At 59.5% G+C, this 224134-nt stretch carries 228 protein-coding genes, 8 tRNA genes, 1 other RNA gene and 1 pseudogene (2 of these 238 running past the window's edge); 107 read left to right on the forward strand and 131 right to left on the reverse strand.

All coding sequences use genetic code 11. The features are described 5' to 3' along the window. A protein-coding gene (locus ACMGF7_RS22190; protein ID WP_049240222.1) for an ADP-ribosylglycohydrolase family protein crosses the window boundary here: on the reverse strand, positions 1-445 show its 5' end (the start). Its footprint begins 575 nt before the window's first position; only the first 445 of its 1020 coding nucleotides appear in the window; the start codon lies at positions 443-445; its stop codon lies beyond the left edge, outside the window. Positions 446-824: 379 nt separating this feature from the next. Here ACMGF7_RS22190 and phoP point away from each other — a divergent pair, with 379 nt between their 5' ends. From phoP to ACMGF7_RS22205, 3 genes are all read left to right on the forward strand, one after another. Beyond that, positions 825-1496, forward strand: coding sequence for a two-component system response regulator PhoP (phoP, locus tag ACMGF7_RS22195; RefSeq protein WP_004941169.1), 672 nt, complete (start codon positions 825-827; stop codon positions 1494-1496). Between the two features lie 5 nt (positions 1497-1501). After that, positions 1502-2959, forward strand: a complete 1458-nt coding sequence (phoQ, locus tag ACMGF7_RS22200) for a two-component system sensor histidine kinase PhoQ (protein WP_049240262.1) — start codon at positions 1502-1504, stop codon at positions 2957-2959. Between the two features lie 84 nt (positions 2960-3043). After that, a complete protein-coding gene (locus ACMGF7_RS22205; protein WP_044031419.1) occupies positions 3044-4165 on the forward strand; it encodes a cupin domain-containing protein in 1122 nt (373 codons plus the stop codon). Positions 4166-4207: 42 nt separating this feature from the next. Here ACMGF7_RS22205 and ACMGF7_RS22210 read toward each other — a convergent pair whose 3' ends face one another. From ACMGF7_RS22210 to pepT, 6 genes are all read right to left on the reverse strand, one after another. Further along, positions 4208-5296 (reverse strand): malate/lactate/ureidoglycolate dehydrogenase, encoded by a 1089-nt coding sequence (locus ACMGF7_RS22210; RefSeq protein ID WP_049240223.1) that lies wholly within the window; start codon positions 5294-5296, stop codon positions 4208-4210. 263 nt (positions 5297-5559) lie between these two features. After that, a complete protein-coding gene (locus ACMGF7_RS22215; RefSeq protein WP_015377598.1) occupies positions 5560-5832 on the reverse strand; it encodes a hypothetical protein in 273 nt (90 codons plus the stop codon). Beyond that, positions 5829-7655 (reverse strand): S-type pyocin domain-containing protein, encoded by a 1827-nt coding sequence (locus ACMGF7_RS22220; protein WP_239504279.1) that lies wholly within the window; start codon positions 7653-7655, stop codon positions 5829-5831. Before ACMGF7_RS22220 ends, ACMGF7_RS22215 begins: the two co-directional genes overlap by 4 nt. Before the next feature lie 28 nt (positions 7656-7683). Further along, on the reverse strand, positions 7684-7953 hold the full coding sequence (locus tag ACMGF7_RS22225; RefSeq protein ID WP_152903400.1) for a hypothetical protein: 270 nt from the start codon (positions 7951-7953) through the stop codon (positions 7684-7686). 157 nt (positions 7954-8110) lie between these two features. Beyond that, positions 8111-9241, reverse strand: a complete 1131-nt coding sequence (locus ACMGF7_RS22230; protein ID WP_164095008.1) for a tail fiber domain-containing protein — start codon at positions 9239-9241, stop codon at positions 8111-8113. A gap of 313 nt (positions 9242-9554) precedes the next feature. Next, positions 9555-10784 (reverse strand): peptidase T, encoded by a 1230-nt coding sequence (gene pepT, locus ACMGF7_RS22235; RefSeq protein ID WP_004941154.1) that lies wholly within the window; start codon positions 10782-10784, stop codon positions 9555-9557. Positions 10785-10841: 57 nt separating this feature from the next. On the opposite strand from pepT, the gene ACMGF7_RS22240 reads away from it, so the two are divergent. The 7 genes and pseudogenes from ACMGF7_RS22240 to ACMGF7_RS22270 all read left to right on the forward strand — a co-directional run bounded on the left by ACMGF7_RS22240 (position 10842) and on the right by ACMGF7_RS22270 (position 17452). Then, positions 10842-11132: a hypothetical protein gene (locus ACMGF7_RS22240; protein WP_130054910.1), complete on the forward strand. Its 291-nt coding sequence runs from the start codon at positions 10842-10844 to the stop codon at positions 11130-11132. A gap of 8 nt (positions 11133-11140) precedes the next feature. Beyond that, the gene (gene potA / locus ACMGF7_RS22245; protein ID WP_004941151.1) at positions 11141-12256 is read left to right on the forward strand and encodes a spermidine/putrescine ABC transporter ATP-binding protein PotA; all 1116 of its coding nucleotides are present in this window, start codon (positions 11141-11143) and stop codon (positions 12254-12256) included. Then, positions 12240-13100, forward strand: coding sequence for a spermidine/putrescine ABC transporter permease PotB (gene potB / locus ACMGF7_RS22250; protein WP_004941149.1), 861 nt, complete (start codon positions 12240-12242; stop codon positions 13098-13100). The genes potA and potB overlap by 17 nt, the downstream gene beginning before the upstream one ends. Beyond that, a complete protein-coding gene (potC, locus tag ACMGF7_RS22255) occupies positions 13097-13879 on the forward strand; it encodes a spermidine/putrescine ABC transporter permease PotC (protein WP_004941147.1) in 783 nt (260 codons plus the stop codon). The genes potB and potC overlap by 4 nt, the downstream gene beginning before the upstream one ends. Beyond that, positions 13880-14263: pseudogene (locus tag ACMGF7_RS22260) on the forward strand (ABC transporter permease subunit); the annotation flags it as partial. 219 nt (positions 14264-14482) lie between these two features. Then, positions 14483-16042, forward strand: coding sequence for a PTS transporter subunit EIIC (locus ACMGF7_RS22265; protein WP_164095007.1), 1560 nt, complete (start codon positions 14483-14485; stop codon positions 16040-16042). Between the two features lie 24 nt (positions 16043-16066). After that, positions 16067-17452, forward strand: coding sequence for a glycoside hydrolase (locus tag ACMGF7_RS22270; RefSeq protein WP_420286713.1), 1386 nt, complete (start codon positions 16067-16069; stop codon positions 17450-17452). A 12-nt stretch (positions 17453-17464) separates the two neighbouring features. On the opposite strand, the gene ACMGF7_RS22275 is transcribed toward ACMGF7_RS22270, so the two are convergent. Beyond that, positions 17465-18175 carry a MurR/RpiR family transcriptional regulator gene (locus ACMGF7_RS22275; RefSeq protein WP_420286714.1) on the reverse strand — a complete coding sequence of 237 codons (711 nt, stop codon included), beginning with the start codon at positions 18173-18175 and terminating at the stop codon, positions 17465-17467. Here ACMGF7_RS22275 and ACMGF7_RS22280 point away from each other — a divergent pair. From ACMGF7_RS22280 to ACMGF7_RS22290, 3 genes are all read left to right on the forward strand, one after another. Beyond that, entirely contained in the window at positions 18165-18482 is a 318-nt protein-coding gene (locus tag ACMGF7_RS22280) for a hypothetical protein (protein WP_152903402.1), read from the forward strand. The genes ACMGF7_RS22275 and ACMGF7_RS22280 overlap by 11 nt on opposite strands. Beyond that, complete coding sequence (gene potD, locus ACMGF7_RS22285; protein WP_015377584.1) at positions 18412-19455, forward strand: spermidine/putrescine ABC transporter substrate-binding protein PotD; 1044 nt, start codon at positions 18412-18414, stop codon at positions 19453-19455. The genes ACMGF7_RS22280 and potD overlap by 71 nt, the downstream gene beginning before the upstream one ends. 199 nt (positions 19456-19654) lie before the next feature. Continuing rightward, positions 19655-20833 carry a glycosyltransferase gene (locus tag ACMGF7_RS22290; protein ID WP_049240228.1) on the forward strand — a complete coding sequence of 393 codons (1179 nt, stop codon included), beginning with the start codon at positions 19655-19657 and terminating at the stop codon, positions 20831-20833. A gap of 111 nt (positions 20834-20944) precedes the next feature. Here the strand turns inward: ACMGF7_RS22290 and cobB are convergent, their stop codons facing one another. The 5 genes from cobB to lolC form a co-directional block, all read right to left on the reverse strand. Continuing rightward, positions 20945-21781 carry a Sir2 family NAD+-dependent deacetylase gene (gene cobB, locus ACMGF7_RS22295; protein ID WP_049240229.1) on the reverse strand — a complete coding sequence of 279 codons (837 nt, stop codon included), beginning with the start codon at positions 21779-21781 and terminating at the stop codon, positions 20945-20947. 91 nt (positions 21782-21872) lie between these two features. Further along, complete coding sequence (gene nagK / locus ACMGF7_RS22300) at positions 21873-22790, reverse strand: N-acetylglucosamine kinase (protein WP_049240230.1); 918 nt, start codon at positions 22788-22790, stop codon at positions 21873-21875. A gap of 53 nt (positions 22791-22843) precedes the next feature. Then, positions 22844-24091 carry a lipoprotein-releasing ABC transporter permease subunit LolE gene (gene lolE, locus ACMGF7_RS22305; protein WP_049240231.1) on the reverse strand — a complete coding sequence of 416 codons (1248 nt, stop codon included), beginning with the start codon at positions 24089-24091 and terminating at the stop codon, positions 22844-22846. Beyond that, a complete protein-coding gene (gene lolD / locus ACMGF7_RS22310) occupies positions 24091-24795 on the reverse strand; it encodes a lipoprotein-releasing ABC transporter ATP-binding protein LolD (RefSeq protein WP_004941120.1) in 705 nt (234 codons plus the stop codon). The genes lolE and lolD overlap by 1 nt, the downstream gene beginning before the upstream one ends. Then, positions 24788-25990 (reverse strand): lipoprotein-releasing ABC transporter permease subunit LolC, encoded by a 1203-nt coding sequence (lolC, locus tag ACMGF7_RS22315; protein ID WP_004941116.1) that lies wholly within the window; start codon positions 25988-25990, stop codon positions 24788-24790. Before lolC ends, lolD begins: the two co-directional genes overlap by 8 nt. A 309-nt stretch (positions 25991-26299) precedes the next feature. On the opposite strand from lolC, the gene mfd reads away from it, so the two are divergent. The 3 genes from mfd (at position 26300) to dauA (ending at position 32437) form a co-directional block, all read left to right on the forward strand. Continuing rightward, positions 26300-29773, forward strand: a complete 3474-nt coding sequence (gene mfd, locus ACMGF7_RS22320) for a transcription-repair coupling factor (protein WP_197799835.1) — start codon at positions 26300-26302, stop codon at positions 29771-29773. Between the two features lie 257 nt (positions 29774-30030). After that, positions 30031-30516 (forward strand): heme-degrading domain-containing protein, encoded by a 486-nt coding sequence (locus ACMGF7_RS22325; RefSeq protein WP_004941092.1) that lies wholly within the window; start codon positions 30031-30033, stop codon positions 30514-30516. Between the two features lie 232 nt (positions 30517-30748). Next, on the forward strand, positions 30749-32437 hold the full coding sequence (gene dauA, locus ACMGF7_RS22330) for a C4-dicarboxylic acid transporter DauA (RefSeq protein WP_049240233.1): 1689 nt from the start codon (positions 30749-30751) through the stop codon (positions 32435-32437). 46 nt (positions 32438-32483) lie between these two features. Here dauA and kdsA read toward each other — a convergent pair whose 3' ends face one another. The 6 genes from kdsA to hemA (ACMGF7_RS22360) are packed head-to-tail and all read right to left on the reverse strand — an operon-like array spanning position 32484 to position 37857. Beyond that, the gene (gene kdsA, locus ACMGF7_RS22335; RefSeq protein ID WP_004941087.1) at positions 32484-33338 is read right to left on the reverse strand and encodes a 3-deoxy-8-phosphooctulonate synthase; all 855 of its coding nucleotides are present in this window, start codon (positions 33336-33338) and stop codon (positions 32484-32486) included. A gap of 58 nt (positions 33339-33396) precedes the next feature. Further along, a complete protein-coding gene (sirB1, locus tag ACMGF7_RS22340) occupies positions 33397-34206 on the reverse strand; it encodes an invasion regulator SirB1 (RefSeq protein WP_015377575.1) in 810 nt (269 codons plus the stop codon). Continuing rightward, positions 34203-34604: a SirB2 family protein gene (locus ACMGF7_RS22345; RefSeq protein ID WP_170310327.1), complete on the reverse strand. Its 402-nt coding sequence runs from the start codon at positions 34602-34604 to the stop codon at positions 34203-34205. The genes sirB1 and ACMGF7_RS22345 overlap by 4 nt, the downstream gene beginning before the upstream one ends. Before the next feature lie 40 nt (positions 34605-34644). Beyond that, on the reverse strand, positions 34645-35478 hold the full coding sequence (gene prmC / locus ACMGF7_RS22350) for a peptide chain release factor N(5)-glutamine methyltransferase (protein ID WP_049188211.1): 834 nt from the start codon (positions 35476-35478) through the stop codon (positions 34645-34647). Further along, a complete protein-coding gene (gene prfA / locus ACMGF7_RS22355; protein ID WP_033652048.1) occupies positions 35478-36563 on the reverse strand; it encodes a peptide chain release factor 1 in 1086 nt (361 codons plus the stop codon). The genes prmC and prfA overlap by 1 nt, the downstream gene beginning before the upstream one ends. Positions 36564-36594: 31 nt before the next feature. Continuing rightward, entirely contained in the window at positions 36595-37857 is a 1263-nt protein-coding gene (hemA, locus tag ACMGF7_RS22360) for a glutamyl-tRNA reductase (protein ID WP_004941072.1), read from the reverse strand. Between the two features lie 467 nt (positions 37858-38324). On the opposite strand from hemA (ACMGF7_RS22360), the gene lolB reads away from it, so the two are divergent. The 3 genes from lolB (at position 38325) to prs (ending at position 40933) form a co-directional block, all read left to right on the forward strand. Further along, positions 38325-38948, forward strand: coding sequence for a lipoprotein insertase outer membrane protein LolB (lolB, locus tag ACMGF7_RS22365; RefSeq protein ID WP_004941069.1), 624 nt, complete (start codon positions 38325-38327; stop codon positions 38946-38948). Then, entirely contained in the window at positions 38945-39811 is an 867-nt protein-coding gene (gene ispE / locus ACMGF7_RS22370; protein WP_049240236.1) for a 4-(cytidine 5'-diphospho)-2-C-methyl-D-erythritol kinase, read from the forward strand. Before lolB ends, ispE begins: the two co-directional genes overlap by 4 nt. Positions 39812-39985: 174 nt before the next feature. Beyond that, on the forward strand, positions 39986-40933 hold the full coding sequence (prs, locus tag ACMGF7_RS22375) for a ribose-phosphate diphosphokinase (protein ID WP_004941061.1): 948 nt from the start codon (positions 39986-39988) through the stop codon (positions 40931-40933). A 185-nt stretch (positions 40934-41118) separates the two neighbouring features. On the opposite strand, the gene ychH is transcribed toward prs, so the two are convergent. Next, positions 41119-41397 carry a stress-induced protein YchH gene (gene ychH, locus ACMGF7_RS22380; RefSeq protein ID WP_004941056.1) on the reverse strand — a complete coding sequence of 93 codons (279 nt, stop codon included), beginning with the start codon at positions 41395-41397 and terminating at the stop codon, positions 41119-41121. 301 nt (positions 41398-41698) lie between these two features. Here ychH and pth point away from each other — a divergent pair, with 301 nt between their 5' ends. Then, positions 41699-42289, forward strand: a complete 591-nt coding sequence (pth, locus tag ACMGF7_RS22385) for an aminoacyl-tRNA hydrolase (RefSeq protein WP_021504829.1) — start codon at positions 41699-41701, stop codon at positions 42287-42289. Between the two features lie 37 nt (positions 42290-42326). Here pth and ACMGF7_RS22390 read toward each other — a convergent pair whose 3' ends face one another. Further along, positions 42327-43856, reverse strand: coding sequence for a SulP family inorganic anion transporter (locus ACMGF7_RS22390; RefSeq protein ID WP_273889980.1), 1530 nt, complete (start codon positions 43854-43856; stop codon positions 42327-42329). Positions 43857-44190: 334 nt separating this feature from the next. Between ACMGF7_RS22390 and ychF the strand changes: the two genes are divergently transcribed. Beyond that, on the forward strand, positions 44191-45282 hold the full coding sequence (gene ychF / locus ACMGF7_RS22395) for a redox-regulated ATPase YchF (RefSeq protein ID WP_033633304.1): 1092 nt from the start codon (positions 44191-44193) through the stop codon (positions 45280-45282). Between the two features lie 127 nt (positions 45283-45409). Here ychF and ACMGF7_RS22400 read toward each other — a convergent pair whose 3' ends face one another. Next, a complete protein-coding gene (locus ACMGF7_RS22400) occupies positions 45410-46354 on the reverse strand; it encodes an amidohydrolase family protein (RefSeq protein ID WP_049240237.1) in 945 nt (314 codons plus the stop codon). A 181-nt stretch (positions 46355-46535) separates the two neighbouring features. Here ACMGF7_RS22400 and ACMGF7_RS22405 point away from each other — a divergent pair, with 181 nt between their 5' ends. Further along, positions 46536-47417, forward strand: coding sequence for a LysR family transcriptional regulator (locus ACMGF7_RS22405; protein WP_049240238.1), 882 nt, complete (start codon positions 46536-46538; stop codon positions 47415-47417). Between the two features lie 110 nt (positions 47418-47527). On the opposite strand, the gene ACMGF7_RS22410 is transcribed toward ACMGF7_RS22405, so the two are convergent. Continuing rightward, positions 47528-47953 carry a tautomerase family protein gene (locus ACMGF7_RS22410; RefSeq protein ID WP_273889979.1) on the reverse strand — a complete coding sequence of 142 codons (426 nt, stop codon included), beginning with the start codon at positions 47951-47953 and terminating at the stop codon, positions 47528-47530. A gap of 155 nt (positions 47954-48108) precedes the next feature. Here ACMGF7_RS22410 and ACMGF7_RS22415 point away from each other — a divergent pair, with 155 nt between their 5' ends. Next, entirely contained in the window at positions 48109-48603 is a 495-nt protein-coding gene (locus ACMGF7_RS22415) for a winged helix-turn-helix transcriptional regulator (RefSeq protein WP_015377565.1), read from the forward strand. Positions 48604-48610: 7 nt separating this feature from the next. Here the strand turns inward: ACMGF7_RS22415 and ACMGF7_RS22420 are convergent, their stop codons facing one another. Beyond that, the gene (locus tag ACMGF7_RS22420; protein ID WP_420286716.1) at positions 48611-49186 is read right to left on the reverse strand and encodes a helix-turn-helix transcriptional regulator; all 576 of its coding nucleotides are present in this window, start codon (positions 49184-49186) and stop codon (positions 48611-48613) included. A gap of 480 nt (positions 49187-49666) precedes the next feature. Between ACMGF7_RS22420 and ACMGF7_RS22425 the strand changes: the two genes are divergently transcribed. The 6 genes from ACMGF7_RS22425 to ACMGF7_RS22450 all read left to right on the forward strand — a co-directional run bounded on the left by ACMGF7_RS22425 (position 49667) and on the right by ACMGF7_RS22450 (position 56590). Next, a complete protein-coding gene (locus ACMGF7_RS22425) occupies positions 49667-50200 on the forward strand; it encodes a fimbrial protein (protein ID WP_015377562.1) in 534 nt (177 codons plus the stop codon). Positions 50201-50288: 88 nt separating this feature from the next. Continuing rightward, entirely contained in the window at positions 50289-51011 is a 723-nt protein-coding gene (locus ACMGF7_RS22430) for a molecular chaperone (RefSeq protein WP_049240242.1), read from the forward strand. A gap of 20 nt (positions 51012-51031) precedes the next feature. Continuing rightward, entirely contained in the window at positions 51032-53563 is a 2532-nt protein-coding gene (locus ACMGF7_RS22435) for a fimbria/pilus outer membrane usher protein (protein ID WP_420286717.1), read from the forward strand. 27 nt (positions 53564-53590) lie between these two features. Further along, entirely contained in the window at positions 53591-54931 is a 1341-nt protein-coding gene (locus ACMGF7_RS22440) for a fimbrial protein (protein ID WP_406887057.1), read from the forward strand. Then, on the forward strand, positions 54928-55680 hold the full coding sequence (locus ACMGF7_RS22445) for a molecular chaperone (RefSeq protein ID WP_420286718.1): 753 nt from the start codon (positions 54928-54930) through the stop codon (positions 55678-55680). Before ACMGF7_RS22440 ends, ACMGF7_RS22445 begins: the two co-directional genes overlap by 4 nt. Before the next feature lie 43 nt (positions 55681-55723). Continuing rightward, positions 55724-56590 (forward strand): hypothetical protein, encoded by an 867-nt coding sequence (locus tag ACMGF7_RS22450; RefSeq protein WP_015377557.1) that lies wholly within the window; start codon positions 55724-55726, stop codon positions 56588-56590. Positions 56591-56595: 5 nt separating this feature from the next. Here ACMGF7_RS22450 and ACMGF7_RS22455 read toward each other — a convergent pair whose 3' ends face one another. From ACMGF7_RS22455 to ebgR, 7 genes are all read right to left on the reverse strand, one after another. Further along, complete coding sequence (locus ACMGF7_RS22455; RefSeq protein ID WP_015377556.1) at positions 56596-57189, reverse strand: ATP-dependent Clp protease proteolytic subunit; 594 nt, start codon at positions 57187-57189, stop codon at positions 56596-56598. 45 nt (positions 57190-57234) lie between these two features. Next, positions 57235-57564, reverse strand: a complete 330-nt coding sequence (locus ACMGF7_RS22460; RefSeq protein WP_015377555.1) for an SRPBCC family protein — start codon at positions 57562-57564, stop codon at positions 57235-57237. Continuing rightward, positions 57561-57875: an ArsR/SmtB family transcription factor gene (locus ACMGF7_RS22465; RefSeq protein WP_004941008.1), complete on the reverse strand. Its 315-nt coding sequence runs from the start codon at positions 57873-57875 to the stop codon at positions 57561-57563. The genes ACMGF7_RS22460 and ACMGF7_RS22465 overlap by 4 nt, the downstream gene beginning before the upstream one ends. A 102-nt stretch (positions 57876-57977) precedes the next feature. Then, a complete protein-coding gene (locus ACMGF7_RS22470) occupies positions 57978-59480 on the reverse strand; it encodes an amino acid permease (protein ID WP_015377554.1) in 1503 nt (500 codons plus the stop codon). 58 nt (positions 59481-59538) lie between these two features. Continuing rightward, positions 59539-59991: a beta-galactosidase subunit beta gene (locus ACMGF7_RS22475; RefSeq protein WP_004941002.1), complete on the reverse strand. Its 453-nt coding sequence runs from the start codon at positions 59989-59991 to the stop codon at positions 59539-59541. Next, positions 59988-63077 carry a beta-galactosidase subunit alpha gene (gene ebgA, locus ACMGF7_RS22480; protein WP_164095003.1) on the reverse strand — a complete coding sequence of 1030 codons (3090 nt, stop codon included), beginning with the start codon at positions 63075-63077 and terminating at the stop codon, positions 59988-59990. Before ebgA ends, ACMGF7_RS22475 begins: the two co-directional genes overlap by 4 nt. Positions 63078-63244: 167 nt before the next feature. After that, a complete protein-coding gene (ebgR, locus tag ACMGF7_RS22485; protein ID WP_015377551.1) occupies positions 63245-64225 on the reverse strand; it encodes a transcriptional regulator EbgR in 981 nt (326 codons plus the stop codon). 336 nt (positions 64226-64561) lie between these two features. On the opposite strand from ebgR, the gene ygjJ reads away from it, so the two are divergent. Both ygjJ and ygjK read left to right on the forward strand, forming a co-directional pair. Continuing rightward, positions 64562-65632 carry a protein YgjJ gene (gene ygjJ, locus ACMGF7_RS22490; protein WP_015377550.1) on the forward strand — a complete coding sequence of 357 codons (1071 nt, stop codon included), beginning with the start codon at positions 64562-64564 and terminating at the stop codon, positions 65630-65632. A 17-nt stretch (positions 65633-65649) separates the two neighbouring features. Beyond that, positions 65650-68019, forward strand: coding sequence for an alpha-glucosidase (gene ygjK / locus ACMGF7_RS22495; protein WP_197763800.1), 2370 nt, complete (start codon positions 65650-65652; stop codon positions 68017-68019). Between the two features lie 43 nt (positions 68020-68062). On the opposite strand, the gene ACMGF7_RS22500 is transcribed toward ygjK, so the two are convergent. Then, entirely contained in the window at positions 68063-68488 is a 426-nt protein-coding gene (locus ACMGF7_RS22500; RefSeq protein WP_015377548.1) for a universal stress protein, read from the reverse strand. A 148-nt stretch (positions 68489-68636) separates the two neighbouring features. After that, entirely contained in the window at positions 68637-69155 is a 519-nt protein-coding gene (locus ACMGF7_RS22505; RefSeq protein ID WP_015377547.1) for a hypothetical protein, read from the reverse strand. 237 nt (positions 69156-69392) lie between these two features. On the opposite strand from ACMGF7_RS22505, the gene metQ reads away from it, so the two are divergent. Further along, a complete protein-coding gene (gene metQ, locus ACMGF7_RS22510; RefSeq protein ID WP_015377546.1) occupies positions 69393-70208 on the forward strand; it encodes a methionine ABC transporter substrate-binding lipoprotein MetQ in 816 nt (271 codons plus the stop codon). 46 nt (positions 70209-70254) lie between these two features. Here the strand turns inward: metQ and ACMGF7_RS22515 are convergent, their stop codons facing one another. The 5 genes from ACMGF7_RS22515 to ACMGF7_RS22535 all read right to left on the reverse strand — a co-directional run bounded on the left by ACMGF7_RS22515 (position 70255) and on the right by ACMGF7_RS22535 (position 75687). Then, positions 70255-71019: an SDR family oxidoreductase gene (locus tag ACMGF7_RS22515; protein ID WP_004940984.1), complete on the reverse strand. Its 765-nt coding sequence runs from the start codon at positions 71017-71019 to the stop codon at positions 70255-70257. 138 nt (positions 71020-71157) lie between these two features. Further along, complete coding sequence (locus tag ACMGF7_RS22520; protein ID WP_004940980.1) at positions 71158-72078, reverse strand: sugar ABC transporter substrate-binding protein; 921 nt, start codon at positions 72076-72078, stop codon at positions 71158-71160. Positions 72079-72141: 63 nt separating this feature from the next. Then, a complete protein-coding gene (locus tag ACMGF7_RS22525) occupies positions 72142-73182 on the reverse strand; it encodes an ABC transporter permease (RefSeq protein WP_004940978.1) in 1041 nt (346 codons plus the stop codon). Positions 73183-73197: 15 nt separating this feature from the next. Continuing rightward, a complete protein-coding gene (locus ACMGF7_RS22530) occupies positions 73198-74682 on the reverse strand; it encodes a sugar ABC transporter ATP-binding protein (RefSeq protein ID WP_015377545.1) in 1485 nt (494 codons plus the stop codon). Between the two features lie 75 nt (positions 74683-74757). Continuing rightward, positions 74758-75687, reverse strand: a complete 930-nt coding sequence (locus tag ACMGF7_RS22535) for a sugar ABC transporter substrate-binding protein (protein ID WP_015377544.1) — start codon at positions 75685-75687, stop codon at positions 74758-74760. 484 nt (positions 75688-76171) lie between these two features. Between ACMGF7_RS22535 and ACMGF7_RS22540 the strand changes: the two genes are divergently transcribed. From ACMGF7_RS22540 to dcuR, 3 genes are all read left to right on the forward strand, one after another. Continuing rightward, complete coding sequence (locus ACMGF7_RS22540) at positions 76172-77014, forward strand: class I fructose-bisphosphate aldolase (protein ID WP_015377543.1); 843 nt, start codon at positions 76172-76174, stop codon at positions 77012-77014. A gap of 125 nt (positions 77015-77139) precedes the next feature. Next, entirely contained in the window at positions 77140-78753 is a 1614-nt protein-coding gene (locus ACMGF7_RS22545; RefSeq protein WP_016928129.1) for a sensor histidine kinase, read from the forward strand. Then, on the forward strand, positions 78746-79465 hold the full coding sequence (dcuR, locus tag ACMGF7_RS22550; protein WP_004940959.1) for a two-component system response regulator DcuR: 720 nt from the start codon (positions 78746-78748) through the stop codon (positions 79463-79465). Before ACMGF7_RS22545 ends, dcuR begins: the two co-directional genes overlap by 8 nt. Positions 79466-79502: 37 nt before the next feature. On the opposite strand, the gene ACMGF7_RS22555 is transcribed toward dcuR, so the two are convergent. The 4 genes from ACMGF7_RS22555 to fabV form a co-directional block, all read right to left on the reverse strand. Continuing rightward, entirely contained in the window at positions 79503-79838 is a 336-nt protein-coding gene (locus tag ACMGF7_RS22555) for a hypothetical protein (protein WP_004940957.1), read from the reverse strand. Positions 79839-79886: 48 nt separating this feature from the next. Continuing rightward, complete coding sequence (locus ACMGF7_RS22560; protein ID WP_004940954.1) at positions 79887-80192, reverse strand: hypothetical protein; 306 nt, start codon at positions 80190-80192, stop codon at positions 79887-79889. 171 nt (positions 80193-80363) lie between these two features. Continuing rightward, on the reverse strand, positions 80364-80582 hold the full coding sequence (locus ACMGF7_RS22565) for a hypothetical protein (RefSeq protein ID WP_197798786.1): 219 nt from the start codon (positions 80580-80582) through the stop codon (positions 80364-80366). Between the two features lie 226 nt (positions 80583-80808). Then, positions 80809-82008, reverse strand: coding sequence for an enoyl-ACP reductase FabV (gene fabV / locus ACMGF7_RS22570; RefSeq protein WP_049240250.1), 1200 nt, complete (start codon positions 82006-82008; stop codon positions 80809-80811). Positions 82009-82294: 286 nt separating this feature from the next. Here fabV and ACMGF7_RS22575 point away from each other — a divergent pair, with 286 nt between their 5' ends. After that, positions 82295-82597 carry a hypothetical protein gene (locus ACMGF7_RS22575; RefSeq protein ID WP_164095000.1) on the forward strand — a complete coding sequence of 101 codons (303 nt, stop codon included), beginning with the start codon at positions 82295-82297 and terminating at the stop codon, positions 82595-82597. 50 nt (positions 82598-82647) lie between these two features. Here ACMGF7_RS22575 and ACMGF7_RS22580 read toward each other — a convergent pair whose 3' ends face one another. After that, positions 82648-82998, reverse strand: coding sequence for a DUF4377 domain-containing protein (locus ACMGF7_RS22580; protein WP_049300685.1), 351 nt, complete (start codon positions 82996-82998; stop codon positions 82648-82650). A gap of 248 nt (positions 82999-83246) precedes the next feature. Between ACMGF7_RS22580 and ACMGF7_RS22585 the strand changes: the two genes are divergently transcribed. Further along, positions 83247-83597, forward strand: a complete 351-nt coding sequence (locus ACMGF7_RS22585; protein WP_004940946.1) for a hypothetical protein — start codon at positions 83247-83249, stop codon at positions 83595-83597. A gap of 74 nt (positions 83598-83671) precedes the next feature. After that, on the forward strand, positions 83672-83890 hold the full coding sequence (locus tag ACMGF7_RS22590) for a hypothetical protein (RefSeq protein ID WP_004940942.1): 219 nt from the start codon (positions 83672-83674) through the stop codon (positions 83888-83890). On the opposite strand, the gene ACMGF7_RS22595 is transcribed toward ACMGF7_RS22590, so the two are convergent. The 5 genes from ACMGF7_RS22595 to ftnA all read right to left on the reverse strand — a co-directional run bounded on the left by ACMGF7_RS22595 (position 83887) and on the right by ftnA (position 87302). After that, complete coding sequence (locus ACMGF7_RS22595; protein ID WP_049240251.1) at positions 83887-84291, reverse strand: hypothetical protein; 405 nt, start codon at positions 84289-84291, stop codon at positions 83887-83889. The two genes, ACMGF7_RS22590 and ACMGF7_RS22595, sit on opposite strands and share 4 nt — an antisense overlap. Before the next feature lie 489 nt (positions 84292-84780). After that, entirely contained in the window at positions 84781-85122 is a 342-nt protein-coding gene (locus ACMGF7_RS22600; protein ID WP_004940890.1) for a YebY family protein, read from the reverse strand. Positions 85123-85191: 69 nt separating this feature from the next. Further along, entirely contained in the window at positions 85192-86073 is an 882-nt protein-coding gene (copD, locus tag ACMGF7_RS22605) for a copper homeostasis membrane protein CopD (protein WP_049240252.1), read from the reverse strand. 2 nt (positions 86074-86075) lie between these two features. After that, positions 86076-86459, reverse strand: a complete 384-nt coding sequence (gene yobA, locus ACMGF7_RS22610; protein ID WP_004940886.1) for a CopC domain-containing protein YobA — start codon at positions 86457-86459, stop codon at positions 86076-86078. Between the two features lie 324 nt (positions 86460-86783). Then, positions 86784-87302, reverse strand: a complete 519-nt coding sequence (gene ftnA / locus ACMGF7_RS22615) for a non-heme ferritin (protein WP_015377481.1) — start codon at positions 87300-87302, stop codon at positions 86784-86786. 344 nt (positions 87303-87646) lie between these two features. On the opposite strand from ftnA, the gene ACMGF7_RS22620 reads away from it, so the two are divergent. Then, positions 87647-87877, forward strand: a complete 231-nt coding sequence (locus tag ACMGF7_RS22620) for a DNA polymerase III subunit theta (protein WP_044031457.1) — start codon at positions 87647-87649, stop codon at positions 87875-87877. A 31-nt stretch (positions 87878-87908) separates the two neighbouring features. Here the strand turns inward: ACMGF7_RS22620 and pip are convergent, their stop codons facing one another. Together pip and ACMGF7_RS22630 are read right to left on the reverse strand one after the other, a co-directional pair. Next, positions 87909-88862, reverse strand: coding sequence for a prolyl aminopeptidase (gene pip / locus ACMGF7_RS22625; protein ID WP_004928848.1), 954 nt, complete (start codon positions 88860-88862; stop codon positions 87909-87911). Between the two features lie 156 nt (positions 88863-89018). Then, positions 89019-89414 carry a RidA family protein gene (locus tag ACMGF7_RS22630; RefSeq protein ID WP_033633335.1) on the reverse strand — a complete coding sequence of 132 codons (396 nt, stop codon included), beginning with the start codon at positions 89412-89414 and terminating at the stop codon, positions 89019-89021. Positions 89415-89563: 149 nt separating this feature from the next. Between ACMGF7_RS22630 and ACMGF7_RS22635 the strand changes: the two genes are divergently transcribed. After that, entirely contained in the window at positions 89564-90460 is an 897-nt protein-coding gene (locus tag ACMGF7_RS22635) for a LysR family transcriptional regulator (RefSeq protein ID WP_273889972.1), read from the forward strand. A gap of 4 nt (positions 90461-90464) precedes the next feature. Here the strand turns inward: ACMGF7_RS22635 and dksA are convergent, their stop codons facing one another. After that, a complete protein-coding gene (gene dksA / locus ACMGF7_RS22640; RefSeq protein WP_033653830.1) occupies positions 90465-90890 on the reverse strand; it encodes an RNA polymerase-binding protein DksA in 426 nt (141 codons plus the stop codon). 369 nt (positions 90891-91259) lie between these two features. On the opposite strand from dksA, the gene ACMGF7_RS22645 reads away from it, so the two are divergent. Both ACMGF7_RS22645 and exoX read left to right on the forward strand, forming a co-directional pair. After that, on the forward strand, positions 91260-92006 hold the full coding sequence (locus tag ACMGF7_RS22645) for a carbon-nitrogen hydrolase family protein (protein WP_273889971.1): 747 nt from the start codon (positions 91260-91262) through the stop codon (positions 92004-92006). A gap of 26 nt (positions 92007-92032) precedes the next feature. Beyond that, on the forward strand, positions 92033-92701 hold the full coding sequence (gene exoX, locus ACMGF7_RS22650; protein WP_273889970.1) for an exodeoxyribonuclease X: 669 nt from the start codon (positions 92033-92035) through the stop codon (positions 92699-92701). Between the two features lie 35 nt (positions 92702-92736). On the opposite strand, the gene ACMGF7_RS22655 is transcribed toward exoX, so the two are convergent. The 6 genes from ACMGF7_RS22655 to ACMGF7_RS22680 all read right to left on the reverse strand — a co-directional run bounded on the left by ACMGF7_RS22655 (position 92737) and on the right by ACMGF7_RS22680 (position 99634). Beyond that, positions 92737-94770: a S9 family peptidase gene (locus tag ACMGF7_RS22655; RefSeq protein WP_273889969.1), complete on the reverse strand. Its 2034-nt coding sequence runs from the start codon at positions 94768-94770 to the stop codon at positions 92737-92739. Between the two features lie 68 nt (positions 94771-94838). Beyond that, positions 94839-95492 (reverse strand): tellurite resistance TerB family protein, encoded by a 654-nt coding sequence (locus ACMGF7_RS22660; RefSeq protein WP_273874786.1) that lies wholly within the window; start codon positions 95490-95492, stop codon positions 94839-94841. A gap of 157 nt (positions 95493-95649) precedes the next feature. Beyond that, a complete protein-coding gene (locus ACMGF7_RS22665; RefSeq protein WP_015377474.1) occupies positions 95650-96228 on the reverse strand; it encodes a TorD/DmsD family molecular chaperone in 579 nt (192 codons plus the stop codon). Positions 96229-96270: 42 nt separating this feature from the next. Next, on the reverse strand, positions 96271-97008 hold the full coding sequence (locus ACMGF7_RS22670) for a phosphatase (RefSeq protein WP_004928821.1): 738 nt from the start codon (positions 97006-97008) through the stop codon (positions 96271-96273). Between the two features lie 90 nt (positions 97009-97098). Then, positions 97099-98040 carry a glyoxylate/hydroxypyruvate reductase GhrA gene (gene ghrA / locus ACMGF7_RS22675; RefSeq protein WP_049240260.1) on the reverse strand — a complete coding sequence of 314 codons (942 nt, stop codon included), beginning with the start codon at positions 98038-98040 and terminating at the stop codon, positions 97099-97101. 127 nt (positions 98041-98167) lie between these two features. Next, positions 98168-99634, reverse strand: a complete 1467-nt coding sequence (locus ACMGF7_RS22680; RefSeq protein ID WP_049202801.1) for a peptide MFS transporter — start codon at positions 99632-99634, stop codon at positions 98168-98170. 447 nt (positions 99635-100081) lie between these two features. Between ACMGF7_RS22680 and ACMGF7_RS22685 the strand changes: the two genes are divergently transcribed. The 3 genes from ACMGF7_RS22685 (at position 100082) to ACMGF7_RS22695 (ending at position 101130) form a co-directional block, all read left to right on the forward strand. Next, positions 100082-100171 (forward strand) — tRNA-Ser (locus ACMGF7_RS22685). A 702-nt stretch (positions 100172-100873) separates the two neighbouring features. Continuing rightward, positions 100874-100963 (forward strand) — tRNA-Ser (locus ACMGF7_RS22690). Between the two features lie 47 nt (positions 100964-101010). Further along, positions 101011-101130: non-coding RNA, RtT sRNA (locus tag ACMGF7_RS22695), on the forward strand. A gap of 55 nt (positions 101131-101185) precedes the next feature. Here ACMGF7_RS22695 and ACMGF7_RS22700 read toward each other — a convergent pair. Further along, positions 101186-101542 carry a helix-turn-helix domain-containing protein gene (locus ACMGF7_RS22700; RefSeq protein WP_420286720.1) on the reverse strand — a complete coding sequence of 119 codons (357 nt, stop codon included), beginning with the start codon at positions 101540-101542 and terminating at the stop codon, positions 101186-101188. Positions 101543-101836: 294 nt separating this feature from the next. On the opposite strand from ACMGF7_RS22700, the gene sdeA reads away from it, so the two are divergent. Both sdeA and sdeB read left to right on the forward strand, forming a co-directional pair. Further along, positions 101837-103024 (forward strand): multidrug efflux RND transporter periplasmic adaptor subunit SdeA, encoded by a 1188-nt coding sequence (gene sdeA, locus ACMGF7_RS22705; protein WP_044031464.1) that lies wholly within the window; start codon positions 101837-101839, stop codon positions 103022-103024. A 24-nt stretch (positions 103025-103048) separates the two neighbouring features. Further along, on the forward strand, positions 103049-106192 hold the full coding sequence (gene sdeB, locus ACMGF7_RS22710; RefSeq protein ID WP_420286721.1) for a multidrug efflux RND transporter permease subunit SdeB: 3144 nt from the start codon (positions 103049-103051) through the stop codon (positions 106190-106192). Between the two features lie 65 nt (positions 106193-106257). Here the strand turns inward: sdeB and ACMGF7_RS22715 are convergent, their stop codons facing one another. From ACMGF7_RS22715 to hinT, 9 genes are all read right to left on the reverse strand, one after another. Beyond that, the gene (locus ACMGF7_RS22715) at positions 106258-106737 is read right to left on the reverse strand and encodes an RrF2 family transcriptional regulator (RefSeq protein ID WP_171453785.1); all 480 of its coding nucleotides are present in this window, start codon (positions 106735-106737) and stop codon (positions 106258-106260) included. Between the two features lie 264 nt (positions 106738-107001). After that, positions 107002-107538, reverse strand: a complete 537-nt coding sequence (locus ACMGF7_RS22720; RefSeq protein ID WP_004928798.1) for a glycine zipper 2TM domain-containing protein — start codon at positions 107536-107538, stop codon at positions 107002-107004. Between the two features lie 356 nt (positions 107539-107894). Then, positions 107895-109199, reverse strand: coding sequence for an NAD(P)/FAD-dependent oxidoreductase (locus tag ACMGF7_RS22725; RefSeq protein WP_004928794.1), 1305 nt, complete (start codon positions 109197-109199; stop codon positions 107895-107897). Positions 109200-109530: 331 nt separating this feature from the next. Then, positions 109531-110073 carry an alpha/beta hydrolase YcfP gene (gene ycfP / locus ACMGF7_RS22730; protein ID WP_015377468.1) on the reverse strand — a complete coding sequence of 181 codons (543 nt, stop codon included), beginning with the start codon at positions 110071-110073 and terminating at the stop codon, positions 109531-109533. Between the two features lie 79 nt (positions 110074-110152). Continuing rightward, positions 110153-111172, reverse strand: a complete 1020-nt coding sequence (gene nagZ / locus ACMGF7_RS22735; RefSeq protein WP_021504926.1) for a beta-N-acetylhexosaminidase — start codon at positions 111170-111172, stop codon at positions 110153-110155. Between the two features lie 37 nt (positions 111173-111209). Further along, positions 111210-112076: a thiamine kinase gene (gene thiK / locus ACMGF7_RS22740; RefSeq protein ID WP_015377466.1), complete on the reverse strand. Its 867-nt coding sequence runs from the start codon at positions 112074-112076 to the stop codon at positions 111210-111212. Beyond that, complete coding sequence (gene lpoB / locus ACMGF7_RS22745) at positions 112057-112647, reverse strand: penicillin-binding protein activator LpoB (RefSeq protein WP_021504924.1); 591 nt, start codon at positions 112645-112647, stop codon at positions 112057-112059. The genes thiK and lpoB overlap by 20 nt, the downstream gene beginning before the upstream one ends. 26 nt (positions 112648-112673) lie before the next feature. Continuing rightward, entirely contained in the window at positions 112674-113063 is a 390-nt protein-coding gene (locus ACMGF7_RS22750; protein ID WP_049241725.1) for a YcfL family protein, read from the reverse strand. 11 nt (positions 113064-113074) lie between these two features. Then, positions 113075-113425 (reverse strand): purine nucleoside phosphoramidase, encoded by a 351-nt coding sequence (gene hinT, locus ACMGF7_RS22755; RefSeq protein WP_004928776.1) that lies wholly within the window; start codon positions 113423-113425, stop codon positions 113075-113077. Between the two features lie 221 nt (positions 113426-113646). Between hinT and ACMGF7_RS22760 the strand changes: the two genes are divergently transcribed. Continuing rightward, complete coding sequence (locus ACMGF7_RS22760; protein WP_049241728.1) at positions 113647-114552, forward strand: transporter substrate-binding domain-containing protein; 906 nt, start codon at positions 113647-113649, stop codon at positions 114550-114552. Here ACMGF7_RS22760 and ACMGF7_RS22765 read toward each other — a convergent pair. After that, a complete protein-coding gene (locus tag ACMGF7_RS22765; protein WP_075685547.1) occupies positions 114549-114926 on the reverse strand; it encodes a winged helix-turn-helix transcriptional regulator in 378 nt (125 codons plus the stop codon). The genes ACMGF7_RS22760 and ACMGF7_RS22765 overlap by 4 nt on opposite strands. Positions 114927-115025: 99 nt before the next feature. Between ACMGF7_RS22765 and ACMGF7_RS22770 the strand changes: the two genes are divergently transcribed. Next, the gene (locus ACMGF7_RS22770; RefSeq protein WP_164095221.1) at positions 115026-115775 is read left to right on the forward strand and encodes an SDR family oxidoreductase; all 750 of its coding nucleotides are present in this window, start codon (positions 115026-115028) and stop codon (positions 115773-115775) included. Between the two features lie 37 nt (positions 115776-115812). Here the strand turns inward: ACMGF7_RS22770 and ACMGF7_RS22775 are convergent, their stop codons facing one another. Beyond that, positions 115813-117117: an Nramp family divalent metal transporter gene (locus tag ACMGF7_RS22775; protein WP_004928764.1), complete on the reverse strand. Its 1305-nt coding sequence runs from the start codon at positions 117115-117117 to the stop codon at positions 115813-115815. Positions 117118-117347: 230 nt separating this feature from the next. On the opposite strand from ACMGF7_RS22775, the gene mntR reads away from it, so the two are divergent. Next, a complete protein-coding gene (gene mntR / locus ACMGF7_RS22780) occupies positions 117348-117818 on the forward strand; it encodes a manganese-binding transcriptional regulator MntR (RefSeq protein WP_015377460.1) in 471 nt (156 codons plus the stop codon). A gap of 14 nt (positions 117819-117832) precedes the next feature. Further along, positions 117833-118198 (forward strand): DUF4180 domain-containing protein, encoded by a 366-nt coding sequence (locus ACMGF7_RS22785; RefSeq protein ID WP_197763596.1) that lies wholly within the window; start codon positions 117833-117835, stop codon positions 118196-118198. 56 nt (positions 118199-118254) lie between these two features. Here ACMGF7_RS22785 and ptsG read toward each other — a convergent pair whose 3' ends face one another. The 14 genes from ptsG to yceD all read right to left on the reverse strand — a co-directional run bounded on the left by ptsG (position 118255) and on the right by yceD (position 130564). Further along, positions 118255-119688 (reverse strand): PTS glucose transporter subunit IIBC, encoded by a 1434-nt coding sequence (gene ptsG / locus ACMGF7_RS22790; protein ID WP_015377458.1) that lies wholly within the window; start codon positions 119686-119688, stop codon positions 118255-118257. A gap of 342 nt (positions 119689-120030) precedes the next feature. Further along, positions 120031-120807: a metal-dependent hydrolase gene (locus tag ACMGF7_RS22795; RefSeq protein WP_164095222.1), complete on the reverse strand. Its 777-nt coding sequence runs from the start codon at positions 120805-120807 to the stop codon at positions 120031-120033. A 19-nt stretch (positions 120808-120826) separates the two neighbouring features. Further along, complete coding sequence (gene holB, locus ACMGF7_RS22800) at positions 120827-121834, reverse strand: DNA polymerase III subunit delta' (RefSeq protein ID WP_164095223.1); 1008 nt, start codon at positions 121832-121834, stop codon at positions 120827-120829. Next, entirely contained in the window at positions 121834-122472 is a 639-nt protein-coding gene (gene tmk / locus ACMGF7_RS22805; protein ID WP_016928188.1) for a dTMP kinase, read from the reverse strand. Before tmk ends, holB begins: the two co-directional genes overlap by 1 nt. Beyond that, positions 122462-123487, reverse strand: coding sequence for an endolytic transglycosylase MltG (gene mltG, locus ACMGF7_RS22810; protein ID WP_047727793.1), 1026 nt, complete (start codon positions 123485-123487; stop codon positions 122462-122464). The genes tmk and mltG overlap by 11 nt, the downstream gene beginning before the upstream one ends. 13 nt (positions 123488-123500) lie before the next feature. Continuing rightward, the gene (gene pabC, locus ACMGF7_RS22815) at positions 123501-124298 is read right to left on the reverse strand and encodes an aminodeoxychorismate lyase (RefSeq protein ID WP_049197997.1); all 798 of its coding nucleotides are present in this window, start codon (positions 124296-124298) and stop codon (positions 123501-123503) included. A gap of 145 nt (positions 124299-124443) precedes the next feature. Next, positions 124444-125685: a beta-ketoacyl-ACP synthase II gene (fabF, locus tag ACMGF7_RS22820; protein WP_015377452.1), complete on the reverse strand. Its 1242-nt coding sequence runs from the start codon at positions 125683-125685 to the stop codon at positions 124444-124446. 82 nt (positions 125686-125767) lie between these two features. Further along, a complete protein-coding gene (gene acpP, locus ACMGF7_RS22825; protein WP_004719003.1) occupies positions 125768-126004 on the reverse strand; it encodes an acyl carrier protein in 237 nt (78 codons plus the stop codon). Between the two features lie 154 nt (positions 126005-126158). After that, positions 126159-126893: a 3-oxoacyl-ACP reductase FabG gene (fabG, locus tag ACMGF7_RS22830; RefSeq protein WP_004928729.1), complete on the reverse strand. Its 735-nt coding sequence runs from the start codon at positions 126891-126893 to the stop codon at positions 126159-126161. Between the two features lie 11 nt (positions 126894-126904). Further along, positions 126905-127834, reverse strand: coding sequence for an ACP S-malonyltransferase (gene fabD, locus ACMGF7_RS22835; protein ID WP_060424707.1), 930 nt, complete (start codon positions 127832-127834; stop codon positions 126905-126907). Positions 127835-127852: 18 nt separating this feature from the next. Further along, positions 127853-128806 carry a beta-ketoacyl-ACP synthase III gene (locus tag ACMGF7_RS22840; RefSeq protein ID WP_004928723.1) on the reverse strand — a complete coding sequence of 318 codons (954 nt, stop codon included), beginning with the start codon at positions 128804-128806 and terminating at the stop codon, positions 127853-127855. A 6-nt stretch (positions 128807-128812) separates the two neighbouring features. Next, positions 128813-129847 (reverse strand): phosphate acyltransferase PlsX, encoded by a 1035-nt coding sequence (gene plsX, locus ACMGF7_RS22845; RefSeq protein ID WP_004928717.1) that lies wholly within the window; start codon positions 129845-129847, stop codon positions 128813-128815. Between the two features lie 11 nt (positions 129848-129858). Then, positions 129859-130026 (reverse strand): 50S ribosomal protein L32, encoded by a 168-nt coding sequence (gene rpmF, locus ACMGF7_RS22850; RefSeq protein WP_004927778.1) that lies wholly within the window; start codon positions 130024-130026, stop codon positions 129859-129861. Positions 130027-130042: 16 nt separating this feature from the next. Further along, entirely contained in the window at positions 130043-130564 is a 522-nt protein-coding gene (yceD, locus tag ACMGF7_RS22855; RefSeq protein ID WP_004927780.1) for a 23S rRNA accumulation protein YceD, read from the reverse strand. A 141-nt stretch (positions 130565-130705) separates the two neighbouring features. Here yceD and ACMGF7_RS22860 point away from each other — a divergent pair, with 141 nt between their 5' ends. Continuing rightward, entirely contained in the window at positions 130706-131287 is a 582-nt protein-coding gene (locus ACMGF7_RS22860; protein ID WP_004927784.1) for a Maf family protein, read from the forward strand. A gap of 6 nt (positions 131288-131293) precedes the next feature. Here ACMGF7_RS22860 and rluC read toward each other — a convergent pair whose 3' ends face one another. Beyond that, entirely contained in the window at positions 131294-132253 is a 960-nt protein-coding gene (gene rluC / locus ACMGF7_RS22865; protein WP_015377448.1) for a 23S rRNA pseudouridine(955/2504/2580) synthase RluC, read from the reverse strand. 552 nt (positions 132254-132805) lie between these two features. Between rluC and rne the strand changes: the two genes are divergently transcribed. Continuing rightward, positions 132806-136141: a ribonuclease E gene (gene rne / locus ACMGF7_RS22870; RefSeq protein ID WP_420286722.1), complete on the forward strand. Its 3336-nt coding sequence runs from the start codon at positions 132806-132808 to the stop codon at positions 136139-136141. Positions 136142-136201: 60 nt separating this feature from the next. Here rne and ACMGF7_RS22875 read toward each other — a convergent pair whose 3' ends face one another. After that, on the reverse strand, positions 136202-136489 hold the full coding sequence (locus tag ACMGF7_RS22875) for a putative quinol monooxygenase (RefSeq protein WP_015377446.1): 288 nt from the start codon (positions 136487-136489) through the stop codon (positions 136202-136204). A gap of 213 nt (positions 136490-136702) precedes the next feature. Here ACMGF7_RS22875 and pyrC point away from each other — a divergent pair, with 213 nt between their 5' ends. The 8 genes from pyrC (at position 136703) to ACMGF7_RS22915 (ending at position 142289) form a co-directional block, all read left to right on the forward strand. After that, a complete protein-coding gene (gene pyrC / locus ACMGF7_RS22880) occupies positions 136703-137749 on the forward strand; it encodes a dihydroorotase (RefSeq protein WP_004927803.1) in 1047 nt (348 codons plus the stop codon). Between the two features lie 75 nt (positions 137750-137824). Beyond that, positions 137825-138064 carry a DNA damage-inducible protein I gene (gene dinI, locus ACMGF7_RS22885; protein ID WP_015377444.1) on the forward strand — a complete coding sequence of 80 codons (240 nt, stop codon included), beginning with the start codon at positions 137825-137827 and terminating at the stop codon, positions 138062-138064. Positions 138065-138194: 130 nt separating this feature from the next. Then, positions 138195-138473: a hypothetical protein gene (locus ACMGF7_RS22890; protein WP_004927809.1), complete on the forward strand. Its 279-nt coding sequence runs from the start codon at positions 138195-138197 to the stop codon at positions 138471-138473. 201 nt (positions 138474-138674) lie between these two features. Continuing rightward, positions 138675-138929: a biofilm formation regulator BssS gene (gene bssS / locus ACMGF7_RS22895; RefSeq protein ID WP_004927812.1), complete on the forward strand. Its 255-nt coding sequence runs from the start codon at positions 138675-138677 to the stop codon at positions 138927-138929. A 139-nt stretch (positions 138930-139068) separates the two neighbouring features. Continuing rightward, entirely contained in the window at positions 139069-140184 is a 1116-nt protein-coding gene (solA, locus tag ACMGF7_RS22900; RefSeq protein WP_420286723.1) for an N-methyl-L-tryptophan oxidase, read from the forward strand. Between the two features lie 216 nt (positions 140185-140400). Beyond that, a complete protein-coding gene (locus ACMGF7_RS22905; RefSeq protein WP_015377442.1) occupies positions 140401-141027 on the forward strand; it encodes a LuxR C-terminal-related transcriptional regulator in 627 nt (208 codons plus the stop codon). A 122-nt stretch (positions 141028-141149) separates the two neighbouring features. Then, the gene (locus ACMGF7_RS22910; protein WP_004927822.1) at positions 141150-141266 is read left to right on the forward strand and encodes a DUF2770 family protein; all 117 of its coding nucleotides are present in this window, start codon (positions 141150-141152) and stop codon (positions 141264-141266) included. Between the two features lie 3 nt (positions 141267-141269). Continuing rightward, complete coding sequence (locus ACMGF7_RS22915) at positions 141270-142289, forward strand: zinc-dependent alcohol dehydrogenase family protein (RefSeq protein ID WP_015377441.1); 1020 nt, start codon at positions 141270-141272, stop codon at positions 142287-142289. 333 nt (positions 142290-142622) lie between these two features. Here the strand turns inward: ACMGF7_RS22915 and ACMGF7_RS22920 are convergent, their stop codons facing one another. Beyond that, a complete protein-coding gene (locus tag ACMGF7_RS22920) occupies positions 142623-143138 on the reverse strand; it encodes a DUF2778 domain-containing protein (RefSeq protein ID WP_239504290.1) in 516 nt (171 codons plus the stop codon). A gap of 593 nt (positions 143139-143731) precedes the next feature. Further along, positions 143732-144790, reverse strand: a complete 1059-nt coding sequence (locus tag ACMGF7_RS22925) for an AI-2E family transporter (protein WP_021504908.1) — start codon at positions 144788-144790, stop codon at positions 143732-143734. A 442-nt stretch (positions 144791-145232) separates the two neighbouring features. Between ACMGF7_RS22925 and ACMGF7_RS22930 the strand changes: the two genes are divergently transcribed. Next, positions 145233-145787, forward strand: coding sequence for a cytochrome b (locus ACMGF7_RS22930; RefSeq protein ID WP_049241758.1), 555 nt, complete (start codon positions 145233-145235; stop codon positions 145785-145787). Between the two features lie 23 nt (positions 145788-145810). Further along, positions 145811-146389: a YceI family protein gene (locus ACMGF7_RS22935; protein WP_015377429.1), complete on the forward strand. Its 579-nt coding sequence runs from the start codon at positions 145811-145813 to the stop codon at positions 146387-146389. Positions 146390-146432: 43 nt separating this feature from the next. On the opposite strand, the gene ACMGF7_RS22940 is transcribed toward ACMGF7_RS22935, so the two are convergent. Further along, complete coding sequence (locus ACMGF7_RS22940; protein ID WP_031300131.1) at positions 146433-147500, reverse strand: rhodanese-related sulfurtransferase; 1068 nt, start codon at positions 147498-147500, stop codon at positions 146433-146435. A 118-nt stretch (positions 147501-147618) separates the two neighbouring features. Then, on the reverse strand, positions 147619-147777 hold the full coding sequence (locus ACMGF7_RS22945) for a hypothetical protein (RefSeq protein WP_015377427.1): 159 nt from the start codon (positions 147775-147777) through the stop codon (positions 147619-147621). A gap of 261 nt (positions 147778-148038) precedes the next feature. Here ACMGF7_RS22945 and ACMGF7_RS22950 point away from each other — a divergent pair, with 261 nt between their 5' ends. From ACMGF7_RS22950 to mdtG, 3 genes are all read left to right on the forward strand, one after another. Continuing rightward, the gene (locus tag ACMGF7_RS22950; RefSeq protein WP_015377426.1) at positions 148039-148959 is read left to right on the forward strand and encodes a Kdo(2)-lipid IV(A) acyltransferase; all 921 of its coding nucleotides are present in this window, start codon (positions 148039-148041) and stop codon (positions 148957-148959) included. 101 nt (positions 148960-149060) lie between these two features. After that, a complete protein-coding gene (locus ACMGF7_RS22955) occupies positions 149061-149345 on the forward strand; it encodes a YciI family protein (RefSeq protein ID WP_049241761.1) in 285 nt (94 codons plus the stop codon). Between the two features lie 199 nt (positions 149346-149544). Then, positions 149545-150783, forward strand: coding sequence for a multidrug efflux MFS transporter MdtG (mdtG, locus tag ACMGF7_RS22960; RefSeq protein ID WP_004927846.1), 1239 nt, complete (start codon positions 149545-149547; stop codon positions 150781-150783). A 34-nt stretch (positions 150784-150817) separates the two neighbouring features. Here mdtG and ACMGF7_RS22965 read toward each other — a convergent pair whose 3' ends face one another. Next, positions 150818-151132, reverse strand: a complete 315-nt coding sequence (locus ACMGF7_RS22965) for a hypothetical protein (protein WP_274864238.1) — start codon at positions 151130-151132, stop codon at positions 150818-150820. Positions 151133-151259: 127 nt separating this feature from the next. Between ACMGF7_RS22965 and ACMGF7_RS22970 the strand changes: the two genes are divergently transcribed. Next, the gene (locus ACMGF7_RS22970) at positions 151260-152813 is read left to right on the forward strand and encodes a peptide MFS transporter (RefSeq protein WP_033633366.1); all 1554 of its coding nucleotides are present in this window, start codon (positions 151260-151262) and stop codon (positions 152811-152813) included. A gap of 49 nt (positions 152814-152862) precedes the next feature. Here the strand turns inward: ACMGF7_RS22970 and ACMGF7_RS22975 are convergent, their stop codons facing one another. The 4 genes from ACMGF7_RS22975 to ACMGF7_RS22990 are packed head-to-tail and all read right to left on the reverse strand — an operon-like array spanning position 152863 to position 154424. Next, positions 152863-153261: a VOC family protein gene (locus ACMGF7_RS22975; RefSeq protein WP_015377424.1), complete on the reverse strand. Its 399-nt coding sequence runs from the start codon at positions 153259-153261 to the stop codon at positions 152863-152865. Beyond that, on the reverse strand, positions 153252-153680 hold the full coding sequence (locus ACMGF7_RS22980) for a YeeE/YedE family protein (RefSeq protein ID WP_164095229.1): 429 nt from the start codon (positions 153678-153680) through the stop codon (positions 153252-153254). Before ACMGF7_RS22980 ends, ACMGF7_RS22975 begins: the two co-directional genes overlap by 10 nt. A gap of 2 nt (positions 153681-153682) precedes the next feature. Further along, the gene (locus tag ACMGF7_RS22985; protein WP_197763598.1) at positions 153683-154117 is read right to left on the reverse strand and encodes a YeeE/YedE family protein; all 435 of its coding nucleotides are present in this window, start codon (positions 154115-154117) and stop codon (positions 153683-153685) included. Further along, complete coding sequence (locus tag ACMGF7_RS22990; protein ID WP_004927863.1) at positions 154107-154424, reverse strand: ArsR/SmtB family transcription factor; 318 nt, start codon at positions 154422-154424, stop codon at positions 154107-154109. Before ACMGF7_RS22990 ends, ACMGF7_RS22985 begins: the two co-directional genes overlap by 11 nt. A 135-nt stretch (positions 154425-154559) precedes the next feature. Here ACMGF7_RS22990 and ACMGF7_RS22995 point away from each other — a divergent pair, with 135 nt between their 5' ends. After that, positions 154560-155360 (forward strand): AraC family transcriptional regulator, encoded by an 801-nt coding sequence (locus ACMGF7_RS22995; RefSeq protein ID WP_015377421.1) that lies wholly within the window; start codon positions 154560-154562, stop codon positions 155358-155360. Here the strand turns inward: ACMGF7_RS22995 and leuA are convergent. After that, positions 155311-156999: a 2-isopropylmalate synthase gene (leuA, locus tag ACMGF7_RS23000; RefSeq protein ID WP_049241770.1), complete on the reverse strand. Its 1689-nt coding sequence runs from the start codon at positions 156997-156999 to the stop codon at positions 155311-155313. The two genes, ACMGF7_RS22995 and leuA, sit on opposite strands and share 50 nt — an antisense overlap. 209 nt (positions 157000-157208) lie before the next feature. Here leuA and ACMGF7_RS23005 point away from each other — a divergent pair, with 209 nt between their 5' ends. Both ACMGF7_RS23005 and ACMGF7_RS23010 read left to right on the forward strand, forming a co-directional pair. Beyond that, positions 157209-157586 (forward strand): MysB family protein, encoded by a 378-nt coding sequence (locus ACMGF7_RS23005; protein ID WP_004927872.1) that lies wholly within the window; start codon positions 157209-157211, stop codon positions 157584-157586. A 33-nt stretch (positions 157587-157619) separates the two neighbouring features. Beyond that, positions 157620-158165 carry a GNAT family N-acetyltransferase gene (locus ACMGF7_RS23010; protein WP_049241772.1) on the forward strand — a complete coding sequence of 182 codons (546 nt, stop codon included), beginning with the start codon at positions 157620-157622 and terminating at the stop codon, positions 158163-158165. Between the two features lie 6 nt (positions 158166-158171). Here the strand turns inward: ACMGF7_RS23010 and ACMGF7_RS23015 are convergent, their stop codons facing one another. The 3 genes from ACMGF7_RS23015 to mdoG form a co-directional block, all read right to left on the reverse strand. Continuing rightward, on the reverse strand, positions 158172-158417 hold the full coding sequence (locus ACMGF7_RS23015; protein ID WP_015377417.1) for a YceK/YidQ family lipoprotein: 246 nt from the start codon (positions 158415-158417) through the stop codon (positions 158172-158174). Positions 158418-158580: 163 nt separating this feature from the next. Next, positions 158581-161139 (reverse strand): glucans biosynthesis glucosyltransferase MdoH, encoded by a 2559-nt coding sequence (mdoH, locus tag ACMGF7_RS23020; RefSeq protein ID WP_164095231.1) that lies wholly within the window; start codon positions 161137-161139, stop codon positions 158581-158583. Next, positions 161132-162700 carry a glucans biosynthesis protein MdoG gene (gene mdoG, locus ACMGF7_RS23025; protein ID WP_004927882.1) on the reverse strand — a complete coding sequence of 523 codons (1569 nt, stop codon included), beginning with the start codon at positions 162698-162700 and terminating at the stop codon, positions 161132-161134. The genes mdoH and mdoG overlap by 8 nt, the downstream gene beginning before the upstream one ends. A gap of 259 nt (positions 162701-162959) precedes the next feature. Here mdoG and mdoC point away from each other — a divergent pair, with 259 nt between their 5' ends. From mdoC to ACMGF7_RS23045, 4 genes are all read left to right on the forward strand, one after another. Further along, complete coding sequence (mdoC, locus tag ACMGF7_RS23030; RefSeq protein WP_033633375.1) at positions 162960-164090, forward strand: glucans biosynthesis protein MdoC; 1131 nt, start codon at positions 162960-162962, stop codon at positions 164088-164090. Positions 164091-164392: 302 nt separating this feature from the next. After that, positions 164393-164617, forward strand: coding sequence for a hypothetical protein (locus ACMGF7_RS23035; protein ID WP_033633376.1), 225 nt, complete (start codon positions 164393-164395; stop codon positions 164615-164617). 282 nt (positions 164618-164899) lie between these two features. Beyond that, entirely contained in the window at positions 164900-166621 is a 1722-nt protein-coding gene (locus ACMGF7_RS23040; protein WP_015377414.1) for a potassium/proton antiporter, read from the forward strand. A 240-nt stretch (positions 166622-166861) separates the two neighbouring features. Continuing rightward, the gene (locus ACMGF7_RS23045) at positions 166862-166990 is read left to right on the forward strand and encodes a hypothetical protein (RefSeq protein ID WP_016928228.1); all 129 of its coding nucleotides are present in this window, start codon (positions 166862-166864) and stop codon (positions 166988-166990) included. A gap of 62 nt (positions 166991-167052) precedes the next feature. Here ACMGF7_RS23045 and ACMGF7_RS23050 read toward each other — a convergent pair whose 3' ends face one another. The 5 genes from ACMGF7_RS23050 to cho form a co-directional block, all read right to left on the reverse strand. Further along, positions 167053-167184 carry a hypothetical protein gene (locus ACMGF7_RS23050; protein WP_015377413.1) on the reverse strand — a complete coding sequence of 44 codons (132 nt, stop codon included), beginning with the start codon at positions 167182-167184 and terminating at the stop codon, positions 167053-167055. A gap of 69 nt (positions 167185-167253) precedes the next feature. Then, positions 167254-167757, reverse strand: coding sequence for a YlaC family protein (locus tag ACMGF7_RS23055; RefSeq protein WP_048322850.1), 504 nt, complete (start codon positions 167755-167757; stop codon positions 167254-167256). A gap of 123 nt (positions 167758-167880) precedes the next feature. Next, on the reverse strand, positions 167881-168180 hold the full coding sequence (locus ACMGF7_RS23060; protein WP_016928230.1) for a sigma-S stabilization anti-adapter protein IraP: 300 nt from the start codon (positions 168178-168180) through the stop codon (positions 167881-167883). Positions 168181-168365: 185 nt separating this feature from the next. Next, positions 168366-168462 (reverse strand) — tRNA-OTHER (locus tag ACMGF7_RS23065). 112 nt (positions 168463-168574) lie between these two features. Beyond that, positions 168575-169423: an excinuclease Cho gene (gene cho, locus ACMGF7_RS23070; protein WP_049241780.1), complete on the reverse strand. Its 849-nt coding sequence runs from the start codon at positions 169421-169423 to the stop codon at positions 168575-168577. 216 nt (positions 169424-169639) lie between these two features. Between cho and ACMGF7_RS23075 the strand changes: the two genes are divergently transcribed. From ACMGF7_RS23075 to ACMGF7_RS23100, 6 genes are all read left to right on the forward strand, one after another. Next, positions 169640-170845: an efflux RND transporter periplasmic adaptor subunit gene (locus ACMGF7_RS23075; RefSeq protein ID WP_420286725.1), complete on the forward strand. Its 1206-nt coding sequence runs from the start codon at positions 169640-169642 to the stop codon at positions 170843-170845. Next, positions 170842-172782, forward strand: a complete 1941-nt coding sequence (locus tag ACMGF7_RS23080; RefSeq protein ID WP_406887049.1) for a MacB family efflux pump subunit — start codon at positions 170842-170844, stop codon at positions 172780-172782. The genes ACMGF7_RS23075 and ACMGF7_RS23080 overlap by 4 nt, the downstream gene beginning before the upstream one ends. Positions 172783-172785: 3 nt before the next feature. After that, positions 172786-174153 (forward strand): TolC family protein, encoded by a 1368-nt coding sequence (locus ACMGF7_RS23085; protein WP_049241786.1) that lies wholly within the window; start codon positions 172786-172788, stop codon positions 174151-174153. 414 nt (positions 174154-174567) lie between these two features. Further along, positions 174568-176070: a glycine betaine/L-proline transporter ProP gene (gene proP, locus ACMGF7_RS23090; RefSeq protein ID WP_015377406.1), complete on the forward strand. Its 1503-nt coding sequence runs from the start codon at positions 174568-174570 to the stop codon at positions 176068-176070. A 135-nt stretch (positions 176071-176205) separates the two neighbouring features. Next, the gene (locus ACMGF7_RS23095) at positions 176206-176343 is read left to right on the forward strand and encodes a hypothetical protein (protein ID WP_162138956.1); all 138 of its coding nucleotides are present in this window, start codon (positions 176206-176208) and stop codon (positions 176341-176343) included. 96 nt (positions 176344-176439) lie between these two features. Then, complete coding sequence (locus tag ACMGF7_RS23100; protein WP_131164381.1) at positions 176440-176709, forward strand: hypothetical protein; 270 nt, start codon at positions 176440-176442, stop codon at positions 176707-176709. A gap of 58 nt (positions 176710-176767) precedes the next feature. Here the strand turns inward: ACMGF7_RS23100 and ACMGF7_RS23105 are convergent, their stop codons facing one another. The 3 genes from ACMGF7_RS23105 to ACMGF7_RS23115 form a co-directional block, all read right to left on the reverse strand. Continuing rightward, complete coding sequence (locus ACMGF7_RS23105; RefSeq protein ID WP_004927924.1) at positions 176768-177319, reverse strand: hypothetical protein; 552 nt, start codon at positions 177317-177319, stop codon at positions 176768-176770. After that, on the reverse strand, positions 177285-177566 hold the full coding sequence (locus ACMGF7_RS23110; protein ID WP_004927927.1) for a hypothetical protein: 282 nt from the start codon (positions 177564-177566) through the stop codon (positions 177285-177287). The genes ACMGF7_RS23105 and ACMGF7_RS23110 overlap by 35 nt, the downstream gene beginning before the upstream one ends. 142 nt (positions 177567-177708) lie before the next feature. After that, the gene (locus ACMGF7_RS23115) at positions 177709-178161 is read right to left on the reverse strand and encodes a PaaI family thioesterase (protein WP_004927931.1); all 453 of its coding nucleotides are present in this window, start codon (positions 178159-178161) and stop codon (positions 177709-177711) included. Positions 178162-178398: 237 nt separating this feature from the next. Here ACMGF7_RS23115 and ACMGF7_RS23120 point away from each other — a divergent pair, with 237 nt between their 5' ends. Beyond that, positions 178399-179739, forward strand: coding sequence for an anaerobic C4-dicarboxylate transporter (locus ACMGF7_RS23120; protein WP_004927934.1), 1341 nt, complete (start codon positions 178399-178401; stop codon positions 179737-179739). A 163-nt stretch (positions 179740-179902) separates the two neighbouring features. Here ACMGF7_RS23120 and ACMGF7_RS23125 read toward each other — a convergent pair. From ACMGF7_RS23125 to uvrY, 6 genes are all read right to left on the reverse strand, one after another. Next, positions 179903-179988, reverse strand: a tRNA-Leu gene (locus ACMGF7_RS23125). 10 nt (positions 179989-179998) lie between these two features. Further along, positions 179999-180072 (reverse strand) — tRNA-Cys (locus ACMGF7_RS23130). 713 nt (positions 180073-180785) lie between these two features. Beyond that, positions 180786-180861, reverse strand: a tRNA-Gly gene (locus tag ACMGF7_RS23135). 144 nt (positions 180862-181005) lie between these two features. Then, positions 181006-181554 carry a CDP-diacylglycerol--glycerol-3-phosphate 3-phosphatidyltransferase gene (gene pgsA, locus ACMGF7_RS23140; RefSeq protein ID WP_004927937.1) on the reverse strand — a complete coding sequence of 183 codons (549 nt, stop codon included), beginning with the start codon at positions 181552-181554 and terminating at the stop codon, positions 181006-181008. A gap of 58 nt (positions 181555-181612) precedes the next feature. Continuing rightward, entirely contained in the window at positions 181613-183445 is a 1833-nt protein-coding gene (uvrC, locus tag ACMGF7_RS23145) for an excinuclease ABC subunit UvrC (protein WP_004927940.1), read from the reverse strand. Further along, positions 183438-184094 (reverse strand): UvrY/SirA/GacA family response regulator transcription factor, encoded by a 657-nt coding sequence (uvrY, locus tag ACMGF7_RS23150; RefSeq protein WP_004927947.1) that lies wholly within the window; start codon positions 184092-184094, stop codon positions 183438-183440. Before uvrY ends, uvrC begins: the two co-directional genes overlap by 8 nt. A 704-nt stretch (positions 184095-184798) precedes the next feature. Here uvrY and ACMGF7_RS23155 point away from each other — a divergent pair. Together ACMGF7_RS23155 and ACMGF7_RS23160 are read left to right on the forward strand one after the other, a co-directional pair. Further along, on the forward strand, positions 184799-185023 hold the full coding sequence (locus tag ACMGF7_RS23155; protein ID WP_004927950.1) for a DUF2594 family protein: 225 nt from the start codon (positions 184799-184801) through the stop codon (positions 185021-185023). 123 nt (positions 185024-185146) lie between these two features. Further along, positions 185147-185488 carry a GlpM family protein gene (locus ACMGF7_RS23160; protein ID WP_004927953.1) on the forward strand — a complete coding sequence of 114 codons (342 nt, stop codon included), beginning with the start codon at positions 185147-185149 and terminating at the stop codon, positions 185486-185488. A 17-nt stretch (positions 185489-185505) separates the two neighbouring features. Here the strand turns inward: ACMGF7_RS23160 and ACMGF7_RS23165 are convergent, their stop codons facing one another. Both ACMGF7_RS23165 and ACMGF7_RS23170 read right to left on the reverse strand, forming a co-directional pair. Then, entirely contained in the window at positions 185506-185937 is a 432-nt protein-coding gene (locus tag ACMGF7_RS23165) for a hypothetical protein (RefSeq protein ID WP_028128013.1), read from the reverse strand. A gap of 171 nt (positions 185938-186108) precedes the next feature. Next, a complete protein-coding gene (locus tag ACMGF7_RS23170; RefSeq protein WP_033633390.1) occupies positions 186109-186423 on the reverse strand; it encodes a hypothetical protein in 315 nt (104 codons plus the stop codon). Between the two features lie 543 nt (positions 186424-186966). On the opposite strand from ACMGF7_RS23170, the gene ACMGF7_RS23175 reads away from it, so the two are divergent. Further along, positions 186967-187326 (forward strand): hypothetical protein, encoded by a 360-nt coding sequence (locus tag ACMGF7_RS23175; protein ID WP_004927961.1) that lies wholly within the window; start codon positions 186967-186969, stop codon positions 187324-187326. A 40-nt stretch (positions 187327-187366) separates the two neighbouring features. Here ACMGF7_RS23175 and ACMGF7_RS23180 read toward each other — a convergent pair whose 3' ends face one another. The 4 genes from ACMGF7_RS23180 to ACMGF7_RS23195 are packed head-to-tail and all read right to left on the reverse strand — an operon-like array spanning position 187367 to position 190956. Next, positions 187367-188635, reverse strand: coding sequence for an FAD-dependent oxidoreductase (locus ACMGF7_RS23180; protein ID WP_164095236.1), 1269 nt, complete (start codon positions 188633-188635; stop codon positions 187367-187369). Beyond that, a complete protein-coding gene (locus ACMGF7_RS23185; RefSeq protein ID WP_004927966.1) occupies positions 188628-188888 on the reverse strand; it encodes a (2Fe-2S)-binding protein in 261 nt (86 codons plus the stop codon). Before ACMGF7_RS23185 ends, ACMGF7_RS23180 begins: the two co-directional genes overlap by 8 nt. Then, positions 188885-190009, reverse strand: a complete 1125-nt coding sequence (locus tag ACMGF7_RS23190; protein ID WP_049239695.1) for an NAD(P)/FAD-dependent oxidoreductase — start codon at positions 190007-190009, stop codon at positions 188885-188887. Before ACMGF7_RS23190 ends, ACMGF7_RS23185 begins: the two co-directional genes overlap by 4 nt. Continuing rightward, on the reverse strand, positions 190009-190956 hold the full coding sequence (locus ACMGF7_RS23195) for a 4-hydroxyproline epimerase (RefSeq protein ID WP_049239696.1): 948 nt from the start codon (positions 190954-190956) through the stop codon (positions 190009-190011). Before ACMGF7_RS23195 ends, ACMGF7_RS23190 begins: the two co-directional genes overlap by 1 nt. Positions 190957-191345: 389 nt before the next feature. Here ACMGF7_RS23195 and ACMGF7_RS23200 point away from each other — a divergent pair, with 389 nt between their 5' ends. After that, entirely contained in the window at positions 191346-192200 is an 855-nt protein-coding gene (locus ACMGF7_RS23200; protein ID WP_031300114.1) for an AraC family transcriptional regulator, read from the forward strand. 31 nt (positions 192201-192231) lie between these two features. Here ACMGF7_RS23200 and ACMGF7_RS23205 read toward each other — a convergent pair whose 3' ends face one another. Next, positions 192232-192378, reverse strand: coding sequence for a hypothetical protein (locus ACMGF7_RS23205; protein WP_154612852.1), 147 nt, complete (start codon positions 192376-192378; stop codon positions 192232-192234). Between the two features lie 29 nt (positions 192379-192407). Here ACMGF7_RS23205 and ACMGF7_RS23210 point away from each other — a divergent pair, with 29 nt between their 5' ends. The 4 genes from ACMGF7_RS23210 to ACMGF7_RS23225 are packed head-to-tail and all read left to right on the forward strand — an operon-like array spanning position 192408 to position 197642. Next, complete coding sequence (locus ACMGF7_RS23210; protein ID WP_015377396.1) at positions 192408-193328, forward strand: dihydrodipicolinate synthase family protein; 921 nt, start codon at positions 192408-192410, stop codon at positions 193326-193328. 54 nt (positions 193329-193382) lie between these two features. Further along, positions 193383-194999, forward strand: a complete 1617-nt coding sequence (locus tag ACMGF7_RS23215; protein WP_325994338.1) for an aldehyde dehydrogenase (NADP(+)) — start codon at positions 193383-193385, stop codon at positions 194997-194999. 44 nt (positions 195000-195043) lie between these two features. Continuing rightward, entirely contained in the window at positions 195044-196609 is a 1566-nt protein-coding gene (locus ACMGF7_RS23220) for an APC family permease (RefSeq protein ID WP_015377394.1), read from the forward strand. Positions 196610-196628: 19 nt separating this feature from the next. Continuing rightward, on the forward strand, positions 196629-197642 hold the full coding sequence (locus ACMGF7_RS23225) for an Ldh family oxidoreductase (RefSeq protein WP_004927988.1): 1014 nt from the start codon (positions 196629-196631) through the stop codon (positions 197640-197642). Between the two features lie 45 nt (positions 197643-197687). On the opposite strand, the gene ACMGF7_RS23230 is transcribed toward ACMGF7_RS23225, so the two are convergent. From ACMGF7_RS23230 to ACMGF7_RS23240, 3 genes are all read right to left on the reverse strand, one after another. Beyond that, positions 197688-198368, reverse strand: a complete 681-nt coding sequence (locus ACMGF7_RS23230) for a hypothetical protein (protein ID WP_049239699.1) — start codon at positions 198366-198368, stop codon at positions 197688-197690. 177 nt (positions 198369-198545) lie between these two features. Further along, complete coding sequence (locus ACMGF7_RS23235) at positions 198546-198974, reverse strand: universal stress protein (protein WP_004927993.1); 429 nt, start codon at positions 198972-198974, stop codon at positions 198546-198548. Between the two features lie 180 nt (positions 198975-199154). Beyond that, positions 199155-199871 carry a LuxR family transcriptional regulator gene (locus ACMGF7_RS23240; RefSeq protein ID WP_275095708.1) on the reverse strand — a complete coding sequence of 239 codons (717 nt, stop codon included), beginning with the start codon at positions 199869-199871 and terminating at the stop codon, positions 199155-199157. Positions 199872-200206: 335 nt separating this feature from the next. Between ACMGF7_RS23240 and ACMGF7_RS23245 the strand changes: the two genes are divergently transcribed. The 7 genes from ACMGF7_RS23245 to ACMGF7_RS23275 all read left to right on the forward strand — a co-directional run bounded on the left by ACMGF7_RS23245 (position 200207) and on the right by ACMGF7_RS23275 (position 207299). After that, positions 200207-201736: a 3-hydroxyacyl-CoA dehydrogenase NAD-binding domain-containing protein gene (locus ACMGF7_RS23245; protein ID WP_049239700.1), complete on the forward strand. Its 1530-nt coding sequence runs from the start codon at positions 200207-200209 to the stop codon at positions 201734-201736. 9 nt (positions 201737-201745) lie between these two features. Next, complete coding sequence (locus ACMGF7_RS23250; RefSeq protein ID WP_021504868.1) at positions 201746-202957, forward strand: acetyl-CoA C-acyltransferase; 1212 nt, start codon at positions 201746-201748, stop codon at positions 202955-202957. A gap of 15 nt (positions 202958-202972) precedes the next feature. Continuing rightward, positions 202973-204184, forward strand: coding sequence for a 5-aminolevulinate synthase (hemA, locus tag ACMGF7_RS23255; protein ID WP_049239701.1), 1212 nt, complete (start codon positions 202973-202975; stop codon positions 204182-204184). Further along, positions 204181-205353: an MFS transporter gene (locus tag ACMGF7_RS23260; RefSeq protein WP_164095239.1), complete on the forward strand. Its 1173-nt coding sequence runs from the start codon at positions 204181-204183 to the stop codon at positions 205351-205353. Before hemA (ACMGF7_RS23255) ends, ACMGF7_RS23260 begins: the two co-directional genes overlap by 4 nt. Beyond that, positions 205346-206065, forward strand: a complete 720-nt coding sequence (locus tag ACMGF7_RS23265; protein WP_164095240.1) for an enoyl-CoA hydratase/isomerase family protein — start codon at positions 205346-205348, stop codon at positions 206063-206065. Before ACMGF7_RS23260 ends, ACMGF7_RS23265 begins: the two co-directional genes overlap by 8 nt. A 123-nt stretch (positions 206066-206188) precedes the next feature. Next, positions 206189-206755, forward strand: a complete 567-nt coding sequence (locus tag ACMGF7_RS23270) for a GNAT family N-acetyltransferase (protein WP_004928012.1) — start codon at positions 206189-206191, stop codon at positions 206753-206755. Beyond that, positions 206739-207299 (forward strand): hypothetical protein, encoded by a 561-nt coding sequence (locus tag ACMGF7_RS23275; RefSeq protein WP_273874617.1) that lies wholly within the window; start codon positions 206739-206741, stop codon positions 207297-207299. The genes ACMGF7_RS23270 and ACMGF7_RS23275 overlap by 17 nt, the downstream gene beginning before the upstream one ends. 111 nt (positions 207300-207410) lie before the next feature. Here ACMGF7_RS23275 and ACMGF7_RS23280 read toward each other — a convergent pair whose 3' ends face one another. Next, on the reverse strand, positions 207411-207713 hold the full coding sequence (locus ACMGF7_RS23280; protein ID WP_049239723.1) for a putative quinol monooxygenase: 303 nt from the start codon (positions 207711-207713) through the stop codon (positions 207411-207413). A gap of 452 nt (positions 207714-208165) precedes the next feature. Between ACMGF7_RS23280 and ACMGF7_RS23285 the strand changes: the two genes are divergently transcribed. Next, on the forward strand, positions 208166-209404 hold the full coding sequence (locus ACMGF7_RS23285) for an MFS transporter (protein WP_370531159.1): 1239 nt from the start codon (positions 208166-208168) through the stop codon (positions 209402-209404). A 74-nt stretch (positions 209405-209478) separates the two neighbouring features. Beyond that, positions 209479-209982, forward strand: a complete 504-nt coding sequence (locus ACMGF7_RS23290; protein ID WP_015377384.1) for a DedA family protein — start codon at positions 209479-209481, stop codon at positions 209980-209982. Positions 209983-210202: 220 nt separating this feature from the next. Here the strand turns inward: ACMGF7_RS23290 and ACMGF7_RS23295 are convergent. After that, positions 210203-210278, reverse strand: a tRNA-Lys gene (locus ACMGF7_RS23295). 350 nt (positions 210279-210628) lie between these two features. On the opposite strand from ACMGF7_RS23295, the gene cycA reads away from it, so the two are divergent. After that, positions 210629-212029 (forward strand): D-serine/D-alanine/glycine transporter, encoded by a 1401-nt coding sequence (cycA, locus tag ACMGF7_RS23300; protein ID WP_028128006.1) that lies wholly within the window; start codon positions 210629-210631, stop codon positions 212027-212029. Positions 212030-212077: 48 nt separating this feature from the next. On the opposite strand, the gene ACMGF7_RS23305 is transcribed toward cycA, so the two are convergent. Continuing rightward, positions 212078-213001, reverse strand: a complete 924-nt coding sequence (locus ACMGF7_RS23305) for a DMT family transporter (RefSeq protein ID WP_015377382.1) — start codon at positions 212999-213001, stop codon at positions 212078-212080. Positions 213002-213068: 67 nt separating this feature from the next. Between ACMGF7_RS23305 and ACMGF7_RS23310 the strand changes: the two genes are divergently transcribed. Both ACMGF7_RS23310 and ACMGF7_RS23315 read left to right on the forward strand, forming a co-directional pair. Continuing rightward, entirely contained in the window at positions 213069-213644 is a 576-nt protein-coding gene (locus ACMGF7_RS23310) for a helix-turn-helix domain-containing protein (RefSeq protein WP_420286726.1), read from the forward strand. Between the two features lie 117 nt (positions 213645-213761). Then, the gene (locus ACMGF7_RS23315; RefSeq protein ID WP_197763607.1) at positions 213762-214232 is read left to right on the forward strand and encodes a helix-turn-helix domain-containing protein; all 471 of its coding nucleotides are present in this window, start codon (positions 213762-213764) and stop codon (positions 214230-214232) included. Here the strand turns inward: ACMGF7_RS23315 and ACMGF7_RS23320 are convergent. After that, a complete protein-coding gene (locus tag ACMGF7_RS23320; RefSeq protein WP_015377379.1) occupies positions 214216-215139 on the reverse strand; it encodes a LysR family transcriptional regulator in 924 nt (307 codons plus the stop codon). The genes ACMGF7_RS23315 and ACMGF7_RS23320 overlap by 17 nt on opposite strands. Before the next feature lie 68 nt (positions 215140-215207). On the opposite strand from ACMGF7_RS23320, the gene ACMGF7_RS23325 reads away from it, so the two are divergent. The 4 genes from ACMGF7_RS23325 to ACMGF7_RS23340 all read left to right on the forward strand — a co-directional run bounded on the left by ACMGF7_RS23325 (position 215208) and on the right by ACMGF7_RS23340 (position 218040). Further along, the gene (locus tag ACMGF7_RS23325; protein WP_049239706.1) at positions 215208-215825 is read left to right on the forward strand and encodes a LysE family translocator; all 618 of its coding nucleotides are present in this window, start codon (positions 215208-215210) and stop codon (positions 215823-215825) included. Positions 215826-215903: 78 nt separating this feature from the next. Continuing rightward, positions 215904-216503, forward strand: coding sequence for an NAD(P)H:quinone oxidoreductase (wrbA, locus tag ACMGF7_RS23330; RefSeq protein ID WP_015377377.1), 600 nt, complete (start codon positions 215904-215906; stop codon positions 216501-216503). A gap of 235 nt (positions 216504-216738) precedes the next feature. Further along, positions 216739-217053, forward strand: a complete 315-nt coding sequence (locus ACMGF7_RS23335) for a hypothetical protein (protein WP_004928047.1) — start codon at positions 216739-216741, stop codon at positions 217051-217053. Between the two features lie 186 nt (positions 217054-217239). Next, complete coding sequence (locus ACMGF7_RS23340; protein ID WP_049239708.1) at positions 217240-218040, forward strand: DNA/RNA non-specific endonuclease; 801 nt, start codon at positions 217240-217242, stop codon at positions 218038-218040. Between the two features lie 49 nt (positions 218041-218089). Here the strand turns inward: ACMGF7_RS23340 and ACMGF7_RS23345 are convergent, their stop codons facing one another. Both ACMGF7_RS23345 and ACMGF7_RS23350 read right to left on the reverse strand, forming a co-directional pair. After that, positions 218090-221170, reverse strand: a complete 3081-nt coding sequence (locus ACMGF7_RS23345; RefSeq protein ID WP_197799795.1) for a MexW/MexI family multidrug efflux RND transporter permease subunit — start codon at positions 221168-221170, stop codon at positions 218090-218092. A gap of 10 nt (positions 221171-221180) precedes the next feature. Then, complete coding sequence (locus ACMGF7_RS23350; RefSeq protein ID WP_273874615.1) at positions 221181-222266, reverse strand: efflux RND transporter periplasmic adaptor subunit; 1086 nt, start codon at positions 222264-222266, stop codon at positions 221181-221183. A 145-nt stretch (positions 222267-222411) separates the two neighbouring features. Between ACMGF7_RS23350 and soxR the strand changes: the two genes are divergently transcribed. After that, on the forward strand, positions 222412-222888 hold the full coding sequence (gene soxR, locus ACMGF7_RS23355; RefSeq protein ID WP_273889958.1) for a redox-sensitive transcriptional activator SoxR: 477 nt from the start codon (positions 222412-222414) through the stop codon (positions 222886-222888). A gap of 40 nt (positions 222889-222928) precedes the next feature. Here soxR and ACMGF7_RS23360 read toward each other — a convergent pair whose 3' ends face one another. From ACMGF7_RS23360 to ACMGF7_RS23370, 3 genes are all read right to left on the reverse strand, one after another. Next, positions 222929-223243: a hypothetical protein gene (locus ACMGF7_RS23360; RefSeq protein WP_241487032.1), complete on the reverse strand. Its 315-nt coding sequence runs from the start codon at positions 223241-223243 to the stop codon at positions 222929-222931. A 54-nt stretch (positions 223244-223297) separates the two neighbouring features. Next, a complete protein-coding gene (locus ACMGF7_RS23365) occupies positions 223298-223513 on the reverse strand; it encodes a hypothetical protein (protein WP_016928277.1) in 216 nt (71 codons plus the stop codon). Between the two features lie 228 nt (positions 223514-223741). After that, a tRNA-Ser gene (locus tag ACMGF7_RS23370) sits at positions 223742-223829 on the reverse strand. A gap of 225 nt (positions 223830-224054) precedes the next feature. On the opposite strand from ACMGF7_RS23370, the gene yccA reads away from it, so the two are divergent. Next, positions 224055-224134 carry the start of an FtsH protease modulator YccA gene (yccA, locus tag ACMGF7_RS23375; protein WP_004928091.1) on the forward strand. 580 nt of this gene lie beyond the right edge of the window, so only the first 80 of its 660 coding nucleotides appear in the window; the start codon lies at positions 224055-224057; its stop codon lies beyond the right edge, outside the window.

A 224134-nucleotide genomic window follows, 5' to 3' on the forward strand; every position in this document is an offset into this window, starting at 1 on the left:
GCAGCACGCAGCCCAAAGGCGAAATGCGCATCGCCGCGCCATTGGTGATGCCGTTGTTTTCCAACTCGGCGATCGGCGTGCCCGCCTTCTGCTCGCTCAACGCCAGTTTGGAACTGGGGCCGAGAATATTCTTGTTGAAGGCGTCAAAACTGTCCACCCAGCGGATCACGTTGCGGGCGATCAGTTCCGGCACCACCTCGCCTTCCGCTTCCCGCAACGCATCGGCCAGCGCTAACGCCATCGCGGTATCGTCGGTATATTGCCCGGCCTTGAAGTAACAGGCGGCGGTGTTCTCCGCCGGCCCATCGAGAAAGCCGTCTATCCAGCCGAAATGGCGCTTAACCCGCTCGCGCGGCCACAGCTCGGAAGGCATGCCGAGCGCGTCGCCCAGCATCTGTCCGTAAAGTGCGCCCGCTATGCGTTCTGCCTGGGTTAATTGCTTCATCCGTCGCTCCTGAGAAAATGTACCGTTGCCTCAATAATACCTTATTAGTACCTTTAAAGCTTATCAAGCGCCCCGGCTCACACTTCCCTTTCGCGGGCAATGCCTGGGGCGTTTAAGTTGCGTTTAATGTTGCCCCGCCGCTGTTTATCCGACGTTTATCAGAGCTTGTCGATAATGTCGGCGAACAAATTGATAACGCTTATTTTAATACATTGCTTCGGCTCTCTTGCGAGCCGGGCGGGTTATACCTACCATAGCCTCAGCACTTTTTGTCAAAATGGTTCAGGTGGCCGCGTTATTCCCTGACACGCCGCAGAGCGTGTTCCCTTTTATCGCGTGGGTGACAGGACGTTCACCCGCATAGTCACAGGAGTTCGCTATGCGAGTACTGGTTGTTGAAGATAATGGTTTGCTGCGTCACCACCTTTCCGTTCAGATGCGCGAGATGGGCCATCAGGTCGACGCGGCCGAAGACGCCAAGGAAGCCGATTATTTCCTGCAGGAACACGCGCCGGATATCGCCATCGTCGATCTCGGCCTGCCGGGTGAAGACGGCCTGAGCCTGATCCGCCGCTGGCGCGCCCATCAGACCAAGCTGCCGATCCTGGTGCTGACCGCCCGCGAAAGCTGGCAGGACAAAGTGGCGGTGCTGGAAGCCGGCGCCGACGACTATGTCACCAAGCCGTTCCACCTGGAAGAAGTGATCGCCCGCATGCAGGCGCTGATGCGCCGCAACAGCGGCCTGGCTTCGCAAGTGATCGTGCTGCCGCCGTTCCAGATCGATCTGTCGCGCCGCGAACTGAGCGTCAACGATCAACAGATCAAGCTGACCGCCTTTGAATACACCATCATCGAGACCCTGATCCGCAACGCCGGCAAGGTGGTGAGCAAGGATTCGTTGATGCTGCAGCTCTACCCGGACGCCGAACTGCGTGAAAGCCACACCATCGACGTGCTGATGGGCCGCTTGCGCAAGAAAGTGCAGGCGGAATACCCGCATGAAGTGATCACCACGGTACGTGGCCAGGGCTATCGTTTTGACGCGAAGTGAACATGATGTTCAACAAGAATAAAAAACCGTTTTCGCTGCGTGCCCGCTTCCTGATGGCGACCGCCGGGGTGATCCTGGCGCTGTCGCTCTCTTACGGTTTGGTGGCGGTCGTCGGCTATATCGTCAGCTTCGACAAAACCGCCTTCCGTCTGCTGCGCGGCGAGAGCAACCTGTTCTTCAGCCTGGCGCAGTGGAAAGACAACAAGCTCACCATCGCCATTCCCCCCGATCTCGATCTCAACTTCCCGACGCTGGTATTTATCTACGACGATAAAGGCAACCTGCTGTGGAGCCAGCGCAAGGTGCCGGAGCTCGAGAAGCTGATCAACAAGGAATGGCTGGAGGAGTCCGGCTTCTACGAAATCGACACCGACACCCGCGTCAGTAGCGAAGTGCTGGGGGACAACCCCAAAGCGCAGGATCAGCTGAAGAATTACGACGATACCGATCAGAACGCGCTGACCCACTCGGTGGCGGTCAACACCTATGCCGCCACGCCTCGCCTGCCGGCGCTGACCATCGTGGTGGTCGACAGCATTCCGCAGGAGCTGCAGCGATCCGACGTGGTGTGGGAGTGGTTCAGCTACGTGCTGTTGGCCAACCTGCTGCTGGTGGTGCCGCTGCTGTGGCTGGCGGCCTACTGGAGCCTGCGGCCGATCAAGGCGCTGGTCAATCAGGTGGGCGAGCTGGAGAACGGCGAGCGCGATCAGCTGGATGAGAACCCGCCCAGCGAGCTGCGCGGGCTGGTGCGCAATCTGAACATTCTGGTGCGCAACGAGCGCCAGCGCTACACCAAATATCGCACCACCCTGTCGGATCTGACCCACAGCCTGAAAACGCCGCTGGCGGTGCTGCAAAGCACCCTGCGCTCGCTGCGCAGCGGCAAGCAAACCACCATCGAAGAAGCCGAGCCGATCATGCTGGATCAGATCGGGCGCATCTCGCAGCAGATCGGTTACTACCTGCACCGGGCCAGCATCAACTCCGGCCAGACGGTGTTGACGCGCGAGATCCACTCGGTGCCGGCGCTGCTCGACAGCCTGGTGGTGGCGCTGAACAAGGTTTACCAGCGCAAAGGGGTGGCGATCACGCTGGACATCTCGCCGGAAGTGACCTTTATGGGCGAGAAGAACGACTTTATGGAAGTGATGGGCAACGTGTTGGAAAACGCCTGCAAATACTGCCTGGAGTTCGTGGAGATCACCTCGCTGCACTCCGAGAAAAACCTCACCATCGTTATCGACGACGACGGCCCGGGCATCCCGGAAAGCAAGCGCCAGCTGATTTTCCAGCGCGGCCAGCGGGTGGATACCCTGCGCCCCGGCCAGGGCCTTGGCCTGTCGGTGGCGGCGGAGATCATCGAGCAATACGACGGCGAAATCGTCATCAGCGACAGCCCGCTCGGCGGCGCGCGCATGCAGGTCACCTTCGCCCGCCAGCACGACACCCACCACAACGAGTAAATTATGCCGCTGCGGCCCCGATCCACGGGGCCAAACTTCCGTTATAATCGCACTCAGGCTCACTCCCCTATCCTGGAATAGAACATGGATTATCAATTAGATCTGGACTGGAACGATTTTTTGCAACGTTATTGGCAAAAGCGTCCGGTGATTCTGAAGCGCGGCTTCAAAAACTTTATCGATCCGATCTCCCCGGATGAGCTGGCCGGGCTGGCGATGGAAAACGAAGTGGACAGCCGTCTGGTCAGCCACCAGGACGGCCGTTGGCAGGTTGCGCACGGCCCCTTCGAGAGCTTCGACCACCTGAGCGAAAACAACTGGTCGCTGCTGGTGCAGGCGGTGGACCACTGGCATGAGCCTTCCGCCGCGCTGATGCGCCCGTTCCGCCAACTGCCGGACTGGCGGATGGATGACCTGATGATCTCCTTCTCGGTGCCGGGCGGCGGCGTCGGCCCGCACCTCGATCAGTACGACGTGTTCATCATTCAGGGCACTGGCCGCCGCCGCTGGCGCGTTGGGGAAAAAACGCCGCTGAAACAGCACTGCCCGCACCCGGATCTGCTGCAGGTCGAGCCGTTCGACGCCATCATCGACGAAGAGATGGAGCCGGGCGACATTCTCTACATTCCGCCGGGCTTCCCGCATGAAGGTTACGCGCTGGAAAACGCGCTCAACTACTCGGTGGGCTTCCGCGCGCCGAACGGCCGCGAGCTGGTGAGCGGCTTCGCCGATTACGTGCTGGCGCGCGAGCTCGGCAGCAAACGCTACGGCGATCCGGACGTTAAACTGCGCGAACACCCGGCGGAGATCCTGCCGCAGGAAGTGGACGCCTTACGGCAGATGATGCTGGATCTGGTGCAACAGCCGGAACACTTCCAGCACTGGTTCGGCGAGTTTATCTCCCAGTCGCGCCACGAGCTGGATCTGGCGCCGCCGGAGCCGCCGTATCAGGCCGGGGAAATCTACGAACTGCTGCAACAGGGTGAAGCGCTGCAGCGCCTGGGCGGATTGCGCGTGCTGCGCATCGGCGATCGCTGCTTCGTCAACGGTGAACTGATCGACACCGACCAGCTGCAGGCCGCAGACGCCCTGTGCCAGCACTTCAGCGTCGATGCCACTTTGCTCGGCGACGCGGTGGACGATCCGTCGTTCCTGGCGCTGCTGACCGCGCTGGTCAACAGCGGCTATTGGTATTTTAACGACTGATTGCGAGTACGCGAACAAGCCACCCTATCGGGTGGCTTTTTTTTATGCTTGCCGCGCCTGCGCGCGAAAACCGGCCAGCGCTTCATTCGCCATGCCCGCCTGCTCCGCCGCCGCGCAAATCTGCCGCCAGGTATTGACGTCTATCGGTATGCCCTGCTCCAGCCGCGCCGCGCGGTTGGCCTCTTCCCATTCTCCCGGCACCGCGATCGGCTGTTCGCCGCTCGGCGGCGACGCCTTCACCCAGCCGATAAACGCTTCGGCCTCGGCCTGCATTTGCGGGGCGTCGAAGGCCTGAGGATCGAGGATCAGGGTCGTCATGCAGTTGAAGATGGCGTCGCTCTCGGCTTTCAGCGTGGCGTCGTGGGTGGTGCGGCCGCCGGAGAGCGCGCCGCCGAGGATCTCGCACATCGCCGCCAGCGCATAGCCTTTGTGCAAGCCGAACGGCAGCAGCGAACCGAACGGCGCTTCATGCATCACCTTCGGTTCGGCAGTTGGCTGCCCGTGTTCGTCGATCAGATAGCCCGGCGCCACCGACAAGCCTTTGTTATAAGCCACCCGGGTCTTGCCGAAGGCGATGCCGCTGGTGGCGAAATCCAACAGCAGCGGCGTGCGGCCCGGCCGCGGGAAAATGGCGCAGAACGGGTTGGTGCCGAAGCGGCGATCGCTGCCGCCGAACGGCGCCACCATCGGATCGCCTACCACGTTGACGAAGTGAATCGAGATAAAACCGGCGCGGGCGCACTGTTCAGCCCAATGGCCGATGCGGCCGATATGGTGCGCGTTGTGCAGCGCCACCGCCGCCAGGCCCAGCTTGCCGGCGCGTTCAATGCCCAGCGCCATCGCTTCGCTGGCCACCACCTGGCCGAAGCCGCGCGCGCCGTCGAGCGTCAGCACCGCGCCGGCGTCGCGCACCACCTCGGCATGCTGATTGAGCTGCAATTGCCCCTGCGCCAACGACGCCATGTAGCTGGGGATCATGCCGACGCCGTGCGAGTCGTGCCCGGCCAGATTGGCCTGCACCAGATGCTCGGCCACCAGCTCGGCTTCACGCGCCGTGCTGCCGGCCTGGCGCCAAATCGCCTGAACGAACTGCGCCAAATGCGGGCTGGCGATGCGATATTCGGTGCTCATCATGCGGTCCTTATGCGTGGGGAATAGGCTTCAACACTATGAGCAACGCCTTGTTGCGGCAAGCGATTATGATAATCGCAAGCGTCCCGTTTTAACTATGGTATCCGCACGTTAGCCCAGGCGACGAAAAGAGCGGGCGCCGCTACTTTAGCCACCCGGCACAAGGCTCAGGTTATGGCGCCCCCACCAGCCAAAAAAGAAAACCCCCAACAAAATTTCGTTTGCTGGGGGTTAAAGATGCACTAATCAGACCATAACTATGGCTATTCGATACCGTATTTTTTCTCGGTTACAAATTTCGGCTCTTTCCAGTTGGGGCCTTTTTTAACAAGCATTTTGTCACCCCATTCAATAACGCCATTCTGACGTAACTGTTCGAACACCCGTCTGAATTCACCATTCCCAATTACTGTAAAATTATGGCGACTAAAGAATCGATCCATTTGGGGATAACCAAACCCATCCTCATTTCTCACCAAAAAGGCAATGACGTCAGAAATTTTTTCTTCTTTTGCCAAGCGTTCTAAATCAATCATTTTAGCATCCTCAACTCTTGTTGTTCAGCAGCGTCTAAAGCCTCCTGCGTATAGAGCAAAGCCTCGCTGTTGCCTAATTGATAATCTTCCAACGTCGCAGTATGCGTATTATTCCACACTTCCCCTTGATTATCTGGCACCGATCCATCTCTAATACCCAAATTGCGATAACGCTCCAATTCCCTGATCTCATGTGTATAAAATCGCCTGTCAGTATCGGTGGGAGGCAGTTCTCCCTTCAAGATTTTTTCCAGGCGGCCGATCATCACTTTGTTAGCGTCTGACTCTGTAAAACGCCCAGTATGCAGCTTCACCTTATCCACGCCGGCACGGTCGATGCTGGCCCCTTTCCAATCCAGATTCTGGATGGGGCCCCCAGCTTTATTGGTGTTGTATTCACGACCGCTGTATTTGCCCCTGGCGTTGGTTTCACCATAGGGCTTGTTCACCATCACATAGATGGCCTCTACACCAATCTCCGTCGCATCCGGCTGCCACAGGATAAAGTCTTGCAGATCCTGCACCACATCCGCCGGGAAGGTGGTGACCACGATGCTGTCCGCCTGCCTGATGCCGGTGCCGGTATGCACTGGCGATTTAGGCCCCGGTGAGCCGTTGCCGGTATGCGCCGGCGCGGCTGGCCCGGTCGGCACCGGGTTGATCAGTATCGTTCTGGCCGGTGCGCCTGCCACCGCCGGCAGCGTGATTTTGTCCAGCCCCGTCAGCTCATCGCGAACGGGTCTGAATACCGGCACACTCGGCGATACGCCGCCAACCCCCGTCCTGACAAAGTTGACGCTCTGTCTCCCGTCGTCGTCGGTGGTGATAAACCCGCGCACCGGCAAATCGACCGAGGTCATGCCGGGCTGGATGGTCGCCCGGCCCGCTGCCGCCAGGCTCGCCTGGAGGGCAAACAAATTGACATCCCGCCCGGGTACCCGGTCGCTCCCTGCACCGACCTCCGACGGGTAGAAACCAAGGGCAAAAGTCCCCAGCACCGATCCGGCGGCGACCACAGTGCCGGCGCGTATACTGCCAATTTCGTAGGCTGCCCGCCACGACGCGCTCGCTGCCCAGCCGGCCAGTTCGCTCGTGGTCGTCATCACGCCTTGCCCGATTACCGACGTCTGCAGCATCGCGGGCGCACGGTTGAGCACCATGGCACCTGCTGCCGCCAACGCCGCATTGGCCGCTTTTAGCTTTTCCGGCGTATACGCCGGAGCGTCCATAATACCCGCTTTGGCGAACAACGCTTTTCTGGCTGCTTCTACCTTGCGTGCATCTTCCGCCTTTCGGGCTTCCTCGGCTTTGCGAGCCTCCTCAGCTTTACGAGCTTCTTCGGCTCTGCGAGCCTCTTCCGCCTTTCGGGCCTCCTCAGCTTTACGGGCCTCTTCGGCCACTTCTCGTTCTACCTGCTTAAATTGTTGATAGGCTGAGGTTAAAGAAGGCACTTCGACATTACGTTGTCGATACCCTGTGCGATCGCTCCCTTTGCCGCCGCCGCTGATCTCATACTGCTCCGTAATTTCTGTCATCACCCTATTATTATCAAGCCAGAAACCCGGTGGGATTGTTCCATTAAGCACCTCGGAATAGGTGGCTAATGACGCCTTATCCTCTGCGGCAGAATTACTGCCATTATGGTTTCCATTAGGAACACCTTGATAATTTCCGATTCCATGTCCGGTATCTATATTCCCTGAGAACCCGACTCCACCTTGATTAGGGAACCCCATGCCTAGTACGTTTTTAACCTGTGAAACGGATGCGATAGCGTTGCTAACGGCAGCTTCCTCCGAGCTTCTAATTCCATCAACACTCACTTGTACTCTGCCGGTATAATCAACACCACTAAGGTAAACCTTTGCGTAAGGCGCCACCGCACGCACTTTTTTTTTGTAACTCTTTCAGCACATTATTAAAGTTGACGTCACTTAAAATGGCGTTCATCTGTCGCTGCATGGCTGCCGCCTGGGTGTTCCCACTGCTGCTACTGTCTCTGCCGCCATTACCGTTCGAGCCGCCTGGCGTCGAACCATCAGGTCGAGCATTGAGATTATCGCCGCTGCCGCCCATATAATCTCCAGCGGTAGGACCATGGCCATTCAGTTCCTGTGGCATATTATTTTCTCCTGGATATTACTATTCCATCAGATGCACTGAAGGCGATTTATTCCCTTTCGGAAAAGCATCAACACACAGAAATATTTCTGCGTCGCTGGACTCTCAATTTTATTTCCGGCTCACAGAGATTGAATAAATCGCCGTTTCATTATTGTTATTGGTCGAGAATTTTGCCTTCCAACGCCGCCAACCGCGATTCCAGCGTTTCTCGGGCCGCTCGTTCTTCCTTAAGCGCCTCAACCAACAGCGCTACCACGCCGTTGATATTGATGCCCCGCGCATCCTTCAGCACGCTGCCGTCATTAAGTTTTAATTCGGTTTGGGTGACCGACTGCGGCAATACGCTCTCCACTTCCTGAGCGATCACCCCGGCCTCCGGTACGCCCTGTTTGAGGTAGGTGTAGCCGCCGATATTGGCCAGCTTGTCCAATGCGCCGGCAATCTGGGTGATGTCCGTTTTCATGCGGGCGTCGGAGCTGCTGTGCCAGGCGCCGTTGGCAAAGGCGTTACCGTCGTTATGGAAAGCAAACCAGCCATCTGCCCCGGTGTTAGCAACGCGGAATACAAGCTTATGGTGGGAACCAAGGATTTCATGGTGGTATACGCTAACATATCTGTCCTGGTGGCCTTGCAGGTGCAACCCATTAGTGACACGCCCAGTGTTGTTATCAACGCTTTTGTTTCCCTGTGCTGAAATCCATCCATCGGGATTGCGTTTGATCAGTTGCCCCACCGAAAGCTCAGCGTTAGCTCTGACCTGGAGTTCATTCCAGTTTCCCTGCCAGTCACGATAAGAGATCACACCCAAATTATCCTTGCCAGGAATAACACGAGTCCCCATTACAATGGATGAGGTGACTCCGCCACCGGTGAAATCACTTTTGACAGACGCAGAGTTATAGACTTGCCCATTGATGAGGGAGGCCGGGCCGGTGGTCACCGCGGAAATACCGGCATTGTGTGAAACCGTTGCTCCGCCTGAGATATCAACACCATTAAGCAACGCAACCCTGCCGGAAGAGAGGTTAAATCCGAAAGGACGTAATGTGCTCCACTGCCCGCTCTGAGCCTGTCCTTCAAGCGTGGCCAGCATATAAAAGTTTTGGCCGTCGTTACGCAGCATCACGCCGGTATTGCCATTTGCCAGCCGAAAACCATTGGCCGATTTGGAGACGATTTCACCGTCGCTGACCACGCGCTGGCGCAGCGTAGACAGCGATTTCAGTTCGGTAATATCGTCGTTAACGCCGTTAATCACCTGAGCATTTTTCTTTTCTTCTGCCATGATTGTTACCCTCTTACGTCCTGTTTGATGGCGGTTAACAGCGCTCATTCCCCCAGCATCCCCTGGCGACTGGGCTCACCACACCGAAGCTGTAAAACCGGTTAAGCACACAGCAACACTGTGCGCATAACCAGCACTTTATCTCGAAGGATAATAGGATTCCCTCACCGCGGGTTGTGTGGTGAACGAAACAACCATGAGACTGGGAACCGTAAAGAGAACAGAAGAAGATAACGGCGGGCGCGCTGAGCCCCGCCGGGCGGATCAGAAAAGGGAATGCGGGCCGGCCAAGCCGGCCGGGGAACGAAGGTGTTTACCGCGCCCGCTCGGCGGCCAGCGCCGCGATGCGCATGATCACCGCCACCGCTTGCTCCATGCCTTCCAGCGTCACGAACTCGTGCTTGCCGTGGTAGTTGTAGCCGCCGGTGAACAGGTTCGGGCACGGCAGGCCGCGGAACGACAGCTGCGCGCCGTCGGTGCCGCCGCGGATCGGCTTCATCACCGGTTCGATGTCGCAATCGCGCATCGCCTGCTGCGCCAGCGCGATCACGTGCGGGTGCTCCGCCACCTGTTCGCGCATGTTGTAATAGCTGTCTTCGATGCTCACTTCGATATAGCAATCGCGCGGCAGACCTTTGCCGACCTCGCGAGCGATGTCCACCATCTTGCGCTTGCGCGCCTCGAACCCTTCGCGCTCGAAGTCGCGCAGAATGTAGTGCATTTCGGCGCGCTCCACGCTGCCCTTGATGCTGCTGAGATGATAAAAGCCCTGGTAGCCTTCGGTGGTCTCCGGCGCTTCGTCCGCCGGCAGCGCCTGATGAATGCGGGTCGCCAGCGACAGCGCGTTGACCATCACTCCCTTGGCGCTGCCGGGGTGTACGCTGTTGCCGAGGATTTTGATCGTCACCGAGGCGGCGTTGAAGTTTTCGCACTCCAGCTCGCCGACGCCGCCGCCGTCCACCGTGTAGGCCCATTCCGCATTGAAGGCCGCCACGTCGAACAGCTGCGCCCCCTTGCCCACCTCCTCGTCCGGAGTGAAGGCCACGCGGATGTCGCCGTGCGGGATCTTGCGCGCGCGCAGGCGCACCATGGCGGTGAGGATCTCGGCGATGCCCGCCTTGTCGTCGGCGCCCAGCAGCGTTTTGCCGTCGGTGGTGATCAGCGTCTGCCCCAGCATTTGGTGCAGGATCGGGAACATCACCGGCGACAGCACTTCATCACCGATGCCGAGCGCAATGTCGCCGCCGCGATAGTTCTCGACGATCTGCGGATTGACGTGTTTACCGCTGAAATCCGGCGAAGTATCCAGATGGGCGATGAAACCGACCGCCGGCACCGGCCAGGCGACGTTACCCGGCCAGGTGCCCATCACGCAGCCGTGTTCGCTGAGCGACACCCGCTCGAAGCCGAGCGCGATCATTTCCTGCTGCAATGCACGCGCCAGCTTCAACTGCCCGTCGGTGCTCGGCACATGCTTTACGTTCGCTTTGGACTGGGTGTCGAAAGAGACGTAGTTGAAAAAGCGGTCAAGTAATTTGTCCATGGTAGCGGCCCCTCAGAATATCGCGTTTCATTATGCGGAACCGATCAGGATCAAATATTGCGTCAGGTCATTTTTAACCAGAATTCGCCAATATCATTAATCTTTGTGATGATTTCTGAGGGGAATAATGCTGTCATCACAGGGTCATTTGTCGCTATCATGATGAAAAACGCGGCATCTGGGCCGGATCGGCTTTCAATTCCGGCATTCAGCGTCTATCATGCGCGCTCGAAAAATTTCCATTGGCGTAACTGGTTTGAGCTTCATTTGATCAGCGGGCATTCCCGCAAGCTCCGGCAGTCTTTTCCAGTTACGGTTCTATCTGCATTAGCCCACGGGATAGAGTAATACGATAAATGACTGAGACATCCTCTCCGACTCCCCTTGTTGAACTGCATGCCCTGAGCAAAGCGTTCGATGGCAAAACCATCATTGCCGATCTGGATCTGACGATTAACCACGGCGAATTCCTCACCATTCTCGGCCCCTCCGGCTGTGGCAAAACCACGGTGCTGCGCCTGATCGCCGGTCTGGAAGACGCCGATGTGGGCCGCATCGTGCTCGACGGCCAGGACATCACCGCCATTCCGGCCGAACATCGCCACGTCAACACCGTGTTTCAAAGCTACGCTCTGTTTCCGCACATGTCGGTGTTCGACAACGTCGCCTTCGGCCTGCGCATGCAAAAGGTGCCGGCGGCGGAACTGACGCCGCGCGTCGAAGAGGCGCTGCGCATGGTGCAGCTGGACGACTTTGCCAAGCGGCGGCCGGGCCAGCTCTCCGGCGGCCAACAGCAGCGCGTGGCCATCGCCCGCGCGGTGGTCAACAAGCCGAAGGTGCTACTGCTGGACGAATCGCTGTCGGCGCTGGACTACAAGCTGCGCAAGCAGATGCAGAACGAACTGAAAGCGCTGCAGCGCAAACTGGGCATCACCTTCGTGTTCGTCACCCACGATCAGGAAGAGGCGCTGACCATGTCGGATCGCATCGTGGTGATGCGCGAAGGCCGCATTGAGCAGGACGGCACGCCGCGTGAGATCTACGAAGAGCCGAAGAACCTGTTCGTCGCCAGCTTCATCGGCGAGATCAACATCTTCGACGCGGTGGTCCTGCAACGCCTCGATCCGCAGCGGGTGCGCGCCAACGTGGAAGGCCGCGAGTGCGACATCTACGCCGATCTGCCGGTAGAGCCGGGCCAAAAGCTGAAGGTGCTGCTGCGTCCGGAGGATCTGCGGGTGGAAGAAGTGAACGACAGCGCGCAGCACGACGGGCTGATCGGCTACGTGCGCGAGCGCAACTACAAAGGCATGACGCTGGAATCGGTGGTCGAGCTGGAGAGCGGCAAAACGGTGATGGTCAGCGAGTTCTTCAACGAAGACGATCCGGACGTCGATCACTCGCTCAATCAGAAGATGGCGGTAACCTGGGTTGAAAGCTGGGAGGTGGTGCTGGCCGATGAAGAAATCGCGTAAAGTCTTCCAGAATGTGGTGATCGTCGGCGTCGTCGCCTGGCTGTTGCTGTTCGTGTTCATGCCGAACCTGATGATCATCGGCGCCAGCTTCCTGACCCGCGACGACGCCAACCTGGTGCAGATGGTGTTCACGCTGGACAACTACCGGCGCTTGTTCGATCCGTTGTACGCCCAGGTGCTGCTGCACTCGCTGAACATGGCGCTGATCGCCACCCTGTGCTGCCTGGCGATCGGCTATCCGTTCGCCTTTATTCTGGCGCGGTTGCCGCAGAAGGTGCGGCCGCTGCTGCTGTTTCTGCTGATCGTGCCCTTCTGGACCAACTCGCTGATCCGCATCTACGGCCTGAAGCTGTTTCTCAGCACCCGCGGCTATCTCAACGACGCGCTGCTGTGGATCGGCGTCATCGACAAGCCGCTGCGCATCATGTACACCTCGGAAGCGGTCGTCCTCGGCCTGGTGTATATCCTGTTGCCGTTTATGGTGATGCCGCTCTACTCCAGCATCGAAAAGCTCGATAAGTCCTGCCTGGAGGCGGCGCGCGACCTCGGCGCCAGCAAGCTGCAAACCTTTATCCGCATCATCGTGCCGCTGACCATGCCGGGCATTATCGCCGGCTGCCTGCTGGTGGTGCTGCCGGCGATGGGGCTGTTTTTCGTCGCCGATCTGATGGGCGGCGCCAAAAACCTGCTGATCGGCAACGTGATTAAAAGCCAGTTCCTCAATATCCGCGACTGGCCGTTCGGCGCGGCCACCAGCATCTGCCTGACGCTGGTGATGGGGCTGTTGCTGCTGGTTTATTACCGGGCCGCACGCCTGCTGAACAAGAAGGAGGATCTGGCATGATCGGACGTCTGCTGCGCGGCGGCTTTATGACGCTGGTATACGCCTATCTGTATATCCCGATCGTCATCCTGATCGTCAACTCCTTCAACGCCTCGCGCTTCGGCATCAATTGGCAAGGGTTTACCACCAAGTGGTACAGCACCCTGCTGAATAACGACAGCCTGCTGCAGGCCGCGGGCCACTCGCTGACCATGGCGGTGCTCTCCGCCACCTTCGCCACGCTGATCGGCTCGCTGACCGCGGTGGCGCTGTACCGCTACCGCTTCCGCGGCAAACCGTTTGTCGGCGGCATGCTGTTCGTGGTGATGATGTCGCCGGATATCGTGATGGCCATCTCGCTGCTGGTGCTGTTCATGCTGCTGGGCATTTCGCTCGGCTTCTGGTCGTTGCTGTTCTCGCACATCACCTTCTGCCTGCCGTTCGTGGTGGTGACCGTCTACGCGCGCCTGAAAGGCTTCGACGTGAAGATGCTGGAAGCCGCGCGCGATCTCGGCGCAAGCGAGTTCACCATCCTGCGCAAAATCATCCTGCCGCTGGCGATGCCGGCGGTGGCGGCCGGTTGGCTGCTGAGCTTCACCCTGTCGATGGATGACGTGGTGGTCTCCTCCTTCGTCACCGGGCCGAGCTACGAGATTTTGCCGCTGAAGATCTACTCGATGGTGAAAGTCGGCGTCTCGCCGGAGGTCAACGCGCTGGCCACCATTTTGCTGCTGCTGTCGCTGGTGCTGGTGATCGCCAGCCAGTGGGTGATGCGCGATCGCTCGCCCAAGGCCGAGTAATCGCACATCACCTTCTGCCTGCCGTTCGTGGTGGTGACCGTCTACGCGCGCCTGAAAGGCTTCGACGTGAAGATGCTGGAAGCCGCGCGCGATCTCGGCGCAAGCGAGTTCACCATCCTGCGCAAAATCATCCTGCCGCTGGCGATGCCGGCGGTGGCGGCCGGTTGGCTGCTGAGCTTCACCCTGTCGATGGATGACGTGGTGGTCTCCTCCTTCGTCACCGGGCCGAGCTACGAGATTTTGCCGCTGAAGATCTACTCGATGGTGAAAGTCGGCGTCTCGCCGGAGGTCAACGCGCTGGCCACCATTTTGCTGCTGCTGTCGCTGGTGCTGGTGATCGCCAGCCAGTGGGTGATGCGCGATCGCTCGCCCAAGGCCGAGTAACCCTTCCCGCCGGGCGCTGCGGCGCCCGGTTGTGATCCCCTTCACAACCGGCACCGGTTGTCACTCCCTGACCATCGGTGCCTATTTCCGCCCCGCCGATTGCAGCGGCGAAAACTTCCCCCTATAACTGAACTCAGGCAAGGTGCCTTATTTTTTTCTCGCTTCCAGGGAGTTTATTCAGCAACGTCGTCATCCATTAAAATATAAAAAGGAACTGCCATGAAAGGTATTATCGATAATATCTTAAGCAAGCTGCAGCTTTTCTCCAAAGCCATGATGGGGCCGATATTTTTCCTGCCGGTAATCGGTCTGATCCTGGCGCTCAGTTCTATTCTCACCAATGCCACATTAATCAATGAACATTCCGCTGTCTTCTCTATCGGTAAAATGATCGGCGATACCTTCTGGCCATTATTCGGCAACCTCGGGCTGATTTTCTGCATCGGCATTACCTACGGCCTGGCCAAAGACAAGAAAAGCGAAGCGGCGCTGGTCGCCGTGATGTGCTTTATCATGTTCCTCGGCGCCAATTCTTCTTATCTGCAATTCAGCGGCCACGTCGCGGCCAAGATCAACGGCGAATATTACGGCACCGGGCAGACGGAGTTGCTGGGTTTTACCGTGGTGGATATGGGCATTTTCCTTGGTCTTATCCTCGGCGTCACCATCGCCTGGGTGCATAACCGCCTGTGCAACGTCGAACTCAACGGCGTGTTCTCGGTCTACGGCGGCGCCAAGCTGGTGCTGATTGCCATGACGCCGATCATCATGCTGTACGCCGTCGCCTTCAGCTACCTGTGGCCGGCGATCTCACAGGGCCTGATCGCGCTGACCGGCTTTATGAAAAGCGCCGGCTCGCTCGGGGTATTCGTCTACGGCTTCTTTGAGAAATTCCTGATCCCCACCGGGCTGCACCACTTTATCTGGTCGCCGTTCCAGCTTACCAGCATCGGCGGTTCGATCGTGCAGGACGGCCAGACCGTCTCCGGCTCGCAGGCGATTTTCCTGGCCTATATGCGCGACCCGAGCATCTCGCCGCTGATGAACGAAGCGCTGCGCTTCTCGCAGCAAGGGATGGTGACCATCTTCGGCCTGTCGGGCGCGGCATTGGCTTTCTATCACACCGCCAAGCCGGAAAAGAAAATGCTGGCCAAGGCGATTCTAATCCCGGCCATCACCACCTCGATCCTGGTCGGCATCACCGAGCCGATAGAGTTCACCTTCCTGTTTATCTCTCCGCTGCTGTGGGTGATCCACGCCGTGTTGACCGCGCTGTCGCAGGTGGTCTGCAACCTGTTCCAGGTGCGCCCCTGGGGCGCCAGCGGGCTGGTCGAGTTCCTGGCCTATAACCTGCCGCTGCCGGTTTCCCTCACCCGCTGGCCGCTGTACGTGGTCATCGGCCTGGTGCAGTTTGCGGTGTATTACCTGGTGTTCAAAACGCTGGTGCTGAAGCTCAATCTGAAGACGCCGGGTCGTGAAGATGATCAGGACGTCAGACTCTATTCCAAACAGGATTACCGGAACCGCAAAAATACCCCGGACGAGCCGAGCGGCATCATTATTCGCGCGCTGGGAGGCAAGGAAAACATTATTTCCGTCGATAACTGTTTTACCCGACTGCGGGTGGAATTAAAGGATATGACGCGGGTGGATGAAGCCGCGTTAAAAAGCACCGGCGCCAAAGGCGTAGTGAAGAATCGCCGTGAAGTGCAGGTAATTTACGGCGTCACGGTCGGCAAGGTCAAAAATCAGGTAGAAAAATATTTAGCGACACTCTAACGCTTTATTAATGGGAGATATCGAATGAAATTAACCGTTCTCGGCGGCGGCGGCGTGCGTTCCCCGTTCCTCGCCAAATCCATCGCCTATAACGCCCATCGCATCGGCATTACCGAAGTGGTGTTTATGGATACCGATGAGCGCCATCTGGCGATCTACGGCGCCCTCACGCAGGGCGTATTCCAGCGCATTCGCGGCGACATTGCTTTCAGCCTCAGCAGCGATCCGCGCCAGGCGCTGCAAGGCGCCGACTACATCATCACCACCCTGCGCATCGGCGGCGAGGAAGGCCGCATCCATGACGAGCGCATCGCACTCAATCACCAGTTGCTCGGGCAAGAAACCACCGGCGCCGGCGGCTTCGCCATGGCGATGCGTTCGATTCCGGCGATCCTCGACTATTGCCGCCTGATCGAACAGGTTTCCTCACCGGACGCGGTCCTGTTCAACTTCACCAATCCTTCCGGCATGGTGACCGAGGCGATCATCAAATCCGGCTTCCAGCGCCGGGTCTATGGCATCTGCGACGCCCCCAGCGAGTTTATCCGCGAACTGGCCGAGCTGCTGGGCTGCCGCGAAGACCAACTGAGCGTCGACTGCTTCGGCCTCAACCATCTTTCCTGGTTCCGCAATGCGCGCGTCAACGGCGAACCGGTCACGGAACGGTTGCTGGCGGATCCGCGCCTGTATCGTGATACCTGCATGAAATACTTCTCGCCAGAGTTGGTGGCGCTGTCGGACAATTTGATGCTCAACGAGTATCTCTATTATTACTACTATCGTGAGCAGGCGATCGCCGCCATCGTCGCGGGCGGCGAGACCCGCGGCGAACAAATCGCGGCGATCAACCGCCAAATGCTGTCAGAGTTAGGCGAGCTGGACATCCCCCACCAGTTGGAACACGCCTTCTCTGTCTATTTCAGCCATTATCTGCAGCGCGAAAACTCCTACATGCAGCGCGAGTCCAACCAGGGCAAGGTGAAAACGCGCGAGATGCTGACGCTGCAACAGTTTATCGAGCAGCCGGACAGCGGCGGCTATGCCGGGGTGGCGATCGACATTCTGGAGGCGGTCAACAGCGGCCGGCAAAAACGCGTGGTGGTGTCGATGCAAAACCGCGACACGCTCGATTTTCTGCACCTGGATGACGTGATCGAAATCAGCTGCGAATTGAGCAGCGCCGGCATTCAGCCGGTCAAAATGCGCGATATTCCCGACACCCAGAAAAACCTGATTTCGCAGGTGAAAGAGTACGAACGGCTGGCGGTGGCGGCGATCCTGACCGGCAACCGCCAACTGGCCATCAAAGCGCTGATGGTGCACCCGCTGGTCAACTCCTACTCGCTGGCGAAAACGCTGGTGGAGGAGTACCTGCAGGCCCACCGCGCGTATGCCGGGCACTGGCGCTAAACGACGCGGCCGTCAGCGGCCGCGTCGTTCAAACCAGGCGGTGATCACATTCTCGAATCCCAACAGACAGTGGCCGAAAAACGGGTTGGGATAGTAGATATCGTGATCGTATTTTTGCCGGTCCTCAAACAGAAAGGTCATGTCGGCCTGCTGCGCCAGCGGGCTGTCGCCGTCGCCGCAGAAGGCCGCCAGCAGAATGCGGTTACGTTTCACCGCTTCGCCCCAGCTCAGCGCCGAGCCGCTGTTGCCCGACTTTGAAATCACGATCACCATGTCGAAGCGAAAGCGCGTCTCACGGTCAAGAATGTCGAAATCCGGCCACAGCGACAGATAACTGTCTACACCCAGCGTCATAAACTTGTTGTACATATATTGAGCCACCAGCTGCGAAAAACCGCTGCCGTGGATCAGGATCTTGCCGTTGTCGAGCAGATCGAGAAACTGCGTCTGCTGGGTCGGCGGTGCCGCCGACGTAGCGCGTTCCGCCTGGTAGGCCGGCGCCATCGTCAGGTTGAACTTGATGAAATAGACCAGTTCGAGATAGCCGCGAAAGCCCAGCTTTTTAGCCAGCCGCACCAGCGTCGAGGGGGAACTGTAGCAGCGTGCGGACACCGCACGGATGCCGTCGTCGATGCAGGCGTCCGGGTTGTCGAGAATGCAGTGCAAAATCGTCAGATCCGTCTTGCTGAGCTCAGTCTGGCTGAAGACCTGTTTGAAATTCATCGCTGCCCTCGTTTATTCGCCAAAATTATTGTTTCGCACGCGCTTCACCGCCTGTCCAGCGCGAGACACACAAATTGTGATGCGCTTTAAGGCGCTGAACCCCTTGATTTGCCAGTGGGATAACCGCCTTTACCCACCCCGCCCCGGCCCCTATAATGGCCCCTTTCTGGGGTATGGCGCGGCCGAAAACGGCAGCCCATACGGGTTCGGCTCACTACTGCTGAAGGATACGCTGCATGAAAAAGTGGTCACATCTGCTCGCAGCCGGGATGATGGCGCTGAGTTTCTGCTCTGCAAACGCCTCTGACGGCAAAACGCTGTATTTCTATAACTGGACTGAATACGTCCCGCCGGGGCTGCTGGAGCAGTTCACCAAAGAAACCGGCATCAAGGTGATCTATTCCACCTATGAATCCAACGAAAGCATGTACGCCAAGCTGAAGACCTACAAAGACGGCGCGTACGATCTGGTGGTGCCTTCCACCTACTTCATCGCCAAGATGAGCAAGGAAGGCATGCTGCAAAAAATCGACAAGAGCAAGCTCAGCCACTTCAAGGATCTCGATCCCACCCTGCTGAACAAGCCGTTCGATCCCAACAACGACTACTCCATTCCTTACATCTGGGGTGCCACCGCCATCGGCGTCAACAGCGACGCGCAGGATCCGTCCACCGTCACCTCCTGGGCCGATCTGTGGCAACCGCAGTACAAAGGCCGCCTGCTGCTGACCGACGACGCGCGTGAAGTGTTCCAGATGGCGCTGCTCAAGCTGGGCTATTCCGGCAACACCACTGACCCGAAAGAGATCGAAGCCGCCTACCACGAACTGCAGAAATTGATGCCGAACGTGCTGGCCTTCAACTCCGACAACCCGGGCAACCCGTTTATGGAAGGGGAAGTCAACGTCGGCATGGTGTGGAACGGTTCGGCCTTTGTGGCGCGCCAGGCCGGCACGCCGCTGGAGATCGTCTGGCCGAAGGAAGGCGGGATCTTCTGGATGGACAGCCTGGCCATTCCGGCCAACGCGCGCAACGTCGAAGGGGCGCTGAAACTGATCGACTTCCTGCTGCGGCCGGAAATCGCGGTGCAGGTGGCGGAGACCATCGGTTACCCGACGCCGAACCTGGCGGCGAAGAAGCTGCTGTCGCCGGAGATTGCCAACGACAAGTCTCTCTACCCGGATAAGGCGGTGATTGAGCACGGCGAGTGGCAAAACGACGTCGGCGACGCCAGCACGCTGTACGAAAGCTACTTCCAAAAGTTGAAAGCCGGGCGCTGATCGTCAAAGCAACGTGATTAACTTCGCTATCCACCATAAGGTGGATAGCGAAGTTGCCTGGATCTATTACATTATTCAATAAGGCACGACCCTGTAATAATACGGCAATGTTAATGCATTGGATAAATCTTGTAATTATGCATGGATAGCGGTATATTGACTAGATCATTACATTTTTTTATTTATTATGAGGTGGTGGATGCGTATCGGAATTGCGAGCAATGGATACCCTGAAAAGCGGTGCATTACTGGGAATAAAAGCAACGACTTCCTCAACTTCGATAAAAAGAATCTATTCAAATACATTAATTTCCTGAACGGTAAACTGTTAAAAAAAGCGCCGTCATTCCTTTTTAAACCGCTTGCAGAAAAGTCCTCTGATAATGTTGATGTATTTCACTTTTTCAATCATGTCGGGCTAATAAATAAAAAGTGGGTTGCAACCTTTGAAACGGCTATCCCAAGAGTTCCGGGAATCATGGACACCCATAGAAAACCGGATGGGGAAAATGGCTATGTTCAGAACAAAAAGATCGCAACGTTGCTGTCAGCCATCGCTGACAATAATTGCCTCGGTATTTTAGCATTATCGCAATCCGCTTATAATATTCAAATGGCTGTGCTTGAAGCATACCCCGCCCTTGCCGATTCAGTTAAAAGCAAGATGCGCATCGTTCATCCGCCTCAGCAACTGCTGGTATCATCGATAGCCGACAAGCCGGCCGGCTCAGACAAGGTCAAGCTCATCTTTGTCGGCCGGGACTTCTACCGTAAAGGCGGCGCTGAAATCGTCCTTGCCGTCAGCGAGCTGATTGAGAGCGGAGATATTTTGGCTGACGACATTGATGTGACCTTGATCGGCGATCTGAGCAAAAGAGACAATTATGTTCATGGAGAATTCAAGGATGACCTGCCATTCTATGAGCGCATTGAGTCACTCGTAAAAGATTTATCCTGCATTTCCCATTTTGCATCAGTTCCTAATGAGCAAGTGATGCAAAAATTCATTACCAGCCAGATTGGGTTGTTGCCAACATGGGGTGACACTTATGGTTATTCTGTATTGGAAATGCAGGCCTGCGGATGCCCGGTGATGACAACCAGCGTTCGTGCGCTGACAGAAATAAACCCCGCGGAATCAGGCTGGATGATCGACGTGCCATGCAATAAATTCAAAGAGATTGTCATCAGTAGTTTCAATGACAAAGAGAAAGTTCGCAGTGCCATTGTGGCCGGGCTGAAGAAAAATATATCCAGCGCCGTTGCCGATAAAGCAGAAATTATCGTCAAAGCGCAAGCATCAATCGAGAGAATAAAAAGCGCGCATGCTCCCGACGCTTATTTCAAGTTGATCGACGCTATCTACAAAAGTAAATAGGAAATTTCTTTTTATTATTATTATTATCGCATCAAACGCCGAATGCGTTAATGTCGACGAAAAAAGCAGATCCGAACAACTCGCATCTGCTTTTTTCATTCCCAAACACCGTTATGGCCTGTCGGCTCGCGCCACCTTGCCCACCAGGAACTTGTGCACAAAACGCGGCACCACTTCGCTGGCCAGACCGTAGTGTTTCTCGTCGAACTGGCTCTCTACCTGGCTCGGTTCCAGGTTCAGCTCCATCGCGTAAGCGCCGCCCAGCCGCGCCTCATGCACGAAGCCGGCCGCCGGATAGACATGGCCGGAGGTGCCGATGGCGACGAAGAAATCGGCCTTGCTCAGCGCCTGGTAGATGTCGTCCATGCCCAGCGGCATCTCGCCGAACCACACCACGTGCGGCCGCAGCGGCGCCGGGAACTGGCAGCAATGGCAACGATCGTCAACGCTGAGATCGCCGGGCCATTCGAACACCTGCCCCGACTGGGTGCAGCGCACCTTCAGCAACTCGCCGTGCATGTGCAGCACCCGCTTGCTGCCGGCGCGCTCATGCAGGTTATCGATGTTTTGCGTGACCAACAGGAAGTTGTCCCCCAGCCACTCTTCCAGATCCGCCAGCGCGCGGTGCGCGGCGTTCGGGGCAATGTCCTCCGTCTGCAGCTGGCGGCGGCGTTCGTTGTAAAACGCCTGCACCAGCGCCGGATCGCGCTGAAAACCTTCCGGCGTGGCGACGTCCTCCACCCGGTGCTCTTCCCACAGCCCATCCGCGGCGCGGAAGGTGCGAATACCCGACTCGGCCGAAATGCCGGCCCCGGTCAACACCACCACAAACGGCTTTTTCAGCTCGGCCGCCGCCATGGTGTCACGGTGAAAAATGCGTGAACGAAAGCGCTGATGCAGCACATGCTTACTCTTGCGAAACTGACACAGCCGATGGCGAGTGTGCATTAACTCTCTCCTTACTTTTCCCTGTTTACCCTTCTTACTGGACGTTGAGGCGTGGTGGGCTGCATACATTCACGCCCGGCCTCAACGCCCATTACGTTGGGCGCGCCAAATTGAGGAACGCCGCGCCGCGCACGCCGCCGGCGTCGCCATAGCGCGCCTTCTCGATGCGCGGCAGCCGGGCCACCCGCAACAGGTGCGCCGGCAGCCGCTGCGGCAACGCCTGGTAAATGGCGTCGAAATTCGACAGCCCGCCGCCGATCACCACCAGGTGCGGATCCAGCACCGTCAGCAGGTTACCCAGGCAGATCGCCAGCACGTCCATAAAGCGATCGACGTGAGCCACCGCCTGCGGCTCGCACGCCTGATAATGCGCAATGATCTCGGTGGCAGGCAAGCGCCGGCCATAGAAATGGGCGTACATCCATTCGAAACCGCGGCCCGATATGTAATTTTCAATGCAACCGTGATGGCCGCACCCGCAGGCAACGCGAGGCACATCACGCCCCAGCACCTCGAGCGCGTCCACCGGCAGGCGCAAATGGCCGAACTCGCCGGCGATATAGTTGCGCCCAGGCACCGTCTTGCCATCGACGATCAGGCCGCCGCCCACGCCGGTGCCGAGGATGATGCCCAGCACCGTCGGGTAGCGGCGGAACTCGTCGTCCCAGGCTTCCGACAGCGCAAAACAGTTGGCGTCGTTGTCGACGCGCACCTCGCGCCCGATCAGCGCCGCCAGATCGCGCGGCAGCGGCCGCCCCATCGCCGCCGGCACGTTGGCGGTAAACAGCGTGCCATCATCATCGTTGGGCAGGCCCGGTATGCCGATGCCGACGCTGCCGCGCCGGCCGCAAAACGCATCCGCCTCAAGGGTCAGATCGCACAGCGTGGCCAGCAGCTGCCGGTAATCTTCACGCGGCGTCGGCACCCGTTTTTGCCAAATGCGCTGCAGGTTGCCGTCGAACACCCCCAGCTCAATCTTGGTGCCGCCCATATCGAAACCGTAGTACATAACCCACCCCCAGGCTAAAAAAACGGGGCGGCATCGCTGCCTCCCCGTTGGTGTTATTGTCCGCTCAGCACCCGCGCCGGATCGATGCGGCTGGCGCGCCTCGCCGGATACCAACTGGCCAACAGGCTCAGCACGATGGCGGTAGCCAGTACGATCAGCACGTCCAGCCAGTGCAGCTCGGAAGGCAGGAAGTCAATGAAGTAGATATCGCCCGACAGGAAGGAATGGCCGACCAGCTTCTCGATGCCGCGGATAATGTTGGTCAGCTGCAGCGAAGCGATCACCCCGATCACCACGCCGCTCAGGCTGCCCAGCAGCCCGGCCAAGAGTCCGTACCAGATGAAGATGGCGCGGATAAAGCCGTCTTTGGCGCCCAGGGTGCGCAGCACCGCGATGTCGGCGCTTTTGTCTTTCACCGCCATCACCAGCGTGGAGACGATGTTGAAGCAGGCCACGCCGATCACCAGCACCATCGCCAGATACATGATGGCGCGGATCATCTGGATGTCGCGGTACATGTAGCCGTACTTGCCGATCCAGCTTTTGATGTAGATATAAGAATTGGTCACTTCGCCGGCGTCGCGCACCAGTTTGTTGGCGGCGAATACGTCGTTCACCTTGATGGCGATACCCGTGACGCTGTCACCCATGTCGAGATACTGCTGCGCGTCGGCCAGCGGCACCAACGCCAGGCTGTGATCGAGCTGGCCGCTGAGCTGCAAAATGCCGGTCACGTGCAGGCGAATGCGCTTCGGCTGCAGCAGCTTCATCTCCGGGTCGCTGTTGGGGATCATCACCGTCACATAGGCGCCCTGCTTGACGCCCAGCGCGTCGGCCACGCCCTTGCCGAGGATCACCTGCTGCTCGCCGGGCTTGAAGTTGGCCCAGGCGTCGCCCTGCACATACTGCGGCAGCGCGCTCAGCCGGCTCTCCTGCTGCGGATCCACGCCTTTGACTTCCACCGCGCGCAGCTGCGCGCCGTTTTCCATCAGGCCGGTAAAGTTAATGTACGGCGCGGCGGCCAAGATACCCGGCACCTTTTCCACCCGCTGCAGAATCGACGGCCAGCCGCTGAACGGCTGATTGACCGGCTCAAGCTCGCCGTGCGGCACCACCGCCAGAATGCGGTTCTTCAGCTCGCGCTCAAAGCCGTTCATTGCGCTCAGCCCGACGATCAGCACCGCCACCCCCAGCGCAATGCCGATGGTGGAGATGACCGAGATCAGCGACACCATGCCGCCGCGTTTACGGCCGCGGCTGAAACGCAGGGCCGTCAGGAAGGACAGTGAGGCTCCCGCCATTACTCGGCCCCCATCAGGGTCAGCTGCGCCTGCAGGTGGCCGTCGGCCATTTCCAGCTGGCGGCTCAGGCGCTTGGCCAGCTGCAGATCGTGCGTCACCACCAGGAAAGCGGTGCCCTGGCGCACGTTCAGCTCGCCCAGCAGATCGAAGATGCTGTCCGCGGTGCGTTTATCCAGGTTACCGGTCGGTTCGTCCGCCAGCACCAACGCCGGGTTGTTGACCAACGCGCGCGCGATCGCCACGCGCTGACGTTCGCCGCCGGAGAGCTCGGACGGGCGGTGCTTGCTGCGTTTTTCCAGCCCGACCGCCGCCAGCATCTCCCGCGCCTTCTCCTGCGCCTGCGCCGGCTTGGCGCCGCCGATCAAGAGCGGCATGGCGGCGTTTTCCAGCGCGGTGAAGTCCGGCAACAGATGGTGGAACTGGTAGATGAAGCCCAGCTGGCGGTTGCGCAGCTCGGCCTTGGCCGCCGAAGACATGGCGTTCAGCGATTCGCCCTTGAAGATCACCTCGCCGGAGGTCGGCGAGTCCAGTCCGCCCAGCAAGTGCAACAGGGTGCTCTTGCCGGAACCCGAGCTGCCGACGATCGCCATCATCTCGCCCTGCTGCATGGCAAAGCTGACATTGCGCAGCACGTCGGTGTGCAGATTGCCTTCCTGATAGGTCTTGCACAGGTTGTCACACTGCAGCAAAAGATGGTTACTCATAACGTAAAGCCTCAGCGGGTTGTACGGCGGCAGCGCGCCATGAAGGATAAAGCGTGGACAACAGAGAAACCGCCATCGCCACCACGGCGATGATCGTCACCTGCAGCGGATCGACCGCCACCGGCAGCGAAGCGCCGTCGATCAAGGCGCCGAGGATCGGCATCAGATTGTTCAGATTGGTAGCCAGCAGCACGCCGAGCAGCGTGCCGAGCAGCGAACCGATGATGCCGGCGCTGGCGCCCTGCACCATAAATACCGACATGATCTGGCGGCGGGTCAGCCCCTGAGTCTGCAGAATGGCGACTTCGCCCTGCTTCTCCATCACCAGCAGGCCGAGCGAGGTGATGATGTTAAACGCCGCCACCGCCACGATCAGGCTGAGCAGCAGCCCCATCATGTTCTTCTCCATGCGCACCGCCTGGAACAGCTCGCCCTTGCGATCGCGCCAGTCTTTCCAGACGGTGCCCGCCGGCAGCGCCTGTTGGCTGAGGGTATCGACCGTCAGCGGCTGTTGCAGGAACAGGCGCCAGCCGGTGATGTTGCCGGCCGGGTAACGCATCAGGCGCGAAGCGTCCTGTTGGTTGACCAGCAGCTGATAGCCGTCCACCTCGCTGTTGGCGTGGAAGGTGCCGATGAGGGTGAACAAACGCTGGCTGGGAATGCGGCCCATTGGCGTGAACTGGCTGGCGCTCGGCACCATCACGCGCAGCGAATCGCCGCGCTTGACGCCAAGTTGCCCCGCCAGCTGTTCGCCGATGATGATGTTGTATTGGCCCGGCTGCAGCTGCTGTTGCTTGACGTTGACCAGATATGGGGTCAGCGGATCGGCCTCGTCGGGATTGACGCCGAGCATCACCCCGACCGCCACGCTGCGGGCGCTTTGCAGCACCACGTCACCGGTGGTCAGCGGCGCGACGCGCGTGACGCCCTGCAGCTTCTGCACCTCGGAGGCCGGCAGCTGCTGCGGGTTGACCGATCCTTGCGGACTGGTGACCAACGCCTGCGGCATCAGGCCGAGAATGTTGTTTTCCAGATCCTTTTCGAATCCGTTCATCACCGACAGCACGGTGACCAACGCCATCACCCCCAGCGTAATGCCGATGGTGGAAAGCCAGGAAACAAACCGCCCGAAGCGGTCTGAGGCTCGCCCGCGCATGTAGCGCAGGCCAATGAATAACGCGACAGGTTGATACATGAAATCCGTTTGATAGCCGTGGCTTAAGCAAAGTGATCATGGATAATAAAGGCTCTCCCTCGTTTAGGGAACACCCGACGGCCTTTTATTGCGTGGCGCAGACGAGAGCGGTGGCGGCAGATTAGCGCAAGATTTACCCGTCGCTGCAAAAAATCGACGGCGTTAACCGGTTAAATAACCGGCAAAAAAGCGATGGACAGCGCTTTTTGCTGTGTCAGTTTGCCGGCCGCTGGGCTACTATAAACAGCATAAAAGCGCTGGGTTATCCGTGCCGGGACGCCCTCTAACACATTGATTAAAGATACCTGAATGAGCACTTCCGATAGCCGTAACCGTTCTTCATCCCCTCGTTATTCTCTGCCCGATCGCGCGGGCGATCTGCGCCAGCTGGGGCAACTGACCGGCGCGGCCTGCGCCGTGGAGTGCGCCGAGATCGTCGAGCGCCACCCTGGCCCGGTGATGCTGATCGCGCCGGATATGCAAAACGCCCTGCGGCTGCGCGACGAGATCCAGCAGTTCACCGATCAGATGGTGACCACGCTGTCCGACTGGGAAACCCTGCCGTACGACAGCTTCTCGCCGCATCAGGAAATCATCTCGGATCGTTTGTCGAGCCTGTATCACCTGCCGACCATGGCGCGCGGCGTGATCATTCTGCCGGTCAACACCCTGATGCAGCGCGTCTGCCCGCACGAATTCCTGCACGGCCACGCGCTGGTGATGAAAAAAGGCCAGCGCCTGTCGCGCGATAAGCTGCGCGCGCAGCTGGAACAGGCCGGTTACCGCAGCGTCGATCAGGTGATGGAGCACGGCGAATTCGCCACCCGCGGCGCATTGCTCGATCTTTACCCGATGGGCAGCGATGAGCCTTACCGCATCGACTTCTTCGATGACGAAATCGACAGCCTGCGCATCTTCGACGTCGATACCCAGCGCACGCTGAGCGAAGTCGAGGCCATCAATCTGTTGCCGGCCCACGAGTTCCCCACCGACAAGAACGCCATCGAGCTGTTCCGCAGCCAGTGGCGCGAGCAGTTTGAGGTGCGTCGCGACGCCGAGCACATCTATCAGCAGGTCAGCAAAAGCGCCTGGCCCGCCGGTATCGAATACTGGCAGCCGCTGTTCTTCAGCCAGCCGCTGCCGTCGCTGTTCAGCTACCTGCCGGCCAATACGCTGATCGTCAATACCGGCGATCTGGAGGGTGCCGCCGAGCGCTTCTGGCAGGACGTCAACCAGCGTTACGAAAGCCGCCGCGTCGATCCGATGCGCCCGCTGCTGGCGCCGGATACGCTGTGGCTGCGCGTTGACGCGCTGTTCGGCGAGCTGAAAGCCTGGCCGCGCATCGCGCTGAAAACCGATGAGCTGCCGGCCAAGGCCGGCAATACCAATCTGGATTACCATGCCCTGCCCGATCTGGCGGTGCAGGCGCAGCATAAATCCCCGCTGGATAATCTGCGGCGCTTTATCGAAGGCTTCGACGGCAGCGTGATTTTCTCCGTCGAGAGCGAGGGGCGGCGTGAAACGCTGCAGGATCTGCTCGGCCGCATCAAGCTGGCGCCGGCGCTGATCCAGCGTCTCGATCAGGCGGAAACCGCGGGCCGTTACATGATGGTCGGCGCCGCCGAACACGGTTTCCTCGACGGCCTGCGCCAGCGTGCACTGATCTGCGAAAGCGATCTGCTCGGCGAGCGCGTCAGCCGCCGCCGGCAGGACAACCGGCGCACCATCAACACCGATACCCTGATCCGCAACCTGGCGGAGCTGCATCCCGGCCAGCCGGTGGTGCATCTGGAGCACGGCGTTGGCCGCTATGTCGGCCTGACCACGCTGGAAGCCGGCGGCATCAAGGCTGAATACCTGATCCTCTCCTACGCCGGTGAGGACAAGCTGTACGTGCCGGTCTCATCGCTGCACCTGATCAGCCGTTACGCCGGCGGCGCGGATGAAAACGCCCCGCTGCACAAGCTGGGCGGCGACGCCTGGACACGCGCGCGGCAAAAAGCGGCCGAACGGGTGCGCGACGTGGCGGCGGAGCTGCTGGATATTTACGCCCAGCGCGCCGCCAAGGCCGGTTTCGCCTTCAAGCATAACCGCGAACAATACCAGCTGTTCTGCCAGACCTTCCCATTCGAAACCACGCCGGACCAGGAACAGGCGATCAATGCGGTGCTGAGCGACATGTGCCAGCCGCTGGCGATGGACCGCCTGGTGTGCGGCGACGTCGGCTTCGGCAAAACCGAAGTGGCGATGCGCGCCGCCTTCCTGGCGGTGGAAAACGGCAAGCAGGTGGCGGTGCTGGTGCCGACCACCCTGCTGGCGCAGCAGCACTTCGACAACTTCCGCGATCGCTTCGCCACCTGGCCGATCCGCATCGAGATGATGTCGCGCTTCCGCAGCGCCAAAGAGCAGCAGCAGGTGCTGGACGACGCGGCCGAAGGCAAAGTGGACATCATCATCGGCACGCACAAACTGCTGCAGAGCGATCTGCGCTGGAAGGATTTGGGGCTGCTAATCGTCGATGAAGAGCACCGCTTTGGCGTGCGCCACAAGGAGCGCATCAAAGCGATGCGCGCCGACGTCGATATCCTGACGCTGACCGCCACGCCGATCCCGCGTACGCTGAACATGGCGATGAGCGGCATGCGCGATCTGTCGATCATCGCCACTCCGCCGGCGCGCCGCTTGGCGGTGAAGACCTTCGTGCGCGAATACGACAGTCTGGTGGTGCGCGAGGCGATCCTGCGCGAAGTGCTGCGCGGCGGCCAGGTTTACTACCTCTACAACGACGTGGAAAACATCGAGAAAGCGGCGCAACGCCTGGCTGAGCTGGTGCCGGAGGCGCGCATCGCCATCGGTCACGGTCAGATGCGCGAACGCGATCTGGAACGGGTGATGAACGATTTCCACCACCAGCGCTTCAACGTGCTGGTGTGCACGACCATCATCGAAACCGGCATCGATATCCCCAGCGCCAACACCATCATCATCGAGCGGGCCGATCGCTTCGGCCTGGCGCAGCTGCACCAACTGCGCGGCCGCGTCGGGCGTTCGCACCATCAGGCTTACGCCTATCTGTTGACGCCAAACCCGAAAGCCATGGGCACCGACGCCCATAAACGGCTAGAGGCCATCGCGTCGCTGGAAGATCTCGGCGCCGGTTTCGCGCTGGCGACCCACGATCTGGAGATCCGCGGCGCCGGCGAGCTGCTGGGCGAAGACCAGAGCGGCCAGATGACCACCGTCGGCTTCTCGCTCTATATGGAATTGCTGGAAAGCGCCGTCGATGCGTTGAAAAACGGCCGCGAACCGTCGCTGGAAGATCTCACCAGCAGCCAGACCGAGGTAGAGTTGCGCATGCCGGCGCTGCTGCCGGAAGATTTCATTCCCGACGTCAATACCCGCCTGTCGCTGTATAAGCGCATCGCCAGCGCGAAGAACGACGGTGAGCTTGACGAGCTGAAGGTCGAGCTGATCGATCGCTTCGGCCAGTTGCCGGATGCGGCGCGCAACCTGTTGCAGTGCGCGGCGCTGCGCCTGCATGCGCAGAAGCTGGGGATCAAACGCATCGAGAGCAACGAGCGCGGCGGCTTTATCGAGTTCGGCGACAATAACCGCGTCGATCCCGGCTATCTGATCGGTCTGCTGCAGGGCAATCCGCAGGTTTACCGCCTGGACGGCCCGAGCAAGCTGAAGTTCACGCTCGATCTGGCCGATCGTCAGAAGCGCCTGACGTTCACCGAAGAGTTGCTGAACGCCTTCCGCGAACACACGCTGGCGGCCTGAGGCAACGCCCCCGTCGCTACCCATTTATACCCGGCGTCTTTCAAACCGCAGCGTTGTTACCTGCACGTTCTTACCCCAGTCACTTACCTGAGTAAGCTCCAGGGGATGCGATCGCTGGGCGCCTGGCTGCAATTTGCAATCCATAGGGTATACACAGTCTATTAATAGAGTAGCAGTTCTATCTTATCGCCAAGCCGTCTATCTCACGACGCCCGCTTCAGGCTACTCTGTGCGTTGTGTTATCGGGGGAGAACCGCATGAATATCGACGATGAACTGCAAGCGCTCAGCGAACAGGAAGCGACGCTGGCCTTTACCCATTTTGACGCCGCCACCGCCTGGGAACTGGGCGCGGCGCTGAAAACCGCCGCCGAGCGGCGCGGCCTGAGCATCGCCATCGAGATCCAACTTGCCGGGCAGACGCTGTTTTATTACGCCATGCCGGGGGCAACGCCGGACATTGCCGACTGGGTGCGGCGCAAGCGCAATCTGGTGAACCATTTTCACAAAAGCTCTTACGCCATCGGCCTGCGCCTGCAGCAACGGCAAACGTCGCTGGAGGAGCGTTACGGGCTGAGCGTGCGTGACTATTCGGTGCACGGCGGCGCCTTCCCGCTCACCCTGACCGGCCTCGGCTGCGTCGGCAGCATCAGCATTTCCGGCGCGCCGCAGAAGGAAGATCATCAGCTGCTGGTGAGCACTTTAGCCCATTTTCTCGGCTTATCCCTGCCCGCCCTGCAATAACCGTTAAAACCTTGACTGTCACCTTTCTTTTCAGCCGCAGAATCTGCGGCTGACTTCTCTATTATCGAAATTTAGCGCCGAACAAAAGGGCGACTCTCTGATTTCCTGCGCCAAATTGATACAGGTCTGGTAATCCGCTGAACAAAAGGCGTATGGTATCTGTCACGTGACAAGACGGACCTCATCGGGCCCGCCATTCCTTTCACTTTTGAAGATTTGGTACGCACCGTAGATGAAAACGCATGAAATAAACAAAATTCGCCCCTTCAGCGCGCTGATAGACGCCTGCTGGCGGGAACCTTATAACCTGGCGCGGTTGCTGAAAGACGCTATCGCCGGGGTGACGGTCGGTATTATCGCCATTCCGCTGGCGATGGCGTTGGCGATCGCCAGCGGCGTGCCGCCGCAGTATGGTCTGTATACCGCCGCCATCGCCGGCATCGTCATCGCCGTCAGCGGCGGTTCGCGCTACAGCGTCTCCGGCCCCACCGCCGCCTTCGTGGTGATCCTCTATCCGGTCTCGCAGCAGTTCGGCCTGGCCGGTCTGCTGGTCGCCACGCTGATCTCCGGGGTATTTCTGCTGCTGATGGGGCTCGCACGCTTTGGCAGGCTGATCGAGTACATTCCGCTGCCGGTCACGCTCGGCTTTACCTCCGGCATCGCCATCACCATCGCCACCATGCAGATCAAGGACTTCTTCGGCCTGCAGCTGACGCACACGCCGGAAAATTACGTCGGCAAGCTGTACGCCCTGCTGCAGGCGCTGCCGACGCTGGATCTCGGCGATACCCTGATCGGTGCCGTGACGCTGCTGATTTTGATCTTCTGGCCCAAGCTCGGCCTGCGGGTGCCCGGCCACCTGCCGGCGCTGCTGGCGGGCACTGCGCTGATGGGGCTGCTGACGCTGTTTGACCACCCGGTGGCAACCATCGGCTCCCGCTTCAGCTACCTGCTGGCCGATGGCAGCAGCGGCCAGGGCATTCCGCCGATCCTGCCACAGCTGCTGCTGCCTTGGGATCTGCCGGGCGGCGGCGGGCAGCCGTTCACCCTGAGTTGGCAAACCGTTTCCGCGCTGCTACCGGCGGCGTTTTCGATGGCGATGCTCGGCGCGATTGAGTCGCTGCTGTGCGCAGTGGTGCTCGACGGCATGACCGGCAAGAAGCATAACTCGAACAGCGAATTAATCGGCCAGGGTGCGGGCAACATCATCGCGCCGTTCTTCGGCGGCATCACCGCGACCGCTGCGATTGCCCGATCGGCCGCCAACGTGCGCGCCGGCGCCACCTCGCCGGTGTCCGCCATCATCCACGCACTGCTGGTGCTGTTGGCGCTGCTGGTTCTGGCGCCGTGGCTCTCTTATCTGCCGCTGGCGGCGATGGCGGCGCTGCTGTTGATGGTCGCCTGGAACATGAGCGAGGCGCACAAAGTGATTTACCTGCTGCGCCGAGCGCCGAAGGACGACATTCTGGTGCTGCTGCTGTGCATGTCGCTGACGGTGCTGTTCGACATGGTGATCGCCATTACCGTGGGCATCGTGTTGGCGTCGCTGCTGTTTATGCGCCGCATCGCCCGCATGACGCGGCTGAGCGAGCTGAGCGCCGACGATGGCCGCCTGGTGCTGCGAGTGAATGGCCCGCTGTTCTTCGCCGCCGCCGAGCGTATCTTTAGCGAACTGCTGGCGCGCAGCGAGGATTACCGGACGATCGTGCTGCAGTGGGATGCGGTGCCGGTGCTCGACGCCGGCGGCCTGAGCGCCCTGCGGCGCTTTATCGACGTGCTGCCGGCGGATAAAAAGCTGGTGATCACCGACGTGCCGTTCCAGCCGCTGAAAACCCTGGCGCGCGCGCGGGTGCAGCCGATCGAGGGCCGCTTGCAGTTCTACCCGACGCTGCCGGAAGCGCTGGCGGCCACCGGCGCCTAAACGTAAAAAAGCCCGACGCGTCGGGCTTTTTTTTGGCGATGAGCGCTTAGTTGCTGGTATCCAGCTCCGGGAAGCTCTTCACCAGGTCGTCGATGGCTTTCATCTGCGCCAGGAACGGTTCCAGCTTGTCCAACGGCAGCGCGGACGGCCCGTCGCACTTGGCGTTGTTCGGATCCGGGTGCGCCTCGAGGAACAGCCCTGCCAGGCCAACCGCCATGCCGGCACGCGCCAGCTCGGCCACCTGAGCGCGACGGCCGCCGGACGCGGCGCCGAACGGATCGCGGGTCTGCAGCGCGTGGGTCACGTCGAAGATCACCGGATGGCCGCCGGTCACGTTCTTCATCACGTTGATGCCCAGCATGTCGACCACCAGGTTGTCATAGCCAAAGTTGCTGCCGCGATCGCACAGGATCACCTGGTCGTTGCCGCCCTCTTTGAACTTGTCGACGATGTTGCCCATCTGCCCCGGGCTGACGAACTGCGGCTTCTTGACGTTGATCACCGCGCCGGTTTTCGCCATCGCTTCCACCAGATCGGTCTGACGCGCCAGGAAGGCCGGCAGCTGGATCACGTCAACCACTTCGGAAACCGGCTGCGCCTGCGCCGCTTCGTGAACGTCGGTGATGATTTTCACGCCGAAGGTTTTCTTCAGCTCTTCGAAGATCTTCATCCCTTCTTCCAGGCCCGGACCGCGGTACGAGTGAATGGAAGAACGGTTGGCCTTGTCGAAAGAGGCTTTGAATACGTAAGGAATGCCCAGTTTTTGCGTCACGGTGACGTAGTGCTCGCAGATGCTCATCGCCAGGTCGCGCGATTCCAGCACGTTCATACCGCCAAACAGCACAAACGGCAGATCGTTTGCTACGTCGATGTCGCCAATGCTAACCACTTTCTGTTTCATGCTTTCGCCTTTGTTAAGGTTGTAACCGTCGCCTTGCAAACTGCACGGAGTCATTGAATTAATGCAGCGTCACCTGTTTCGGTTCAATCGAATGGATCTGCACTTTGATCACCTCGCTGACCGGGTCTTCAGGACACTGCTCGACAAAATAGTTGAGATCGGAAATCGCGATATGGTTGCACTCCAGCTGGGCGTAAATCAGCCCGCGGTCGCGGATCTCGTACGGATCTTCCGGATCGAAGCACAACACCGTTTCACTGGTGCGCAGCGCCATTTCCAGCTGCTTTTCTTCCATCAGAGCGGCCTTCAGCGTATCCAGCATCTTGCGCACCACCATGATGTTCTCGGATTCGTCGAGATCGTCGTCTTCCAGCTCGGCACCCAAGCCCAGGTTGCCCTTAATCCACACTTCCAGCTGGTGTTCGCTCAGGGTTTCGCCGTTCAGCGGGTTGATCAGCCACAGCTCTTCATCCAGCCAATCGGCGCGCAGGATCAGCTGAGTGGGGAAAATCACCGGCAGCAGCGGCAGATCCAGCGCGTTGGCGATGTGCAGGAAGATGGTGCCGAGCGAAACCGGCGTGCCCTGCCGCCCCTCCAGCACCTTGTCCAGCCAGATGGCGTCCGACAGGCGGTACACGCCGCTGGCGCCGCCGAATCCCCAGGTCTTGTAGAACAGTTCAATGAGCGCATCCAGTTGCTGCTCCTGAGTGATATCGGCCGGCACCACCGCGCGCGCTTCGTCCACCAGCTGTTGCAGCTTGCGCTCCACGTCGGCAGCCGGGAAATCGCGCCGCACCGACTGCGACACCAGGATCACCCCTTCGCTCAGCGGCGAGGTGTTAAATTCAAAATCAGCAATGCTACTCATAGGTATCCCATCAGAAACGGTATTTTCGTCGTGGCAAGTTTAATTATCAGGTACAGGCAGCCCAACGCCAGCACGAACGCCACGGTTCGCAGCCGCTGACTTTTGGTCTTCTTGCCCAATGCGACGTAGCCAAGCAGGATATAGATAATAACGCCAAACAGCTTCTCGGTCAGCCATGAGTCCATACCCAGCAGCGGATAAAACCCGAACGTCGCCACCAGCGCGATGCCGCTGACGAACAGCAGCGTGTCATTCAGGTGCGGCGCTATCTTGACCCAGCGGCGCCCCATGATCGGCGAACGGCGCCACTGCCAAAAGAAACGCAGCACAAACAAGGTAATACTGATGGCGACCGTCAGCAAATGGAAATGTTTCAACGCGGTGTATGCAGTCATGATGCTCCCTTAAATGGCCCGGGCGTCGTTATTATGAGGGCGCTTATCCCGGCCATTGGCCGAGCGTCACGCGGTCGTTGTCGCCGTAATCACGGTGGGTGGCGACAGCGGAAAATCCGGCGGCCTGCAGCAGCGCGCGCACGCTCTCACCCTGCTGCCAGCCATGTTCCAACAGCAGCCAGCCCTGCGGCTGCAGATAGTGCGGCGCCTGGCGCACGATGGCGGCCAGATCCGCCAACCCGTGCTCGGCGGCGACCAGCGCACTGCCCGGCTCGAAGCGCACGTCGCCCTGCGACAAATGCGGATCGGCGGCATCGATATAGGGCGGATTGCTGGCGATCAGCGCGAAACGTTGCCCCGCGACGGGCGCAAACCAGCTGCCCTGTAAAAATCGGACGTTGTCGATCTTCAGCTTGTGCGCATTGTGCTGCGCCAGCGCAACCGCCTCCGGCTGCACATCGACGCCGATAGCCGAACAATCCGGGCGCTCGCTGGCCAGCGCCAGCGCGATGGCGCCGGTGCCGGTGCCGAGATCGAGGAAGTGGCAGGGTTGCGGCGGCAGGCGCGCCAGCGCCAGTTCCACCAGGCATTCGGTATCCGGGCGCGGGATCAGCGTCGCGGGCGAGACCGACAGCGGCAGCGACCAAAACTCGCGCTCGCCCACCAGATAGGCCACCGGCTCACCGCGTTCGCGGCGCGCCAGCAGCGTCTCCAGCTGCTGTTGCTGCGGCGGCGTCAGCAGGGTTTCCCCGAACGCCATCAGGAAGGTTCTGGCCTTGCCGGTCACGAAACCCAACAGGATTTCCGCGTCACGCCGGGCGCTGTCGCTGTGGGTCAAACGCGCGGCGGCGGCTTTCAGCCAGTGTTGATAATCCATCACTCTTGCTCGGCGGACAGCGCAGCCAGCTGATCGGCCTGATACTCCTGCACGATCGGCTGGATCAGCATGTCCAGTTTGCCTTCCATCACTTCATCCAGACGGTAGAGCGTCAGGTTGATGCGGTGGTCGGTCACCCGCCCCTGCGGGAAGTTGTAGGTGCGGTTGCGATCGGAACGATCGCCGCTGCCCAGCAGGTTGCGGCGAGTGGACGCCTCGGCTTGCTGGCGCTTGGCCATCTCGGCGGCGCGAATGCGCGCGCCCAGCACCGACATCGCCTTGGCTTTGTTTTTGTGCTGTGAACGTTCGTCCTGGCACTCCACCACGATGCCGGTCGGCAGGTGGGTGATGCGGATCGCCGAGTCGGTGGTGTTAACGTGCTGGCCGCCAGCGCCGGAGGAACGGAAGGTGTCGATTTTCAGATCGCCCGGGTTGATGTCCGGCAGCTCGGCTTCCGGCACTTCCGGCATCACCGCCACGGTGCAGGCGGAGGTGTGGATGCGCCCCTGGGATTCGGTTTCCGGCACGCGCTGCACGCGGTGGCCGCCGGATTCAAACTTCAGTTGGCCGTACACGCCGTCGCCGGAAACTTTGGCGATCACTTCTTTGAAGCCGCCGTGTTCGCCTTCGTTGGCGCTCATCACCTCGACGCGCCAGCGGCGGCCTTCGGCGTAACGGCTGTACATGCGGAACAGATCGCCGGCGAAGATCGCCGCCTCATCGCCGCCGGTGCCGGCGCGCACTTCAAGGAAGCAGCTGCGCTCATCATCCGGATCTTTCGGCAGCAGCAACACCTGCAGCTGCTGTTCCAGCTCTTCGCTGCTCGCCCGCGCCTGTTTCAGCTCTTCCTGCGCCATCTCGCGCATCTCCGGATCGTCCAGCATCATTTCCGCCGTTTCCAGATCCTCCTGCACCTGACGCCATTCCAGGAAGCAGCGGCTGACGTCGGTCAGCTGCGCGTATTCTCGCGACAGCGCGCGGAACCGGTCTTGATCGGCGATGACGCCGGCATCGCCGAGCAGCGCCTGCACTTCTTCATGGCGCTCTTGTAACGCTTCCAGTTTGGCAACAATAGAAGGCTTCATGCGTGGTAATAAACCCTGTTAATAGAGAAAACTAATGCTGATCCAGCCCGAGGCTGTCGCGTAATAACTGCAACCGCTCCACGTCGCCGTCGCCGGCGGCCTGCTGGAGGGATTTGGTGGGGGCATGAATAAGACGGTTGGTCAGTTTATGGGCCAGCTCGTGAATAACCTGCTCCACGTTGGCGCCCTGCGCGATGGCGGCCAGCGCTTTGGCCTCCATTTCTGCGCGGATCTGGTCGGCCTGCGAGCGGTAGTCGCGGATGGTTTCCACCGCGCCCTGCGAACGCAGCCAGGCCATGAAGTTGGTGCTTTCCTGCTGTACGATCGACTCCGCCTGCACCGCCGCCGCTTTGCGCTGCGCCAGGTTGCTTTGAATGATGGCGTGCAGATCGTCCACGCTGTACAGATAGGCGTTGGCCAGTTTGCCGACCTCCGGCTCAATATCGCGCGGTACGGCGATATCCACCAGCAGCATCGGCTGGTTGCGGCGCGCTTTCAGCGCCCGCTCCACCATCCCCTTGCCGATGATCGGCAGCGGGCTGGCGGTGGAACTGATAATGATGTCGGCGTCCGCCAGGCGTTCGTCGATCTCCGGCAGAGTGATCACTTCCGCGCCGACTTCCTCCGCCAGCAATTGCGCGCGCTCGCGGGTGCGGTTAGCGATGATCATATGCCGCACTTTGTGTTCGCGCAGGTGGCGCGCCACCAGCTCGATGGTTTCACCGGCGCCCACCAGCAAGACGTTGAGATCGGCCAGCGATTCGAAGATCTGCCGCGCCAGCGTACAGGCGGCGAACGCCACGGAGACCGCGCTGGCGCCGATTTCGGTTTCGGTGCGCACGCGCTTGGCGACGGAGAAGGATTTCTGGAACAGGCGCTCCAGCTCGCCGGACAGCGACTGGCCGCGTTGGGATTCTGCGAAGGCCTTTTTCACCTGGCCGAGGATTTGCGGTTCGCCCAGCACCAGCGAATCCAACCCGCTGGCCACCCGCATCAGATGGCTGACCGCGTCATTGCCTTGATGCCAGTAGAGGCTTTTCTTCACCTCTTCCGGACGCAGATTGTGGTAGGCGCACAGCCAGGCGACCAGCTGTTCGTGCATGTGCTCCTGCTGCTCCACGCTGAGGTACAGCTCGGTGCGGTTGCAGGTGGACAACACGACGCCGCCCTGCACCAACGGTTGTTGGAGCAAGCTGGTCAGCGCCTCATCGATGGACTCTGGCGAGAAGGTCACCCTTTCACGCAGAGAAACCGGAGCGGTTTTGTGATTTATACCTAACGCCAGCAGGGTCATTGCTTCGAGTAATACTTCTGTTGGTACGGGTTCTCGTTGAACGGCATTCTACTTGATGCGCGGGATCAATAAAAGTAACAACCGCATCTTCCGTTCAATCGCTGTCATAGACGACATCAATTAATGAATAAGTAATAAATACAGCGGGATAAATAGTCAAAGGGTAGGCAGATGGTTTAAATTTTAGCGCAGTTTGCGAAGACGCGCACGCTATTCGGCGCACATAACGGCGGCGTTTGCGCAACTCTGCACCGCTTATCGGGAGCGCCTCCCCCGCCTTCAGGCGATTGTGTTACGCTTAATGGCAACCCCGACGCGCGCACCGCGTTGGCACTACGCCGATAAACGCGGCAAGATTCAACGCGATGCAGCAAAAAATTGACGCGCCGCCGCCGCCCCGTTAGCGTGAGCGCTGAATCCGGGTTTCGTCGCGCATGCCCGCAAGGACAAAAGGACAAGAAAAAGTTATGCCAATACGCAAAGTTAGTTTGCTCCGTCTGATCCCGCTGGCCAGCCTGGTGCTGGCCGCCTGTACCACCACCAAGCCAACCGGCCCGGCCACCAGCCCGACCTCACCGCAGTGGCGCGCCCATGAGCAGGCGGTGCAGCAGCTTAGCACCTATCAGACCCGCGGCTCCTTCGCCTACTTGTCTGATCAGAAAAAAGTCTATGCCCGCTTCTTCTGGCAGCAGTTTTCGCCGGAGCGCTACCGCCTGCTGCTGACTAACCCGCTGGGCAGCACGGAAATGGATCTCAACGTACAGAAAAACGTGGTGCAGCTGACCGACAACCAGGGCAAACGCTACGTCAGCGACAACCCGGAAGAGATGATCCGCAAGCTGACCGGGATGGCGATCCCGCTGAACAACCTGCGCCAGTGGATGGTCGGCCTGCCGGGCGAAGCCAGCGATTTTGCGCTGGATGACCAATATCGCCTGAGCAAACTGACCTACCAACAAGGCGGTCAAACCTGGAAGGTGGATTACCAGAGCTACAGCACCGAGGTGCAGCCGACGCTGCCGAACCGTCTGGAGCTGCAGCAGGGCGACCAACGCATCAAACTGAAAATGGATAACTGGACGCTCAAATGATCCGCCAGTGGCCCTCCCCCGCGAAGCTCAACCTGTTTCTGTACATCACCGGCCGTCGTGAAGACGGCTATCACCTGCTGCAGACGCTGTTCCAGTTTTTGGACTACGGCGACACCCTGACCATTGACCCGCGCCAGGACGATCGCATTAACCTGCTGACGCCGGTCGACGGCGTGCCGGACGAGCAGAACCTGATCGTGCGCGCCGCCCGCCTGCTGCAGCGCTATTGTGATGAACAGGGTCTGCAGACCGCACCGCGCGGCGCCGACATCAGCATCGACAAGCGCCTGCCGATGGGCGGCGGTTTGGGCGGCGGCTCCTCCAACGCCGCCACCGTGCTGGTGGCGCTGAACGAACTGTGGCGCTGCGGCCTTGACGACGACCAACTGGCAGAGCTGGGACTCAGCCTTGGCGCCGACGTGCCGGTGTTCGTGCGCGGCCACGCCGCCTTCGCCGAAGGCATCGGCGAGCGCCTGCAGCCGGCCGAGCCGCAGGAAAAATGGTATCTGGTGGCGCATCCTGGCGTCGGTATTCCGACACCGCTTATCTTCGGCGACCCCGAATTGCAAAGAGACACCCCGGTTCGCTCCTTAAGTGAGCTGTTGCAGGCGCCGTACGCAAATGATTGCGAACCGATCGCAAGAAAACGTTTTCGCGAGGTTGAACAGCTTCTTTCATGGCTGTTAGAATACGCCCCGTCACGCCTGACTGGCACAGGTGCTTGTGTGTTTGCTGAATTCGACACAGAAATCGCCGCCCGTCAGGTGTTAAATCAAGCCCCGGAGTGGTTGTGTGGTTTTGTAGCGCGCGGCGTTAACGTCTCCCCACTACATCGCATTCGTTCCGGGCGGTTTGAGTCGTAGCTCAACGTTTCGCTGCGCAGGGTCATGCACACCTGGCCCTGTTATCCCTGCGCTGCCTGCGGTCTCAATTTTAGTTTTACATACCCGTATGTATATTGCGCCGGCGTCGCCGACTGCCCCTTGGCGATGTCGTATGACAATATCTTCTCTGGACGCAAGCCTGAGGTTCTTCTCGTGCCTGATATGAAGCTTTTTGCTGGTAACGCCACCCCGGAACTAGCACAACGTATTGCCAACCGTTTGTACACCAGCCTTGGTGACGCCGCTGTAGGTCGTTTTAGCGACGGCGAAGTGAGCGTGCAAATCAACGAAAATGTACGCGGCGGTGATATTTTCATCATCCAGTCCACCTGTGCCCCGACCAACGACAACCTGATGGAACTGGTTGTGATGGTCGACGCCCTGCGTCGCGCCTCCGCAGGTCGTATTACCGCCGTTATCCCTTACTTCGGCTATGCCCGTCAGGATCGCCGCGTGCGTTCCGCGCGTGTGCCAATCACCGCCAAGGTGGTTGCCGATTTCCTCTCCAGCGTAGGGGTTGACCGCGTTCTGACGGTGGATCTGCATGCTGAGCAGATTCAAGGCTTCTTCGACGTACCGGTAGACAACGTGTTCGGCAGCCCGATCCTGCTGGAAGACATGCTGCAGCAGAACCTGGAAAACCCGATCGTGGTTTCCCCGGACATCGGCGGCGTCGTGCGCGCCCGCGCCATCGCCAAACTGCTGAACGACACCGACATGGCCATCATCGACAAACGCCGCCCGCGCGCGAACGTTTCTCAGGTGATGCACATCATCGGTGACGTGGCAGGCCGCGACTGCGTGCTGGTCGACGACATGATCGACACCGGCGGCACCTTGTGTAAAGCGGCTGAAGCGTTGAAAGAACGCGGTGCCAAGCGCGTATTCGCCTACGCGACGCACCCGATCTTCTCCGGCAACGCCGTGGACAACATCAAGAACTCGGTGATTGATGAAGTGATCGTCTGCGACACCATTCCGCTGTCGCCGGAAATCAAGGCACTGAAAAACGTTCGCACTCTGACCCTGTCCGGCATGCTGGCTGAAGCCATCCGCCGCATCAGCAACGAAGAGTCGATCTCTGCGATGTTCGAGCATTAATTCGTCGTCTTTCCGGTGCGGCGCCCACTGCGCCGGAAAGATAACGCGCCCGACAGCAGAAAAAGAAAAACCCGTTGGTGCGCGAGCAACAACGGGTTTTCTACTTGTAGTCCGACATGACCTCAAACCTTAATGCACGGCAGATGTTCCCTTGCCCCGCTCTTGCTTCCCTTCTGCTTTTTTAATCAATGCGACGAACGATGTTGATCGTTGCGGCACCGTTTATCAAAGTGTTTTACCCACCAGTAACGATCCGCCACCTGTTCGCGGCCGCCGATACGCGCGCCCACCAGCCACAACAGCGCGCCGACGAAGATGCTCATGATGGCGCCGTGGGCGAAAAATTGCGGCAGATTGAACTGGGATACTTCAGCAATAATTGAGTATCCGACACCGCCGATCATCACGACCAGCCCCAGCCCCATAAAAAAGTTGCCCACTCTGTCCGCGCTTCTACGTTTCATATGCCACCTCCATGATTGCCATGTGCCAACCGGGATAACGCTGCAACTTGTTAACCCACTTTGATAAGTTAAGTATAGTCCCTGTTGTGGCAAGGGGATTGCGGAGGCGATCACAAATGGTAAAGAATTATTGACACTTCTTAACACGGTGCTGAAAATTAGCGGACAAATTGAATTATTCAGCTAATGAATCATTCGTCTTTCTTACCCAGGGCGACGGCAGAGATCGGGTTTTGTCATTCATCGCCCCGACAGGTAGACTAAGGCCCTTTCCATTACCCTGATCATAGCGAATCTCCCAGTGAGCAGTATTAAATTGATAGTCGGCCTGGCCAACCCGGGCGCGGAATACGCCCAGACACGCCACAACGCCGGCGCCTGGTACGTCGATCTGCTGGCCCAGCGCCACAATCAGCAGTTGAAAGAAGAGAGCAAGTTCTTCGGCTACACCGCCCGTTTGAACCTGGCGGGCAACGACGTGCGCCTGCTGGTGCCGACCACCTTCATGAACCTGAGCGGCAAAGCGGTGCTGGCGATGGCCAATTTCTACCGCATCGAACCCAGCGAGATCCTGGTGGCGCACGACGAGCTGGATCTACCGCCCGGCGTGGCCAAAATCAAGCTCGGCGGTGGCAACGGTGGCCACAACGGCCTGAAAGACATCCAAAACAAGTTCGGCAACAACCCGAACTTCTATCGCCTGCGCATCGGTATCGGCCATCCGGGCGACAAGAACAAGGTGGTGGGCTTCGTGCTCGGCAAGCCGCCGGCCAGCGAACAGAAGATGATTGACGAAGCGATCGACGAGTCGCTGCGCTGCACCGAAATGCTGATGAAGGACGGGCTGGAAAAAACCGTTCAGCGCCTGCACAGCTTCAAGGCGCAGGCCTGAACCTTGCCGCAGCGGGCGCCCTGCCCGCTGCCTGCTTTTAGCCGCGCGGGTTGAAGGTTTCCTCGCCCACCCGGCGCTCATCGGCGGTGAACCCCTCTTCCGCCACGTAATACTGCGGATCGTCCAGCTCATGGCTGCAGAACGGCCCGGCGCGTTTGAGCAAGCGCACGCAGTCAGCGCTCAGGTGGCGCAGACGAATGCTTTTCCCCGCCGCCAGATAACGCGCCGTCAGCTTATCGATCGCCTCCACGCCGCTGGAATCCATCACCCGGGTGCCGGCAAAATCCAGCACCACATTCTGCGCATCGCTCTGCGGATCGAACAGCTCGGCGAAAGCCGCGGCGGAGCCGAAGAACAGCGGGCCATCCAGTTGATACACCGCCACGTCGCCCGTTACCTGCCGCTGGCGCACGCGGATGCGCGCCTGCTGCCAGGCGAACACCAGCGCCGAGATAATCACCCCGCTGATCACCGCCACCGCCAGATCGGTAAAGATGGTGATCAGCGTGACGGTGACCATCACCAGCGCGTCGGCTTTCGGCATGCGGCGCAAGCGGCGCAGCGAGCTCCACTCGAAGGTGTTGTAACACACCACCAGCATCACCCCGGCCAGCGCCGCCACCGGCAGCAGGCCGATATAGCGCGACAGGCTGACCACGAACAGAATCAGCAGGATGGCGCCCACCGTACCGGAGATACGCCCGCGCCCGCCCGAGGTGAAGTTGATGATCGACTGGCCGATCATCGCGCAGCCGGCGAAGCAGCCGAACAGGCCGCATACCGCGTTACCGGCGCCCTGCGCGATACTCTCGCGATTGCCGTTGCCCTTCTTGCCGCCCATTTCATCCAGCACCGTCATGGTCAGCAGCGATTCAATCAAACCGACCAGGGCGATCACCACCGCATAGGGCAGCACCACCCGCACCATCTCCAGGCTAAACGGCGCCGTCGGCAGACTAAAGTGCGGCAGCGCGCCGGAAATGTCCGCCTGATCGCCCACCCGCAGCGTGTGCAGGTTGAGGCCGATGGCCAACGCCGAGACCACCAGCAGCGCCGCCAGCGAAGACGGAATGGCCTTGGTCAGGCGCGGGAACAGCACCACCACCGCAATCGCCAGCGCCACCAGGCCGTACATCAGCGGCCCCTGCCCGGCGATCATCTTCAGCTGCGCCAGCATGATGACGATCGCCAGGCCGTTGACGAAGCCGTGGATCGCCGGCAGCGGCACCAGACGAATGAACTTGCCCAGCCGGAAGGCGCCGATCAGGATTTGAATCGCCCCAGCAAACAGCGTGGCCCACAGCACGTAACCCATGCCGTACTGCGCCGCCAGGCTCATCAGCACCACCACAATGGAGCCGGCGGCGCCGGAAACCATGCCCGGTTTGCCGCCGAACAGCGCCGTGACCAGGCCGATAATAAACGCGGTATGCAAGCCGACAATCGGCGAAAGACCGGCGACCAGCGAAAAGCCGACCGCCTCGGGGATCATCGAAACCGCCACCACAAAGCCCGCCAGGACTTCATTTTTAACGTCCGCGATCCTGACGTTACTCAGGTTAAACATGCATTATTCACTTATGACAGATGACACCATCTCCCCGCGTAGCGGGTATGGGGTACCGCAAGGCGCGGCAGAGTGCAGGCGGGCACAGCTCAGGGTGGCGTAGGCAAGAAATACATCCGGCGCGTTTCCTGTCGGTTAATCGGAATGGCCAGTATGGGTAAATGTGATCCAAATCTCAAATAAAAACCGGCCGTCCGCGCTGCGTTCGCCCCGGCCAAGCAAGTCTGATCGAGATAAACGCCCATTACGTGTATAATGGCGGCATTATTTTGCCCTTTATGCAGTCGATTAAACCTAACCGGCTGATAGTTAAGATATTTAAGGTGATTACAACATGGGATTCAAATGCGGTATCGTCGGCCTGCCTAACGTAGGCAAATCCACCCTGTTCAACGCGTTGACCAAAGCGGGCATTGAAGCAGCCAACTTCCCGTTCTGCACCATTGAACCGAACACCGGTGTGGTGCCGATGCCCGATCCGCGTCTGGATAAGCTGGCCGAGATCGTCAAACCGCAGCGCATTCTGCCAACCACCATGGAATTCGTCGACATCGCCGGCCTGGTGAAAGGCGCGTCCAAAGGTGAAGGCCTGGGCAACCAGTTCCTGACCAACATCCGCGAAACCGAAGCCATCGGCCACGTAGTGCGCTGCTTCGAAAACGACAACATCATCCACGTCAACAACAAGGTCGATCCGGCCGAAGACATCGACGTGATCAACACCGAGCTGGCGCTGTCCGACCTGGACACCTGCGAGCGCGCCATCCACCGTGTGCAGAAGAAAGCCAAAGGCGGCGACAAAGACGCTAAAGCCGAGCTCGCGGCGCTGGAGAAATGCCTGCCGCACCTGGAAAACGCCGGCATGCTGCGCGCGCTGGATCTGACCGCGGAAGACAAGGCGGCGATCAAATACCTGAGCTTCCTGACGCTGAAGCCGACCATGTACATCGCCAACGTCAACGAAGACGGCTTCGAGAACAACCCGTACCTGGACACCGTGCGTAAAATCGCCGACGCCGAAGGCTCCGTAGTGGTTGCCGTGTGCGCCGCCGTGGAATCCGACATCGCCGAGCTGGAAGACGAAGAGCGCGACGAGTTCATGGCCGAGCTGGGCCTGGAAGAGCCGGGTCTGAACCGCGTGATCCGCGCCGGTTATGAACTGCTGAACCTGCAAACCTACTTCACCGCCGGCGTGAAAGAAGTGCGTGCCTGGACCATCCCGGTAGGCGCCACTGCCCCGCAGGCGGCCGGCAAGATCCACACCGACTTCGAGAAAGGCTTTATCCGCGCCCAAACCATCTCCTATGACGACTTCATCACCTACAAGGGTGAGCAAGGCGCCAAAGAAGCCGGCAAAATGCGTTCCGAAGGTAAAGACTACATCGTCAAAGACGGCGACGTGATGAACTTCTTGTTCAACGTCTAACCCCTTCCCCGCAGCGTTTCTCTCCGCTGCCGGAAACGGAAAAATCCACGCTTCGGCGTGGATTTTTTGTTTTCGGGAAGGAACCCACCAGCGCTTGAAGCAGTGCGGCATCGCCCCAGCAGAACCTTTATTTATTTAATCGAGGGAAAAGCGCCAGACCGTTATTCCGGTTGAAACTTGCTTTCTGGGCATCCGTCAGGTTTGTCTCGGCGTCGAGAATATGATTAAACTTAGCGGCGACGGACTCAGGCGCATAAGGATAATCGCTGCCGAACAGAATATTGTTATGATTCGCAAACGTCAGCAGGCTGGAAAATGCATTCGGGCCGGAAGACAATGCGGTATCAAAATAAAAACGCTTAAATTTATCGTTCAATTCCTGAGCTGACGGCCCATTTGGATTAAGCGATTCCGCCAGCAATGTAAAGCGCAGAACGGCATAAGGCAGGAATCCGCCGGCATGCGAAAGAATAATTTTCACGTTAGGATAATTGTCCATAATGCCGTTCAACACCATATGGACGGCATTGCGGGCAGTATCAAACGGATAATCAACCAAGGGACCCGGAACGCCATCCAGCAAATCCATGATGGGATGACCAGGGTGAATGAAAACAACGGCAGAGCGTTGATTTAGTGCAGCCCAAAGCGGAGCCCACTTTTTATCCCCTAAATAAACCCCTTCATAGTTGGTTAATAACACCACGCCATCGGCTTTCAGCACATCCAGCGCATACTCCACTTCCAGCACCGCCCCCTCAACGTCCGGCAACGGCACTGTCGCGAAGTTACCAAACCGCGTAGGGTATTTCGCCACCAGATCCGCCGTATACTCATTGACTTTTCTGGCCATATCGCGGCGCGCCTGGCCTTCCCAGCCAACCACGCTCGGCGCGGTTAACGACAGGACGCTGGTCGCTATTTGCTGTTTGTCCATATAGCCCAGATGGTCGTCCGCCGTCCATTTGGGCAGAGACCAACCGGATGGATCGCCGCCGTGGCTGGGCAGCGCGCTGCCCCAAAAAGGTGGGACCAGGTGAGTATGAACATCGATTCTGGCTAATGAATTCATTTAACGCCTCCACTATGCATATATTCGGTCTTTGAAATAGATAGCAACATGCTGAGTGTTGTTGACTAACCCGCATTCCAGAAATAATCTACACTTTAACGTGAGTTCTATTAGAGGGTATTTTCATGGTCGCTATATATCCAATTCATTTTTTTGAACAACTGATGCAGGAATCTAATCCATGAATTTTCGCCATATCCAGGCATTCCTGGCTCTCGTTGAAGAAAAACATTTCGGCAAGGCGGCTAAGCGAATTCATGTTACACAGTCGGCTTTCAGCATGCAGATAAAAGCGCTGGAAGAAGAAATTGGTGCACCACTTTTTATTCGCACCAACCGCAATGTCGAACTTACCGAAGTAGGAGAGATATTTTTAAAAAATGCACCGGATATTTATGAAAAAATAAAAAGCGCGCTTGACGAAACCAAAGCAGCAGCGAAAGGTGAGAATGGCAATGTGCGCATCGGATTTGTCGGCAATGCCGTCGCGGCGGGATTAGTCACCGCCGATATTCATCGATTTAAAGCAGAGCATCCCGGCGTTAACTTCCGCGCCAAAGAGATGTCTTACTGGAAACAAATCGATGAGATCGTCAACGGAAATATCGACGTCAGCTACTGCCCCAATCTGGATCTCAAAATCCCACCGGGGCTCGGCCTTATACCCATTAAAAAGTTTGACTGGGTCGTCGTGATTCAGGAAGACTCCGATCTGGCGAAAAAAGAGACCTTGAAAAAAGAAGACCTCTCGGGACGAGACTTTATCATCTACTCGGAAAACAGCGGAGACGATGGCCAGCTTCGTATCCTGAAAGCCATTCTTGAAGAAGACGTCCAGGTTTCCTATCGGCTGGACAGCACACTAAGCGTGCTCGCCATGGTGGCTTCTGGCCTGGGCATCGCTATCGTTCCTTCTACACTATCCTCAATCAAGCTGCCTAACATTACCTACAGAGCGATCCCCGGTGTCGATAACGTGACTGAGTTTTTTTTCATCTATCGTGAGAATGAAAAATCCGCCATCGTTAATGCCTTCATATCAGATGTAAAAAGTAGTCTATGACTTTCGTCGATTTCTCCTCCCCCCACGCTTAATCTCGCCCCTCTTTGAACGCGAAGATCAAAACCGACACTCATAGCTGCCTTTAAGCATTAGGCATTCCGAAGACGCCGCTACCCCTCCCACGCCGAAGGCCGGTTCTCGCTGCGCCATTTCTCCCCGGCCGCCGTTCCCGGCGCCGGCGGTTTCAATCCGTCTATCGTCCACAGCGGGAACGGCGTTTCGTCCACGTGCAGCTCCCAGCGCAGCCCGCGTGCGGCGATGTAGGGTTGCAGGATGCGGGTGCAGGCCGCCAGAAATTGCTGCTGCTCCGCGTCGTTGTCCATGGCGCGCGCGATATGGTCGATGGTCACGCGCACGAAATCATCGGCCGGTTCGCCGCCGAGATACGCCGATCCTGGCGGCAGCGCGTGGAAAAAGACGTTGACGTAGAAACGCGGCAAAAAGTCCTGATACAGGGCGGTGACTTTCTGCGCGATCGCGCGTTTATCGGCGGCGCTGAAGGCCGGTTCGGGGTGGTAGATCTGCCACAGTGGCATCGCGTTGTCTCCTAGGTTTTCCGGCCGGCGTTCAGGCCATCAGCCGTTGTTAAACGAAAACTTCAATAATAAGAGTAATAACTCCAATTATTGAAGTTATCAAGCCGAGGCGATAACATTCTCGGCAATCAGGTGGCAAGCGGAGGTAAGGCAACGTGAAAGCAAAAGGGTTTGAAGGCATGACGTGCTCGGTGGCGCACGTGCTGTCGGCACTGGGCGATCGCTGGGGCGCGATTCTCATGCGCGATCTATTGCTGGGGCTCTCGCGCTATGACGATTTGCGCCAATCGACCGGCATCACCAACAATACGCTGACCGATCGCCTCAAGGCCCTGGAAAGCCACGGCCTTATCGAAAAGCGGCAATACCAGACGCGTCCCGATCGCTACGAGTATCTGCCGACGGAGAAGGGAAAAGATCTCGGGCTGCTGGTGATGGCGATGATTCAGATTGGCGACAAATGGAATCTGTCCGAGCTGGCCGGGCCGCCGCTGCGCGTAGTTGACCGTGTGACCGGCCACCCCGCCACCCTGCGCGTGGTAGATGCCGTGACCGGCGAATCTCTGCCGCCGCAAAGCCTGGCGCTGGCCGCCGGGCCCGGCGCCGATGAGATCACGCGATGGCGGCTGGCCGTAGGCCAGGCCCGTTAACGGCGCGCTACAGCAGCGCAATCATCTTCAGCAGTTCCACCCGATTGCGGATGCCGAACTTCTTGCCGGCATTGTTGAGGTGCGAATAAACAGTTTTCGGGTGCAAATTCAGCCGCCGCGCAGTCTGGCGGATATCTTCCGTACGGGCGGTTTCACACAACACCGCCGCCTCGCCAGGCGTGATCGCCGCCGCCCGCCGGCTCACCACGCGCCGTTCGCCCGTCTCTTCACGGCGGACTAGCGCCGCGCAGGTTTCCCGCACCACCCGCAGCGCTTCCCGTTTGTGCAAAATCGCATCCGGCTGCGCCGCCGCGATAAATGCCAGGATCAGCGGCGAAGTCTTATCGACGAAGAACAGTATCCGGACGCCTTCATATTCAGCACGTGAGGCGTGAATAAATCGCAAATACGCTTCGAACCGGTAAATTTCATGGGGAAAATCCATGATAATTAAATCAGGCGCAGGGCTTATATTTTTAATAATATTAATATTGGGCGAGGATAAGGTTATCACTCCTTCTCCCAATAATGTTTTCATCCCCAAACGGCATAGCGGCGAACCGTCGATATAAATCACTCTCACTTTAATTCTCCTTATCAGCGTGAAAGTATGCTTCCACACCTCAGGCGGCTTGTCGCTGCTCTTTTTTGGGGTAATTCGCCTGCAAAGCACACCGATATAAAACAACTTGATAACATGTTTTTCAAATAATCACGCAACAGCCAGAACTTTGATTAACACGCAAAAAAGGCATGAATGTTTCAAATTATTTCATAAACAAAAACCGACGATCCAATAAAAACGCAACACAATGATATAGATCTATTTTCCATTTTGTATGATATAAGAAAAAATGAAAATAAATGTAACAACCCGCACCACCAACTTATTACCATGCGGAAAACACCTATAGGGAAAATTCTTAGTTTGTTAGGATGAAAATCCATGTTTGCCGACGCGTTTAAAAAACAATTGCGCAACATGATTAATCAACAAACGCACGTCAGTAATTTATTACTGTCAGGAAAGCTTTTCTCTAAAGTTAATTAAAGGGTATTTCACATGAATGTTAAATTAGTCGCATTATCCATGCTGGCTCTCTCCGGCGCCTGTGCGGCCGCCTCGTCCAATACCGTGCAATTCAAAGGCGAAGTCAGCACGCAAACCTGTTCGGTGAATATTAACGGCAACCAATCCAACCCGGTCGTGTTGCTGCCGACCGTCGCCGCCAGCAAACTCGCCACCAAAGGCGCCACCGCCGGCGACACCACCTTTACCGTTAACGTCACGGGTTGTGCGGCGGCGACCAGCGATACGGCGATCAAAACCGTGTTGGCGGGCAACAACCCGACCACCAACGGCAATCTGGGCAACGCGGGCGATGCGGCCAAAGTGTCCATTCAACTGCTGGACAGCGACGCCACCACGCCGCTGTCGTTCGCCAGCGGTTCGACCGTCACCACGTCGGCGATGACGCTGGCGAAAGACGCCACCTCCACCTCGCAGAACCTGGTGGCCCGCTACTACGCGGAAGACACCGGCGTGGCGGCCGGTTCGGTGATCGCCACCGCCCAGTTCGCCATTAGCTACAAATAAGCCGGCGTCAGGCGCCATACCTGTTGATGCCAGCGCCGTTCCTTAGCGGACGGCGCTGAATGACTCGCTTCTTTATCGGTTCACGTTTATGCCGCAGATATCCCGTTCCGCCCGCCGATGGGCCGCCCTGTCGCTTTGCCTGATGAGTTTTGCCGCCACCCACGCCTTGGCCAGCGTAACGCTGCTCGGCAACCGCGTGATCTACCCCGCCGAGGCGCGGGAGAAAACGCTGCAGTTCACCAACGATGACGGCGCCCCGGCGCTGATGCAGATCTGGCTCGACATCAACAACCCGCAGTCCACGCCGGAAAATGCCGATGCGCCCTTTGTCGCCTCACCGCAAATCTTCCGCATGGATCCGCACAGCGGGCAAATGGTGCGGCTGTCGTTCGTCGGCCAGCCGCTGGCGCGCGATCGCGAATCGCTGTTCTACCTCAACTTCCTGCAGGTCCCCGCCGTGCGTCAGACGGACAGCGACAAGAACAAACTGCTGCTGGTGGTCACCAACCGGCTGAAAGTGTTCTATCGCCCGGCCGGGCTGGCCGGCGACGCCAACCACGTCATCGATCGCCTTAGCCTGCGTCAGGTCGGCAACGCGCTGCGCGTCGACAACCCGACCGGCTACTACGCCAACGTCAGCCAGGCGGTAATTCTGAGCGGTGCGAAGCGCAGCGCCATTCCGCAGGCGGATCTGATCCCGCCGTTTTCACAGGCCAATTGGCCGGTGAACGGGGAAGTGCGGCAGGTCGCGCTGCGCGTCATCAATGACTACGGGGTGGAAACCACACGCACCCTGAACGTCGCGCGCTGAAACCAGACAGGGAGGTTTTCATGTTCGATGTCCGCAAGGCGACGCCGTTGCCCGCACGCTGGTGCTGCGCGCTGCTGGCGTTGCCGTTGGGCTGCGCCGCCGCCGACGGCTACACCTTCGATCCCGCGCTGCTGCGCGGCAGCGTGCTGAGCAACAGCGCCCTGAGCCAGTTCAACCAGCAGGACGCCGTCGCCCCCGGCAGCTATCAGATCGATCTGTACCTCAACGGCCAGTTTCTCGAGCGCGATCAAATTCGCTTCGTGCGCGCAGGCCAGCAGGTGCTGCCCTGTTTCGATCGGCCGCAGCTGACGCGCTTCGGGCTGAAGAATCCGCCGGCGGCCGAGGCGGAATGCCTGCTGCCCGGCCGGGATCTGAAGGACATCATGGTGAACGCCGATATCTCGCGGCTGCGGCTGGATCTCAGCATTCCGCAGGCGCTGTTGAACGGCCGGCCGCGCGGCAGCGTCAATCCCGCCAGCCTGGACAGCGGCGAATCAATGGCCTTCGTCAATTACAACCTCAACCAGTACCACGTCAGCTACCGGCAGGGGCAAACCCGCGATCTCGATTCGACCTACGCCAACCTGAACGGCGGATTCAACCTCGGGCTCTGGCGCTACCGCCAGCAGTCCAGCTACCGCTACGATCGGGAGTTCGGCGGTCACCTGGACACCAGCCGCCGCTACGTGCAGCGCGCAATCCTGCCCTGGCGCAGCGAAATGCTGTTGGGCGAAGGCTTTACCGACGGGCACTTCTTCTCCGGCCTGGGCTTTCGCGGCATTCAGCTCAGCTCGGACGATCGCATGCTGCCGGATTCACAGCGCGGCTATGCGCCGGTGGTGCACGGCGTGGCGAAAAGCAACGCGCGCGTGACGGTGCTGCAGGGTAAAAGCACGCTGTACGAAACCACCGTGGCGCCGGGGCCGTTCGCCATCAACGATCTGTACGCCACCAACTACGCCGGCGATCTGACCGTGGTGGTGACCGAAGCCGACGGCAGCGTCAGCACCTTCACCGTGCCGTTCGCCGCGGTGCCGGAATCCATTCGCCCCGGCCAGTCGCGCTACTCCGCCATCGTCGGCCGTTCCCGCTACGTCGGCGACAACGATCTGTTCAGCGAAGTGACCTGGCAGCACGGCCTGACCAACGCCCTGACCTTCAACCTCGGCAATCAGCTGGCGGACGGCTACCAGGCGATGATGTTGGGCGGCGTGTACAGCAGCTGGCTGGGCGCCTTCGGCATGGATACCACCTATTCCCACGCCAGCCTGCCGGACGGCGGCGCCTCCGGCTGGATGCTGCACCTCTCTTACAGCCGAACCTTCAGCCCGACAGACACCACGCTATCCATCGCCGGCTACCGCTACTCTACCGAAGGCTTTCGCGATCTCAGCGACGTGCTCGGCGTGCGGCGCGCCGCCGTTACCGGCCAAAACTGGCAGTCCGACTCCTACCGCCAGCGTTCGCGTTTCGAGGTGGCCGTCAATCAGGGCATGGGCGCGTTCGGCAGCCTGACGATGTCCGGCTCGACTCAGGACTACCGCGATCAGCGCGGCCGCGACAATCAGCTCCAGCTGGGCTGGGGGAAAACCTTCGGCAACGGTGTGGCGCTTAACCTTTCCGTCACCCGCACCCGCAGCCTGGGCTACAGCAACGGCGACTACCGCGGCTACGGGCCGCTGGATAACGTCTACAGCGCGCCGCTGGCGCAGAACGCGCAGACCGTCACCGCCCTGTCGCTGAGCTTCCCGCTCGGGCGTTCATCATCCGCCCCCAGCGTCTCGCTGCTGGCCAACCACAGCCAGGGTCAGGGCGGCAACTATCAGGCTGCGCTGTCGGGCAGCGTCGGCGACGAACAGCCGGTCAGTTACGGCCTGAACTTCACCACCGACGACGATCGCCAACAAAGCGTCTGGGGCGGCAACCTGCAAACCCGCCTGCCTTACGCCAACGTCACCGGCTCGTTCTCCACCGCGCGCCAGTACCGACAAGGCTCCCTGTCGCTGCAGGGCGCGGTGGTGGCGCACCGCGGCGGCGTGACATTAGGGCCGTATGTCGGCGACACCTTCGCCCTGATCGAAGCGCCCGGCGCCAGCGGCGCACGGGTGATGGACGGCCAGGGCGCGCGCGTCGATCGCTTCGGCTATGCGCTGGCTCCGTCGCTGGTGCCCTATCACTACAACACCGTCGCGCTGAACCCCGAGGGCATGAACGACAAAGCGGAACTGGAAGACGGCCAGCGGCGCGTGGCTCCTTATGCCGGTGCCACGGTGCGCCTGCGCTTCAACACCGTGCGCGGCCAGGCGCTGCTGATCACCGCACAGCGGCCCGATAACGCACCGATCCCGATGGGCGCCAACGTCCTTGACGCGGCAGGCAACAGCGTGGGCATGGTCGGCCAGGCCAACCAGGTGTACCTACGCAGCGATCGGAGCGCCGGCGAACTGACGCTGAACTGGGGCGACGCGCCCGGCCAGCAGTGCACGCTGCATTATCGCCTGCCCGCCGCGGAAGACAGCCCGATTCAGCGGCTCAGCTCCCCATGCCGCTAGCCCGTTTAACTGATCTCAGGAGAGACGATGAAACACATTTCTTATCTGGTCGCCGCCCCGGCGCTGTTCGCCCTGTCGCTGTTCGGCGCGCCCGCGGCGCTGGCGCAATGCACGCGTGTCGCCCCCTGGATCGACTCCGGCTGCGATCCTTGCGGGGTAGGCACGGCGCTGGGCCGGGTCAACCTGACCAGCACCTATCTGCAGCCCGTCGGCACGCCGCTCGGCACCAGCGTGTTCGATCTGACCTCCGGCACCCGCTATCCCGACCCAAACAAGGTGCTGTATGAATGCGATGCCGGCGATGTCGGGCAAATTTATGAAGTCTTCGCCACCAACGGCGACGATCGCGTCGGCGGCTATTTCGATCTGGGCGCCCAGGACGGCAACCCCAACTATTACGCCACCTACTTCCCCTACGTCGGCATCCGTTTGACCCACCTGGATTCCGGCAAGGTTTTTACCCGTTACTGGCAGTCGGCGCCGATTACCCGCTACGCCACCGTCGGCAACAAAATCCAGATCCGGGTGAAAGACTTCAGCGCCATCCGCGCCGATCTGATCCGCATCAGCTCGCTGCCGGGCGCGGGCGCCAGCAACTACTGCGGCTACAGCGCCGGCAACCCGCTGGTGGGCATGGCGTCGACCACCGGCAATTCGAACTATACCTGCACGCAGCCGAACGGCTATGTCACCTTTCAGGGGCCCGGCATCGCTTCGGATCCTATCGGCAGCGATTCCGCCACCAACTACGCCACCTGGGGCACCGGGCGCTGGAACGCGATGGGCATGGGCACCGCACCGATCTCCTCATTGACCTATACCGCCACCTGCGTGGCGCGCAACGTCACGCCGCTGGTGATCCTGCCGACCATTTCCGTCAGCCAGTTGACCGCCGGGCAAACCTCACAGGCGCAGTTCACCATCAATATCGAATGCGACAACGCCGCCGTATCCGGCGTCAGCAGCAACAATACCGCCCTCGGCCTGCAGGTACCGTATGAAAGCTATGTCGCGGCGCAGCAGCTCGGGCTGGTCAGCGCCAACGGCGGCGTGAGCTACCTGCTCTCCAGCGGCTACGGCACCGACAGCAGCGTCGCCACCGGCGTGGGTATCGCGCTCGCCAACGCCGGCAACGGCGCGCCGATGAACTTTGTCGGCTGGACGCGTTGCAGCGCCGGGCAATGCCCGCAGGGCAGCGACGCCGGCTGGTACCCGGTGCTCAACGGCGCCAGCGGCGGCGGCAGCACCGCGGCGGGGTTTACCCACTACACCACCCAGCTCACCGCCACGCTCGCCCGGTTGCCTGGCCAAACCGTCACCGCCGGCAAGGTGGACGCCAGGGCCTACGTTTGGGTTAAGGTGCAATGATGAGAAAGAAATATCTGACGATGGGATGCGCCCTGCTGCTGGCGCTGGCTTCCATCGGCGCGCAGGCAGGCATCATCGCCTCCGCCACGCGGGTGATTTTCCGCGAAGGCGAGACGGAAAAAACCCTGATGCTGCTCAACACCAACGGCTACCCGATCGTGGCGCAAACCTGGGTCGATAACGGCGACGTCAACGCCGCCCCCGAACTGTCCCGCGCACCGTTTGTCACCCTGCCCAGCGTTTTCGCCCTGCCGCCTTCTGCGCTGAAAGGGCTGCGCATCCTGTTTGCCGGCGCTAACCTGCCCGTCGACCGGGAGTCGGTATTCTGGCTCAACCTGTATGAGATCCCGCCTAACCCGCCGACCACGCCGCCGCTGGCGTCGCGCGTGACGCTGGCGATGAACACCCAGATGAAGATCTTCTACCGGCCCAGAGCGCTGCAGGGGAAAGCCGAGAACGCGGCCGAGGCCGTTTCGTTCACGCTGCAAAAATCGCCGGACGGTTATCTGCTGCGCTGTCAAAACCGATCGGCGTTTTATCTCTCGTTCGCGCGCATCGCCGTGCACGCCGACAGGCGCGATTACCCGGTGCGGCAAGAAAGCGACATGATGACCGCGCCGTTCAGCATACGGGATTATCACCTCGACGGCGTTGCAGCGCCGACACTCCCTTCTCAGGTCACCGTTCAGGCCACTCTCATCAACGACCAGGGCCAACAGATCGTCAAGCCATACACAGCAAACCCATAACGATAAAAAGCAGCACATTTTTTAAGTACAGGAAATAGGGAAAATGAGTCTAAGCAGATTCCAGCTACAGTTTCACCTGGAGAAACAGGCCAACATCATCAGGCAGTCACCGGCGTTCCACGCCGCCATCGTCAAACACGGGGAATTATTGAGGGAGACCTACAAGAAGCATCCGCTGTTTTACAAAATCATTTTCAGGAACAGCCGGTTCATCATCTGCTCCACCATCCTGTCCATTTATTACCACCAGCACGCCGCCGCGCTGAAAGACATCAAAGCCTTTTTCAAAGGGAAGAATATGATCAGCGAGAATTCCCTGGATTCCTTTCTGTTCTTTTTACGGGTCGGGCGCCGGCTGGAGGTCAAACCCTGCGAACATGACAAACGCCAGTTACGCTATAAGCCTACGCCGCACGCGCTGGCGGAAACCCAGGCGCTGATCGCCTCAATGGCGCGCCCTTACCAGGCGCTGGCGCCACAGATGCCCATCGCGGCGCTGCTGGCGGCGCCCGACTTTCTGTCCACCTTTTTCGCCGCCTACGGGCAACTGATGCTCAAGGAGGTCTACCTGATCGATCTGGTGCCGCAATCCGCGCTGTTTATCAGCAAAGATGCCGGCCACATGGTGCTGTTGATGTTGTTTATCGAAAGCATCCGACAGGACTCCCCCTTTCTGCTGCTCTCCTCGGCGAAAATCGCCAAGTCCTGCTCCGTCTCACGCGCGCACGTGAACCGCATTCTGCAGGCGGCGGAAAAATCCGGCCTGCTGACCACCACCAATAATGTGGTGATCGAACTCAACAGTTCGTTCTTCATCATGGCGGAGCGCTATTTTAGTCTCTATTTCGCGATGGTCGAATTCGGACTTGAACGGGTTTGGCAAACGCTACAATCCGCCACGCACTCCTGAGCCCTTTAGCGCGCCCGCAGCACCCGATCGATCAGCCCCCAGGCCGCCGCTTCGTCGGCGGTCATAAAGCGATCGCGATCCAACACCCGCTCCACCTCTTCATAACTTAGGCCGCAATGTTGGGCATACAACCGAATCACCGTGTCTTTGGTGCGCTTCATCTCTTCGGCGTGGATCAAGATGTCGGAGGCCTGCCCCTGAAAGCCGCCCAGCGGCTGGTGCACGTGCAGGCTGGCATTAGGCAGCGCCATGCGGTGCCCCGATTCGCCGGCCATCAGCAGGAACGAGCCCATCGAGCGCGCGGTGCCCATGCACAGCGTATGCACCGGGGCGCGGATATACTGCATGGTGTCGTAAATCGCCAACCCGCTGGTGATCACTCCGCCCGGCGAGTTGATATAAAGATGGATGGGTTTTTCCGGGTTTTCCGCCTCCAGAAACAGCAGCTGGGCGCACAGCATTTCGGCCACGTCGTCGTTGACTTCGCCGTTAAGGAACACGATCCGATCGCGCAGCAGACGCGAATAAATATCAAAGGAACGTTCTCCCCGGCTGGTCTGTTCCACCACCATCGGGACGAGCATCATCTTCTCACGCATCGGTGAACTCCTGGGTTGGCAACAAAGGGAAATGTGTTTAACGCGTCAGGCGGCGCGCATCACCGTCGGCGGGCCATCGTTGGCGGCATCGAGCTGGTGGATAATCCGCAGCAGGCTGCCGCCGCCGGCGTCCGGCACGATCTGCAGGGTGACGACGCTTTCGAGAAACGGCGGTTGGTCGTCGCGCAAGCGATAGCTCACCGCCTCGCCCGGCGTGGCGGCCAGCGGCTCGGCCTGCGCCAGATCCCCCGTCGGCAGCCACTGCTCACGCAATTCGGGAACACTGAGCGCCCGCCACACTTTTTCCGGCGGCGCCTCGAGCGAATATTCCAACACCAGCCGGTCGCGCGGCGGCCGCTCAGCCTGTTTGTTCATTGATCCATGTCCTTCAGCAAAGTTTGCAGCGCGTCGATGCGCGCCGGCCAGTAGGCGCGGTACTTCGCCAGCCACTGGGCGATCTGCGCCAGCCCTTCCGGGTCGACCTGGTAATTGACACAGCGCCCCTGCCTCGTCTCGCGTACCAGTCCGGCGTTACGCAGCACCGCCAGGTGTTGCGACATCGCCGACTGGCTGATGGGCAGCCCTTCGCGCAACGCACTGGCGTTCATGCTGGCGACAGCGAGTTTGTCGAAGATGCTGCGGCGGGTCGGATCGGCCAACGCCTTGAAGATGTCATTTTCGTTCATACAAACACATTAGTATTCACTTATGTATTATGCAAACGCAGAGGCAGATTTTTTTCGCAAGGCGAGACTCCGCGCCGGGGCGCGGAGTCGAGAGGTGAGCAATTACAGCGGTTTATTGCATGCGGGCGTGGTCAGCGCCGGTTGACCGGCAGGCGCCCCCTCCTGCGCTTCCAGCGCGAGACGCGCCAGCGGCATGTCTTCGTGGTAGCGCGCCTCGGCATTCAGAGTCTTTGAGTAGCGGTTGTACTTCCACCAGGCGTAGCCGAGGAACACCACCAGCCCGCCGACGTTATAGAACACGATGGTCATGATGCTGGCGCCGGTCGGGAACGTCGAGGCGAAGAAGCCGACGGTGAAGATGGCGATCAGCACGCTGACGATGGCGATGCCCTGCAGGCGCGAGCCCATTTTGAAATCGCGCGCCACCCGATCGTACTTCAGACGCAGATTCAGGTAGGCCAGCATGATGAACAGCGGCGGCAGCATCGAGGCGGCGGCGGTCATGTTGATCAGCGTGTTCATCAAATCCTGCACGCTGCTGGAGCCCAGCGTCGGGATCAGCATCAGCGGGATAACGATGAAGAACTGGATCCAGGCGGCGCGCGTCGGCACACCGTGCCGGTTCAGGCGGATGGTTTTCTCGCCGAAAATGCCCTTCGGGATCTCGGTGAAGAAAATTTTCACCGGCGCCGCCGTCCACATCAGCAGCGAACCGAACATGGCGGTGAAGGAAACGATGCCGACAAAGCGGTTCATCAGCACCGTCGGCAGGCCAAAGTGCGCCGACAAGCCTTCGAACACCTGTACCGTACCGCCGGTAAAATGCAGGTCGGTGCGGTGCACGAATACGTTAATCAGCAGCGATGACACCGAATACAGCACGCCGATGAACAGCCCGGAAACGATGATCACCTTCACGAAGGCGCGGCTGCCGCCTTTCACATCGTTCACGTACACCGCCACGGATTCCGCCCCGCCCGCCGCCTGGAAGATCCAGGCGGTAATGCCGAGGAACGCCCAGTTGAAGTTCGGCGTCATCGCCTGCACGTTGATCGGATCGGCCGGCTCGATGCCGCCCAGCACCGCCGCGCCCGCCAGGATGATGTAGGAAAACGTCAGCAGCAGCATCAGCGACGAAGTGACGGAGGTCATCGGCCCCAGCAGTTTCGCGCCGCTGTTGGAGATGTAGGTCGAGAAGGCGAACAGGAAGATGCTGATGATCGCCGTGGTCAGCGGCGTAAACACATAGTCATAGCCCAAGAACGCGTAAGAAGCGTAGGCGATGACGCGCGGCAGCAGCGCGGTGAAGAAAAACAGATTCACGAACCAGTAGGTGTAGGCGGTGATAAACGCCCAGCGCCCGCCGAGCGCGCTTTTGACCCAGGCATAGACGCCGGCCTCGGAGTTGCGGTTGAGCGAGACGAACTCGGCGATGATCAGGCAAAAGGGAATGAAGTAAATGATCGTCGCCACCAGGAATACCGGCGACGAGGCGATGCCGAGCTGAATATTGTTGTTGATCACGTTGTTGAAACTGAACACTGCCGCAAACGTCATCGACAGCAGGCCAAACTTGCCGATGGTGTTTCTGTTCGACGCAGCCATAGAGATTCTCCGAATGGTGTAGGGGACTTCGGTTTGTTGTTATCGATCGGCGGTCGCGCTATTTGTTGATGAAATAGCTGTCTTCCACCGTCACTTTTAAAATGACTTTTTTTACCTTGCCGCTTTCTTTGAAGCGGTGAGCCTGGTGGTTTTCGAAGATCACCACGTTGCCTTTGCCAACCCGGCGCCTCTCGCCTTCGCCGCTGAAAAACTCGCGGTCGGTTTCGTCCTGATAGGGCGCCACCGTCGTCAGCGCCCGTTTGTCGGCGACTTCGACGATCTCGTCTCCCTCGAGGTAGTAGTGCACGTCGAAGTAGCGGCGGTTGCCTTCCAGCCAGCCGTGCTGCCGGCCGGCACCGACGCTCAGCCGATAGGTCAGCGAGTCGCCGATCGAATGGCACACGTTCGGGCTGATGCGATCGACATTGGCGATCGCCTCCATGCAGCGCAGCCATTTCTTGCCGCTGTGATAAATGCGCTGAAACTCCGTCAGGGATTCGAGAATGATCATGCGTTTTCCTCCGCAGACTGCGGGTGATGAGGGGCCGGCGCGAAGTCATAACCGGCGAGCGTGGCGCCGTCCGTTTGCCGGCCGTCGAACGGCACCAGCGTGAAGCCGTAACTGAATGGCGCCAGATAGACCCGGTGGGTATCCAGCACCTCGGAGCCCCAGGAGTTGGAGCCGAGACCGAGCACCTGATCGTCCAGGTTCAGCGTCAGGCAATCGTCAGGCTCCAGCTCGCTGATGTGCTGGGCCTGATGCAGCATCTCGGCGCTGTACGGCCACAGGCTGAAGTTGATTGGCCGCCGCGGCTGGATGAAGATCCCCTTGCCCGCCGCGTCCTGCAGGCTCAGCCAGCGCACGTCCTGCCGGTTGCCGTTGTCCTGCGGGAACGGATAGTGTTCGAACAGCGCATCAGCTCGCTGCCGGTAGTGGCCGATGAGGTTGGCCCGGCAGCTGTCGCGGTAGTTCTCGCCCGGCCCGCGGCCGTAGTACTCCACCTGTTCGAAGCGGCGGCTGATGCCGAAATCGAGACCGATTTTCGGGATCACCTGCCGGAAATCGCCGTAAGGCTCGCCGGCCAGATCCAGGCTGACACAGCCCTGCGGAGAAATGCGCCAGCGATAGGTGCAGCGCATGCCGAAGTCGAACACCGGCGGCGCGATCAGGCTGTGCACCTCGATCAGCAGGCCCTCCCCCTGCCAGTGTCGGCTGAGGCGGCGGAAATGCTGTTGCATGATGGGGAAGTGATACGGCAGCCAAATCCCCTCATATTCCTGTTTATGGTTATCGATCACCGGTTTGAAGAAGGTGATGCGCGGCGCGCGCCCCACAATTTCTTCATCGTCTACCCGCCACGACAGCAGTTCGCCGCTCAGCAGCGAGAACGCCAGCTGGAACCGGCCGCCGCTGACGATCAGCTGATGATTTTCCTCGCGGCATTGCAGCGCCGGCGCATCGGCCAACGGTGGAGCCGGTAGCCGCGTCGCCGCCTGGCGCAGATGCTGGTAATGCCCCAGCAGTTGGCCGCTCTCGCTGTAGCGGGTGGCGCTGTCTTTATGCACCGCCACGTCGATCAGCGTTTCCCCCTGCCCCAGCGCCAGCACCGGCAGGTGCATGTCTTCACTCTCGCCCGGCTGCAGATGCGGCAGCTTGAATTCGTAACTCGCCACTTGGCGGCCGTCGGTCTTGACGCTGACCTTCAGCGTGATGTCCGCCAGCGAGCTGAACCAGTAGCGGTTTTTCACCCGCAGCACGTCGCCTGCGCCTTCTTCCGCCGTCACTTCCACCGGGCACAGCACCTGCTGATATTCACGCAGGCCGGGGCCGGGGCGCTGGTCCGGGTAGATCAGGCCGTCCATGCAGAAGTTGTAGTTGTTCGGGTAGTCGCCGTAATCGCCGCCGTACTGGTAGCGCTCGCGCCCCTGCTCGTCGTGGCTCAGCAGACCGTGATCGCACCATTCCCAGATATAGTGCCCCTGCAAACTGGCGTGACGGTTGAACACCGACTGGTATTCGAACAGCCCGCCGGGGCCGTTGCCCATGGCATGGGCGTATTCACACAGAATGCGCGGTTTGGGGTGCGGGTATTCACCGAAGGCGTTCATCATCGCCACGCGGGAATACATGGTGCTGATCACGTCGGTCACTTCGGCGTCGCGATCTTCTTCGTAGTGGATGAGGCGGGTCGGATCGAGCGCCTTGCAGCGCCGGGCCATGGCGCGAATGTTGCACCCGTAGCCGGACTCGTTGCCGAGCGACCAGATGATGATCGACGGGTGGTTTTTCTGCGCCGCCACGTGGCGCTCGATGCGCTCGACGTAAGCCTGCTCCCAGCGCGGATCGTCGGTAATGCGGCTCAGATCGCCAACGTTGGCAAAGCCGTGGCTCTCCAGATCGGTCTCCGCCATCACAAACAGGCCATAGAGATCGCACAGCTCGTAAAAACGCGGATCGTTGGGATAATGGGCGGTGCGCACCGAGTTGATGTTGTGCTGTTTCATCAGCACGATGTCGCGCTCCATCCGCGCCATATCGACGGCGCGCCCTTTTCGGTGATCGTGATCGTGGCGGTTGACGCCGTGCAGTTTGAGGTAACGCCCGTTGACGTACATCAGCCCGTCGCGCACCGCGATCTCGCGGAAGCCCACCCGCTGCGGCACCACGCCCAGCAGGTTGCCGGCGCCGTCATACAGGCTCAGCAACAGCTGATACAGATAGGGATTTTCCGCATTCCACTGCTGCGGGCGGCTGACCGGCAGCTCGAAACGGCAGATCAGCGCCCGCTCGATGCGCAGATCGTCGCGCCACTGCTCCGCCACGCAGCGATCGCCGTCGAACAGCTGCGCCTGCAGGCGGCAGCCTTCGGCGGCCGGCGATCCGAGATGGCGCAGCTCGGCGTCGATCGCCAACTGCGCGTCGCAATAGCGCTCATCGAAGGTGGTGACCAGCGTCAGGTCGTGAAGGTGAGTGGCGCTCTGGCCGATCAGATAAACGTCGCGGAAGATGCCGGCCATCCACCACATGTCCTGATCTTCGATGTAGGTGGAATCGGCCCACTGCATCACCCGCACCGACAGCAGGTTCTCGCCCTGCCGCACATAGGGGCTGATGTCGAACTCGGCGCACAGTCGGCTGCCCTTGCTGAAGCCGACATAGCCGCCGTTGACGTACACCTCGAAGTAGGTTTCCACGCCGTCGAATTTGATCAGCACTTGCTGGTCCCGCCAACCGGCGTCGAGCGTAAAGTGGCGCTGATAGGCGCCGGTGGGGTTGTTGGTCGGCACGTAAGGCACGTCGATCGGGAACGGGAAGCCCTCGTCGGTATACTGCAGGTGGCCGTGCCCTTCCAACTGCCACATGCCCGGCACCGCCATATCGCCCCAGTCGCTCATCGGCTCACGGTAAAACGCCGCCGGCACCTGCGCCGGGTGCTCGAAGAACCGAAAGCGCCAGCGGCCGCTCAGCAGCTGGAAACGCCGGCTGGCGTTGCGATCGAAGCTCAGCGCCTGCTCGGCGTCCGCGTAGCTGAAGAAGCTCGCGCGCGGTGCCAACCGGTGCTCCGACTGTTTTTCAATGTTTTCCCAATTATTCACGTCACGTCTCCCAACACCTGTGCAATGCGGAAACGATAGTAAATATTTAGTAAAAATTACAGCCGATATTTACCAAATGACGACAGGATCACAATAAATCTCAAATGCCTTTTTTTATCATGACGTTAATTTTGAGCGCCAACGCCCCCCGCCGAGGCGGGGGGCGGTCAGGCGACGGTGGTGTCACGCAGCTGCAGCGAGCTGGGAACGAAGATCGACAGCGGGACGGCGCGCTCATCGCGCAGCCGCTCCGCCAGCAGGTTGACGGCCTGTGCGCCCATGGTTTCCGAAGGGATGCGCACCGTGGACAAGGCGGGGAAAATAAAGCGGGCGGTGGGAATGTCGTTGACGCTGATTAACGCGATCTGCCCCGGCACCTGAATGCCGTGTTCATGCAGCGCGCGCAGCACGCCGATGGCGATCGAATCGGTCGCCACCAGCAGCGCCGGCGGATAGCCATTCTTGCTCTGCAACATCGCTTTGGCGCACTGGTAGCCCGACTGGCTGCTGAAATCGCCGTGGTAAATATCCTGCGGCCGCACCACGTTTTGCTGCCGGCCATACTCGACGAACGCCTGCTCGCGCTGGTCGATGCCGGCCGGATGGTCGCGCCCGCCGATAAAGCCGATGCGCTGATAGCCACGGCCGATGAAGTAATCGATCACCTTGCGGCTGATCTTGTACAGGTCGACATTGACGCAGTCGAAACGCTCATCGTCCACCACGCCGTCGATAAACACCACCGGCGTTTCCTGCTGCCTGAGCTGCTCATACAGCGCGGGCTGTGGCCGGCCGATCACCAGCAGGCCGTCGGCCGCCGGCAGCGCCTTGTCGCCGGTAAAGTCGTAACCGGCGCTCAGCATCACGCCCAGTTTTTCGCACTGCGTTTCGATGCCGTAGCGCATCGCCAGGTAATAGGGATCGTTGATCTCCACACCCTGCGTATAGGTGAACAGCGCGGCGAATTGCAGGCGTTGCCCACTTTGCCGTTTGGAAGGCGCAATCTTGTATTCGAGGCGCTCCGCCGCTTCCAGGATCTTCTGGCGGGTTTGCGCCTTCACGCTCAGGGTGGGGTCGTCATTCAACACGCGCGAAACGGTGGCGACGGACACATTAGCGGCTTCAGCAATTTCCTTCAGTGTGGCCATAGAGTCCCAATGCACAGACGAAAAACGGTAGCTTAATCGGATAGCGGCGCAACGTACAGTGCCGCCCGCCCCTCTCTTCCCAGACCGGGCCGGCGCTCGCTCATACAAACCGCTGCCGGGCGCCTGCAGCGAAAGATACCCATTTCACCCGTTGTGATCAAGTTAACGATTTACTGATTAAAGCGTATTTTTTACTAAATATTTTACTAATATACCTGCCGTTTACCGCCCGCGACCGGGCGGACTTTATCTCTTCTCCCAAGGAGCCGGGAGCGACCTTGCGTGAGCCGCCGTTCGACTGACGCGCCGATCCATCCAACACCAGGCACATGCCCCATGACATCAATAAATCATCACGCCCTGTTGCCCTTGTTACTGATACTCAGCGCGCCGGTCTGGGCGGCGCAGGAACCCGTTACCCCGGCGGAGCGCAATCAGCTGCCGCCGCCGCCGTTGCCCGAAACCGCCGCGACCGCCCTGCGCTTTTACGGCGAGCTCGGCATCGGCGGCAGCGTCTATTTGAACGGCGAACATCAACATAAATACAGCGACGGCACCTACATCGAAGGCGGCCTCGAGATCAAACAGGGCCATTGGTTCGGCCTGATTTACGGCGAGGGCTGGACCGTGCAGGCCGACAGCCAGGGCCACGCCTGGACGCCCGGACACGGCTGGGGCGGCTTCGAGGGGGGCCTGAACCGTTTCTACGGCGGTTACCGTACCGATGACGGCACCGAGATGATGCTCAGCGTACGCAACGACTCGTCGCTCGACGATCTGCAATGGTGGGGCGACTTCACGCCGGAGTACGGCTACGTGATCCCCAACACCCGCGATCTCAGCTACGCCGCCAAGCTGCAAAACCTGACCGGGCGCTTTCGCTACAGCGTGACGGCGGCGCCGGAAAGCCGCATCGACGAGAGCAAGGCGCTGCTGCACTTCGGCAAATACGACCGCTACTCCGACAAATACACCTACCGGGCGATGATCAACGGCTACACCCAGTACGATCTGCAAGACGGTCTGACGCTGCTGAACGGCCTGGAGGTGACCGACGGCCTGGGGCAGCTGTTTCTGCTGGGGCTGCGCGGCAAACACCTGGCCGGCCGCGTCTGGCACCACACCGGCAAAGGCGACAGCGGCGGCCATCCCGGCAGCGAGTCGGGCCTGATGCTCAGCGCGATGACGGAAACCGCCAAAGGGCTGTACCTCTCCACCGCCTACAGCTACGCCCGCCACCGGTTTGATAACGCGGCGGATACCGCCACCTCCTACGCCCAGTTCGGCATCTGGTACGAATATGCCGGCGGTAAGCTGGCCACCGCGCTGGACAGCAAATTCTTTATGCGCAACGACAGCACCGGCGCCAGCAACTCGGTGTTTCTGATGCAATATTTCTATTGGTAACCGTTGAGGCCCCTACGATGAACATGACTCCCCTGACGCCGCTGGCCACCGCCCTCACCCTCGCGCTGACGCTGGCGGGCTGCGCGCCGAAAACGCCCACTGCCCCACTGGCCGAACGCTACCCAAACGTTATCGATCGCCACGGCGCGCCGCATTTTATGCTCGATTATGACTTCGACGATCATCAACGCTTCAACCCGTTCTTCGATCTCGGCGCCTGGCACGGCCACCTGTTGCCGAGCGGCCCGGAAGGCATGGGCGGCTTCCCCGGCCCGGCACTGCTGACCGAAGAATACATCAACTTTATGGCCAACAATTTCGATCGGCTCAGCGTGTATCGCAACGGCAAGCCGGTGTCTTTCACCATGACGGCCTACAGCCTGCCCGGCGCCCTGGTGCAGCGGCTCAGCGCGCCGGGGGTGACCGTCAACCTGACGCTGCGCTTCGCCAGTGCGCGCACCTCGCTGCTGGAGACGCAAATTATCACCGATGCGCCGCTGGAGCTGGTGTGGGATGGCGAATTGCTGGAGCGCTACGCGGCCAAAGAGCAAAAACCGCAGCCGCCGGCGACCCTCGAACAGGCGTTTCCGGACTACACGCGCCGCATTGTGCCGACGGCGGACGGCCTGCGCGTCACCTTCGGCAAGGTGCGTGCGCCGTCGCAGCTGATGACCTCCGGCCAGTCCGAGTATCAGATCCATAAATCGCTGCCGCAGCGCACCACGGTCGACGGCCACCGCTTCCGCGCCACGGCGCGCATCGCCGGCACCACCACGCTGTACACCACCTATTCGCACCTGCTCACCGCCGACGAGGCGCAGCGCGAACAGCGCGCTATCGCCGACATCCTCGCTCACCCGCAGCGCTATATGGCCGCATCGGCCCAGCGTTGGGAACGCTATCTCGCCGCCGGGCTCCGCAACCCGCACGCCACGGCGGAACAAACGCGTGTGGCGGTCAAAGCGATAGAAACGCTGAACGGCAACTGGCGCGGCGCCGCCGGGGCGATGAAGTTCGACTCGGTCACCCCGTCGGTCACCGGGCGCTGGTTCTCCGGCAACCAGACCTGGCCGTGGGACACCTGGAAACAGGCCTACGCCATGGCGCACTTCAACCCGGACGTGGCCAAGGACAACATTCGCGCGGTGTTCGCCTACCAGATCCGGCCGGGCGACGCTTTGCGGCCGTGGGACGCCGGTTTCCTGCCCGACCTTATCGCCTACAACCCCAGCCCGGAGCGCGGCGGCGACGGCGGCAACTGGAACGAACGCAACACCAAGCCGAGCCTGGCGGCCTGGGCGGTGATGGAGGTCTATCGCGTCACCGGCGATAAGGGCTGGCTGGCGGAGATGTACCCGAAGCTGGTGGCTTACCATGACTGGTGGCTGCGCAACCGCGATCACAACGGCAACGGCGTGCCGGAGTACGGCGCCACCCGTGACAAAGCGCACAATACTCCCGACGGGCGCATGCTGTTTACCGTCAAACGCGGGCAACGCGAGCAAACGCTGGCCGGCCTCGACAGCTACGATCGCATCGTGCGCGAGGGGCATTACGACAGCATCGCGATCCCGGCGCAGACCGCCGCCTCCTGGGAGTCGGGCCGTGACGATGCGGCGGTATTCGGCTTTATCGATCCGGATCAATTGGCGCGCTACGTGGCGCAGGGCGGCAAACGCGAAGACTGGCAGGTGAAATTCGCCGAAAACCGCGCGCCGGACGGCACGCTGCTCGGCTACTCGCTGCTGCAGGAGTCGGTGGATCAGGCCAGCTATATGTACAGCGACAACCGCTACCTGGCGGAGATGGCCGATATTCTGGGCCGCGGCGCGGAAGCCGCCGCCTTCCGCGCCAAAGCCGACCGGCTGGCGGCCTACATCAACACCTGCATGTTCGATAAACAGAGCGGTTTCTTCTATGACATCCGCATCGAAAGCCGGCCGTTGGCCAACGGCTGCGCCGGCAAACCGATCGTCGAACGCGGCAAAGGGCCGGAAGGCTGGTCGCCGCTGTTCAACGGCGCCGCCAGCCAGCCGCACGCCGATGCGGTGGTCAGGGTGATGAAGGATCCGCGCGAGTTCAATACCTACGTGCCGCTCGGCACCGCGGCGCTGACCAACCCGGCGTTCGGCGCGGACATCTACTGGCGCGGACGTGTGTGGGTCGATCAGTTGTATTTCGGCCTCAAGGGCATGGAACGCTACGGCTATCGCGACGACGCGGTAGCGATGGCGCAGGCCTTCTTCCGCCACGCCGACGGCCTGGTCGCCGACGGGCCGATCCGCGAGAACTACAACCCGCTCACCGGCAAACAGCAAGGCGCGCCGAACTTCTCCTGGAGCGCGGCGCATCTGTACATGTTGTATAACGACTTCTTCACGCAATAAGCCGCGGCGGCCACCGCCATCGTTGCCCGGCGGTGGCCCGCGTTTATGATCGGATCGGGATCACCAGCACGTCGATATTCAGCTGGTTGATGGCGTTGCGGGTAGAAGAAAACAGGTTGCTCCACAGATCGTGGTGATGGCCGAACACCAGAAGATCGATGTTCTTGTCCACGACCGCCGTGCGCAGTTCGTCAACGAAGCCGCCGCGCCCGATAATCACTTCCGCGATCGGATAATTGACGTTTTGCGTGGTGGGTTCCAGCTCTTTGCGGATCTTCTCTTCGAACGGCACGCCGTCATAACTGCGCTCCGAAAAGCCGATCGCCGCGTGGTAGGTGTCGTAGTGGACGTCCACATAGATCAGCGAGAGTTTGGCCTGCAGCGCCTCCGCCAGCAACGCCCCTTTTTCGACCAGCCGTTTGCCGTCATCGCTCAGATCGGTGGCGATGACAATATGGTGGTAACACATAGCGCCTCCTGTCATGGACTCGGTTGAGCCGAGGCTCCGATATCACGCTGGGGTCATATCGTTATGATTAATTTTAGTTCAGAAATGGCGCTCGTGGCGGGAGGTGATGCAGTGGGAAAGCCCCGTCGCCGGGGCTGAAGGCAAAAAATTATTTCTCGCGCTGCGCCTCAAACCAGACGTTGCACAGCGACAGGATCAGCGTGTTGGCATCTTTCACCAGCACGTTATCGCCGGGCACCCCATCGGTGCCCTGATCGGTGATGCCTTTGATGGCGGTATCCGCGTGCTGAATGGCCACGCGCTCGACCGACGGCGTGCTGATGCCCAGCATCGGGAAATCGATGTAGGAGCTGCTGCCGGCATTGTCCTCGACAAACTCCTGCGCTTCTACGGTGCTGACGGTGGCCCCTTCGCTTTTCAGCGCCGTGCCGTTCCAGCTGAACGCATCCGCTTTGTAGCTGATTTTGCCGCCGATCAGGCTCTGCGCCTGCTGCTGATCCCAGCAGCCGGTGGTTTGGGTCGGCACGATCTTGCTGACGCGCCAGTTGCCCAGCAGCTGTTTGGGGATCGGCCCGGTATCGCTCTCCGCCGCCCGAACCTGAGTCGCCGAGACGCAGGCCAACACCACCAGCGGCAGCAGCGCCTTGCTCCAAGTGTTCAATCGCATTGTCTATTCCTTCGTTTCAGTACCCAGTCTGCCCCTTGTGGGCCAACGGCTATCATAATAAGCCCGCCGATTCGCCGTCAAAACAATCCGCTCCGCATCGGGCCGCGGCCGCTCATAGCTAATCGCTATGAGTCATAGTGAATCAGTATTTTGTTTTAGCCCAGCGATTACCTACAGTCACTGCCACTATTCTGCCCGCCAAAATTAGCAGGCAATGTTGACAAGGACCCTGGGAAAATGACATTTACGCTGAAAAACCTCACCCTGGCGCTGGCCGCCGCTGGCACGCTGCTGCTGACCGCCTGCGGCCCAACCGCACAGGACGATCACCACATCAAGGTCGGCATCAGCGCCGGCATCGATCAGTCGCTGTGGGCGGTGGTGCAAAAGGTCGCCAAGCAGAAATATGATCTGGACGTGGAGGTGGTGACCTTCAACGACTACGTGCTGCCGAACGAAGCGCTGAACAACGGCGATCTGGACGTCAACGCCTTCCAGCACAAACCGTATCTGGACAAGCAGATGCAGGAGCGCGGCTACAAACTGGCGGCGGTGGGCAACACCTTCGTCTACCCAATCGCCGGCTATTCGAAGAAGATAACCGCGCTCAGCCAGCTGCCGGACGGCGCGCAGGTGGCGGTGCCGAACGATCCGACCAACCTGGGCCGCTCGCTGTTGCTGTTGCAAAAACAGGGGCTGATTACCCTGAAAGACGGCGTCGGCCTGCTGCCGACCGCGCTGGACATCGTCAGCAACCCGAAAAAGCTGAAGATCGTCGAGATTGAAGCACCGCAGCTGCCGCGCGCGCTGGACGACCAACAGGTGACGCTGGCGATCATCAACACCAACTATTCCAGCCAGATTGGCCTGTCGCCGGCCAAGGACGGGCTGTTTGTCGAAGACAAAAACTCGCCTTACGTCAACATTTTCGCCAGCCGCATCGACAACAAAGACAGCGAGAAAGTGAAGGATCTGGTCAAGGCCTATCAGACCGACGAAGTGGCGGCCAGCGCCGCCGAAATCTACAAGGGCGACGCCGTCAAAGGCTGGTAACGCTCTCCCGTATGCCCGTGGCGCCAGGCCACGGGCCATGCCAACCTCAGCCGCGCTGAATGGACACGCCGCCGTCCACCAGCATCGCGGTGCCGGTGACAAATGAGGAAGCGTCAGACGCCAAATACAGCGCCGCCTGCGCGATCTCCTCCGGCATCGCCAGCCGCTTCAGCGCGTGCAGGTCGGCCACCTGCGCCAAGGCTTCCGGGGTATTGCTCATCTGCCGCCCCATCGCCGTATCGGTGCCTCCCGGCAGCAGCGCGTTCACCCGAATGCCGCGCCCGCCAAACTCCACCGCCAGCGCCTGCGTCAGGCCGATCAGCCCCGATTTGCCGGCCGCATAGGCCGCCGTGCCGGGAAACGCCGCGGTGTGGCCGACGAACGTGGAGGTGAAGATCACCGAGCCCGCGCCGCGCGCCAGCATGGCGGGAATTTGATGCCTGGCGCCGTAATAGGCGCTGGACAGGTTAGTTTCCAGCACCTCGCGCCATTCTGACGCGCTGAGCGCCAGCGACGGCCCCAGCGGCCCCAACGTGCCGGCGTTGTTGAAGGCGATATCCAGGCCGCCGAATTCGTCGACCGCCGTCGCCGTCAGCCGTTCGGCGAAGGCTTCATCGCGCACGTCACCCGCCACCGCCAATGCCCGGCCGCCCTCGCGCCGAATGTCCTCCACCAGCTCGGCCAACAGCGGCGCACGCCGGGCGCCCAACACCAGCGCCGCCCCCTGCCGGGCGAACAGCAGCGCCGCCGCTTTGCCGATCCCTGAACTGGCGCCGCCGATCACCGCCACCTTGCCGTTTAATGCGTTCATCGCTCATCCTCACGCTGTTTAAAGATCCTCAGTGTGAGGCAAGGTTCGACGCCGCGCTGGCCGCAAGCGGACATGCAATTGGCGCAATAAAAAAGGCGCTGCAAGCAGCGCCCCGGCAACGCGGATCCGACGGCGAACTCACGGTTTGGCCGCGTATTTCTCCTGATTGGCCGGCGTCACCAGCTCGAACGGGATCCAGTAATACGGCTCAAGCTTTTCACCGTTGATCATGCGCTGCGCCACCTCGACCGAGGCCTTGCCCTGGCCGATCGCGTCCTGGAACACCGTGACCTGCATCTTGCCGGAGGCCAGCGCCTTGAGGCCGTCCGGCGTGGCGTCGATGCCGCCGATCAGCACTTTCTTGTCCGCCTTGCCCGCCTGCTGCAGCGCCATGATCGCGCCGATCGCCATCTCGTCGTTGTTGGCGGCGACGATGTCGATCGCTTCGCCGTTGGTCAGCCAGTTCATCATCAGATCCATGCCTTCACTGCGTGAATAGTTGGCGCTCTGCTTCTGCACCACCTTCATGTTCGGGTATTTGGCCACCACCTGCTCCACGTCTTTGGTGCGCTGCAGCGCGCCGGCGTCGGTCAGGTTGCCGATCATCACCGCCACGTTGCCCTGATAGTTGGCCAGCCGCGCCAATTCCTCCATTTGCAGCGTGCCGGACTCCCGCTCGTCGGAGCCGACGAACACCACGCCCTGAGGCAGTTTGGCGTCGCCCGGCGTGCGGTTCACGTACACCAGCGGCACGCCGGCGGCCTGCACCATTTTGGTCATTACCGGCGTGCTGGCCGAGTTGACCGGATCGACGATAATCGCGTCCACCCCGGCGCTGATAAAGCTTTGCACCTGGTCGGTCTGGCGGCCGACGTCGCCGCGCGCGTCCTCGAACTGCACGGTAATGCCGCGCGCCTTGGCCTCCTTGTCGATCGCCTGGCGGATAATGGTGAGGAAGTTCTGGTCGAAATAGGCCATCGATACGCCGATGGTTTGCGCCCATGCCGGGGTGGACGCACACAGCGCCACCGCCAGCCACAGCCCTTTCAGGTAATTCATGATGTGCCCCCCGGTAAAAAAACACCGCCGGCCAACCCTGGCGCCGGCGGCAATTCACGGCAATCAGTGTTTCTTGCGGTTGCGACGCATGTCGATCGACACGGCGGCGACGATAATCACGCCTTTGATGATGTCCTGAATGTAAGAATCAACGCCGATAAAGGTGAAGCCGCTTTTGATAAGGCCGAGGATCACCGCGCCGATCAGCGTGCCGGTGATGCGCCCGACGCCGCCCATCAGGCTGCTGCCGCCGATCACCGCCGCGGCGATGGCGTCCAGCTCGTACGACATCCCCATGCTCGACTGGCCGCTGCTGACGCGCGCCGCCAGCACCACACCCGCCAGTCCCGCCAACCCGCCGGCGATGGTGTAAACCGTCACCAGATATTTGTTGACGTTGATGCCGGACACCCGCGCCGAGGTCATGTTGCCGCCGATGGCGTAGATGTATTTGCCGTAGCGGGTGTGTTTGAGCGCGATATGGAAGATCACCGCAATCACCAGGAAGATGATCACCGGCATCGCGCCCTGGCCGATTGACGTGAAGCCGTCCGACAGGAAGCTGACCGGGTTACCCTTGGTGTAGTACTGCGCCAGACCGCGCGCCGATACCATCATCCCCAGCGTGGCGATGAACGGCGGAATGCCGGTGCGGGTGATCAGAAAGCCGTTGATAAAGCCGCAGACAATGCCCACCCCAATCCCCGCGCCGATCGGGATCGCCGCCGGCAGATCGAGCAGCCCCGGGTACATCGGCGAAATGCTGTCCGAGGTCTGCGCCAGGCTGGCCGCCACCACCGCAGTCAGCGCAATCAGCGAACCGGAGGAGAGATCGATGCCGGTGGTGATGATCACCTGGGTGACGCCCACCGCGATGATGCCGATGATCGCCACCTGCAGCACGATCAGCAGCAGGCGGTTCGGGTTAAGCAGGAACGACTGATCGCGCATGTACCAGCCGAGGATTTCGAAGACCAGCGCGATGCCGAGCATCACGATGAAGATGCCGGTATCCTTCGGCATTTTGCCGCTCAGCCCGGAGAACAGCGTTCCCTTGCTCGTTGAATCGGCGGAGAGCGGCTTCTCAATCTTTACGTTACTCATGATGTTCACCCTTCGTTATTCTGAGGCCAGCGCCAGGATCTTTTCCTGGTCCGCGTCGTCTTTGTCCAAAATGCCGGTGATGCGGCCGCCGTGCATCACCATCACCCGGTCGCTCATGCCGAGGATCTCCGGCAGCTCGGAGGAGACCAGAATGATGGCGACGCCGCGGTTGGCCAGCTCGCTGATCAGGCGGTAGATTTCCGCTTTGGCTCCCACGTCGATGCCGCGCGTCGGTTCGTCGAGGATCAGGATTTTCGGCTGCGCCAGCAGCCAGCGCGCAATCAGCACCTTCTGTTGGTTGCCGCCGCTGAGGTTATTGATGATCTGATCCATGGTCGGCGTTTTGATGTTGAGCTTTTTGATCTGATCCATGCAGTCTTTGGCCATCTGCACGTGGCTGACGAAACCGTTCTTGCCGATGTATTCCGACAGGTTGACGATGCTCATGTTCTCGACCACCGACAGCACCAAAAACAGGCCGGATTTTTTGCGGTCTTCGGTGAGGAACGCCAACCCGCTCTCGATCGCCTTCGCCGGGGAATCGACCTTCACCGCCTGGCCCTCGATAAAGATCTCGCCGCCTTCCGCCGGGTGCATGCCGAACAGGCTTTCCATCACTTCGCTGCGCCCGGCGCCCACCAGCCCGGCGACGCCGAGGATCTCGCCGCGTTTGACGCTGAACGACACGTCGTGGAACCAGCCGCTGCGGCGCAGCCCCGCCACCCGCAGCACTTCCTCGCCGATATTGTTGTTGAATTTGGGGAACATCTGCGTCAGTTCACGCCCCACCATCATGGTGATCAGCGACTGTTTGGTCAGATTTTCGGTCTTGTCGCAGGCGATGAAAGTGCCGTCGCGGAAAATGCTCACTTCGTCGGTGATGGCGAAGATCTCGTCCATCTTGTGGCTGATATAGATGATGCCTTTGCCCTGCTCGCGCAGTTCGCGGATGATGGCGAACAGGTGTACCACTTCACCTTCGGTCAGCGCCGAGGTCGGTTCGTCCATGATCAATACGTCGGCGTTGTAGGACACCGCCTTGGCGATCTCCACCATCTGCTGGTTGGCGATGCTCAGTTCGCCCACCAGCGTGTCCGGCTGCAGTTTGATGTTCAGCCGCGCCAGCAGCTCGCGGGTGTTCTCGTTCAACTGCTCGTGGTTGACGAACCCCAACCGCGCCGGCTCGCGCCCCAGCCAGATGTTTTCCGCTACCGTCATATAAGGCACCAGGTTCAGCTCCTGGTGGATCATGGAAATGCCCGAATGCAGCGCCTGCAGCGTGTCGCTGAAGGTGACCGGCCGGCCTTTGATTTTTATCGAGCCTTCATCCGGGTGGTAGATGCCGATCAGGCATTTCATCAGCGTCGATTTGCCTGCGCCGTTTTCCCCCATCAGCGCGTGCACGCTGCCGGGTTTGATTTTAATCGAGACCTTATCCAGCGCTTTGACGCCGGGGAACTGCTTGCTGATGCCTTCGGCCTCAAGAACATAAGGGTACATACCGCTTACCTCCGCACTGACCCACGTTTTCCGCCGCGCTCGCCCCACACCGGCGCCCGCGGCGGGCTTCAAGGCTTATTTCTTGTTTTTATCGGCGAATTGCTGGTAATTGGCCTGGGTGATCAGCTGGTAAGGGATCAGCACGTTGCTCTCCACTTTCTCGCCTTTCACCAGTTGAACGGCGGTCTGCACCGCACCCTCGCCCTGGCCTTTGGCGTCCTGGAACACGCTCAGCGCCAGATCGCCTTTTCTGATGAATTCCAGCGCATCGGGCGTGCCATCCACGCCGGCCACCCGCACGCCGGACTTTTTAGCCTGCTTGAGCGCCAGGATGGCGCCGATGGCCATTTCGTCGTTGTTGGAAGCGATAGCGTCGATCTGCTGGCCGGTCAGCACCCAGTCAGTGGTGATATCCACCGCATCTTTACGCGTCCACTTGGCGGTTTGCTTATCGACAATCTTGATACCGGGATAGTTGGCCGCCACCTCTTCCACGCCGCGGGTGCGGTCACGGGTCGATTCATTCGACAGTTCCCCCATCAGGATCATCACGTTGCCCTTGCCGTTCATCAGCTTGGCCAACGCTTCCATCTGCAGTTTGCCGGCCAGCTTGGAATCGGAGCCGACGTAGGCCATGCCGGCCGGGAGCGTCACTTCCGGCTTGCGGTTGACGAACACCAGCGGGATCTTGGCGTTCTCGGCCAGTTTGATCATCGGCTTGACGCCCTGGGTATCCACCGGGTTGAGGATGATGGCGTCGACGCCCTGGCTGACGAAGTTTTCGATTTGTTGAATTTGCTGCGCGATGTCGCCCTTGGCGTCTTCGAACTGGCCGCTGACGTTGCCGTCGGCCTTCATTTTGCTTTGCATCGACTGGCGCAGAATGGTGAGGAAGTTGTCATCGAAGTAAGCCATGGAAACGCCGATCTTGATGTCTTTCGCCAACACGCTGGCCGGCAGCATGCACATCAGTACCGAGGCGGCGATCAATTTCTTCAGCTTCATGTTCGTTACCCTTTAATCGTTAGAATGAAGAGGTCTGTTGGTTGACAGCTAATGAAAAATATTTTTTACATTCAAACAACAATACGGTCGGTGTTATCCCTTTGATACGGCGAAATTACCGCGTTATTGCCGTATTAAGGCCGTGAACAAAATGGTGATCGATATCTCAAAATAGATTAAAAACAATCAATTGAAATAAACCCCTGGTGGAGCAAGCCGCGTCTTCGCCGCTTTTTTAAATGTTTATTTCATAATTTAGACTATTGAAACTTTTTAACCCAAACAAGCGAAACATGCGTTTTGGAATGGCTTATTAACAAAAACATGACATGGATCTAACAAATGAAATGAAAGCCGCCCGCGAGCGTTCCCCTTTCGTGCGCCGGCAAAAACTGCGAGCGGGCGCGCAGTTTGCGGTTTCCGCGTTTCCCGACCATCCTTACTCGGCAATAATGGACATATCCCTATCTCAGGAGGACCTGACATGCAGCTCAGCAGTAAGGTGCGGATGAACCGCCTGTTCAACAACGGCAAGTGCCTGGATGTGGCGATCGATCACGGCATCGCCAACGAACCGGATTTTTTAATCGGGCTGGAAGATATCGAACGGGTGATGGGCAACCTGATCGCCGCGCGCCCCGACGCGATTCAGGTCAACTACGGGCAGGCGGATCTGCTGCAGCGCGCGCCGCAGCGCGAAAAACCGGCGCTGGTGATGCGCACCGACGTCGGCAACGCCTATAACGCCGCACGCCACCGCGAAATGTGGGCGGTGCTGCACAACCCGGAAGCGCCGATCCTGGCCGCGCTGCAAATGGACGCCGCCGCGGTGGTGGTCAACCTCTATATGATCCCGGATGAACCCGGCATTTTCCGCCAGTGCGTAGAAAACATCGGCCGCCTGCGCCACGCCTGCGATCGCTACGCCATGCCGCTGATGATCGAACCGCTGGTGATGGCCCCGGCCGGCCAGGGCGCCGCCTACGGATCGCTGGGTGACGTGGAGAAGATCGTGCCGCTGGTGCGACTGGCGCGCGAGCTGGGCGCCGACATCATCAAGGCCGATCCGACCGATCGGGTGGAAGATTTCCACCGCGTGGTGGAAGCGGCGCGCTGCCCGACGCTGGTGCGCGGCGGCGGCAAGGGAGAGCTGGGCCCGGTGCTGGAGAAATCCGCCGCGCTGATGGCCCAGGGCGCCTCCGGCATGGTCTATGGCCGCAACGTCTATCAACACAGTAATCCTTCGCAGGTGGTGCGCGCCCTGATGGCGATCATCCATCAGGGCGCCAGCGGCCAACAGGCGCTGGAGATCTACCACCAGCAGTAACCCGCTTTTGTAACTAAAATAACCCCTCCGCACCCCGGCAGCGTGCTATAACCTGCTGCCGGTAACTGCAGCTTGCCGCATTCCTCGCTAGAATACGCCGTGATATCGCCATTCGGAGAACCGCCATGCCAAAACAACGGGTGCCGCTCAAGCTGAGCACCTCCATCACGCTGATGGTGTCCGCCATCATCGCTTCGGTGCTACTGGTGGTGTTCGCGCTGTTTTTCGTGCAGATGAGCCGCGAGGGGCAAGATCAGCTGCAGCAAAAAGCCATCGCCGTCGCCAACACGCTGGCGCTCTCCAACACCGTGATCGACGGCCTGCAGCGGCGCGATCACAGCGGCGCCATTCAGCGCTTCGCCGAGCAGGTGCGCCATCAAAACGAGCTGCTGTTCGTGGTGGTGGTGGATATGCAGGGCATCCGCTATTCGCACCCTAAACCCTGGCTGATCGGCAAGCATTTTATCGGCGACGATCTGGCGCCCGCGCTGCAAGGCAACGTCAACAGCGCCATCAACCGCGGCACGCTGGCTCCGGCGCTGCGGGTGTTCGTGCCGGTGTATGACGATCAGAAAAAACAAATCGGCGTGGTGGCGCTCGGCATCGCGCTGGACACCGTGCAGCGGGTGGTGGCGGAAAGCCGATGGATCATCTATTGGACCATCGCCTTCGCCGCCCTGGTCGGCAGCCTGGGCACCTTTTTCCTGGTCTCTGCGCTCAAACGCATCATGCTGGGTTTCGAGCCTTACGAAATCTCCAACCTGTTCGAACAGCGCAACGCCATGCTGCAATCGATTAAAGAAGGCGTGATCGCGGTCGATAATGAATCCCGCATCACCATCGTCAATGACGAAGCCAAGCGCCTGCTGCGCCAGAGCGGGCCGGTGGAAAACCTGCTGCTGGAAGCCGCCAGCAAACATTGGCCGGCGCAGCTGCATCTGGCGGAGGTGCTGGCCAGCGGCGAACCGCTGCGCGATCGGCAGATCAGCTTCAACGGCAGCGAACTGCTGACCAATACCGTGCCGGTGATCGTCAACGGCCAGGTGACCGGCGCCATCGCCACCTTCCGCGACAAGACCGAGATCAGCCGCCTGCTGCAGCGGCTGAGCGGCATGGCGCACTACGCCGACGCCCTGCGGGTACAGTCGCACGAATTTATGAACAAGCTGCATGTGATACTCGGCATGCTGCATATGAAGGCCTATCAGCAGTTGGAAAACTACATCATCAACACCGCCAGCAACTACCAGGAAGAGATCGGCGCGCTGCTGCGCAAGATCCATTCGCCGGAGGTGGCGGGCTTCTTCATCGGCAAGATCAGCCGCGCCCACGAGGCCGGCATCGAACTGACCATCGAGGAAACCAGCCTGCTGCCGGAAACCGACGATGCGGAAACCACCCACGTGCTGATCAGCGTGCTCGGCAACCTGATCGAAAACGCCATCGACGCCATCGACGGCGTTGAGGGCCACGAGATCGGCCTGAGCTTCCATCATCACGACGATCAATTACACTGTATCGTCAGCGACGACGGCCCCGGCATAGATCCGGCGATCGGCGCGCGCATCTTCGAACACGGATTTTCCACCAAGGGAACGGGACGCGGCATCGGCCTGGCGCTGATCCGCAGCCATCTGGAGAAACTGGGCGGCAGCATCGATTTCGAATCCGAACCGGGCGAGCTGACCCAATTTTTCGTGCACCTTCCCTATCAGGCCAAGAGCAGAGCCCATGATTAACGTACTGATTGTCGACGACGACCCGATGGTGGCGGAGCTGAATAAATACTACCTGAGCCAGGTCGGCGGTTTTCACTGCCAGGCGACGGTCGCGACCCTGAGCCAGGCGCGCGCCCTGCTGGCCGACGCCAGCGTCAGCATCGATCTGGTGTTGCTGGATATTTACATGCAGCAGGAGAACGGGCTGGATCTGCTGCCCGGCCTGCGCGAACTCGGCGAGAAGACCGATGTGATCATCATCTCCTCCGCCAGCGACGTGAACACGGTGCAAAAAGCGCTGCACTACGGCGTGGTGGATTATCTGATCAAGCCGTTCCAGTTCAGCCGCTTCAAGGAGGCGCTGAGCCACTACCGGCAACAGTCACAGCTCTTGGCGCAACGCGAGTTTTCGCAGGCCGACGTCGACAGCCTGTTGCGCCGCCAGCCCGGCGGCCAGGAGAGCAAAAAGCTGCCGAAGGGCCTGACCAGCATCACCCTGAGCACGGTGTGCGAGTGGATCGAGCAACAGCACGACAGCGAATTCTCTACCGACAATCTGGCCAACGCCATTGGCATTTCGCGGGTGTCCTGCCGCAAGTACCTCATCTATCTGGCGGAGAGCGGCATCCTCGGCACCCGTATTCTGTACGGCGCCACCGGCCGGCCGGTCTATCTGTATCAGCTGAAACCGGACGCGATCGCCATGCTGAAAGAGCATTGCCGCCCGGCCTAAACGACGTCGGGCGCAGAAAGCGCCCGGACGTTAAAGGTTAGAAGTTGTGCATGTAACACTTAGCCTCGGGATGAGGATCTTTCGAGTGTCTGCGCAGGCAGCGCTGCTTTTTCTGCTGCTGTTCCAGGTTCCGCTGCTGCCGCTCGGCGGTCTCTGCGGCTTCGCGCTGCTGTTCGCGTGCAATCGCCTGCTCGTTGGCCAGCGTCAGGTTATCGACATTCCACACCTTGTGGCGCAATGCGTCGCGCTTTTTCTGGTACTCCTCGGTGACCTTACTGTCCTTCGGCGCAGCCGCATGGTATTCCAGATCCACCCGCGCCTGCGCGAAGCTGGAACAACACAAGGCCACGCCGGCCAACACGATCCTTTTCATCAATGACTCCTTTTACATTACATCGCTAGACTCTGCGTACACGCCGGCTCAGCAACCGTTCGGCGATGCCGTCGGCTTTTCCTCTGAACGGGAGACGCGCTGCCCGCCGGTAACGGGCGCTTTGCCGGGCTCGATAGCGCACTCCGCCAACCGCGCCAGCTCTTCCGCATCGCGCTCTGTCGGCGGCGCTTCCTCGCTCATTTCCTGACGCAGATCCTGCGCCAGCGCTTTCAGGCGCTTTTGAAACAGCACCGGCGACACTCCTTCGCACGGCCTGTCGTAGCGCGCTGCGCCGGCGCTTTGGCTTAGCGGCGGCAACAGCAAGAGAAAGATCGCGGCCATGTTCTTCGTCATGGGCAACTCCTTTGATTACGCCGAAATAAACCGGCGGTTCCCTATAAGGAAAACGAATTGTCTGCTAACGCAATGAATGGTCAAGCCACGGCAGAATAACGCAGGAAAGGTAAACCCTCCGACAATATCGGCAGAATGCGCGCATTAATTTGGCTGAATATATTTAGCGGTTTAACGATCGAATATTTTCGACCCATCTAACGTGCCGCCAATACCGATATTACCTTCATGCAATACCGACGAGGCAGACTCACCCGCCATGATGCGTTGCCGCTGTTCCCGCGTGGCCGGCTGAGACTGAGACCAGTCCGGGGACGTCGACGTTGGCTGGATCGCGCTGCAGCCGCTCAACAAAAACAACGATACCGTGGCACAATAACGCCATGTCATAGCTTTCTCCTTAAAGGAAATAAAATACCCGCAGCCGGCGGCAAGGGTAAATAAAAAATGACTTTCTTTAGTTTAATAACCGCCGTTATTTCACCATCCGACTGCCGATGTTAACCACCCGGTTCCTCTGTTAACCCGAAATAAACATTTTCGCTTAGCCACCCGATAATTCGCAGGCAATAAAAAAGGCCGGGCTAACCCGACCTTGTTTGACCGCTCGACGCGCTTAGACCAGCTCGATCACATCGAAATTGGCTTCGCCGCTCAGATCGGCGTCGTAGTCAACGCCCTGCAGACCGAAGCCGAACAGGCGCAGGAATTCCGCCTTGTAGCCCTGGTAATCGGTCAGTTCGTTGATGTTGTTGTCGTTCAACTGCTGCCAGATTTCACGACAGGTTTCCTGCACTTCGTCGCGCAGTTCCCAGTCATCCAGACGCAGACGGTGCTTCTCGTCGGTGTCCGGCGCCACGCCGCTGTACAGCTTGGTGGCGAACAGACGCTGGATCTGCTCGATGCAGCCTTCGTGAATGCCCTGCTCCTTCATGATTTTGAACACGATGGAGATATACAACGGCATCACCGGAATGGCGGAGGAAGCCTGAGTCACTACCGACTTGAGCACCGCAACGTAAGCCGCGCCGCCTTTGGCCTGCAGCTTCTGGTTGATGGCGTGCGCCGCGCGATCCAGATCTTCTTTCGCCTTGCCCAGCGTACCGTGCCAGTAAATTGGCCAGGTCAGATCGGTACCGATGTAGGAGTAAGCGACCGACTGCGCGTTATCCGCCAGCACGCCCGCTTCGTCCAGCGCGTCCATCCACAGCTGCCAGTCCTGGCCGCCCATCACCTTCACGGTGTCGGCGATTTCTTGCTCGTTGGCCGGCTCGACCACGGCTTCAACCAGCACGTCTTTGTTGGTGTCCAGCGCGACGGATTTGTATGGCTCGCCGATCGGCTTCAGTGCGGAACGCACCACTTCGCCGGTTTCCGGCATCTTACGCACCGGCGAAGCCAGCGAGTAAACCACCAGGTCAACCTGACCCAGGTCTTTTTTGATCAGATCGATCACGGTCTGACGGCACTCGTTGGAGAATGCGTCGCCGTTGATGCTTTTCGCGTACAGGCCTTCTTCTTTAGCTGCCTTGTCGAAACCGGCGGAGTTGTACCAACCGGCGGAACCGGTTTTGCCTTCGCTGCCAGGCTTCTCGAAAAATACGCCGATGGTGGCCGCACCGCTGCCGAAAGCGGCATTGATGCGCGAGGCCAGACCGTAACCGGTGGATGCACCAATGACCAGCACCTTTTTAGGCCCGTTTTTCAGTTCGCCGCGTGACTTAACGTAGGCGATTTGCTCACGGACGTTGGCTTCACAGCCTGCCGGGTGAGCGGTGGTGCAGATAAAACCACGAATTTTAGGTTTGATAATCATAGTAATTTTTTCTTGGTAGCTAAAAACCGAAGGACAATATACCTGATTTTCTCGATATACTTAAGAAAGTGCGAAAACAAGCGCAGTGACCAGACCAGTTTAGTCGATGGTTCAGGGTTGCCCAACTCCGCACCGTGATGTCTTCACACGCCACGCCTCGCCCCCTCAACGCGTTCAAGCTTTCCCTCTTCAAATCAGCGAAAGTTGATCAAGCTTCTGGCGTTGCGTTATGGTGTGGCTGTTTTTCGGTCGAATATCAGGGAAGATAAAATCACCAGGAACAGTGATGGAACCGACTTTATATTATATTTTTTCTACTCTCGCTGCCGCGGCCTGTCTGGCCGTGAAATACGTCTTCAGACCGTCTCTGGGTTCCAAGGGTTATGTCGTTCTGGTTGCGATATGTTTTCTAATCCTTTGCTGGCAATTTACCCTTTTTGCCAACGGCAACGCGATGTTTATTGCTGGTTCTGAAACTTGGGCCAAAGCAAATTGGCCTCTACGGAACTGTGCGCTGGGGTTTGCTCTTGCACATGCCTTCGCCACTTTCGAAGCATCCAAAAGAAAGAAAAAAGACAAACTTTCCTGAGGAAATCATCACCAAATGAAACGCCATTTGGTGATGATGGGGTAGATCCATTATGCCTTGTGCTTTTCCAACTGCTCGATCAGCGTGTAACGCAGCGATGAGGCATCGGCCGGTACGTTCTCCACCGGGGTGACGCGCACTTTCAATCGATACTGATAGCCCGGTTCGAAGGTGAAGCCCTCGATGCCGGTATAGAACAACTCCCACGGCTGCTGCGCGGAGCGGCGCACCTGCATGCACTTCATCGGGCCGACGCCCACGCAGTCCACCAGCGCGCTGTTCACCAGCAACACTTCCGTTTGGCCGCCTTTCTCGTTTGCGGGCTGATTCATCGAGGTTCCCTCCTGGCTGCAGCCGGCCAGCGCGGCCAACGCAACAAATAACAACGCTTTAATTTTCAATGTACTGCACCAATAGTCATCCAGGGGCGCCATGCTAACAAATTAACCGACCCAAGAGAACAGATAGCGCTACGGTTCCACACGCCCTAAATATCATTCCTCTGTGCTCTATCAGTCTGGAAAATATCGCAAAATAAACCCCCTGTTCTTATCCGAACCGGTAATTACCCCCGCTATTTTTTCTGTTAAAAACAGCTGGCTTGCGCAAGCTTTACTGAATCTAACTGAATCGATAAAGAGGGAATTTTATGCAAGAGATCGATGCCAAACACTTTCACCTGATCGCCGGCGCCGGTAACTTTGGCGACAACCGCAGCAGCAATGGCCGCGTCAACAACAACGGCGGCAACAAGAACGGAGGCGGGTCATCCAATCAGGGATTCTACGGCAAGCACACCTCGCCGGATTGCGTTAACGGCGTGATCACCGGCTCTCTGGGAGGCCTTGGCGGCCTGGCGGTGGGCGCGCTCAACGGCGGCTGCTTCAAGGAGGGCAGCAAGGGCGGCGGCAACGTCGGCATGGGGAAAGGCGGCAACAAAAACAGCGGCAGCAGCTGCAATAACAATAGCAGTAAAGGCGGCAATACCTGTTCGCGCTAAGCGGTTTTAATTAATCAAAGCTCCGACAGAGCCTCCCCGTTCGGTCGGCGCTTTCCGTATTTTTGGTGATAACCATGTTTAAACTGTTTCGTACCTTATGCCTGCTGCTCGGCTTCTGGATCGCCACCCTGCTGCTCAGCGGCGCGGGGGTCTCCTTTACCCACGGCTACGCCGCGCCTAAAAATCTGTCGCATTTCGTCGTCTCGCTGGTGGTGGTTGGCGCCATCCTGCTGTGGACCCATAAATTGCTGCGGTTCTTTTTTGCCGAGAAATTTGAGAAGAAACCGCGTTAAGCCGTGTTCTCGTTGGGGGCGCCGCCCGCAACGATAAAACCGGCATCGCGAATCGCCGCCTTAACCTGCCTGGCGTCCATCACGGCCGTTTTCACATAGCCAAAAAAGGCCACCCGTGCGCCGGGCAAACGGATTGGCGTCGCCAGTTGGGCCATAAGCTCACGATTGCGCTGCGCCATCAGCTCGGCGCGCGCCTGCCAAAACGCGGCCGGTTCGGAGGGGGCTTCAGTGGCGGTTTCGAACCGAGACGCCAACTCGCTTAGCGCCTCCCACTCCGCCAACAGGGCGGCAACCACTTCAGGGTTAGCCACCAGCCCCCAGTCAGAGGGTAAGGCCCCCTCACGCCACGCATTGAGATAGCCGGGCAACATCATCTTTAATTGACTCAGTTGCTCGTTCACTGCGGGTTACCTTTTATAGCGCCTGATGCCGGGATATTTCCCATAATGACACTCTCGTTAAACCGTTGATTGAAGCAATGGCCGAAGCTTATCAACGCCATAAATGACGTAATGACTTTTGGTGCGGCTAAATTAGCGATAGGTGCGGGTGGTGTGTGGAGCCGGAGATCGGGCTGAGGTGTTACGACTGGAAAGAGAAACCAGAATTTTATTGGCGTCTTAAGTGGAATTTTCTTATAAATCAATCACACAAAAAAAGACCGAATACGATTCCTATATTCGGTCTAGGGAAATGGCTCTTGGGAGAGAGCCGTGCGCTAAAAGTTGGCATTTAATGCAGGGCTTGTTCAGCCGTGCACTTTAAGAGTAGCCTACCGCGCCAGTTTTGCCAGCCGCCCGGCGGCCGCGTGATAGTTTCGTGGCGAAATAACTATGCGGCAAATGCGCATCAATCTGCGCACGCTGGGCAAGGCGTTGGCAAACAAGCGGTTAGTCAGCGCACAGCTTCTCGGCGCGCTCGATAAACGGCGCCATGCTCATTTTTTTCCCCGGTTCGGCAGGGTCGTCCAGCAGGATCACCTCCAGCGGTTGCGCGCGCTGATGGCCCTTCTTCACCTGCTGCTCCGCCGCGTCGTTGAGCGGATATTGCATCAGAGTGCTGTTATTCAGCACAAACAGCGCGCCGCCGCTGCGGCACTGCAGCGTCACTTCCTCCTTGGTGAACGCCCACTGTTTGCCGTACTCCAGTTTGGTGATGTTAACCAGTTTGTCTGCCGCCAGCGCGCCGGTCGCGGTTGCCAGCAGCGTAATGCCAAGTAATACCGATTTCATGTGATGGCCTTAAGGTTGCTATTCGCGTCGATTTTCCCGCAGCTTGCCGGCCTGCGGCAAGCTGAAATGTCATACCGGCGCATAGGTTGCAAATAAACTGACCAGCAGCAGCACCGCCATCCCCAACCCGACTTCGAGCCAGCAGGCCAGCACCACACCGCGCTGCGCCAGCGCCGGTACGCGGCTCATCGCCGGCACGATGGCGTAGCGATTGGCCAGCGCCACCATCACCATCAGCGCCACCAGCGCGGTTTTGATCAGCAACAGGCGCTGATAAGGCGAGCCGAGGTTGAGCGGCCAACCACCGAGTATGATCAGGCTGTTGACGATGCCGGTGACGATCACCGCCGCCACCGCCAGGTGCCCCCAGCGCGAGAAACGGATCAGCGTGGTGATGGCATCGCTGCGCCACTGCGGCGGCTGCAGGTAACGCAGGCAAACCAGCAACGGCGCCAGGCTGCCGAACCAGTAGCCGGCGGCCAGCAGGTGCGCCGCATGGTTGGCGCGGTGCAGCGCGCCCAACGCGCCTTCATGCATCGCCGCGTGGCCGATAAACGCCAGGCTCATCAGCAGCAGCGCTGAGCACAGCGCCAACGCCTGCGCGCGCGGCCGTTCCGGCAGCAGCAGGCCCAGGATCGCCAGCAGCGACAGGCCCAGATGCCAGCGCCACACTTCGCCGAAGGTGGTGCCGAGCACCGCCCGCCAGACCTCCAGCCGCCAGGCGTCTTGCCAACCGTCGCCCATCTGCCCGGCCTGAATGGCCAGCAGCGCCACGGCGGAAAGCCCGGCAATCCAGGTGCCGGCAAGCAGTAGCGGACGCACATCGCGGGAGAGGATCGGGGAGAGGCGCTGCGGTGACAATAAGGCGGTGAACAGACTGATGCCGAACATCAGCATCACCGCCGCAAAGTGCACCAAGCGACACAGAACGAACAGGGTCGCCAGAGTCACGATCAGTTTACGGTGAAGCTGTACTGGCCTTTGGTTTTATGCCCGTCGACCGACACCACATGCCAGCTGACGTTGTATTTGCCCGCGCTCAGCTCGCCTTCAATCGGTACGTTGACCTGGGTGTTGTTGTTCGGATCGAGCTGCAGCTTGCCGGTTTTCACCACGGCGTTGTCCGGGCCGGTGATTTTCACGCCGCTGAAGTTTGGTTCGATGCCTTCGGAGAAGCTGAGGGTCAGCGCCTTCGGCGCCGGGCTGACGCTGGCGTCGGCCTTCGGCGTTTCCACTTTCAGGTGGGCGTGCGCCAGCGCTTGCTGCGAAGACAGGCCGACGAACAGAACGAAAACGGTGGAAAGCAGGCGACAGGAGGAACGAATTTTACCGATCACAGTGGTATCCCTTAACAATATAAAGAGGGTCATAAGGGTTAAGGCCACAGCCAAGGCGATGTATCAGCGGCCCCAACCCACCGCAATGATTGCGCCACGGGTAAACAGAAAAACGGGTTGTATCGGCTAACCCGCTGTTTTGACTCTACCATCCCTGTAGCGTATCGCGGTAAATCATAACGACCACGCCGCGGCAAGTCGAGCGCATCACTGGCATTTTGCGATCCGGCAGCACGTATCGCCGCATAACCGCGATAAACGCAGGGTAAAAAAAACCGCGCATCAGGCTCGCCCGCGCGCGGTTTTTCGATGCTCTGGTGCAGATCAGGCCTGGTCGTTGCCGCCCTGGCCCATCGCGCCCATTTTCTTCAGATCTTTGTCGATGAAGAACAGGCCCTTGCCGCTGGTGCCCACCAGCGCCAGCTTGTCCAGCACGGATTTGAACAGTTTCTCTTCTTCATGCTGCTCCGCCACGTACCACTGCAGGAAGTTGAAGGTGGAGTAATCGTGTGCGGTCATGGCGGCGTGCGCCAGTTCGTTGATCTGACGAGTGATCAGCTGTTCGTGTTCGTAGGTCTGCTGGAACACGTCCGCCAACGACTCAAACGCCACCGGCGGCGCGGCGATGGTGCCCAGCAGCGGCAGAGAGCCGGTGTCGCTCAGATAGTCGAACAAACGTTGCATATGCTGCATCTCTTCCTGAGAATGCTCTTTAAGAAATGCGGCGGCGCCTTCAAAGCCTTTATCGCTGCACCATGCGCTCATCTGCAGATACAGGTTGGCGGAGTAGAACTCCAGATTCAGTTGCTCATTCAGCTTTTGAGTCATTTCTTGCGTCAGCATAATGATTCCTTTTATTTTGCAGGTCATGAATTTAATTTCCGCGCATTATGCCCTGCTGCCGTAAAAATAAAAACACCTTATTTACACTCAAATCACATTAATTATAAAAATCATATATATCAACAAATTATAATATCACCGCCACATTGAGAATTAACATGATAATTATTTTCATCTTTTAGTTTAATCAAAAAGCGAATCATTCTTATTTAAAAGAATAAATAGATTGCATTACTGCTGGATAAATATCGCTCCCGGCAACGGCGTAATGGGCTTGCCAAGCGCCGCCGGGTGGATTACCTTCTGCGCAGATTCAATGCGGCAAAGTAAGTAAGGAGCATAGCGTGGGTTACAATCTGGCCGAGCTGCCCAAAGAGGAAATGGACAGGGTGAATGTGGATCTCGCCGCCTCAGGCGTGGCGTATAAAGAGCGCTACAACATGCCGGTGATCCCGGAAGTGGTGGAGCGCGAGCAACCGGAAGCGCTGCGCGACTATTTTCGCGAGCGCGTGGCACACTACCGCGCGGAATCCCACAAGTTTTCGCGCCTGCCGTACGAGCCGAAGGCTAAATAGAAAAACCCGCCGTTACGGCGGGTTTTTTGCGTCACTTGCCGGCAAACCGGTCGGTGGCGATCATCAGCTGGTGCAAAATGCCCGGCTCATCATACGAATGCCCCGCCCCTTCCACGATATGCAGCTCCGCCTCCGGCCAGGCCTTGGCCAGGTCCCAGGCATTCTGCACCTGGCAGGCCATGTCATAGCGGCCGTGGACGATCACCGCCGGAATATGGCGGATCAGCGGCACGTTGCGCAGCAGTTGGTCGTCGCTCTCCAGGAAGCCCAGATGGGTGAAGTAGTGGTTTTCAATGCGGGCGAACGCCAGCGCAAAATCATCCTCGCCGAACGAAGCGGATTCGCGGCTCGGCAGCAGCGTGACCGTCTCCCCTTCCCACACGCTCCACAGCTTGGCCGCTTCAAGCTGCACCTGCGGATCGGCCGAGGTCAGCCGCTGCCGGTAGGCGGCGATCACGTCTTTACGCTCGTCATCCGAGAGGATGGACAGCACGCGCTCCCATTTTTCCGGGAAGAAGCGCGAAGCGCCGTCCTGATAATACCAATGCAGCTCCTGCTTGCGCAGGGTGAAGATGCCGCGCAGCACCATTTCACTGACGCGCTCCGGGTGAGTCTGCGCATAGGCAAGCGCCAGCGTGGAGCCCCAGGAACCGCCGAACACCAACCATTGTTCGACGCCGGCCATTTCCCGCAGCCGTTCGATATCGGCCACCAAATGCCAGGTGGTGTTGTTGTCCAGGCTGGCATGCGGACGGGAGCGGCCACAGCCGCGCTGATCGAACAGCAGCACCTTGTAGCGTTCGGGATCAAACAGCTGACGATGATGCGGGGAGATGCCGCCGCCCGGCCCGCCGTGAATGAAAACCGCCGGCTTACCGTTCGGGTTACCGCTCAGCTCCCAGTAGATCCGGTGGCCATCCCCAGTGTCCAGCCAACCGCTGTCGTATGCCGCTAACGGCGGGTACAAACCTCGTAATTGTTCCATGGCGCTTTCCGTCTCTCTGTGAGTCATGCTTTCATCAAAGCGGAAGCCGCCCGGCAGGTCAACGATAAAACCCGAAAACTCGAACGCGCGCCGGGAACTCGGCGCGCGTTTGCTCAAAATCACAACGACCTGCTTGCAAAACGCCCACAGGCCCGATCAGTTCAGGTGCGCAATCGCGCTGATCTCCACCAACTGCTCGGGCGAAGCCAGCCCGGTGACGCCGATCAGCGAACCGGCGGGCCGGTGAGCGCCGACATAGCGTTTGAACAACGCAACGCAGGGTTCAAAATGCGCCTGTACGTCAGTCAGATAGATCTCCACATACGCCAAGTTCGAACGTTCGGCGCCGAATCCCGCCAATACCCGATCCAGGTTGTCCAACGTCTGTTGGGTTTGCCGTTCGATATCGCCCGCGCCGATAAACTCACCCTGCATATCATGGGAAAACTGCCCCGAAATATAGAGGGTGTCTTTGACGCGAATGCCTTGGGACACGCCATTCTCCTCTTCCCAAATGACCCCGTGATGGTAGTGCGTGATGCCGTTTTTCATGCTGCTTCTCCAACCGTTTATCGTTTCCATGACGACTATAATCGTTTGATTGGCGAATGGACGTCGTCACTGAAACGACATTGGATATGCAGTTAATTAATTGAATATGTTAAATTAATTCTCTTATCACCGGCTCTCGGGGGGGCGGCATGTTGCGGGCGAATCTCAATGACATTCAGGTTTTCATGGCCGTCGTCGACGCCGGCAGTTTTGTCGCCGGCGGACAGACGATGGGGCTGTCGCGCTCGGCGGCGGGCAAAGCCATCGCGCGTCTGGAGCAGCGGCTGAGCGTGCGGCTGTTGCATCGCACCACGCGTTCGCTTGGCCTGACCGATGAGGGGCGAGAGTTTTATCGGCGCGGTCTGCAGATCCTCGCTTCGGTCGATAACGCCGAGGCCAGCGTGGCCGGCGACAAAGGCACCGCACGCGGGGTGCTGCGGTTGACCGCTCCCGCCGCCTTCGGCAGACGGATCCTGTTGCCGCTGGTGCCGAAATTTCTCGTCGCCTGGCCTGAGGTGCAGGTGGAGATCAGTTTTTCCGATCGCCTGGCGGATATCGTGGAAGAAGGATTTGATTTAGCGGTGCGGATCGGCGTCACGGCGCCGGATACCCGGCTGGTGTCCAGAACCCTCGCCAGGTATCGCGCCCTGCTGTGCGCCTCCCCCGCCTACCTCGCCGCCCGTGGCGAACCGCAAACCGTCGAGTCGCTCGCCGGGCATGAGGCTCTGCTGTTCAGCAGCCGCAACCAAAAACAGCCCTGGCGGCTGCGCGACGAGCGCGGCGAATGGGTCAAGGCCCCGGTGCGCGGCCGCCTGCGGCTGGACAGTGGAGAAGCGTTACGCGACGCCGCTCTGTCCGGGTTGGGCATCGCGTATCTGCCGGAGTTTATGATTGCGGAGGACTTGGCCGCCGGCCGTCTGCGGCAGGTGTTGCGCGCCGTGGCGGGTGAAGAAGTCAGGATTGTGGCGCTCTATCCGAATAAGCGCCTGCTGGAACCACGCGTCAGGCGCTTTCTCGATCTGTTGGTGGATACGCTCGGCGGCTGAGACCTTACCCGCCTTTGCGCATATGCGGCTCGCGCATCTCCTGTGCGGTTTTCGCTTCGATGCTCAGCTCCGCCGTCGGGCGCAGCAGCAGGCGTGCCAGCCCGATAGGTTCGCCGGTTTCACGGCAGTAGCCGTACTCGCCGTTCTGCAATCGCGCCAGCGCCGCATCGATTTTCGGCAGCAGGCGGCTTTCGCGATCCAGCTGGCGGAACAGCAGGCGCAGATCCTCTTCGCGCGCCGCCTTGTCGGCCTCATCGCCCGTCGCTTCGCCGCCGTCGATCTCTTTTTTCAGCTCATCGATGTGCAGCAGCAGCTTTTGCCGCTCATCCTGCAGCAGCTGACGGAAAAACGCCCGTTGAACCGAGTTCATATAATCAGAATCCGGCATGGCCAGCAGTTGCTGCGCATCCGGTAACGTCATGACTGTCATTGCGCTCTCCCAATACCAAAAGTGTAATATTATAACATAATGTTTATTTTTAACACCCGGTCATCCAAAAACAAAATTTCTCGTGCAAACAGCCGGTTAAGTGCAATTCGCACTTTGTCGCTTGCATCCTGCCGGCTTTAGGCGGTTAATGGCTGAGCAAGCCACCCAATCATAGGTAACGAGAGGCCATCATGAGTAAGGGAATGGATAGCAAAAAAAATGCGAAGAAGAAGCCGTTGAAAACCCCAGCTGAGAAACGTGCGGAGAAACGCGCCAAAAAAGCGCATCCGTCTGGTGAGTAAGCGTCCTTCCATCCGTCATTAAACCCGCCAAGGCGGGTTTTTTATTGCCTCACAGGAGAGATGGCCGATGTCCTGCTTCACCCTCGCCGCCGCCCAATACCCCGTCGCTGCGGCCGATATCGCCTGCAACCTTGAACGTCACCTTGAATTTGTCGCGCAGGCAGCCCAACAGCACGTGCAGCTGTTGGTGTTTCCCGAACTGTCGCTAAGCGGCTATGAACTGGCTGATGCTGCCGAACTGGCGCTGACGCTGGGCGATCCGCGTCTGCAACCGCTCGCTGCGGCGGCGCAATCGCATCAGATGACGATCATCGTCGGCGCGCCCTTACGCAGCGGCCAGGCGCTGCATATCGCCGCCTTGATCTTTCACCCCAATGGGGCATTGACGCCCTATACCAAGCAGCATCTGCACGGCGCGGAACGGCAACGGTTCTTGCCCGGTAATGGCGGTACGCTGCTGGAAATACATCGGCAACGCATCGCGCTGGCTATCTGTGCCGATACTTCGGAGCCCGGCCACGCGAGCGCCGCCGCACAGGCGGGCGCGCAGATTTATGCTGCCGGCGTGCTGGTATCTGAAGCCGGTTACGCGAAAGACAGCGCCGCGCTGGCAGGCTATGCCCGGCGTTACGGCATGGTCACGCTGATGGCCAACCATGCGGCGCCGACCGGCGGCTGGATCCCGGCGGGCCGCAGCGCCATCTGGGATGAAACGGGAGCGCTTTTGGTTGCCGCGCCGGATGACGCTCCTGGTCTTATCATCGCCGGCAAGACTTCCGACGGTTGGCACGGTCGCCTGTGCCGGTTAAGCTGAAGCCTGACGGCAACGCGGAGGAAAGCATGACGTTACGCGTAATAGATACCGAGACCTGCGGGCTGGACGGCGGCGTGGTGGAAGTGGCCTCCCTCGATCTGCTCGACGGCCAGTTAACCAATCCGATGAGCGATCTGGTCTGCCCGGACCGCCCCATCAGCCTCGACGCGATGGCGATTCATCACATCACCGAACAGATGGTGGAAGGCAAACCGCGCATCGCGGTGGCGATCGGCCGCTATCAGGGCAGCCCCTACTATGTGGCGCACAACGCCGCCTTTGATCGCGGGGTGTTGCCGGAGATGAACGGCGCCTGGATCTGCACCCTCAAGCTGGCGCGCACGCTGTATCCGGACATCAAGTACGGCAACCAGTATCTGCGCTACGCGCTGAACCTGGACGTGCAGCTGCCGGCAGACGCCACGCTGTACCCGCACCGCGCGCTGTATGACTGCTACGTCACCGCCGCGCTGCTGCAACGCATCATCAAGGATTCGGGCTGGACGCCGGAGCAAATGGTGCAGATCACCGAACAGCCGGTGCTGCTGAAGAAGTTCAAATTCGGCAAGTATCGCGGGCAGGAAATCGATCGCATCGCCCAGGAAGATCCCGGCTATCTGCGCTGGATGCTGAAATCCATCGACGATCTGAGCCCGGACATGAAACACACGCTGAAATACTATCTGATTGGCTAACACAGCGGGCGGCGCAGGCCGCCCGCTGTTCGCCGTTACTCCGCCAGCGCCAGAATGAAGGCGTACTCCAGCGCAATATCCTCATAGGCCTTGAAGCGGCCGGATTTGCCGCCGTGGCCGGCATCCATGTCGGTATACAGCAGCAGCTGCCGATCGTCGGTTTTCAGCTCGCGCAGCTTGGCCACCCACTTGGCCGGCTCCCAATACTGCACCTGCGAATCGTGCAGGCCGGTGGTCACCAGCAGATGCGGGTATGCCTGCGCCTTCACCTGATCGTACGGGCTGTACTGTTTGATGTAGTCGTAATAGGCCTGCTCGTTCGGGTTGCCCCACTCGTCGTATTCGCCGGTGGTCAGCGGGATCGACTCGTCCAGCATGGTGGTCACCACATCGACGAACGGCACCTGCGCCACCACGCCGTGGAACAGCTGCGGCGCCTGGTTGATCACCGCGCCCATCAGCAGACCGCCGGCGCTGCCGCCCATGGCGAACACCCGCTTGCCGTCGCCGTACCCCTGGGCGATCAGCGTTTCGGTCACGTCGATAAAGTCGTTGAAGGTGTTCTGCTTGTTGAACAGTTTGCCGTCTTCATACCACAGCTGCCCCAGCTCACCGCCGCCGCGAATGTGCGCCAGCGCGAACACGACACCGCGATCCAGCAGGCTCAGGCGGCTGGCGCTGAACGCCGGATCCATGCTGCTGCCGTAAGAGCCGTAGCCGTACACCATCAGCGGGTTGACGCCGCGCTGGAAGCTGTCCTGGCGATACACCAGCGAGACCGGCACCTCGACGCCGTCGCGCGCCTTCACCCACACCCGCTCGCTGCGGTAGTTTTCCGGCGTGAAGTTCTTCACCTCCTGCTGTTTGAGCATCGTCCGCTCGCCGCTGTCCATGTTCAGCTCGTACAGCGTGGTCGGGGTGGTCATCGACGAATAGCCGTAGCGCAGCAGCGCGGTTTCCGGATCCGGGTTATACGCCAGCCAGGTGGTGTAGGTCGGATCGTCGAAGGCGATGCGCTTCTCTTCGCCCGTCTGCCAGTGGATCTGGCGCAGCAGCGTCAGGCCGGCATTGCGCTCTTCCACCACCAACCAATCGCGGAACAGGCTGAAGCCCTCCAGCATCACGTCGGCACGCGGGGCGATCAGCGTCTGCCACCGCGCTTCGTCCGCCTGCTCGCTTTGGTACAGGCCGAAGTTCTTGCCGTCCTTGTTGGAGCGGATGTAGAAATGCTGGTGATAGTGATCGATGGCGTACTCGTGATCCTTGCGGCGCGGCACGAACAGCTGCGGCTTGGCGTCCGCACGATCGGCGTCCAGCAGCAGGATCTCCGAGGTGGTGGTGCTGCTCAGGTGGATCAGGATAAAACGCTCGGAGGTGGTCTTCTCCAGCCCGACGTAAAAGGTATCGTCCAGCTCTTCGTAAATCAGCTCATCCTGCTGCGGATCGCTGCCCACCACGTGGCGATAGACCTGATACGGCAACAGCGTCTTGGCGTGCTTGCGCACGTAGTACACCGTCGAGGAGTCGTTGGCCCACTCGAAGCTGCCGGAGGTGTTTTCCAACACTTCCTCCGCCCAACTGCCGTCGGCCAGGTTCTTGAAGCGAATGTCATACTGACGGCGCGACAGGAAATCCTCCGCCACCCCCAGCCGCTGATTGTCTGGGCTGACGTCCAGCCCGCCCAGGGTGTAAAACTCGTGGTTCTCGGCGCGCTGGTTGCCGTCGATAAGCACTTCCCAGTGCTCGCTCTCGGCCTGCGGCTGGCGCACATAAATCGCGTATTCGTTGCCCGGTTCGTAGCGCGTCTGATAGCGGTAGCCGTGGCGCATGTAAGGCACCGAATGTTCCTGCTGCGGAATGCGCGCCACCATCTCTTCGTACAGGGTTTCGCGCAGCGCCTGCTGCGGCTTCAGCATCGCATCGGTGTAGGCGTTCTCCGCCTGCAGGTAGTCCAGCACCTGGCGGTCTGCGCGCTCGTCGTCGCGCAGCCAGTAGTAGTCATCCACGCGCGTGTCGCCGTGGATGGTGATGGGATAAGGGCGTTTTTCCGCTTTCGGTGGGGTCATCATTACTAAATCATCCGCTTACATAGATTGCGGCAAGAGTGACACGATTCCCCCCGGCTTGCCAAGCGGCGCTATGCCAGCTCGCGCTTTTTCTCGTTGACGTCGCTCTCGATGCCCTGCTTGACGTCCGCCGGGATCTTCAGCGCCTGCGCCAGCGCATCGAGGTAGCCGCGCTCCATAAAGTGCTCGACGTCGATCACCAGACAGCTCAGGTAGTAAACCTCCAGCGCCTCGTCTTCGTTTTGCACGCTGCGGGCGATCAATTCCGGGTTGAGCGGCTGATCGAGCGCTTCCTGCACCCAGCCCTGCGCCTCTTCCCCCACCTGCAGCTGCGACAGGCTGTGATCGATGGCGCGCTGCTCGTCGGCATCGATATGGCCGTCGCTCTTGGCGGCGAACACCAACGCCTGCACCAAACGCTTGGCGCGCAGATCCACCGGCGTGGTTTGCAAACCGAACTGCGGTTCGTCCTGATGGCTCTCTTTCACCCGCTGCTTATACTTGTTCCACAGCACCGCGCCCACCGCCGCGCTGCCGCCGATAATCAGCGCATTCTTGCCGAACTTGCCCACCAGCTTGCGCGAGGATTTGTTGGCCAACAGCACGCCGACCAAACCGCCCAGCGCCGTGGGCGCCAGCAGCTTGCCGATGCCTTCCGCCCCGCCCATCGCGCCGGCCTTCTGCCCGATCAACGTTTGAATCTGCTGCATCCAGTTACTTTTCATCATCTACCCCTTGCGTGAAAAAGCGCGGCGCGCAGGCGCGGCCGAACCGACGGTAAACCGCCAGATTAGGGGATCTTTTGTCAATTTACGTCTGGGGGATGCAAACCTGTGTTTAGCGGATCGGCGGGCCGGGCGGCCCGCCTGGATGGCTGCGGCGTTACGCGTCTTCGTCGCCCGCTTCGTCGTCCTGCTCGTACTCCGCCAGCTCGTCGCGCATCGCCTGGATGGCGTCGCGGGTCATCAGCGCCAGCGTGCGGTAGAAACCGGTGGTGGCGTGCGCTTCCACTTTGCCGAGGAAGCGGCCGCACCACGGCAGCAGAAACTCGTCGAACAGCGCGATCTGCGCCTGCGCTTCATCTTCCTGCGACTGATCCTCCAGCCAGGAAGCGGCCAGCAGCAGCTGGCCGAAATGGTCGGCCGGCGCCTCCGCCAGCGGCATGCCGCGCTGCTGCAGGAAGGTGCGCACTTCCGCTTCGCTGGCGCCTTCGACGTAGTCGGAGCGGAACGGCGACACGCTGCATTCGCTGCCGACGAACATCGCGTTAAAGTCGGTCGCCAGCTGGTTGACGTCGCAGCCCTGCTGCAGGCGCTTCAGCAGGTCATCCTGCTCCAGCGGCCAGTGCTGCTGCAGCTTGCCCTCTTTGATCAGCGCGAACAGCGGCACCAGCAGCGGATCCTGCGGCTGGCGGTAGAACAGCGTACCCAGCACGCGGCAGACAATGGAAAACTCATTCATGATAATGCCTTATACAATACGGAAAATTTTGCCGGGACGATGTCACAAATCGGCCAATTCCGCAATCGCCGGCTTGCCGCGCCGCTCGAGAAAATCCAGCAACCGGCGCGGGCTGACGTTGAGAATGCGCTCCTGCGGGAAGCCCACCTCTTCGATGATGCGCTCGCAGTGCTCGAAATTACCCAGTGAAAAAGCGACGTGCGAATCCGAACCCAGCGCCAGCCAGCCGCCGGCGTCGCGCACCGCGGCGGCGATCGCCCGGCAGTTGGCCTCGCTGCCCTTGCGGGAGTGGGTGAACGACGAGTTATTCAGCTCCAGCGCCACCTCGTATTTGGCCGCCGCCGCCGCGACGGCGGGAATATCGATCGGGTAACGCGGGTTGCCGGGGTGGCTGATGATATGCACGTCTCCCTGCGCCATCGCGGCGATCATCGCTTCAGTATTGGACGCTTTATCCTGCGGCGCAAACACCGGCTCATGGAAACCGGCGATGATCACGTCGGTGGCCGTCAGCATCGGGCCGGTGCAGTCGATATCGCCCTGCAGGTTTTTGATGTTGGCTTCGATACCGCGCAAAATGCCCACGCCGTTCACCCGGCGCGGCCACACGTGCATGTTCATGAAGTGCCAGTAGTGCGGCGCATCGGCCATGTCCGGGCCGTGATCGGTGATGGCGAACAGCTTGATGCCCTTCTGCTGGGCTTCGGCGATGTAATCGTGCAGCGTGCTGTAAGCGTGGGTGCTGGCGACGGTGTGCATATGCAAATCAACGGGGTACATTGTTTCTCCTTCCAGAGGGCCCGCCCGCAAAGGTACGGACAGGCGCGATGACGATAACAGCTTATCAGTTACCGAACGGCGGCTGAAGGCTCAGTAACCCCGTTGCCTGTCGACCACGCCGGCCGGGGCCTGCCCCGCCTCCAGCGCGCGGATGTTGGCGGCGATCTGATCCATCGCCTGCTGCGGCAACGTGATGGCAGCAATATGCGGGGTAATGGTGACACGCGGATGACGCCAGAACGGGTGATCCTGCGGCAGCGGCTCGCGGGCGAACACGTCCAGCGTGGCGGCGGCCAGTTGCCCCTGCTCCAGCGCCGCCAGCAGATCGGCCTCCACCAGATGCGCGCCGCGCGCGATGTTGATGAGGTAAGCTCCCGGCCGCAGTTGCGCGAACAGCTCACGGTTGAGAATGCCGACGGTCTCCGGCGTATTGGGCAGCAGGTTGATCAACAGTTTTACGCCGTCGAGAAAGGCGCCGCGCTGCGCCTCTCCGGCGAAGCTTTGCACGCCGTCGATCTGTTTGGCGCTGCGGCTCCAGCAGCGTACGCTAAAGCCAAACTCGGTCAGCTTGCGCGCCACGCTCTGCCCCAGCACGCCGGCGCCGAGGATGCCGATAGTGAAATCATCCAGCGAGTGGGGATCGAGCGGTTGCCATTCCTGCCGCTGCTGCAAGGCCTGATACTCGTCGAAACGGCGGAAATAGCGCAGCACATAGCTCAGCGCATATTCCTGCATCTGCTGCGCCATGCCGGTATCCTCCAGCCGCAGCAGCGGCACGCCGGCGGGCAGTGTGCCGGGGTGTTTGCGCTCCTGATCGAGAATGGCGTCGACGCCGGCGCCGAGGGCGAACACCGCTTTCAGATCGCGGCGGTTGGCTAACATCTCGTGCGGCGGGCGCCATACCAGCGCGTAATCCGCCGGCCGCTCGTCGCCGCGCTGCCATTCGCGGATCTCGGCCTGCGGCAGGCGTTGCTTGATGCCGATCAGCCATTCCTGGGCGTTAAACAAGGGGTGGTAATAGATGATGTTCATACTGCGGGCTCCGGTTTGTTTTTATTGGTTTTCCTTCAGCCTTCCGCGATTCGCCGCCGGATGCAAGCGTTAAAGCCCAAAATAAAAACAGCCCCGACCAGTGGGGCTGCTGTGTATTCTCGCCAAATCAGGCGGCAGACGGACCGTCGCGCCGGATAAGGCGCCGCAACAGCGGAATGAGGATCAGCATCGCCACGCCGACGCCCGTCGCCCCCCAGCCCAGCGCGCTGAAGATTTCGCTATAGCCGGGATTGGTTTGCAGCGGCGTGCTGCCGCTATTTTCCGGCATCAGGCCGGAGACGTAGCCCGCCAGCACCGAGGCAACGCCGGTCACCATCATCCAGCAGCCCATCATCACGCCCTGATAGCGCGGCGGCGCCAGCTTGCCGATCATCGCGTAACCGATCGGCGAGATCATCAATTCACCGACGCTTTGCAGCACATAGCTGATGACGATCCATTTAAACGCCACCAGCCCGTCGCCGCCGGCCATGCTGATGCCCAGCGGCAGCACCAGCATGCCAAGCCCGATGCAGAACAGCGATCCGGAGAACTGCAGCGGAATGTCGATGTTGCAGCCGCGAGCGCGCAGGCGGTTGAACCACCAGGCCAGCAGCGGGCCGCCCACCACGATCACCAGCGTGTTGATATTCTGGATCCACTGCGGCGCCACCTGAATGCCGTAAACGTTCAGGTTGATGTTGTGCTCGGAGAACAGCATCAGCCCCATCGGCGCCAGCTGATACAGCGCCCAGAACACCAGCGACCCCAGCGCCAGGATCAGATAGGCCGCCATTCTGCGGCGCTCATCGCGCGGATGGTGGCGCAGCGTCACCACGCACAGCATCAGGAAGATCAGCGCGCCGAGCACGATCACGAAATGGCCGCTGAACTCGGCGTGGGTCAGCATCACGCGGATAATCGGCACCAGCGCCACCAGCACCGCCAGCCCGACCAGCATGCGCCAACGGTATTGACTGCGGCTGGCATCGTGCAGCGGCGTATTGAGATCCGCCAGAATCCGCCAGCGGCAGACGGCGACGATGATCGCCGCCGCATTGCCCAGCGTGGCGAACAGGAACAGCGCGCGATAGTTTTCCGTCAGTTGGAAATACCCGGCGACGGTAAAGCCGACGAAGAACCCGAGGTTCATGCCAGCGTAGTTCCACAGGAATGCCGATTCGCGCCGGTCATCATCCGGTTTGAAACGCTGGGTGAGCATCATATTAATGCAGGTCACGTTAAGGCCGCTGCCGGTCAGGAACATCGCCAGCCCCCAGTACAGCCCCCACACGCCCGCGACGGCAATCAGCGCGCAGCCGATCACCTGCAGCACCATGCCCAGCACGAACAGATTGCGGTTACTGAGGAAACGGCCGCCGAGGTAGCCGCCGAACATGTGCAGACCATAGTTGAAGGCGCCGAACACGCCCATCATGGCGTTGGCGCTGCTTTCGTTGAAGCCCAATCGCTTGGTGGCGTACAGCACCAGCGTGGAGTAAAGCACGGCGAAGCCCAGTGTGGCGAAGATCTGGATGAAGAACAGCGCCCCCGCACCGGGGGGAATGGCATGGCGCGCTTGCGGCGCCGGCATGGCATCTGAAGGAGTCAAAACGAACCTCTACTGCATTATTATGTAATGAGTCTGTCCCTGTCTGCGATATCGCCGGCCTGTCTCCCGGCAATCTGCGCGGCGCCGTGATGTTCCTTGCCAAAAACGCCGCGCCGACATAATTCCATTTAGCGACACATTTGACTAATAATCCAGTATTAATGCATATAACAGCAAATAGACCGTTCTCATTGGCGATATATTGAGCTACTCGCACAGAAAAAGGTCAAACAATCATCTTTCACGCGTTTTGAACGTAGTCCGCCCTGCCCGCCGGTGGCCAAGAGTGGGAATATCGTTCGGTAAATCAGCAAATTGCTGCAAGTTTGGCTAAACAGTCATGAGAATGAAATAAGAGGGTTGACGCTGAGATCAGATTCTCCTACATTAGCGCCCGTCGACAGCGCAAAGCGTTTTCGGCAACAAAACGGTGAGGTGTCTGAGTGGCTGAAGGAGCACGCCTGGAAAGTGTGTATACGCGAAAGTGTATCGAGGGTTCGAACCCCTCTCTCACCGCCAAATTCGAAGAGAAAGCCTGGATTCACGTCCAGGCTTTTTTTTTGCATGGTGCACCGCCGAGAGGGGCGAGAAGCCTCGACAGGGTTCGACAAAACGCCTGCGTTTTGGACCGCCAACGGCGGCCCGCAGGGTGAGCGCAGCGAATCAAGCCCTCTCTCACCGCCAAATTCGAAGAGAAAGCCTGGATTCGCGTCCAGGCTTTTTTTTGCATGGTGCACCGCCGAGAGGGGCGAGAAGCCTCGACAGGGTTCGACAAAACGCCTGCGTTTTGGACCGCCAACGGCGGCCCGCAGGGTGAGCGCAGCGAATCAAGCCCTCTCTCACCGCCAAATTCGAAGAGAAAGCCTGGATTCGCGTCCAGGCTTTTTTTGCATGGTGCACCGCCGAGAGGGGCGAGAAGCCTCGACAGGGTTCGACAAAACGCCTGCGTTTTGGACCGCCAACGGCGGCCCGCAGGGTGAGCGCAGCGAATCAAGCCCACAGCCCGCGCCCGTAATTCCCATTTCCACCGGTTATCCACTAACCTTACTTCTGATTTTCCCACCTTTTCATGACTTCTGCCCTATCGTTAGCCGCAGTTTTCAGCAAAATGAACACGGCTTGAGCGGACGAACAAAAACACAGAAATTATTCTTGACCGGATCGGCCCCACTCCCTATAGTAGCGCCCCGTTGCAGCGATGATTTCGCAACAAAAAAATATGGTGAGGTGTCCGAGTGGCTGAAGGAGCACGCCTGGAAAGTGTGTATACGCGAAAGTGTATCGAGGGTTCGAATCCCTCCCTCACCGCCATATTCTAACGAGAAAGCCTGAACTCACGTTCAGGCTTTTTTGTATGCATAGCGCACCGACCGGGGGGGTAAGAACCCTCGACAGGGTTCGACAAAACGCCTGCGTTTTGGACCGCCAACGGCGGCCCGCAGGGTGAGCGCAGCGAATCTATCCCTCCCTCACCGCCATACAAAAAAGCCCGAACGCAAATTCAGGCTTTTTTTCTCCCCACACCCCAACCGCTCAGTGGTGCGTGCGCCCCATTGACGCCGGATGCGCCAGCCCGCGGCGCCAGTCGCCCGGCGTTTGGCCGAATTGGCGTTTGAAGCTGCGGTTGAACGACTGCTGTGAGTCGAAGCCGAGCGAGATCGCCACGCTGACGATAGGCTCGCCGCTGTTGGCCAGGCGCTCCGCCGACACTTTCAGTTTTTGCATGCGGATATACTCCCCCAGCGCGTAGCCGGTCTGGCGTTTGAACATGCGCTGCAGATGCCATTTGGAATAGCCCGCGCGGTCCGCCACGGTGTTGATATCCAGTTTCTCTTCCAGATTGTTGTCGATCCACGCCTTCAAATCGGTAATAAAGCCCGTAGTGTTCATGCAGATGCTCCCATCATTCGGCAGGGTCACCCTCTGCCCGATGCACATACGTTGCAACAGTTTCGCTTTAAATGCAATTTTTATTATTGCATTTATTGGAAAGCCGCCACTATACTCCACCCAATTAATGTAACCGATATTGATACATTAATGTGACACCAATGTGTTTCAAAACCTAACGTTGCGCCGCTGCACGGCGCAGCCGCCCCCTCACCGCACGCCGGCGCGGGGCGAATCCCGGAGAACAGGGCCGGGTATGGGGCCTGACCGCGCTTACTTATCGGAATAAAAATAATGGCAAATCAACCAAACTCATCGTTCAACGCCGGCGGCCGCACGCGCGCCGTCGCTCTGGGCCAGCGGCTCTCCGGGGTGGCGCTGTTGGCCGCCCTGCTCGCCGGGTGCGACAACAGCGTCGCGCACAATGCCCCGCCGCCGCCGCCGGTGGTCAGCGCCGCCAGCGTGGTGGTCAAGCCGATCAGCCAGTGGGATGCCTTCAACGGCCGGGTCGAGGCGGTGCAGAGCGTGCAACTGCGCCCACGGGTCTCTGGTTACATCGAGCGGGTCAACTACACCGAAGGCGACGAGGTGAAAAAAGGCCAAGTGCTGTTCACCATCGACGATCGCACCTACCGCGCCGCGCGCGAACAGGCGCAGGCAGAGCTGGTGCGGGCGCGCAACCAGGCCGCCCTGGCGCGCAGCGAATCCTCGCGCACCGAGAAACTGATCGGCACTCAGGCCATCTCTCAGGAAGTGTGGGAGCAGCGCCGGTCGTCCGCCGCGCAGGCGCAAAGCAACGTGCTGGCGGCGCAGGCCCAGCTCGATATGGCGCAGCTGAATCTCGACTTTACCCGCGTTACCGCGCCGATTGACGGGCGCGCCAGCCGCGCGATGATCACCGCCGGCAACCTGGTCACCGCCGGCGACAGCGCCAGCGTGCTGACGACGCTGGTGTCGCTCGACAAGGTCTACGTCTATTTCGACGTGGATGAAGCCACCTTCCTGCGCTATCAGCAGCAAGGCCGGCACGATGCCCGCCTGCCGGTGAAAGTCGGCCTGGTAGGCGAAGACGGCACTCCGCATCAGGGGCTGGTGGACTTCACCGATAACCAACTGAACGCCGGGACCGGCACCATCCGCATGCGCGCCCTGCTCGACAACCGCGATCGCCGCTTCACGCCGGGGCTGTTCGCCCGGGTACAGATGCCCGGCAGCGCCGAGTTCAACGCCATGCTGATCGACGACAAAGCGGTGATGACCGACCAGAACCGCAAGTTCGTTTACATCGTCGATAAAGACGGTAAGGCGCAGCGCCGCGACATTGACGTGGGCCGCATGGCCGAAGGATTGCGCATCGTGCAGAAAGGGTTGGCAAACGGCGATCGGGTGATCGTCGACGGCATGCAGAAAGTGTTTATGCCGGGCATGCCGGTCGACGCGAAAGCCGTCGCCATGAACCCTATCGCCTCCACGCTTAACTAAGCTCCCAGCAGAGACTTCTGACCCATGGACTTTTCCCGCTTTTTCATCGACCGGCCGATCTTCGCCGCGGTGCTGTCGATACTGATTTTTGTCGCCGGGGTGATAGCCATCCCGCTGCTGCCGATCAGCGAGTACCCGGACGTGGTGCCGCCCAGCGTGCAGGTGCGTGCAGAATACCCGGGCGCCAACCCGAAAGAGATCGCTGAAACGGTGGCCACGCCGCTGGAAGAAGCGATCAACGGCGTCGAAAACATGATGTACATGAAATCGGTCGCCGGTTCCGACGGCGTGCTGGTGACCACCGTCACCTTCCGCCCGGGCACCGATCCCGATCAGGCGCAGGTGCAGGTGCAAAACCGCGTGGCGCAGGCCGAAGCGCGCCTGCCGGAAGACGTGCGCCGCCAGGGCATCACCACCCAGAAACAGTCTCCGGCGCTGACGCTGGTGGTGCATCTGGTATCGCCTTCCGGCAAGTACGACTCGCTGTACCTGCGCAACTACGCCACCCTGAAGGTCAAGGATGAACTCGCCCGCCTGCCGGGCGTCGGCCAGGTACAGATCTTCGGCGCCGGCGAATACGCAATGCGCATCTGGCTCGATCCGAACAAGGTCGCCGCGCGCGGGCTGACCGCCTCCGACGTGGTGAGCGCCATGCAGGAGCAGAACGTGCAGGTCTCCGCCGGCCAGCTCGGCGCGGAGCCGATGCCGACGCGCAGCGACTATCTGCTGTCGATCAACGCCCAGGGGCGCCTGCAAACCGAAGAAGAGTTCGGCAACATCATTCTCAAGAGCGGTGATAACGGCGAGATCGTGCGGCTGCGCGACGTGGCGCGCATCGAAATGGGCTCCGGCAGCTACGCGCTGCGCGCCCAGCTTAATAACAAGGATGCGGTCGGCATCGGCATCTTCCAGTCGCCGGGTGCCAACGCCATCGAGCTGTCGGACGCGGTGCGCGGCAAGATGGCCGAGCTGGCGACCCGCTTCCCGGACGGCATGAGCTGGAAGTCGCCGTACGACCCGACGGTATTCGTGCGCGACTCGATCCGCGCGGTGGTAGATACCCTGCTGGAAGCGGTGATCCTGGTGGTGCTGGTGGTCATTCTGTTCCTGCAGACCTGGCGCGCCTCGATCATTCCGCTGCTGGCGGTGCCGATCTCCGTGGTCGGCACCTTCGCCGCGCTGTATCTGCTGGGCTTCTCGCTCAACACCCTCAGCCTGTTCGGGCTAGTGCTGGCGATCGGCATCGTGGTGGATGACGCCATCGTGGTGGTGGAAAACGTCGAGCGTAATATCGAAGAGGGGCTGTCGCCGCTGGCGGCGGCGCACCAGGCGATGCGCGAGGTCTCCGGCCCGATCATCGCCATCGCCGTGGTGCTGTGTGCGGTGTTCGTGCCGATGGCGTTCCTTTCCGGCGTCACCGGCCAGTTCTACAAGCAGTTCGCCGTCACCATCGCCATCTCGACGGTGATCTCCGCCATCAACTCGCTGACCCTGTCGCCAGCGCTGGCGGCACGCTTGCTGAAACCGCACGGCGCGCCGAAAGATCTGCCGTCGCGCCTGATCGACCGGCTGTTCGGCTGGCTGTTCCGGCCGTTCAACCGCTTCTTCGCCATCGGTTCGCAACGCTACCAACAGGGCGTCTCCCGCGTGTTGGGCCGGCGCGGCGCGGTGTTCGTCGTCTACCTGCTGCTGCTGGCCGCCGCCGGCGTGATGTTCAAGACCGTGCCCGGCGGCTTTATCCCGACGCAGGACAAGCTGTACCTGATCGGCGGCGTGAAGATGCCGGAAGGCGCCTCGCTGGAGCGCACCGATGCGGTGATCCGCAAGATGAGCGCCATCGGCCTGAGCGTGGACGGCGTCACCGATGCGGTGGCCTTCCCCGGCCTGAACGCGCTGCAGTTCACCAATACGCCGAATACCGGCACGGTGTTCTTCGCGCTGGAGTCATTGAGCACCCGCACCCGCACCGCAGCGGAGATCAACGCCGAGATCAACGCGCGCATTTCACAGATCCAGGAAGGCTTCGCTTTCTCCATCATGCCGCCGCCGATCCTCGGCATCGGCCAGGGCTCCGGCTATTCACTGTACGTGCAGGATCGCGCCGGGCTGGGTTACGGCGCGCTGCAGACGGCGATCAACACCCTGTCCGGCGCCATTATGCAAACGCCGGGCATGGGGTTCCCGATCTCCTCCTATCAGGCCAACGTGCCGCAGCTGGACGCCAAAATCGATCGCGACAAGGCCAAGGCGCAGGGGGTGCCGCTCAACGCGCTGTTCAGCACGCTGCAGACCTACCTCGGTTCGTCTTACATTAACGACTTCAACCGTTACGGCCGCACCTGGAAGGTGATGGCGCAGGCCGACGGCCAATTCCGCGACAGCGTGGAAGACATCGCCAACCTGCGCACCCGCAACGATAAGGGCGAAATGGTGCCGATCGGCAGTATGGTCAGCATCGGCACCACCTACGGCCCGGATCCGGTGATCCGTTACAACGGTTTCCCGGCAGCGGATCTGATCGGCGACGCCGATCCGCGCGTGCTCTCCTCTACCCAGGCGATGGGCGCGCTGACGCAGATGGCCGGCAAGCTGTTGCCGAACGGCATGAACATCCAGTGGACCGATCTGAGTTACCAGCAATCGACCCAGGGTAACGCCGCGCTGGTGGTGTTCCCGGTGGCGGTGCTGCTGGCGTTCCTCGCGCTGGCGGCGCTGTACGAAAGCTGGACGCTGCCGTTGGCGGTGATCCTGATCGTGCCGATGACCATGCTGTCGGCGCTGTTCGGCGTGTGGCTGACCGGCGGCGACAACAACGTGTTTGTGCAGGTCGGGCTGGTCGTTCTGATGGGGTTGGCCTGCAAGAACGCCATTCTGATCGTCGAGTTCGCCCGCGAACTGGAAATGCAGGGCAAAGGCATCGTCGAAGCGGCGCTGGAGGCCTGCCGCCTGCGGCTGCGGCCGATCGTGATGACCTCCATCGCCTTCATCGCCGGCACCATCCCGCTGATCCTTGGCCATGGCGCCGGCGCCGAAGTGCGCGGCGTCACCGGCATCACGGTGTTCTCCGGCATGCTGGGGGTCACCCTGTTCGGGCTGTTCCTGACACCGGTGTTCTACGTCACCCTGCGGCGCCTGGTGGCGCGCAAAGCGCAGCCACAGACGGCGTAAGACTCGCTCTAAAATGCAAAAAGGTCGGGCAATGCCCGACCTTTCTTTATGCATCAGAACCGCGATTATTTACCGGCGGCTTCAGCCTCTTGCTCGGCGGCGTATTCCGCGCAGACGCGCTTGTCGCCCCGCTCCAGCTCGGCCAGCGAGTCGGCCACGGTGTGGCGCGCCAGCACCGCGAGCGAAGCCTGCTCGGCCTCGTTCACCACCGATTTGAAATACCAGCAGGCGTTGGCGCTCACCAGGCAACGAGCCGGCACTTCAGGGCGGGAAGCCCAGATGCGCTTGTCGTCGATCACCGCCAGATAGATGTCCCGCAGGGTGATCTCTTCCGCCGGGCGGCCGAGGTGGATAGAGCCGTTTCGGCCCAGGGTGGAAACGATGATGCCGTCTTTGGTCAGCGGCACCATCAGTTTGCGGATAAAGCTGGGGTTGGCTTCCAGAGCGGCGGCGAGGGTGGCGCTCGTCGAACGCATGCCCTGCTTCTCAGCTACGGCGACGCTAAGGACCATTTGCAACGCTGTCGGAAAGCGAAAATCTAACATGTCGTTATCTCTGCGAGACGAAATACTCGGGTTTGGCCGGTGTGGCGATTGGCGCCGATAACACCGCTTAATTGCACAATAATATAACAAACGCAGGGGCTTTTTTGAAGTTTCGCCCAGCGATATCGCACGCAGACATTAGAACGATCGCAAACTTTTGGGCAGGCAGAAAACAGAAACCCGCGTCAATGTTAACGCCGCTCGCTTAACCGGGTTAAACGATCAGAACTAACACTGCCCGCGGGTTTAATTCGAATGTGGCGATCAGGCTCTGTTCAGCACCAGCTGGCCGTTTTTGTCCAACGGGATTTGCGTGCCCGGATCGTGATCCATGCGGATCTTGCCCTGCTGATTGCCGATCTTGTAGGTCACGTCATAGCCCAGCATTTTCTGGGACTTGTCGTAGACCGTTTTGCAACGCTGCTGAACGCTGGTGGTGACGTCGTTGTTCTGCATCGCCCCTTGCACCTGGTTGCCGGCGTAGCCGCCGCCCAGCGCGCCGACCACGGTCGCCACGTCGCGCCCGCGACCGCCGCCGAACTGGTGGCCAATCACGCCGCCCGCCACTGCGCCCAGCACAGAGCCGGCGATGCGGTTTTCATCCTGCACCGGTGCACGGTGTGTGACGGTGACGTTGCGGCATTCCTGACGCGGCGTTTTGATGGTTTCTTTAATCGGCGTTGCGGCGAGCACCTGCGCATATTGCGGACCGGCAGAAAAGACGTCCAGGCTGGCTACCGCGGCAATCCCCAGAGCGGCAGCGATACCAATTCCAACACCGGCTAACATTGACTTGTTCACAGGAAACCTCCTGAAAGTGTTACCACGCATTTTTTCCGGGGTCTGTTACCGGCTGGCACCGCGCTTATTATTTTGCGCATGGGCGGCTGGCGGTATCCCGGTTTACGGCGTGCGCGACGCGCCGTCTGTAAACGAGGTAAAGTCTGCACAATGATCTGAAGGCCCGCAATAAGACAAGGGGACCAAAAATGCGGGAAAACGGCCGTTTTCCCGTTGTTTAGGAGGAATCTTAAGAATTTTACCCATGCCAACGACGGCTTATGCAGAAGAATCAAGCAACCGCCGCCGTTAGCCTCGCGCCGCCATAAAAAAACCCGCGCGGGCGAACCGGCGCGGGTTGGTCGACAAAGGCGGGATCAGTGCATCTTCAGACGCGGACGGATCACCCGGTTAATGCCGCCCACCAGCATCATCAGGCCGGTTTTGATGTAGCCATGCAACGCTACCTGATGCATGCGGTACAGCGAGATGTAGACGAAACGCGCGATGCGCCCTTCCACCATCATAGAACCGCGCATCAGGTTGCCCATCAGGCTGCCGACGGTGCTGAAGCGCGACAGCGACACCAGCGAGCCGTGATCTTTATACACGTAAGGCTTCAGCGTCTGGCCGTTCATCAGCGCCAGAATATTGGTGGCGCAACGCGAAGCCATCTGGTGCGCCGACTGCGCGCGCGGCGGCACGAAACCGCCGCCCTCTTTCGGACAGGAAGCGCAGTCGCCGATGGCGAAGATGTTCGGATCGCGCGTGGTCTGCAGCGTCGGCTCCACCACCAGCTGGTTGATGCGGTTGGTTTCCAGGCCGCCGATGTCCTTCATAAAGTCCGGCGCCTTGATGCCGGCCGCCCACACCATCAGATCAGCGTCGATGAATTCGCCGCCCTTGGTGTTCAGCCCCTTGGCGTCCGCGCTGGTCACCATGGTGTTGGTCAGCACGCGCACGCCCAGTTTGATCAGCTCCTGGTGCGCGGCGGCGGAAATGCGCGGCGGCAGCGCCGGCAGGATGCGCTCGCCGGCTTCCACCAGCGTCACGTTGAGCGCGCTGTTGTCCAGGCCTTCAAAGCCGTAGCTGTGCAACTGCTTCACCGCGTTGTGCAGTTCGGCGGACAGTTCAACGCCGGTGGCGCCGCCGCCGACGATAGCGATGTTGACCCGCTCTTTTTGCCCCGGCTGCGCCGAGAACTTCAGGAACAGGTTGAGCATTTCGTTGTGGAAACGACGTGCCTGATGGGGGTTATCCAGGAAGATGCAGTGCTCTTTCACGCCTGGCGTACCGAAATCGTTCGAGGTGCTGCCCAACGCCATCACCAGAATGTCGTACGGCAATTCGCGCGCCGGCACCAGCTCGCCGCCCTGCTCGTCGCAGATCTGCGCCAGCTGCAGCGTTTGCGTCTCACGGTTGATGTTGGTCAACGACCCCAGCTGGAAGCTGAAATGGTGATTGCGCGCGTGCGCCAGGTAGCTGAGCGCATCTACGCCGTCATCGAGGGAACCGGTCGCCACTTCGTGCAACAGCGGTTTCCACAAATGGCTGTGGTTGCGATCCACCAACGTGATCTCGGCTTTGTTCTTGCGGCCAAGTTTATGGCCCAGGCTGGTCGCCAGCTCCAAACCACCGGCGCCGCCGCCAACAATAACGATTTTCTTCTTTGGCGTTGTCAAAATAACCCCCTAAATGTGAACCATTTGTTATCCCAGGGTAAATAAATAATATCCTTAGAATACATAGGGTTCGCTTAAAATAAATCGGCTCTCTGCAGCCAGAATAGCATGTGAGGTTATTTGGTCATACCAAAATTGACGTACATCAAATTTTTTTGGTTAAAGGCTGGACGCGGGTTTTTTTGGGGATTGTGATTCAAATAGTTAGCGCTGAGTCACAGTTTTAAATTTTGCCGATTGCCACACAGAATCTTGCTTTGACGTACAAAAAAGCCGCACTTTCCGCCGGTGAAAAACGGGGCGCGCGGCTCGCGGCAGCGTTATGAAACTGTTAACCCAGCGCCTTGAACGCCTTGAGCCGCTGCAGATGCGGAGAGATGTTTTTGAACTTGTGCGTCTGCTGTTCATCCCACACGATCTCGTAGTAGTGATGCAGCAATTCGGCGCTGCGCCGGTTATCCAGCACCTCGTCGTGGCGCGACAGCACCACCAGACAGCGATCGCGGTTTTTCTCGCGGAAATCCTCCACGCACTTGGTGGCGATATCGCGATACTCTTCCGGCCGGTCTATCTTGCCGTGCATGTGCTCTTCCGGGTACAGGTTGGGATTGAACATCGCCTGGCGAATGCCGCACAGGAAGCCGATGCGCTCCGCCCAGAAGCCGCCGAGGCCAACCCCGCAGATCAACGGGTGCGCATCGCCGCCCTGCTGCACCGCCTTGTCCACCTCTTTCAACAGATGCTGCATGTCGTGACGCGGATGCAGCGTGCTGTAGCTGATAAAGCGCACGTCCGGATCGATAAACTGCAGCTGTAATACCTTTTCATGATTGCCGGGACTGGTGGAATCGAAGCCGTGCAAATAGATAATCATGTGGATCCTCGCAACAAGCCAAGGGCCGCGGGCGCGGCCCTCATCATTTCCGCTCTGCGCCGCGATGCGGCACCTGGATTCACCCTTGCGAACGCTGCTTGTGCTCCTCCCAACGCTCGCTCAACGCGCTGAGCGCCTTGTGCGCCTGCTGCCAGCGCTCGGAGTCACGCAGTTCCTGACGGGTGAACTGACCGCGATGATATAACCGCTTCACCTTCTCTGCTTTGACCGGGGACAGGTTATCCAACACGCTGACCGCACCGGCGCGGTTGTTGCACACCAGAATCATGTCGCATCCGGCATCCAGCGCCGCCTGGCCGCGCTCGGCGTAGCTCCCCATGATGGCGGCGCCTTCCATCGACAGATCGTCGGAGAAGATCACGCCGTCGAAGCCCAGCTCCTGACGCAGGATCTGCTGCAGCCAGTAAGGCGAGCCGCTGGCCGGACGCGGGTCCGCTTCAGTATAGATGACGTGGGCCGGCATGACGGCGTCCAGCAGCTGGCGGTTGATCAGCTCGCGGAAGATCGCCATGTCGTGCTCGCGGATCTGCGCCAGCGGCCGCGGATCGCGCGGGGTTTCCTTGTGCGAATCGGCGCTGACGGCGCCGTGCCCCGGGAAGTGTTTGCCGGTGGTTTTCATGCCGGCGCTGTGCATGCCGAGGATGAAGCGCTCCGCCATCGCCAGCGCCTGCGGCGGATCGCTGTGGAACGAACGCTCGCCGATCGCCGCGCTGCCGTGGCCGATGTCCAGCACCGGCGCGAAGCTGATGTCGATATCCTGCGCGATCATCTCCGCCGCCATCAGCCAGCCGGCCTCCTGCGCCAGACGGCCGCCTTCCTGCGCATCGTGCAACGCGGCGAACGACTGCGCCGCCGGCAAACGGGTGAAACCCTCGCGGAAGCGCTGCACGCGCCCGCCCTCTTGGTCTACCGCCACCACCAGCCGATCGTGCGAGGCGGCGCGGATCTGGCGCACCAGCTCACGCAGTTGCTCCGCATCGTGGAAGTTACGGGTAAACAGGATCAATCCGCCAACCAGCGGGTGTTTCAAAATCTCGCGTTCTTCTGCATCCAGCTCGTAGCCGGCGACATCTAGCATTACTGGGCCCACGGGCACCTCACTTCATTTTGTTCGTTCAGAATTCAGATGATGATAAACAGAATCGCCGGCGCACCGCAGCGCCCCAGCGCAAAAATTCAACGTCGCCGCTCTGCTGCCAGCGCACTTCAAACCACAGCAGCATCAGATAATCCACCCACGGCAGCCAACGGCGCACCTGCGCCTGCAACCGGGCGACGTCGCGATAGCCCTGATGCGCGTAGTGCTGCAAAAAGCGCTGCTGCTGTTCGGCCGACCAGCCGTTGCTGCGAAACAGCGCGGCGATATCCAGTGCTATGTCGCCGTCGGCGGCATACTCCCAGTCGATCAGCCGCAGCTCTTCGCCGGTGGTGAGCAGATTGCCCGGATGGATATCCATGTGCAGCGGCGCCAGGCGCAGCGGCCGTGGCAAGGCGCTGCGTAAAAAATGACGCTGCAGGCGCAGCCAGGCGGGGGTTAAACGCCGCGTATCCAGCTGCTGCCAGTAGCGGAGGAATTGCCGCCGCAGATCCAGCCGGTAACCGCTGAGCGGCCGCCGATGCAGCGTCGCCACCATCGCCGCCAGCTCGCCGCGCTGATTCAGCGCGTCAAATTCGGAATTTGTGACAACGTCACCTTCAAGCCATTCGAGGATAAGCCACTGATTATTCTGTGCGAAAACCCGTGGCCCCAGCCCCGGCGCACAGCGACGCAGGACCTGCGCCTCCCGCCGCCTGCTCACGCCCAGCGCGCGTTTCTCCGCGCTATGTTGCCGCGCCAGCAGCGTGACGCCCGAGCCGTCGATGCGCCAGCTCTCGCCGGTCAGCCCCTGCACCGGGCTGAAATGACAACCGGCGGTATTCACCGCCGGCAGTCTGGTTTCCATCAATCGTCGCAGCGCGGCCTCAGCGTTTAACGGCGCCATTGCCCGACCAGACGATCTCGCCGGTTTGCACCAGCATCAGCTGCATATCCAGCGCCGGTGACTTCACGTCGCCGCTGACATCGCTGTACAGCACGTACTGCGCGCCGACGATGCGCGCCAGGCCAATCGCCTTACTGCGCGAGCCGAAGCTGTCATCCGCCGACAGGCCCAGCGTTTGTCTGGCGCTGGTCAGCTTCGCTTCCGGCACCACGCTGAAAGTGGAGTTCGACGCCAACGCCTTATACAGTGCCGCGGTGGCTTTGCCCATCTGCAGCGAGCCGTTGGTGTTGTTCTTGACGCTGTCCAGCAGCAGCACGCTGCCGGCCGTGACGCCATCGGCCTTCAACATCTGCCCCACCAGCGGCTGCACGCTGCCCAGCCAGTCGAGCTGCTGGATTTTCGGCGGCTGCGGCACCGGCTCGGTAGTTGGCGGCTGCGGCTGCTCCACCGGCGGCGTCGGCTGATCCGGCTCGACGGTGACCGGCGGCAACGGTTGTTCCGGCTCAGGCGGGCGCGACAGACAGCCGCTCAAGGTTAATGCGGCCAGCGCCACTAAGACGTACTTTTTCATGCTTTTTCTCCAAACCTGGCAAGCGCTTACAGGTACAGAAACAGACGCGCGCTTTTAGCGTCCAGATTGCCGTTAATCGAGTAGATTTTGGCGTCCGAGTCGGGTGCCACCACGATCTCACGCGGTTTCTCGAAGGGGCGAATATCCAGCCCCTGCGCGTCGTACCAATAGAAACGGTAATGTACGGTGACCGGCGTCGGCTGACTGTTATTGAGCACCGAGGTTGCCATCACCCGCCCGGAAGCGTTCGAAATCGAGGGCGTATCGGCCAGAATACCGGCGGTCAGCACCGAGGGATCCATCACCACCGTCTGCCCTTGGTTGACAGCGATGCCGGGCGGTGAGCTGCATCCCATCAACAACGCGGCGGGCAGCGCCAACGCCATCAGACCACGCAGAGTTTTTTTACCGCGCATGATTTCCTCGCTTAACGTGACAGCAGCGGCCCCAGCGAGCGGCCACCGACCAGGTGCATATGAATATGATAGACCTCCTGACCGGCGTGGCGGTTGCAGTTGACGATCAGGCGGTAGCCGTCCTCGGCGATGCCTTCCTGTTCGGCGATTTTCGCCGCGGCGGTGATCATGCGGCCCAGCGCGGCTTCGTGCTCCACGGTCACGTCGTTGACGGTTGGGATCAGCACGTTGGGAACGATCAGCACATGGGTGGGCGCCTGGGGGGAGATGTCACGGAAAGCGGTCACCAGTTCATCCTGGTAAACCACATCAGCAGGGATTTCGCGGCGGATAATTTTACTGAAAATCGTTTCTTCGGCCATCTGGCGTTCCTTGTTTTACACAATTAGCTGTACGCAGTATGAGTGACAAATTCTACTGCTTTCAACCTGATTGCGCACTTTCCACGTCGAGTGCTGCAGATTCGCGCAGCCCGGCCCCCCGCTTGTGCATCTTTTCACTTTGGTTATTCACTATTGTTGCTTTACTTGCCCCGCACCGCCGCCAATAGTAACTCCATGATTAACAAAGGATAGAGGGCGTTATGTTACCGAGAATTTCGGCGCTGTGCGCGCTGTTGCTGAGCGCCGCCGTGCAGGCGGCCACGACGGGCGGTATCGACCTGCAGGCTAACCGACAGCCGATACACGCAGAGAAGAATCCCGCCGCTATCGCGCTGATCCCGGCGAACTTTCACTTCGCGGTGCCAGGCAAGCTGACGGTGGCGGTGGCATTCGAGAACTCCCCGCCGCTGGCGCTGTTCGCCGAAGACAATAAAACGCTGATCGGCAGCGATCCGGACATCGCCCGCCTGGTGGCGGATAGCCTCGGACTGGAGCTGAATCTGGTGCCCACCTCCTGGGAAGATTGGCCGCTGGGCATCAGCACGGGCAAATACGATGCGGCAATCTTCAACATCGCCGTCACCAAACAGCGTAAAACCAAATTCGACTTCGCCACTTACCGAGTGGACACGCTGGGCTTTTACGTCAAATCCACCAGCCACATCACCGCGATCAACCGGCCGCAGGACGTCGCCGGTCTGCGGATCATCGTCGGATCCGGCACCAATCAGGAAAACATTCTGCTGGGATGGGATAAGCAAAATCGCGCCGCCGGGCTGCCGCCGGTACAACCGATCTACGTGACCGACGACGCCGCCACCAACCTCAGCATTCAGTCCGGGCGCGCCGATGCGTTCTTCGGCCCCCACTCCACCGGCGCCTACAAGGCGGCGCTGACCGGCAAAACCAAAATGGTCGGCATCGGCCCCAACGTGGCCTATGTCGCGGTCACCACCAAAAAAGGCAACGGGCTGGTGAACGCCATCAACGCCGCCGTCAACGGCGTCATCGTCAGCGGCGAATATGCGCAGGTGCTGGAACGCTGGGGCGAAGGCGACGAAAAGGTCGAGCGTTCCACCATCAACCCGCCGGGCATCGGCGACTAGCCGCCGATCAGCTGCGGCGCATGCCGACGCATCCACTCGGCCAGCGAGTCCAGCGTTGGCCGCAGCGATTTGCCCAGCGCGGTGACCTGATACTCCACCCGCGGCGGCACTTCGGGAAACACCTGCCGCGTCACCAGGCCGCGCTGTTCGAACAGCCGCAGCTGGCGCGTCAGCTCCTTCTGCGCAATGGGCGCCACCGCCCGCTGCAGCTCGCTGAATCGCACCGGGCCGTCGATCATGATCAGCCGGTACAAGATCGGTATCGCCCATTTGCCCGACACCAGATTGACGAAGTCCACCATCGGGCAGGGTTCGCCCGCCGTCGGCAAGGCCGCCAAATTATTTTCTGCCTCTAAGGGCGCTTGCGTCGTCATTTCATCCCTCCTCGTCCTTTAGTATCCAAAAGGTGCCTACTATGCAAAAGGAACTATAGCGCAAATAATGCCGTAACAGACGCTAAAGAGGAATCGGTTATGTCACGACTGCAAGGCAAATACGCATTGATTACCGGCGGCACCAGCGGCATCGGGCTGGAAACCGCTCGCCAGTTCATCGCCGAGGGCGCTTTGGTTGCGATCACCGGCCGCAGCCAACGCGCCCTGGACGCGGCGGGCCAGGCATTGGCGGACAAGGCGCTGTTGCTGCTGAGCGACGCCGGCGACATCCCACAGCAGCGCGCGCTGGCGCAGCAGTTGGAGCAGCGGTGGCCGCGGCTGGACGTGCTGTACATCAACGCCGGCGACGTCACGCATCGCCCGCTGCAGGAGTGGGATGAGCAAAGCTATCAGCGGCTGATGGACATCAATCTGAAGGGGCCGTTCTTTCTGATCCAGGCGCTGCTGCCGCTGCTGGCCAACCCTTCTTCGGTGATCCTGTGCGGTTCGGTCAGCGCCCATATCGGCCTGCCGCAGAGCAGCGCCTACGCCGCCAGCAAAGCCGGTTTGTTATCGCTGGCCAGAACGCTCTCCGGCGAGCTGCACGCGCGCGGCATTCGCGTTAATGGCCTCAGCCCCGGCCCGACCGAAACCCCGGCATTGGGTAAACTGGGGTTGGCGGAAGCGGACGAGCGGGCCTTACGCGACGATATCCGCGCGCTGGTGCCGATCGGCCGCATGGGCAGCGAGCTGGAGCTGGCCAAAGCGGCGGTGTTTCTGGCGGCGGACGAGTCGGCATTTATGGTCGGCGCGGAGCTGCAAATGGACGGCGGCGTGGGGAATTTATAATTTAGCGACGCGGCCGCGCCCCGCGCGGCCCGCAAGATCACCCCAATCCAGGGATGTCGACGCCAAAGGTCTGCAGCAGCAACACCACGTTGAGCAGCACGATCACCACCGTGCCGACCACCGCCGCCAGACTGGTCCAGCGGCCGTTGGCGAACTCGCCCATGATGTCGCGGCGGCGGGTGAACATCACCAGCGCGATCATCGGCGCCGGCAGCGCCAGGCTCAGCACCACCTGGCTGTAGACCAGCGCGTCGGTGGCGTTGACGCCCATCGCCACCACGATAAACGCCGGCACCATGGTCACCAGGCGGCGCACCCACACCGGAATGCGGAAGCCGACGAAGCCCTGCATGATCATTTGCCCGGCCATGGTACCCACCACCGAACTGGAAATGCCGGAGGCGATCAGCGAAGCCAGGAAGATGCCGGCCGCCGCCGCGCCGAACAGTGGCGTCAGCGTATGGTAGGCGGTGCCGATTTCGGCCACGTCGCTGTTACCGGCGTGGAAGGCGCTCGAGGCCATGATCACCATCGCAATATTCACCAGCCCGGCAAGCGCCAGCGCGATCACTACTTCAATATTGGAAAAACGCAGCAGCTTGCGCCGCTCGCCGTTGTCGCTGGCCGGGCTGCGGTGCTGAGTCAATCCCGAGTGCAGGAAAATGGCGTGCGGCATCACGGTGGCGCCGATAATGCCGACGGCGATGGTCAGCGCCTGGGCATCCGGCAACTGCGGCGTCACCATGCCGAGGCCGGCCGCCTGCCAGTCCACCGGCACGATGAACATCTCCACCAGGTAGCACAGCGCGATGATGCCCACCAGGCCACCAATCATCAGCTCGACCGGGCGGAAACCTTTCTTTTCCACCATCAACAGCGCATAAGTGATCACCGCCGTCACCCCCATCCCCGCCAGCAGCGGCATGTGGAACAGCAGCGCCAGCGCGATCGCCCCGCCGAGAAACTCCGCCAGATCGGTGGCCATCGCCGCCACTTCGCTGAGCAGCCACATGCCGATCACCACCGGCCGTGAAAACTGGTCGCGGCACATTTCCGCCAGATTGCGGTTGGTGACGATGCCCAGTTTGGCCGACAGCGCCTGGAACAGCATGGCGATCAGGTTGGCCATCACCACCACCCACAGCAGGCTGTAGCCGTATTTCGCCCCGGCCTGAATGTTGGTGGCGAAATTACCGGGATCCATATAGGCGATCGAGGCAATCACCGCCGGGCCGGCGAACAGCAACGGCGTGAAGGCGCCGCGCTTGCGTCCGGCAAGGGCGGCGCCAATCGCGATGTTGGTCCGTTCGGTTAACGATGGGGTGGTTGCCGCGTCACGCATGAATTACCCTTAATCTTTTACTGGTTATTTTTCCACCGGTCATGCTGACAATGTAGCATCGGCTACACTTTATGCAACAGGCGAAATTCATTGGCTTTGTGTAGAGATATTTCTAACTACCACAATGCGTGGCATCGAATTGATAATGTGTGCTATTTGGACTAACTTAGGGCAACCCTCCCCGCATTGCCGGGAGACGCCATTTTTATGCTTACAGGACGCCCCACGCTATGGTTACCCGCGCGCCAGATAACGCCGACCGCTCCGCCCTGACCGACATGCCGGACGAGGCCGAGCACGCCCTGCGTTTTAGCCGCGCCCGCGAAGCGCAGTCCAATGCGCTGATCGAAGATTACGTTGAGCTGATCGCCGATTTGCTGCAAAGCACCCGCGAAGCCAGAACCACCGATATCGCGCGCCGCTTTGGCGTGTCTCACCCGACGGCGATCAAAAATATCGCGCGGCTCAAAAGCGCCGGGCTGGTGGAGTCGCGCCCTTATCGCGGGGTGTTTTTAACCGAGGAAGGCGAACAGCTGGCGCAGAAGGTGCGCCGCCGTCACCGCATCGTGGTCGATCTGCTGATGTGCCTCGGGGTGCCGAGCGAAACCGCCGAGCTGGACAGCGAAGGGATTGAACACCATATCTCGGACGAAACGCTGGCGGTGTTCGAGCATTACCTGCAGCAGCACGCCAAACCCTGAGCCCCGGAGCGCCGATGAGCTACGCCGTGCAGCAAATTCATGATCTGCGCCTGGTGGTTTTCGCCGAGGCCGGGCCGATGCTGAAAGATGAAAATGACGTCAGCCTGTTTATCGCGCCCGCCTTTGAACACGAGGCCGGGGTGATCGTCCTCCCCGTCAGCCGCCTGGACGCCGCCTTTTTCCAGCTGAGGAGCGGCGTGGCCGGCGCCGTATTGCAGAAATTCATCAACTACCGCCTGCGCGTGGCGCTGCTGGGCGATATCACTCCCTGGCTGGCGCAAAGCAACGCGCTGCAAGATTTCGTGCGCGAAGCCAATCGCGGCGAACAGGTCTGGTTCCTCCCTTCTCTCGCCGAGCTCGAACAGCGCCTTGGCGCCTGACGGCAGGCAATAAAAAAGGGAGGCTTTCGCCTCCCTTGGTAACTCCCCTGCCTGAATCAGTGATTACGGATGTATTCGTCCATATCGGTTTTCAGGTTGTCGGACTTGGTGCCGAAGATGGCCTGCACGCCGGAGCCAGCGACGACTACGCCGGCTGCGCCCAGTTTCTTCAGGCCCGCCTGGTCAACTTTGGACACGTCGGCCACGCTGACGCGCAGACGGGTGATGCAAGCATCCAGGTTAGTGATGTTTTCTTTGCCGCCGAAGGCCTGAACCAGCGCCGCGGACATTTCGGAACCGCCCTGCGCAGACTGCTCGGCAGCGGTGTCTTCACGGCCCGGCGTTTTCAGATCCAGCTTGGCGATCAGCACACGGAAGATGGTGTAGTACACCAGACCGTAGACGATACCGACGATTGGGAACAGCCAGATTTTGCTGCTGTTGCCGCTCAGTACGATAAAGTCGATCAGGCCGTGCGAGAAGCTGGTGCCGTCACGCATGCCCAACAGAATGCAGATTGGGAACGCCAGACCGGCCAGGATAGCGTGGATCACGTACAGGATCGGCGCGACGAACATGAAGGAGAACTCGATCGGCTCGGTGATACCGGTCAGGAACGAGGTCAGCGCGGCGGAGATCATGATGCCGCCGACTTTCGCGCGGTTTTCCGGCTTGGCCGAGTGCCAGATGGCGATGGCCGCAGCAGGCAGACCGTACATTTTGAACAGGAAGCCGCCGGACAGTTTGCCCGCGGTTGGGTCACCCGCCATGTAACGAGGGATGTCGCCGTGGAACACCTGACCCGCCGCGTTGGTGAATTCACCAATCTGCATTTGGAACGGTACGTTCCAGATGTGGTGCAGACCGAACGGCACCAGAGCACGCTCAACCACGCCGTAAATGCCGAAGGCTACAACTGGGTTCTGGTAAGCCGCCCACTGCGAGAAGGTCTGGATAGCCGTACCGATCGGTGGCCAGATGAAGGACAGCACTACGCCCAGAACGATCGCCGCCAGACCGGAAATGATCGGCACGAAACGCTTACCGGCAAAGAAGCCCAGGTATTCCGGCAGTTGAATGCGGAAGAAGCGGTTGAACATATAGGCCGCGATGGCGCCGGAGATAATCCCCCCGAGCACGCCGGTATCCGCCAGGTGTTTGGCCGCAATCTCTTCAGCCGGCAGGTGCAGCACCAGCGGCGCAACCACCGCCATGGTTTTCACCATGATGCCGTAAGCCACCACCGCCGCCAGCGCGGAAACGCCGTCGTTGTTGGTGAAGCCCAAGGCGACGCCGATGGCGAAAATCAGCGGCATGTTGGCGAAGACCGAACCGCCCGCTTCCGCCATCACGTGGGAGACTACCGCAGGTAGCCAGCTAAAGTTGGCGGAACCGACGCCCAGCAGGATACCTGCGATAGGCAACACGGACACCGGCAGCATGAGCGATTTACCTACTTTTTGCAGGTTTGCAAATGCGTTCTTGAACATAGTTGAGTGTGCTCCTGAGTAATAATGCTTTGCTACTTCTTGTCGCGATACGTCGCGCTGCAAGGGGGGAGAAAAACCCCTGCAATTCAGGGTGTCTGAGCACCCCTTGAATTTATTACGCAGAGTAAAATAAATAGCCTGCGCAATGTTTGATGACAATCACGTTTCGATGATCGAGCCGCGGCAACTTTGCATAAACCGGCGTTTTTTTGGCAAAAGAGAGCAAAAAACGCGCACCAACCACCTTGAAACGGGAGGGAACCTTACCCGTTTCAGTGATTAATTACGAGCTTAAAAAAAATTACGCAGACAATGACCTACAGCTATAGCCTAGGTCAAAGATCACAGATCGAGGTGAAATAAGCGTGAAAAGTTGGCGGTGGTGGCTTCGGCCAGCTGTTCCAGGCTAACGCCCTTCAATACCGCCATGTATTCAGCCACATCGCGCACATAGGCGGGTTGGTTTTCTTTGCCGCGATGCGGCACCGGTGCCAGGTAAGGCGAGTCGGTTTCCACCAGAATGCGATCCAGCGGCACGTAACGTGCCACTTCGCGCAGCTGTTCGGCATTGCGGAAGGTCACGATGCCCGAGAAAGAGATGTAGAAGCCCAGATCCAGCAAGGTTTCGGCCGTGGCCAGATCTTCGGTGAAGCAGTGCAGCACGCCGCCGCAGTCCTGTGCATTCTCTTCACGCAGGATCGCCAGCGTGTCCGCGCGCGCGTCGCGGGTGTGGACGATCACCGGCTTGTTCAGATCCCGGCCGATGCGGATATGCTCGCGGAAAGAGTCCTGCTGCAGCTCAAGGTTATCCTTCTGGTAGAAGTAATCGAGCCCGGTCTCCCCCAGCGCCACCACCTGCTCCGCCGCCGCCAGGCGACGCAGCTCGGCATAATCATAGCCTTCTTCCAGGTTGAGCGGATGCACCCCGCAGGAGAAGGCCACATCGTCGCGCTTGCCGATCAGTTCGGTCATGGAGCGGTAGCCCGGCAGCGTGGTGGCGACCGCCAGCACATAGCCGACGTCGCGCGCTTTGGCCTTGGCCAGCGCGTCGTCCACATTCTGGTGCAGCGTTTGATAATCCAGGCCGTCAAGGTGGCAATGAGAATCGACTAACAACATAATTTTTAACTCTTTAACTTTACAGCGAGTGAGGGTGGGAATAGCCGGCGGCGCCAAGCATCTGTTCCCAGCGAAGTAACTGTTCGGTCAGCAGCAGCTCGCGGTTGACGCCCACCACGCTGAGCAACTGATGGCGGCAGCTCAGCCACTGTTGCACGATCTGTTGCAGCGAGGCGCTGCTCAACAGGCTGGCCAGCTGATGCACCAGCGGTTGCTGATCCTGATTCAATACATAGTGATGCGCGCCTTGCTGCCACTTCATGGCGTCCACCAGCAGCGCGCACAGCCAGTGCAGGCGCTCAGCGACGTCTTCATGGTTCAGCACCGGCAACATCGACAGCATATCGCGCTGCGGCAGCGCGGCGCTCAACGCGGCGCACAGCGCGCTGCGCTGCTGCCACTGCTGCGGCTGCAACAGCTGTTCGGCGGCCAGCGGCGCGCCGTCGTGCAGGCGCAGCGCCGTGAGGCGGTCCGTCTGAGAGCCGGCCGCCTGCCGGCTCAGCCACTGCAGGCTGAGTTGTTCATCCGGGCTGGCCAAATGCCAGTACAGGCAGCGGCTGCGCAGCGTCGCCATCAGCCGCGACGGCTCACGGCAACCCAGCAGGAAATAGGTTTTCTCCGGCGGCTCTTCCAGCGTTTTAAGCAGCGCGTTGGCCGCCGCCTCGGTCAGCTGTTCCGCCTGCGGCAGCCAAATCACCTTGGCGCCGCCCTGCTGCGCGTGGGCATACAGCGTTTCAATCACCTGGCGGATCGGTTCGATGCCCAGGCTGCTCTTGCCCTTTTCCGGCGCCAGCACGTGATAATCCGGGTGGTTGCCCGCCAGCATCAGCCGGCAGCTGTGGCACTCGCCGCAGCTTTTTTCACCGTTGCGCTGCTGGCAGATCAACCAGCGGCTCAGGCCGTAGGCCAGCGCGTCGTCACCGTTGCCCGCCGCCGCGTGCAGCAGCAGCGCATGATGGCCGCGGCCCTCGGCGTACTGCCCAATCAGCTGGCGATAAGGGCCATTCAGCCACGGATACCAGTTCATTATGCGCCTTCCTGCTGCCGCAGCCAGTGGCCGACGCAGTCGCGGATCGCCGCCGTCACCTGCTCCAACGGCTGGGCAGCGTCAACGGTGACGATGGTTTCATCCTGCGCCGCCAGCTCGAGATAGCGCGCGCGGGTGCGTTCGAAGAACGGCAGCGCCTCCTGTTCAATGCGATCCAGCTGGCCGCGCGCCTGTGCGCGTTGCAGGCCGACCAGAGGCGGCAGATCGAGATAAACCGTCAGATCCGGGCGGAAATCCCCCAGCACGGTGTCGCGCAGCGAGGTCATCAGCTGCGGATCCACGCCACGGCCGCCGCCCTGATAGGCTTGTGAAGAGAGATCGTGGCGATCGCCCACCACCCAGGCGCCACGCGCCAGGGCGGGTTTGATCACGGTTTCCACCAGCTGCACGCGCGCAGCGTACAGCATCAAGACTTCGGCCTTGATGGTCGGCAATTCGCCGTCGATGCCGCGCTTGAACAGATCGCGCAGTTTCTCCGCCAGCGGCGTGCCGCCGGGTTCACGGGTGAAGACGATGTCGTTGATGCCATGTTCACGCAGCACATTGACTACCGTGTCGCGCGCGGTGGTTTTACCCGCGCCTTCCAGCCCTTCGATAACAACGAATTTACTTTTCATTCTTTTCCTTTAACGCCTGACGGTACACGCGCACCGCCTGGTTATGACTCGCCAGATTGGTGGTGAAGGTATGCCCACCCTTGCCGTCAGCGACAAAATAGAGATAAGGCGTTTTGGCCGGATTGGCGGCCGCCTGCAACGAGGCCTCACCCGGCATGGCGATCGGCGTTGGCGGCAGGCCGGCGATCACATAGGTGTTATAAGGCGTCGGCGTCTCCAGATCCTTGCGCGTGATGTTGCCATTATAGCTTTCGCCCATGCCGTAGATCACCGTCGGATCGGTCTGCAGACGCATGCCGATACGCAAGCGGTTGACGAACACCGACGCCACCTTGCTGCGCTCTTCCGGGACCGCGGTCTCTTTCTCGACGATCGAAGCCATGGTCAGCAGGTCCTCCGGCGTTTTGTACGGCAGGCTGGTGTCGCGGCCGGCCCAGGCGGCCTGCAGCGCTTTGTTCATGCGCACGTGCGCGCGTTTGAGCAACGCGATGTCGCTCATGCCGGCGGTATACTGATAGGTATCCGGGTACAAATGCCCTTCCGGGGTTTCTCCCGCAGGAATGCCGAGCGCAGCGGCGATCTCCGCTTCGCTCTTGCCCGCCAGGGTGTGTTTCAGGTATTTGGACTGCTGCAACACCTGCTGCCAGTCACGCAGGCGTGAGCCTTCGATAAAGCGTGCGGTGAACTGCGCCTCTTTGCCGCTGGCCAACAGTTTCAGCATCTGGCGCACCGTCATGCCCGGCGTGAACCGGTAGGTACCGGCTTTAAACTCCGCCAGCTCCGGCTCCAGTTTCAGCAGCCACTGGAACCAGCGGCCGTTGCGCACCAGTTTATCGCGCACCAGCAACCCTTCGAGCGCTACCCGGCCGGTGCCGGCAGGCAGTTTGAAGATGGTCTCTTGCTGGATGGCAAGCGGCGTATCGGCAAAGCGTTCGATCTTCTGGTAGCCCCAAAACAGCAGCGCTAATACCAGAACAACAATAACAGACAGGACCTTCAGCTTTCTTTTCTTCATCAATCAGCCATGGTTAACAGTGTGGACGCAAAAAATCATACAGCTGGCGCGAAGCATAACGCCATGATTGCGCAGCGTTTACCGGCAGCAGCGGCATCAGCGCATTGCTCACCAGCACTTCGTCGGCATCGGCCAGCGTCTCCAGCGGTTCACTGACGCACTGTAAACGGTATTCCGAGCCCGCCAGCAGCGCGATCACCCGCCGCCGCATCAGGCCCGCGACGCCGGCCTGGCTCAGATCCGGGGTAAATACCGCTTTTCCCTTACGCCAGAACAAATTAGCCGCACAGCATTCCACCAGCATACCGGCAGTGTCAAGTACCAGCGCCTCGTCGGCGGCCGTCTGGTCAAGATGCGCGCGGATCAGCACCTGCTCCAGGCGGTTCAAATGCTTCAACCCCGCCAGCAGCGGATTGCGCGCCAGCGCCACCGGGCTGAGCGCAAGCGTAATGCCCTGCTCGCGCCACTGCAAATAGTGCGCAGGGTAGCTACTGCGGGCAACAATGCGCGTCGGGTTTTCGCACCCCGTCGGGCTGTAACCCCGCCCGCCGCTGCCGCGCGTCAGTATCGCTTTGACCACGCCGAGCGGAATTGATTCGGCCGCCAGCGCCATCTCCCGCTCGAAAGCCAGCCAATCTGTGGCAGGCAGCATCAACCGCTGCGCCGCTTGCTGCAACCGCTCCAGATGCCAGGGCAGCAGCTCGATTTTACCGTCGATAACCCGGGCGGTAGTAAAGCAGCCATCGCCGAACTGCAGGCCGCGATCGCTCGGCGCCAGCGCATCGTGGCGTTGTCCGTTAATCCAGTACATGCTTCCTCCTGTTGCCGGGTGATTTCATTACGCTCGCAGAATAGCAGGCGGCGAGACGATACGCAGCCCCGCCGGCGGCCAAACGGCAGGCGTAAAAAAGCCCGGTTAAAAAACCGGGCTTTTCGTCAGCTATCCACAGCGCGAGTTATACTCGGCGGAAGATCAGCGAGCCGTTGGTGCCGCCGAAGCCGAAGGAGTTACACAAGGTGTACTCCATATCGCTGACCTGGCGCGCTTCGTGAGGCACGAAGTCCAGATCGCAACCTTCATCCGGGTTATCCAGGTTGATGGTTGGCGGTACCGCCTGATCGCGCAGCGCCAGCACGGTGAAGATGGACTCGATCGCGCCTGCCGCACCCAACAGGTGGCCAGTCATCGATTTGGTCGAGCTCACCAGCACGCGGTGGGCGTCGGCACCGAAGACGGATTTCACCGCCTGCGCTTCCGCCTGGTCACCCGCCGGCGTAGAGGTGCCGTGCGCATTGATGTAGCCGATTTGTGACGGGGTCACACCGGCGTCAAGCAGGGCATTTTCCATCGCCAGCGCAGCGCCCGCGCCGTTTTCCGGCGGTGACGTCATGTGATAAGCATCGCTGCTCATCCCAAAGCCCACCACTTCGGCGTAGATTTTCGCGCCGCGTTTTTTCGCATGTTCGTACTCTTCCAGCACCATCATGCCGGCGCCGTCGCCCAGCACGAAGCCGTCGCGGTCTTTATCCCACGGACGGCTCGCCGCCTGCGGGTTGTCATTACGGGTGGACAGGGCGCGCGCTGCGCCAAAGCCGCCGACGCCCAATGGGGTGCTGGCTTTCTCTGCCCCACCGGCCAGCATCACGTCAGCATCATTGTAAGCAATGATACGCGCCGCATGGCCGATGTTGTGCACACCTGAAGTACAGGCGGTGGCGATGGAAATGCTTGGGCCACGCATGCCGTACATGATTGTCAGGTGGCCTGCAATCATATTCACGATGGTGGATGGCACGAAGAACGGACTGATTTTCCGTGGGCCACCGTTAACCAGTGAACTGTGGTTTTCTTCAATCAAACCCAGGCCGCCGATGCCGGAACCGATCGCGGCTCCAATGCGGGTGGCGTTAGCCTCGGTGATGTCCAGACCTGCATCCTGCATGGCTTGCATGCCGGCAGCGATACCGTACTGGATAAAGGCGTCCATCTTGCGCGCATCTTTGCGAGAGATGAAATCCTCAGAATTAAAATTCTTTACCAGGCCAGCAAACTTGGTCGCATAGGCAGTGGTATCGAAATGGTCGATCAGGCTGATGCCACTCTGACCGGCAAGAAGAGCGTTCCACGTGGACTCTACCGTATTGCCGACAGGAGACAACATGCCCAGTCCGGTCACAACTACTCGACGCTTAGACACGTTTGTCCTCCAGGGAGGGAAAAATATGACACTAGGGATAGAAAAAACTTAGGCGGTCGAACGACCGCCTAGATATGTTCTCTTACTGCTGGCTAGCGTTGATGAAATCAATAGCTGCCTGAACAGTAGTGATCTTCTCAGCTTCTTCGTCTGGAATCTCGGTGTCGAATTCTTCTTCCAGTGCCATTACCAGCTCAACGGTGTCAAGAGAATCAGCGCCCAGATCTTCAACGAAAGAAGCGTTGTTCAAAACTTCTTCCTGTTTAACACCCAGTTGCTCAACAATGATTTTCTTAACGCGTTCTTCGATAGTGCTCATACTCTTAAATTTCCTATCAAAACTCGCTTTCGCGATGGTTTTCGTAGTGTATAAAATGCTGAAAAAGATGCAACTAAATCCCGGCTGGTCAAACCACGATTTTACGCTATTTTGCGGTTTTTGCCTCAAATAACGCAAATGGTTTTCACATTTTTTAAATCATGTACATGCCGCCATTGACATGTAACGTTTCACCGGTGATATAGCCGGCCTCATCAGAGGCCAAAAATGCAACAGCGCTGGCGATTTCTTTAGCATCGCCCAGCCGGTTGGCTGGAACTGATGACAAAATGCCTGCGCGTTGATCATCTGTCAACGCCCGTGTCATGTCCGTCTCAATAAAGCCAGGTGCCACGACGTTGACCGTAATGCCACGCGAAGCAACTTCACGTGCCAAAGATTTGCTAAAACCAATCAGACCGGCTTTAGCCGCCGCGTAGTTCGCCTGCCCTGCGTTCCCCATGGTGCCGACAACGGAACCGATGGTGATGATACGGCCAAACCGCTTTTTCATCATAGCGCGCATTACCGCTTTTGACAGGCGGAATACGGAAGTCAGGTTGGTGTCGAGGATATCCTCCCACTCATCATCCTTCATACGCATCAGCAGGTTATCACGCGTGATGCCGGCATTATTCACTAAAATGTCGATTTCGCCAAATTCGGCGCGAATCGATGCCAACACGCTGTCGATAGATTGCGCATCAACAACGTTCAACATAAACCCTTTGCCGTTTGCGCCCAGGTAGCCGCTGATCGCCTCAGCGCCGCTCTCGCTGGTCGCGGTGCCGATCACTTTGGCGCCGCGTGCTACAAACGTTTCTGCAATGGCTCGGCCAATACCGCGGCTCGCGCCGGTGACCAGAACGATTTTACCTTCGAAGCTCATCATTTTCCTCTTTATTGTTCAAGCGCCGCCGACAGGCTGGCGGTGTCGTTCACCGCCGCAGCCGTCAGGGTGTCAACAATACGTTTAGTCAGACCGGTCAGCACTTTGCCCGGCCCCACTTCCAGCAGCGACGTCACTCCCTGTGCTGCGATAAATTCTACGCTCTCGGTCCAACGCACCGGGCTGTAAAGCTGACGCACCAGCGCGCTGCGGATCGCTTCAGGATCGTTTTCGGTGCGTACGTCGACGTTGTTCACCACCGGCACCTGAGGCGCGTTGAAGGTGATGTCCTGCAGCGCCACGGCCAGCTTGTCGGCGGCCGGTTTCATCAGCGCGCAGTGCGAAGGCACGCTCACCGGCAGCGGCAGCGCACGTTTGGCGCCCGCGGCTTTACAGGCGGCGCCCGCACGTTCAACCGCTTCTTTGTTGCCGGCGATGACCACCTGGCCCGGCGAGTTGAAGTTGACCGGAGAAACCACCTGCCCCTGCGCGGACTCTTCACACGCCTTGGCGATCGCGTCGTTGTCCAGACCGATGATGGCGTACATCGCGCCGGTGCCTTCCGGCACCGCTTCCTGCATCAGCTTGCCGCGCAGCTCGACCAGACGGATCGCCGCCTTGAAGTCCAGCACGCCGGCGCAGACCAGCGCCGAGTACTCGCCCAGGCTGTGGCCCGCCATCAGCGCAGGCGCTTTACCGCCCTGCTGCTGCCACACGCGGAAAATCGCCACCGAAGCGGCCAACAGAGCCGGTTGGGTCTGCCAGGTTTTGTTCAGTTCTTCCGCCGGACCTTGCTGCACCAGCTGCCACAGGTCGTAACCCAGGGAGGAAGAAGCCTCGCCGAAGGTTTCTTCGACGATCGGGAACTGTGCGGCCAACTCGGCCAGCATGCCAACGGTCTGCGACCCCTGACCCGGGAAAACAAAAGCAAATTGCGTCATTTTTTCTTCCTGTCCAAATCAGAAACGAACCAGCGCCGAGCCCCAGGTAAAGCCGCCGCCGAAGGCTTCCAACAGCACCAGTTGACCACGCTGAATTCGCCCGTCGCGCACGGCTTCGTCCAGTGCGGAAGGCACCGAGGCGGCAGAGGTGTTGCCGTGACGATCGAGCGTCACCACCACTTTGTCCATCCCCATGCCCAGTTTTTTCGCCGTTGCGCTGATGATGCGCAGGTTGGCCTGGTGCGGCACCAGCCAATCCAGCTCGCTGCGGTCCATGTTGTTGGCCTGCAGCGTCTCGTCGACGATGCGCGCCAGCTCGGTGACCGCAACCTTGAAGACTTCGTTGCCCGCCATGGTGACATAGGCCGGCTTGTCTTGATTCTGGCGATCCTTATATGGCAGCGTCAGCAGGTTGCCGTAGCTGCCGTCGGCATGCAGATGGGTAGACAGAATGCCCGGCTCTTCAGACGCCCCCAGCACCACCGCCCCTGCGCCATCACCAAACAGGATGATGGTGCCGCGATCTTCAGGATCCAGCGTGCGTGACAACAGATCTGCGCCGATCACCAACGCATGTTTGACCGCGCCGTTTTTCACGTACTGATCGGCCACGCTGAGCGCGTAAGTAAAGCCGGCGCAGGCCGCAGCCAGATCGAACGCCGCGCAGTCTTTGATACCCAGCATGTCTTGCACCAGGCACGCCGCGCTCGGGAACGCGTGCGTATTCGTGGTGGTCGCCACCACGATCAGCCCGATGTCTTCTTTAGCCACACCTGCCATTTCCAGCGCTTTTTCAGCTGCCTGGAAGCTCATCGTCGCAACGGTTTCATCCGCGGCGGCGATGCGACGTTCGCGGATACCGGTACGAGTGACGATCCACTCGTCAGAGGTATCCACCATTTTTTCCAAATCAGCATTGGTGCGCACTTGTACGGGCAAATAACTCCCCGTACCGAGAATCTTTGTATACATGTACGATCAGTCACTCTTAGGTAATACAGCCTCAAGGCGCGCAGCAATCCTTTCCGGGACTTGCCGCTGCACCGCCTGCACAGCCTGTTCGATTGCGACTGCAAACGCGTGAGGGTTCGCAGCGCCGTGGCTCTTGACTACGGTGCTGCGCAATCCTAACAGACATGCGCCATTATACTGGTCGGGGTTCAGGTGGCCGAACCGCTTAACCACCCGTTTTTGCAACCAACGGCCCAACAATTTCAGCCACCACGCTCGCTTGTTTCCGTCGCCGGACGATTTCAGCAGCGATAAGAACACCCTGACCACCCCTTCCATGGTTTTCAGGGTGACGTTGCCCACGAAGCCATCACAAACCAACACGTCAGTCTTGCCGGTGAGCAGTTCGTTTCCTTCCAGGTAACCAATATAGTTGATTGCCGGAGTATTTTTTAGCACAGCGGCCGCTTCGCGGATATTATCCAGGCCTTTGGTCTCTTCTTCGCCAATATTCAGCAGCGCCACCCGCGGTTGCGCAATGCCGATCACCTCTTCCGCCATCACCGCGCCCATCACGGCAAACTGCACCAGCATGGTGCTGTCGCACTCAACGTTGGCGCCCAGATCCAGCACCACGGTTTTGCTGCGTTGCTGGTTCGGGATCGCCGTCATCAGCGCCGGGCGCTCGATGCCTTCCAGCGGCTTGACCAACAGCTTCGCCAATCCCATCAGCGCCCCGGTATTGCCGGCGCTGACGCACCCCTGCGCGTTTCCGCTGCTGAGTTGCTCGAGCGCAATGCGCATCGACGTGCCGCGACTGGCGCGTATCGCTTGTGAAGGTTTGGCGTCGCCGGCGATCACGGACTCGGCGGGCACGACTTGCAGACGCTCCAGAAGAACCGGATCGGCGTGGGCAAGCAAGGGAGAGATGACGTCGGGATTGCCGACCAGCAGGAGATGAAGCTGTAAATTAGAGGCCAGTGCCTGCAACGAAGCAGGCACTGTGACGCAGGGACCGAAGTCCCCGCCCATTGCATCTAACGCCAGGGTTAGACGAGTCAAGGTATCGCTACTTAGCCGATAACCTTGCGACCGCGGTAGAAACCGTCGGCAGTGATGTGGTGACGACGGTGAGTTTCACCGGATACTTTGTCTACAGACAGAGTAGTCGTGGTCAGAGCATCGTGAGAACGACGCATGCCACGCTTGGAACGGGTTGGTTTATTCTGTTGTACGGCCATGGACCTTACTCCTCAATTACTTACGCTTTAAACTGGCTAATACGGCAAACGGATTCGGTTTCTCCGCCTCGGGAGGCAGTTGGCCAAATACCATGTCCGCTTCGGACACTTCACAGTGTTCAGATTCATGTACCGGAACGACAGGCAGTGAAAGAATAATTTCGTCTTCAATCATTGCCAACAGATCGACTTCGCCAAACTCGTCAACTTCGATCGGTTCGTACGCTTCCGGTAATGCCTCAGCCTGCTCATCATTGACGACCGGGCTAAAACAATATGTTGTGTGAACCTGATGTTCGAACGGGACTCCACAGCGTTGGCACATCAACGTTACCGTGACGTCCGCATGCCCTGTTATCACCGCGAGGCGTTGATTGTCGATATTGAACGACAACGACACCTCGACATCACTGTCCACACTGACCACGGAGTCGGCAACACGAGTAACCTGCTCAGGCGCATAGACACCAGCATAGTCCAGGCGTTTCTGAGCGGTACGTACCGCATCAATGGTCAAGGGTAATTTTACCTTTTGCATAGGGCGCGCATATTAACTTTGTAACGACATAGAGTCAAAGAAAAAGGCCGTAAAACGGCTCCTTTCACCAATATTCGCTTCCACAGCGGCCGACAGTTTAAAATGCCGTACCCATTTACGCTACGGTTTGCGAAAAAAATTATGCAGAGATTGCTTTTAGCCTCCACCTCCCCCTATCGAAAAATGCTGCTGGAGAAGCTGCAGCTGCCGTTCGACTGCGCCGCACCGGAGGTGGATGAAACCCCCTTGCCCGGCGAAAGCGCCGAAGCGCTGGTGCTGCGCCTGGCGGCGGCGAAGGCTCAGGCGTTGGCCCTCGCCTATCCCGAGCATCTGATCATCGGCTCCGATCAGGTCTGCGTGATCGATGGCAACATCACCGGCAAGCCCCATACCGAGGAAAACGCCCGCGCGCAGCTGCGGCAGGCCAGCGGCCAGGCCGTGACTTTCTATACCGGCCTGGCGCTGTACAACGGCCGCAGCAAGCAGCTGCAAGCCTTGTGCGAGCCGTTTCACGTGCATTTTCGCGCGCTAAGCGAAGCGGAGATAGCCGCCTATGTGCGTCTGGAGCAACCGCTGAACTGCGCAGGCAGTTTCAAGAGCGAGGGATTGGGGATCGCGCTGTTCGACAGGCTGGAAGGCCGGGATCCGAACGCCCTGATCGGCCTGCCGTTGATCGCGCTGTTGGACATGTTGCGGGCTGAAGGCATCAACCCGCTGGTGTGACGCAGATTACTTGGCCGCCTGCCGGCGCAGCACCTGCAGGCAGTGGCGCAGTTCTTCGTCCATCGGCGCTTCGATGCGCATCGTTTCGCCGGTGGCCGGATGCTCAAAGCGCAGCGCCGCAGCGTGCAGGAACAACCGCTTCAGGCCGGTGCCCGCCAGTTGACGATCGAACTCGCGATCGCCGTAGCGATCGTCAAAGGCGATCGGGTGCCCGGCATGCAGAGTGTGCACGCGGATCTGGTGAGTACGCCCGGTGATCGGGCTGGCCTTCACCAGGGTGGCGAATTCGTAACGCTCTTCTACCTTGAAGCGGGTTTCCGAAGGCTTGCCTTCGCTATTGACACGTACGATACGTTCGCCGCTTTGCAGAATATTTTTCAGCAGCGGCGCCTGTACGGCCTTGCAGTGCGATTGCCACTGGCCGCGCACCAGCGCCAGATAATCCTTCTGCATGCCCTTCAGCCGCAGTTGCTCATGCAGCGAACGCAGCGCGGAACGCTTCTTGGCCACCAACAGCACGCCGGAGGTATCGCGATCCAAACGGTGCACCAGCTCGAGGAAGCGGGCTTCCGGGCGCAGCGCGCGCAGCCCTTCGATCACGCCGAAGCTCAGGCCGCTGCCGCCGTGCACCGCGGTGCCGGAAGGCTTGTTGAGGATCAACAGGTGGTCGTCTTCATACAGAATACAGTCGGCCAGCGCCGCCACCTTATCCAGCTTGGCCGACACCGGCGTCTCTTCGCGCTCGGCCACCCGCACCGGCGGCACGCGCACCACGTCGCCGGCCGCCAATTTGTATTCAACCTTGATGCGCCCTTTATTGACCCGCACCTCGCCTTTGCGCACGATGCGATAAATCATGCTCTTCGGTACGCCTTTCAGGCGAGCGAGCAGAAAGTTGTCGATTCTCTGACCGGCTTCGTCGTCGGAAATCGTGATGAATTGTACTGCTGGATTGTTCGTTTTCATGGTGCGGGATTCTAAATAGAGCGCGTGAATAGCGCCACATCTTTTTCTGTGCTTAACTGTCTCTCTGACGGCGGGCGAAACCCCAGCGGACAATAAGGCAGCAAGCCGATTTGAACGTTTGCGATTTCTTCCGCAGTTAAGGAAAAGTCACCTTGCTATAACGGCATCAGCAGTGGAATAATGCAGTCACTTTCCGCGTTGATTCTCGTTAAACAGGGAAAACGGTGGAATTATAAAATTTGTCTGATCGCGCAAAAACGCAGCAATGGCGTAAGACGTAATGCGAAATCAAACAATTAGCGGGCTGCGGGTTGCAGCTTGGCCGGCAAATGGAATCAGATCTGTCGACGTAAATCAGAGGCTATTCCCCTAGTAAAAGTGCTGTCTTTCACAAAGAAAAGCAGGCTTACCGAGATAATGCGCCCCTATGCAGGCGACAACCGTGAGGTTGACGACTTTGCGAGAAGACACGGGGCTTTCGGTTTAACTCCGGCCATGAGGTTATTTTGCCCGCAGCTTTGTCGATAATGTAAAAATAACGAGTAAGTTAAGATGAAAAGAATGTTGATTAACGCAACTCAGCAGGAAGAGTTGCGTGTTGCCCTCGTAGATGGACAGCGGCTGTATGATTTGGATATCGAAAGTCCGGGTCATGAGCAGAAAAAAGCGAATATTTACAAAGGCAAAATCACCCGCATTGAACCAAGTCTTGAAGCAGCGTTCGTGGATTACGGCGCAGAACGACATGGTTTCCTCCCCCTTAAAGAAATCGCCCGCGAATACTTCCCTAGCAATTACTCTTCCCATGGTCGCCCGAACATCAAAGATGTGCTGCGCGAAGGCCAGGAAGTCATTGTTCAGGTAGACAAAGAAGAACGTGGCAACAAAGGCGCCGCCTTGACCACCTTCATCAGCCTGGCGGGCAGCTATCTGGTGTTGATGCCGAACAACCCGCGCGCCGGCGGTATTTCTCGCCGCATCGAGGGTGACGATCGCACCGAGTTGAAAGAAGCGCTCTCCTCGCTGCAGCTGCCGGACGGCATGGGCCTGATCGTTCGCACCGCGGGCGTAGGCAAATCTGCCGACGCGCTGCAGTGGGATCTTTCCTTCCGTCTGAAGCACTGGGAAGCGATTAAAAAAGCCGCCGAAGGCCGCCCTGCGCCATTCCTGATCCACCAGGAAAGCAACGTTATCGTGCGCGCCTTCCGCGACTACCTGCGCCCGGACATCGGCGAAATCCTGATCGACAACCCGAAAATTCTCGATCTGGCCAAAGAGCACATCGCTGCGCTGGGTCGCCCGGATTTCAGCAGCAAAATCAAACTGTACAGCGGTGAAATTCCTCTGTTCAGCCACTATCAGATCGAATCGCAGATCGAATCCGCCTTCCAGCGCGAAGTGCGCCTGCCGTCCGGCGGCTCGATCGTCATCGACAGCACCGAAGCGCTGACCGCCATCGACATCAACTCCGCACGCGCAACCCGCGGCGGCGACATCGAAGAGACGGCGTTCAACACCAACCTGGAAGCGGCGGACGAGATCGCTCGCCAGCTGCGCCTGCGCGACCTCGGCGGCCTGATCGTCATCGACTTCATCGACATGACGCCGGTACGCCACCAGCGCGAAGTGGAAAACCGCCTGCGTGACGCCGTGCGCCAAGACCGCGCGCGCATCCAAATCGGCCGCATCTCCCGCTTCGGCCTGCTGGAAATGTCGCGTCAGCGCCTCAGCCCGTCGCTGGGCGAGTCCAGCCACCACGTGTGCCCACGCTGTAACGGCACCGGCACCATTCGCGACAACGAATCGCTGGCGCTGTCCATTCTGCGCCTGATCGAAGAAGAAGCGCTGAAGGAAAACACCAAAGAAGTTCACGCTATCGTGCCGGTTCAGGTCGCTTCGTACCTGCTGAACGAAAAGCGCGAATCCGTCAGCGCGATCGAAAAACGCCAGGGCGGCGTGAAAGCCGTCATCGTGCCGAACGATCAGATGCAAACCCCGCACTACTCGGTGCTGCGCGTGCGCAAGGGCGAGGAAACCTCTACCCTCAGCTACCTGCTGCCGAAGCTGCACGAAGAAGACATGGAGCGCCCGCTGGAAGATGCGCCGATGGAACGCAAGCGTCCGGAGCAACCGGCCCTGGCTTCCTTCTCGCTGTCCGCCGATGCGCCGCCGCCGGCTGAAGAGCCCGTCGCCGTGGCCAAACCTGTCGCTGCCGCCGCCAAGGCGAAAGCCGCAGCGCCTGCCGCCGCCAAGCCGGGCTTCCTGGGTCGCCTGTTCGGTGGTCTGAAGAGCCTGTTCGCCGGTGAAGAACAACCTGCCGTCGAAGAAGCCAAACCGGCCGAAACGCCGAAAGCGGAAGGCAACGGTGAAAACCGTCGTCAGGATCGTCGCGGTCAGCGCCGTCAAGGCACCGGCCGTAAAGAGCGCGGTGAGCGTAGCGACCGTGGCGATCGTCCGGAACGCGGCGAGCGTAAAGAGCGCGGTGAAGGCCGTGACAATCGCGAGCGCGACAACCGTGAACCACGTGAGAACCGTGAAGGCCGTGAATCGCGTGAGTCCCGCGATGAGCAGCGTCGTAACCGCCGCAACCAGCAGCAGAACGCGCCGGTAGCGGAGGATACCGCTTCGGAAGAAAACGCTAAAGCGCCGCGCGAAGATCAGCAGCAACGCCGTGAGCAGCGCGCTGAACGCCAGCGTCGCCGTCAGGAAGAGAAACGTCAGGCTCAGCAGGAAGTGAAAGCGCTGGAAAGCGTTGAAGCGGTCGAGAGCACCGACGAAGAGCAGGAAGAACGTCAGCAGCAGAACATGCAGCGCCGTCAGCGCCGCACGCTGACGCAGAAAGTGCGTATCCTGTCTGCCGAAGAAGAGCTGCAGCGCGCAGCGGAAGAGCTGTTGGCGCCGAAAGCGCCGGTATCGAAAGCCGAAGACGCGCAGCCGACCGCCGACAACAGTGTCAAGCTGCTGCCGGAAACCGTTGCCGCACAGCCGGAAGACGATGCCCAGGGCGAAAGCCGCGGCGAAGGCATGCCGCGCCGTTCCCGCCGTTCACCGCGCCACCTGCGCGTCAGCGGCCAGCGCCGCCGTCGTTACCGCGATGAGCGTTACCCGCTGCAATCTCCAATGCCGCTGGCGGGCGCGTTCGCTTCGCCGGAAATGGCATCGGGCAAAGTCTGGGTAAGCTACCCGGTCGCTCAGGTTGAAGAAGCCGAAGTGCAGACCGAAGCCGTAGAGCAGGCACCGGTTGTCGCCGCAGCGGTTGAACAACACAACGTTGCCGTGGAAGAAACCCAGGCCGCGGCCAGCGTCAACGAACCGGCACCAGAAGCCGCCGTTGAAACTGCCGCCGTCACCGTCACGGAAGAAGCTGCAGCCGTAGCGCCTGCCGTTGCTATCCCGGCCGAGGAAACCCCGGCGCCGGCGGAAGCCGCGGTTGAAGAGCCGAAAGTGGAAGAGACTGCCCCGGCAGTGGAAGCCGAGCCGGTAGTTGAAACCGTTGCTGCAGAGCCTGTGGTTGAAGCTAAGTCGGTCGAGGACGAGCCTGTGGTCGAAACTGCGCCGGTAGAAGCCACGCCAGCGAAAGAAACGCCAGTGGTAGAAGCTGCACCTACGGCGGCGGCCGTGGAAGCCGCTCCGGTGGAAACAGCCCCTGTGCCAGTGGTTGCTCAGCAGCCGGCGCCGGTGAAAGCCGTGCAGAACGTGCTGTACAAACACATCGCCACTGCACCGATGACCAAAGCGCCGGCACCAGCCTATGTGCCGGAAGAACGCAAGCACAGCGACTGGCAGCGCCCTTCCTTCAACTTCGAAGGCAAAGGCTCCGCAGGCGGCCATTCGGCGGTGAGCCAGGCAACCGCGCCGGCCACCAAACCGCAGCCGGTTAACGAATAAGTTAATCTGCACCCCTAAAAAAACCCGCCATCGGCGGGTTTTTTCTTGCCTGTAAAATACTCAGGCGATCTTCTTCAGTTTTTTGATGTCCAGAACATCCAACTTGCCGTCAAGCCGGCTGACGAACTGCTGAAAATGCGCCGTCTCATTATGCTTATCCAGCGCTTCGCTGCTGGCCCAACGCTCAAAGAACACGAAAACACCCGGCTTTTCCAGATCGCGATGCAAGTCATATTGCAGGTTGCCCAACTCCTGGCGGCTCGGCTCGATAATGTCGTGCACCGCTTCGCTGACGGCGGCTTCAAATCCCGCTTTCGCTTGCAGGGTGGCGATAACGCGTACTTCCATTGCTTTCTCCCTTTCCACTTGATGAAGGTCGACGGTATTGGCGTCGGCATCGTTGAAATCCCGGTTACTATGCGCCCGCCGCGCTATTGATTTCAACTTGTCGGCAACAAACAGATGCATCTGCGGCACTTTCCGCTTATCCTTACACCCCGGCGTGAATAAACCCATTATTCGCTTTTCATTAGACGTATTTGACCGCCGGAGCCTAGCTAGATGACCGCACAACCTCAAGTTCTGAAAATCCGCCGCCCAGACGACTGGCATATCCACCTGCGTGACGATGAAATGCTGAAAACGGTGGTGCCCTATACCAGTCAGGTATTTGGCCGGGCGATCGTGATGCCGAACCTGGTTCCGCCCGTAACGACCGTGGCCGCCGCGCGCGCCTACCGCGATCGCATTCTGGCGGCGGTCCCGCAGGGGCACAACTTCACTCCGCTGATGACCTGCTACCTGACCAACTCCCTGGCGGCCAGTGAACTGGTCAACGGCTTCGAACAAGGGGTGTTTACTGCCGCCAAGCTGTATCCGGCCAACGCCACCACCAACTCCAGCCACGGCGTCAGCGACGTGACCGGTATTTACCCGCTGTTCGAACAGATGCAAAAAATCGGCATGCCTTTGCTGATCCACGGCGAAGTGACCGATCCCGCCGTCGATATCTTCGACCGCGAAGCGCGCTTTATCGAACAGGTGATGGAACCGATTCGCCAGCATTTCCCTGAGCTGAAGATCGTCTTCGAGCACATCACCACCAAGGAAGCGGCGCAATATGTGCAGGCAGGCAATCGTTTCCTCGGCGCCACCATCACGCCGCAGCACCTGATGTTCAACCGTAACCACATGCTGGTCGGTGGCATTCGCCCTCACCTGTTCTGCTTGCCGATCCTCAAGCGCAATGTCCACCAGGAGGCGCTGCGTCAGGCGGTGGCCAGCGGCTCGGATCGCTTCTTCCTTGGCACCGACTCCGCGCCGCACCTCAAGCACCGTAAAGAGTCCAGCTGTGGCTGCGCCGGTTGCTTCAACGCGCCGAATGCCATCCCGGCTTACGCCGCCGTGTTCGAACAACTCGGCGCGTTGGAACACTTTGAAGCCTTCTGTTCGCTCAACGGCCCGCGCTTCTATGGCCTGCCGCTCAACGAAGACTTCATCGAACTGCAGCGCGTGCCAACCACCCAGCCGGAAGAGATCGCCCTCGGCAATGAATCCGTGATCCCCTTCCTGGCGGGTGAAACCCTGAACTGGTCGCTGAAAGACTGATATTTTTGCTTCGCCCTCTTGCCCCCGCACTCGGTTAACTGTATAAATAAACAGTAAATCGCTTCGGGGGCAATTATGCGTGTTGAAGTCACTATAGATAAAACCCGGCCGCTGCCGGCGGGCGCCATTGAGGCGCTGACCGGTGAACTGGGCAAGCGGGTCAACCGCCAGTTTCCAGACGCCGTCGTGCACGTACGTTATGCCGGTGCCAACGGGCTCTCCGTGCTGGGGGGCGCCAAAACCGACCGGGATCTGATCGAGGAAATCCTTCAGGAAACCTGGGAAAGCGCAGACGAATGGTTTAGCGCAGAATAACACTGCAATGCTGTTTTTGCCGGGGGTCGCTCTCCGGCTTTTTTGTTTCTGGCGCCCTGCCCATTCATCGCTTACCCTTACTCTGGAACAAAATCCGCCTCAGCGCTGTATTTAACGCAAAGGAGTTAGCATGGCCCCGGACAAGGTGAAATCCGAAGACGCAATGACGTTTGGCGAACTGCTGGCGCTGATAGCCGATCAGAAAAGGCGCTTGAACGTACTGGAAGTGGCTTTTTCTTATCTGGCCTTCAGCCTGGATGACAAAGCCAACCAACGGCTGATCCACAGCCTGAAACTGGAATCGCACAGCCAGAATCGCGATGCCGAAACGCAAAAGCATTTCGCCCATTTGGCCGAAGAGCTGGAAAAATGTCTGCATGGCGCATCGCCGCCTGCCGACGCGGAATAACGCGCTGCGCTCTGCTCATCCACTACTGCACATACAAATTTGTAGAATAATTGTTCAAATAAATATTTATTTTGCAAATTTCGGTGACAACCCTCTCCACCGTTGAAAGCGGATGCGTATACTGTAATTGCTCTCATGATGATGAGCCGCATTGATCCTCGTTAGTCACTCACGGTAGTTACTACTCAATAAGGGGTCTTTATGGACAGAAATGATGAAGTAATTCAGACGCACCCGCTTGTCGGTTGGGATATCAGTACTGTCGACGTTTACGACGCCATGATGATACGCCTTCATTACCTGTCTTCACTAGACCAAACGCCCGAAGAAGCCCAAGTAGACCGAACGCTTTGGCTGACTACAGATGTCGCCCGTCAATTAATCAATATTTTAGAGGCCGGCATCGCCAAGATTGAAGCTACGGATTACCAGGATCTTGATCGCAGAAAACATTGATTCATCGTCCCCTAACCCTAAGGCGCCGTGACCGTTCCCGGCGCCTTTTTCTTTGCCTTTCACCGTTCAATCAGTGCATTGCGCTCGCCAACCTTTTATCATGGGGCGATAAGCAATTGCTATCAGAGAGGGTGGGCACGTGGAATATGATTTGATCGTGGTGGGCAGCGGTTCAGTCGGCGCGGCGGCAGGGTATTACGCTACCCGGGCCGGCTTGAAAGCGCTGATGATCGACAGCGCCATTCCTCCACACCGCAACGGCAGCCATCACGGCGATACCCGCATCATTCGTCACGCTTACGGCGAAGGTGAAAAGTACGTGCCGCTGGTGCTGCGTGCGCAGGCGCTGTGGAATGCGCTGATTCAGCAATCCGGTGAAGAACTGTTCCAGTCGTGCGGCGTACTCAACCTGGGGCCGCAGCACTCCGAATTCATTCGCAATGCTCAGCAGAGCGCGCAAAAGTTTCGCCTGAATGCGCAAACCCTCAGCGCCGAACAGATCGCTCAACGCTGGCCGGAATTCCGCGCGCCGGAAGGTTACGTCGGCGTCTTCGAGCCAGACGCCGGCTTCCTGCGCTCCGAACTGGCGGTTGCCAGCCTGATCAAACTGGCGAAAGAGGCCGGCTGCAGCCAGCTGTTCAACTGCCCGGTCAGCGCGGTGAACCCGATTGATGGCGGCGTTGAGATCGTCACCGGCGAAGGGCGTTTCACGGCGCGAAAAGCGGTGGTCACCGCAGGCACCTGGGTGAAAGCGCTGTTGCCGCAGCTGCCTATCGCGCCATTGCGCAAGGTATTCTCCTGGCATCAGGCGGACGGCCGCTACAGCGTGAACAATCGCTTCCCGGCCTTTACCGTCGAAGCGCAGGACGGCACGCACTATTACGGCTTCCCGGCGGATAACGATGGCCTGAAAGTGGGCAAACACGACGGCGGCCAGCCGATGGATGCCCCCGAACAGCGCAAACCCTTCGGCAGCTTCGCCAGCGACGGCACGGAAGTTTTCTCCTTCCTGCGGCAATTTTTGCCGGGTGTAGGCGTATGTTTACACGGCGAAGCCTGCAGTTATGATATGAGCCCCGACGAAGATTTTATTATCGATACCCTGCCGGATTGCGATCGCCTTATGGTCATCAGCGGATTGAGCGGCCACGGCTTCAAGTTCGCCTGCGCACTGGGCGAGATCGCCGCGCTGTTCGCGCAGGACAAAGCGCCGCCGGTTGACCTTTCCAGCTTTGGTCTGAAGCGATTCAGCTAAGCGAAGGATTTCGCTGTCCACGTTCCCGTCGCGCCCTGGACAGCGAAATCTGCCGGTTACAATTTATTAACCTGCTAACTCTTTTAAATACCAAGTAAAAATTCTGATAACGGAAATTTCTTGCATTCAGCATTTGAATTTCCGAATTGAACACTTGCAGTGTAAGTCCTATTTTACAGAAGATATGCTCCATCGGCTTTCAACAGGGACGTCACCATGAAACTACTTGTCGTGGACGAATGCTGCTTCACCCGGGTCGGTATAGCCAGCTACTTTGCTGATAGCGGGATTACGACGATCAAGTGCTGCCACAGCATTGAATACGCTACGCCGCTGTTGGCCAGCTTTCAGCCGAGCCACATTCTGGTGAACCTCAGCAACCAATGCCGCTATAACGAAGCGGACGCACAGCTGCAGGCATTTATGGAAGCCAGCCAGTCCGCCTTGCTGTTTATCTATCTCGATACACCTTATCCTTACAGCGAAGCGCCAATGCGCATTGCCGATAATGCCTTTCTGTTCAATAAAAGCATTCTGCCGCTCACCTTACGCACGCTGCGCGAAAATCCGCTGGCGCTGGCCGATGACGGCGAAGAGCGTTCCTTGTTCAGCCCACAGGAACTGACGGTAATGAAATATTGGATGGCGGAAATGCCCAACTACCGTATCGCGAAAAAGCTGCAGATCAGCTCGCATACGGTGTACGTGCACAAGCGTCACATCACGGAGAAGATCAACGCGCGCAACCGGCTGGAGTTCTACTCGCTGTATAACGTGCTGCGCTATTTCTACCCACCGAGCACGCCAACCAATTCGACGCCGCTGGCGCTGCTGGCGGTATAACATCAAGCCTGCGATAACGCAGGCTTTTTTATCGCCGCTCTTCCAGCACTCACGCGCGGCGCGCTGTAAAAGACGCCGAGAAAAGGACTATAATCAAGGGTCCTTCTCTTCAGGCGGCTGAAATGTTAAACCGAATACTGGCGGCTATCGTCAACAATGTGCGTGAGCACCTGGTGCTTTACCTTTGTCTGTGGCTGGTGCTGCTGGCGTTGGATGTCTATTTCTTCTTCGTCATGTAAGCCATGCCGCCGTTATTTCCCCGATTGAGCTTCAGCCGCTTCGGCGATCCCACCCAGGTGCTGGAATTGCAGCAGATGAGCAGACCGCTGCTGCGCCCCGGGCAGCGGTTATTGCAGATGCGCTATGCCCCGATCAACCCTTCCGATCTGATCCCGATCCACGGCCAATACGCGCACCGCATCGCCCTGCCGCAGGTACCGGGATATGAAGGCGTAGGCATCATCGTCAATCCGCAGAATGGGCATTCAACAGGCCGACGCGCGCTGGCGGTAGCGGGTAACGGCAGTTGGCAAACCTTCGTCACGCTGCCTGAGGATCGGGTGATCTGGGTGCCGGACGACATCGACGACGCTGGCGCAGCGCAAATCTATATCAACCCGCTCACCTGCTGGGTGCTGTTGACGCAATGGCTGCCGCTCAACGCCGGCGACGTACTGCTGCTCAACGGCGGCGGCTCCGCTGTCAGCCTGCTGCTGGCGCAGCTGACGGCGCTGCGCGGCATTCGTCTGGCGGTCGTGGTGCGCAACGCCGCTCATCGCCAGGCTTTACTGGCCGCCGGCGCCTGGCGCGTTATCGAAGCGCCGCAGCTGGTGGAAATGACGAATTTTGGCGCCCGTGCGGCCATCGACTGCATCGGTGGAGAAGACGGATTGCAATTGGCGCGGGCGGTGCGCTCCGGCGGCGATTTTGTGGCGCTGGGCCTGCTGAGCGGCCGCCAGGTAGACTGGCGGCGCGTGGTGGACGAGTTAAAGCTGCGCGCTTCGCTGTTCCACCTGCGCAAATGGAACGCACAGGCGGCGCCGGCGCAATGGCAGATGGCGTTTTATCAGTTGTTCCAGCTGCTGCGGCGCGGCCAGCTGGCGCTGCGCCCACCCGCCGCGATTTATCCTTTGCATCAGTACGCAGCGGCGCTGCAGCATGCCGCACAACCCGGCGTGAGCGGAAAAATCTTCCTCACTCCGGCAGCATCGGAGACGATTGCGATGGATGAACCATTATTCAATGGGGCTTCCAATAAATAAAATCTAATGGAGGAAAAGACGACTTTTCCGGTAATACTAACTTATTAGTGGTAAGATGCCCTTTTATTAACACATCGGACATTCTGTATTTATCTGAATTGTCTTAATGCCATCTTTACCAAACCGAATATAACCAAGGCATAGAGAGCCACAGTGAATATCAGTGTGCTGAATGTTAGTGGATCTGCGTCCATTTCATAGAAACCTGTTTGATACCTGCCAAAGAGTTGTTGAGAGGTATCGATGATGAGTGATGTTAAGCCATACAGTGGCATCCCATGGCGAGAGAAACAGAAAGCAGTAATGAAACATGCAATATACAGTATTATATTCTTAACGAGCGATGCATTTTTCAAACTTGCTCTCCCCTTGCACATCAACAAAACCATAGGTCATCAACGTACTGCGTGCCCCAGGAACTCTAATAAGCTTCATTCCAAGGATGAAGCGACGGACCTTGTAAAACTCCAGACGACTCACAAACGTAATGCACCCTTCACTATAACCGCGGCCATCGGGTCTGAGCGGATGCAATCTAAAACTACCACGTGCGATCTTATTTACAAACATGCTGTCACTCATTGTTTGAGCACTGAACAGAGCTAACCAGTCGCTATGATCGTTTCCTGTGTACTGGTCAAGTACCCACGAACGGACTTGATTGGCTAGACTACCTCTCGGTCTGTCAACCACCCAATAACGACCAACAGGTATTGCACTGTTCTCAATGTAGGTACAGTTGGGATCATTTGTGTACGGCTGCCTACCAGAAAAAACGGGGAAAGTACCTAGCCCATAGACGTGGAGCTTCGCTTCTCCTCCGTTTTTTGAAAGATCGTTGTAACTCATCCTCATTATCAACATGCACATATCCTTATGCTTGGTACATTTATGTACTCTACCGCTTTTCTTGGTATGTACAACAGTTATCACTGTTCTCGTAAAAGTATTTCACTAGCTATATCATCCGTAATTCCTGTCATTAATCACTACCGCATTATATATATTGAAAATTATATGGATAAAGATAAATTTTACGAACCCTTGGATGCCACTAACTTGCCGAAGTGATATTCCTGTTGTTACCCATATAGTCTTTAGGAGTAAAATAGAAAATCTTTCTGAACTTTGGGTGCTCACAAAATGAAGTGGTTGATTGAATGGCTGGGTAACTCATTCGCTTACCTAATCCCTATCGTACTCATTATGGTCGGCGGGGTCATTTTTGTTTCAGTGTTCCCAAACTTTGGTTTTTATCTCACCCTCATCTGGGCCATTGTCGTTTGTGTCGCCTATGTAAAGTGGTTTAAGTGGTTGTAGTTTTTTTGCTGAATAGCCAATGTTCTCAGTATGCACTAACAGTAGAAGCGTCAAGCCACCATTGGGTGGCCTATTCAAAACGCCTTAACAACACGCGCCCCAACGTGGCAATAAAACTCGCCTCACTCCGGCGCCGCCGGAGGCTGGCGCGGCGGGCGGCCGTCCCCCAGGATAACCGCCAGCCGATAGCCGCCCTCGGTGGTCTCCAGCGCGATGCGCGCCACGATCGTCAGCGGCACCGACAGCAACATGCCCACCGGGCCGAGCAGCCAGCCCCAGAAGATCAGCGACAGGAACACCACCAGCGTCGACAGCCCCAGCCCGCGCCCCATCACCCGCGGTTCGAGGATATTGCCGATCACCATGTTGACAGCGATAAAGCCGCCCGCCACCACCAGCGCATCCCCCAATCCGTTGAACAGCAGCGCCTGAATCAGCGGCGGAATGGCGGCCAACACCGAGCCGATATTGGGAATATAGTTGAGCAGAAACGCCAGCAGCCCCCAGATAAAGGCAAAACGCACGCCGACCGCCGCCAGGAAGATCCAGACGATCACCCCGGTGGCCAGGCTGATGATGGTTTTAATCACCAGATAGCGCGTCACGCCGTCCAGCGCCCGCCGCATCGCGGCGAGCCCCTCGTTCGGCTTATCCAGCGCCTGCTGCAGCTTGTAAGGCAGCAGCTGCACTTCGAACAGCATAAACACCACGGTCATCAGCAGCAGGAAGACGTTAGTCATGGCGCCAGACAGGTGCCCCAGCATGCGGGTGACCAGATTCATCGCCGCGCTGGGATCGACATACTGCAGCATCGCTTCGCTGGAGAGGCTGATATTGAAGCGATCGGCGTAATGCTGCAGCTCGCGCAGCTTCTCGATCATCATGCCGCGGTACTGCGGCAGCGAGCGGGCGAACTCATTGAGCGAAGCGCCCAACATGCCGATAAACAGCATCACGACCACGATCACCGCCGTCAGCAGCAGCGTCACCCCGACGATACGCGGCACCCGCTTGCGTTCCAGCATCGCCACCAGCGGGTTCAACACCATAGCGAGAAATACCGCCAGCAAAAACGGCACCACGATGTCGGCGGCGGCTTTCACCCCGGCCAGAATGATCACCAACATCGCCAGCAGGACGGCCAGACGCAGGCTGCTGTCGGTCACGCGGGTTCGGCCCATGACGTTTCCTTGTTATTTCACTGGGTTAACCGGCCTCATGGGGCCGTCTCTTGGCGCTAATGGTAGCAAAATCCGCCGCTGCACCGCAGGGGATTTAGCGAAACCGTTCGACAACGTTAATCTTTCCGCCCTGCTCTGCGCCGCAAAAAATAGGCATAACCTTTGCCAACAAATAATATCACCGGGCAACTCACGCGAGGTTTACGTAAAATGACAAAAGCTGACATTAATAGATAATAAGCCTAATTTTCAACAACTAGCACAATCACCGGGCGAGAGAAACAATATCATCTTCAACGATTTATCTGAAGGTTCACGAACATCTCAAACAAATTCACTGACTAATATTTCTAAGAAGTAACATAGTTAAATTTATTATTGATTTTATGTTTCCTAAAGTTTAATTATTGCAGCCAGCCAATCGGTAATCGAAGGAAACAGGATGCTCTGGAAAAATACCGCCGATCGTTTCGGCCATGTGTCAGTGTTGATCCACTGGCTGGTGGCGTTGACGGTGTACGGCATGTTCGCGCTCGGCCTGTGGATGGTCACGCTGGGCTATTACGACGTCTGGTATCACCAGGCGCCGGAGATCCACAAAAGCATCGGCACGCTGCTGTTCATCGTGATGGTGATCCGCGTGATTTGGCGCTTTGTCTCACCGCCGCCCAAACCTCTGGCCAGCTATGGCCGCCTCACTCGCGTCAGCGCCATCCTCGCGCATCTGGCGCTGTACGCCGTGCTGTTCGGCATTCTGATCAGCGGCTATCTGATCTCCACCGCCGACGGCCAACCGATCAGCGTATTCGGCTGGTTCGACGTGCCCGCCACCGTGACCGGCATGGCGGAACAAGCCGACACCGCCGGCGACATACACCTTTACCTGGCCTGGGCCGTGGTAGTGCTCTCGGTACTGCACGGGCTGGCCGCGCTTAAACATCACTTTATCGATCGTGATGTCACTTTGAAACGGATGCTGGGTAGCAGCGCCGATTAACCTTTGGATTTATGGAGATTGCTATGTTGAAAAAGACCGTATTGGGCCTGACCGCAGGCGCCCTGCTGCTGAGCGCCGGTTCCGCACTGGCGGCGGACTACAAGATCGACAAACAGGGCCAGCACGCCTTTATCGAGTTCCGCATCCAGCATCTGGGCTACAGCTGGCTGTACGGCAGCTTTAAAGACTTCGACGGCGGCTTCACCTTCGACGAAAAAGATCCTTCGAAGGACAAGGTCAACGTGACCATCAATACCGCCAGCGTCGACACCAACCATGCCGAGCGCGACAAGCACCTGCGCAGCGCCGAATTCCTCAACGTGGAGAAGAACAAGCAGGCCAAGTTTGAATCCACCGAAGTGAAGAAAAACGGCGACGGTTATGCGGTGGTCGGCAACCTGACGCTGAACGGCGTCACCAAACCGGTTACGCTGGACGCCAAACTGATTGGCCAGGGCAACGATCCGTGGGGCGGCTACCGCGCCGGCTTTGAAGCCAACGGCAAGATCAAGCTGAAAGATTTCGGCATCACCACCGATCTGGGCCCGGCGTCGCAAGACGTTGAGCTGATCATCTCCGTAGAAGGCGTGCGCGAGAAATAAAAAAAAGCCCGGCTTGGCGGCCGGGCTTCTCATTTCCTCAGGCTCAGCGGGCTGGGCCTTCTTCTTCCGGTGCCGGAATGTGCATCGTGGTCTGCAGCAAGCCTTTCGACTTATTGAAGATCTTGACGCCATTTTCACGGCCGGCACGGCGCGCGCGCTGCTCTTCGCGCGGCAGCTTCAGCTCTTCGCGGCAAATCTCGCTGCAGCATCCTTCAAACTTGGCGGCGCAGCTCGGGCACTGAATGAACAGCAGATGGCAGCCGTCGTTCTTGCAGTTGGTATGAGTGTCGCACGGCGCTCCGCACTGGTGGCAGTTGGCGATCACATCGTCGGAGATGCGCTCGCCCATGCGCTCATCGAACACGAAGTTTTTGCCGATAAACTTCAGCGGCAACCCCTGTTCTTTCGCTTTGCGGGTGTATTCGATGATCCCGCCTTCCACGTGGTAGATGTTTTTAAAACCGTTGTGCAGCATATAGGCGCTGGCTTTTTCACAGCGAATGCCGCCGGTGCAGTACATGACGATATTCTTGTCTTTGCTGTCCTGCAGCATCTCCACCGCCATCGGCAACTGATCGCGGAAGGTATCCGACGGCACCTCGATGGCGTTTTCGAAGTGGCCGACTTCGTACTCATAGTGGTTGCGCATATCGACAAATACCGTATTCGGATCGTCGATCATCTGATTGACGCGCTCGGCCTGTAGATACTCGCCGACGTTGCTCGGATCGAAACTTTCGTCATCGATGCCGTCGGCCACGATACGCTCACGCACCTTGAGGCGCAGCACCCAGAAGGATTTGCCGTCGTCTTCGAGCGCGATATTCAGGCGTACCTGATCCAGCGCCGGGTGCGAGGCGAACAGCGCGGCTTTGAACGCGTCGAAGTTATGCTGCGGCACGCTGATCTGCGCGTTGATGCCCTCTTTCGCCACGTAGATGCGGCCAAACACCTTCAGCTTTTCAAACTGAACGTACAGGCTGTCGCGAAACGCCCTGGGATCGTCGATGGAGAAGTATTTGTAAAAAGAAACTGTGGTGCGCGGCTCGGTTTCCGCCAGCATGCGCGCCTTCAGTTCCTCATTAGAAATTCGGTTATGTAACACTGGCATGGTGTACTTTCCTGTCTTTCGGGAGATGACTGATTACCGCGCGCAGCCAGCAGGCCCACGCGCGGCGCACATCATACCCGAAAAACCGCCGCCGCGCAGCCCTGGCGCAGCGCCCCGTTCAGCGCCCGCCGCCTTCGGTAAACGCGGAGGCCACCATACCGAGCGCCATCATTACGCCGGCAAGCGCCAATATCGCGTTCATCTGCAGATGTGCGCCGACGCTGCCGACCGCCGCACCCAACACCAGCAGCCCCGCACTGATCCATGATGCCAACATATTTACCCTCTAAACAATTACCGACAATAATATCGCCATTATCTTTGGCAGGAAAGATTGTGGAAAAATTCGGCGTTCGATGCATATTTAACGCCCCAAAAGGGATTTTAATGCGTTGTGTTTTCCCGGATCGCCAGAAAAATGCCACAATAGTCGCAAACAAACGGCAGAAACGAACCTTGCCGCCGAGTTCACCCGGCTGCCAGACCGTGCGATGACGCTGTCATTACACTTAAACAACCGTATTCAAACAGAGAACCCATGACTCAAGTTCCTACTTTCAATCGCTCCTTATTGCACCCGCGCTACTGGCTGACCTGGGTCGGCATCGGCTTGCTGTATCTGCTGGTGTTGCTGCCTTACCCCGTCATCTACTGGCTCGGCACCTCGATTGGGCGATTTTCCATGCGCTTTCTCAAGCGGCGCGTCGCTATCGCCCAACGCAACCTCGAGCTCTGTTTTCCCGACATGCCGCAGGCCGAACGCGATGCGCTGGTGGTAAAGAATTTCGAATCGGTCGGCATGGGGCTGTTTGAAACCGGCATGGCGTGGTTCTGGCCCAACTGGCGCATCGAGCGCTGGTTCAAGGTCAGCGGCCTGGAGCATATCCAAAAAGCGCGCGACAACCAGCAGGGCGTGCTGCTGATTGGCCTGCACTTTTTGACGCTGGAGCTGGGCGCGCGCATCTTCGGCATTCACAACCCGGGCATCGGCGTTTACCGCCCGCACGACAACAAGCTGATGGACTGGCTGCAAACCTGGGGACGCATGCGTTCCAACAAGTCGATGCTGGATCGCAAGGACGTCAAAGGCATGATCCGTGCCCTGAAACAGGGCGATATCATCTGGTATGCGCCGGATCACGACTACGGCCCGCGCAGCAGCGTTTTCGTGCCGCTGTTCGCCGTGGACAAAGCCGCCACCACCACCGGCAGCTATGTGCTGGTGCGAATGGGTAAACCGGCGATCATTCCGTTCACCCCGCGTCGCCTGCCGGACGGCAAAGGGTATGAGTTGATCATGCAGCCGGCGGTGGAAAACTTCCCGCTGGATAATGAACTCGACGCCGCCGCCTTCATGAATAAAGTGGTGGAAAAAGAGATCCTGATGGCGCCGGACCAATACATGTGGCTGCATCGCCGCTTCAAGACCCGTCCGGAAGGCGAGCCTTCGCTTTACTGATAAAACCAACCCGCCGCCGGCGGGTTTTTTATTGCGTGCCTCTTGAGAATCGCCGGCGAGGGTGGGATGGTAATGCCTTTGCCGACACCCTAGGAGCCGCTATGTACATTGTCAGCCTGACCTACCATCGCCCGATCGCCGACGTCGACAGCCACCTTGACGGGCACATCGCCTGGCTTAAGACATATTTTCAGGACGGCACCTTCGTCGCTTCCGGCCGCAAGAATCCCCGCACCGGCGGCGTGATCCTGGCCAAGGGCATTGAGCGTGCGCAGCTGGACGCCATCCTGGCCGAAGATCCGTTCAACGCCGTGGCCCACTACGAGGTCATCGACTTTAGCGCGACCACCACCGCCGCCGGTTTCGAGGCGCTGGCCGGCTTATAAAACGCTGTAAATTCCGCGCGCTAAGCGCGGAATAAGGTTTAAACGCCATTTTTAAAACTTTATTTCATTTTTCACCCTATTTCCGTCCTCTGGTTTGCCGTTGCCACGCAGGCGGCGCATACTTATCAGGCTAACTTTCACGTTTTGCCCCTTCATCATGCCGCCGGCAAAGCGCGTCACCCTTCGACAGTGGACATTTATGGCTTCGGCAGCAGAACCCGTTAACTGGAAACGCAACCTTTTCGTCGCCTGGGTCGGGTGTTTTCTCACCGGCGCCGCCTTCAGCCTGGTGATGCCGTTTCTTCCGCTGTACGTAGAGACGCTGGGCGTAACCGGCCATCAGGCGCTCAACATGTGGTCCGGCCTGCTGTTCAGCATCACCTTCCTGTTTTCCGCTATCGCCGCGCCGTTTTGGGGCGCCCTGGCCGACCGACGCGGCCGTAAACTGATGCTGCTGCGCTCCGCCCTGGGCATGGCGATCGTCATGGTGCTGATGGGCATGGCGCAAACGGTCTGGCAATTTCTCGCGCTGCGCGCGGTGTTGGGGCTGCTCGGCGGGTTCATCCCCAACGCCAACGCGCTGATCGCCACCCAGGTGCCGCGCAACCGCAGCGGCTGGGCGCTCGGCACCCTGTCTACCGGCGGCGTCGGCGGCGCGCTGGTCGGCCCGCTGATCGGTGGCCTGTTGGCCGATCTGTACGGGCTGCGCCCGGTGTTTTATATCACCGCCGCGGTGCTGTTCGTCTGCTTCGTGCTGACGCTGCTGTATGTCAAAGAGCAATTCACCCCGGTGCAAAAGCGCGACATGTTGCACGCAAAACAGGTGTTCGCCTCGCTGAAGAACCCGAAGCTGGTGCTCAGCCTGTTCGTGACCACCATGATCATCCAGATCGCCACCGGCTCGATCGCGCCGATCCTGACGCTGTATGTGCGCGATCTGGCCGGCGCCACCCATAACCTGGCGTTTATCAGCGGGCTGATTGCCTCGGTGCCCGGCGTCGCGGCCTTGATGAGCGCCCCACGGTTGGGCAAGCTGGGCGATCGCATCGGCCCGGAGCGCATTCTGGTGTTTATGCTGATCGTCTCGGTGCTGCTGCTGATCCCGATGGCGTTCGTGCAAACGCCGTGGCAGCTTGGGGTGCTGCGTTTTCTGCTGGGGGCGGCCGACGGCGCGCTGCTGCCGGCGGTACAGACGCTGTTGATTTACAACTGCACCAATCAGGTAGCCGGCCGAATCTTCAGCTACAACCAGTCGTTCCGCGACGTCGGCAACGTCAGCGGTCCGCTGCTCGGCGCTGCGGTCTCCGCCGGCTACGGTTTTCGCGCGGTCTTCGCCGTCACCGCTTTAGTGGTGCTGTTCAACGCCGGTTATTCCTGGTGGTGCCTGCGGCGGCGGCCGGGCTATTTGCGGGAAGACACGCTGCAGGAAGAACAATAGCTGCATTTATCGCCAGCTTCCTCCGTTTGCCGGATCAACGGCGCATTTCCCCCACTTTTAATAATGCCTCCTTCGGGCCGGCGAATTTTCGTCCCACCCAGAACTTTTTTATCTCAACGTTTTGTTTATCAACAAAAAAAATAACTTTCAGCACATAAAACCCGCTGTCAATCATATTCCTGTCACAACCAACATAAAAACCAGAAAAGGAGATGCTTGTCGACTTTTCGTCTAAAAAATGGGATACAGGTACTAGACAAAACCAACGACCAGTTATCAAATGGTTAAATAATATCACGCCAGATGTGAAGCATCGGCCAAGTGAAGAAAAGGTCAGCACGCTTTCCACGGTTTATCAGCGTTGCAGCCACGGTGTTTGTCGGGTAATCCGCATTGGGCGGATCGCCTTTATTAAATACACATACATACCACAGTACGGGCTGCAGCCTTGCAGCGCCTTTTATTGGGAAATCGTTATGCAATCCTCTGTCAATAAGTCAGAAAGCCGGACCTTCTTCGGCCATCCCTATCCGCTGGGTTCTCTGTTCTTCACCGAAATGTGGGAGCGTTTCTCGTTCTACGGCATCCGTCCGCTGCTGATCCTGTTTATGGCCGCCACCGTGTACGACGGCGGTCTGGGTCTCGCGCGCGAGAACGCCTCGGCGATCGTCGGCATCTTCGCCGGCAGCATGTACCTGGCGGCACTGCCGGGCGGCTGGCTGGCGGACAACTGGCTCGGCCAACGCAAGGCCGTCTGGTACGGTTCGATCCTGATCGCGCTCGGCCACCTGTCGATCGCCCTGTCCGCGGTGATGGGCACCAACCTGTTCTTCATCGGCCTGATGTTCATCGTGCTCGGTTCCGGCCTGTTCAAGACCTGTATCTCGGTGATGGTCGGCACGCTGTACAAGAAAGGCGATGCGCGCCGCGATGGCGGTTTCTCGCTGTTCTACATGGGCATCAACATCGGCTCGTTCATCGCTCCGCTGATCTCCGGTTGGCTGATCAAGTCACACGGTTGGCACTGGGGCTTCGGCATCGGCGGTATCGGGATGCTGGTGGCGCTGGTGATCTTCCGGGTGTTCGCCGTCCCGGCGATGAAACGCTATGACCGCGAAGTGGGCCTGGACTCCACCTGGAACAGCCCGGTAGCGAAGAAAAAAGGCGTCGGCGCCTGGTTGCTGGCGCTGGCGGTCATCCTGGTGGCCGTCATCGTGCTGATCGCTCAGGGCACCATCGTCATCAATCCGGTCGAAGTGGCCAGCGTGCTGGTGTACGTGATCGCTGCGTCGGTCACCCTGTACTTCATCTATCTGTTCGCCTTTGCCGGCCTGAGCCGCAAAGAGCGCGCACGCCTGCTGGTGTGCTTCATCCTGCTGATCTCCGCTGCGTTCTTCTGGTCGGCGTTTGAGCAAAAACCGACCTCGTTCAACCTGTTCGCCAACGATTACACCAATCGCATGATTGGCGGCTTCGAGATCCCGGCGGTGTGGTTCCAGTCGATCAACGCCCTGTTCATCATCCTGCTGGCGCCGGTGTTCAGCTGGGCCTGGCCTGCGCTGGCACGCAATAACGTGCGTCCGAGCAGCATCACCAAGTTCGTGATCGGCATCCTGTGCGCCGCCGGCGGTTTCGGCCTGATGATGTTGGCCGCGCAGAATGTGCTGAGCAACGGCGGCGCCGGCGTATCGCCGATGTGGCTGGTGGGCAGTATCCTGATGCTGACGCTGGGTGAGCTGTGCCTGAGCCCGATCGGGCTGGCCACCATGACGCTGCTGGCGCCGGAGAGAATGCGCGGTCAGATGATGGGGCTGTGGTTCTGCGCCAGTGCGCTGGGCAACCTGGCGGCCGGTCTGATCGGCGGTCACGTCAAGGCCGACCAACTGGATATGCTGCCGGATCTGTTCGCCCGCTGCTCAGTCGCGTTGCTGATCTGCGCCGCCGTGCTTATCGTGCTGATCGTGCCGATTCGCCGCATGCTGGAAAATACCCAGTCCAAGAGCGCACAAAAGCCGGCGACCAGCGCCTGACGGATAAACCGTTTTATCTCGCAAACCGGCGCTCGATGCGCCGGTTTTTTTATGCCTGCCAGGCCTGGTGTTGCAATACCACCCGGTAGCCATCAGGATCTTCAAAGGTTTGCCCCGCCCGATCCCAATAGGGGTTATAGGCGGCGACCGCCAAGAACCCCGCCGCCCGCATCCGCTCACACGCGGCTCGCCATTCGTTCTCATCCGGCAGATAAAACACCAGCAGGTGATCCTGCGTCGGCGCTTGTCCAACCTGCACCCCACGATGCTGCGTAAACTCCAGATGGTAAGCATGCTGCGGATGCCCGATCATAATGCCGTCAAAGCCCAGATGATCGACAAACTCGCCCAGCCTTTCGAACCCCAGCCCACGGCAATACAGCGCGGCAATCTCTTGCAACCGATCTGTCGGGCGCGCGATGCGCAACACCGCTTTGGCTATCGACATGCACGCCTCCGCCTCATGATAATTTCATACAGCGCCATACCCGCCAGCATCGCCAACAGGAACGGCCATACCCGACTTATCTCCGCCCCGGCCAACACCCAGGCGGGGCCAGGGCAAATCCCCGCGATGCCCCAGCCGATGCCGAACAGCGCGCTGCCCGCCAGTAAACGGCGATCCACACGCCCGGCGGCCGGGATCTGCAACGTTTCCCCCAACAGGCTCCGTTCGCGTCGCCGCGCCCACAGGAAGGCCGGCGCCGCCACCGCGATCGCCCCAGCCATCACCAGCGCCAACGAGGGATCCCACTGGCCGGTAACGTCGAGAAACGCCAACACCTTGGCCGGATTGGCCATGCCGGCAATAATTAACCCCAGACCGAAAATGACGCCGCTCAGCAGCGCCAACAGCGTTTTAAGCATTTTCACCCCCCCGACGTGTGGCGCATCAGCCACACGGTCATAAAGCCCAGCAGCATAAACAACGCCGTGGCGGCCAGTGAACGCGGCGCCAACCGCGCGACGCCGCACACGCCGTGCCCGCTGGTGCAACCGCTGCCCAATCGAGTACCCAAGCCCACCAACAGCCCTGCGGCCGCCAGCCAGCCGTTGCCAACCGAGATCTCACCGGATGGCAACGTCGCAGCGGCAGCATATAGCCAGGGGGAGAGCAGCAACCCGCCAATAAATGCGGCGCGCCAGCCCCGCTTCCGGCCGCCCGCGCTCAATAAACCGCCGGTAATGCCACTGATACCGGCGATCCGGCCGTTGAACAACAGCAGCAGCGCTACCGCGCCGCCGATAATGGCCCCGCCCGCCAACGCGGAATACGGCGTGAAGTGCTGCCAGTCAATGGTCATCGCGGTTCTCCGGCTGTGGGCAATACAGTTGATACAGGGTCGCGAGCAGCGCCAGCGCTTTGGCATCGGCCACCGCATAGTAAATCTGCTTGCCGGCTCGCCGGGTGGAGACCAACCCCTCCTCGCGCAGCACGCCAAGCTGTTGGGACAGCGTCGGCTGGCGGATATCCAGCGCCTGCGCCAGTTCGCTCACCGCCATCTCGCCCTGACTGAGCCGGCACAGCAGCAGCAGCCGATCTTCGTTGCCCAGGGTACGCAGCATCGCACCGGCCTGCGCCGCCGCCTTGCGCATCGCATCAATATCCATTGCCTCTCCATCAATTTATAAAATCATATAATATAATTTTATAAACCATTTTACCGTGCCGCGCCACAGACTGGTGTGAAACAGCGACGCATGGCATGCTGTCCTCCCACTTTTGCCGCGCGGAGCCTGCTTACGATGCTGTTTTTTCACGACGTTCTGCCGCCCGATCGGCCTGTCCAGCCATTAGCCAGGGATTATCGCCACGGCGACAGCGAGCCGGACCACTACCATAACTGCGCGCAGCTGATCCACAGCCTGAGCGGCGTGGTGCAGGTCACGACCCGGCTCGGCAGCTGGGTGGTGCCGCCCGGCCGCGGCGTCTGGGTGCCGGCGAAAGTGGTGCACAGCCTGCGTATCACCGGCCAGGTGGCGGCCAGGACGTTGTTCGTCGATCCGTTGGCGCGCGCCGATCTGCCGGCCCAATGCCAGGTAGTGCAGGTTTCCCCGCTGCTGCGCGAGTTGATTATCTGTGCGATGGAGATTGCGCCCGGTTACCCCAGCGGCGGGCGCGATGAGCGCGTGATGGAACTGATTCTGGATGAGTTGCGAATGCTGCCGATCCTGCCGCTGCATCTGCCGGAACCTCGCGAAGCCTCGTTGCTCGCCCTGTGCCGCCATATCCAGGCCACGCTGGCGCAGCCCTGGACGCTGGAACAGGCTGCCGCTCATCTCAGCGTCAGCGGACGCACCCTGTCGCGACGCTTCCTGCGAGAAACCGGGCTACATTTTAGCGACTGGGTGCGACGCGCCCGTTTGCTGGCGGCATTAAACGCGCTGGCGACCGGCCGCTCGGTGTTGGAAGTGGCGCTGGATCTCGGCTATGACAGCCCCAGCGCGTTCAGCGCCATGTTCCGCAGGCTGCTGGGAGTAGCACCCAGCGACTATTTCAGCCGGACTGCGCCGACGTTGGCGCCAGATAGCGCCCGGCGACGTTGAACAGCGCCTGCAGCGAGGCGCTGGCGGAGTCGACGTCGATGCCAACGCCATAAGTCGCCTCACCTTGCGGCAGCGTACAGCGAATATAGGCCACCGCTCGGCTATCGCTCTGATGCCCCAACGTATGCTCGTGGTAATCCTCGATCGCCAGCGGCAAGCCGAAGCGCTGACGCAGCGCATCCACCGCGCTGGACAGCAGACCGTTGCCGGCCCCCTGCAGGCGCAGCGGCTCTCCCTCGCAGGCAACTCGCGCGTTGAAGCTGTATGCCTCTGCGCCATGGCTTTCCGTCTGGTAGCTTAACAGCTGCAAACGCGGCTGCTCCACCAGCCCGTAAGTATCGCGGAATAAGCGCCACAGCTGCGCGCCGCTCATTTCTTTGCCGCTATCGTCGGTCGCGCGCTGCACCACCTGGCTGAAATCAATCTGCAAACCACGCGGCAACGCCAGCCCATGATTCTGCTCCAACAGCCAGGCGGCGCCGCTTTTGCCGGACTGGCTGTTGACCCGGATCACCGCCTCATAGCTGCAACCGACATCGGCGGGATCGAGCGGCAGGTATGGCACCTGCCAGCGGCCATCTTGCCGCTGCCGCTGTGCGGCGAAACCTTTCTTGATCGCATCCTGATGCGAACCGGAGAAGGCGGTAAACACCAACTCGCCGGCATAAGGATGGCGAGGATGCACCGGCAGCTGATTGCACTGCTCCACCACCTCCACCACCTGCTTCAGGCGGCTGAAGTCGAGACCCGGCGCCACGCCCTGGGTATAGAGATTCAACGCCAGCGTGACCAGATCGACGTTGCCGGTGCGCTCTCCGTTGCCGAACAGGCAGCCTTCGACCCGATCGGCGCCGGCCAGCAAGGCCAGCTCCGCACAGGCCACGCCGGTGCCGCGATCGTTATGCGGATGCACGCTGATCGCCACATCGGCGCGACGGCTGAAGTGACGGCAGAACCATTCGATCTGATCGGCATACACGTTGGGCGTGCTCACTTCCACCGTCGCCGGCAGGTTGATGATCATCGGCCGCTGCGGCCCCGGCTGCCAAACCTCCGCCACCGCTTCGCAGATCTCCAGCGCAAACTCTAACTCAGTAAAACAGAAGGTTTCCGGCGAATATTCGAAGCACCAGGCGGTATCGGGCTGCGCCTCGCACTGCCGGCGAATGCGCCGCGCGCCGTTCACCGCCAGCGCCACGGTCGCCGCCTTATCCTGGCGGAACACGATGTCGCGAAACATCGGCGCCGTGGCGTTATACAGATGCACGATAGCCCGCGGCGCCCCCTGCAGCGCCTCGAAGGTGCGATCGATCAGATCGTCACGTGACTGCGTCAGCACCTGGATCGTGACGTCGTCCGGGATCAGCCGCTCGTCAATCAGCGTGCGTACAAAGTCGAAATCCGTTTGCGACGCCGAAGGGAACGCCACCTCGATCTCTTTGAAACCACACTGCAACAACAATTGATAGAATTCGCGCTTGCGCGCGTTATCCATCGGCTCCGCCAGCGCCTGGTTGCCGTCGCGCAGATCGCTGGAGCACCAGCGCGGTGCCTGCCGCAGCGTACGCGCAGGCCATTGGCGGTCCGGCAACGCCACCGGCGGGAAAGGTCGGTATTTGCTTGAAGGGTCGATTAACATGGGCTTCTCCTGACGCCAGAGTGAACGATCGCGTCATTATTTCCCGCCATCGCCTCCTCTTCTCCCGCTTTGCGGACAACCATCGTCGCACAGCGGACAACAAAAAAATTTGCATCCTGCGCCAGTGAGACAACAATTAGTTTTGACGTTTCCCCCACCGCACCGGCAATGCGCCGGACGCTTTACTCTCATTGTCAACGGAGGCGAACATGAGCCTGTATGCAACCCTGGAAGAAGCCATCGAGGCCGCACGCGAAGAGTTTATCGACACCGCCGAAGGCGGCAGCGGTGACGAACCGCCGGTGCCCCAGCAGTTCAATCTGCAAAAGTACGTGATGCAGGATGGCGACACGATGTGGCAGGCGGAGTTCTTCGAAGAAGAAGGCGAGGCGGTAGAATGTCTGACGCTGCGCAGCGGTGCGGCGGCGCAGGCGATCTTCGACGGTGACTACGACGAGGTGGAAATTACCGCCGAGTGGATAGATGAAAACACCCTTTACGAATGGGAGGAAGGCGACTTTCAGCTCGAACCGCCGCTGGATACCGAAGAAGGCCAGGCCGCAGCCGATGAGTGGGATGAACGTTAACCCGCACCACGCTTTCATCGCCAAGGAGGCCGCATGATTATTCGCCGGGCCCGCCCTACCGACTACCCCGCCATTTTGCAGCTACAGGGGGAAAACGTGCCGGAAGCGCTCGACGAGCGCCAAAAACGGCAGGGATTTATCGTATCGCGCATGAATGAGGCGCAGCTGGCGGCGATCAACCGCGGCATCGGCATATGGGTGGCCGAACAGGAGAACCAACTGGCGGGGTTTGTTTGCCTGATGCCCGCCGACGTGCAACCGCGCCCGCCGGTGGTGGAGGCGATGCTGGTGACGCTCGCCACGCAATCCTTCGCCGGACGGCCGCTGAGTGAGCAGCGGGTGTTTCTCTACGGCCCGGTCTGCCTCGCCGCCGCCTGGCGCGGCAAAGGCGTGCTGAAGCGCCTCTACGCCGCGGTCAAAGCGCATACCTGCCATGACTATGACGTAGGCGCGTTGTTTATCGACGACGACAATCCGCATTCGTTGGCCGCTCACGTGCAAGGGTTGGGGATGACGGCGCTGGCGCCTTTCCATTGCGGGCAGCAAAGCTATCAGCTGGTGGTGTTCGCCACCCGCTAAACGAAATTACTCGTAGGGGCCATGCTGCGCATCAAACGGCAGCATAAAGGTGTCCACCACCATCGACAGCGGGACGTCTATCACCGTGACGTAGCGCCAGGGCGTGTCACGCAGATCCCACTGCACGCCGGGATAGTACTGGTGGCCATGCCCCGCACCGGGCACGGTGCGGCTGATAATGCTGCCGCAGCCGGTGAGTGCCATCACACCGGCCGCCACGCAGGCCAGCCGAAGATAGGAAGAGAGCTTCACGACATTGACTCTGAGCAAGGGGTTGTTTCGCGAGTGAACAACGCATCGGCCGCAGTCTATCACAGTTCTCTTTCTCCACCGGCACCGGCGCACGTAAGCGAAAGGTAAAAAAAACGGGGAATGCGCCATGCGCATTCCCCGTCTGAGCGTTGCCGATTAGCAATTAACGCCGGCCCGTAGGGTGCGCCAGCGGGTTGTGCGGCAACTGCTGATAATGCTCACGCCAGGCGGCGCCTTCCGGCAACAGCCAGACGCGCTGATGCAAACGAGCCAGCGTGACCGGATCGCTCAGCAGCTCCAGACGTTTGCCCTTCACCAGCTTCTCAGGCCCCAACTGCAGCGCTTCGTTCACCCGCTCCTCACGATTGCGATCGAGCGTCGCGCGCAGATGGTGACGCGCCGTCGCCAACGCCGTCGCCAGCGCATTGAAGGATGGATTGACCACCGCATGCATAAAGCCGTTGGTCAGCGCGCGGTTGCGGTTGAGATGCAGATATTCTTCCGTCGCCAACAGCTCACGCGGCGGATTGTACTCTTCCGGGATCAGGAACAGCTTGGCGCGTTTGCTTTTCATGCCCAGCGTTGCGCGGCTCGACAACACAGACACAAACGGCGACAGGATCAGCGAGAACACGATCGGCGCCAACCACCACAGGAAGCGCAGATCCAGCCACGCCATGCCGCCGGCCCACACCAGGCCCAGCAACATCTGCGAGCCATGGCGGCGGAACGCTTCGCCCCACGGCGTGTCGTCGTCGTCACGCTGCGGCGAATTCCACACCACTTCCCAACCAAGGAAGGCGCTCACCACGAACACGGTATGGAACAGCATGCGCACCGGCGCCAGCAGCACCGAGAACAGCATTTCCATCAGCATCGAAATGAACAGACGGAACGCCCCGCCGTATTCTTTCGCGCCCTTGGCCCAGATCAGCACAATACTGAGCAACTTCGGCAGGAACAGCAGCACCAGCGTGGTGGAGAACAGCGCTATCGCCAGCTCGGGCCGCCACTGCGGCCAGACCGGGAACAGCTGCCGTGGCTGCAGGAAGTATTGCGGCTCCATCAGCGTATGCACCACCTGCAATGCGGTGGAGAGCGCCAGGAACATAAACCACAGCGGCGCCGACAGGTAGGACATGACACCGGTAAGGAACACCGCGCGGTGCACCGGGTGCATGCCTTTCACCAGGAACAGGCGGAAGTTCATCAGGTTGCCGTGACACCAGCGACGGTCGCGCTTCAGCTCGTCCAGCAGGTTTGGCGGCAGCTCTTCATAACTGCCCGGCAGATCGTAAGCGATCCACACGCCCCAGCCAGCGCGGCGCATCAGCGCCGCTTCAACGAAGTCGTGCGACAGGATAGACCCGGCGAAAGAGCCCTCGCCCGGCAGCGGCGCCAGCGCACAGTGCTCGATAAACGGCTTCACGCGGATGATGGCGTTGTGCCCCCAGTAGTGCGACTCGCCCAACTGCCAGAAATGCAGGCCGGCGGTGAACAACGGCCCGTAAACGCGGGTGGCGAACTGCTGCACGCGCGCATACAGGGTATCCATACCGGACGCCTTCGGCGCCGACTGGATGATGCCGGCGTTCGGGTTGGCTTCCATCAGGCGCACCAGCCCGGTGAGGCATTCGCCGCTCATCACGCTGTCGGCATCCAGGATCACCATGTAGCTGTACTCACCGCCCCAGCGGCGGCAGAAGTCGTCGATGTTGCCACTCTTGCGTTTGACGCGGCGGCGGCGGCGGCGATAGAAGATGCGGCCGTGGCCATCGACATCGCGGCACAGCTCCATCCACGCCTTTTGCTCGGCCACGCAGATGTCCGGATCGTAGCTGTCGCTCAGCACGTAGATATCGAAGTGTTTCAGCTGACCGGTCGCAGCGACGGACTCATAGGTCGCACGCAGGCCGGCGAACACGCGTTCGACGTCTTCGTTGCAGATCGGCATGATCAGCGCAGTGCGGTGCGCCGGGTTAATCGGCTCATCGCCCTTGATGGTGGAGGAAATGCTGTATTTGTCCTTGCCGATCAGCAGCTGCAGGAAGCCCATCAGCGCGGTCCAGAAACCGGCCGAGACCCAGCAGAACAGGACGGCGAACAGGATCAGAATGCCGGTTTGCAGCACATACGGCAGCAGTTGCAACACCGACTGCATCAGATCCTGATCCAGCATGGCGATAGGATCGATCAGCGCCCAGCCCTGGTAAGGCAAGATGGTTTTCATGTACCAGGTGGCGATGCCGGTTTGCACCAGCATCAGCACCAGCAGCACATAGCGGCGCATGGAGCCGACGGTACGCCAGCGGTTCTCGGCCTCGGCCTCCTCTTTGGTGGCGTGCCGATTGTGCGGCGACCGCCCCAGCAGAGAATCCCAGAAGCGCGCCACCGGGTTGGTGCGCCAGGCTTCCGGGAACATGGTGGTGCGTTTGATCGGCGGCGTCGCCTTCAGAATGGCGCGCCCTTCGGCGTCGGTATCAAAGTCGTCATCGCTGACCGCATCCGGCCAGGCGTTTTCGATACGCGGTTTGACCGAGGCCAGCGCCACGTCATCCGCCGACAGGCTATTAACGTTGGCGTCGGCGGCGCCCATCTGCCGATGGAGCGCCTCCAGTGCCTGAGCGCCATCCGCCGTTTGAGGGTTGAGCGCCTCCGACCGCTCGGCGGTCAGAGGCAGCGCCGCAAGATAATCCTGGGCAGGTTGAGTAGGCTTATTCATTGGCAGGTAGCTGATAGCTCCAGGTTTCCGACAGAGTCTTATCGCCATTGACCAGCGCCGCACGCATTTCTACCGGCTTCTTGTCGTCTTTCACTTTCAGACGCACCGTCAGGCGCCAGCCTTTGGTCACTGGGTTATAGCGGACGTTGTTTTCTACCATCTCACCGTTGTCGCCGATGCTGATCTGAGAAGCGACCGGGGTATTGGCGTCCAGCCCTTTCAGCACCGGGCCAACGAAGTCAACCAGGAAGGCCACGCTGCCGTCTGGCTCGCGGATCAGGTTGGACTGCTTCACGTCGCCGGTCGAACGCATGGTACGGGCCACATAGGCGATATCTTGCGAATGCAGTTTGTCTTCATCGCGGGTGAAGTTCAAACGGTAGCTCAGCGTCAGCGGCTTTTTGGCTTCCGGCAAGGTATCCGGCGTCCAGAACGCGACGATGTTGTCGTTGGTTTCATCCGCCGTCGGGATCTCCACCAGTTCGACCTTGCCTTTGCCCCAGTCGCCCTTCGGTTCGATCCAGGCGCTCGGGCGCAGATCGTAGCGATCGTCCAGATCTTCGTAATCCTTGAAGTTGCGGCCGCGCTGCAGCAGACCGAAGCCTTTCGGATTCTCGACGGTATAGGTGCTGACGGACAGGTGTTTAGGATTGTTCAGCGGACGCCAGATCCACTCGCCGTTGCCGGCGTGGATAGACAGACCGTTGGAATCGTGCAACGCCGGGCGGTAGTTCAGCGTCGGCGACGGCTGGTTCGGCCCGAACAGGTACATGCTGGTCAGCGGCGCCAGGCCCAGTTTACCCACCTTGTCGCGCAGGAACACTTTAGACTCGACGTCCACGGTGGTGTCGCGGCCCGGGATCACCGTGAAACGGTAAGCGCCGGTGGCGCGCGGGGAATCCAGCAACGCATAGATCACCAGGTGCTTGTCGCCCTGCTTCGGACGCTCAACCCAGAATTCGCGGAAACGCGGGAACTCTTCGCCGGACGGCAAAGCGGTGTCGATAGCCAGGCCGCGAGCGGAAAGCCCGTAAACCTGTCCTTTACCCACCACGCGGAAATAGCTCGCGCCCAGCAGGCTCATGATCTCATCGTTTTTGTCGGCGCTGTTGATCGGATAAAGCACCTTAAAACCGGCAAAGCCGAGGTTTTTCACCGATTCAGGGTCGTGTTTGACCGAACCGAAGTTGAAGTAATCCGGGCTGTACTTGATCTGTTTTACGCTGGTGGAGGTGACTTCGTTGATTTTCACCGGCGTATCGAAGTACATCCCCTGATGATAAAACTCAAGCTTGAAAGGGGTTTTCAGCTTGCTCCAATAGGCTTTATCGTGATTGAACTGAATTTGCTGATAGTCTGCGAACTTCATCTCGCGGAACTGAGAAGGAAGGTTGCTCTTCGGGGCTTCGAAACCTTTCGCCGCCAGATCCTGCGCCTGCTTGGCGACATCATCAATAGAAAAGGCCCAAGCCGGCGAACTGAACAGCGTGAACAATACGGTCGCACCTAACCAACGAACGCTCGCGGCGCGTGGTTGTCCGGATAATATATTAACTAGCACATCCCCCCCTATTCGTGTGCTCAAAGCATTTAAATCCATATTAATGGATTACTCAGCTTTCCGACAACATGATAAATGGATGGTTCATGTTTACGGCTCATTGTTTAAGCAGCTGATGGAACACCAGCGTAGCAAGCCGCGCAACAAGACGCTATGGAAAAATGCGGGGGGCTATAGTAGGGTTCCGGATAACAATTTAACGTTTGACGACTTATTAAGCGTGTTAATGAACTCTCGATTAAATCACCAGCGGTAATCTATGACTAAAGGCAGCAAACAGCGCGAGTTTTTCCTCGACTCCATCAGAGCCTATTTGATGTTGCTCGGCATTCCGTTTCACCTCTCCCTGATTTATTCCAGCCACGCCTGGGCGGTGAACAGCGCTTCGCCCTCCTTCTCGCTCACGGTGCTGAACGACTTCATCCACGCCTTCCGCATGCAGGTGTTCTTCGTGATATCCGGCTACTTCTCCTACATGCTTTACGAGCGCTACGAGCGCCACCAGTGGCTGAAGGTCAGGCTGGAGCGGGTGGCGATCCCGCTGTTGAGCTCCATCCCGCTGATCACGGTGCCGCAGTTTTTCATGCTGAAATATTTCACCGACAAATTAAACGGCTGGGATGAATTTTCTCTCTATCAGAAAATAAATGTAACAGTTTGGGAATTGGTTTCTCATCTGTGGTTCTTATTGACGCTGTCATTGTTAACCTGCGCCTGTTTTTATCTGTTCCGTAAAATCAAGCGTCAAACCCGTGAACATATTCCAACGCTAATAAACAGAATGCGTGGATTAGGAAACATCTCACTGTATTTCTTTATTTATGCGGTATGCTACTCGGCCGCGCACCGCATTATTTTAATTTTCGCCCCGCAGCTATTATCCAACGGCCTGTTCAATTTCGTGGTGATGGAGACGATGTTCTACCTGCCGTTCTTCCTCCTCGGCGCCTATGCGTTTAAGTATGTGTGGCTTAAGGAGATTTTTCTGCGCCGCTCGCCGCTGGCGCTGCTAGGTTCGCTGCTGCTGTTTATCGCATATATGCTGAACCAAAAGCTGTTGGCGCACAGCAGCTATATGTTCGAGCTGGAAGTGGTGATCAAAACCCTAATGGGGATCCTGATGACCAACGTCGTGTTCTCTTTCGGGCATAACCTGCTGAATTATCACTCGCCGCGCATCACCTATCTGGTCAACGCCTCGCTGTTTATATATCTGGTGCACCATCCGTTAACCCTGATATATGGCGCTTTCGTGACGCCGTATATCGGCAACAACCTGTTGGGATTCTTGCTGGGCCTGCTGTTTGTGTTCTCCCTGGCCTTCGCGCTATATGAACTGCACAAGCGCATTCCGGCGCTGCGCTTCCTGTTCTCCGGCAAACCGCAATAACCTTGCCCCTGTAAACCCGACCGTTTGCAGGGGGATTCTGCCATATTGCCGCCGCGTAAAAAGCCTATACTGGTCGTTTGCATGCAGAGCACGCATTGCTCAGCCTGACGTCGCCCGTTCGGGCAAAGTGATACGGCTGCATAGATAACCTAGCCGTTATAACTGCAATGCATAAGTAGAAATCCGGATCCCTGCCTTACGGTAGTGATTGGGCTCAGCACCCCCGAAGGGCTGCGCGATCGTTTAATTTATTCGATGGCGTTAGCTGCATCTCCCTTCCGTCACGACAGAGAGGATTTTGAATGACCGATAAGAACACCCCGGCTCAAGAAGCCGTAGCGGAAAACGCCACCCTGCTGAAGATCCTCGGCAGGTTGCTGTCCGCGCTGGACGCTTCGATCAGCGGCAAAGAACGCAGCGTTTTGGTCGCTGAGCTTTCCAACTTCAATCTCGACGGCATTTCTGAAGCGGAAAGCAAGCTGGCCACCGAGCTGATCAAACGGGCGCTGGAATCGCTCGATCATTAATCCTGCCGCGCCTGCAAACCATTAAGCCTGCCTGCGCGGGCTTAATGGTTTTTCCCACCGTGCAAACCCGGCATTGTTGCCAAAGCAGAAATACAGCAGCCTGATAATGTTGGATAAAAGACAGCATTCTCCCTCTTCCCCTCACTTTATTCGGTTAATCGCCCCAAAGGGCAATAATTGATCGGTTGTTTTCGCAATCAGCCTTGGCGTTTTACCCACTAAACACGTTATCATCGACACCAGCGCAGTGCCCCTATCCCCCAGCCTCAGGAGAGCGATATTTTGGATGCCAGCACCATTAACAGTTTGTTCGTCATCGGTGCCGTGCTGGTGGGGGCAAGCATTCTGCTCAGCTCATTTTCTTCCCGGCTCGGCATTCCGATCCTGGTGATCTTCCTGGCGATCGGCATGCTGGCCGGCGTCGATGGCCCCGGCGGCATCGTCTTCAGCAATTACCCGGTCGCTTATCTGGTCAGCAACCTCGCGTTGGCGGTGATCCTGCTCGACGGCGGCATGCGTACCCGGGTCAGCTCTTTCCGCGTCGCCCTGTGGCCGGCACTCTCTCTCGCCACCGTCGGCGTAGTGATCACCGCCGGCCTGACCGGCATGGCCGCCGCCTGGCTGTTCAATCTCGATCTGCTGCAGGGGCTGCTGATCGGCGCCATCATCGGTTCCACCGACGCCGCCGCGGTCTTCTCTCTTTTGGGGGGCAAAGGTTTGAACGAACGCGTCAGCGCCACGCTGGAGATCGAATCCGGCAGCAACGATCCGATGGCGGTGTTTCTCACCATCACGCTGATTGCGATGATCGCCGCCGGGGAAACCGCACTGAGCTGGACCTTCCCGCTGCATCTGATGCAGCAGTTCGGCATGGGCATCGTCTTCGGTCTGGGCGGCGGCTGGCTGCTGCTGACGCTGATCAACCACATCAAACTGGCGGACGGCCTCTATCCGCTGCTGGCGGTAAGCGGCGGTATTCTTATTTTCGCGCTGACCACCGCGCTGGACGGCAGCGGCATTCTGGCGGTGTATCTGTGCGGCCTGCTGCTGGGCAACCGGCCGATCCGCAACCGTCACGGCATCGTACAAACCTTCGATGGCCTCGCCTGGCTCAGCCAGATCGGCATGTTCCTGGTGCTCGGGCTGCTGCTTAACCCGCACGAGCTGCTGCCGATCGCCATCCCTGCCCTGCTGCTGTCGCTGTGGATGATCCTGTTCGCCCGCCCGCTGTCGGTGTTTATCGGCCTGCTGCCGTTCCGCAGCTTTACCCTGCGCGAGCGCGGCTTTATTTCCTGGGTCGGCCTGCGCGGCGCGGTGCCGGTGATCCTGGCGGTGTTCCCGATGATGGCCGGGCTGCCCAACGCCCAGCTGTTCTTCAACGTGGCGTTCTTCGTGGTGCTGGTCTCCCTGCTGCTGCAGGGCACCACACTGTCATTCGCCGCCAAAAAAGCCAAGGTGATCGTGCCGCCGGCGCTGACGCCGATCTCCCGCGTTGGGCTGGACGTGCACCCGGAGAACCAGTGGGAACAGTTCGTGTATCAGCTTTCGGCGGAAAACTGGTGCGTCGGCGCGGCGCTGCGTGAGCTGAAAATGCCGCCCAATACCCGCATCGCCGCCCTGTTCCGTGGCAAAGAGCTGCTCCATCCTAGCGGCAGTACCCGGCTGCGGGAGAACGATATTCTGTGCGTCATCGGCCATGAGCACGATCTGCCGATCCTCGGCAAGCTGTTCAGCCAGGCGCCGGCCGTGACGCTCGACGAACGCTTCTTCGGCGACTTTATCCTGCAATCCGACGCCCGTTTAAGCGACATCTCGCAGGTTTATGGTCTCAATCTGCAAGACGACGTCGACGAGCAGCAGACGCTGGGGCAGTTCGTCATTCAGCTGATCGGCGGTGAACCGGTGATCGGCGACCAGGTGGAATGGGACGGTCTGACCTGGACCATCGCCGAAATGGACGGCAATCAAGTCAGCAAGATAGGCGTGCGGATCGTGACCGACTAACGCTGCCGCTCAGGCGCCGGCCTATCAGATGAGGGAACTTCTGGCCTTAAGAACGCTCTTAATCTCTATCACGATGTATGCAGTACGGCGCCGCCAAATTATATCCCTTTGATATAACGGCGCCGATAGGGATTAGGGAAGTGAACGGCAAGACTCGATTTCTTTCGGTGATAGTGATCATGGCGCTGGGCGTAGCGGCGCTCGATCTCGGCATCGCCGGTTTGGTCCATAGACTTTTAATTGGATAATTTCAACGTGACGCAGCAGGAACAAGAAAAAGACATTCTGGGGAAAATACTGGTGACGGTGTCCGCGCTTTGCCTGATTCTGGTGGCGGCGTTCCTGATCTGGGGATTCGTGCTGGATTGACGCCGCGCGACGCTCAGACATAAAAAAAACCGCCGCGGCGGTTTTTTTTATGGGTCAGGCAATCAGATCTTGCAACCTTCGCAGTCCGCTTCGTCTTCGAGGAACTCGGGGACCTCTTTTACCTTCTGCGCCGCTTTTTCTTCGGCTTTCGCCAGTTCGGCATCGATATCAAAATCGAAAATATCATCACTCATCGCTTGATCCTCATTCTGCTTCGCGTTCAAACGCTGAGTATAATCGACAAGCCGCCGGCCGGAAACCTTTCAGTTCGCCGCCGCCAACTGAGGTGTCTCATCCTGCGGCTTTTTTCCGTAGGCCATGTCGTACACGTCGTAGAAGTCGATTTCGCCCTTGTTACCGATGATAACCCGCATCTTCTGTTTCAGCGCGGCGCCGATAGATGGCTCATCCAGCAGTTGCTGCACCGCATAAGGCGACAGCGCGCGGGTGAAGTACCACTCGCCGTTGTAGCAAACTCGCAGATCCAGCACCCCGATGTCCTCGAAGCGGTACACCGGCCGGATCTCGATCAGCAGCATGGCGAACATGAACAGCACGAAGGCGGTGAAGCCCAGGAAGGCATACATCCCCATGTACGGCACCTGATACATCACGGCGATCACCGCGAAATAACCGGCGAACATGGCAAGGCACAGATAGCGGTGAGTGCGGGCGAATTCGCTGTTGAAGCGCGGCTTGCCGTCCCGCCCTTCGCGCCGATTGATCTGTTCAATCTCTTTAACCAAGATGCTTTTAATCGCGTCCATCGTTACAACCTTATGCTGGAAACAGCATTGCCATCAAATCTCACCGCTAAAAGTAACACAAGTACAGTTTCGCCGGGTAGATCAGTTAGCCAACTTAATCGTGGCAACTGTTATAGTTCGGCTTCAGCGCGGTTGGGCAGCCTTGCCTTGTGCAAACATGAACATACGCTGGGCCACATCGTCGGCCTGTTTGATCTTCTGCTTTTGCGGTTCGTTGCTGCGTTGAATGGCGCGGGCGTAAGCGATTTCATGGGCCTGATCGATCATCGCGATGATCCGGTCACGCTCGGTCTTCTCCATATTGCCCAACATGGTGGTGATAATCGCCTGGTAAGCGTTGGACGCGGCGCTCAGCGCTTTCTCTCTCGCCTCAAGGGCGGCGACGCGTTGCAAGAGCTCCTGCAGTTGCTCGGAGTGAGACATATCGACCTCCTGTTGCCGGGCAGCAAGCCTGCCTGATTACAGTTTAGCAAAGGATCGAAAGAGAAAGAGGAAGGAAAGCCAGCGGTTACGGTAAAGCACACCCGAAAATCCCAACGAGGAGCCGATAGTGCAAATCAACCCGGGTGCGCTTTACGATAAGCGCGGTGAGATGAAGGAAAGAAAGCTGGCGCGCTATGCAGGACTCGAACCCGCGTCTATCAATTTTCAAGCCAAAACAAGCCATTATAAAACCAATCACTCTGCCAACTGAGTTAATAGCGCGTTCCTTCGCTTCGGGGTGCCATTATCCATAACAACATTATGGACTCAAGCTTTTTTAGCATAATGCCCTGAATTTACAGATAAGTCTTAGGTTATCGATAGTGTTATGGCATTACGGCAGCTCAATAATCCGATAATCGCCGGCCATGAGCGGCTTGCACAAAATCTTGTAGCCATCGCTATCAAAATGGCTGGCCGCACTCTGGAGCCGCTGCGCCTGCGCCAGATTGCCGACCGAGCCCAGATAAAACCAATTGTGGATCACATGGTACTGACGCAGCGTCTCGCCCTGCTCCTCCAGCGCCACGCGCCCGGCGAACGGCCAACAGGCGATGCGTAGCTGTTCAAGCGCCGCGCTGAGCCGCAGCGCATGTTCCTGCGCCGACTCCACGCCGCAGCAGGCGCCGGCGCACTTGCGCAGGCTATAGCGGAAGCAGGCTCGCCCAGCCGGCAGCTTGTCGATCCCCAGCTTGCCGTAACATAAACGATGCTCGTCGGCGATGGCGCGCAGCTTTTCCAGCGCGGCGTGGCGATTGGCAAACAGCCCGTAGAGATCGGGCGTGACGGCGAAGTCGATCTCTTTGGCGTGAGCAATCGTCACCACATCTGCCTGCAAGCGCAGCGCGCACAGCTGTTTCGAGCGCCGCAGACGTTTGTTGAACAGCGGCTGTTGTTGTTTGATCAACTGCGCCTCCAGCAGCAATGCGCCCAACTCACCGGCGGTCTCGATAAAGCTGATGCGTCGGGTTTGGCGCAGCATTTTTGCCTCCTCCTGCGCGCGGAAGTGCGCCATCACCCGGCTGCGTATATTGACGCTTTTACCGATGTAAAGCGGCAGACTCTCGCTTTGACCGTGAAACACATACACGCCCGGCCCTTTGGGCAACGGCGCCAGGCAGGCACGCAGGTGCTCCGGGTATTGATAAATGTCGAGTTCCGGCTCGAGGCGGTTTGGCATCATGGCGGTGGCATTATCCTGCTGATGAATGAATACTGGTTTTTTAGCCAGTATAACGCGCCCTGCAGCCGGTTGCACACCCGGCGGATAATAACTCACCGTGATCTTTAACGGGAAAGCCTTTACTATCCCCTTTCCAGCGGGAAAGCGCCTCACGTTTAGCGCCAGTTCAAGCTGGCGCTGCCATGATGGCAGACTGGAACCGCCGCTTTTATCGTTATGGAAAACCTGGGTATGTCATCACTGAAACGCCCCTCCCGCCGTCTGGCGTTGATCGCCGCCATCGTTTTCATCGCCGTCGCCGTCGCGCTGGCCATCTTTTGGCAACGCCCGCCGCAGCAGGATTACGTTACCGCGCCGGCCCGCCTGGGCGATATCGAAAACGCCGTGCTGGCCACCGGGCGGCTGGATGCCATCGAACGCGTCAACGTCGGCGCCCGCGTCTCCGGCGAAGTCAAATCGCTGAAGGTCAAGCTGGGCGATCGCGTCACCAAAGGGCAACCGATCGCCGACATCGACGATCAGCAACAGCGCAACGATCTGCGCAACGCCGAGGCGGCGCTGAACGTAGTCAAAGCCAATATGTTAGCCAAACAGGCCTTGCTGAAACAGGCGGAGTCGCGTTTCAAACGCCAGCGCCGCATGCTGAACGACGAAGCCAGTTCGCGGGAAGACTTCGAAACCGCCGAAGCCTCACTCGCCACCACTCGCGCCGATCTGCAGGCGCTCAATGCGCAGTTGGTGCAATCGCAGATCGAAGTCGACAAGAAAAAAATCGATCTGGGCTATACCCGCGTGGTCGCGCCGATGGACGGCATCGTCATCGCCGTGGTGACGCAGCAGGGGCAAACGGTCAACTCCAGCCAAAGCGCGCCGACCATCGTCAAACTGGCGCGGTTGGATATGATGACCATCAAGGCGCAGATCTCCGAAGCCGACATCACCCGCATTTCACCGGGGCAAAAGGCGTACTTCACGATTTTCTCCGATCCGGATAAACGGTACGACGCCACGCTGCGCACCATCGAGCTGGCGCCGGAATCGGTGATGAAAGACGACTCGCTCGCCGGCACCAGCTCCGCGTCTGGTTCCGGCACCTCGAACGCCTCGGTTTATTACAACGCGCTGCTGGACGTGCCCAACCCGGAGAACCGCCTGCGCATCGCCATGACCGCGCAGGTTTCCTTACTGCTCGACGACGCGAAGAACACCCTGCTGGTGCCGATCCAGGCGGTGCATAAAACCGAAGGGAAAGTGCAGCAGGTGCAGGTGCTGACTCAGGATCAGCGGCTGGAAACGCGCGAAGTGACCACCGGCATCACCAACAACGTCGATATTCAGATCCTCAGCGGCCTGAAAGCCGGTGAAACCGTGGTGCTGTCGCAGCCCGCCGCCAAGTCGGCTGAGGATGGCATCTTCCTGTGAACGCGATCATCGAGCTAAAAGGCATCAGTCGAACCTACACCAACGGCGGTCAGGCGCTGACGGTGTTGAAAGACATCGATTTGACCATCGCCGCCGGCGAGCTGGTGGCGATCATCGGCGCCTCGGGTTCCGGCAAATCGACGCTGATGAACATCATGGGCTGCCTCGACGTGCCGGATCGCGGCGACTACTACATCAGCGGCCAGAACGCCGCCCACCTGTCGCCGGACGAACTGGCCCGCCTGCGCCGCGAGCATATCGGCTTTATCTTCCAGCGTTACCACCTGATGCCCGATCTCAGCGCGCTGGGCAACGTCGAAATTCCAGCCATCTACGCCAACGCCCGGCGCGATCAGCGGCGGCTGCGGGCGGCGCAACTGCTGGCGCGGTTAGGCCTGGAGGGCCGCGAAGACCACAAGCCCGGCCAGCTTTCCGGCGGCCAGCAGCAGCGCGTCAGCATCGCCCGCTCGCTGATCAACGGCGGCGAAATTATCCTGGCGGACGAACCGACCGGCGCGCTGGACACCCAATCCGGCCAGGAAGTGCTGGCGATCCTGAGCGAGCTGAATCAGCGCGGCCACACCGTGGTGATCGTGACCCACGATATGAACGTGGCGCAGCATGCGCACCGCGTCATCGAGCTGCGAGACGGCGAGATCATCGCTGACAGCGGCCGCCAATCGGCGCCCGCTGCTGCCGCGCTGCCGCCGCCGAACCGCAGTCGGCAAAGCGGCTGGCAAAGCCTGATTGACCGCACCCGCGAATCGCTGCACATGGCGCTAAAAGCGATGAACGCCCATCGCCTGCGCACCGCTCTGACCATGACCGGCATTATCTTCGGCATCGCCGCCGTGGTTACGGTGGTGGCGCTGGGCGAAGGCGCCAAGCAGCGCACGCTGGAGAATATCAAGGGGCTCGGCACCAACGTAGTGAGCATCTATCCGGGGCGCGACTTCTTCGACGACGCCATCGACAGCATCCGCACCCTGGTGCCGGCCGATGCCGACGCGCTGGCACAACAAAGCTTCGTCGACAGCGTCAGCCCGGAGGTCAGCGCGTCCGACAGCATCCGTTTTCGCAGCAAATCCGCCACCGCCTCGATCACCGGCGTCGGGCGCGACTATTTCCGCGTCAACGGCATCACGCTGGTGCAAGGCGCCACCTTCCGCGACGATCGCAACGCGCTGCAGGAAGTGATCATCGACGATAACGCGCGCCAGGCGCTGTTCGGCGATTTTGGCGTCGAGCCGCTCGGCCAGATCGTGTTTCTCGGCTCGGTGCCGGCGCGGGTGGTCGGCGTCGCCAAAAGCGAACGCAACTATGCGCCTAACCGCATCAGCGTCTGGATGCCCTACAGCACGGTGATGTACCGTATGGTCGGCAAGACCACGCTCGGCGGCATCACCGTGCGCCTGAAGGACGACGTCGCCAGCGAAGCCGCCGTCAGCGCCATCACGCAGTTGCTGACCCAACGCCATGGCGTCAAGGATTTCATGACGTTCAACCGCGATCAGTTCCGTAAATCGATCGAACGCACCTCGATGACGCTCAGCCTGCTGATCCTGATGGTGGCCTCGATCTCGCTGGTGATCGGCAGCCTGGGCGTGATGAACATCATGCTGGTCTCGGTAACCGAGCGCACCCACGAGATCGGCGTGCGCATGGCGGTCGGCGCGCGGCGCGGCGATATCATGCAACAGTTCATGATCGAGGCGGTGCTGGTCTGTCTGATCGGCGGCATTTTGGGCATCGCGCTGTCGTTCGCCGCCGGTTCGCTGTTCACCACGCTGGCGGGCGGCATGTTCACCGCCATCTATTCCTGGCAAGCCGCCGCGACGGCGTTTTTCTGTTCAACCTTAATCGGCATGATCTTCGGTTATCTCCCCGCCCGTAAAGCGGCAAGGATGGATCCGGTCGTTTCATTGGCCAGCGAGTAACCCATGAAAATTCTCTCTCCCCTGGCGTTAAGCCTCGCCGCCCTGCTCACCGCAGGCTGCGGCAACGCCCTGAAAAGCGACTACCGGGCGCCGCAGATCAACTATCCTGCAGGGTGGCAGCACGCCGCCGAAAACGCCACGCCGACGCCGTTCGACTGGCGTGATTTCCACGATCCTGAACTCGAGCGCTGGCTGCAACAGGTGATGGCCAGCAACAACGATCTGGCCGCCGCCGTGCTGCGCGTCTACCGCGCGCGGCTCGAGGCGGAACGCGTCGGCATCAGCACCGCGCCTGACGTCAGCGCCTCATTAGGCAGCAGCATTAATCGCCCGCTGTCCGAGTCCTCCGCGTGGAATAAAACCAGCAACGCGTCGCTCACCACCAGCTATGAAGTCGATCTGTGGGGTAAACTGGCGCGCCAGCGCGACGCCGCCGAGTGGGCCAGCCAGGCTTCCGAGCAGGATCTGCAAACGGCGCGTCTGACGCTGCTGGCCGACGCTGCCACGAATTACTGGCGCATCGGCTTCCTCAATCAGCAGATCGACGTCAGCCGGGCGAGCATCGCCTACGCCAAAGAAACCCTGCGGCTGGCCAACGCCCGCTACCGCGCCGGCAGCATCTCGGCGCTGGACGTGGTGAACGCGGAGCAAAGCTTGCTGACGCAGGAAAGCCGACTGCTGGCGTTGCAGCACGAACGCCAACAGGCGCTGAACGAACAGGCGGTGCTGCTGGGTGCGCCTTCGGGCCAGGCCGCCATCGCGCCCGCACGCCTGCCGACGGCGGCGATGCCGCAGATCAACACCGGCATTCCCGCCAGCGTCTTGAGCCGCCGCCCGGATCTCAGCGCTAAAGAACTGCGGTTGCGCGCCGCCCTGGCCAACGTTGACGAGAAACGGCTGCAATACTATCCCGCGTTCAGCCTGACCGGCTCGCTGGGCGCCAGCAGCAGCGCGCTGCTGGAATTCCTGCGCAACCCGACGGGCAGCCTCGGCGCCGGCCTGACGCTGCCGTTCCTGCAGTGGCGGCAAATGGGCGTGGAGATCAAGATCGCCCGCAACGACTATGAACAGCAGGTGCTGGCGTTCAAACAGGCGCTGTACAAAGCGATGGGCGATGTGAACAATGCGCTGTCACTGCGCACGCAGCTGCTGGCGCAGGAGACGCAGTTGCGCGCCTCATTGGCGTTGGCGCGTAAATCGGAGCGGTTGAACGAAGTGCGTTACCGACAGGGCGCCGTCACCATTACCGACTGGCTGAACGCTCAGGAACAACGCCGTCAGGCGGAACTGGCGGTGGATGAAAACCGCTTCGCGCAGTACCAGAACCTGGCGAAAATCTATCTGGAGTTCGGCGGTTCGTCGGCGCCCTAATCCAAACTGCCTGGCCAGTTGGCCAGGCGTTTTTTTAGCGGTGAACACATCAATTTTTCCTGTTTTATCTCCCGTACTCTCTATACTTGAAACATCGTCAATCAGACGAAAAACCGTCAAATAGCACAATTATTAGACTATTCTCGCACCAAATCGGTGCAAATACTTAAGTTAAACTGCTGAATTTGATCGCCGCAAGATATAACGTTAAGCTATAGATGCAAAATAATTAGTCACCTAAATGACATAACCTTGGCATAAACGACGATATTTTGTGATCCACATCCCAACTTAAATGTGGATAATGAATCGTTTTGAATCGCGATTCGATTAGCCGATTTGATAACTCGAAAACAACAGTGAACGGAGATGACGCTTTCACGAACAACGAATAATTCATTAAGGGATGATTATATGAAGTTAAGAAAAAAACGACATAAACCGATGCACATTAACGACATCACCATCATCGATGACAGCAAACTCAAGAAGGCGATCACCGCGGCGGCCCTGGGCAACGCGATGGAGTGGTTCGACTTCGGCGTATACGGCTTTGTCGCCTATGCGCTTGGCCAGGTCTTCTTCCCCGGCGCCTCTCCCGGCGTACAAATGATCGCCGCGCTGGCGACCTTCTCCGTGCCCTTCCTGGTGCGTCCGCTCGGCGGCCTGTTCTTCGGCGCTATGGGCGACAAGTTCGGCCGGCAAAAAGTTCTCTCGGTCACCATTATCATCATGGCGGTCAGCACCTTCTGTATCGGCCTGATCCCGTCCTATGCGTCGATCGGCATCTGGGCCCCGATCCTGCTGCTGCTGGCCAAACTGGCGCAGGGCTTCTCCGTCGGCGGTGAATATTCCGGCGCGGCGATCTTCGTCGCCGAATACTCGCCGGACCGCAAACGCGGGTTTATGGGAAGCTGGCTGGATTTCGGCTCCATCGCCGGCTTTGTGATGGGTGCAGGCGTAGTGGTGCTGATCTCCAGCATCGTCGGCGAAGCCAACTTCCTCGACTGGGGCTGGCGCATTCCGTTCTTCATCGCCGCCCCGCTGGGCCTGATCGGTCTCTATCTGCGCCATGCGCTGGAAGAAACCCCGGCGTTCCAGCAGCACGTGGATAAGATGGAGAAAGAGGATCGCAACGCCATCGAAAATCCGCCGAAAACCTCGTTCAAAGAGATCGCGGCCAAACACTGGAAAAGTTTGCTGGTGTGCGTCGGTATCGTGATTTCCACCAACGTGACCTATTACATGCTGTTGACCTACATGCCGAGTTACCTGTCGCATAACCTGCACTACTCGGAGGATCACGGCGTTCTGATCATCATCGCCATCATGATCGGCATGCTGTTCGTGCAGCCGGTGATCGGCCTGACCAGCGACCGTATCGGTCGTAAGCCGTTCATCATCGGCGGCAGCATCGGCCTGTTGGCGCTGGCGATCCCGTGCTTCATTTTGATCAACAGCAACGTCATCGGCCTGATCTTCGTCGGTCTGCTGGTGCTGGCGGTGCTGCTCAACTCCTTCACCGGGGTGATGGCCTCGATTCTGCCGGCAATGTTCCCGACGCACATCCGCTACAGCGCGCTGGCGATTTCGTTCAACATTTCGGTACTGATCGCCGGTGCAACACCGACCGTCGCTGCCTGGCTGGTCGAAGCGACCGGCAACCTGTACATGCCGGCCTACTACCTGATGGTTGTGGCGGTGATCGGTCTTATCACCGGTCTGTACATGAAAGAGACCGCCAACAAGCCGCTGCGCGGCGCGACGCCGGCCGCTTCTGACCGTACCGAAGCGAAAGAACTGCTGCAGGAGACCTACGACAACATCGAACAGAAAGTCGAGGACATCAACGCGCAGATCGCCGAGCTGGAAAAGAAAAAGCAGATCCTGATAGACCAGCACCCCAAGCTGGACTGATCACCGCTGAAAGCCACCCGTTTGGGTGGCTTTTTTGCTTTGATTTCAAAAGAAATAATGCGCAGCGCATTTTTATGACAATCAGGATTGGTGGTACGCTTTGCCGCACACTCTTTATTGATGAAGAACATGATCATGAGCAAAATGGACCTTCCCATCATCATCGGCATCCTAGTGATGCTGACCCTGTGGCTCGGCGCGCTTTTCAACATTGGCGATATCACCTTCAGCATTTCACGTCTGTTTCACTGGATTGAAAGCCAACGCGGCTAACCCGACGCCGCCGCAGGCGGTGGGAAACTTCGGCTATGATTGATAGACGTTACGCCATTTTCCGAGACTGTCGCTCGCGATAAAGAGGACCACATCATGACCGACTATGAGTTCTACAATCAGATCCTGACCCGCCTGGCCGTCAATCACCCCGGCACGCTGGATGAAAAAACCTACGAACTGTGGAAGCAGGACGCCACCAGCCCGCACGCCTTCGCCGATCCCTTCGCCTATCTTAAAACCAAGGGGCTGATACAAGCCTATGTGATGAGCGACATCGACGAGAACAACTATGATATCGATCCGCACCAAACGCGGATCACCACCGCCGGTCTCGAGTTCATACGCAACGGCGGGTTTAAGTAAGCAACAAAAAACCGCCGGGCGGCGGTTTTTTTATCCTAAAAAGCCTGCGGCCGGTGGTTCAGGCGGGGAAAGGCCGATAAAAAATGCGCAGCACTTCGTTGTCACCCTGGCGTAAAAAACCGCCTTCCGGCTGCCAGCGCAGATCGCGCGCCAGATTGAGATTTTCCCAACCGACCGCGCCGCCCACGCCGATGCAAAGATTTTTATTGCCCGCGGCAAATCCCGCACCGGTGCCGATCATGGCATGCAGCAATCGGGGCGCCGCCGCGTCGCGCATGGAAAATATACCGATAAAACATCCCTGCGGCGCGCGCAGCATATCCGCCATGGTGCGGATCTCGGTATCATCAGGGCTGACGAAATGTTTATATTGCTTATCGAACACCGTCAGCCACAGCTGCTTGTATTTCGCCTTGCTGAGCGCGCCTGAACGGTGAGCGCAAAGCACCACCGCATCCCAGCACATCTCCCCGCTCAACGAAAGGTACTCTTCCGTATCGGCTTGCGGCTTGTCGGCGTAATGCCGCGCAAACTCAGCCGCATTCAAATGCGGCGGCACGGCCTGTTTGGCAACGTCACTCTTGTAGCGCTTGAAATTCAACCAATGCATGGGGAGTATCCTCTTCACCCGCGAGATTAATGAATCTGAAACCGTGGATGAGACGAGCCATCACATCCAGGGCGTCGTCGGCGATGGCGGTTTCGTCGTCATTCAGACCCTGCGCCACCGACCGCTCAATCGCGTTCATCACCGCCGGAGCGCTGGTTTCTTCCCCCTGCGCCACCACGTCTAATACGGCTTTGCCGATCGCCAGACAAAGCTCATGATCAAACTCAACCTCTTTATACGGCTGCATAATCACCCCGATAAATTTTCACCCAAGAATACTAGACCACAATGGCGTATCGCGCCTGCCATCGTAGCGCAGCAAGGCATGCAGCTGAAGATAAATGCATCCGGCTCCGGGTTGATAGCCCGAAGCCCGATAAAAAAGCAGGTTATTGCGGTGCTTGTTCGGTGGGGCGAATAATAAAACAAGTGGCGGTTGCCGAAGCCAGCAGCTTCCCTTCCGCCGTTTTGAGCGTGCCTTCAGCGAAAGCGACGTTCTTCGCCGCATAGACCAGACGCCCCTCGGCGATCAGATCAGTTTCCTTCGGCACAGGGCGCAACATTTTAACCTGCAGATCGACGGTGCCATAGCCAATCCCCGCGCCCAGCGTACTGTGCACCGCGCAACCGGTCACCGAGTCCAAAACCGTGGCGGCGAAACCGCCATGTACGCCCCCCAGTGGATTCAGATGGCGCCCGTCGGCCCGCGCCGCGATGCGGATATACCCCTCTTCCACCGCGACCGGTTTCATGGGCACGGTTTCAGCGATCGAGGCCGGTGGGATCTTGCCAGCCATCGCAGCCTGTAATAACGCCAGTCCGGTCATTTTTGTCGGATCCATTGCTCTCTCCTCTGGTGGTAAACCGGTTATATAGGAGAGGTCTGACCTCTTAACTTGCTTTTTCGTGCTGATGTCGTCAGCCGCCTGCTCTTCAGATTCTCTGAACGTGACCGTCATCACTCTTTAGAGCTAATAACCACAATTTTTCAGAGCCTTTAGATTTAAAACAACTTTCTACTGTAAACACCGCCGGAAACTTAACGCAGTTAAGTTCAACATTATTAAGGCGTATCTATCATGGATTTCTTTCTGCAATTAGCGGTTATATTGGCATGCCTGCTGTATGGGGCGCGTAAGGGCGGTATTGCGCTGGGGTTACTGGGCGGTATCGGTTTGATGATCCTGGTGTTTGGCTTTCACCTGCAGCCCGGCAAACCGCCGGTAGACGTGATGCTGGTGATCATCGCGGTGGTGGCGGCCTCCGCCACCCTGCAGGCCTCAGGCGGGTTGGACGTCATGCTGCAGATCGCCGAGCGGATGCTGCGGCGCAACCCGCGTTATGTCTCGATCATCGCCCCCTTCGTCACCTGTATTCTCACTATCCTGTGCGGCACCGGCCATGTGGTGTACACCATCTTGCCGATCATCTATGACGTGGCGATAAAAAATAATATCCGCCCGGAACGGCCGATGGCGGCCAGTTCGATCGGCGCGCAGATGGGCATTATCGCCAGCCCGGTCTCGGTGGCGGTGGTGTCACTGGTGGCAATGCTCAGCAGCTACACCTTCAATGGCCGCCACCTGGAATTCCTCGATCTGCTGTCTATCACCATCCCTTCGACGCTGTGCGGCATTCTGGCGATCGGCATCTTCAGCTGGTTCCGCGGCAAAGACCTGGACAAAGACCCGGAGTTCCAGAAGTTCATCTCCGTGCCGGAGAACCATCGCTATGTCTACGGCGACGCCGCTACCCTGCTGGATCGGGTATTGCCGCGCAGCAACTGGATCGCCATGTGGATTTTCCTCGCCACCATCGCCCTGGTGGCGGTGCTGGGGGCCTTTTCCGGCCTGCGGCCCAGCTTCGGCGGCAAGCCGCTCTCCATGGTTCTGGTGATCCAGATGTGCATGCTGATGGCCGGGGCGTTGATCGTTATCATCACCCGCACCAACCCGGCGTCTATCTCTAAAAACGAGGTGTTCCGTTCCGGCATGATCGCCATCGTGGCGGTGTATGGCGTCGCCTGGATGGCGGAAACCATGTTCGGCGCGCACCTGGCGCAGATCGAGGCCACACTGGGTGTGTTGGTGAAAGAGTACCCTTGGGCCTATGCGCTGATCCTGCTGCTGGTGTCGAAATTCGTCAACTCGCAGGCCGCCGCGCTGGCGGCGCTGGTGCCGGTGGCGCTGGCGATCGGGGTTAACCCCGCCTATATCGTCGCTTCGGCGCCGGCCTGTTACGGCTATTACATTCTGCCAACCTACCCCAGCGATCTGGCGGCAATCCAGTTCGATCGCTCCGGCACCACCCGCATCGGCCGCTTCGTGATCAACCACAGCTTTATTCTGCCCGGCCTGATCGGCGTCAGCGTCTCCTGCGTCTTCGGCTGGATCCTCGCTGCGGCGTTCGGTTTCTTATGATCTGTACTGTGGAGCCCTGCGGGGCTCCCTGCAGGCAGGGTAGCGGCATGACAAGAAAGGAAAAAATGCAGGCGTAATGCGAATTTCAGGCACAAAAAAACCGCCTCTCGGCGGTCTACGACATTACTACTTATTGCTTTGATTATTCGGTATTTTTGTTCCCTGGTACCCGGGGCGGGACTTGAACCCGCACAGCCATAAGCCGAGGGATTTTAAATCCCTTGTGTCTACCGATTTCACCACCCGGGCTCGGGAAAGTTGGAGGCGCGTTCCGGAGTCGAACCGGACTGGACGGATTTGCAATCCGCTACATAACCGCTTTGTTAACGCGCCTTTATTCTGTTTGCCTTTTCAGGCCAAAGCCGGTGATCCACCCACTTCGTTTTGTTCTTTTCAACCGCGACGTTGAAGTCGCTCATCTTAATCATCTGATTCTTAAGTAATTTATTTCGTTACCGCCGAATCGATGGACTGCATTATGGACTAAACCCCCCACCTTGGCAACCCCCCGAAATAGCAAAAAGTTCTCTAACGCTTTCAACTGCTTATTTTGTGGGCGCACTGTTCACAATGCCAACGGAAAGGCAAGCGGAATGTTGATTTTATATGCATTGGCTCAGGGATTCACGGGCAAATCGGATCTTTTTTCTCGACAGGAATCGCTTACCCGTGCCCTCCCCGGCTTTTCATTTGCTTATGATGATGGGGTACCGGGCAAAGTATCATCATGGGGACATCGCGCAATCTTCGGTGCCGCCGCCCTGAACGACCAACGCAACTGCAGAGCTGGAGACTCACATCAGGTTGTACGCCGCACGATGGGCCGGCATCAATACCCCACAGAGCATCGACACGATGTCCAATCAAATGTGCCTGTTTTCAGGAGGCAACCTGCGGTATGAAAATGGCAGGAGATATAGGGACAAGAATCGATGCAGGAAGATGAAGAAAGATTTCGCCGGACGGCAAAGGAATAGAAAACGAAAAAGGGGCCGAAGCCCCTTTTTCTTACCTGCCGAATCACGGGGATTCAACAGGCTAATGTTTGGAGCGGGAAACGAGGCTCGAACTCGCGACCTCAACCTTGGCAAGGTTGCGCTCTACCAACTGAGCTATTCCCGCATTACCAGAACTGACTGATTTCTTTGCTATCTTTCGGCAATTCATCGTTGTCGTCTGATGCGATGCATTCTACTTACCTGACGTGATGAGTCAATAAAATTGTTGGCACACCACGATCGTTTGCCGCTTTTTACAGCGTATCGATCACGGTTCCAGCAAATCGTTGCGTGCCGCGTTCAAATATTGGAACATCGACCAGAAAGTCAGCACAGCCGCGATATACAACAAGCCAATCGCCACATACTCTACGGAACGATCCGGCCGCCACAGCAAGCCCACCAGCGACATCATCTGCGCCATGGTTTTCACTTTGCCGATCCAGGACACCGCCACGCTGCTGCGTTTGCCAATTTCCGCCATCCACTCGCGCAGCGACGAAATAATGATTTCACGGGCGATCATGGTGGCCGCCGGCAGCGTGATCCACCAGCTGTGGTAGTGCTCCGCCACCAGCACCAGCGCCACCGCCACCATCACTTTGTCCGCGACCGGATCCAAAAACGCCCCGAAGCGCGTCGTTTGTTTCCAGCGACGTGCCAGGAAGCCGTCAAACCAGTCGGTGACGGCGGCAAACACAAAGATAACGGCGCAAACCATCGGAGCCCAGTTGAACGGCAGATAAAACGCCAGCACAAAGAATGGGATCAGAACTACGCGAAACAGGGTAAGCCAAGTCGGTATATTCAATTGCATAATGCTACGGTAACTATCTGGCTAGAGTGGAAATTAAGAGTATGTTGCTACATTGCCCTCAGTGTTTCAATGCATTGTAGATCTTTTCTGCCAATGCTTGTGAAATACCCGGCACTTTTGCAATTTCCTCCACGCTGGCGTTCAACAAAGGTTGCAGTCCGCCCATATACTTCAACAGCACCTGGCGCCGTTTCGGCCCTACGCCTTCAATCAGCTCCAATGCGCTGGTATTTCTGACTTTCGCCCTTCTCTGCCGGTGACCGGTAATGGCATGATTGTGCGAATCGTCGCGGATGTGTTGGATCACATGCAGAGCCGGCGAATCCGGCGGCAGAGAAATCCCTTCACCTTCCGGCACAAAGAACAACGTTTCTAACCCTGCCTTACGGTCGGCGCCTTTGGCGATGCCGATCAGCAGCGGCTTATTCTTGTCCCAGGTAACATTCAGCGATTTGAATACGTCGATCGCCATGCCGAGCTGCCCTTTACCGCCGTCGATGAAGATGACATCCGGGATCTTTTTCTCTTCCAGCGCTTTGCCGTAACGGCGCTTCAGCACCTGCGTCATCGCCGCGTAGTCATCGCCAGGAGTGATGCCGCTGATATTGTAACGCCGATACTCCGCTCGCACGGGGCCGTTTCCGTCGAACACCACGCACGAAGCCACGGTCTGCTCACCCATGGTATGGCTGATATCGAAGCACTCCATACGGTTGATTTCCGTCAGGTTCAGCACTTTGGCCAATTCCGCCAGCCGCTGATGGATCGTCGACTGTTGCGACAGCTTGGTGGTCAACGCCGTTGCCGCGTTGGTGCGCGCCAGTTTCAGATAACGGGCGCGATCGCCGCGCGGTTTGCTTTGAATTTGGATCTTGCGCCCCGCCAACTCGGAGAGCGATTCCGCAAGCAGGTCTTTTTCCGGCAGGCTGAAATCCAGCAGGATCTCGCCGGGCAGCGTACGCGCCTGGCTGCCTTGCAGATAGAACTGGCCGACAAAGGTCTGCACCACCTCGCCCATATCCGTGCCGCCCGGCACTTTAGGGAAATAGCTGCGGCTGCCCAGCACCTTGCCCTGACGGATGAACAGCACGTGCAGGCACGCCATACCGGCATCGAACGCCACGCCGATCACGTCCAGATCGTCGCTGTCGCCCGACACGAACTGCCGTTCGGTGACGCGGCGCACGGCCTGAATTTGATCGCGAATGCGCGCCGCCTCTTCGAAATTAAGCAGTTTGCTGGCTTCTTCCATACGCTCAATCAGCTGGTGCAATACCTGCTGATCTTTGCCAGAAAGAAACAGCCGCACGTAGTCCACCTGCTGCCGGTACTCTTCTTCGCTCACCAGGCCGGCAACACAAGGCCCCAGACAGCGGCCGATCTGATACTGCAGGCACGGACGCGAACGGTTGCGATACACGCTGTTTTCGCACTGGCGGATTGGGAACAGTTTCTGCAGCAGCGCCAGCGTTTCACGCACGGCGTAAGAGTTGGGGAAAGGCCCGAAATATTCGCCTTTGGCGTGTTTGGCGCCGCGATGCACCGCCAATCGGGGATGGGTATCCGCACTGAGAAAAATCAGCGGATAAGATTTATCGTCTCGCAAAAGAACATTATATCGCGGTTGGTACAATTTAATGTAGTTATGTTCCAACAGCAGCGCTTCTGTCTCGGTGTGGGTAACCGTTACGTCTATTTGCGCGATATTTTTAACCAGCGTTTCGGTTTTACGGCTGCTGACCTGCTGCCGAAAATAGCTGGCGAGACGCTTTTTCAGGTCTTTGGCTTTACCGACGTAGATCACCGTACCCGTGGCGTCATACATACGGTAGACGCCGGGCTGGCTGGTGACGGTACTCAGGAAGGCTTTGGCATCAAAACGGTCATTCACTGCTTAACAACGTCTCCGCATTGAACAATCCATGTCGGATGGCCAGGTGAGTCAATTCGACGTCGCCGCTGATATTCAGTTTGCTGAACATGCGGTAACGGTAGCTGTTCACCGTTTTCGGGCTGAGACTCAGTTGCTCCGAGATCTCATTCACTTTTTTGCCTTTGGTGATCATCAACATGATCTGTAACTCGCGTTCAGACAAGCAGCTGAACGGCGTTTCAGCCTGCGGTTCCAACTGACTCAGGGCCATCTGCTGTGCGATATCAGACGCGATATAGCGCTGCCCGGCATGCACGGAACGCAAGGCGTTAATCACTTCCTGCGGCGCGGCGCCCTTGCTCAGGTAACCGGCGGCACCCGCCTGCATCACCTTCGCGGGCAAAGGATTTTCAGTATGGATGGTCAACATGATGACTTTGACGTCGGGTGCATAACGCACAATCTTGCGCGTGGCTTCCAGCCCGCCAATGCCCGGCATATTCATGTCCATCAGTACGATATCGACAGCGTTGCCACGGCACCATTTTACGGCGTCTTCACCGCACTGAGCCTCACCGACAACTTTTATACCTTTGATATCTTCAAGAATGCGTCGTATCCCTGCGCGCACCAGTTCGTGGTCATCAACAAGAAGAACGCTAATCAAGGAAAAATCTCCAAAAAAAGGGAGTAACGCAATCGGCCTCTGTTTTCGCCAGAGATATTACTTGTTTTTCAGACAAGAATGAATACAGATTAATACATACTTCCGAATAACTTTGCGGAGCAGAGCTGATTTTTCAATTTTAGCCGTCTATGCCGCCGATAAATCGTCACGTCGGAAAAGATCTGGCGACGAAAATAATTTCGTCGCGCTGCGTCTGACACAGGATAGCGCGACAATCATGCCGCGAGGGAGAAATCTGTGTAAGCAATCACGACATGAATAATATTAACACGGCTGTTGGCTGTTTGTAATCATTTGATATTTAAAGGCGTAACAAAATCTGCGGCCAACGTGGGTCCGGCAACCCTCGGTCGAAACTATTATTCCCGGCAAACGCCGGTAAAATCGGCGCCTCCGCCCCCAATAATTATAATAACCCCGATTGTTCAACAATAACGTACCGGAAAAATACTTGTTAACCACCTCGAAATAACTTGCCGAGACTAGATGATTCAGACAGGCAATGAGCGAACGTTGCCCACCCGCGTGACCTGAGCAAGCCCGGTGCAGATGACAGACTCATGCTATGCTATACTCCGCGCCCAGTTAAATTCGCCGCCGCGCCCGGGGCTACTTTTTAGCCCGTGCGCGGTGCGCCAAAGCAGCTTGTATCAGGCTACGGCCTCAAAAAATCAGGAGAGAAAATGAGCAACGTTGATTTCACTACGTCTGCAAACCCGGAAATCTTGGCGACTGAGGTTGCCTGCCTCAAAGCTACGCTGACGCTGATCTTGAAATCGATCGGCCAGGCCGACGCCGGGAAAGTCATCATCAACATGGAACGTTTCATCGCGCAGATTGAAGATCCGACTCAGGCAGAAATCTTCAAGAACAGCATTCAGCAAATCAAGCACGCTTACCGTCAGTAAGCGTTGCGCCCCAGACCCGCACTTCTTGTGGGTCTGCTTTTCACCACGCTACGCCACACCCCATTGATCTTGCACGTGCTTTCGGGCAGTGTGTTGACTTTCTCCCCCACACCCGAGACCGTTATGGGCATCCTTGTCAAAGCGCTGATCGGCGCGCTGGTCGTGGTTCTAATCGGCCTGCTGGCCAAAACGCGCAACTATTATATCGCCGGTTTAGTCCCGCTCTTTCCCACTTTCGCCCTGATTGCGCATTACATTGTCGGCAGCGAACGTTCAATTGCGGCATTGAAAACGACGCTGATTTTCGGCATGTGGGCGGTATTGCCCTACCTGGTATATTTGATTTCGCTGTATTTCCTGATTAACAGCCTGCGGCTGTCGTTAGCGCTGGGGGCGGCGGTACTGTGCTGGATTGCGGCGGCGTGGCTATTAATTACGCTGTGGGGATGGTGGCAAGGGCGTTAACGCCCTTGCCTGGGCTGTTACGGCCGCCCTGCCTGCAACACGAAGCCTCGCTGCCGATCGCCGGCGATGCGCAGATAGCGGCTTTCACCGGCGCGCAGCGTCATCGGCACGCTGCCGCTGGTTTCACGCCAAATACATAGAGAGTTCTCGATCATATCTTGCCCGATACTGACCGAAATATTGCCTGGCGGCACGCGAAACTCTGCTTTTTCTTTTGCCTCGAGTGAAGCGGCAAACTCCCCATTCACATAGACGCCAGTGCGGCAGCTGCCCGCCAGCATTCCGCTGTCGCGCACCACGACCACCGTAGCGTAAGGCGTATCCGGGATATTCTGATAGAGCATCAGACGGCTTGGGGGGGGCAACTCAGCCTGTTGCGGCGGTACGGCTTGAGTCGCACACCCCGTCAGCAGTGCAGAGGCAAATAACAACGCGGCGTAATGCTTCATCCTTGGCTCCTGAAGAAAATAATGCTTATCGTAGCAAGAGAATAGCTGTCTCCAGTAGCCTTCATACCGCAGAGACGAAAAAATCGGATAACTTCCCACTCCGATCACGAACCTGCAGGGATAAGAAGATTCTGCATTAAAGCCATTGAAATAAAGGCGATTCTTGCAGATTTAAAACTTGATCATGCCACGTTGGATATCTGCCGCAAAAGCACCACTGACGTAACTGAAACCATCCTGCGTGACATAAACCCGGGTATGACCGGTCTCTGATAACACCGCCACCATATATCCCAGGCTGATCATTTCATGGGACGGAACGTTCATCGGGGTTAGAAATCCGCGCCCACGGCACCACTGATAAAAGCGGGTTCGCCCATATCCCAACACGGCGCCAACATCGGAGAGGTGCTTAAAAGTATCATAATCCTCTGATGGTGAAGGTAAACCGTCATGACTTTCAGGCGTTTTCTTTATCCCAGACAAAATAAACTCCTTTTTTGACTCTGTCGCGTACGGTTATCCTTCCTCTAAAATGAATTTAAAAAATCCAAATTTAAAATGCAAATGAATTCCCTGTAACTAAAAAGTCTTCCCCAGAAAAAACCTGAGAATAAAACCCCAATAAAAAAAAGAAATAAAAAAATAAGGTATTAATACTGAGCATTAAATCCTTGGCATGGGTAAATATCCTAAATAAAAATAATAGTCATACCGGATAAAAAAATACTTAGCCTGCATATTATTTCCATCATTAAAACGATGCAATTGCGGTCGGATCATTGCGGCATAAAGAGAATGAATAAAATCAATGCCACATCGTCCAGCCCTCGCCGTGAGGTCGCGGATCCTTACAGACTGCCCTCAATGCGCCACATCCTCTCTCAACACGGCACTTCCTCAATCACACCTAAACAATAACCATTATCATTTCCAATTGTTCCGCCAGTTTATTACACTTTCCCACCTCGTCAGTTAGGAACATTCCTAGGCTGCGAGCCTCAGGATAGAGAAAGAGTTAGGGACACCATGAAGAATTGCCGTTGTTTGATTGTTTTGCCGTTATTGATGTTGACCGCCTGCACCCAATGGGAAAGGCCTGGCGCGGTTGAGAGTACCCGGAATGCCGAATATGCCGAATGCCGCAGCCGCGGATACGATCGCTTCCCCCCGGACGTGGTGCGGGACGTGGAGTTCAGCTACGAAAACAAATACATTCCTTGCGAGAAGAATAAGAAAGACTGCCCATCGGGATACCGCTACGACAAGGAGCCGTCGATTAAAACAGTGCAGACCGATCGCAATCAGTCCGCCCGAGACGCCACCATCGAAGCCTGTATGTACGGCAAAGGCTGGCGGGAGAAAACCTACTATTGGCCGCAATGGTAATGTGGCGGCGTTTGCCTGGGGCAAGATGCCGCTAACCCATTCAACCATCACCATCACATCGGTTCAGCCCCAGCGCAACCAGCGTTTCCGTCCTGACCGGCGTTAAAGGCACACGCGGCGACGGCAGAGGCCAGCCCAAAAGCTGCCTCGCCGCCGTTGCGCAGACTTTACCCTGGCATGCCCCCATACCACAGCGGCTGCTCATCTTAGCCGTGTTCCAATCCGGCTGATGGCGTACCTGTTCCAACGTAACGTCTTCGCAGCGGCACAGTAACGTTTGCGGATTGGCCAGCGAATTCAAGCGCTCATCGAGTGCGAAGGCACTTGCCGCCGCCGTGGCGAAACGCCGCCACCGCCGCCGCTGCGCCGCCAGGCGCTCTGCCTTTTCCCGCTGCCCGGTGGCAGCATAGCCGGCAATGGCGCCTTCAGTGAGCGCCAATTCACTGCCGCCGATGCCGGTACATTCCCCGGCAGCAAAAATTTGCACCTGGCTGGTTTGCTGCCAATGATTCACCGCTACGGCGTCATGTTCTATCCGACACCCCAACAGCATCGCCAGCTCAATGTTCGCCACCAGACCAAAACCGCAGGCCAACCTGTCGCAGGCGATCGTTCTTTCCCGCCCGCCGTTATTGACACGCACCGAGGTTAAACGTGCTTGCCCCAACGCCGCCTGCACCCGGCTACCGGCACGGTAACGATGCGGCATCAAAGAAAACGCCTGACGCAGCTTGGCCGGCCAGCGCCACAGGCCGCCGGCAAACGCCGCCAACCGCCAAAGCGGCGCCTGCTCCGCCAACATGACCACCTCTCCGCCGGCCTGTTTCACGCTGTCGGCCACCGCCAACAGCAGCGGACCACTGCCGGCGATCACCACTCGCTCGCCGCGGATCGCCAACCCCTGCTTGATTTGCGCCTGTAGACCACCGGCGCCGGTCACCCCCGGCAGCGTCCAGCCGGGAAACGGCAACAACAATTCACGCGCGCCATTGCATAAAATCAGCTTTTGATAGCGAATCACGCCGCAGCCCTCGGCGTCTTCATATGCCAATCGGTTAGCGCCACACTGCGCCACCAGCTTGCAGCCAGACTGCAGCGCAATATTTTCCCGCGCCGCCACCGCCTGCCGATAGCGGTTCGCCGTTTCAGGTAAAGCCACCTGCATCCCGTCGCGCCAGATTTGCCCGCCGGGATGCGGATTATCATCAATCATTCGCACCTGGCCACCACTTTCCGCAGCGGCCAGCGCAGCCGCCATGCCGGCCGGCCCGGCACCGACGATCAGCACCTCACAATTGAAGTTACTCATCATCGTTCCTCTCTATGCGCATGCCGGCTTGACACAGCGTTTGGCACGCTAGCCGACGCAGGCCGTTAATGGTCACCCGGCACTCCTGACAAACGCCCATGCCACAAAAGGGAGCACGCGGTTGGTGTGAAACAGATAACCGACAACGATCGTCGCCGCACAGGCTGAGCGCCGCAGCAACGCTGAGACCAACCGGCACCCGCCGGTGTTCTCCATCGATGCTCAACGCGATCGTATTTTGTCTTTCATTCATACAGGCAACTCCTCGGCGGCAAACGCCCGCGCAGCCAAATACGGGGAATCGTCAATCTCCGGCGTTTGCCGGCCAATTTGCGCAGTAATCAGCGCAGCGCTGCCGAGCGCAGTCGTGACGCCCAATCCCTCATGCCCCAGCGCCAGCCACAGCCAGGAATGCCGCGGATGCACGCCCAACAGCGGCAGCCCGTCGGCAGAGGCGGCGCGCAACCCGGTCCAGCAGCGAATGATGTTCATCTGCGCCAGTGCGGGCAAGAAATACTGTGCACGCGTAAGCATTGCCGCCAACAGTGGCATGTCCAACGCCGAATCAACGGCGTCGAACTGGCGGGAAGAGCCGATCAGCCATTGTCCGGTGGGCCGCGCCTGCACATTGAAAGCCACCGACGTGCCGTTACTGGCATGCGCGCTGGCGCCATACCCCAGCTCCACCAGTTGATGCCGCACCCGCCGCGGGTAGCGATCGGTGATCGCCAGTTGGCCCTTCTTGGCGTGAAGCAAAGTTTGCGGTAATAGGCTATTGGCCCTAAGGCCGCAGGCCAGGACCACCACCGGCGCTGCCAGACGCCTGCCGTCCGCCAGCCGCACGGCTTCCTCTTCCAACGCTGTCGCTTCACCATGCACCACGTCAATTGCCGCACCACCGTCGGCCAACAGCCAGCGAGCCGCGAGCGGCGCATACAGAATGCCGTCGCCCGGCACCCGCAGTCCGCCGGCCAGGCCGTGCCGCAGCATCGGCTCCATGACGGCGATCTGCTCTGCCGTCAGCAGTTCCGCGGCCACGCCCTGCTCCGCCAGCCGCGCCCGCTTTTGCTCGGCGATGGCCATTTCATCCGCTTGATCCGCCAACCACAGCGTACCGCAACCACGCCAGGCGCAGGTTTCCGGCATGCGCCCCGTCACTTCGCGCCACAACCGCAGCGAATAAGCGCTCAACGCCAGCTCGGCAGGATTATCGTCCATGCAAACCAGATGCCCCATACCGGCGGCGGTGGCGCCGGCGCGGCGATCGTCCACCACCGAGACACGATACCCTTCCCGCGCCAGCCGCCAGGCGCAAGCGGCGCCGATGATACCGGCACCGACCACGATGACATCGGCTCCCCGCTCGGCGCCCATCAGCGTATCCCCCAGACGAAGGGATCGCGTTCGTCGAGCAGCAGTTGGCTATCGGCGCACACATAGGCCTGCCCGCGAATAAAGGGAGCAATGCGATCGCCGTTCCAACGATAATAGGCCTGGAATTCGCTGCCGATCACGCTGGCCTGCCGCCACTGCGTGTCCGGCGGCAGTTTGCCGTCCGCCGCCAGACACGCCAGTTTGGCGCTGGTGCCGGTACCGCACGGAGAACGGTCATAGGCTTTGCCGGGGCACAGCACGAAGCTGCGGCTGTCGGCCTGCGGATCGTCACCGAACAGTTCGATATGGTCTATCGCTCCGCCGTCTTCACCGCGGATGCCCGCCTGTTCCAACGTTTGTCGCACCGCCCAGGTGAAGGCGGTCAAGGCCTCCAGATTGTGTTTATCGATGGGCAACGGTGACTCGCCGATCAGGAAAAACCAGTTGCCCCCCCAGGCGATGTCACCCGTCACCGGCCCGTGACCGGCAACCTCAAGCCGCACCTGGCGGCGGTAGCGATAAGCCGACACGTTCTCCACCGTGACGCTGCCGTCATCATGCAGCGTGGCGCTTACCGGGCCGACCGGGGTCTCGATCAGGTGGCGCCCGGCGTGAATGCGCCCCAAATGAGCCAGCGAAGCGATCAGCCCGATAGTGCCGTGCCCGCACATGCCCAGATAGCCGCTGTTGTTAAAGAAGATCACCCCGGCGGTGGCCTGTGGCGAGCAGGGGCGGCACAGCAACGCCCCCACCAGCACGTCATTGCCACGCGGTTCGAGCATCACCGCGCAGCGCCAATCGTCATAATGTTGTGCGAAACGCGCCCGCCGTTCCGCCATGCTACCCTCGCCGAGATCGGGAAAACCTTCCACGATCAGGCGGGTCGGCTCTCCGCCGGTATGAGAATCGATCGCCCGCAAAGCGGTGATATGCGCAGAAAGTGCCATCGGCGTCTCCTGGGTTAATGAGATGTTACCAATGGCATTAGCCTGAACGAATGTGAGCATGACGGCTTGATGCATTTCGGCGCAGCGAATGAAGAAATCAGCACAGTGACAAACGTCAGGCCTGACGCGTCGCGGGTATGAGTTTAACGGTTGTCATAATAATGACTTATTTATCATGTCGTTACTTTCATGCTAAACCCTTGTGTAGCGAGAAACGCCGCAGTTTTCAAGCAACCGCCAAACACCGTCCGGCAAAAGTATGCGGCAATCCGCATATTTGGCAGCCCGCCGGAAATAGCGCTTGCTTCGTTACAAAAAAGTTAATATTGATGCGAAAGCGCCAACCTGGCCCGCCTGTTTTTCCGGCTAACGACCGAAAAGGGACTGTTATGCGATCCACTTCAGACTACCCGCCTCCGGTTTCTCTCTCGCCGCCTTCGCTTGTGGGGCTGCCGGAGCAGGAGGACGTTTTTGCCGTCGAACATCTGTCGCGCCTGTGCGACGGACTGGCGCAGCAGCGCCCGAACAACCTGCGCGATCTGCTGAATACGCTGGCGCTGATCGCGCCATTGCTGAACGCGATCCCCAACGTGGTGTTCTTTATCAAAGACGCTCAGGCTCGCTACCTGCTGGCCAACCTGACGCTGGCCAGGCGCTGCGGTTTCAAAACCGTGACGCCGCTGCTGGGCAAAACCTCCGCCGACGTTTTTCCCGCTCAGCTCGGATCCGGCTATACCGAGCAGGATCTGCGGGTATTACGCCACGGCGTGTTGATCCAGGATCAGCTGGAAATGCACCTGTACAACGGCCGAGAAACCGGCTGGTGCCTGACGCAAAAGCTGGCGCTGTATGACGCGCAGGGAAAAATCATCGGTATGGCGGGTATTTCTCACGATCTGCAGGAGGCCAGAGCCAATCATCCGGCCTACCAGCGGCTGGCGGCGATCGACGTGCATATCCGCCGCCACTACGCCAGACCGATCGCGCTTGAAGAGCTGACGGCGCTGACCGGGTTATCGGTGGCGCAGATCGAACGCTACTGCAAACGTATCTTCCACCTCACCCCGCGCCAGATGATCCACAAAGTGCGGCTGGAAAAGGCCACGGAACTCCTGGCCGGCGATCTGCCGATCACGGACATCGCGCTGCAGTGCGGCTATACCGATCACAGCGCCTTCAGCCGTCAGTTCAAAGCGATGACCGGCTCCACGCCGCGCGATTTTCGCCTGACGCTTTCCGCTTAACGCGCTGATTTACCCCGTTAACCCTCTCTTCTCACGGCGTACCGACGCCCGATTTTTCACGCCCGCTTTCCGCCGCTATTGTGCCAATTTCGTCGCGGCAATCGGCGAAAAGCGTCAAGCCTCCCTGCGCAATACCGGTCAATCTGTCGGTGAGCCTTACCAAAGATTCACTTTTCATTAACACTTTCGGACGACAGGACAAACACGATGAGCCATAAAACCCTAAGCTGGAGCGGCGTATTCCCGGCGGTGACGACCCAATTTCGCAACGATTTCTCTCTGGATCTCGACGCCACCCATACGGTGATCAAAAACCTGGTGCGCGACGGCGTCTCCGGCCTGGTGGTGTGCGGCACCGTCGGTGAAAATACCTCGATGACAGTGCAGGAAAAGCTGGCGGTGATCGAGGTGGCGAAAGACGCCGCCGACGGTAAAGTGCCTGTGATCGCCGGCATCGCCGAGTTCACCACCGCCTTCGCGCAGAACATGGCGCGTGAAGCGCAAAAGGCCGGCGTCGACGGAATTATGGTGATGCCGGCGCTGGTCTACTCCGCCAAACCGCACGAAACCGCCGCGCACTTCCGCAGCGTCGCTGGCGCGACCGATCTGCCGATAATGGTCTACAACAACCCTCCCATTTACAAAAATGACGTCACGCCCGACATTCTGACCTCGCTGGTCGACTGCGAGAACATCGTGTGCTTCAAAGACTCGTCGGGCGATACCCGCCGCTTTATCGACCTGCGCAATGAAGTCGGCGATCGCTTCGTGCTGTTCGCCGGATTGGACGATGTGGTGCTGGAAAGCATCGCCGTCGGCGCGCAAGGCTGGATCTCCGGCATGTCCAATGCCTTCCCGCGCGAAGGGGAAACCCTGTTCCGGCTGGCAAAGGAAAAACGCTATGAGGAAGCGTTGGCGCTATACAGCTGGTTTATGCCGCTGCTGCACCTCGATGCCCGCCCCGATCTGGTGCAGTGCATCAAACTCTGCGAACAGCGGGTCGGCCGCGGCAGCGCTGTCACTCGCCCTCCGCGCCTGGCGCTGCAGGGAGAAACGCTCACCGAGATCAACGCCGTGATCGATAAAGCGCTGGCCACCCGCCCTGCGCTGCCGAACGTCGGCCTGTGACGCCTTCACCGCCCGGCCATGCCGGGCATCATGCTTTATCTACCGGGGGAACCGATGCCCAACGATCGCTACGCCGCCATCAGCGGCCAACAATTTATCGGCGGCCAACGCCTCGCCGAAGGGGAAGCGTCGCTGTGTAGCCTGCGCGCCGACGACGGTCAGCCAACCGGCTACCGCTTCCACCAGGCCACGGCGGCAGAAACCGCCGCCGCCGCAGAAGCCGCCGCAGCAGCCTTTGCGCCCTATTCACAGCTCAGTGCAGAGCAACGCGCGAACTTTCTCGACGCCATCGCCGAAGAGTTAGACGCATTGGATGATGTTTTCTTCACCTTCGCCATGCAGGAAACGGCCTTGCCGCCTGCGCGGTTGAGCGGCGAACGCGCCAGAACCAGCGGCCAGATGCGGCTGTTCGCCACGCTGCTGCGGCGCGGCGACGTCGAGGGCGTGCGCATCGACTTCGCGCTGCCGCAGCGTTCCCCCCTGCCGCGCCCCGATCTGCGGCAATACCGCACGGCGCTCGGCCCGGTGGCGGTCTTCGGCGCCAGCAACTTCCCGCTGGCGTTTTCCACCGCGGGCGGTGATACCGCCGCCGCGCTCGCCGCCGGCTGCCCGGTCGTGTTCAAGGCGCACAGCGGTCATATGATTACCGCCGAGCTGACCGCTCAGGCGATCGAGCGCGCTCGGGAACGCACAAGGATGCCCGCTGGCGTCTTCAACATGATCTTCGGCAACCGCGTGGGGGCCGATTTGGTACAACATCCGGCGATTCAGGCAGTGGGATTCACCGGCTCGCTGCAAGGCGGCCGGGCGCTCTTCGATCTGGCGATGCAACGCCCTCAACCTATCCCGGTCTTCGCAGAAATGTCGAGCATCAATCCGGTAGTGATCCTGCCCAAGGCGTTGGCGCGGCGCGGGCAGCGCATTGCGCAGGAACTGGTCTCTTCCTTCACACTCGGCTGCGGTCAGTTCTGCACCAAGCCCGGCGTAATCGTCGCGCTGCGCGGCGCCGCCTTCGATCGGTTAACCGAAACGATGAGCGCCCTGGTCAACGCCGCCGAGCCGCAGCCGATGCTGAATGCCGGCACGCTGGAGCACTACCGTCACGGGCTGGCGGTCCTCGATGCCCATTCAGGTATGCGGCGTCTCGCAGGCCGAAGCGAAACGCCCACGCTTCGGGCGGCGGCGCAGCTTTATCAGGCGGAAGAGGCGCTGTTGCTGCAGGCTGACCCGCTGCTGCAACAAGAGGTCTTCGGCCCGGTCAGCATCCTGGTGGCGGTGGATAACGAAGCGCAGCTGCATGCGGCGCTAACGGCATTGCAAGGCCAGTTGACCGCCACGCTGCTGGCGGACGACGACGATCTCGATGTAGCCGCCGGGCTGACGACACTGTTGGCGCGCAAAGCCGGTCGGGTGCTGTTCAACGGGTATCCGACCGGGGTGGAAGTGTGCGACGCCATGGTGCACGGCGGCCCTTACCCGGCCACCAGCGACGCACGCGGCACCTCGGTAGGCACGCTGGCCATCGAGCGTTTCCTGCGGCCGGTTTGTTTGCAAAACACCCCTGCGGCGCTGTTGCCGCCGGCGCTGCAGGACGCCAACCCGCTCAACCTGCTGCGGCTGGTGAACGGCGTTTACACCCGAGCCCCCCAGGTTTCACCTGCCCCAAATTAGCCCGGCCGCATCTGCCTGCCATTCAATAACAAAAGGGTAATACCATGACAACCCAAGGCAAATTCAAGAAGCAGCTTACGCTCACCGACCTGACGTTCATCGGTCTGGGCGCCATCTTCGGCTCCGGTTGGCTGTTCGCCGCCAGCCATGTCTCCTCCATCGCCGGCCCGGCCGGCATCTATTCCTGGCTGATCGGCGGCCTGGCGGTGCTGCTGCTCGGCATCGTCTACTGCGAGCTGGGTGCCGCCCTGCCGCGCGCCGGCGGCATCATTCGCTATCCGGTATTCTCGCACGGCGAACTGATGGGTTATCTGCTGGGGTTTATCACGCTGATCGCCTTCTCGAGCCTGATCGCCATCGAAGTCGTCGCCGCCCGGCAGTACGCCGCCGCCTGGTTCCCGTTCCTCAGTCAGCCGGGTTCCGGCGATCCAACCGCGATCGGCTGGCTGGTGCAGCTGGCGCTGCTGTGCTTTTTCTTCGCGCTCAACTATTACAGCGTCAAAACCTTCGCCAAATCCAATAACCTGATCAGTGTGCTGAAGTTTCTGGTGCCGCTGTTGGTGATCGTGGTGTTGTTCAGCTTTTTCAAACCGGAAAACCTGCACAGCCAGGGCTTTGCTCCCTTCGGTTCCGCCGGCGTTGAGGCCGCCATTTCCGCCGGCGGCATCATCTTCGCCTACCTCGGCCTGACGCCGATCATTTCGGTCGCCAGCGAGGTGCAACGGCCGCAGCGCACCATTCCCATCGCGCTGATCCTGTCGGTGGTGCTGTCCACCATCATCTATGTGCTGCTGCAGATAGCGTTTCTCGGCAGCATCCCCAGCGAGATGCTGAGCGGCGGCTGGGCCGGCATCAGCCAACAGTTCTCCCTGCCGTTCCGCGACATCGCCATCACGCTGGGCATGGGATGGCTGGCGTTTCTGGTGGTCAGCGACGCGATCGTTTCGCCGAGCGGCACCGGCAATATCTATATGAACGCCACGCCCCGCGTGATCTACGGTTGGGCGCGCGCCGGCACCTTCTTCAAACTGTTCACCCGGGTGGATGGCGAGTCAGGTATTCCTCGCCCGGCGCTGTGGCTGACCTTCGCTCTCTCGGTATTCTGGACGCTGCCGTTCCCATCCTGGGAAAAACTGATCGGCGTGGTGTCCGCCGCACTGGTGCTGAGCTACGCCATCGCCCCGGTCACCGCCGCCGGGCTGCGGCGCAATGCGCCCGATATGCCGCGTCCGTTCCGGGTCCGCGGTTTCTGCGTGCTCGGCCCGCTGTCGTTTATCATTTCGGCGCTGATCGTCTTCTGGTCCGGCTGGGACACCGTCTCCTGGCTGCTCGGCTTGCAGATCCTGATGTTCTTCATCTACATCCTGTTCAAGAATCAGGTGCCGACCCACGCCGTTAGCCTCAGGCAGCAAATTTGGTCCTCGCTGTGGCTGATCGTCTTCTATGCGCTGGTGATCGGGCTTTCCTACCTCAGCAGCTTCGGCGGCATCGGCGCTATTGCTCATCCATGGGACACCCTCACCATGGCGGTGATTGCGCTGGCGATTTACTACTGGGGCGCCTATACCTGTTTACCCCAGGCCAATTTTATCGGCGATGAAGAAGAATGAACCCAGGGAGGACATCGAAATGACATCCATGCATGTGCTGTCGCTGGAACAGGCTTATCAACTGGCGTTGCGTACGCTGCGCAGCAACGGTTTCAATCAGGCGCATGCCGAGGCGGTGGCGCAAAATGTCACCCAGGGCGAACGCGACGGCTGCGCTTCTCACGGGCTGTACCGGCTGTTGGGCTGCGTGCGATCGCTGCGGGCAGGCAAGGTTTCTGCCGATGCGATGCCCAGATTGCTCGACCAGGCGCCGGCCATCTTGCGCGCCGACGCCGGCGGTGCATTTTCCCTGCTGGCCTACCGCACCGCTCTGCCAGCCTTTATCGAGAAAGTGCGCACCAACGGTGTCGCCGCGCTGGCGATCAACCGCTGCGTGCATTTCTCCGCGCTGTGGGCCGATATCGAACCGCTGACCGAGCAGGGGTTGGTGGCCTTGGCCTGCACGCCCAGCCACGCCTGGGTGACGCCGGCCGGCGGTTCGCGACCGCTCTTCGGCACCAACCCCATAGCCTTCGGCTGGCCGCGTCCGGATCGGCCGCCGTTTTTGTTCGACATGGCCACCAGCGCGGCAGCGCGCGGCGAAATCGAATTACACCGCCGCGCCGGCACCCCGCTGCCTGAAGGCTGGGGCATTGATAAGGCAGGCAATCCGTCCACCGATGCCGTCAGCGTGTTGGAGGGCGCGATGCTGACCTTCGGCGGGCATAAGGGCTCGGCGCTGGCGGCAATGGTTGAATTGCTGGCAGGGCCGCTGATCGGCGATATGACCAGCAAGGAATCGCTGGCCTATGACGATGGCACCGGTTCGTCGCCTTACGGTGGTGAGCTGGTCATCGCGTTGGATCCCGAGCGTTTTCTCGGTGCGGATAAGGCGAAATATTTCGCCGGAGCGGAGGCGATGTTTGCCGATATGCAGGCGCAAGGCGCCCGCATCCCCGGCGAACGCCGTTATCGGCAACGGCGCCAGAGCGAGCAATACGGCGTGGAAATCCCCAAGGCGTTGTACGACGAAATAGTGGCGCTGTGCGATTAACGCTGGATTTATGCCCCGCGCCGGCAACCCGGCGCGGGGAGAGGCTTATCCAGCCTGAGCCATGTCGCTGTGCAGGCGCTTGCGCCACACAGGTTTGGTGTCCCAGCGTGCGAAGTGTTTCGCCTCTTTACCCGGCTGCACCTGATGCCACATGTCTTCTTGCCACCGGATCGGTTCCTTTCCTCGCAACGTTGGGCGGGTCTGTTTAATCGTCCGTTGCAAGACGTCTGCTTCTTCCGCAGTAATGGGCGGCGCCTGTCTGGCGGCGTCCAGCGCACGGCTTCCCAGCGGCGCCATCACCTGATACAACACGTTGACCTGCTGCAGCGTCGCTTGCTGATTAGTGCTCATCCCCTTACCCGACCAACCGTCGAAGTTTTCACCGGGATCGTCCCCCTGCGCGCGATACTCATTACCTGGCCCCTCGACGATATTCCATCCTTGCCAGGTCACCAAAGTGTGTAATCCATCGCGATCCTGCAGGTTTTTATTCTGGATCTGTTTGAGCACCGCGGCGCGGTTTGGCACACCGATCAGATTCATAAATTCGTCCAGCGCGTTCCAATGCTGCCCCGCCACCAAACCATTCCAGACATTACGCAAACAGTTCCAGGGAATGGTGTGATGCCAGGTCAGCGTGATAAGCGGTTTGGTTGACGCATGTTGCCAACGGCTCGGTTCACTGCCCCGATCGCCTCTGATAATCCCATCGATTTCTAATGGCATAGCTGCCCCTCTTCTGGCTGAAATGAAAAATATGCGCAAGGCCGGTGGCCCGGTTGGCATAAAAACGTCAGCTAAAATCGTAGCAGTTCAGACTGGGATGGCAATAAAACGCAAAACACGCTCTGCAGCCGGCCGGTAACCGCAGAACGTGCCCGAAAACGGTGAGTTTAAGATGAATTATCTGACCACCATCACCGAAATATTGGCATGTCGAACGATAGCGGCGGCGTTGGACCCCAGCAGATAGGTTTTCACGCTCGGGCGACGCGAACCGATGATGATCAGATCGGCGTCGATCTCTTCCGCCAGTTCCAACACCTGATCGCGTGCAGAACCGAAGCTGACGGTGTAATTGAGGCGATCCAACGGCAGATCGATTTCCGACATGATTTTCTTCAGTCTATCCACCGCCTTCACCTCCGCCTGATTCTCAAACTCCTTGAGGCCGAACGAATAGGCAGTAACAAAAGCCGAGGCATCCGGCAGCGCATGGAAGAAATGCACTTTAGCGCCGGACATCTTCGCCAAATATTCCACATGCTTCAGCGCATGCTCGGTCAACAGATCCTCTTCAATATCGATCGGCACTAAAATAGTCTTGTACATATCACGTCCTTTCTATGTAAACCGGGTGCCAACAGAATACTGCCGCGCACGGGCGCGGTGAATCGCTTTATCACGCTTTTGTGATCGAGGGGTAAATACTGACAAGGATAGTTTTTAATTTAACAAAATATAAACATCACACCGATAACGGATAGGCGATTAATTATTTATTACTCGAGATTAAATTAGCTGTAAATAAACCGCTTTGGCGGTAGCGGCGGTCTTATTGGCGACAGAAAGCTTTTTAATCGAGTTGCCGATGTGGAAATTGATCGTGCGCTCGCTCACCCCCATCAACAACGCGATCTCTTCCGCCGTTTTTCCTTCGCTGCTCCAGCGTAAAATGTCTTTTTCACGCAGCGTCAGCACATCTTTTATCGCGTCATCATTCACCGATATCAAGGCCTCCCGCAGCGTTTTATGGGCGGTTTGCGCCAGCCAAAGGAAAAAAGTTTCATTTGCCGCACGCGCTTGCGGCGTTTGCTCAGGTAGCGCTTTACCGGCAAACGTCAGGATCCCCAACCTGCCATAGCAATCCTTGACCGACTGCGACCAACCGGCGCACAAGCCGAATTGCGCCATACGCCGCCAAAGCGTCGGCCGCTCATGATAAAAGCTTTCGTCCCACTGAAACTGCAGCGTGGAATGGTGAGCACGCTCAATAACCGGATCCTGCAAATATACCCGCTGCCGCCGATAATCCTCGAGATAGTTCGTTGAAATATTCCCTTCGATCAGCATCTTGGGGCTGCTGGCCGGATAACAGGAAAACACGATGTAGGAGAAATAATCAAACCCCAACGCCTCGGCGCAGGGCCCCAGCTGCGTCAGAAAGTATTCGCGATCGGCCAGGCTGCCAATCACCTCCGCCATGAGCCGTTGAGTGCGGGTATCCATAACGCAGGTTCTCCAGATAGCGATGCCGATTTATCGATAGGTCAGATTCACTATAGAATATCGCCGCCCGGCGCCAGTAGCCGTTTCATATAATAAAAAATACCAACGCTATAACGAAAACAGCTATTCCCCTAAAAATAAGCCTTTTTATTGCGCCGAACAGGAAAACTACGCGAATAGCATACTCTCCTCGACACGTAAACCTGTCACTTCTACCGTTAGACAGCCAGGACACCACAAATTACTTTCCAGACAGGCACCCAGTGCCGCCGTAAATCCAAAGAGATAATAAGCATTTGCGAATTTCGCATGGCATACAGTGACGGGGATTTTCTATGGCAGAAAGTAATGCGGCAATTCAATCGGCTGCGATTATCGGCGCGGGAACGATGGGCAGAGGCATCGCTTATCTTTTCGCGCAAAAAGGCATTCCCACGATGCTTTATAATCGCAACGGCAATACCCTCAATCAAGCTCGCGAATATATCGCGCAAGACCTGAATAAGAAAGTCGAACAGGGCAAGATCGCGCTGCGGGATAAAGACGCGGTGCTGGCCAATCTGATGTTCACTTCCGTGTTTGAGGCCATCGCCGACAGCGAGCTGGTGATAGAAACCATCGCCGAGCAAGAACAAACCAAACTTGAGGTGCTGGCGGCCATCGCCGCAGTGGTCAAGCCCGACACGCTGATCGCCACCAATACCTCCTCACTGTCGCTCAACAAGCTGTCAACTGCGGTAACGCACAACGAACGCTTTATCGGTTTGCATTTTTTCAACCCCGCGCCGCTGATGAAGCTGATTGAAATCATTCCGGCCTACTTTACCGCGCACGCCACCACGGAACGCTGCCGCCAACTGGTGGCGGCGTTGGGGAAACGCGATGTCGTCTGCCAGGCCACGCCGGGGTTCATCGTCAATCGCATGGCCCGCCCCTACTACCTGGAAGGGTTCCGCCTGTTGGAAGAACATGTGGCGCGCGCGGCGCAGATCGACCGCGCCCTCAAGGCCGGCGGGCGCTTCCGCATGGGGCCGCTCGAGCTGACCGATTTTATCGGCCAAGACATCAACTATCAGGTCAGCCGGCAAATCTGGCAGGACATGCAATACGACCCGCGCTATACCCCTGGTCATCTGCAGCGTTCACTGGTCGATGCCGGTCTGTTGGGGAAAAAGAACGGCCGCTCCTATTTTGCCGCCGAAGAAACCGCCCCGCCGGTGACGGCCGCCAACAATGCAGACGTCGAGACGCTGCGCGTTTACGGCGAGCACCCTTTTTTTACCCTGTTGCAGCAGCGAGCCGCGCTTCAGTGGCCACAGCTGCGCGTGGAACAACGGCCGGCATTACCGGGGCTGGGAGCGGCCGTCCGGATCAATGACGCTTTCACCGTCAGCATCACCGATGGCCGCACGGCGAGCCAACTGGCCGAGCAGACGGCAGCGGATGCCTTTGTGGTCGATGTCGCCCTGAACTACGCCGACACCACGTATCTGGTGGCGGCGCACAGCCGCCACGCTTCTGCGGCCAATAAGGCGCTGTTTTTACGCCTGCTGCACACGGCAATCCCGCAGGTTGAATTTATCAAGGACTCTCCGGCGCTTATCGTCGCCCGCGTCCTCAGCAGCCTGATCAATGAGTCGGTGATCATGGTGGAAAGCGGCGTCTGCAGCCGGGAAGACATCGATGTCGCCGCCGTCGCGGGCGTTAACTACGCCGGTGGCATTTTCGACTGGCTCGGCAAACTGGGGGAGAAAAACGTCAGGACGACGCTGAGCAATCTGGCGCAGCTGCTGCACGCGGCGCGCTATGCGCCGCATTACACCCTTCTGCACGCCGCGCAACCGGCGCTGACGACCACGCCTTAAGGATCCATGATGAGCATTAAAGATGACGGCGTTTATCTGATCGACGGCACGCGCACGGCGATCGGCGCCTATGGCGGCAGCCTGGCGCATACCCGCCCCGACGACATGGCGGCGACGATCATTCGCGGCCTGCTGCAGCGCCATCCGGCGGCGGAAGCAGATCTGGACGAAGTGGTCCTGGGCTGCGCCAACCAGTCCGGCGAAGACAACCGCAACGTCGCCCGCATGGCGGCGCTGCTTTCCGGGTTGGATCCGTCGGTGCCTGCCATCACCCTCAACCGCCTTTGCGCCTCCGGGTTGGATGCGGTGATCTACGCCGCGGCGAAAATCCGCAGCGGCCTCAGCGAACTGATTCTGGCCGGCGGTGTGGAAAGCATGAGCCGCGCGCCCTATGTGCTGAGCAAAGGCGAAACGCCGTTCGACAAAGGCGTGAAGCTGTACGACACCACGCTGGGGTGGCGCTTTGTTAACCCGCGGCTGGCGGAGCGCTACGGCAGCGATCCGCTGGGCATTACGGCGGAAAACGTAGCCCAACGGCAACATATCTCACGCGAGGAACAGGACCTGTTCGCGCTGGCCTCGCAGCAGAAGGCCCGCCGGGCGATCGACAGCGGCCGGCTGGCGCGGGAAATCACGCCCGTGGACGTGCCGGCCGATCGTAAAACGACCCGCACATTCGCGCAGGATGAATTTCCCCGGCTCAGCACGCTGCAACAGCTACAGGCGCTGAAACCGGCGTTCTCCGCCGGCGGTTCGGTCACGGCAGGCAACGCTTCCGGCATCAACGACGGCGCCGCCGCGCTGCTATTGGCTTCCGGTCGCTACGTGAAGCGCCAGGGGTGGCAACCGCTGGCGGAGATCGGCGACAGCGCGGCCGCCGGCGTTGAACCGGCGCTGATGGGGCTGGGGCCGATCGCCTCCACCGAGCGCTTGCTGCAGCGCGGCGGCTTCACCTTGAACGACTTCGACATCATCGAGATTAACGAAGCGTTCGCCTCACAGGTTCTGGCGGCGCTGAAACACTGGCGTATCGGCGCCAACGACGCGCGGGTCAACCCGAACGGCGGCGCCATCGCGCTCGGTCATCCGCTGGGGATGTCCGGCGCGCGCCTGGTGCTGTCGGCAGCGCTGGAATTACGCGACCAACAGGCGAACAACGCATTGGTGACGATGTGCGTCGGCGTCGGTCAGGGGCTGTCATTAAACCTTAAAGCCGTTTAACACAAGGAACATACGATGAGCGTACTGAACATTCTTGAAGAAAAGCTGGCGGAAACCAAAAAACAGGGGCGTTTTCGCGAGTTCCTCAACCTTGAACGCGGCGTGCAGGACAAACCCTGGGCCACCAGCCACGGCCATCACGGTGAGCGCCGTCTCAACGTCTGGTGCTCGAACGACTATCTGGCGATGAGCCACCACCCCAAAGTGCTGCTGGCCACCACCGATGCGGTTAATCGGGTCGGGCTGGGCACCTGCGGCGCCCGCAGCATTTCCGGCACCTCGGTCTACCACAGCGAGCTGGAAACGCTGCTGGCCAGCGCCTATGGCAAAGAGTCGGCGCTGCTGTTCACCACCGGTTTCGGCGCCAACGACGCCACCTTATCCACCCTGTGCGACGCCATTCCCGATCTGATCGTGTTCTCCGACGAGCTGAATCACGCCTCGATGATTTACGGTATCCGCTACAGCAAAGCGGAGAAAAAAATCTTCCGCCACAACGATGTGGCACACCTCGCCGAGCTGCTGCAGGCCGCCGATCCGGCGCGGCCAAAGCTGATCGCTTTCGAGTCGCTGTATTCCATGGACGGTGACTTCGCCCCCCTGGCGCAGATCGTGGCGTTGGCGGAGCAGTATCAGGCGCTGACCTATCTCGACGAGATCCACTCCGCCGGCGTCTATGGCGAACGGGGGCTGGGCTACGCCGAACAACTGGGCCTGCTGGATAAAATCACCATTATTCAGGGCGGGTTCGGCAAATCTTACGGTGCGGCGGGCGGCTATATCGCCGCGCCCCGCTCGGTGGTGGAGGCAGTGCGCAGTTGGGCCCCGGCATTCGTCTTCAGCACCTCGTCGCCGGCGCCGGTGGTGGCCGCCGCGCTGGCCAGTTTTAAATACAACCTCGAGCATGACACCCAACGCAAACACCTGCTGGCGATCGTCGATCACCTGAAAACCGGCCTGCGCGCCGCCGGCATCCCGCTGGTGTCGGCGGACAGCCATATCCTGCCGCTGCTGGTCGGCGATCCGCACCGCAACAAACACATCAGTAAAGTGCTGCTCGATGAACACGATATTTACGTGCAACCGGTCAATGCACCGACGGTGCCCGCAGGCAGCGAGCGGCTGCGGGTGACGCCGACCTCGGCGCACTCCCATGCCGACGTGGAGACCTTCCTGGCGGCGCTGGGACGAGTCTGGACGGCGAACGATCTGCGGAGGGCGGGATGAAGTTAGCGGATTATAACGGCCATCTGATCACGCTCTGTCTGATGGCGACCGGCACGTTCGCCATCGGCACCGACGCCTTTATCGTCGCCGGCGTGCTCAGCGACATTTCCGATACCTTTGCCGTCAGCCCCGCGCAAGCGGGGCAGTTGATATCGGTATTCGCGCTGGCTTATATGCTGTTCGCCCCTCTCACCGCCTGGCTGCTGGGCAACGTCAACCGCAAGCATATCCTGCAGTTGGCGCTGGTGCTGTTCATCGCCGGCAACCTGGCCTGCGCCTGGGCCACCAGCTACCTGCAGATCTCGTTCGGCAGAGTGCTGGCGGCATTGGGGGCGGCCTGTTACACGCCGCAGGCCGCCGCCGCCGCGGTAGGGCTGGTGGCGGAAAAACGCCGCGGCCTGGCCATTTCCATCGTCTATGGGGGCATGACGTTGGCTATTGCGCTCGGTATTCCGTTCGGCACCTTTCTCGCCAAACTGATCGGCTGGCGAGAAATCTTCCTGTTCATCGCCCTGCTGGGGGCAATTGCGCTGCTGGGCCTGTCGCTGGCGCTGCGGGCCATTGCGCCACCGGGCAAGCATTCGCTGAAAGAGCGGCTCGCCCCGCTGAGACAAAAGGCGGTGCTGACCACGCTACTGATCACCTTTTTTGCCGTTTGCTCGGAACACATCGTCTATAGCTACGTCAGCGTGTTGCTGAAAAACACCCAGTTCGGCCCGCAGGCGATCCTGCCCCTCGCGCTGCTGGTATTCGGCATTGGCGCGGTGATCGGCAATTTTGCCTCCGGCGCGTTAACCGATGCCCTCGGCAGCAAGTTCGTGCTGCTGTTTTCCGTGGCGATCCAGACGCTGTCCCTGTTTCTGCTGGCCTTCTATGTCACTTCCCCCTGGTGGGTACTGGCCATCTTTCTGGTCTGGGGTATTACCGGCTGGATGTATCTGGTGCCGATCCAGCATCACCTGTTGTCGCTATCGAAACGCTTTGGCGCGCTGACCGTATCGCTCAACAGCTCGGTGCTGTACGCCGGCATCGCGGCGGGCGGCATGCTGGGCGGCCTGACGCTCTACGCGCTGCCGGCCTATTACCTGCCGCTGTTTTCGCTGCCGCTCGGCGCCATCGCCCTGCTGCTGACGCTGCTGTTTTTCCGGGGAGAGACCAGCAATGAGTGAAGCCCTTCCGGTGCTTTATGAACGCCATGGCGCGCAGGTTGCGGTCATCACCCTCAATCGGCCGGAAAAAAAGAACGCCATCAACCTGCAGATGGCCGAGCTGATCCGCACCTACCTGCGGCAGGCAGATAACGATAACTCAGTGCGAGCGATCGTCCTGGCCGGTCAACCGGCGGTATTTTCCGCCGGCATGGATATCAACGCCTTTCATCAGGGTGAACTGCCCATCGTCACGCCGGAGGGGTTTGGCGGGCTGATCCATGCACAGATCGCCAAGGTGATCATCGCCGCCGTTGACGGCATCGCGTACGGGGGCGGATTTGAGCTGGCCCTGGCGTGCGATCTGATCGTCGCCGGCCAGAACGCACGCTTCAGCTTCCCCGAAACCGGGCTCGGGTTAGTCGCCGCACAAGGCGGGTGCGCGCGCTTGCCGGCGCGTATTTCCCCCTATGTCGCGCTCGACTGGCTGCTGACCGGCAGAACCGTCGGCGCACAGGAAGCGTTGTCACACGGCGCCATTTCCCGCATCAGCGCAAGTTCGGCCCGGGAAGAAGCGTTGCGCATCGCCGAACAGATCGCCGGAAAAGATCTTGCCGCCAGCCAGGCGGTTAAGGCCATCGTGCGTCAGGGGCTGGCGCGGCAAGAAGCCCCCTCATTCGATTTTCAACAAGGCCCGGTCGAGCGCTTGCGTCAGGCTGCCGCCCGTCGATAATGCCCCTGCCGGTTCGCCTGAACCGGCATTTCCCGTTTGTCCTCCACCGCTCATTTTACACAGCCTGCCTGTCGGCGCTGGGCTACACTGCCGGTAGCCCTAATGCGCTGATAAGGAAAAACAATGCGCCATTTGCCTCTACAAACCCCCAGACTGATCCTGCGCCCGTTCACCGCCGACGATCTGCCCCACTTTACCGCCTACCGCAGCCACCCAGACGTGGCGCGCTATCAAAGCTGGAGCGACTACAGCGCCGCCGAGGCACAGGCCTTTTTCGCACAGCAACGGCAGCTCGAATTCAACCGTGACGACAGCTGGTTTCAACTGGCGGTCGAGCGCCGCGAAGACGGCGCGTTGCTGGGCGATGTCGCGGTGCATTTTTTCGATGAAGGGCGTCAGGCTGAACTGGGCGTGACCTTCGATCCGGTTCATCAGCGGCAAGGACAAGCGCGCGAGGCGCTAAGCGCCGTCATCGCCCTGCTGTTCGGGCCGCTGGCGAAACACCGCATTACTGCGGTGGTAGACGCGCGTAATCTTCGCGCCGCCGCGTTGTTCAGTAAGCTGGGCTTTCGCCGTGAGGCCTGTTGGCGGCAAAACGTGTTTTTCAAAGGCGCATGGGGCGACGAATTCGGTTTCGCCCTGCTGCAAAGCGAATGGCGGGAGAATGCAAAGCATGACGCTACTGAATAAATACCTTGGGCAATACCAGTTCTCGGAGCGGCATGCGATCGCCATCACCGCACCGCAGGCGCGGATCCTGGAGGCCGTGGCCGCTTATGATCCCAGGCACGATCGCTTTTTCCGCAGCATGATAGCGCTACGCGAATTGCCCGCGCGCCTGATGCCACGCGATAAACCCAGCCCGCCGCCGTTTGGCCTGCATAACTTTTGCCTGCTTGAGCAGGATGAAAGCGCGTTGGTCTATGGCCTGATCGGCCGATTTTGGCAGGCTGAATACGGCCTGGAGCAGGTCGCCGACGGGGCGGGGTTTCTGGCTTTCGCGCAGCCCGGCGTCGCCAAACTGGCGCTGGGTTATGTCGTGAGCTCCTCCGAGGGTGGGCGCTGTCGTCTGGTGACGGAAACGCGCATCTTCTGCCCCGACGACGCCAGCCGGCGGCGGTTTACCCCCTATTGGTATGCGATTCGCCTGGTAAGCGGGTTGATACGGCGCCGTATGTTGCGCGCCATTAAAACCGCCAGCGAAAAGCAGGCAGTGAATCATTCACCAAGCTGATTTATTTAAGAGCATTCTTAGAGAATGAAAATCATTATCAGCCTATTTTTTAAACACAACAAGATAGTAATGAGAAGCCATTGACCCCGCCCCCTGCGGGGATTTTTTCGCCTATTTATCGCCTGTTTCAGGAAATACCTGCATAAACAGGAAGGTACAAGGCTTGCGCTGATAGTGGTTGATCTGCGGCACCAGCCGGGTGAAATGCTCGGTCTGACAATGCACATCCAGAGCGGCGCGATCCGGCCAGCTTTCGATAAAAATAAAATGCCCGGGATCCTGCTGGTCGATGCACAGTTCATAGCTGATGCACAGCGGCTCTTGACGGGTTTTCTCCACCAGTTCGCGATACCACGGCATAACGGTGTCAATGTGTTCCGGGTGGATAAAATCTTCAGCGATGACCTTCAGCATGTTGCGCTCCTGCATTCTGTTTTGCCGTGCCTCACCTTATCGTCCTCCCTCGCGAGATGAAAGCGCCACTCTCCAGTGTCTGTCACCGGGTTGCCAATTCGGTGATAGCGCACACAGATCTCGATCAAAGCGCTTGAACGCGCCCTGGCCCTGTGTGAACTTTCAATTAACAAAAAAGCAACACACCATTCACCATGGTGATGTCTGCATCAATCTGCCGACCCGATACGCGGCATTTTTTTCATCCTCAAAGGCCTGACCATTAGACCTTTAGGGTTTGCGAAAAAAGTCCGCTGTTACCGTCGTGTTGAGGGCAACGGCGCCAGGACGGTCCTTATGACCGACGCTTGTCATTCTCAGAAGAGAGGTTACCGCCAGTGAATCACGCCACCTATGCCGCTCCTGCGCTCAACGCCGCCATTCGCAAAACCTGGCGCAGACTGGTGCCCTTGATGTTCGCCATGTACTTCATCGCCTTTATCGACAGGGTTAACGTCGGCTTTGCCAAGGACGCAATGGCCATCGATATCGCGCTGTCGCAATCCGCCTTTGCACTGGGCGCCGGGATATTTTTTGCCGCCTATGCGCTGTTCGGCATCCCGGCCAACCTGCTGATGAACCGCTGGGGCGCCAAACGCTGGCTCAGCGCCACCACCGCGCTGTGGGGGGCGCTGTCGGCCTGCACCGGGCTGGTGACCAATGAACAGCAATTTATCGTCCTGCGGTTTCTGCTGGGGATCGCCGAAGCCGGCTTTTACCCCGGCATCCTGCTGCTGGCGTCGATCTATTTTCCCAATAAGGTGCGCGCCTCGGTGATTGGCATTTTCGTGCTCGGCGTGCCGGCGGCGCTGACGCTCGGTTCACCGCTATCGGGGGCATTGCTGGAGATGCACGGCGTGTTGGGCAAGCCCGGCTGGTTCTGGATGTTCGTGCTGGAAGGATTGCCGGCCGTCGCCCTCGGCGTCTTCGCCTTTTTCTATCTCGACGATAGCCCACGGCAGGCCCGCTTTCTGACCGAGGAAGAACGCACGGCGCTGGTGGCACAATTGGCCGATGAACAGCAGCAGACCGAAACCAGCAGCGTCAAAGCGGCGATGAGCAGCGGCAAAGTTTGGCATCTGGCGTTGATCTACGGCACCCTGCAGATCGGCGTATACGGCCTGATGTTTTTCCTGCCGTCGCAGGTCGCCTCGCTGATGGGCACCCATCTTGGCTTCAAGGCCTCGCTGGTGGCCGCCATTCCCTGGGCGTTCTCCGCGCTGGGCGTCTATTTCCTGCCGCGCTATGCCGACAGAAACACCGCCAGAAGATTACCGATCGCCGTCGGGTGCATGGTCGCGGCGGCGCTGGGTTTGGTGGTGTCTTCCTATGCCGGCCCTCTGCTCGCCATCGTCGCCCTGAGCTGTTGCGCAGTGAGTTTCCTGGCGGTACAGCCGATTTTCTGGACGTTTCCCGCCCAGGTGCTGACCGGCCCGGCGCTGGCGGCCGGCATCGGTTTTTGCACCACGCTTGGCGCCGCATTCAGCTTTTTAGCCCCGCTGATCCGCACCGAGGCGGAACAGCGTTTTCACAGCCCGCATGCCGGGCCGTTGGTGCTGGCCGCCTTTTCGCTGCTGTGCGCCACGCTGTTGTGGGCGCTCAGAAACCGGCACACCGACGTGAGCAAGCAAGACGCGGAGATCGCCGGATAGCGGCGCGTTATTTAACCCTTATTGAACCTGCGGATGGGACACTGGCACTCAGCCCTCTCGCTCGCAGGTGTTAAATGGATGAATTGACGCACATTATCGCCAAATACAGTCCGGAACCGGAGATGTTGCTGCTGCTGATTTTCCTGTTCGCGCTGGGAAAATCGGTGATCGTGGTGTCTTCCGCCCTGCCGCCCGCCTCGGTGACGCTGCTGATGGGCATCGTGGCGGGCAAGCACGCGCTGCCCTTCGGCGCAGTTTGGGCGGCCATCGCCCTCGGCGCCGCGTTGGGCTCGATCCTGTCTTTCCACTTCGGCGCGCTGCTATGCCGTCGCGATCTTGGCCGCCGGCTGCCGGCACGCTTTCACGCCCCGCTGCGCAAAGCGCAACGTTCCTTGCAAAAGCGCGGGCTGCCGCTGCTGTTCGCCTCGCGTTTTCTGGCGGTGATGCGTTACACCGTGCCGCTGATGGCCGGCATGCTGCAACTGCCGGCGCGGCGCGTCTATGCCACCGCCGCGCTCTCGGCCGCCGTCTGGGCGCTGCTTTTGATGTCGACGGCGCATTTATTCCCCGTTTCCTGACCTGAAAGATTCTTGGGCAAATGGCCCGCCCCTACGCCGACGTTGCGCCAGCGCACAGCCTCCCTTGCCGTATAAAGTACGGTGCAACATTGCAGTTTGCGCCAGATCACCTTTCTGAACATCAGTCGAAAAATGCGAATTTTTTTGCAGAATGCGCGCTTAAAACGGCGCAATGCGGGAAGAAACGAAGAAAAGTCTGAGCGTAACACGCTGATTTGGTTGGTGGGTCGTACAGGGTTCGAACCTGTGACCAATTGATTAAGAGTCAACTGCTCTACCGACTGAGCTAACGACCCAACGCGGTAAATTGTCCTCCTCGTCGGAGGCGCTGTCAAACGCTTACACCCATTACTTTTTCTCATGCGAATTTTACAACCCTTTGTTTAATCAACGAGATAAGCCGCATAAGGTCTGTTAATCCCACCGTTTGAAGAGTAATCTTCCGCTCCCTGAACGTCCGATTTGCCTCCTCTCGTGTAAAGATTGATCGACTTTTATCCCGCGTATAAATGTTGTAAACATGTTGCACAAAGGTGGCGTTATTGCACTACCTTACTAAAGCCGGACCAACCGGATAAATGTATAAAAAAGAGCCACTTCAGAGCTCGCGACTTCACTAATGACAGGTAAAACAGGACATCATCAGATGGTAGATCACTCTAAAATAGCGACTGACGCGACGCCCGCTTCAGAAGATCATCTACGGCGAAACCTCACTAACCGACATATTCAACTGATCGCCATCGGCGGCGCCATCGGCACCGGCCTGTTTATGGGTTCCGGTAAAACCATCAGCCTGGCCGGCCCCTCGATCATCTTCGTGTACATGATCATCGGCTTTATGCTGTTCTTCGTGATGCGCGCCATGGGCGAGCTGCTGCTGTCCAATCTGGAATACAAATCGTTCAGCGATTTCGCCGCGGATCTGCTCGGCCCGTGGGCCGGTTTCTTCACCGGCTGGACCTACTGGTTCTGCTGGGTGGTCACCGGCATCGCCGACGTCGTGGCGATCACCGCCTACGCCCAGTTCTGGTTCCCCGAGCTGTCACAGTGGATCGCTTCACTGCTGTGCGTGCTGTTGCTGCTCGGCCTTAATCTGGCGACGGTGAAAATGTTCGGCGAAATGGAGTTTTGGTTTGCGATGATCAAAATCGTCGCCATCGTTGGGCTGATTGTCGCCGGGCTGGTGATGATCGCCATGCAGTTCCAGTCGCCGACCGGCACCGTGGCCTCATTCACCCATCTGTGGAATGACGGCGGCATGTTCCCGAAAGGCATCAGCGGCTTCTTCGCCGGCTTCCAGATCGCGGTATTCGCCTTCGTCGGCATTGAGCTGGTGGGCACCACCGCCGCGGAAACCAAGGATCCGGAGAAGTCGCTGCCGCGCGCCATCAACTCGATTCCGATCCGCATCATCATGTTCTACGTGTTCGCCCTGATCGTCATCATGTCGGTAACGCCGTGGAACTCCGTGGTGCCTGACAAGAGCCCGTTCGTTGAGCTGTTCGTGCTGATTGGCCTGCCGGCCGCGGCCAGCGTAATCAACTTCGTGGTGCTGACCTCCGCCGCCTCTTCCGCCAACAGCGGCGTGTTCTCCACCAGCCGCATGCTGTTCGGGCTGGCGCAGGAAGGCGACGCGCCGAAATCGTTCGCTAACCTGTCCAAGCGCGCGGTGCCGGCCAACGGCCTCACCTTCTCCTGTATCTGCCTGCTGGGCGGCGTGGTGCTGATTTACCTGATCCCGAACGTGATGACGGTCTTCACTCTGGTGACCACCGTATCGGCGATTCTGTTCATGTTCGTCTGGACCATCATTTTGTGCTCATACCTGGTCTACCGTAAACGACGCCCGGCGCTGCACCAGAAATCGATCTACAAAATGCCTGCCGGCAAACTGATGTGCTGGGTGTGCATGGCGTTCTTCGTGTTCGTGCTGGTGCTGCTGTCGCTGCGCGAAGACACCCGCCAGGCGCTGATCGTCACCCCGCTGTGGTTCATCGTGCTCGGCCTGTCTTACGTGTTCCTGCGCAAGAAGAAAACCGCGTGATGCAAAAAGGGGCGGATCTCTCCGCCCCTTTCTTTTTACGCCTCTGCGCTAATCCGCTTCCGTCGCCACCGCCGCTTTATCCTTGCGTCGCACGCGCAGCTCGCTGACCACCACCCCAATCACGATCAACGCGCCCCCCAATAGCGCCACGCCCGGTAAACGCTCACCGGCGAGCCGCCCGACGATGCCCGCCCAGACCGGTTCACCGGCGTAGATCACCGTAGCGCGCGTGGGTGAAACGCTGCGCTGCGCCCAGTTCATGGTCAGCTGAATCAACGCGCTGGCCAGCCCCAGCCCTATGGCGCTGTACAGCAGGTAATCCGAATACGGCGGCGGCGACTCGCCGGTCGGCGCCATCATCAAAAATGAGGCCAGCGAGGCGGTCGCCAGCTGTACTATGGTCACCCGGCGGATATTCACCTTGCCGGCGAAAGCGCCGATGAGGATGATCTCTGCCGCCATGCCCAGCGTGCCGGCCAGCGTCAGAATTTCGCCGAGGCTCAGCGTCATGTCGGTGCTGCTCGGCGCCGCCAGCAGCATCAGGCCGGTAAAGGCCAGCAGAATACCGATCCACGACATGATGCCGGGGAACCGCCCCAGCACCAGCCATTGCAACAGCGGCACGATCGGCACATACATGGCGGTGATGAACGCCGACTGGCTGCTGGTGATGGTCTGCAGGCCGACGGTTTGCATGCTATAGCCGAACATGATCGCCAGCCCGATCAGCACGCCCGCCTTCAGTTCATACAGGGTCAGGCCGCGCAGCACGCGCAGCGAAAACAGCGTCAACGCCAGCGTGGCGGTGGCGAAACGCAGGCCGACAAAAAAGAACGGCCCGCTGACTTGCATCGCGTGGTGCACCGCCAAAAAGGTGCCACCCCAGATCATGGTGATGAAAATCAACACCGCTTCCGGCAGCCTGATCTGCGGAACCACGGCGGAAATAAAGGATTTTTTTGCTGCTGACACCGGCTTGCCCTTCCTGCTGAGTGCAATATAATGCACATATCCTGCCAGTATGAGATAAAGTCCGGCGATGAGCAATACGGCGCATAACGCGAAAACCGATCCCCCCAAAGTGCTGCAGTACCTGAGCAACAATCTGCGCGGCTACCGCCAACAGGCGGGCCTGAGCCAGATGGCGCTGGCCGAACTTTCCGGCGTCAGCCGCCGCATGCTGGCGGGCATCGAGGCCGGCGATCGCAACGTCAGCCTGGCGGTGCTCGACAAGATTGCCGCCGCCCTGGCGATTTCCTTTACCGATCTGATCCAGGCGCCGGAAGCGCGCGGCAGCCACCTGGTGGGAGAGTTGGCCTGGCAAGGCGCACAGCCGGGCAGCCAGGCGCTGTTCGCCGCCAGCGTGCCGGCGCGCCAACGGGCCGAGCTGTGGGAATGGACGCTGATGCCGGGCGAGCGCTATGACTCGGCGCCGGACGCCGAAGGCTGGAGCGAGATGATCTATGTGATTGCCGGCACCCTGACGTTGGAACTGGAACAAGGCACGTTGACGCTCAGCGCCGGCGCTGCGCAAACTTTCAACAGCGATCAACGTTACGCTTACGCCAACCACGGCGATCTCCCGCTGCGCTTTATTCGCAACGTCGCCTTCTGACTGCCCGCCAGCCCGCGCCGGCGGCGGATGTCGTGTCGCTGTCGTGCCGCTGTCGTGGCGCCGCCACCCCGCGCCTCCTACACTGGATGACAGTGACAGCGAACTCGGGAGTGCATCATGCAAAAGTACCGCATCAGGCCGTTACGTCTGGAAAAAGGCTGGTCGCAGGAGCAGCTGGCGACCATCGCCGGCCTCAGCACCCGCACCGTACAGCGGATTGAAAACGGCGAACAGGCCAGCCTGGAAACCTTGACCGCAATCGCCGCCGCGCTGGGCGTGCAGGTCCGCGATCTCAACGCACAGCCGCAACAGACAATGGAGGAGGAGGAGCCTGACGAACAGCGCCTTCGTAGCCAGGTCGCGGCAGAAGGCAAACTGCTGAGCATGGCGGTGCGTTTCGCCGTGATTGGCGTGATGTTGTTCGCCATTAATTGGTTTACCCACCCGCACTATCTCTGGTCGCTGTGGGCGATCGGCGGCATGAGCATCGCGCTGGTCATGCGGGCGGTGCGCACTCTGCTGCTGCGCAACGTCTTCAGCCGCTGGCAGGAACAGCGGCTGGCGCAAAAACTCAGGCGTCTGCCGTGAGCGTTAGCCACTCGGCCAGCCGGGCCAACGCGCTGCCCGGCACGATCGCCTGCGGCGACAGCAGGTAATAGCCGCTGCCGTCGGGCGTAAAACCGAACGGCGCACTCAACAAACCGGCGGCCAGATCGTCTCGCACTTGCAACCACGGGCCGATCGCGATGCCAAGACCGGCAACCGCCGCCTGCAGGCTGAAATAGAAATGATCAAAGCGCTGCTCCGAATGTCCTGCCAACGTCATCCCCTGCTGCTGCGCCCAGTGCCGCCAGGCATCCGGCCGGGTGGCGGAATGCAGCAGTTTAGTGCCGGGCCGCAAACTCCGCAGGCTGCCCTCGGCGATCGTCATCCTTGCCAACGCCTCGGGTTGGCACACCGGCCCAACCTTTTCACTGAACAGCGCCAGGCTATGCACCTGCTTTCCCCAATCGAAGTCATTGCGCCTGATCGCCGCCGTAATGCCGTCATGGAACGAAAACGGCCCGCCACCGGCCACCAGCTGTAAGTTGATATCCGGGTGCGCCTGCTGAAAAGCCGGCAGGCGCGGGATCAGCCAACGCATCAACAAGGTCGGTTCACAGGACAAGACCAGCGGCGCGTCGAGCGCCTGCTGGCGCAGTTCCAGCGCGGTATGATCCAGAATGCCGAATGCCTGCTGCGTCGCCTGAAACAGCTTGCGCCCCGCCGCCGTGAGCAGAACCCGCCGATGGCGGCGCTCAAACAACGCCACGCCCAGCTCCTCTTCCAGCGCCCGCACCGCCCGGCTGACGGCGCCGTGCGTCAAATTCAGCCCCTGCGCCGCCTGCGTAAAACTTTCCAGCCGCGCGGCGGCCTCGAAGCAACGCAGCCCGCCCAACGGCAACGGCCTGCCGGTTTTGCGTGAGTTTTTCTCACCGATACTGTCACTATTCATCGTTTGTCACCGAGAAAAATTACTCTTATAAATCAGTCACTCTATTGATAAACATCGCAAGGATAACTATGACTGAACTCATCGCTGTCGTCACCATTACTTTACTCGCCGTGATAAGCCCGGGGCCGGACTTTGCCATGGTCTCGCGCAATAGCCTGTTGCTTTCGCGCCGCGCCGGCGTCTTGACCGCCTGCGGCATTGGCGCCGGGGTGCTGGTCCATGTCAGCTATACGCTGATTGGCGTCGGCGTATTGATTCAACAGTCGCCCTGGTTGTTTAACCTGCTTAAAGCCATCGGCGCCGCCTACCTGATCTACTTCGGCGTTACGCTGCTGCGCAACGCGGCGCACCATGATGCAGCCCCCACAACAGCGCCGGCCGCCATCAGCGATTTCGCCGCCTTGAAAACCGGCTTTCTCACCAACGCGTTAAACCCGAAAACCACCATCTTCATCGTCAGCCTGTTCATGCAGGTGGTTTCTCCGCACACCCCGCTCGGCGTGCAAATCGGCTATGGTCTTTTTATCGCCGCCGTCCATATCTTCTGGTTTGCCGCCGTCGCGCTGCTATTTTCCGCACCGGGCGTCAATGCGCGCTTTTTGCGTTTGCGCCGCGGCATCGATCGTACCTTTGGCGGGCTGCTGATCGCCTTTGGCGCCCTGCTGGCGATCGCCGGCATCAGGTAACGTCGTAACGCCAAGTTCGTCATTCGCTTCTATGCTTATCAGGGGTTTTTGTTAATCATCTGAGCGGGAGTACGGAACATGACGAAACTGTTGGTGCTTTATTACTCAATGTACGGCCACATCGAACGCCTGGCGCAGGCGGTGGCCGAAGGGGCGAATCGGGTCGATAACGTGGACGTGACGGTCAAACGCGTGCCGGAAACCATGACGCCGGAAGCCTTCGCCAAGGCCGGGGGCAAGCAACACCAGCAGGCGCCGGTCGCCACCCCGCAAGAGCTGGCGGACTATGACGGCATTATTTTCGGCACGCCGACCCGCTTCGGCAATATGGCCGGGCAAATGCGCACCTTCCTCGATCAGACCGGCGGCCTGTGGGCTTCCGGCGCGCTGTACGGCAAGGTAGGCAGCGTCTTCTCCTCCACCGGCACCGGCGGTGGCCAGGAACAGACCATCAGTTCGACCTGGACCACGCTGGCACACCACGGTTTCATCATCGTGCCGATCGGCTATGCGACGCAGGAGCTGTTTGACGTTTCACAGGTGCGCGGCGGCACCCCGTATGGCGCCACCACCATCGCCGGCGCCGACGGTTCGCGGCAGCCGAGCAACGAAGAGCTGACCATTGCCCGTTATCAGGGCGAACACGTGGCCAAAATCACCGCCAAGCTGAAAAGTTAAGCGCCCTCCAGCCTCGTGATCCAAAGGGCCGCGCATTCGCACGGCCCCATCTTGTTGCCGACCCGCCGCAAGGTTAGAATGCCCCTCCCCCGGCCATTCAACGTCTGAAGGCCAGGCCCGAATTCGTTCTGCCCGTCGCTCATCCGCTTTCAGCCCGAGGACGGGCGTTCTGTTTTTTGCGCACAGCGAAGGGAATAAGTCAGTGTCTAAAGATTTTGATGAACTAATAAGAGACATGGATCTTATTATTGAAAATGTAGACAGCTTCAAGGCTCTGGCTCCGCGCGCGCCCGAGCCGGCTCCGGCCCCGCCGCCGCCGGTTCATCACTACGACTCGTTCTGCGAAAACATCGCGCTGAAAGTCGTCTTGAAGGTGCTGCTGTCTTCGGTGGACAAGATAGTCAAAGTGCAGATCGCCAACAAGGTCGAACAGGAAATCGCCCAGATCGAACAGCAAGTGGTGCGCGCCGGCGGCGGCCCGGTGTCACCGGGCGATCTGGCGCAGATGACGCACTACGTTCGCCGCACGGTCAACGACCTGCTGGAATAACCCCCTTTGAAACGGCGTCTGTTGGACGCCGTTTTTATTTCCGCCGTATTTAACGTGTGGCCTGGCTGTACCATGACTGACACATTCACAACATGAATATGTTGCATTGTTGTATTCGTTTCACTGCGATAAGTTTAATTTACTGTAAATATATACAGTGTTTTTTAACTTATTGAGGATATGAATATGCGCTTTAACAACAAGATGTTGGCCTTGGCCGCCCTGCTGTTCGCCGCGCAGGCGTCGGCCGACACGCTCGAATCCATCGACAACTGCGCGGTCGGCTGCCCGACCGGCGGCAGTAGCAACGTGTCTATCGTGCGTCATGCTTATACGTTGAACAACAACAGCACCACCAAGTTCGCCAACTGGGTGGCCTATCACATCACCAAAGACACGCCGGCCAGCGGCAAGACGCGCAACTGGAAAACCGATCCGGCGCTCAACCCGGCGGACACGTTGGCGCCCGCCGATTACACCGGCGCCAACGCCGCGCTGAAGGTCGATCGCGGTCATCAGGCGCCGCTGGCCTCGCTGGCGGGCGTCTCCGACTGGGAATCGTTGAACTACCTGTCCAACATCACGCCGCAAAAGTCCGATCTGAACCAGGGCGCCTGGGCGCGGCTGGAAGATCAGGAACGCAAGCTGATCGATCGCGCCGATATCTCCTCGGTCTATACCGTGACCGGGCCGCTGTATGAGCGCGATATGGGCAAACTGCCGGGCACCCAGAAAGCGCACACCATCCCCAGCGCCTACTGGAAGGTGATTTTCATCAACAACAGCCCGGCAGTGAACCACTATGCCGCCTTCCTGTTCGACCAGAACACGCCGAAGGGCGCCGATTTCTGCCAATTCCGCGTGACGGTGGACGAGATCGAGAAACGCACCGGCCTGATCATCTGGGCCGGTCTGCCGGACGACGTGCAGGCTTCGCTGAAGGGCAAACCCGGCGTTCTGCCGGAGTTGATGGGCTGCAAAAACTGACGAAAAAACCCGCCGAAGCGGGTTTATTCTTCACGCGGGCGCCGGCGGATTATTCCGTCAGCGCCTTTTGCGCGGCGGCCAACTCACGCTGACGGGGTGAGGCTACCGCGTGATCGCGCGCCAACAGCGTATACACCGTCGGCAACACAAACAGGGTAAACAGCGTGCCCACCAGCATGCCGGAGACGATCACCAGCCCCAGGCCGAAGCGACTGACAGCCCCGGCGCCGCTGGCGAACAGCAGCGGGATCAAACCGAACACCATCGCCCCGGTGGTCATCAGAACCGGCCGCAGACGAATTTGCGCCGCCTGCAAAATCGCGGCGCGCCGCGTCAGCGCCTGATGCAACTGCAGCTCGTTGGCGAACTCCACCATCAGAATGCCGTGCTTGCTGATGAGCCCGATCAGGGTCACCAGACCGACCTGGGTATAGATATTCATCGTGGCGTAGCCCAGCGCCAGCGGCAGCAAGGCGCCGCAGATCGACAGCGGCACGGTGATGAGGATAATCAGCGGATCTTTCAGGCTCTCGTACTGCGCCGCCAGCACCAGGTAAATGATCACCAACGCCGCCAGGAACGCGAACGCCAGCGCGCTGCCCTCCTGGGTGTATTGGCGCGAATCCCCCTGCCAGTCGTGGCTAAATTCGGCCGGCAGCGCATTGGCCTGCCGTTCGAGGAAAGCCACCGCTTCGCCCATCGAAACGCCGGGCGCGGGAATCGCCTGCAGGGTGGCGGCGTTCTGCTGGTTGAACTGGGTCAGCTTGTTCGGTTCGACCTTAACGGCCACCGATACCACGGTGGAGAGCGGCACCAGCGTATTGTCCTGAGCGCGAACATATTGCCGCGCCAGCGCCTGCGGCGTCAGCCGTTGTTCGCGCAGGCTCTGCGGGATAACGTCATAAGCGCGCCCGTCCATCCCGAAGCGGTTGAGGTAGTTCTCTCCCACCAGCACCGCCAACGATTCACCGATGTCGCTCATGCGTATCCCCAGACTGTTGGCCTTGGCGCGATCGATGTGCACCTCCGCCAGCGGGTTGTTGTAGTCCAAATCGCTGTCCACCACCATAAACAGGCCGCTGTTTCTGGCGTTCTGTTTCACCTCCTCCAGGGTGCGGTACAGCTGCGGGTAGTCCTGCGGCGTACGCAGCACCATCTGCACCGGCAGCCCCCCGGTGGAGCCTGGCAAGGCGGGCAGCTGGAAGGCGAAAATGCTGGTGCCTTCAACATCGTTCACCGCCCGTTGCAGATCGGCCTGCACCGCCGACGCCGAGCGCTGGCGCGCCTGCCACAGCGTCAGATTGATGCCGCCGATGCCGGACGCCGTGCCGTCGCTGCCGTTGATGATCCAGCGGCTTTCGGTTTCCGGCATGCGGTTGTAAACCTCGTCCAGCTTGTAGGCAAAGCGTTCGACATAGTTCAGGTTGGCCTGCTGCGGCGCCTTGATGGCGGTCAGTACGATGGCCTGATCCTCGGTCGGCGCCAGCTCGCGCTGCGGCATCAGGTACAATAGCGGCAGGCTGATCATCACCAGCAACGCCAGCGTGCCGGTCAGCCAACGGTGGTGCAGCGAGAAATCCAGCGCGCGCGCATAGCGCCGCGTCAGGCCGCCGAAGAACCACTCGGCGGCGTGCGCCACGCGCCCTTCGCTCTGTTTGGCCGGCAGCAGGAGCGAGCTCATCACCGGCGACAGCGTCAGCGCCACCACGCCGGACACCACCACCGCCCCGGCCAGCGTCAGCGCGAATTCGCGAAACAGCGCGCCGGTCAGCCCGCCCATCAGGCCGATCGGCGCATAGACCGCGGCCAGCGTCAGGGTCATGGCGATCACCGGCCCGGCCACCTCGCGTGCGCCGATCATCGCCGCCGCCAGCGGCGTTTTCCCCTCTTCGATATGGCGATGCACGTTTTCCACCACCACGATGGCGTCGTCCACCACCAAACCGATCGCCAGGACCATCGCCAGCAGCGTCAGCAAATTGACGCTGAAGCCGAAGGCCAGCATCAGCCCGGCAGCGCCAAGTATCGACAGCGGAATGGTCACCACCGGGATCAACACGGTGCGCAGCGACCCCAGACACAGGTAGATCACCGCCACAACGATCGCCAGCGCTTCGAGCAGGGTATGCACCACTTCATCGATCGAGGCCTGAATAAAGCGCGCGGTCTCGAACGCCAGCGCCATCTTCACGCCCGGCGGCTGCATCTTGTCGATAGCCGGCATCAGGTGACGAATGCCGTCGACGATCACCAGCGGGTTGCCGGTCGGCGTAGGGAAGACGCCGAGAAACACCGCCGGTTCGCCATCCATCAAGGCGCTGGTTTCCGTGGCAGCGGCGCCCAGCTCCACGGTGCCGACGTCTTTCAAGCGCACCAGACCGTTGCCGTCGTTGCGCACCACCAGATTGCGAAACTCCTCTACGCTGGTGAGATCGGTATTCACCCGCACGTTGGCAACCACATACTGCCCTTTCACCTTGCCCGGCGCCGCCTGGTAGTTGTTGCGCCGCACCGCATCGGCCACGTCGGCAGCGGTCAGACCGCGGCCGGCCAGCCGATCGCTGTCCAGCCACAGGCGCATCGCCATTTTTTGCCCGCCGAACACTTCAACCTTGGCGACGCCGTCGATGGTGGTGAACATCGGTTCCACCACCCGCGTCAGGTATTCGCTCAGCGCCGGCGTGGACAGCGTTTTACTGGAAAAACCGACATAGGCCACGGCGGTGGCTTCACCGGCGGAACGCTCAATCACCGGATCGTAAGCCTGCTCCGGCAGCTTATAGCGCACCTGGTTGACCTTGGCCATCACTTCGGTCAGCGCCTGGGTGGAGTCGCGGTTCAGCGCCATGCGCACCGTCACCACGCTGCGCCCCTGCACCGAGGAGGAAGAAAGGTAGTCAACGCCCTCGACGGAGGACACCGCCTGGGCGATCGGCTGCGTAACAAAGCCCTGCATCAGCTCGGACGACGCGCCGGGATAGTCGGTGCTGATGGTGATGGTAGAGTTTTCCAGCAGCGGGTATTGGCGGATCGGCAGTTTGCTGAGCGCCAGCGCGCCGAACAGCAGAATCAAGGTGCTGACCACCAGCGCCAGCACCGGCCGGCGCACGAACAGATCGGTAAATGTCATCGGTCTCTCCTCAGGAACCGGCCTGGGCGGCGCTCAGAGCATCCTGCGCCACCGGCTCGGCCGCCATGCCGTCGCTCAGTTTGAGCTGGCCCGAAGTCACCACCCGCTCGCCTTCCTGCAGGCCGCTGACGATCTCGACGCGCCCGTCATTGCGTTCGCCCACGGTGACCGAGACGCGCTTGACCGTCATGCCCTTTTCACCCTGCTGCGCGACGAACACGGTATCGCCGTACGCCGTATAGGTCAGCGCCGTTTCCGGCACCGTCAGCACCGCCACGCGCTGTTGCTGCGTGACGCGAATGCCGGCGTACATGCCGGCCTTCAGCAATCCCTGGCGGTTAGTCAACGTCGCCTGCACCTGCACGGTGCGGGATTTGCCGATCATCGGATCGATAGCGGTAATAACGGCGGGGAAAGCGCGCTCGGGATAGGCGCCGACCTGCACCGACACCGCCTGGCCCAACGCCAGTCCGGCGCTGCTTTGTTCGTCCAGCGAGAAATTGACCCGCAGCGTATCGGCATCCACCAGATTGGCCACCGCCTCGGCGGCGTTGAGGTATTGCCCTTCATGCACGCGGCGAATGCCGATGACGCCGGAGAACGGCGCGCGGATCGCCTTTTGCGCGATTTTGGCCTGCGTTTCCTGCACCGCACCGAGCGCCATATCCCGTTCGGCCAGCGCATCGTCCAACTGCTGCCGCGCGGTGGCGTTGAGGTTCATCAGCTTGCGCATGCGCGCCAGCAGCAGATCGGCATTGCGCAGCTGCGCCTGCAGGCGCACCAGCTCAGCCTGCTCGACCGCATCGTTGAGCTGCACCAGCAGTTGCCCCTGCCGTACCGTTTGGCCGGATTCGAACAGGATGCGCGTGATGCGGCCGCTGGTCTCTGCCGCCACTTCCACCTGACTGGCCGCCTCCAGCTCGCCTACGCCGGCGTAACTGCGCGCCGCCTGTTCACGCAGGGCGGGCGCCAGCGCCACTTTCACCGGCGGATAGGCCGGCGCGCCTTCGCTTTGCCGGGCGGTGGATCGCATCGCTACCGCAGCGACGGCGAGCGCCGCCAGCAGCGCGGCAATAATGAGGTATCGTTTCATCATGTAACGGTTTCTTCCTGATTTTACAGCCAAAGCCACCCTTCCCCCGACGCAGCGCAGGCGGGTGACGAAAGATGCCGGTTGCCAAGCCCGGCTGGCTGCACTATAAAACCTCAGGTTAACTTTAGGTCAAGCCGAGGAACGTGGAATGGCAAGAAATGAACCGATTAACACCTATCGGCTATTGACCGTTGGGGAAGTGGCGAAGCGCAGCGGCGTGGCGGTATCCACGTTGCACTTTTACGAAAGCAAGGGATTGATTCAGGCAACGCGCAACGCCGGTAACCAGCGCCGCTACACGCCGGTGGTGTTGCGCTACATCGCGGTGATCAAGATCGCGCAAAGCGCGGGCATTCCGCTGGAGGAGATCCGCGCCACGCTGGGCCGCTTTCCCGGCGGCAGCAAGCTGACCTCAGAACAATGGGGGCTTTTGTCCTCCGCCTGGCGCAAAACGCTCGATGAGCGCATTCAACGGCTAACGGTGCTGCGCGACCATCTCGACAGCTGCATCGGCTGCGGCTGCCTGTCGCTCGCCGACTGCCCGCTGCGCAACCCAAACGATATTTTGGGCCAACAGGGCGCCGGCGCACAGATTCTCGAACATGGCGCCGGAAAGGACCGATGAGCGAGACGGCGGCTCACTGGAGCTTCCCAGCCCATTCCTCTCAGGGATAGATGATGTTCAACGTGGCCGAGGTGTTAATTTCCCCCTGCGTCACGCCATCACGCTGATAAGGGTAATAATAAGCGCCCATGCCGATGATGAAATGACTGTTCAGGCTGCCGCCGGCGGCGACGTGAAACAGTGAGGTGGCGCGGTCGGCAATGTCTTCCTGCTGCATGTTCTGGCAGCTGATGTTCAGCGAGAACGGCGTGTAGCCGGGTTGGTTGTCATTCACCACCTGCGCCACGCCCATTTTGGGCAACCTGACCGTCAGGCCGGCGTTGAGGGTGAGCAGAGAGGCAGCGAAGAAACACAAGGGGGCGCGCTCTTGGCAAACACGCCCCAGATAACGGTTGGGGAGGCGGGAGGACTATTTTACCGACATATCCGTGCGGACGATGCCATGGTTTTTCATCACCTCTTCCATTGTGAGGTTCTCATCGTACGGCGTGTCGTCCACCACAACGTCTTGCGGGCGGACATAAGGTTTGGTCGCGCGTTTGAACATCCACCACCATACGAACACCAGGAAAGCGCCGGACTTCAAAAAGATCATGGTCCATAAGGCGACTTGATACCAGTTCATCTCTGTCTCCATAAGAGCATTAAGCAAAATTGATAAGGCGGCGTTGCTTGTCGCAGCGGTCACGCCTGGCAACAGCAGGCATCCGAGCGGCCGACCTTGATAGGTGCATAATCTCACCGACGCATGGCCCTTATCAATAGCCGATCGCGTTTCCTGCAGAAGCGCCCCGGTTTATCCGCACGCAAAAGCAAAAAACCCCGTGCTCAGAGAGCACGGGGTCAGAATGTATGGCGGAGGAGCAGAGATTCGAACTCTGGAACGGTTTCCCGTCGACGGTTTTCAAGACCGTTGCCTTCAGCCACTCGGCCACCCCTCCGCAACGACGCGCACTATAAACAGACCTTATTCGCTTGTAAAGCCCGAACGCGTTCAACCGCGCGAAAAATCGCCGCAGGCAAAGCAAGCGGCGATCAAACGAACACCCACCCCGCTGTTGCCATAATGATAACTAAGGGTAAAGATTGGTAAACAAACTTTAATCAAGCCCTTGCGCTGCCTATCATCGGGATTATTTTGTGATGGCCTGATAAGAGAGAGCATTATGGACCGCATTGTCGTCTCATCATCTTCGCGCGACTCGCTGCTCAGCACGCATAAAGTCCTGCGCAACACCTATTTCCT

Source organism: Serratia sp. BNK-17 (assembly GCF_048684935.1).
GTDB lineage: Bacteria > Pseudomonadota > Gammaproteobacteria > Enterobacterales > Enterobacteriaceae > Serratia > Serratia nematodiphila.

Bases quoted from the DNA above. Each gene is read 5' to 3' on its own strand.
- phoP (WP_004941169.1), top strand. From the start codon at position 825: ATGCGAGTACTGGTTGTTGAAGATAATGGTTTGCTGCGTCACCACCTT.
- phoQ (WP_049240262.1), top strand. From the start codon at position 1,502: ATGTTCAACAAGAATAAAAAACCGTTTTCGCTGCGTGCCCGCTTCCTG.
- ACMGF7_RS22205 (WP_044031419.1), top strand. From the start codon at position 3,044: ATGGATTATCAATTAGATCTGGACTGGAACGATTTTTTGCAACGTTAT.
- ACMGF7_RS22210 (WP_049240223.1), bottom strand. From the start codon at position 5,296: ATGAGCACCGAATATCGCATCGCCAGCCCGCATTTGGCGCAGTTCGTT.
- ACMGF7_RS22215 (WP_015377598.1), bottom strand. From the start codon at position 5,832: ATGATTGATTTAGAACGCTTGGCAAAAGAAGAAAAAATTTCTGACGTC.
- ACMGF7_RS22225 (WP_152903400.1), bottom strand. From the start codon at position 7,953: ATGCCACAGGAACTGAATGGCCATGGTCCTACCGCTGGAGATTATATG.
- ACMGF7_RS22230 (WP_164095008.1), bottom strand. From the start codon at position 9,241: ATGGCAGAAGAAAAGAAAAATGCTCAGGTGATTAACGGCGTTAACGAC.
- pepT (WP_004941154.1), bottom strand. From the start codon at position 10,784: ATGGACAAATTACTTGACCGCTTTTTCAACTACGTCTCTTTCGACACC.
- potA (WP_004941151.1), top strand. From the start codon at position 11,141: ATGACTGAGACATCCTCTCCGACTCCCCTTGTTGAACTGCATGCCCTG.
- potB (WP_004941149.1), top strand. From the start codon at position 12,240: ATGAAGAAATCGCGTAAAGTCTTCCAGAATGTGGTGATCGTCGGCGTC.
- potC (WP_004941147.1), top strand. From the start codon at position 13,097: ATGATCGGACGTCTGCTGCGCGGCGGCTTTATGACGCTGGTATACGCC.
- ACMGF7_RS22265 (WP_164095007.1), top strand. From the start codon at position 14,483: ATGAAAGGTATTATCGATAATATCTTAAGCAAGCTGCAGCTTTTCTCC.
- ACMGF7_RS22270 (WP_420286713.1), top strand. From the start codon at position 16,067: ATGAAATTAACCGTTCTCGGCGGCGGCGGCGTGCGTTCCCCGTTCCTC.
- ACMGF7_RS22275 (WP_420286714.1), bottom strand. From the start codon at position 18,175: ATGAATTTCAAACAGGTCTTCAGCCAGACTGAGCTCAGCAAGACGGAT.
- potD (WP_015377584.1), top strand. From the start codon at position 18,412: ATGAAAAAGTGGTCACATCTGCTCGCAGCCGGGATGATGGCGCTGAGT.
- ACMGF7_RS22290 (WP_049240228.1), top strand. From the start codon at position 19,655: ATGCGTATCGGAATTGCGAGCAATGGATACCCTGAAAAGCGGTGCATT.
- cobB (WP_049240229.1), bottom strand. From the start codon at position 21,781: ATGCACACTCGCCATCGGCTGTGTCAGTTTCGCAAGAGTAAGCATGTG.
- nagK (WP_049240230.1), bottom strand. From the start codon at position 22,790: ATGTACTACGGTTTCGATATGGGCGGCACCAAGATTGAGCTGGGGGTG.
- lolE (WP_049240231.1), bottom strand. From the start codon at position 24,091: ATGGCGGGAGCCTCACTGTCCTTCCTGACGGCCCTGCGTTTCAGCCGC.
- lolD (WP_004941120.1), bottom strand. From the start codon at position 24,795: ATGAGTAACCATCTTTTGCTGCAGTGTGACAACCTGTGCAAGACCTAT.
- lolC (WP_004941116.1), bottom strand. From the start codon at position 25,990: ATGTATCAACCTGTCGCGTTATTCATTGGCCTGCGCTACATGCGCGGG.
- mfd (WP_197799835.1), top strand. From the start codon at position 26,300: ATGAGCACTTCCGATAGCCGTAACCGTTCTTCATCCCCTCGTTATTCT.
- ACMGF7_RS22325 (WP_004941092.1), top strand. From the start codon at position 30,031: ATGAATATCGACGATGAACTGCAAGCGCTCAGCGAACAGGAAGCGACG.
- dauA (WP_049240233.1), top strand. From the start codon at position 30,749: ATGAAAACGCATGAAATAAACAAAATTCGCCCCTTCAGCGCGCTGATA.
- kdsA (WP_004941087.1), bottom strand. From the start codon at position 33,338: ATGAAACAGAAAGTGGTTAGCATTGGCGACATCGACGTAGCAAACGAT.
- sirB1 (WP_015377575.1), bottom strand. From the start codon at position 34,206: ATGAGTAGCATTGCTGATTTTGAATTTAACACCTCGCCGCTGAGCGAA.
- prmC (WP_049188211.1), bottom strand. From the start codon at position 35,478: ATGGATTATCAACACTGGCTGAAAGCCGCCGCCGCGCGTTTGACCCAC.
- prfA (WP_033652048.1), bottom strand. From the start codon at position 36,563: ATGAAGCCTTCTATTGTTGCCAAACTGGAAGCGTTACAAGAGCGCCAT.
- hemA (WP_004941072.1), bottom strand. From the start codon at position 37,857: ATGACCCTGCTGGCGTTAGGTATAAATCACAAAACCGCTCCGGTTTCT.
- lolB (WP_004941069.1), top strand. From the start codon at position 38,325: ATGCCAATACGCAAAGTTAGTTTGCTCCGTCTGATCCCGCTGGCCAGC.
- ispE (WP_049240236.1), top strand. From the start codon at position 38,945: ATGATCCGCCAGTGGCCCTCCCCCGCGAAGCTCAACCTGTTTCTGTAC.
- ychH (WP_004941056.1), bottom strand. From the start codon at position 41,397: ATGAAACGTAGAAGCGCGGACAGAGTGGGCAACTTTTTTATGGGGCTG.
- ACMGF7_RS22390 (WP_273889980.1), bottom strand. From the start codon at position 43,856: ATGTTTAACCTGAGTAACGTCAGGATCGCGGACGTTAAAAATGAAGTC.
- ychF (WP_033633304.1), top strand. From the start codon at position 44,191: ATGGGATTCAAATGCGGTATCGTCGGCCTGCCTAACGTAGGCAAATCC.
- ACMGF7_RS22400 (WP_049240237.1), bottom strand. From the start codon at position 46,354: ATGAATTCATTAGCCAGAATCGATGTTCATACTCACCTGGTCCCACCT.
- ACMGF7_RS22405 (WP_049240238.1), top strand. From the start codon at position 46,536: ATGAATTTTCGCCATATCCAGGCATTCCTGGCTCTCGTTGAAGAAAAA.
- ACMGF7_RS22410 (WP_273889979.1), bottom strand. From the start codon at position 47,953: ATGCCACTGTGGCAGATCTACCACCCCGAACCGGCCTTCAGCGCCGCC.
- ACMGF7_RS22425 (WP_015377562.1), top strand. From the start codon at position 49,667: ATGAATGTTAAATTAGTCGCATTATCCATGCTGGCTCTCTCCGGCGCC.
- ACMGF7_RS22430 (WP_049240242.1), top strand. From the start codon at position 50,289: ATGCCGCAGATATCCCGTTCCGCCCGCCGATGGGCCGCCCTGTCGCTT.
- ACMGF7_RS22435 (WP_420286717.1), top strand. From the start codon at position 51,032: ATGTTCGATGTCCGCAAGGCGACGCCGTTGCCCGCACGCTGGTGCTGC.
- ACMGF7_RS22440 (WP_406887057.1), top strand. From the start codon at position 53,591: ATGAAACACATTTCTTATCTGGTCGCCGCCCCGGCGCTGTTCGCCCTG.
- ACMGF7_RS22445 (WP_420286718.1), top strand. From the start codon at position 54,928: ATGATGAGAAAGAAATATCTGACGATGGGATGCGCCCTGCTGCTGGCG.
- ACMGF7_RS22450 (WP_015377557.1), top strand. From the start codon at position 55,724: ATGAGTCTAAGCAGATTCCAGCTACAGTTTCACCTGGAGAAACAGGCC.
- ACMGF7_RS22455 (WP_015377556.1), bottom strand. From the start codon at position 57,189: ATGCGTGAGAAGATGATGCTCGTCCCGATGGTGGTGGAACAGACCAGC.
- ACMGF7_RS22460 (WP_015377555.1), bottom strand. From the start codon at position 57,564: ATGAACAAACAGGCTGAGCGGCCGCCGCGCGACCGGCTGGTGTTGGAA.
- ACMGF7_RS22465 (WP_004941008.1), bottom strand. From the start codon at position 57,875: ATGAACGAAAATGACATCTTCAAGGCGTTGGCCGATCCGACCCGCCGC.
- ACMGF7_RS22470 (WP_015377554.1), bottom strand. From the start codon at position 59,480: ATGGCTGCGTCGAACAGAAACACCATCGGCAAGTTTGGCCTGCTGTCG.
- ACMGF7_RS22475 (WP_004941002.1), bottom strand. From the start codon at position 59,991: ATGATCATTCTCGAATCCCTGACGGAGTTTCAGCGCATTTATCACAGC.
- ebgR (WP_015377551.1), bottom strand. From the start codon at position 64,225: ATGGCCACACTGAAGGAAATTGCTGAAGCCGCTAATGTGTCCGTCGCC.
- ygjJ (WP_015377550.1), top strand. From the start codon at position 64,562: ATGACATCAATAAATCATCACGCCCTGTTGCCCTTGTTACTGATACTC.
- ygjK (WP_197763800.1), top strand. From the start codon at position 65,650: ATGAACATGACTCCCCTGACGCCGCTGGCCACCGCCCTCACCCTCGCG.
- ACMGF7_RS22500 (WP_015377548.1), bottom strand. From the start codon at position 68,488: ATGTGTTACCACCATATTGTCATCGCCACCGATCTGAGCGATGACGGC.
- ACMGF7_RS22505 (WP_015377547.1), bottom strand. From the start codon at position 69,155: ATGCGATTGAACACTTGGAGCAAGGCGCTGCTGCCGCTGGTGGTGTTG.
- metQ (WP_015377546.1), top strand. From the start codon at position 69,393: ATGACATTTACGCTGAAAAACCTCACCCTGGCGCTGGCCGCCGCTGGC.
- ACMGF7_RS22515 (WP_004940984.1), bottom strand. From the start codon at position 71,019: ATGAACGCATTAAACGGCAAGGTGGCGGTGATCGGCGGCGCCAGTTCA.
- ACMGF7_RS22520 (WP_004940980.1), bottom strand. From the start codon at position 72,078: ATGAATTACCTGAAAGGGCTGTGGCTGGCGGTGGCGCTGTGTGCGTCC.
- ACMGF7_RS22525 (WP_004940978.1), bottom strand. From the start codon at position 73,182: ATGAGTAACGTAAAGATTGAGAAGCCGCTCTCCGCCGATTCAACGAGC.
- ACMGF7_RS22530 (WP_015377545.1), bottom strand. From the start codon at position 74,682: ATGTACCCTTATGTTCTTGAGGCCGAAGGCATCAGCAAGCAGTTCCCC.
- ACMGF7_RS22535 (WP_015377544.1), bottom strand. From the start codon at position 75,687: ATGAAGCTGAAGAAATTGATCGCCGCCTCGGTACTGATGTGCATGCTG.
- ACMGF7_RS22540 (WP_015377543.1), top strand. From the start codon at position 76,172: ATGCAGCTCAGCAGTAAGGTGCGGATGAACCGCCTGTTCAACAACGGC.
- ACMGF7_RS22545 (WP_016928129.1), top strand. From the start codon at position 77,140: ATGCCAAAACAACGGGTGCCGCTCAAGCTGAGCACCTCCATCACGCTG.
- dcuR (WP_004940959.1), top strand. From the start codon at position 78,746: ATGATTAACGTACTGATTGTCGACGACGACCCGATGGTGGCGGAGCTG.
- ACMGF7_RS22555 (WP_004940957.1), bottom strand. From the start codon at position 79,838: ATGAAAAGGATCGTGTTGGCCGGCGTGGCCTTGTGTTGTTCCAGCTTC.
- ACMGF7_RS22560 (WP_004940954.1), bottom strand. From the start codon at position 80,192: ATGACGAAGAACATGGCCGCGATCTTTCTCTTGCTGTTGCCGCCGCTA.
- ACMGF7_RS22565 (WP_197798786.1), bottom strand. From the start codon at position 80,582: ATGACATGGCGTTATTGTGCCACGGTATCGTTGTTTTTGTTGAGCGGC.
- fabV (WP_049240250.1), bottom strand. From the start codon at position 82,008: ATGATTATCAAACCTAAAATTCGTGGTTTTATCTGCACCACCGCTCAC.
- ACMGF7_RS22575 (WP_164095000.1), top strand. From the start codon at position 82,295: ATGGAACCGACTTTATATTATATTTTTTCTACTCTCGCTGCCGCGGCC.
- ACMGF7_RS22585 (WP_004940946.1), top strand. From the start codon at position 83,247: ATGCAAGAGATCGATGCCAAACACTTTCACCTGATCGCCGGCGCCGGT.
- ACMGF7_RS22590 (WP_004940942.1), top strand. From the start codon at position 83,672: ATGTTTAAACTGTTTCGTACCTTATGCCTGCTGCTCGGCTTCTGGATC.
- ACMGF7_RS22600 (WP_004940890.1), bottom strand. From the start codon at position 85,122: ATGAAATCGGTATTACTTGGCATTACGCTGCTGGCAACCGCGACCGGC.
- ftnA (WP_015377481.1), bottom strand. From the start codon at position 87,302: ATGCTGACGCAAGAAATGACTCAAAAGCTGAATGAGCAACTGAATCTG.
- pip (WP_004928848.1), bottom strand. From the start codon at position 88,862: ATGGAACAATTACGAGGTTTGTACCCGCCGTTAGCGGCATACGACAGC.
- ACMGF7_RS22630 (WP_033633335.1), bottom strand. From the start codon at position 89,414: ATGAAAAACGGCATCACGCACTACCATCACGGGGTCATTTGGGAAGAG.
- ACMGF7_RS22635 (WP_273889972.1), top strand. From the start codon at position 89,564: ATGTTGCGGGCGAATCTCAATGACATTCAGGTTTTCATGGCCGTCGTC.
- dksA (WP_033653830.1), bottom strand. From the start codon at position 90,890: ATGACAGTCATGACGTTACCGGATGCGCAGCAACTGCTGGCCATGCCG.
- ACMGF7_RS22645 (WP_273889971.1), top strand. From the start codon at position 91,260: ATGTCCTGCTTCACCCTCGCCGCCGCCCAATACCCCGTCGCTGCGGCC.
- exoX (WP_273889970.1), top strand. From the start codon at position 92,033: ATGACGTTACGCGTAATAGATACCGAGACCTGCGGGCTGGACGGCGGC.
- ACMGF7_RS22655 (WP_273889969.1), bottom strand. From the start codon at position 94,770: ATGATGACCCCACCGAAAGCGGAAAAACGCCCTTATCCCATCACCATC.
- ACMGF7_RS22660 (WP_273874786.1), bottom strand. From the start codon at position 95,492: ATGAAAAGTAACTGGATGCAGCAGATTCAAACGTTGATCGGGCAGAAG.
- ACMGF7_RS22665 (WP_015377474.1), bottom strand. From the start codon at position 96,228: ATGAATGAGTTTTCCATTGTCTGCCGCGTGCTGGGTACGCTGTTCTAC.
- ACMGF7_RS22670 (WP_004928821.1), bottom strand. From the start codon at position 97,008: ATGTACCCCGTTGATTTGCATATGCACACCGTCGCCAGCACCCACGCT.
- ghrA (WP_049240260.1), bottom strand. From the start codon at position 98,040: ATGAACATCATCTATTACCACCCCTTGTTTAACGCCCAGGAATGGCTG.
- ACMGF7_RS22680 (WP_049202801.1), bottom strand. From the start codon at position 99,634: ATGCCGGCGCCGCAAGCGCGCCATGCCATTCCCCCCGGTGCGGGGGCG.
- ACMGF7_RS22700 (WP_420286720.1), bottom strand. From the start codon at position 101,542: ATGAACACTACGGGCTTTATTACCGATTTGAAGGCGTGGATCGACAAC.
- sdeA (WP_044031464.1), top strand. From the start codon at position 101,837: ATGGCAAATCAACCAAACTCATCGTTCAACGCCGGCGGCCGCACGCGC.
- sdeB (WP_420286721.1), top strand. From the start codon at position 103,049: ATGGACTTTTCCCGCTTTTTCATCGACCGGCCGATCTTCGCCGCGGTG.
- ACMGF7_RS22715 (WP_171453785.1), bottom strand. From the start codon at position 106,737: ATGTTAGATTTTCGCTTTCCGACAGCGTTGCAAATGGTCCTTAGCGTC.
- ycfP (WP_015377468.1), bottom strand. From the start codon at position 110,073: ATGATTATCTATTTGCACGGCTTCGATTCCACCAGTCCCGGCAATCAT.
- nagZ (WP_021504926.1), bottom strand. From the start codon at position 111,172: ATGCTAGATGTCGCCGGCTACGAGCTGGATGCAGAAGAACGCGAGATT.
- thiK (WP_015377466.1), bottom strand. From the start codon at position 112,076: ATGGCGCCGTTAAACGCTGAGGCCGCGCTGCGACGATTGATGGAAACC.
- lpoB (WP_021504924.1), bottom strand. From the start codon at position 112,647: ATGAAAAAGTACGTCTTAGTGGCGCTGGCCGCATTAACCTTGAGCGGC.
- ACMGF7_RS22750 (WP_049241725.1), bottom strand. From the start codon at position 113,063: ATGCGCGGTAAAAAAACTCTGCGTGGTCTGATGGCGTTGGCGCTGCCC.
- hinT (WP_004928776.1), bottom strand. From the start codon at position 113,425: ATGGCCGAAGAAACGATTTTCAGTAAAATTATCCGCCGCGAAATCCCT.
- ACMGF7_RS22760 (WP_049241728.1), top strand. From the start codon at position 113,647: ATGTTACCGAGAATTTCGGCGCTGTGCGCGCTGTTGCTGAGCGCCGCC.
- ACMGF7_RS22765 (WP_075685547.1), bottom strand. From the start codon at position 114,926: ATGACGACGCAAGCGCCCTTAGAGGCAGAAAATAATTTGGCGGCCTTG.
- ACMGF7_RS22770 (WP_164095221.1), top strand. From the start codon at position 115,026: ATGTCACGACTGCAAGGCAAATACGCATTGATTACCGGCGGCACCAGC.
- ACMGF7_RS22775 (WP_004928764.1), bottom strand. From the start codon at position 117,117: ATGCGTGACGCGGCAACCACCCCATCGTTAACCGAACGGACCAACATC.
- mntR (WP_015377460.1), top strand. From the start codon at position 117,348: ATGGTTACCCGCGCGCCAGATAACGCCGACCGCTCCGCCCTGACCGAC.
- ACMGF7_RS22785 (WP_197763596.1), top strand. From the start codon at position 117,833: ATGAGCTACGCCGTGCAGCAAATTCATGATCTGCGCCTGGTGGTTTTC.
- ptsG (WP_015377458.1), bottom strand. From the start codon at position 119,688: ATGTTCAAGAACGCATTTGCAAACCTGCAAAAAGTAGGTAAATCGCTC.
- ACMGF7_RS22795 (WP_164095222.1), bottom strand. From the start codon at position 120,807: ATGTTGTTAGTCGATTCTCATTGCCACCTTGACGGCCTGGATTATCAA.
- holB (WP_164095223.1), bottom strand. From the start codon at position 121,834: ATGAACTGGTATCCGTGGCTGAATGGCCCTTATCGCCAGCTGATTGGG.
- tmk (WP_016928188.1), bottom strand. From the start codon at position 122,472: ATGAAAAGTAAATTCGTTGTTATCGAAGGGCTGGAAGGCGCGGGTAAA.
- mltG (WP_047727793.1), bottom strand. From the start codon at position 123,487: ATGAAGAAAAGAAAGCTGAAGGTCCTGTCTGTTATTGTTGTTCTGGTA.
- pabC (WP_049197997.1), bottom strand. From the start codon at position 124,298: ATGTACTGGATTAACGGACAACGCCACGATGCGCTGGCGCCGAGCGAT.
- acpP (WP_004719003.1), bottom strand. From the start codon at position 126,004: ATGAGCACTATCGAAGAACGCGTTAAGAAAATCATTGTTGAGCAACTG.
- fabG (WP_004928729.1), bottom strand. From the start codon at position 126,893: ATGAGCTTCGAAGGTAAAATCGTTCTGGTCACCGGCGCGAGCCGCGGT.
- fabD (WP_060424707.1), bottom strand. From the start codon at position 127,834: ATGACGCAATTTGCTTTTGTTTTCCCGGGTCAGGGGTCGCAGACCGTT.
- ACMGF7_RS22840 (WP_004928723.1), bottom strand. From the start codon at position 128,806: ATGTATACAAAGATTCTCGGTACGGGGAGTTATTTGCCCGTACAAGTG.
- rpmF (WP_004927778.1), bottom strand. From the start codon at position 130,026: ATGGCCGTACAACAGAATAAACCAACCCGTTCCAAGCGTGGCATGCGT.
- yceD (WP_004927780.1), bottom strand. From the start codon at position 130,564: ATGCAAAAGGTAAAATTACCCTTGACCATTGATGCGGTACGTACCGCT.
- ACMGF7_RS22860 (WP_004927784.1), top strand. From the start codon at position 130,706: ATGCAGAGATTGCTTTTAGCCTCCACCTCCCCCTATCGAAAAATGCTG.
- rluC (WP_015377448.1), bottom strand. From the start codon at position 132,253: ATGAAAACGAACAATCCAGCAGTACAATTCATCACGATTTCCGACGAC.
- rne (WP_420286722.1), top strand. From the start codon at position 132,806: ATGAAAAGAATGTTGATTAACGCAACTCAGCAGGAAGAGTTGCGTGTT.
- ACMGF7_RS22875 (WP_015377446.1), bottom strand. From the start codon at position 136,489: ATGGAAGTACGCGTTATCGCCACCCTGCAAGCGAAAGCGGGATTTGAA.
- pyrC (WP_004927803.1), top strand. From the start codon at position 136,703: ATGACCGCACAACCTCAAGTTCTGAAAATCCGCCGCCCAGACGACTGG.
- dinI (WP_015377444.1), top strand. From the start codon at position 137,825: ATGCGTGTTGAAGTCACTATAGATAAAACCCGGCCGCTGCCGGCGGGC.
- ACMGF7_RS22890 (WP_004927809.1), top strand. From the start codon at position 138,195: ATGGCCCCGGACAAGGTGAAATCCGAAGACGCAATGACGTTTGGCGAA.
- bssS (WP_004927812.1), top strand. From the start codon at position 138,675: ATGGACAGAAATGATGAAGTAATTCAGACGCACCCGCTTGTCGGTTGG.
- ACMGF7_RS22905 (WP_015377442.1), top strand. From the start codon at position 140,401: ATGAAACTACTTGTCGTGGACGAATGCTGCTTCACCCGGGTCGGTATA.
- ACMGF7_RS22910 (WP_004927822.1), top strand. From the start codon at position 141,150: ATGTTAAACCGAATACTGGCGGCTATCGTCAACAATGTGCGTGAGCAC.
- ACMGF7_RS22915 (WP_015377441.1), top strand. From the start codon at position 141,270: ATGCCGCCGTTATTTCCCCGATTGAGCTTCAGCCGCTTCGGCGATCCC.
- ACMGF7_RS22920 (WP_239504290.1), bottom strand. From the start codon at position 143,138: ATGAGTTACAACGATCTTTCAAAAAACGGAGGAGAAGCGAAGCTCCAC.
- ACMGF7_RS22925 (WP_021504908.1), bottom strand. From the start codon at position 144,790: ATGGGCCGAACCCGCGTGACCGACAGCAGCCTGCGTCTGGCCGTCCTG.
- ACMGF7_RS22930 (WP_049241758.1), top strand. From the start codon at position 145,233: ATGCTCTGGAAAAATACCGCCGATCGTTTCGGCCATGTGTCAGTGTTG.
- ACMGF7_RS22935 (WP_015377429.1), top strand. From the start codon at position 145,811: ATGTTGAAAAAGACCGTATTGGGCCTGACCGCAGGCGCCCTGCTGCTG.
- ACMGF7_RS22940 (WP_031300131.1), bottom strand. From the start codon at position 147,500: ATGCCAGTGTTACATAACCGAATTTCTAATGAGGAACTGAAGGCGCGC.
- ACMGF7_RS22945 (WP_015377427.1), bottom strand. From the start codon at position 147,777: ATGTTGGCATCATGGATCAGTGCGGGGCTGCTGGTGTTGGGTGCGGCG.
- ACMGF7_RS22950 (WP_015377426.1), top strand. From the start codon at position 148,039: ATGACTCAAGTTCCTACTTTCAATCGCTCCTTATTGCACCCGCGCTAC.
- ACMGF7_RS22955 (WP_049241761.1), top strand. From the start codon at position 149,061: ATGTACATTGTCAGCCTGACCTACCATCGCCCGATCGCCGACGTCGAC.
- mdtG (WP_004927846.1), top strand. From the start codon at position 149,545: ATGGCTTCGGCAGCAGAACCCGTTAACTGGAAACGCAACCTTTTCGTC.
- ACMGF7_RS22970 (WP_033633366.1), top strand. From the start codon at position 151,260: ATGCAATCCTCTGTCAATAAGTCAGAAAGCCGGACCTTCTTCGGCCAT.
- ACMGF7_RS22975 (WP_015377424.1), bottom strand. From the start codon at position 153,261: ATGTCGATAGCCAAAGCGGTGTTGCGCATCGCGCGCCCGACAGATCGG.
- ACMGF7_RS22980 (WP_164095229.1), bottom strand. From the start codon at position 153,680: ATGCTTAAAACGCTGTTGGCGCTGCTGAGCGGCGTCATTTTCGGTCTG.
- ACMGF7_RS22985 (WP_197763598.1), bottom strand. From the start codon at position 154,117: ATGACCATTGACTGGCAGCACTTCACGCCGTATTCCGCGTTGGCGGGC.
- ACMGF7_RS22990 (WP_004927863.1), bottom strand. From the start codon at position 154,424: ATGGATATTGATGCGATGCGCAAGGCGGCGGCGCAGGCCGGTGCGATG.
- ACMGF7_RS22995 (WP_015377421.1), top strand. From the start codon at position 154,560: ATGCTGTTTTTTCACGACGTTCTGCCGCCCGATCGGCCTGTCCAGCCA.
- leuA (WP_049241770.1), bottom strand. From the start codon at position 156,999: ATGTTAATCGACCCTTCAAGCAAATACCGACCTTTCCCGCCGGTGGCG.
- ACMGF7_RS23005 (WP_004927872.1), top strand. From the start codon at position 157,209: ATGAGCCTGTATGCAACCCTGGAAGAAGCCATCGAGGCCGCACGCGAA.
- ACMGF7_RS23010 (WP_049241772.1), top strand. From the start codon at position 157,620: ATGATTATTCGCCGGGCCCGCCCTACCGACTACCCCGCCATTTTGCAG.
- mdoH (WP_164095231.1), bottom strand. From the start codon at position 161,139: ATGAATAAGCCTACTCAACCTGCCCAGGATTATCTTGCGGCGCTGCCT.
- mdoC (WP_033633375.1), top strand. From the start codon at position 162,960: ATGACTAAAGGCAGCAAACAGCGCGAGTTTTTCCTCGACTCCATCAGA.
- ACMGF7_RS23035 (WP_033633376.1), top strand. From the start codon at position 164,393: ATGACCGATAAGAACACCCCGGCTCAAGAAGCCGTAGCGGAAAACGCC.
- ACMGF7_RS23050 (WP_015377413.1), bottom strand. From the start codon at position 167,184: ATGAGTGATGATATTTTCGATTTTGATATCGATGCCGAACTGGCGAAA.
- ACMGF7_RS23055 (WP_048322850.1), bottom strand. From the start codon at position 167,757: ATGGACGCGATTAAAAGCATCTTGGTTAAAGAGATTGAACAGATCAAT.
- ACMGF7_RS23060 (WP_016928230.1), bottom strand. From the start codon at position 168,180: ATGTCTCACTCCGAGCAACTGCAGGAGCTCTTGCAACGCGTCGCCGCC.
- cho (WP_049241780.1), bottom strand. From the start codon at position 169,423: ATGATGCCAAACCGCCTCGAGCCGGAACTCGACATTTATCAATACCCG.
- ACMGF7_RS23075 (WP_420286725.1), top strand. From the start codon at position 169,640: ATGGAAAACCTGGGTATGTCATCACTGAAACGCCCCTCCCGCCGTCTG.
- ACMGF7_RS23085 (WP_049241786.1), top strand. From the start codon at position 172,786: ATGAAAATTCTCTCTCCCCTGGCGTTAAGCCTCGCCGCCCTGCTCACC.
- proP (WP_015377406.1), top strand. From the start codon at position 174,568: ATGAAGTTAAGAAAAAAACGACATAAACCGATGCACATTAACGACATC.
- ACMGF7_RS23095 (WP_162138956.1), top strand. From the start codon at position 176,206: ATGAGCAAAATGGACCTTCCCATCATCATCGGCATCCTAGTGATGCTG.
- ACMGF7_RS23100 (WP_131164381.1), top strand. From the start codon at position 176,440: ATGACCGACTATGAGTTCTACAATCAGATCCTGACCCGCCTGGCCGTC.
- ACMGF7_RS23105 (WP_004927924.1), bottom strand. From the start codon at position 177,319: ATGCATTGGTTGAATTTCAAGCGCTACAAGAGTGACGTTGCCAAACAG.
- ACMGF7_RS23110 (WP_004927927.1), bottom strand. From the start codon at position 177,566: ATGCAGCCGTATAAAGAGGTTGAGTTTGATCATGAGCTTTGTCTGGCG.
- ACMGF7_RS23115 (WP_004927931.1), bottom strand. From the start codon at position 178,161: ATGGATCCGACAAAAATGACCGGACTGGCGTTATTACAGGCTGCGATG.
- ACMGF7_RS23120 (WP_004927934.1), top strand. From the start codon at position 178,399: ATGGATTTCTTTCTGCAATTAGCGGTTATATTGGCATGCCTGCTGTAT.
- pgsA (WP_004927937.1), bottom strand. From the start codon at position 181,554: ATGCAATTGAATATACCGACTTGGCTTACCCTGTTTCGCGTAGTTCTG.
- ACMGF7_RS23155 (WP_004927950.1), top strand. From the start codon at position 184,799: ATGAGCAACGTTGATTTCACTACGTCTGCAAACCCGGAAATCTTGGCG.
- ACMGF7_RS23160 (WP_004927953.1), top strand. From the start codon at position 185,147: ATGGGCATCCTTGTCAAAGCGCTGATCGGCGCGCTGGTCGTGGTTCTA.
- ACMGF7_RS23165 (WP_028128013.1), bottom strand. From the start codon at position 185,937: ATGAAGCATTACGCCGCGTTGTTATTTGCCTCTGCACTGCTGACGGGG.
- ACMGF7_RS23175 (WP_004927961.1), top strand. From the start codon at position 186,967: ATGAAGAATTGCCGTTGTTTGATTGTTTTGCCGTTATTGATGTTGACC.
- ACMGF7_RS23180 (WP_164095236.1), bottom strand. From the start codon at position 188,635: ATGAGTAACTTCAATTGTGAGGTGCTGATCGTCGGTGCCGGGCCGGCC.
- ACMGF7_RS23185 (WP_004927966.1), bottom strand. From the start codon at position 188,888: ATGAATGAAAGACAAAATACGATCGCGTTGAGCATCGATGGAGAACAC.
- ACMGF7_RS23190 (WP_049239695.1), bottom strand. From the start codon at position 190,009: ATGGGCGCCGAGCGGGGAGCCGATGTCATCGTGGTCGGTGCCGGTATC.
- ACMGF7_RS23195 (WP_049239696.1), bottom strand. From the start codon at position 190,956: ATGGCACTTTCTGCGCATATCACCGCTTTGCGGGCGATCGATTCTCAT.
- ACMGF7_RS23200 (WP_031300114.1), top strand. From the start codon at position 191,346: ATGCGATCCACTTCAGACTACCCGCCTCCGGTTTCTCTCTCGCCGCCT.
- ACMGF7_RS23205 (WP_154612852.1), bottom strand. From the start codon at position 192,378: ATGAAAAGTGAATCTTTGGTAAGGCTCACCGACAGATTGACCGGTATT.
- ACMGF7_RS23210 (WP_015377396.1), top strand. From the start codon at position 192,408: ATGAGCCATAAAACCCTAAGCTGGAGCGGCGTATTCCCGGCGGTGACG.
- ACMGF7_RS23215 (WP_325994338.1), top strand. From the start codon at position 193,383: ATGCCCAACGATCGCTACGCCGCCATCAGCGGCCAACAATTTATCGGC.
- ACMGF7_RS23220 (WP_015377394.1), top strand. From the start codon at position 195,044: ATGACAACCCAAGGCAAATTCAAGAAGCAGCTTACGCTCACCGACCTG.
- ACMGF7_RS23225 (WP_004927988.1), top strand. From the start codon at position 196,629: ATGACATCCATGCATGTGCTGTCGCTGGAACAGGCTTATCAACTGGCG.
- ACMGF7_RS23230 (WP_049239699.1), bottom strand. From the start codon at position 198,368: ATGCCATTAGAAATCGATGGGATTATCAGAGGCGATCGGGGCAGTGAA.
- ACMGF7_RS23235 (WP_004927993.1), bottom strand. From the start codon at position 198,974: ATGTACAAGACTATTTTAGTGCCGATCGATATTGAAGAGGATCTGTTG.
- ACMGF7_RS23240 (WP_275095708.1), bottom strand. From the start codon at position 199,871: ATGGATACCCGCACTCAACGGCTCATGGCGGAGGTGATTGGCAGCCTG.
- ACMGF7_RS23245 (WP_049239700.1), top strand. From the start codon at position 200,207: ATGGCAGAAAGTAATGCGGCAATTCAATCGGCTGCGATTATCGGCGCG.
- ACMGF7_RS23250 (WP_021504868.1), top strand. From the start codon at position 201,746: ATGAGCATTAAAGATGACGGCGTTTATCTGATCGACGGCACGCGCACG.
- hemA (WP_049239701.1), top strand. From the start codon at position 202,973: ATGAGCGTACTGAACATTCTTGAAGAAAAGCTGGCGGAAACCAAAAAA.
- ACMGF7_RS23260 (WP_164095239.1), top strand. From the start codon at position 204,181: ATGAAGTTAGCGGATTATAACGGCCATCTGATCACGCTCTGTCTGATG.
- ACMGF7_RS23265 (WP_164095240.1), top strand. From the start codon at position 205,346: ATGAGTGAAGCCCTTCCGGTGCTTTATGAACGCCATGGCGCGCAGGTT.
- ACMGF7_RS23270 (WP_004928012.1), top strand. From the start codon at position 206,189: ATGCGCCATTTGCCTCTACAAACCCCCAGACTGATCCTGCGCCCGTTC.
- ACMGF7_RS23275 (WP_273874617.1), top strand. From the start codon at position 206,739: ATGACGCTACTGAATAAATACCTTGGGCAATACCAGTTCTCGGAGCGG.
- ACMGF7_RS23280 (WP_049239723.1), bottom strand. From the start codon at position 207,713: ATGCTGAAGGTCATCGCTGAAGATTTTATCCACCCGGAACACATTGAC.
- ACMGF7_RS23285 (WP_370531159.1), top strand. From the start codon at position 208,166: ATGTTCGCCATGTACTTCATCGCCTTTATCGACAGGGTTAACGTCGGC.
- ACMGF7_RS23290 (WP_015377384.1), top strand. From the start codon at position 209,479: ATGGATGAATTGACGCACATTATCGCCAAATACAGTCCGGAACCGGAG.
- cycA (WP_028128006.1), top strand. From the start codon at position 210,629: ATGGTAGATCACTCTAAAATAGCGACTGACGCGACGCCCGCTTCAGAA.
- ACMGF7_RS23310 (WP_420286726.1), top strand. From the start codon at position 213,069: ATGAGCAATACGGCGCATAACGCGAAAACCGATCCCCCCAAAGTGCTG.
- ACMGF7_RS23315 (WP_197763607.1), top strand. From the start codon at position 213,762: ATGCAAAAGTACCGCATCAGGCCGTTACGTCTGGAAAAAGGCTGGTCG.
- ACMGF7_RS23320 (WP_015377379.1), bottom strand. From the start codon at position 215,139: ATGAATAGTGACAGTATCGGTGAGAAAAACTCACGCAAAACCGGCAGG.
- ACMGF7_RS23325 (WP_049239706.1), top strand. From the start codon at position 215,208: ATGACTGAACTCATCGCTGTCGTCACCATTACTTTACTCGCCGTGATA.
- wrbA (WP_015377377.1), top strand. From the start codon at position 215,904: ATGACGAAACTGTTGGTGCTTTATTACTCAATGTACGGCCACATCGAA.
- ACMGF7_RS23335 (WP_004928047.1), top strand. From the start codon at position 216,739: ATGGATCTTATTATTGAAAATGTAGACAGCTTCAAGGCTCTGGCTCCG.
- ACMGF7_RS23340 (WP_049239708.1), top strand. From the start codon at position 217,240: ATGCGCTTTAACAACAAGATGTTGGCCTTGGCCGCCCTGCTGTTCGCC.
- ACMGF7_RS23345 (WP_197799795.1), bottom strand. From the start codon at position 221,170: ATGACATTTACCGATCTGTTCGTGCGCCGGCCGGTGCTGGCGCTGGTG.
- ACMGF7_RS23350 (WP_273874615.1), bottom strand. From the start codon at position 222,266: ATGATGAAACGATACCTCATTATTGCCGCGCTGCTGGCGGCGCTCGCC.
- soxR (WP_273889958.1), top strand. From the start codon at position 222,412: ATGGCAAGAAATGAACCGATTAACACCTATCGGCTATTGACCGTTGGG.
- ACMGF7_RS23365 (WP_016928277.1), bottom strand. From the start codon at position 223,513: ATGAACTGGTATCAAGTCGCCTTATGGACCATGATCTTTTTGAAGTCC.